The sequence below is a fragment of the Pseudomonas sp. 2835 genome (assembly GCF_050435905.1).
Lineage (GTDB): Bacteria > Pseudomonadota > Gammaproteobacteria > Pseudomonadales > Pseudomonadaceae > Aquipseudomonas.
This window is the reverse complement of the sequence record NZ_JBNDLE010000003.1, coordinates 223,404-437,598: the sequence shown is the minus strand read 5'-3', so window position 1 is coordinate 437,598 and position 214,195 is coordinate 223,404. Positions and strand designations below refer to the sequence as shown.

Sequence of the window (214,195 nt, the reverse complement as noted above, 5' to 3'; positions counted from 1 at the left end):
AGTGTGGGGTTTCCCCATGTGAGAGTAGGTCATCGTCAAGATTAAATTCCGAAACCCCTATCTGCGCATGCAGGTAGGGGTTTTGTCTTTCTGGCGATCTAACTGCTAGTCGTGGCCCTTGTGGGAGCCAGCCTTGCCGGCGAGCTAGGCGCCACCGTTCTATCGGTTAGAATAGCGCCCTCGCGTTGACTCAGAAGTTCACTATGTCAGAACCTGCCGACCCTCATCAGCTCGCTGACCTGCCCCTGGAAGACCTGGTGGCCTGTCACGAATGCGACCTGCTGATGCGCAAGCCTGTGCTCAAACAGGACGAAAAGGCCCACTGCCCGCGCTGTGGTTACGAGCTCTACGCCCATCGACACAATGTGGTCCAGCGCAGCCTGGCCCTGGTGCTTGCCGCCTTGCTGCTTTACGTGCCGGCCAACTTCCTGCCGATCATGCAACTGCACCTGCTTGGCCAAAGCTCCGACGATACCGTCTGGAGCGGCGTGGTCGGGCTGTACAACACCGGCATGCGCGGAGTGGCGGTGGTGGTGTTTCTCTGCAGCATGGCCATTCCTTTGCTCAAGCTGCTGTGCCAGCTGGCAGTGCTGTTGAGCATTCGCCTGGACATCGGCCGCAGTTACGGTTTGTTGCTCTATAGGATTTATCACCACCTCCGCGATTGGGGCATGCTCGAGGTCTATTTCATGGGCGTGCTGGTGGCGATGGTCAAACTGGTCGACCTGGCGGAGCTGAGCCTCGGTCTGGGTCTGGCCTGCTTTATCAGTTTGTTGTTAGTGCAGGTGTGGCTGGAGGTGGTGATGTCGCCCCACCAGATATGGAGTGCTTTATCGGGGGAAGACCTGCATGCGTGCGATTGATGCCGGGATTCTGGTTTGTGGCGAGTGCCATGAGCTGAATCGCCAGGAACCGGACAGTGACGCGCAAACCTGCACCCGCTGTGGCGCAGCGGTGCACGCACGGCGGCCGAACAGCCTGGTGCGAACCTGGGCCTTGCTGATTACCTCGGCAATCTTGTACATCCCGGCCAATGTACTGCCGATCATGACTGTCAGCGCCCTGGGGCAGGGTAGCCCGGACACTATCATGTCCGGTGTCATCACCCTGATGAAGCACGGTATGCTGCCGATCGCCGCGGTGGTGTTCATCGCCAGTATCCTGGTGCCGACCTTCAAGCTGGTGGGCATTGCCTTGCTGCTTTATTCAGTGCAGCGCCACCAACCGTTGTCGGCCCGGCAACGGATCCTGATGTACCGCTTCATCGAATTCATCGGACGCTGGTCGATGCTGGATATTTTCGTGATCGCCATTCTGGTGGCGGTGGTGAATTTCGGCAGGATCGCCAGTGTCGAAGCCAATCTGGGCGCCGTCGCCTTCGCCAGTGTGGTGATTCTGACGATGCTCGCTGCAGTAACCTTCGATCCCCGACTGATTTGGGATAACACGGAGTCGGATGACGACCATGAGTGATTTGCCTACGGCTAAAACCCGCCCAGCTTCGAACTGGTCGGCCATATGGATATTGCCCCTGATCGCCCTGGTGATCGGTGGCTGGCTTGGCTGGCAGGCCTATCGCGAGTCAGGTGTGAACATCCAGGTCCGCTTTGAGAGCGGTGAAGGTATCGTCGCCAACAAGACCGAAGTGGTCTTCAAGGGCATGTCGGTCGGTAAGGTGAAAGAACTGGTACTGGATGCCAAGGGCAGCAATACCGGGGTCATCGCCACGATCGAGATGAACAAGGAAGCCGAGCCGCACCTGAATACCGGTACGCGCTTCTGGCTGGTCAAACCGAGCGTCAGCCTGGCCGGGATAACCGGCCTGGAAACCCTGGTGTCCGGCAACTACATTGCCGTGAGTCCGGGGCAGGGCGAGCCGACCAAGCGCTTCAAGGCGCTGGATGAAGCGCCACCATTGTCCGACAGTGAGCCGGGCCTGCACCTGACCCTCAAGGCAGACCGCCTGGGTTCGCTCAACCGCGACAGCCCGGTGTTCTACAAGCAGATCCAGGTTGGCCGGGTGAAGAGCTATCGCCTGGCTGAAGACCAGGGTACGGTCGAGATCAAGGTGTTCATCGAGCCGGCCTACGCCGAGCTGGTGCGCAAACACACGCGTTTCTGGAACGCCAGTGGCATCAGCATCGACGCCAACCTCTCCGGGGTGAAGGTGCGCAGCGAGTCGCTGGCCAGCATCGTCGCCGGCGGTATTGCCTTCGCCACGCCCGAGCACCGCAAGGACAGCCCGCCAACCGATCCGAATTTGCCTTTCCGCCTGTACGAAGACTTCGATGCGGCCCAGGCCGGTATTCGCGTCAAGGTCAAGCTGGGTGACTTCGAGGGCCTGCAGGCAGGGCGTACTCCGGTAATGTACAAGGGAATCCAGGTTGGCTCGCTGAAGACCCTCAAGGTCGATGCCGACCTGGCCAGCGCCATGGCCGAGCTGACCCTCGATCCGCTGGCCGAAGACTACCTGGTCGATGGTACGCAGTTCTGGGTGGTCAAGCCGTCGATCTCCCTTGCCGGTATTACCGGTCTGGAAGCGCTGGTCAAAGGTAACTACATTGCCATCCGCCCGGGCGACAAGGGCGCGACACCGCAGCGCGAGTTCGAGGCGCGGGCCAAGGCGCCGCCGCTGGACCTCAAGGCGCCCGGGCTGCATCTGGTGCTGTACAGCGACAACCTCGGTTCACTGGAAGTAGGCAGCCCGATCCTCTACCGTCAGGTCAAGGTCGGTACGGTGCAGAGCTATCAGTTCTCGAAGAAGAGCAAGCGCCTGCTGATCGGTGTGCACATCGAGAAAGAGTATGCAGGCCTGGTCAACGGTTCGACGCGCTTCTGGAACGCCAGCGGCATTACCCTGAGTGGTGGCCTGTCGGGCATCCAGATCAAGAGTGAATCGCTGCAAAGCCTGATGGCTGGCGGTATCGCCTTCGACACACCTGTCCCGAATGTGAAGCTCAAGCGCCGTATTCCGTTCTTCCGCCTCAATGAAAGCCAGGAGGCGGCCAATCGCAGCGGTACCACGGTGACCATCCGCGTCGATCGCGCAGACGGCCTCAAGGTCGGCACGCCGGTTCGCTTCAAGGGCCTGGATGTCGGCAAGGTCGAGGAGGTCGACCTGACCAAGGATCTGCAGGCGGTGCTGCTCAAGGCGCGGATTACCGAAGTGCCGGAGCGCATTGCCCGAGAAGGTACGCAGTTCTGGGTGGTCAAGCCGGCCCTGGGCATCGTCAAGACCGCCAACCTGGAAACCCTGGTGACCGGCCAGTACCTGGAAGTGCAGCCAGCGGTCAGGAGTACCGGGCCGCAGCTTAACTTCAACGCCTTGCCACAGGCGCCGGACTTCTCCGAGCGCGAAGCTGGCCTGTCACTGGTGCTCAGTGCTGCGCGGCGAGGTTCGATCAAGCCGGGCGTGCCGGTTACCTACCGCGAGATTCCGGTAGGCAAGGTGACCGGTTTCGAATTGGGCCAGACCGCCGACCGGGTATTGATCCATATTCTGATCGAGCCCAAGTATGCAGCGCTGGTACGTGGCGGTAGCCGTTTCTGGAACAGCAGCGGCTTTGGCTTCGATATCGGTCTGTTCAAGGGCGCAACAGTGCGTACAGAGTCGCTGGAGACCCTGATAGAGGGTGGTATTGCCTTCGCCACGCCAGACGGCGAGAAGATGGGCAACCCGGCGCGGCCGCAGCAGACCTTCGCCCTGTTCGACAAGGCCGAGGATGAATGGCTGCAGTGGGCACCGAAGATTCAGATTGGTAAGTAGTCGTTAGCCATCGCGGGGCAAGCCCGCTCCTACACAAACCTGTAGGAGCGGGCTTGCCCCGCGATGCTTTTCTGCCCGCAACACAAATCACAGGCAATAAAAAACCGACCCTAGGGTCGGTTTTTCAACAAGCATGTCGCTTAGGCAGCTGCAGCTTCTTTCAGCGCCTTGATGTGGCCATTCAGACGGCCTTTATGGCGAGCAGCCTTGTTCTTGTGGATGATACCTTTATCGGCCATACGGTCGATAACTGGAACAGCCAGAGTGTAAGCAGCTTGCGCTTTTTCGGCGTCTTTTGCGTCGATGGCTTTAACTACATTCTTGATGTAGGTACGAACCATGGAACGCAGGCTGGCGTTGTGGCTGCGACGCTTCTCAGCCTGTTTTGCACGTTTTTTGGCGGAAGGTGAGTTGGCCACCGTCGAGCTCCTCGAAAGACTTGGTAAATAGCAAACAAAATAGGCCGCGAATCATGCCGATGAGTTGATCGGTTGTCAAGGGCACTTGCATGGTTCCGCTGAGTGGTCGTTCTGTACAAGGGAGTGATTCCCTTCTGCGGTACGACCTGTAAACTCGGGAGCTTTTGCTCTGCTTGCGTTGCGGCGCGGAGTATCGCACAACTGGGCGCGTTGCGGCACAGCCCTTTATCCTCAGGCGTGAAAAACTTTCGATGAATCTTCTTAAATCCCTGGCCGCGGTCAGCTCCATCACCATGATCTCGCGGGTGCTGGGCTTTGTCCGTGACACCATCCTGGCGCGGGTATTCGGTGCCGGCGTGGCCACAGACGCCTTCTTCATTGCCTTCAAACTGCCCAACCTGCTGCGGCGCATCTTCGCCGAAGGCGCGTTTTCCCAGGCGTTCGTGCCGATTCTGGCCGAATACAAGACCCAGCAAGGCGAGGAGGCGACCCGCACTTTCATCGCCTATGTCAGCGGCCTGCTGACCCTGGTGCTGGCCCTGGTTACCGCCCTGGGCATCCTCGCCGCGCCCTGGGTGGTGTGGGTAACAGCCCCGGGCTTTGTCGACAGCACTGAAAAATACCAGCTGACCACCGACCTGCTGCGGGTGACCTTTCCTTATATATTGCTGATCTCGCTGTCATCGCTGGCCGGCGCCATCCTCAATACCTGGAACCGCTTTTCGGTGCCGGCCTTCGTGCCGACCCTGCTCAACGTGGCGATGATTGGTTTTACCCTGTTCCTCACGCCATATTTCGACCCACCGATCATGGCCCTGGCCTGGGGCGTGCTGGCTGGCGGCCTGGCGCAGCTGTTGTATCAGCTGCCGCACCTGAAGAAGATCGGCATGCTTGTGCTGCCGCGTCTGAACCTGCGCGACAGCGGCGTGTGGCGAGTGCTCAAGCAGATGCTGCCGGCGATCCTCGGGGTCTCGGTAAGCCAAATCTCGCTGATCATCAATACCATCTTTGCCTCGTTCCTGGTCGCAGGTTCGGTGTCGTGGATGTATTACGCCGACCGCCTGATGGAACTGCCTTCCGGTGTGCTGGGTGTAGCCCTTGGCACCATCCTGCTGCCAACCCTGGCCAAGACCTACGCCAACCGCGACCGCCACGAGTATTCGCGGATTCTCGACTGGGGCCTGCGCCTGTGCTTTTTGCTGGTGCTGCCGTGCACCCTGGCGATGGCGATCCTGGCCGAGCCGCTGACCGTGGCGCTGTTCCAGTACGGTAAGTTCAGCGCCTTCGATGCGGCCATGACCCAACGTGCGCTGATTGCCTATTCACTCGGGTTGCTGGCGATTATCCTGGTCAAGGTGCTGGCACCTGGCTTCTATGCCCAGCAGAACATCCGTACTCCAGTGAAGATCGCCATCTTCACCCTGGTCTGCACCCAGCTGTTCAACCTGGCATTCATCAGCCACCTGCAGCACGCCGGCCTGGCCCTGGCCATCAGCCTCGGCGCCTGCCTGAACGCTGGCCTGTTGTACTGGAAGCTACGCCAGCAGCAGTTGTTCCAGCCGCAACCGGGCTGGGCCAAGTTCCTCGCCAAGCTGGTGGTGGCAGTGCTGCTGATGTCGGCGGTGTTGCTGGTGGGCATGCACTACATGCCGGCCTGGGCCGAAGGGCAGATGCTTGAGCGCTTCCTGCGCCTTGGCGCGCTGATCCTGGCCGGGGTCGTGACCTATTTCGGCTGTCTGTTGCTGTTTGGGTTCCGCCCGCGCGACTTCGCCCGCAAGGCGTTGCATTAAGGCGTTACGACGGTCAGACGTCGGTTTTACACATTCCACGCCTCGGGGTGACGCTGCTGCCTGTCGTCAGCGCCCGGGTGTGGTTATAATCGACCACTTTATGAGCAAGAAGCGCGTTATGCAGCTGGTTCGAGGCCTCCACAACCTGCGCCCCCAGCACCGGGGCTGTGTCGCCACTATTGGCAACTTCGACGGTGTTCACCGCGGCCACCAGGCAATCCTGGCGCGCCTGCGTGAGCGAGCGGACGAGTTGGGCGTGCCCAGCTGCGTGGTGATTTTCGAGCCACAGCCGCGTGAATACTTTGCACCCGACACTGCGCCCGCGCGTCTGGCCCGCCTGCGCGACAAGGTCGCCCTGCTGGCCGCCGCCGGTGTCGACCGGGTGCTGTGCCTGGCGTTCAACCAGCGCCTGAGCAAGCTCAGTGCCGCCGAGTTCGTCGATACCATCCTGGTCGATGGCCTGGGTGTGAAGCACCTGGAAGTGGGCGACGATTTCCGCTTCGGTTGCGACCGGGTCGGTGACTTCGACTTCCTCGAGCAGGCCGGCATCCTCCAGGGCTTTACCGTGGAAGAAGCGCAAACCGTCGAGCTCGATGGCCTGCGGGTCAGCAGCACGCAAGTGCGCGATGCCCTGGCCAACGCCGATTTCGCCCTGGCCGAGCGATTGCTGGGGCGGCCGTTCCGCATCCGTGGGCGCGTGCTGCACGGGCAGAAGCTGGCACGCCAGCTGGGTACCCCGACAGCCAACATCCAGCTCAAGCGCCATCGCGTACCGCTCACCGGGGTCTACCTGGTCAGTGTCGAAGTCGATGGCAAGAACTGGCCGGGCGTTGCCAACATCGGCGTACGGCCAACTGTTTCAGGTGATGGCAAAGCCCACCTGGAAGTACATCTTCTGGATTTTGCCGGCGATCTCTATGGCCGGCGTCTGACGGTGGAATTCCACCACAAGCTGCGTGAAGAGCAGCGATTCGCCTCCCTGGAGGCGCTGAAGTCGGCGATCGATGCGGATATCGCCGCCGCACGTGCCCATTGGCACGGTCAACCGCTAACGAAGAGCCTGAAATGACCGACTATAAAGCCACGCTAAACCTTCCGGACACCGCCTTCCCGATGAAGGCCGGCCTGCCACAGCGCGAACCGCAGATCCTGCAGCGCTGGGACAGCATTGGCCTGTACCAGAAGCTGCGCGAAATTGGCAAGGATCGTCCGAAGTTCGTGCTGCACGACGGCCCGCCCTACGCCAACGGCAAGATCCACATCGGTCATGCGCTGAACAAGATTCTCAAGGACATGATTGTCCGCTCCAAGACCCTGTCCGGTTTCGACGCCCCGTACGTCCCGGGCTGGGACTGCCACGGCCTGCCGATCGAGCACAAGGTCGAAGTGACCCACGGCAAGCACCTGAGCGCCGACCAGACCCGCGAGCTGTGCCGCGCCTATGCCGCCGAGCAGATCGAAGGGCAGAAGACCGAGTTCATCCGCCTGGGTGTGCTGGGCGACTGGGACAACCCGTACAAGACCATGAACTTCGCCAACGAAGCCGGTGAAATCCGCGCACTGGCCGAAATGGTCAAGCACGGCTTCGTGTTCAAGGGCCTCAAGCCAGTCAACTGGTGTTTCGATTGCGGTTCGGCCCTGGCCGAAGCCGAGGTCGAGTACGCCGATAAAAAATCGCAGACCATCGACGTCGCCTTCCCGGTGGTCGATGAGGCCAAGCTGGCCGCCGCGTTCGGCCTGGCTGCGCTGGCCAAGCCAGCTTCGATCGTGATCTGGACCACCACCCCGTGGACGATTCCAGCCAACCAGGCGCTGAACGTCCACCCGGAGTTCAAGTACGCCCTGGTTGATACCGGCGACAAGCTGCTGGTGCTGGCCGAAGAGCTGGTTGAATCGTGCCTGCAGCGTTATGCGCTGGAAGGTTCGGTGATCGCCACCGCACCAGGCTCGGCGCTTGAGCTGATCAACTTCCGTCACCCGTTCTACGATCGCCTGTCGCCGGTGTACCTGGCCGACTACGTCGAGCTGGGCGCCGGAACCGGTGTGGTTCACTCCTCGCCAGCCTATGGTGAAGACGACTTCGTCACCTGCAAGCGCTACGGCATGGTCAACGACGACATCCTCACCCCGGTGCAGAGCAACGGCGTGTACGTGCCGTCGCTGGAGTTCTTCGGCGGCCAGTTCATCTGGAAAGCCAACCCGGCCATCGTCGAAAAACTCTCGGAAGTCGGTGCGCTGATGCACACCGAAACCATCAGCCACAGCTACATGCACTGCTGGCGCCACAAGACCCCGCTGATCTATCGCGCCACCGCGCAATGGTTCGTCGGCATGGACAAGCAGCCCGACAACGGCGAAACCCTGCGCAAGCGTGCGGTCAAAGCCATCGAAGAAACCAAGTTCGTCCCGGCCTGGGGCCAGGCGCGCCTGCACTCGATGATCGCCAACCGTCCGGACTGGTGCATCTCGCGTCAGCGCAACTGGGGCGTACCGATCCCGTTCTTCCTCGACAAGCAAACCGGCGAGCTGCACCCGCGCACTGTCGAGCTGATGGAAGAAGTGGCCAAGCGTGTCGAGAAGGAGGGCATCGAAGCCTGGTTCAAGCTCGACGCCGCCGAACTGCTCGGTGACGAAGCCGGCCAGTACGACAAGATCGCCGACACCCTCGATGTCTGGTTCGACTCCGGCACCACCCACTGGCACGTGCTGCGTGGCTCGCACAGCATCGGCCACGAAACCGGCCCGCGCGCCGACCTGTACCTGGAAGGTTCCGACCAGCACCGCGGCTGGTTCCATTCCTCGCTGCTGACCGGCTGCGCCATCGACAACCACGCGCCGTACCGCGAACTGCTGACTCACGGCTTCACCGTCGACGAGAACGGCCGCAAGATGTCCAAGTCGCTGGGTAACACCATCGAGCCGCAGAAGGTCAACGACACCCTGGGTGCCGACATCTTGCGCCTGTGGGTTTCGGCCACCGACTACTCCGGCGAGATGGCGGTTTCCGAGCAGATCCTGCAGCGCAGCGCCGACGCCTATCGGCGTATCCGCAACACCGCGCGCTTCCTGCTCTCCAACCTGTCCGGCTTCGACCCGGCCCGCGATCTGCTGCCGGCCGAAGACATGCTGGCGCTGGACCGCTGGGCGGTCGACCGTACCCTGCTGCTGCAGCGCGAGCTGGAAGAGCACTACGGCGAATACCGCTTCTGGAACGTCTACTCGAAGATCCACAACTTCTGCGTGCAGGAGCTGGGCGGTTTCTACCTGGACATCATCAAGGACCGTCAGTACACCACTGGCGCCAACAGTGTTGCCCGTCGTTCCTGCCAGACCGCGCTGTACCACATCAGCGAAGCGCTGGTGCGCTGGATCGCGCCGATCCTGGCGTTCACCGCCGACGAGCTGTGGCAGTACCTGCCGGGCGAGCGCAACGAGTCGGTGATGCTCAACACCTGGTATGAAGGCCTGAGCGAGCTGCCGGAAGGCTTCGAGCTGGGTCGCGCCTACTGGGATCGCGTCATGGCAGCCAAGACTGCGGTCAACAAGGAGCTGGAAAACCAGCGTGCGGCCAAGGCCATCGGTGGCAACCTGCAAGCCGAAGTCACTCTGTTCGCCGACGACGCCCTGAGCGCCGACCTGAACAAGCTGGGCGACGAGCTGCGCTTCGTGCTGATCACCTCGGCGGCCAGCGTTGCGCCGTTCGTCCAGGCACCGGCCGATGCGGTCGAGACCGAAGTCCCGGGCCTGAAGCTGAAAGTGGTCAAGTCCGGCCACGCCAAGTGCGGCCGTTGCTGGCACTTCCGCGCAGACGTCGGCGCGAACCCGGAGCACCCGGAAATCTGCGCCCGTTGCGCCGACAACATCAGCGGCAACGGCGAGGTGCGCCACTATGCCTAACCCTGGTGTGGGGCGCTTCGGGCGCCTCAGCTGGCTGTGGCTGAGCCTGCTGGTCCTGGTCCTCGACCAGGCGAGCAAGTTCTACTTCGAGGGCGCGCTGAGCCTGTACCAGCAGATCGTGGTCATTCCCGACTACTTCAGCTGGACCCTGGCCTACAACACCGGTGCAGCCTTCAGCTTCCTGGCTGACAGCTCCGGCTGGCAGCGCTGGCTGTTCGCCCTGATCGCCGTGGTGGTCAGTGCGGTGCTGGTGGTCTGGCTCAAGCGCCTGGGGCGCAACGAGACCTGGCTGGCCGTCGCCCTGGCACTGGTGCTGGGTGGTGCGCTGGGCAACCTGTACGACCGCATCGTGCTCGGCCACGTGGTCGACTTCATCCTCGTGCACTGGCAGAACCGCTGGTACTTCCCGGCCTTCAACCTGGCCGACAGCGCCATTACCGTGGGTGCGGTGATGCTGGCGCTGGATATGTTCAAGAGCAAAAAGTCCGGAGAACCCGTCCATGACTGAGACCCGTATCGGCCAGAACACCGAAGTGACCCTGCATTTCGCGCTGCACCTGGAAAACGGCGACACCGTCGACAGCACCTTCGACAAGGCGCCGGCGGTGTTCAAGGTCGGCGACGGCAACCTGCTGCCGGGCTTCGAAGCGGCGCTGTTCGGTTTCAAGGCGGGTGACAAGCGCACCGTGACCGTCAACCCGGAAAACGCCTTCGGCCAGCCAAACCCGCAGAACGTGCAGGTCATGCCGCGTTCGCAGTTCCAGGACATGGAGTTGTCCGAGGGCCTGCTGGTGATCTTCAACGATGCCGCCAACGCCGAATTGCCGGGTGTGGTGAAAGCGTTCGATGACGCCCAGGTGACCATCGACTTCAACCATCCACTGGCCGGCAAGACCCTGAACTTCGAGGTGGAAATCCTCGCGGTCAAGGCCCTGTGAGCCTGGAGCCTGCCATGCAAATCAAACTCGCCAACCCTCGTGGCTTCTGTGCCGGTGTGGACCGGGCGATCGAAATCGTCAATCGTGCGCTGGAAGTTTTTGGCCCGCCGATCTACGTGCGCCATGAAGTGGTGCACAACAAGTTCGTGGTCGAGGACCTGCGCGCGCGCGGGGCGATTTTCGTCGAAGAACTCGACCAGGTGCCGGACGACGTCATCGTCATCTTCAGCGCCCACGGTGTTTCCCAGGCCGTGCGCCAGGAAGCGGCGGGGCGCGGCTTGAAGGTGTTCGACGCGACTTGCCCGCTGGTGACCAAGGTGCATATCGAGGTGGCGCGCTACAGCCGCGACGGCCGCGAGTGCATCCTGATCGGCCACGAAGGCCACCCGGAAGTCGAAGGCACCATGGGCCAGTACGACACCAGCAATGGTGGCGCCATCTACCTGGTCGAAGACGAGGACGATGTTGCCAGCCTGCAGGTCAACGACCCGGACAAACTGGCCTTCGTCACCCAGACCACGCTGTCGATGGACGACACCAGCCGGGTGATCGATGCCCTGCGCGCGCGCTTCCCGAATATCGGCGGGCCGCGCAAGGACGACATCTGCTACGCCACCCAGAACCGCCAGGATGCGGTCAAGCAGCTGGCCAACGAGTGCGACGTGGTCCTGGTGGTCGGCAGCCCGAACAGCTCCAACTCCAACCGCCTGCGTGAGCTGGCCGAGCGCATGTCGACCCCGGCCTACCTGATCGACGGCGCCGAAGACCTGCAAAAAAGCTGGTTCGATGGCGTTGAGCGCATTGGTATCACCGCCGGTGCTTCAGCCCCTGAGGTGCTGGTGCGTGGCGTGATCGAGCAGCTGCGTGCCTGGGGTGCCACGGGCGCCGAAGAGCTTGATGGCCGCGAAGAGAACATCACCTTCTCGATGCCCAAAGAGCTGCGCGTACGCTCACTGATCTGACCCGCCCGCCGCGCACAGCGGCTGCTCGCCGGGCTCCTCACGCAGGCTGACCCGGCCTGTGTGCGCCAGTACCACCCGGTACTGGCTGTAAGGATCGGGGCGCTGGCAAATGAACAGCGTCCCGGCCTGAAACGCTCCCCCCGTGTGCAAGGGCACCCCCAGCCCGCTGAAGCGCACTTGCCGGGCCACCGGCTGATTGCCGACGATACTCACCCGCTCAAGCCGCTGTTCGTACAGCAACTGTGGGCCATCCTGCTCAACGAACATGCGCCAGCCATTACTCCAGTTATCTTCGAGCGCCTGCAGGCGAACCACCTGGTTGCGCAGCAATGCCTCGCTGCGTGCGGTGCGCAGGGCCTGGGCCAGGTCCTTGGCGACAGCTTGCTGTTGTAGCCCGCTGCTCATGGTGTTGTAGGTCGGCAGGCTGATCTGCGTGAGCATCCCCACCAGCGCTAGCGCGAACATCATTTGTATCAGTGTTACCCCCTGTTGCTTCACCGTGCATTCCTCCCTGGAAGTGCTTCTATAGAGTCAGGCCGGCGGACAGCAGCGTCCAGTCGGGCGGGTTGGCAAAGGGCTGGGGAAAAGTCGCAGGAGGGATGGCGCCATGGATGGCGGACGGCAACAAGGAATGAGCTTGCTCGAGGTGCTGCTGGCCATGCTGGTGCTGGGGCTGGGTGTGTTTGCTGCAGCGGCTGCGCAAGTGCGGGCGCTGCAGGCTACCGACAGTGCCTTGCACAGTACTCAGGCGGCGTATCTGCAGCATGGCGAGCTCGAACAAGCGCGCATCAACGCAGGGTCAGGCCGATGACCCGGCAAGCCGGCGTCGGCCTGGTCGAAGTGTTGCTGGCCCTCAGCCTCGGGTTGTTGCTGCTGCTCGGTGCCAGCCGCCTGTTTTTGGCGGCCACTTCGAACTGGCAGGCTCAGGGCATCGCCGCGCAACTGCAGGAAGACGCGCGCCTGGCGTTGCAGCGCATGGCCCAGGACATTCGCATGAGCGGCATGTTCGGCTGCTTGCGTGCGGATGCAATCAGCCATGTGAACCCGTCCTCGGCACAGGCGTTCGCCCAGCCGCTGGAGGTGATCCGCGCAGCAGACGGCCAACTGCAGCAACTGAGCCTGATCAGTGCCGAAGTGGCTGGCGCCGGTGGGCGGTCGAACTGGACGCTGGTCACCGATTGCATTCGCGAAGCGCGGGTCTATCCCGATGTACAGGCGGCGCCCGCCGGGCACCACGCGATACCGATACGGCGTCAGACCTATCGCGTTGATGGCACCAGCCTGATGCTGGGTAGCGGCGCCAGCTATGCGCCGTTGATCGACAACCTCGGCGAGCTGCACATCGACATCATCAGGCGAGATGCCAACGCCATCGCCGGGCTACGCCTGAGCATGACCTTGCTTGATCCGCAGGCGCGGGTCAGGCCGCAGCAGTATCAACTGACGGTTGCCCTGCGCAATGGCTAGGGCCGGCAGCCAGCGTGGGGTGATTCTGCTGGTCAGCCTGGTGTTGCTGGGGCTGTTGGGTGTGCTCGGCGTCTCGGCCATGGTCAGCGCCACCCTGCAGGAACGCATGGCCGGCAACCTGCAGGCAGCCCTGCGAGGCTTCGAGCACGCGGAGCAGACCTTGTTGCTAGGTGAGTCGAGCGTGTCGGGCGTGTTGCCGTGCAGTTACTGTTTGCCGCCGCCTGAAGCCGGGCGGGTAAAGGCGGCTGGCGTCTACCGCGGCGAAGGGCCGACCTCCGGCCTGATCTGGCAACGCGGTACCAGCGGCTTCTATCTGGTACAGCACCTCGGCCCAAGCCTGCATGCCGCGCATATGCCCACCAGTCTGGCCGTCACGCTTTACCGGATTACTGCCGTCAGTCATGACGGGGCAGGCCGCAGCGTGCTCGAAAGCACTTATGCACAGGCTGTAGAAGAGGGCGCCCATCCGCCCAGGCGCATTCTCTGGCGGCAGATTCACTAGGAGTTCGACTTATGTACACCCTGCAGAAAGGTTTGAGCCTGATTGAACTGTTGCTTGTCGTCGCCGTGGTCGGCATTCTGGCGGGCATTGCCTATCCCAGCTACAGCGAACAGGTCCGCAAGGTTGCACGCACGGAAATCGCCGGGTTGCTGTTCGAAAGCGCGCAACTGCTCGAACGTCACTATTCACGCAGCGGCCAGTATGCCGACAGCGAAGCCCTGGTCACCCCATTGGCGCCCGGGACCGAGCACTACCGGCTGCAGGCCGTTCGTCATTCGACGTCATTCACCCTTACCGCCCGGCGCATTGCCGGTGGTTTGATGAACAGTGACCGCTGCGCCGATTTCGAACTTGACCAGGCCGGTGTGCGCCGCAATCCCGGCGCCGTTGATGGCGGTCGCGGTTGTTGGGGTGGCTGAGGTTTACTTCAGAAATTGGATCAATACATGACCAAGCAAGTAGTGATTGTCGGTGGCGGGGTGATCGGCCTGCTGACCGCGTTCAACCTGGCGGCCGAGGTCGAGCAGGTGGTGCTGTGTGACCGTGGCGCGCTCGGCCAGGAATCTTCCTGGGCTGGCGGCGGTATCGTCTCGCCGCTGTTCCCGTGGCGCTATAGCCCGGCGGTAACGACCCTGGCGCATTGGTCGCAGGACTTTTATCCACAGCTGGGCGAGCGCCTGTTCGCCAGCACCGGGGTTGACCCTGAAGTGCACACCACCGGCCTGTACTGGCTGGACCTGGACGACGAAGCCGAGGCCCTGGCCTGGGCCAAGCGCGAAGGACGTCCGCTAAGTGCTGTGGATATCTCGGCGGCCTATGACGCGGTGCCGGTGCTGGGCGGCGGTTTCCGCCGCGCCATCTACATGGCCGGGGTTGCCAACGTGCGTAACCCGCGCCTGGTCAAGTCACTCAAGGCCGCCTTGCTGGCGCTGCCGAACGTGAGCATTCGCGAGCACTGTGAAATCACCGGCTTCAGCCGTGAGGGCGAGCGTATCACCGGGGTCGAGACTGCTGCCGGCCCGATTCGGGCCGATCGCGTGGTGCTGACCGCGGGTGCCTGGAGCGGCGACTTGCTGCGGCCATTGGGCCTGGAACTGCCGGTGGAGCCGGTGAAAGGGCAGATGATCCTGTACAAGTGCGCCGAAGACTTTTTGCCGAGCATGGTGCTGGCCAAGGGGCGTTATGCGATCCCGCGGCGTGATGGGCATATTCTGGTGGGCAGTACCCTGGAGCATGCCGGTTACGACAAGACCCCGACCGACGAAGCGCTGGAAAGCCTCAAGGCTTCGGCGGTGGAATTGCTGCCGGCGCTGGCCGATGCCACCCCGGTGGCCCATTGGGCGGGGCTGCGGCCTGGGTCGCCGGAAGGCATTCCGTACATCGGCGAGGTGCCGGGTTATGCCGGGCTGTGGCTGAACTGCGGGCATTACCGCAATGGCCTGGTGCTGGCGCCGGCGTCTTGCCAGTTGTTTGCGGATTTGTTGCTGGGGCGTGAGCCGATCATTGATCCGGCGCCGTATGCGCCGGCTGGGCGGGTGGCTGCTCTTTAGGGCCCTATCGCCGGCAAGGCCGGCTCCCACAAGTTACAGTGCACATCTGACACTGTGGGAGCCGGCCTTGCCGGCGATGGCTGCGAAGCAGCCCAAGGTTGCCGGACTCAGCGCTGCGCCCCAGGCCCCTGCTCCAGGTGCGCCTGGCTGCAATACCACTGCGCCCCGCGATGCAGCGCCCGGTCACTGGGCAAATGCACGCCGCAATGGGCGCAGCGAACCATCTTCAGCGGGTCTTCGAGGCTGTTGTTTTGCCCAGCAGCATTGCTGGCCTTGAACTTGCGCCACAGCCAGAAGGCAGCAGCAATCAGGGCAATCCAGAAAAGTAGGCGAACCATGGTGTCCAGCTTTGTCAGTGAAGAGCCTTCAGTCTAGGGCTCGGGCATGAAAAAAGGGAGGCCTTGGCCTCCCTTTATCTTTTACACGATGGCTCAGTCGAACACACCGAAAGTCATGTAGCTGAACCAGGAGCGGTCTTCGTTGTTACCTTCCGCTTCGTGGTTTTCTTCTTCGATGACGTCACCGTTGGCATCTTTAGGCAACAGCTCTTGCGGGATCGCGTCCTTGGCGTCCTGGTACTGCTTCACCACGTCCTGGTTGGCACGGGTTTCACCTGGCGGCAGCGGCGTGGCGGTATCGATCAGGCCCAGGGTGGCCTTGGACAGCCACGAACGGTTGTCGGCCTCGTTCTGCTGCGGCACGAACTGGCCATCGACCAGGCTCGGGTGGTCCGGGTAGTTGAGCTTGAGGGTTTCCAGGCTGGTGGCAGCCAGTTCGTCCAGGTGCAGACGCATGTAGGCTTCGGTCATCACCGCCAGGCCGTCGCCGACCGATGGGGTTTCCTGGAAGTTCTCTACTACATAGCGGCCACGGTTGGCGGCGGCGACATAGGCCTGACGGGTCAGGTAATAGTCGGCCACGTGGATTTCGTAGGAGGCCAGCAGGTTGCGCAGGTAAATCATGCGCTGCTTGGCGTCTGGCGAGTAGCGGCTGTTGGGGAAGCGGCTGGTCAGCTGGGCGAACTCGTTGTAGGAGTCGCGGGCAGCACCCGGGTCACGCTTGGTCATGTCCAGCGGCAGAAAGCGCGCCAGCAGGCCGCGGTCCTGGTCGAAAGAGGTCAGACCCTTGAGGTAATAGGCGTAGTCGACGTTCGGATGCTGCGGATGCAAGCGAATGAAACGCTCGGCGGCAGACTTGGCAGCCTCCGGCTCGGCGTTTTTATAGTTCGCGTAGATCAGCTCGAGCTGGGCCTGGTCGGCGTAGCGGCCGAACGGATAGCGCGATTCCAGAGCCTTGAGCTTGCTCGTGGCACTGGTATAGCTGTGGTTGTCCAGGTCGGCCTGCGCCTGCTGGTACAGCTCGGCTTCGCTCAGGTTTTCGTCGACGACTTCCTTCGAAGAACAAGCAGCGGTCAGTCCGAGGATGGCGATCAGCAGCAGGTGTTTCACTTGCATGGCGGCTTGCGTCCCTATGACGGCCGCTGTCTTGGGCGTGGCCGTCCTGTTATGATGAGCACCCCGATGCAACCCTCGGGGTAAAAGACGTCGTATTTAACCACAAGCGCGCAGTCGAAACCAAAGGCTGTGCCGCCCGCTGATTCGAGCATGTCCGAGATCATTCAACTTCGCGCAGAGGTGCCGTCCGAATTGGGCGGGCAACGCCTCGACCAAGTCGCCGCCCAATTGTTCGCTGAGCACTCGCGCTCGCGCCTGTCCACCTGGATCAAGGAGGGGCGCCTGACGGTCGATGGCGCAGTCCTGCGTCCGCGCGATATCGTCCACGGCGGCGCGCTGCTGGCGCTCGATGCCGAGCAGGAAGCCCAGGGCGAGTGGGTGGCCCAGGACATCGAGCTGGATATCGTCTATGAAGACGACCACATCCTGGTGATCAACAAGCCTGCCGGGCTTGTGGTCCACCCGGCTGCGGGCCACGCCGATGGCACCCTGCTCAATGCCCTGCTGCACCATGTGCCGGACATCATCAACGTGCCGCGCGCCGGTATCGTCCACCGCCTGGACAAGGACACCACCGGTCTGATGGTGGTGGCCAAGACCATCCAGGCGCAGACCCAGCTGGTTGCCCAGTTGCAAAGCCGCAGCGTCAGCCGCATCTATGAATGCATCGTGATCGGTGTGGTCACGGCCGGCGGCAAGATCAACGCGCCGATCGGTCGCCATGGCGGGCAGCGCCAGCGCATGGCGGTTACCGAAGGCGGCAAGCCTGCGGTCAGCCACTATCGCGTGCTGGAGCGCTTCCGCTCGCACACCCACGTGCGGGTCAAGCTCGAAACCGGGCGTACCCACCAGATCCGCGTGCACATGGCCCACGTCAACTTCCCGTTGGTCGGCGATCCGGTCTACGGCGGGCGCTTCCGCATTCCGCCAGCGGCGAGCCTGACCATGGTCGACGCGCTCAAGACCTTCCCGCGCCAGGCCCTGCATGCACGCTTCCTGGAGCTCGATCACCCGGTGACCGGCGAGCGCATGGGCTGGGAATCGTCGCTGCCGGACGACTTCGTCTGGCTACTGTCGCTGCTCAAGCAGGACCGCGAGGCGTTCGTCGGATGAGCGAGCTGACGCAAGCGCTGCTGTTCCCGGACTGGCCTGCGCCAGCCGGGGTGCGCGCCTGCGTCACCACGCGCAGCGGCGGGGTCAGCCTGCCGCCCTATGAAAGCTTCAACCTTGGTGACCATGTTGGCGATGCGCCAGCGGCGGTGGCCGGGAACCGCCGGCGCCTGACCGCCGAGTTCGGCATCCAGCCGGCCTGGCTCAAGCAGGTGCATGGCGTAGTCGTAGCCGATGCCGACCCCGGTGTTATCGCCGAGGCCGATGCCAGCTACAGCGACACCCCCGGCATTGCCTGCACGGTCATGACTGCCGACTGCTTGCCGGTGCTGTTCTGCGACCGCGCCGGCACCCGCGTAGCCGCCGCCCATGCGGGCTGGCGCGGGCTGGCCAACGGTGTGCTGGAGACGACTCTGGAGCGCTTGGCCCTGCCGCCCGAAGAGGTGCTGGTGTGGCTGGGCCCGGCGATTGGCCCGCAAGCCTTCGAAGTCGGCCTTGAAGTACGCGACGCGTTCACGACCGTTCATCCGGAAACAGCCCAGGCCTTCGTGCCCGGTGCCCAGCCCGGCAAGCTGATGGCCGACATCTACCAGCTGGCCCGCCTGCGTCTAGCAGCGCGCGGCGTCAATGCCGTCTATGGTGGTGGCTTGTGTACCGTCAGCGACCCGCGCTTCTATTCTTATCGGCGCACCCCGCAGGGTGGCCGCTTCGCTTCGCTGGTCTGGCTGGCACCGCGCTGACCTGGATCAAGCCCGCCTAGCTTGAATCTTCCAGAATCACCCTTATCTACAGTGGTATCTCTGGCAGGTTTTTCTTCATCAGGTGTGTCCATCGCTCCGACCTGCCCATAAAGGAAGGTAACCCATGCGAATAGACCGTTTGACCAGCAAGCTGCAATTAGCATTATCCGATTCCCAATCACTGGCCGTGGGCATGGATCATCCGGCCATCGAGCCTGCGCACCTGGTGCAGGCCCTGATCGATCAGCAGGGCGGTTCGATCAAGCCGCTGCTGATGCAGGTCGGCTTTGACGTCAACAGCCTGCGCAAGGCGTTGAGCAAAGAGCTCGACCAGCTGCCGAAAATCCAGAACCCCACCGGCGACGTCAACATGTCCCAGGACCTGGCGCGCCTGCTCAACCAGGCCGACCGCCTGGCCCAGCAGAAGGGCGACCAGTTCATCTCCAGCGAGCTTGTGCTGCTGGCGGCCATGGACGAGAACAGCAAGCTTGGCAAGTTGCTGCTCAGCCAGGGCGTGAGCAAAAAGGCCCTGGAGAACGCCATCAGCAACCTGCGCGGCGGCGAGGCGGTCAATGACCCCAACGCAGAAGAGTCGCGCCAGGCCCTGGACAAATACACCGTCGACCTGACCAAGCGCGCCGAAGACGGCAAGCTTGACCCGGTGATCGGCCGTGACGATGAAATCCGCCGGACCATCCAGGTGCTGCAACGCCGGACCAAGAACAACCCGGTACTGATCGGTGAGCCTGGCGTCGGTAAGACCGCCATCGCCGAAGGCCTGGCCCAGCGCATCATTAATGGCGAAGTGCCGGACGGCCTTAAAGGCAAGCGTCTGCTGTCGCTGGACATGGGCGCGCTGATTGCCGGTGCCAAGTTCCGCGGTGAGTTCGAAGAGCGCCTCAAAGGCTTGCTCAACGAGCTGTCCAAGCAGGAAGGGCAGATCATCCTGTTCATCGACGAGCTGCACACCATGGTCGGCGCCGGTAAAGGCGAAGGCTCGATGGACGCCGGCAACATGCTCAAGCCGGCCCTGGCCCGTGGCGAACTGCACTGCGTCGGCGCCACCACGCTGAACGAGTACCGCCAGTACATCGAAAAAGACGCAGCGCTTGAGCGGCGTTTCCAGAAGGTGCTGGTAGAAGAGCCGAGCGAAGAAGACACCATCGCCATCCTGCGTGGCCTCAAAGAGCGTTACGAGGTGCACCACAAGGTGGCGATCACCGACGGCGCGATCATCGCCGCGGCCAAGCTCAGCCATCGCTACATCACTGACCGGCAGCTGCCGGACAAGGCCATCGACCTGATCGACGAAGCGGCCAGCCGCATCCGCATGGAGATCGACTCCAAGCCGGAAGTGCTCGACCGCCTGGAGCGCCGCCTGATTCAACTGAAGGTTGAGTCCCAGGCGTTGAAGAAAGAAGACGACGAAGCCGCGCTCAAACGTCTGGAGAAGCTCACCGAAGAGATCGCCCGGCTTGAGCGCGAGTACGCTGACCTGGAAGAGATCTGGACCTCGGAAAAAGCCGAAGTGCAGGGCTCGGCGCAGATCCAGCAGAAAATCGAGCAATCGCGTCAGGAGCTCGAAGCGGCCCGGCGCAAGGGTGACCTTAGCCGCATGGCCGAGCTGCAGTACGGGGTGATCCCGGACCTGGAGCGCAGCCTGCAGATGGTCGACCAGCACGGCAAGGCGGAAAACCAGCTGCTGCGTAACAAGGTGACTGAAGAAGAGATCGCCGAAGTCGTGTCGAAGTGGACCGGCATCCCGGTGTCGAAGATGCTCGAAGGCGAGCGGGAAAAACTGCTGAAAATGGAAAGCCTGCTACACGAGCGGGTGATCGGCCAGGAAGAAGCCGTGGTGGCAGTGTCCAACGCCGTGCGTCGTTCGCGTGCCGGCCTTTCGGACCCGAACCGCCCGAGCGGCTCGTTCCTGTTCCTCGGCCCGACCGGTGTCGGTAAAACCGAGCTGTGCAAGGCGCTGGCCGAATTCCTCTTCGACACTGAAGAGGCCATGGTGCGCATCGATATGTCCGAGTTCATGGAGAAACACTCTGTGGCTCGCCTGATCGGTGCTCCACCAGGCTACGTAGGGTATGAAGAGGGCGGCTACCTGACCGAAGCCGTGCGGCGCAAACCTTATGCGGTGGTGCTGCTGGACGAGGTCGAGAAGGCCCACCCGGATGTGTTCAACGTGTTGCTGCAGGTGCTGGAAGACGGTCGCCTGACTGACAGCCAGGGGCGTACGGTGGATTTCCGTAATACCGTGATCGTCATGACCTCCAACCTGGGCTCTTCGCAGATCCAGGAACTGGTGGGCGATCGTGAAGCGCAGCGTGCGGCGGTGATGGATGCCGTGGGTTCGCACTTCCGGCCGGAGTTCATCAACCGGATCGACGAAGTGGTGGTGTTCGAGCCGCTGGGCCGCGAGCAGATCGCCGGCATCACCCAGATCCAGCTCGGCCGCCTGCGCAGCCGTCTGGCCGAACGTGAGCTGAGCCTTGAGCTGAGCCCCGAGGCGCTGGATAAACTGATCGCCGTCGGTTACGACCCGGTCTATGGCGCACGGCCGCTGAAACGGGCGATCCAGCGCTGGATCGAGAACCCGTTGGCGCAGCTGATCCTGTCGGGCCAGTTCCTGCCAGGCAGCGCCATCACGGCGAAGGTCGAGGGCGAAGAGATCGTCTTCGCCTGAGTTTTCGGCGGCTTACGCTAAGGCCTCGAATTTCGAGGCCTTTTTTCTTTGCATTTTTTCTCGAGTGCTTGTAAAGTGCGCCCCGCTGTATGTCGCCCCGCAGCTTCCCGGCAAAATTGGGAATCTGAAAAAAAGTTGCAAATCAGTAAGTTGAATGCAAATTAGGGGTTGACAAGGGTTTTGAAGGTTGTAGAATAGCGCGCCTCAGAGACATGAACGCAGCGATGCACAAGGTCGAAGAGTTCGAAGCGGTAGTGATACAGCACTCGAAATTGCAGCACTGTTGTAGTTGAAATTGATAGTTCCGCGATAGCTCAGTCGGTAGAGCAAATGACTGTTAATCATTGGGTCCCAGGTTCGAGTCCTGGTCGCGGAGCCAAATTTCAAGCCGGGGTATAGCGCAGTCCGGTAGCGCGCCTGCTTTGGGAGCAGGATGTCAGGAGTTCGAATCCCCTTACCCCGACCATCTTAGGGTCGTTAGCTCAGTTGGTAGAGCAGTTGGCTTTTAACCAATTGGTCGTAGGTTCGAATCCTACACGACCCACCATTTTTGAATCCGGTACGCTGGGTTCAAATCTTAAAAGGTTGGTTTGCCATTAGCAGCCAGCCATAAAAAAAGGCACCTTAATCGGAGCCTTTTTTTTTACCGGGGTATAGCGCAGTCCGGTAGCGCGCCTGCTTTGGGAGCAGGATGTCAGGAGTTCGAATCCCCTTACCCCGACCATCTTCAGAAAGAAGGGCACCTTGCAAAAGGTGCCCTTTTTTCGTTTCTGCGCCCTGGCTGATACTATCCGGCTATTTCCTGCAAAGGAGTTGCGCCGTGCCCCTGAAAACCACCGTGTACATCGCCACCAGCCTCGATGGATTCATCGCCCGTGAGAGCGGTGAGCTGGACTGGCTGATGGTTGCCACCAGCTCCAGTGACGATCACGGCTATGCGGCGTACATGGCCACCATCGACACCCTGGTCATGGGCCGCAACACCTTCGAGAAGGTCCTGACCTTTGGCGAGTGGCCGTATCCGCACAAGCGTGTGGTGGTGCTGAGCAGCACCTTGCAGCAGGCCGATATGCAGCACGGCGTCGAAGTGCATCCGGGGCCGATCGCTGACCTGGTCGACTACCTGAGTGAGTCAGGCGCCAAGGGCCTGTACCTTGATGGCGGGCAAGTGATTCAGAGCTTTTTGCGCGAAGGCCGCCTGGATGAGCTGACCATCACCCGCATACCGGTGTTGCTGGGCAGCGGCATCCCGCTGTTCGGGGCCCTGGCGAAGGACGTGACGCTGCAGCATATGCGCAGCACCATCTTTGAAAGCGGCTTTGTGCAGAGTACTTATAGGGTACTCAAGTAGAGCTTACAGCTTCCACAGGGATTGATGTCAGGCCTGCTTGTTGAGGTAAACATAGAACCCTGTGGGAGCTGGCCTTGCCGGCGATGAGGCCGGCACTGCCACTAACAATTGAAACTCAGTGCAGCTTCAACCGCGGCTCAGTCCCGCGACCGATCCGGCTACCGAGCATCAGCATCAGCGTACGGAAAGTCCCGTACAGCGCCATCTGGTGCATGCGATACAGCGACACATAAAACATCCGCGCCAGCCAGCCCTCGAGCATCACGCTGCCGGGCAGGTTGCCCATCAGGTTACCCACCGCCGAGAAGCGCGACAGCGACACCAGCGAGCCGTAATCCCGGTACGCATACGTCGGCAACGGCTTGCCTTCCAGGCGCGCCTTGAGCCCCTTGGCCAACAACGACGCCTGCTGGTGCGCAGCCTGCGCCCGTGGCGGCACGTTACGGTCGCTACCCGGTTGCGGGCAGGCAGCACAGTCGCCAAAGGCGAAAATGTTGTCGTCCAGAGTAGTCTGCAGGGTAGGGCGCACCACCAGCTGGTTGATGCGGTTGGTTTCCAGGCCGTCGATGTCCTTGAGGAACCCCGGCGCCCGAATACCTGCTGCCCACACCTTGAGGCTGGCCTGAATCACCTCGCCATTGCTGGTGCGCAGCTCATCGGCCGTCACTTCACTGACCGCCGCGTTGGTCATCACCGTCACCCCGAGTTTTTCCAGGGTCTTGTGCACCGGCACGCTGATGCGCTCCGGCAGGGCTGGCAGCACCCGCGGGCCGGCTTCGATCAGGGTGATGTGCATGTCCTTGGGCTGGATACGATCCAGGCCATACGCCGCCAGCTCATGGGCCGCGTGATGCAGCTCGGCCGCAAGCTCGACACCGGTGGCGCCGGCACCAACGATGGCCACGCTGATTTTTTCATGGGCCTGATCACCCGCGTGGGCACGCAGGTAATGGTTGAGCAGTTGCTGGTGGAAACGCTCGGCCTGCTTGCGGGTGTCGAGGAACAGGCAATGCTGCGCCGCGCCCAGGGTGCCGAAGTCGTTGGTGTTGCTGCCCACCGCGATCACCAGGGTGTCATAGCCCAGGGTGCGCGCAGGCAGCAGCTCACGGCCGTCTTCATCGAGGGTTGCGGCCAGCTGGATCTGCTTGGTTTCGCGGTCCAGGCCGCTCATGCGCCCGAGCTGGAACTGAAAGTGATTCCACTTGGCCTGGGCCACGTAGTTCAGTTCGTCTTCGGAAGAATTGAGCGAGCCTGCCGCCACTTCGTGCAGCAGCGGCTTCCAGATGTGCGTCAGGTTGGCGTCGACCAGGGTAATGCTGGCGCTACCCTTTTTCCCCAGGGTCTTACCCAGGCGGGTCGCCAGTTCCAGGCCGCCGGCGCCGCCGCCGACAATCACTATACGGTGAGTCATGGAGATATCTCATAAGGTTTACGGAATTCGGGTCTTGAGTGGTAGGCCGCACGGGGCGGGCGTTGTGGGCGAGCGCAAGGCAGCTCATAGCACCAGTTGACTCAAGAGGCGGCTCAACAAGCCGAGCGCAACCGTCACGGCCACCACCAGCACAAGGAGCAGCCAGGGCCGGAAAGGCTTGCGCTCGACTTGGTGCTGAGGGGCTTGCAGGTATTCATCGACACGACGCTGGTCATCGGGATTCAGGCGGCTGGTCATGAGGGCCTCGTCAGATAGACGCTTGTGACTGTGGGAAAGCTACAGTGTTCACTGTAGTAGCTCGAAGGTCGCCCATCTTTCAGTCACTTGGCTGTCTTTATAACGAATGATTGCGCTTTGTATCACCGGCGCAGAATTTATGCCATCGGGCTTTGGTAGGGGGCCAGCTCAGAGGCTTATTCCGACATCAAAAACGATGCTGCGCCCCAGATTGCCACGCAAGAAGTCCGGAGCATCAGGGTGGGCAAACAGCACCCGGGCGAAGGTCGGGCCCACCAGCGACAACGAGCGCCAGCCCTGGCGCAGGTATTCGGTGGGCGGCGGGAAGTGGCTATTGAGGTCGAGCACTTCGCGCTTGAGGCTGGCGAAGGCAATGATGTCCAGCTCGCTCAGGTCGAGGCCGCGCTCCTGATAGTTGTGCGATTTTTTCCGCAAGGTCGGCGCCAGGCGCTGTAGCAGTTCCTGGGCGCTGATCCGCCGTGGCCGGGCTTCGCGGCGCACCAGCTGGCTCAAGGAGAAAGCACTGCGCCGGCGCTGCAGCTCTTCGCGCCATTCGTCGTTAAGGCGCCGGCCCTCATCGAGGACAAAAAACACCTCGAAGGCGGCATCGCGAAACAGCACGTCAGGCGGCTCTTGCCCGGCGGCGGCAAAGTCTTCACTGCGGTAAGGAATATTCAGGCCTTGCAGCAGGCGCTGGCAGACCCAACGCTCACGTTCCCATTTACGGGCATTGGATAGAAACGCATTGGCTTGTTCGGCCTGAATGGTGAGCAGGCGCAAGTAGTCTGAGTCGTCCATGGGCACAAGCTTAGCGTTCAATTGAGCTTTGCAGGAAATGTCTGCAAGTCATTGCTGCGACGCCAAGCCAGCGCCTAGACTGCGCACCCGTTGTGGGCTCAGTGAATATCAGGGAAGAAGCATGAGCGTAGTGAAGATGGGCGGTGTATTCGGTTCCGGCACGGTGGTCTGTGCCCTGTTGGTATACGGCGTGGGCTTTTTGTTCTGGACGCCCACCGTGCCTTACGACACCGCCGATGGCCGCTATATAGTGCTCAAGGAGGGCGATTCGCCACCCTACAGCGTCAAACTCATCGACCATCGCGGCGCAGATGATGAAATCGTGCGCAGCTATGCCGAGTTCAATCCCAAGGTACTTAGCGTCATGCCCGGCGACTACCGCTTGCGCCTGACCCTGAACGAGTTCGGTTGCTACGGCGCCTGGGCCGATGTACAGGTATCGGCGACCACCGTCAGTGTGGTCGAGCTGCAGCGCAACCCGAGCTGCCAGCCAGCAGACTGGCTGGTTGAAGGCGCGGTGTTCCGCTTGTTCGAGGCGCCCAAAGCGCCAGCGGAGGCTGATCAAGCCAGCCCCGAGGTGTAGACTGCCCCCACGCCTATTGCCTCACTCGCACAAGGGTTATTTGCCGTGATCAGTGCCGCCGTACTTTCCAGCCAGACCCTGACCATCGCCTGGGTCGCCTATGTGCCCGTGCTGATCTGGGCGGTGGCGCGTACCCGCTGGCTCGAACTGTTCGCCGACAGCCGGCGCCAGCACTTGCTGTTTGGCACCGTGTTCGCCTTGTTTGCCCTGTGGCTGGTGCGCCGCGACTTCGACACCGGGGTGTCGTATCACTTTATCGGCATGACCGCCGTGACCCTGCTGCTGGACTGGCCGCTGGCGATTGTCGGTGGCTTGCTGGCGCAGCTCGGCCTGCTGGCGCTGGGGCGTCAGGACCTGGCGGCGATGGGGGTCAATGGCCTGCTGCTGATCGGCCTGCCGGTGCTGGTCACCGAGGTGTGCGCGATCCTGGTGGAGCGGGCACAGCCGCGCAACCTGTTCGTTTATATCTTCTGTTCGGGATTTTTTGCTGCGGCGCTGTCGGCACTCTTGTGCCTGCTCGGTGGGCTGGGGTTGCTGTGGATGGACGGGCGGTTCGTCATGCCGGAGTGGATCGAGGACTTTATCGGCTACCTGTGGCTGATCATCTTCCCCGAAGCCTTCATCAACGGCATGGTGGTCAGCGCCCTGGTGGTGTTCTGCCCGGAGTGGCTGGAGACCTTCAACCGGACCCGCTACCTGCAGGCCCCGTGGAAGGATGACGACCCCGAGCGCTGACGCCTCAGTGACGCGGGTCGAGCTCGCCGGAGAACAGCTCGTCTTCGGCATCCGGTGCAACCGGAATCTTGTGTTCTTCCGATGCCCAGGCACCCAGGTCGATCAGCTTGCAGCGGTCGGAACAGAACGGCCTGAACGCGCTGGCGGCGCTCCATTCCACTGGGGCGCCACAGGTCGGGCAATCTACGGTCGTTGGTTGGCTCATGCTTGGCCTCCTCGCAAAGTCAGGTAAAAGTGGTGCAGGCGGTCGACCTCCGAATGCAGCCAGGCCAGGTCGCGGTCGTTGACGATCACGTCGTGGGCGTGGCGCAAGCGTTCTTCACGGCTGGCCTGGGCCTTGAGAATGGCCTGCACCTGCTCAGTGCTGGTCTGGTCGCGCAGCAGGGTGCGTTGCACCTGCAGTGCCTGCGGCGCATCGATCACCAGCAGGCGGTCGGTGCGCTTGTACTGGCCAGACTCGACCATCAACGGCGAAACGAACACCGCATAGGGCGACTCGGCCTTGGCCAGGTAGCTGAAGATCTCCTGGCCGATCAAGGGATGCAGCAGCGCTTCGAGCCACAGCCGTTGCTGCGGGTCGGCAAAGATCAGCTCGCGCAGGGCCGCGCGGTTGAGCTGGCCGTCTTCGAGCAGCACCCCCGGGCCGAAACGCTCGACGATACTGGCCAGCGCCGGGCGGCCCGGCTCGACCACCCAGCGCGCGGCCTGGTCGGCGTCGACCAGGTGCACACCCAGCTCGACAAAGCGCTGCGCAGCGGCGCTCTTGCCACTGCCGATGCCGCCGGTAAGGCCGAGAATCCAGGGGGTGAAAGCAGCGGTGGTCATCAGAATCCGGAATATTTCAGATAGGAAGTGGTTATTTGACCACCCCAGAGCAGCGCGATCCAGCCCGCGATGGCCAGATAGGGACCAAAGGGGATCGGCGTGCTCGCTTGCTTGCGCTGCAGGCGCAGCATAATCAGGCCGATCACCGCCCCCAGCAGCGACGACAACAGCAAGGTCAGCGGCAAAATCTGCCAGCCGCCCCAGGCGCCGAGCATGGCCAGCAACTTGAAATCGCCATAGCCCATGCCCTCTTTGCCGGTGACCAGCTTGAACACCCAGAACACCGACCACAGGCTCAGGTACCCGGCCACCGTGCCCCACAGGGCATCCTCCAGCGGCACGAACAGCTCAAAGGCATTGGCGATCAGCCCCAGCCACAACAACGGCAGCACCAGGGCATCGGGCAACAGATGGTGCTCGATATCGATCAAGCTCATGGCCAGCAGGCCCCAGCTCAGCACCATCAACGCCAGGGCGGCGCTGGTAAAACCCAAATGCCAGGCGGCGAACAGCGTCAGCGCCCCGCAGGCAATTTCCACCAGCGGATAGCGCGGGCTGATGCGCGCCTGGCAATTGGAGCAACGCCCGCGCAAGGCCAGGTAACTCACCACCGGTATGTTCTCCCACGGGCGAATGCGGTGGGCGCAATGCGGGCACTGCGAAGGGGGCAAGAACAGATCAAAACGCGGTGCTGGCGCTTCGCTCGGCAACTCCAGCGCCTCACGGGCTTCGGCCTGCCATTGGCGTTCGAGCATGATCGGCAGGCGATGCACCAGCACATTGAGAAAGCTGCCGACAATCAGCCCGAGCAACAGGGCAAAGCTCAGGTACATCAGTGGCTGGCTGGCCAGGGTGTTCAACAGGTTCATGGTCAGATCACATTGCCCAGCTGGAAGATTGGCAGGTACATGGCGATCACCAGGCTGCCCACCAGCAACCCCAGGATCAGCACGATCAACGGCTCAATCAGGGCCGTGAGGGTGTCGAGCAGGTGGTCGATGGCCTGTTCATAGTGGCTGGCGATCCTGGCGAGCATATCGTCCAGCGTGCCGGCTGTCTCGCCAATGGCGCACATCTGCACCACCAGCGCCGGGAACAGCCCGCTGGTACGTAACGCCACGTTCAAGGCCAGGCCACTGGCAAGGTCGTCGCGCACCTTGTGCACCGCTTGCTCATACAACGGATTGCCGCAGGCCCCGGCAACCGGCCCCAGCGCCTCCACCAGCGGCACCCCGGCGGCAAACGAGGTCGACAGGGTGCGGGCAAAGCGGGCGAGGGCGGCGTGCCTGAGCAGGCTGCCCAGCACCGGCAAGCGCAGTGCCACGCGCACCAGCCACAAACGCACCCCAGGCTTGTGCCGATAACCCCAAACCAGCGCGCCGCACGCGCCGCCAAACGTTATCAACAGCCACCCAAGGTGCGCCCCCAACCACTGCGACAAGCCGATCACCTGTTGGGTAAACACCGGCAGCTCGGCACCAAAGCCCCCGAACAGCGACTGAAAGCGCGGCACCACCTCCAGCAACAACAACGCCGACACCCCAAAGCCCACCAGCAACACCAGCAGTGGATAGGTCATGGCTTTTTTAAGCCGTGCGCGCAGGGCCTGGCGTTGCTCCTGCAGCGCCGCCACCTGGGCCAGCACCGTCTCCAGGCTGCCGGACTGCTCACCGGCGTCCACCAGGTTGCAGTACAGCCGATCGAAGTACTGCGGGTGCCGGCGCAGCGCAGTGGCCAGGCTGCTGCCGGCGGCGATATCGGCCTTGATCGCCCCCAGCAGGCTGGCCATCGCCGGGTGGGTGCTGCTCTGGGCCACTACATCCAGCGCCTGCAACAGCGCCACCCCGGCCTTGACCAGGGTGGCCAGCTGGCGACTGAACTGGCTCAGCGCCTTGCCATCCAGTGGCCGGCGCCATTGCCACAACGGCGGACGCACACTGGCAATGCGCCCCGGGCGAATCCCGCGCTGGCGCAACTGCGCCCTGATCAACGCCGGGCTGCGCGCCGCACTCTTGCCGCTGATCAAGGCGCCCTGGGCGTTAGTGCCTTGCCAGCTGTACATCTGGTTGCTTTCGGTCATCGCCACATCCTTGTTGCGCTGCCTTGCACAAGCCTGGTAACAGCTCCAGGCCCCGAGTGGCGAGCAGGGTTGCCCGCCGCCCACTAGAGTAGTCGAGCCAGAGCGACCGAATGACCGTCACGGGGTGACAAAAGGTGTCTGTTCGGGCCTACTGGCGCGCCTGCTGGCGCCGCACCACTGCGGCCGGCATGAACTGACTTTGTGAGGGAGAGTGTCCATGAAAGGGCAGCGCGGTATTACCTTGATCGAACTGATGATCGTGGTGGCGATCATCGGCATTCTGGCGACCATCGCCTTACCGATTTACACCAATAGCCAGGTCCGCACTAAAGCCACGGCGGCCCTGGTAGAAATTTCTGCCCTGAAAACCGCCTTCGACCTGCGCCTGAACGAAGGCAAAGACATCGCCAACGTCGCTGCCCTGGGCGGCCAGGAGCGCACCGCCCACTGCGCCATCGCCGCCAGCGGCACCGCGGCCACGGGTGTGGGCAGCATCGTCTGCACCCTGATCGACGCCCCGGCCATCGCCACCGACAAAACCATCACCCTGACCCGCGCCGCAAGCGGCTGGGCCTGCACCAGCACCCTCAACGAAGACCTCGCCCCGGCAGGCTGCAAAGCCCTCTGAAACCAACGCAATTGCTGTTAATAAACAGTGATTTGCGTAAGCGATCCGGCAGTGGTAGCGTTATCGCCACGCCGGTGTAGCTCAGTCGGTAGAGCAGCGCACTCGTAACGCGAAGGTCGCAGGTTCGATTCCTGTCTCCGGCACCATCCATCTGTTCCGATACGTCTCTCCTTGTATGCGGAATCCCCTGAAAAGCCCGCCCAGTGCGGGCTTTCTTGTTTCTACCTGTCTCGTTCTGTCTCTAGGCATATACCTGTTTTAGGTATACGTTAGGGTATACGCCGGTTCGAAGAGAAAACGTATACCTATGGCACGCACCGTTACGCCCCTGTCAGACCCCAAATGCGAGGCCGCCAAGCCTCGGGACAAGGATTACACCCTGTTCGACGGCCAGGGCCTGTTCCTGCTGGTCAAGAAGAACGGCAGCAAGATCTGGCGCATGAAGTTCAAGCGCCCGGATGGTAGGGAGGGGCTGGCCACCTTCGGCAACTATCCCGCACTGACGCTCAAAGCCGCCCGTGAACGCCGGGCCGAAGCGCTGGAGTTGCTGGCGCATGGTAAAGACCCGATCGAGAGCGCCAGGCAGGGTAAGGTCGAAGCGGCGAATGCGAGGGCCAACACCTTCGGCGTGCTGGCCAAGGACTGGCATGAGGCCTGTTCCAAGAAATGGTCACCAGGTCATGCCGCGACGGTATGGCGGCGGATCGAAACTTACCTGCTCCCGGCCTTGGGCCAGCGCCCGGTGGCCGGTCTGAAGACCCGCGACCTGCTGGCGCCGCTCAAGGCGGTGGAGAAGCGCGAAGTTCTGGATACTGCTGGCCGGCTACGGCAGTACATGACCGGAATCATGCGTATGGCCGTCCAGCACGGGCACATCGACACCAACCCAGCGGTGGACTTACAGGGCGCAACCGCCACACGTAAGACCGTGCACCGGCCTGCGCTGGCGCTGGATCGGCTGCCTGAGCTGCTGCAAAGAATCGACAGCGACACCGGCCGCCCACTGACACGGCTGGCCACCCAACTCACTCTGTTGGTATTCATCCGGTCCAGTGAGCTGCGGTTTGCTCGATGGCCAGAGATCGACACTGGTCGCTCGATGTGGGAGATCCCTGGCGAGCGCCAGCAGATCGAGGGCGTGAAGAACTCACATCGCGGCTCCAAGATGAGCACGCCCCACCTGGTGCCGCTGAGTCGACAGTCCCTGGCTACGCTTGAGCAGGTGCGCCAGCTCACCGGGCGCTTCGACCTGGTGTTCGCCGGCGATAGCAACCACTGGAAGCCCATGAGTGAGAACACGGTGAACAAGGCGCTTCGCCGCATGGGTTACGACACCAAAACCGAGGTGTGCGGCCACGGGTTCAGGGCCATGGCCTGTTCTGCCCTGGTCGAGTCGGGCCTTTGGAGCAAGGATGCGGTGGAGCGGCAGATGAGCCACCAGGAGCGCAACAGCGTGCGTGCGGCTTACATCCACAAGGCCGAGTACATTGAGGAGCGCCGGCTGATGGTTCAGTGGTGGGCGGACTATCTAGATGCGAACCGAGAAAAGCACATCACGCCGTATGACTTTGCTCTTTGTGGAGACAATGAGGCAAACGTTGTTCGCGGAAGATTCGCACGATGAAAGCTCCTCAGAAAGCCATTACGGATATAGACTGAATACTGTATCTATGAACAGTTGTAGGTTAGTGGTCCCCTGAATGGAGAGTGATTGCCGCCAATCTGGCGTAAACGTCAAGGGCGGCTACTTAGGAGATTAGAGTGGCTAGAGTAAAAATCCCAGATTGGTTCAGCTTGGACCGTTACCCCATGCCTAATACTACAGCGGAGTGGGGAGCAAATATTGAGTTGCGGTCAAGGTTCCTAGAGATGAAATCAAGTCTTGACGCTGGCCAGATCGAGGCTTTTTTCAAGGTGTTTGCAGGAAAGTCTGTGGATCAGTTTGACATCACACAGAGCCACAGAAATCCATTCCCGGTTATGTTTATGAGCGCGGCCGACATGGCCGTCATGTCGGCATCCTGGTCCGTAGATCAACGGTGGCAGGAGCTACATCAGAAAGTCTGTGCTGTTGTTGGCCAGCAAGCGCCATATACGTTTTTGGATGAAATAGTTGAAATATACCAAAAAGATGAAGTTCTCAAAGACGATGCATTAAGTAAGGTCGGGTGGTTGGCTCCGGAGTTTTGCCATGGCGTACCGATTACGGTTGACTTGGATGCGGATGATGAGACCCTTAAGTTGGCTTTTGAAGTTTGGCTTGCTGGGGTTAGGTCCGAAGAGAATGCTAGGTTTAAAAGATCAGTCACTGCCGACGACTTTAAGAAATGGCATAAGTTCAGAGTTCTGGCTGCGTTCGATCTTTATCAGTGGGCGGAAATTTATGGTGTGAGACTTACTAATACCCAAATTGCCAATGCACTATTTCCTCCTGATGCGGTGAGTGAGGAGGATCGGGATATTGATATGGGAGAGCGCTTGAGAAAGGTCGTCAAGCCTCTAGTCGAGCAGACGATCACATCAAGCACAGTTCGTTTGATCACTGCTTCGGCGCGTTTGGAGCGCTATCTGGACCAGGTTGTGAGCAGAGATAAGGAGAAGCGAGCCAAGCTCGAAGCGGAACGAGAAGCTGGCATTCGCGTTCCGGACGGTGAGCTATAGGTGATCATTCCGGAACAGAGGAAAGTGTAACTCGTGGCGGGATATGAGGTGGCAGATGATATGCCGGAATAAAAAGTCATATTTCTGTGACTTCTAAGTTCTAGTTCCTAGTATTTAAATCTACTCCTGAGGCGTTGTTGCGCCATGACTATCAGGAGTTAGGTATGAACAAGATTTTTGAGTCGGTCAGGGATGAATCTAAGGGGCTGTTTGATCCAGCGTTAACAATTATTCGAATTCCCGAAATGGAGGCCATTACTGGCTACAAACGGCCAACTATCTATAAGCGGTTGAAGGACGATCCAACGTTCCCCAAGCCAGTCCCGCTGAGCAACAGCAAGTCCCGCGGAGCACCGGTCGGCTGGGTTCTAGCGGAGGTTCAGGCATGGGTGCGCCAACGCATTGCAATGCGAGGGGAGGCGGCCTAATGAGCGAAAAAAAGGCCGACCAACAGGCCAGCCTCAAAGATATGCACGTTCATGATACCAGCGGCAGCGCACAACGCATCCGTCTTCTCGCGCACCTGCGCCAGCATGGTTCGATCAACACCTTTCAGGCCATCACACTGCTGAACATCCTGCGCCCGGGGGCGCGCATCGCCGAACTTCGGGCCAAGGGTCACAACATCGTCACCCACCTCAGCACGCTGAAGGACGACCATGGCCGCGAGCACCAGAACGTGGCCACCTACTTCTTGAGCGCTGGCCCTGCTCAGAAGGTGGCAGCATGACGGTCAAGATCATTCCGTTCAATTACCAGGGCCGCGCCGTGCGCTTCGATGTGGACGGCTGGTTGCATGCCACCGAGATCGCAGAGCGGTTCGGCAAGGAGCCACATGAGTGGCTACGCCTGCCCGACACGGCTTCTTATCTGGCGGCTATTTCTAAAACCGGGAAATTCCCGGAATTGGTTAGGACCAAGCGTGGCCGCTACGGCGGCACTTGGCTTCACCCGAAGCTGGCGGTGGTCTTCGCCCGGTGGCTCTCTGTGGACTTTGCCGTCTGGTGTGACGAGCAGATCGACGCCCTACTGCGCGGTGGTCAAAGCAATTGGCAGCAGGCCCGCCTGCAGTCCGCCGTTGGCTATCGCGGGTTGTGTGACGCCCTAGCCATCTCCTGCGAGGAGCGCGGCAAGACGCCACAGCGCCACCACTTTATCAACGAGGCCCGGTTGATCAACCAGGTGATCACAGGGAAGTTTGCCGGTCGTGATCGTGATCAGCTCCGTGCTGAGGAGCTTCTATTGGTCTCGCTCATCGAGATCCGCGACGTGCTGCTGATCGGCCAGGGGAAAGACTTCGAAGCCCGTAAAAAGGCTCTGCTGAGCTACGTCCAGAGCCTGCGCGCTAAACACCTCAGGAGTGAAGTCGCATGATGCTGGCGCTCAAGACAGAAGATGACCGGTCGATATTTTCTATTGCAGGCAACCGTGATGCTCGGTATGGTTCGCCCGTCGCTGCAAATTCAGCGACCGGGCTTGGTAACCCGCTGAACGTTAGGCGCAACAGCGCCCCCATTACGATTGCAGGCGCTTTTTTTACGCCCGCAAATCCGTTTTATGGTGGCTGTGCGTGGGAGGCACTCGTGCCTGCCGGGTTCCTAACGTCCCGGTTTACCAACCTGCGCACAGCTACCACCCATTCGCTTGGTAACGAACGTGGTAGCTCCCTCATTACGTTAGGAGCTTCGCCCATGCACGCCCTCAATCCGTCCAGAATCCGCGCATACGCCCACCGTCGCCTGGCTCTGGCCGCCCTTCGCGCAAACTCTTCCTTGTCCGTCCGCCTCGCCCGCTACAACCATCACACCGAGATCGCTCGCACCCTGGAAGTGCAAGGCGGTGCCCAATGACACGCTTCTCGAACGGTGTAGTGCTTGAGGGCGAGATATTGCGTCAAGCGGTGCTGGATGCCCACGCCATGAGCTCGATGAACTTCGCCCGTGAAGAGTTCGACAAGCTGGAGCGCATCCTTTGGCCGCTGCTCGACCCGCTGCTGTGTCGGGAAGAAAACACCATCGCCTCTGACGTTGCCCGCCACCTTGAGCAGATCCGTATCTACAGCGCCAACTTCTGCTGGAAGCACCGCCACTTGGGCGCCTCGTATGGCGTCGTAGGTAAGTGCGCTGACATGGACGGGAGGGCTACCGCATGAATCCCCCTATTCAGATACCCGACGACACCCACGACGATCTGCGCGAGGTGCAAGGCATCCTTTTACTTCTGAGCCTGGCGCTTGCCGTCATTGCCTCGCCCGCCACCCCCGTCATCGTGGCCCGTGTCACCGCAGTGATGGCTCAGCACACCGCCATGGCCTGGGCCGAAATGCTGGGCGGCGTGATCGCTGAACAAGGGGGTGATCTGTGAAGACCGACACGACCCTGCGCATTACCCGTCGCCAGTATCGCCAGTTCGCAGGGCTGGCCAAGCTGAATGGCGTGGGCCTGACACTGAACACCTACACCAACCTCGGCGGCATTTGGGGTGAATACAGCTGCTGGTCACAACCGATCGTTCGTGACGCATCGAGTGACAGCCGCCTGTGCGATGAGCGAATTACCATCAAGCTGGCCACCAGCGTGAACGCTTGTGCTTTCCGTGGTGCCCACCGCCCTGAGCTGGACTGGTCGGCGCTGGATGACAGCGAAATCTACCCGTTCATCGTCAGTCATGAGATCGGCCACCACGTCGACAATTTCGCGTACTGGGATGTCGCGCTACTGCCTGATCTGGCAGCCCGCGATCAGTGCCTCAAGGTGATGTACCGCGTGAACGAGATGCTTGCAGACCGCTATGCCTGGGAGCAGGTACGGCCCGGCGAGCCGCTGCCCCTGAGCGAGACAGGTAAGCGCTTGCAGGAGGTAATGGCCGCCGACTTGGAACTGCTCAACCGGCATATGCCTCGCACCCGCAGGGCGCCCAAGGCGTTGCCGAGCGGACAGTACGCCTATGTGCCTGCCTCAATGCTGAAAACCGAGGAGTTGGCCGCATTCGTCGGGCCACACGTTTCCCCGGCGCTGATTGAGCACACCCGAAACCGCCGCCGCATACATCGCCGCGACTCCAGACTGAGGGGTTAAACATGACCAGTTTTCAACAGCGCCTCGCTGCGCTGACGGGGTCGGCTTGCCCGAAGAAAGCCACCGAGCTGTTTTATGTGGGCCATCCGAAGGCCAAGCGGGCCTTGCTGGGGCCGTTCTTGAGCCAGGCCGACGCCGAGTGCGGGCGCGTAGTTTTGCGTAGCGCTGACGCCATGGTGACGGCTTGCCTCGTCGATTCGCTGGACGAACTGACCTACTGGCACGCGGTGAACAATGGCCAGGTCTGCCGGGCTTTCGCTGGCGCTGATCGGGAGGGCTTGAGCCATGAGTAAGGTCACGCCTATTCGTCGCAAGGGTGCCGGTGGCCCACCTACTGCTGGCGCTCACATCGACAGCGCCAGCTATGCGCTGTTGGTGGAAACCCTGGTGGGCTTCCTGGAGCTGCGCCTTGCCGAGGGTGATGCGGGCCGTCACTGCCCTAAGCTGGAGCGCCTGACCAACCAACTGGAACGGCTGGCCCAGCGCTTCACACCGCCGCAGGGGGCCGCATGACCGACGCCACGATCCTTTTCCGTGACGCGCTCCAGTCGGTCTATGGGGCGCTCGACTGGCTGCCCCTGGGCGATGGCGACATTCACCGCTTCCACGTCCCCGGCGACAAGCCCGGCACCCTAAACGGCTGGTACTGCCTATTTGCCGATGGCATCGCCTCGGGTGCGTTCGGGAGCTGGAAGACGGGCGGGACCAGCACCTGGTGTAGCCGTGAGCCGGTGGATGCCCGCGAAGCCCAGCAGGTGCGCCAGCGCATCGAGCAGGCCCAGCGCCAGCGGGAAGCCGAACGGCAGCGGCGCCAGCTCAAAGCCGCGGGCCTTGCGCAACGCTGGTGGCGTGACGCTCGCCGTGCTGATCCTGGTCACCCTTACCTGGTCACCAAGGGCATTCGCGCCCACGGCCTGCGCCAGCGTGGTGACGACCTGCTAATTCCTCTGTATGCCGGGGGCGTGCTGGTGAACCTGCAGCGGATCGCCGCGGACGGCGACAAGCGCTTCCTGTATGGCGGGCGGATCAAGGGCGCCTATTCGCCATTGGGTCGCATCACACCGGGCAAGCCGCTGTGCATCTGCGAAGGCTGGGCTACGGGGGCCACGCTTCACGCAAGCGGTTACACGGTCGCCTGCGCGATGAACGCCGGGAATCTGAAACCGGTGGCGCTGGCGCTACGGGCCGACTACCCCGGTACCGAAATCATCGTCGCCGGCGATGACGACCGCCAGACCGAAGCCGAAGGCAAGGGCAACCCTGGGCACACAGCCGCCCATGAAGCCGCTGCCGCGTGTGGCGGCCTGGTGACCTTCCCCGAGTGGCCAGCCGATGCGCCGCTGACCCTTTCCGACTTCAACGACCTCGCTGCCTGGAGGTGCCGCCATGCGCCCGCCTGAAACCAACGTTATCAACCTGCGCCCAGAGGCGCCCAAGGTCGAGCCTGATCGTCCGTGCTGGGGCGTGTATGAGCACTGGGTGACCAATGAGAAAGGCCGCAGGCTCAAACCTGGTGTGTACTGGCACGGCTTCAAGCGCAGCGCCGCCGACGATGACGGCGACGACGACAAGGCCGACCGCCCGATCACTGATGAGTGGATCGCCACGCCCGTGACCGTCGCCGCTCGCACCACTAACAGCGACGACGGCAGCGAGGGCCGGTTTCTGCGCCTGCTCACCGACAGCGGCCCCAAGGAGTGGATCATTCCTATGGAGGTGTTCGGCGGTAGCGGTGAGGACGCCAGGCGGACGCTGTTTGGTATGGGCGTCATCATCGCCCTGAAGAAGCGCGGCCAGTTCATGGAGTACCTGCTGGACCAGCGCCCTGCAGAGGTGTTCGCCACCACCTGCCGCCCCGGCTGGCATGAGTCGGGCGCCTTTGTGCTGCCTGGACGCACCATTGGCAGCGACAAGGTGCGCTATCAGGCCAGTGCCAAGGGCCAAAACCTATTCAGCGTGCGCGGGAGCCTGGACGGCTGGAAGGTCGAAGTGGCGGCCAAGTGCGAGGGCAACCCGGTGCTGACCCTGGCTATCGGCTGCGCCCTCGCTGGCCCGCTGCTGAGCCTGGTGGGCGTGTTGGGTGGCGGTGTTCACCTGGTGGGTGATAGCTCCAGCGGCAAGTCGCTGGCTCAGTTGATCGGCTCATCGGTATGGGGCGACCCGGGCATATTCGCCGCGTCATGGGATATGACCAAGGGCGGGCTGGAGATTGAGGCATCGAGCCGCAACGACACAATGCTACCCCTGGATGAGATCAAGCGGGCCGACCCCAAGCGCGTACAGGAAATGGCCTACTCGCTCGCCAACGGCCAGGGCAAGGGCACCATGACCCGTGACCGGGAAGCCCGCGGGAAACTGAGCTGGCGCCTGCTGGCGCTTTCAAGCGGCGAGCGCTCCCTATCCGAGCACGCGGCCATCAGCGGTAATGCCGCCCATGCTGGTGCTGAGTTGCGCATGGTGGACGTGAACGCCGGTACCCGCACGCACCGGGCCTTCGATGAATTGCACGGCCTGGAGGGTGCCGACTTCCACCGCCAGCTCACTGTGGCCGTGGGAGCGAACCACGGCCATATCGGGCCGGCATTCGTGGATAAGTTGCTGGCCAGCGATGACCGCCCCGGACTGCTCGAGGACTTTGCCGGTATCCGCGCCCAGTTCGTCGAGGACAACGCCCAGGCCGGGCGGGTGGCGGATCGTTTCGCGGTGATCGCGCTGGCGGGCGAAATGGCCATTGCCTATGGATTGCTGCCCTGGATGCCGGGCACCGCTCTGGCCGACTGCCAGTTGCTGTACGGCGAGTGGCTGAGCCGGGTGGGCGGGGGCAATGCCGAGGATCGCCAGATACTGGCGGGCATCCTCGACTTCATCGACAAGCACGGCAGCAGCCGGTTTTCGGACGTAGAAGACCAAACGCCAGACGCCAAGGTGTTCAACCGTGCCGGGTACTGGGAAGTGATCGGCACCAAGCGGCTGTACCTGTTCAACAAGTCCGCGCTGACCGAGGCAGCCCATGGGCACGGATTGGCGCGTGTCGTGAAGGCCCTGGAGGGTGCTGGCGCAATCGCCAAACACGACACCGACAGAGACAGCCGCAGGACCAAGAAATACCGCCTGCCTGCTGGTGGGTCTGCCCGCCTGTATGTGATCGACCCCGACGCCATGGACAGCGAAGGCGGTGGACTATGACCGCCGTCACCACCCAACGCCAATGCCCGAATCCACAGGAACCTAAAAACGTGGGGAACAGGGGGAACGGGGGAACAGCGTAAATCCGGGGGCTGTAGCCGTTCCCCCTTATTGAAGTGTTGGGGAACAGGGGGAACACAAACATGTTTTTGAATATAAGCGCCGGTGCTGTTCCTGACGTTTGGTTATCACTGTTCCCCAGTTTTTCGGGTGGGGAACACGTACCCCCGCTGGAGGCCCTGGAAACCCTAGGCGTTCCCCGCGTTCCCCCGTTCCCCCCGATTTTTTTCACAGACACATTTGGGCGTTATGGAAATCAGGAAGAGGTGACGCCATGAGCCTCCTTGCCGACCTGCTTAATCACATGCCGCCGAACGTTGCTGGCGCTGGCAAATCATCCGTGGCGAAACGCGCCCAGGATCGCCCGAGCCTTGTGCTGGTTGCGCCCGCGCAATTGCCGAGCCCGTACCTCAACGCCGCCAATGCCACTCCCGAGTGGCGCCAGGCCCGTGACCGGTACATCAATCACGTTATGACCTGCCGGGGCTGCTATGCACCTGGTGGTCGCCATTGCCTGACCGGTGCCGAGCTGCGCACCGCCTACGACAACACGCCCATGGAGGCCCACCCATGAAGCCCACACAGACCATGCGCCTGTGCGACATCGCCCTGAAGGCAGGGGCCAGCGCCAGCACACAGCTCATCACCACCCGGCGCATCTGCCGCAACATCAACCGCAACCTCGATTCGGTCCGCGATGAGCGACGTGCCATGCGCCGCCAAGCAGGCAAGCTGAAAGCGTTCTTGCCTTTCACCCGCCAGGCCATTGCCGATCTGGAGCAGCAGGCTCAAGTGCACCGAGAGGACGAACGCAGCAAGGCCATGGCCGCGCTGGCCGGGTTCGGCCAATCACTGCTGTTCGACCATGACGGGTTGGCCGGTGCCCTGGGGTTCGAGCGTATGTGCGACCTGCTGAGCGTTAACACCGTTGAGCGCGAGCAGGCCAGGCGGGAGGGCCTCACCAGCCTGGAAGACATGGTGTTCGCCCATGCGCTGGAGGACAGCGCAGAACGCCGGGGGCAAGAGTGGAATGACGCGCCGCTGTTCAACGCGTGCCATGCGGCGATGGCGGACTTCATCAGGGAGTGCCCCAAGCATCTGCTGCCCGATCCCTTCGCACCCGGGGCACCGTTCGGGCCGAAGCTGCCACCCAATCTGAGCGTGGTGTGAACCATGACCACGCCAATGAAACAGGCGGATTCAGCCGCCAAGACGAAACAACGGGTTTCAGATGAGCAGCGGCACCTGGTGCTGGAGTTGCGCCGCCGTCACTCGCTGCGCGAAGTGGCCGAAGCGACTGGCCTGCCGCTGGGAACGGTGAAGACCCTGGTTTCACGTTCCGGGGCATTCCGCGACAACGAGCAGCACCGCGCCATGTTCACCCTGCCGCCTATCAGCGCCAGCACCGAGACCCTACCGAGCGTGCCCGAGCTGCCGCCGCAGGAGGTCGTTACCGGGGATAAGGAGGTAGATGCGGTGCTCTGGCTGCGCTCGATCATCAGTACCGGCCAGACAGCTCTGATTGACCGGGCCATGGAGGGCGCCAAGAAGATTAGGACGCCGCTCGATGTATTGGAGAAGCGGTACCGCGACTACCTGGTGGCCACCAACCCCGGCCATCTGTTCGCCGCCATGTCGTCGTTCGGCTTCGCTGACCTCGAGGCGCTGGCCAGCCGGGCCATTGGGCAGCACTCGCTTCGGCTGGAAGGCGCCGCCCGCTTCGGTGACGACCTGCTGGCCGACACCGCTGGGGAAACGTTCTGCATCGAGGCGCTGCGCGGGCTGGAGGCTGCCGGCCAATTCGGTGACTTCGATAAGGGCCAGGTAGCCGCCAGGTTCAGCGCCCACCCTGAACTGCTGCCGCACACCCTCGCGGATTGCCTTTACGAGCTGGGCTACTGGGATCAGCTCTACCGCCTGCGCCACGCCGCGGATCGGGACGCCAGCGACGGGCCGCCCGAAGCAACAGCACGGGACTGGTTTGTGTTCGGCCTGCTGGCGCAGATCCGGCCCCGAGACAAAGCCGAGGCGCTGACGGTGTTCCGCTATCTGATCGCCAGCCAGCGCGACGGCATGGCGGAGTCTGAGGCAATTCTTTGCAACTTGATTGGATAGCCCGCGCCACGAAACGCAACTGCGCGAAAACGTGGCGCGACATAGAGCAACACCACCGGGCACCAGCCCATGACCAGCGCCAGTGGCGCCCATGCGAGAGAGAGATCCATGAACGATCAATACCAAGGAGAAACCGATCTATGACCACGTTCCAAGAGCGATTCACAGAGGCCTGCAAGACCACCGACTTCGCCGACAATTCGAAGGCCATCAGCGGTTACGACGTGTGGGATGTGCGCTATGTCCGGGATGGTAAGCACGTCGAAATCGACGGTCCCTTCTTCACCGAGGACGAAGCCCGAATTTCTGCTGATTTGCTCCGCGGCACATTCCGCGGTGCTAGGGCCTATTCCGTCTGCCACTGCGCGACATGGAATCCAGATCCGAAGCGGGAGCAACTGATCCGCGACCAGGCTCGCATGTCGCGCTCTCTTCTGGCTTGCCGGCTCAATGTTCCATCTCCCATTAACCCAGCTCAGGAGGCTTTCTAATGGCCGCATTGGCAATCGAATACACTCCGCGAACCATCATCAAGCTTGGCGGCTTTCTCGGGAGGAAATATGGAAGGGAGCACCCGTACCTTCTTTCCGACCATGGCGACACCCGTGAAGCAATGAGAGCGATAGATGTTAATCACCCTGGCTTCTTGAAAGACCTCGCGGATGCGCGATCGAAGGGGCTGGACTTCGCGGTCTTCCGAAACGGCAGGAATGTTGGCGAAGAAGAGTTCGGCCTGGGCGGTTGTCGCGAGATCAGGATTATCCCAGTGGTCCGTGGGAGTAAGCGTGCAGGCGTTTTGCAGACTGTCATTGGTGTGGCGCTGATTGTCGTAGCCTCTTTCATGACCGCTGGAACCGCGGCGGCTGCGGTAATGGGGGCAGGTATCGCAAATACCGCAGGCGGCGTTATCCAAATGCTCAGCCCACAATTGGCTGGGCTCAAGACAAGCGCTGCGCCAGAGAACACCCCGTCCTACGCCTTCGGCAGCGCCAAGAACACCACCGCCAGTGGCAACCCGGTACCGATCTGCATCGGTCACCGTCGATGGGGTGGGGCAATAATCAGCGCCGGGATTTACGCGGAGGACCAGATGTGAACATGCGCGATCGGATCAGCCTTACTATCAAGGCCATCGCTGAAAAGGATTTAGTCCTGGTCCGTCAACTGATGGACAGTTGCCCCACCGAACAGGTGGAGGTCACAAGCCTGGAATATCTGAATACGACAAGGATGCTGTGTCGTGTAGCTCAACTGTTCGAATGCGATATGCGCGGGCTAGCACTGAACTTCGCTAGTACGGCTACACGGGATAACGCTGAAGGGGCCACCGAGTGCCTCGAGCAAGTTGCCGCGGCAAATCAGGCCTTTACCGAATTCTGCGGTGACTTCAACGTGTGTACTGACGATCTGCTTGGAACAATGGGCGGCCATCATCCTGCCGTGACCTATCTGATCGGGTTGTCTCCAAAGCCAAAAGCGGACTTGGTGGGTCACTGGCGGCAAACGTTCGCCATCGCGGCCAGTGGCGAGGTGCTGGGGGAACGACGCCACTGATTGGGCTTTGCTCAGGTGCATGGTAGGTTTCCAGTTTTCTTCGTAATGGATGACCGACTCATGCGCTGTACCAGTCTCTCACTAATCGCAGTCGCTACCCTTTCAATCGCCGGGTGCTACTCGCCCGGCGAGCTGATCCAGAAGGGGCCCACCTATGCTGCTCAGACCAAGAAGTCTCCAAAGCAATATGCCTTGTGTGTTTTCCCACAATGGCAGGAAGCGAGGCCGGATGCGACCTTAAGCGAGACTGAGAACGGCTACAGATTGCTGAGCGGCAACGATATGAACACCAACGAAATACTTCAGGTCAGCAAATCAGCCAGCGGGAGCGATGTGAAGTTCTATCAGCGCTCGTATCTTGATTTTGGGGCTGGGAAGGCGACGTCGCTGGAATCGACAAAGAGCTGCCTGTGACCGATTCCGCGCCACGAAACGCGATCTCACAAGTTTGTGGCGCGAGACAGACCAAAACGTCTCACTCGGGCCATATCGTCTGTCTCGCTGAGCTGGCGCCCAGGTTGTGAAACGAGGTGGTTACCTGCTGTAACCACACCTGGTAACCAGTCCGGCATGGTCACAGGGAGGCGATCCAACGTCACACCTGCGCCAGGGCCAACCTTGACATTTGTTAATCGGGTGAGGGACTGGCCAGCCCCCTAAACCTCAGCCAGCTAGGCTAAATTCCTAAGCGACGTCGATCATTGTCTGATAATGGAACATCTATTGCTTCACGATATGCCACCTCGCATTTCCCCCAAAAATCAGGATGGAAACGTTGGAGTTCCGCTTGAACGGTCGCGTCGTACTGAACCCAAAACTTATAGCGAACCGCTCCAAGGCTTAGTGAACTTCGGAAGCTTGTGGGAAGGCTGGATTTTGAATCAGCACACACCATCAGCCCACCGTGCCCAGCAAACTGGTGCTCTCCGAAGCTATCCAGAAAGTTTTCATACGTTGGGTCTACATCAATGTTCAGAAGCACCAGATTGCGATCTGTTTTCCCTATCGCGAACTTGCTTAATTCTAGTGGTCGTGGACCGCAAGACTCCGCCACGTGACAACACAGAAGCTTGGCAAAGTAGCGGAATATATCGAGATACGGCGCTGAACCAATCTCATATTCCGGCGAGCTGAAAACTAGCTCTGGGGTTTTGCCTTGCGAAAGCATTTCTGACACCGAGGCATGAAACCGATCAAACTCGTGATCGGGACCTTGGGTATGAGAACTATTACACGAGGCGCACATGCGTGCTGAGAAGTGAAAGGCGCGGGACTTAGGTCCCTGAGCACTACGAGGATTACTAGCACCATCAAAGCTGCCGATAACCATGGCGTCTTTCCCAAAGATCTTTCGTAAAGCAGAAGCTTTTACCTTGTGTTCACCCGTGAGAGATTCAGAGGAGCCACACAGACAGCAGCGGTCAGCTTGGTATGGTTCGAAAAAAAATCCCATCGGACGGCTCCTTGCGATCTAGAGATATTTAGAATTGTCGACGATTCAGGCCGCCCACTTGAAGGCGCAATGATAGTCGCAGTTGGAGAATTTGAAACTTGTCAGATTTTGTCAGGTTCCTGCGCTGCGCCGATGTCAAGTTTTGACAAGTCGCTGGCGCTGACTGGATCGTCCGGTATCCACCTTGGTATCCACGAAATGGTTAGCTTCAGCAGGCAGGGCCGGGCCTGGTTCCCGCAGCGCTTCACGCACGATCATCACGCAGGCGCAGTGCGCCAACCCTGTAGTGGTCCGCGGCCCGGTGCGCACCGCTGGTACGTATTCTGGCGTGCGTACTGGGGAGGTTCGCACCCTGGGTTCGCACAGAAGTTCGCAACCACCATGGCGCGAACCTGGTCTACCACAATGGGAGGTTAGGCTCGTGGGCGGAAACAGAGCGCGAGACAGACCAAAACGTCTCACTCGAATCATGTCGTCTGTCTCGCTGAGCTGGCGACCAGCAGCCTGAGCAAAGCGGTAACCAGCCTGGGCATGGTCACTGGCCATCACCAGTACACCCCGTGCCAGCGCCGAACCTTGACAATTGTTAACTCGATCCCGACTGCTACGCTTTTCTCCAATAAGGTAAAGATTGGTCATTGGCGACCATCTTTTCGCCCTTGCACACGCATTCGTATGGAGGCTGTATGCGCAACGCTGCTCTGATCTCCTCAATAGCAGCACTCATGGTGGGATGCATCCAGCTACCTCCACAGGAGGTCGGTCAGCAAGCACCTCAGTCACAGGAGAAGACGAATCCACAACCAGCCCCATCACAGCAAATAATTGATCACGGCCAATGGATTGATTTCGGAGGCAGCAACGAGATGTCCTTTCAACTGAAAAAGGGATCTTTTCGCTTTGACCAAGACAAAGGAGGGGGCTTTGTAGCTGTAGCCTTAGGGCGAATTCTTGATCAAAGTAACGGCCAAGTCAGTGCTATTCAATTTTATGTTACGGCGCAAGAATGCGTGAATGAGAGAGGATCACTGGTTATGACGGATGTTCAAGGTGCAGCGTTAAATCAGTTTGATTTTTTATTTGACGCAGGAAATATCGCTTCAAGCATAGCCCAAACCATTTGTGCTGTTGCCTTTAAAAAAGCCGCAGAAATTCAACAGCAAAATCCCCCAAGGGTTGTTCCGGTCAAGCCGAAAGCGCCAGCAATCTGACCATAGATCACAAGGCAAGCTGTAACAACGCGTGTGACAGGGGACTGGCTGTTTCACGCAGCACTTCACGCACGATCTTCACGCAGGCGCAGTGCGCGAAAGCTGTGGCGGTACGCACCGCTGGTGCGCATTTTGGCGTGCGTACAGGACAAGTTAGCACTGAGGTTCGCAACCACTTACGTTAGGCTAGTGCGAACTCTGGGGCTGATCCAATTGCGAAAGAAGCCATGCAACAGGTCAAGGGTGTCTAACTCAGCTACATTCGAACGGCAGATTAATCAAACAGGAAATGGTAATGCCATCCATGGAAGTAGCGCTCGTAAATGGGGCTCGGGCTCAGCCAGCACCAGGGCTTAAAGGCGAATGCCCATTGTGCGGAAAGCCAGCGCAAGCGAAGTGTGGCCCCATCGTTCGTTGGCACTGGGCTCACGCAGGTAGACGGCATTGCGACCCTTGGATGGAGAACGAAGGCCCATGGCATCGCGCATGGAAAGCACTGTTTCCGTTCGAGTGGCAGGAGGTGGTCGCCTCTGACAATACTGGCGAGAAGCATATTGCGGACGTGAAGCGGCCTGATGGCACCGTAATCGAATTACAGAATTCACCAATGAGCATCGAGGAAATGGAAAGTAGGGAGACTTTCTATGGTGATCGGATGGTGTGGATAGTAAATGCAGAGAAGTTTCGCAATCAAATCTACATATTTGACTCGCTTCCTGACCCAGAAGCTGAATTCGTAGCTGACCTGACATTTTTTCAGCCCGTCCCAAGCTGGAGGCAATCCAACATAGCCATTCGGGGAGATGGTCATAGCTTAATGTTCTTTCGTAAGTCCGACGTTTTTCCAGATGGTAGTCCCACCTACCAGGTTCACTCCGGGCAAAGCCTGGGCGACCTTGTGGTGGAAAATTACGTAGGGCATCACCTCTGTCTTTGGCTTAAACCACGGGAAGTTTGGAAAAGGGCAAAACGCACGGTCATATTCGATTTTGGACACGAAACCATGTGGGCCGCATGTCATTACGGCGTCGAGAAGTTCTTCTGTGTTCGGCGTGTATCGAAAAAGGCGCTTATCCGATCATTGCTAGACGGCAAGGAGCCCGACATCTCAGGAAAGAGAGTGTCGGTCGAGCAGTACGCTGATTGGATGACGCCTGCTTCACTTTGACCATGCTTTGACGAAATGTGAGACAGGCATGAGACGGACGCCGCATGGCCTGGGCGTCTGAGGCCTTGCGCCAGGCTGCGCCGGTAAAACTGGCGGTCGGCGCAGTCTTACATTCTGGTGGTGCTGGGCGCTACTTTGACCACGCTCTGACGGATCACGGGCCAGGAAGATACCAGCAGCCTCTGTGGCCGGGCGTCTGAGGTCTTCCCCGTGCTGGAGGCCGTCAAAGTAGATGCCCTGGGCAGCTCATACCCCAGACAGGCCTAAGACGGATTTTGGACAGCTTTGGACGGATCGGCGCCAGCAACAGGTGGGAGGAATTGCGCCGAGGGCCGGCGCCATCGAGCATTCAACCTGGTTTGGCGCCTTCGTCAGCTTGGGGTCGTCAAAAATCAACAGCGAATGTTTGACAGGTACTAGACAGAATTAGACGAGTTGCCACGAGCATGCGGTGCTCAAGCGCACGACTGGTCTGGGCGGCGACCCAAACAGTGGTCCCGACGCGCCTCACCTCGTCAAACATTTTCGAGTGCTTATTCTGGACAGGCTCTGGACGGATTCAGGGCGCCAGAAGGTGGCCAAGTGAGCTGTGGAGCGCGTAGGGTGGGGCCTGCAGGTTGGTGTCGTTGAGTATGAGCTGAATGACCGTCCAGAATGGCGCCCAGCCTTGACCTACCCTTGACCATTCTTGACGGAAATTCTTGACCCTTCTTGACGGATTGGACCGCTGGCGCTTGAGCATGATCGGCTGTAAGCCTTGCTGTACAAGGGCTGGCGTTTAGCCTGGTGGGCCAGTGAGAGCTGTCGCCGTCAAGAGTTTTCGGACGTGCTCGTCAAGGGACGCCGCGGCAGTTAGAACCTGACGGACCGAAGCACCGGTTTTCGTTGCGTGAACGGATTTTGGCTCAGTGAACAGACCTGACGGCAGTCTGGAACAGGTACGCCATCCGCCATACCACCCCACCGATGAGGAGCTCTTAACTCGTGGAAAACCAGGACCTAGCCCGGCTCAGGGAAAAGTTTGACCACTTCCGGGAGGAGTGCATTTGGATTACCAATTGTTACAACCTCTACAGAACTCTTTATGAGGGAGGGGAGGCCACAGATGCCGTCTTGATTCGGGTAGCCCCGGCATTTTTCCATGACCTGAATCGGATCATCGTCGAACACATACTCCTGCAGATCTGCAAAATCACTGATCCCGCCGAGAGTGGAAGTCGACAAAACTTGACTGTGGCCAACTTGAACAAGGACCTCAATGCCCTAGGGCTGCTTACGCAAGACCTGATAGATCTAGCGGGAGAGTTCGAAGGCTATCGAGCTTTGATCAAGCTGGCGCGGAACAGGCTCATTTCGCACTTGGATTGGCAGGCTGTGCAGGACGGGAACCCTCTCGGCGAACATGAGGCGGCTGAAGTAAGGCGGTTCTTTGCCAGCCTATTTCGGTATACCGATCTCGTGGGTGAAGCCTGCGGTGCTGGTCCTTTGGACTATTCGGTTTCCGCCTGTCCTGGCGACGCTATCGACTTACTGCGAGCGCTGCGCAACCCCCTCTATTCGTGAGTCAGGTTCGGGCCATGGGGATCGTGGAGTGCCGCGCCCTTTCAATTCTGTCTCCTGGACAGAGTTTACCGTTGGGTGTCAGCGACTCGTTCACCCGGCCTGCAGCTTGGCCGGCTTCAAATCCCGCCGATCAGGGTATGTACTTGGAGGGGGCATCCGTTATTTCCGGGTAAGTAATCACTTGCTATCCGGATAGTGTCCGCGTGCGCCACAAAACGGTGAGCTCTGGTTTCGTAGCGCGGTCAGATTGCTACAACATGGACCGTCCAATACTTGCGATAAATTCTGTGCTCGACCATTCTCATGGGCCGTTCATTCCAAGGAGGTGTCCCCATGACGCAGGAGAATTTTCACGCAAGCGTGCAGTACAATGATTCGGTCGGGACTGCTGCAGCGGACGACCATGACACAAGCTCTATTGGAGAGTACCTACGCAAGAAGGGGCTGATCCAAAACGATGATTATGTAGTCGGAGTCAAATTGTGGTCGGGAGAGGTCCATGGCCAGTATCAAAACGACCCGGTGTATGTGTCTGCGTACGTTGCGAGGTCTTGGGAGTACGATAATCTGCAGCAGGCAGTTGATTCTGGCGTGCCACTGAAGGTTCTTGAAATCAAGCTTGAGATGCCGTTGAGTGAGTTCTTTGGGTTTTTCAAGCGATTTGAGATTGCTATCTCGCGTCACGGATTGATCGACCGGCGTGATGTGGACATCCAGTGAAGGGGTACTTTCTCGTTTAGGTATACGTTTAGGTATATGGAACCGATGGTTTCTGGTGTGGTGTGTTGATTTTATTGGTCTAAAGACGTGTTGTTCGACTCCTGTCTCCGCACCACATCCAGCTCCACTGCGTTCCGCTGAATGCTTTGGAAGCCCTCTAAACCGGCCTTCTGGCCGGTTTTCCATTTCCACGACCCTCCGTCGGGAACCAACAAAATCCCCAATAACCGGGGGTATTTTTGGGGTACAGCGTCTTTCCTGAATGGAGAACGTACCCCTATGCCACGTTTAGCCACTCCGCTCAGTGATCTCAAATGCCGCACGGCCAAACCGAGTGATCGCACCATCAATTTAATTTCGAAAGCGCCGCAAGCAGTATGAGAGGCAGACCCCCTCTCAAGCCTTTGGATCTAATGCCGATAGTGTCTTATAGCCATCTTTTGGTTGATGGTTAATTGAGGCGTAGGAGATGAGGGATGTCTGAAGGATCTTGGTATTACGCACTGAATGGATCACGTCAGGGGCCGTTCACTGTCGAGCAAATGAGAGAGTTCGTAGCGTCGAGCGCTATTCATGCTGAAACGAAGGTATGGGCAGGAGCGGGGGAGTGGGTCTCCCTGAAAGAAACGGATCTTGCTAGCAGTATCGATCGCCCTGTAGGGCCACCTCCACTTGCGGCCAGTGAAGTAGACAACCGCTTTGTCTGGGGCTTGGTAGGGATTCAACTGGTGGGTGGTGCCATCGAATTCATCTCTGGCATCAGCTTGTGGTGGGTGTTTTTGATCCTCAACGTCGGCCTCTGCGTTGCAGATGAAAAACGACTGAAAGCTGCCGGCCGTTCTGCACCCACAACCTGGTGGGTATTCCTCATTCCGGTGTACCTGTGGAAGCGTGCGAACCTTCTGGGTCAGAACAAAAACTATTTTTATGCATGGGTAGCAGCTTTCGTGGTCTCCCTGCTCCTGGCGGCAGCCGGTGGTGAATCGGCAGTTGAGGAAGCGGCGTGCCCGCTGGTCACTGAGATCATCCATAAGCAGTTTTACCAGTCCTCGTCCTGCGTGGCCGTAACCATCGATGATGAGCCCAAGTCAGGCTTCTATCGAGCCACTGCGCTGCTGGATAACGGAAACGAGATCGACATCACCATCGAAAAGAAAGGTGAGAATATCTTCGTGCGAGTCCCTCAGCAGTAAGCTGAGCAGCAGTTGAAGAAAAGCCCGGTTGCAGTGCCGGGCTTTTCGGGTTCCAGACAGGTTAATGCGGGGGGGGGGGGCTTTCCCACCTCTACTGTTGCATCGGAATTTCTGTTGGGACGGTATAGCGCCGCGCAATCCAGCCTTTGAGGATTTCACCTGAAACATCAACGGAAACCCGTATCCATACCTCCTAATCCTCCAGTACCTCAAGAACTGCTCCGATTCTGGGAAACGCTTTAATTTCTGACTTTTCGGCAGGTTGAATTCTAAGATTAACCTTGTCTACGATCAACACTCGGTGACCTAACAGCAAGCTCGCGTGTTCTTGAGGAATTTGAGCAATAGATTCCTTAACCTCTGCTGGGCTTTTCGCAAACCCAACAAATCCCGCATTGTGCAGACTTTGTTGTTTCTGGCTTCACCTGATGTCTTGTTGCCTATCTGCTGGTCCGAGGACTAGTTAGGGACATTCAGGTGGTACCAACGATGAGTTTTGCGGATAATCGAGGTCATGGAATCATGGAGTGTCAGTGTGAAGAAATGGAAATTAGCTTTAGTTGGCGTGGCGTCACTGTTCCTCGCAGCCTGCGAGAAAGCACCCTCTTATGAGTTCGAGGGCACATACTTCATAACTGAAGGTGAAAACTGCACGATTCCGGCAAGTGCGGAAGACAACGAGAATTATTTTTTAGAAATAACCAAGCAGGCACACAATGGAAGCGTGTCGTACTCCGCCAAGCTCCCATCAGTTGCAAAAGCCGAAATGCCCATTACTAGCGTGCAAAACGCCTCGCCAAGCAAAGACAATGAACTCACGTTCAGCTTCACTCACGCCAGGGTGCCCGGCGCCATGCCAGAGAGCTCAAAGATGAGCTTCGAAATTTCTGTAGTGCCAAATAAAAACAAGGAAAACCATCTATGGCTGACTAAACAAAAGGCCATAATGGTGCGGGACGAGAAAGTAACCGAGTACGATGTTTTAGATAATTTGAGAAGATTTTTCGAACTCGGGAAGGCCGGCGCTTGCTTGAGGAAGGGAACAGCGGAGGACTGAGTGCAACAGGGAGGCGGTGTTGGCGAGGATAACCAAACTTGCTCAACCTCGCCCGCCACCTTTTGCTCATTCGCCAAACAGCGCCTTGGTGTATTTTTTGGAGACGGCTCCGGATCGCTTCCCGTCCGCACCGTAGTAGCGGTCTTCACGACATAGCCGCTCTTTCACGTCGCAGAAAATCCCGTTAGCGAAGGTGAACTCGGTCAAGTCAACGTCACTCGATGTGAAGACGTCGGTCGTCGCTGCCTTCTTGCCTAGGTACTTTTCCGTTAGCTCGCGGGAGATGCCTTTGTCATTGGCGCACACGTAACGGTCGCAGAGCACGCCCGATGCAGGCGTTTTCAGTGCGGCTCGCTGTTTGGCCTGTGCGGGCATCACGCCCACGGCCAGCAGCAGTGCCAAAGTAAACAGAAGCGGTGATTTATTCATACTCATTGGACTTCATTCTGTGGGTTTCAGATTTACGCAAGCCACGGCGCAGCAGGTTAGCAGACCATGTTAAGGCAAAGAGGTTTCTGCGAGACCAGGCGATTCATTTGCCGTCGCCAAATCCTCGATCAATGCCTTCGCCATCCCACTGAGAAAATGAGCCGCACAAGTCATCGCTTCATCTTCTTCAATCATCACGTGATGAGCCAGCTTGCTCACGCAGCCCATCAACAAAGCCGCTTGTTCCAGCACATAACTCGCACTGTGCCCCGGCTCAACCCGAAACAGTCGTTCGGTGGTCTTCCCGCTCGGGCCTTCGCCGAAGGTGCCCACGCCTATCGTTTTCAGAACTGAAGCACGATCTTCGCTCATCCATACCTCCCAAAGCACGCAGCCAGCATTGCCTAAGCAACACTGGCGCTCTTCTGAAATTAAACTCAGTGCTTCAACTGAACCTTGCTCAAAGCCACTTCAATCAAGCTTCGGGCGTGTTCAATCTCATGCATGGTGGCCAAGGTCAGTACTTGCTCAGGCGGCCTGGGATGGAGCAGCACGGTCTGCTGAGCAATAGTCAGCGCGCGGACCAAATATCCAGACGTCTGGACGAGAAGGTCTTCAAGGGATTGGTTGGGATGATGCGGAGGATCTGGGACGATTTTTAACATGGTGTCTCCCCGGTGAATGGAGCCGCCACGAATCTGCTGTCAAACAAATGGGTGGCAACTGTACGCGGGTTGACAGACCGAACACCGGAGAACTCGGCGCACACGAAGGTGCCCCACGTACAATCGCCATAAAGGCTTGCACATGTCCACGGTGTAGTCGGCCTGTCAAAACCGGTCGCTGGAATTGCCAACGACCGACCGAGACTAGTGTCCTCCCGGGACCACTGCAATGCTTTGAAAGCGGCAAAAGTATGATTGGGAAATGGACTACATGGAATCAGGAAATTCTGAAGATTTCCGCCGTTAACGTACCGTTCTCGCGACTATTCGTTACAAATCCACGCCCCACTCTGGTGACCCTGCCATCACCCAAGCCATCATAGGAGGTCACCGCAACCTGGCCTGTTCAGGCGCTGCGTTTTATACGAAGGGCAACGAGAGCCCTCTTTTTCTGCTGGGGCGATGGATGAAACAAGGGCGAGTGTGGGCGCTGATGTTGATGGTTGCGGTCTTGTCGGGCTGCGCCACGGCGCCGCCGAGGGATCAGAACAATCTGTGCAATATCTACCGCCAGTACCCGGACTGGTACGAAGATTCGCTGAAGATGCAGCAGCAGTTCGGCACGCCGCAACATGTGGCGATGGCGATCATGAAGCAGGAAAGCAGTTTCGTTTCCGATGCGCTGCCGCCCCGCGACTACTTGCTGTGGGTAATCCCGTGGGGGCGGGTGAGTTCGGCCTATGGTTATGCACAGGCCCAGGACCCGGTCTGGGGTGAGTACAAATCCGGCACCGGCAATGGCGGCTCGCGGGATAACCTTGATGACGCGGTGATGTTCATCGGCTGGTACACCGCCGGCACCCAGCGCCAGTTGGGGATTTCCAAGTGGGATACCTACAACCAGTACCTGGCTTATCACGAAGGGCGCGGAGGTTTTAGTCGTGGGACTTATCGCAGCAAGCCGTGGCTGATGCAGGTGGCGCGCAAGGTGGAGGCGCAGTCGCGGGTCTATGGCGCCCAGCTCAAGGCCTGTCGCCAGGAGCTGGAGGATGATCGCGGTTGGTTCTAGCTTGCACGGCGCAGCAGCGGGCGGGTTTTGATTAGCCCCGCTGCAAGGGCCGCCAGAATCAGGGCAATGGCGATGCCTTCGTTGCGGTCGATGTGGTGGTCGAGCATGACGATGGAGCCGGCGATGCCGAATATCGGGATCAGCAACGACAGCGGCGCAACGGTTGAAACCGGGTATTCGCGCAGCAACAGGTTCCAGCCCCAGTAGCAGAAGTGCGTCGCCGCGTAGACCTGGAACAACAGCGAAAGCAGCGCGACGCCCTCAAGGTGGCTGGCCAGGGCGGTGAACGGCGCGCTGCCATGGTTGAGCCAGGTGAGCAGCAGCAAGGGGATCGGCGGGAAGAGGCTGGCCCACACCACAAAGGCAAACATCTCACGCACTTTCGAGCGTTTGATGATGACGTTGCCAACGCTCCAGCTGAAGGCGCTGACCAGCAATACGCTGTAGCCTGCGGTCGTCGCCTGGCCGGGGCTGCTGGCGATAATGCAGAGCAAGCCGAGGGCTGCGAGTAGCACGCCAACGCACTGGCCAAGGCTCATGCCTTCGCGAAACAGCAGCACGCCCCAACCCAAGGTGAAGAAGGCACTGAACTGGATGAGCAGGGCAGCGGTGCCGGGTGGCACGCCCAGGCTGATGCCCAGGTTGATCAGCGCCCACATCGCCACGCCGAAGATCAAGCCGTAGGCGGCCAACCAACCCAGGGCCACGGGCGGGCGTTTGATGAAGAATACCCAGGGCAGGGCGGCGAGGCTGAAGCGCAGAGCGGTGAGCAGCAGCGGGTCGATCTCGGCCAGGGCCAGTTTGCTTATGGGGAAGTTCAGGCCCCAGACGGCCGTCACCAGCACGGCGAGCAGCAGGTGTTTTGGTTGCATGGTGTTGTTATCCACAGGCGGGCAGGGCGCAACTATGCGCAATGCAGGCGCTGGCCCGCTTGCGCTATCGGGTCGTAGGTCGTTAGATTCGGGCCATGATTGCTATCGACCCGTCTGAACACATTCCCCGCGACGCGGTGGTGACCGCCGTTGACTATGCCGATGGCCATCACTTCGCCCTGCATACCCATCAGCGTGGGCAGTTTGCTTATGCGGCCTGCGGGGTGATCACTGTGTTCACCCGCGAGGGCAACTGGGTGGTGCCGCCGCAACGGGCCATCTGGGTGCCGGCGCAGGTACCCCATGAGATGGTCATGAGCGGGCCGGTGACCATGCTCAACACCTATATCAGCAACGAGGCGGCGGCACGTTTGGCGCTGCCGGGGTTGTGTCAGGTGTTCGATGTGTCGGCGTTTTTGCGCCAGTTGCTGATTCAGGCAGCAGCCGTGCCGGCGCTGTATGCGCAAGAACAGCGCGACGGTCATTTGATGGCCTTGCTGCTGCACGAAATCGCCAGCATGGCGCCGCTGTCGCTCAATGCGCCGCTGCCGGATGATCCGCGCCTGGCCCAGGCGTGCCAGCGGCTGTTGCAGCAACCCTCGCTTGAGGTGAGCATCGATGACATGGCCCGGCAGGTGGGCCGGAGCCGGCGTACGTTTACCCGGCTGTTTCGTCAGCAAACCGGTATCAGCTTTGTCGAATGGCGCCAGCAGGCATGCCTGTTGGCAGCGGTGGTGCGCCTGGGCAATGGCGAGCCGATCACCCGGGTGGCGGTGGACCTGGGCTATAGCAGCCCGAGTGCGTTCACCAGTGTGTTTCGCAAGGTGCTGGGGGCGGCGCCGAGTCGGTATTTCAGCAAGGAAGCGCTATGAATCATGGCGCGCATGCACAGCCGCAACGGCGATGCGCCCGACGGTTCATCCGCCGAAGCGATGTCCTTCTGGTGTGAAACGGCTACCGCTATTGCGGTTCGACGCACTGCTGAGGATATGTGTGAAGTGTCGGCGCCTTTGGGGCTTGATGACTTGTTCGCGCTGCTGCTCAGGTCGAGCCGGCGCTTTGTGGTGGATAAGCGGCAGGTTTATGAGGAGCGGATTGCGGGCAAGGCGTGGTTGAGTAAGTGGCCACGGTTGCGGTGTGTTGGTTAAAGTTTTCTGCACTTCACTATTTGGTTTTGTCTCGCGTCGGATAGGAAGACGCGTGAGCTATCATTAGAGCCATCGCTGCCCAACCGACGAACGGATAACGATCAATGATTTCCGGGTGATGAAATAATAATAGGTATCGGTCATGTCTTACGATGTCCAAATAGATGACGCCAAATAACATGTTGTAGGCAAGGCAGATGTAGAATTTAAAGTAATTTAGTTCGGGGCCGGAAAAATGCCATTTTAGCCATCTGGCAATAAATAGGCCAATAGCTGCAGTGCATAGAAGTGCGAGTGCTATCATCTTTCATTGTCTAATAAAATTTGGATTCCCGTGCTGGCGTTACTGGTGCTTTCTATAGCGCCTGATAATGGCCCTATCGTCTTGTATGATCTGACATAGTCCGTGTCGATGTACCGGAACAAGCGCCAAGCGTCCTTCTTTACTACCAATCTGGTCAAACCGTAGACCGAAAGACCTATATCTACCGCGCCATATGCTGTGTTTCCATCGCGCTCTGCGTGCCCCATTTTTTTGGCGGCAAGCTGGTAGCCTTTTCTGATTGGCCCTTCAGTGCGAGAGTGCCCTTCGATCAAATTTCGACTGTTTTCATAAATATTATTTGCCCCGTGAGCCATCAAGGGAACACCGGCTACAACACACAGGGTGCCCACAGAGGCATAACAGATACCTGCACCGGCAACGAATTGCGTAGTACCCGCTATGGTCCCGATGCCTTGCATGAAAATTTCGCTCGACTGCCTGAGCAAACTCCGCTGCTCTTCCTGGATTTCTCTAAGCCCTTCCTCAGGGCTCAAGCGTCGCTGCTCGACATCATCGACCACGCGCTTGGCGTAGTACGCCAGTTCGCGGTTGAATTGCATGCGTACACCATCATCCTCAAGGTGGCGGGCACTGATCGCGCAGGCGTAGCTGGTCAGGCGTGCGGCGGCGCTACTGACTTCCCATAGATCGTGTGAGCGCAGTTCAGGTTTTTTCTTCATTCGCTCCATTGCTTGTCCCCCCAAAAGGCATTACCGCTGGTGCCTGCCAGGTGATGAGTCCAGAAAATGTCGCGATAGCGGATGGCAAGGTGTTCCTGGGCATCCATGTCGTGCTGGAGAACCGCGTGGGGTACATCGATTCTCAAATCGACGACCATCCCGCCCCTGAGTTCTATGGTGTAGTACTTCTCATGGTGGCCGCTGGAAGAGATTCGAAAGAAGTTGATCAGGCACTTCAGCTCCTCACGATTGGCCAACGCCTGAGCCAGTAACGGTGATGCCTTGTCTATGTTTTTGCTGATGACAATCGGGCGGTGGGTGGCGTTCTGGGTGTTGCCGAGGTTGGAAAGGTTATGACTGTACGCCAGCACCATGATCTCGTCGCAATGCCCGGACTGGTACTTGTTGCCCATTGAGTCTGCGGTGGAACAGCCAGCCGAGATCAGCCCTTGCTGCCTGCCGGTGATGGTCATGTATCCATGATTGGCCATAAGCGTTACTCCCTGTAGTCAGAGAGCGCAGCCTAGATTCGAATAAGTTGATGGGTATGTAGGTCGTTTCCGAAAATTGTCGCTTTGGCCTGAAAGATTTACGCCCAGCCAAACAACTCACAAGCATTACCCGTACTCACCTCAGCCAATCGCTCAACCTCAATCCCCATGATCCCAGCCAACGCCTGGGCAATCTGCGGCAGGTGCTCCGGGCTGTTGCGCACGCCGGGGAACATCACCGGGGCCATGTCTGGGGCGTCGGTTTCCAGCACCACGCTGTCGAGCGGCAACTGTGGTAGTACCTTGTGCAAACGCAGCGCCTGCGGCCAGGTCGCGGCGCCGCCGAGGCCGAGTTTGAAGCCGAGCTTGTGGTACTCGCGGGCTTCTTCGACGCTGCCAGCGAAGGCGTGGATGATGCCGCCGCGCTTGAGTTTGTAACGTTTGAGCGTGGCGATCACCACGGCGTGGCTGCGGCGCACGTGCAGCAGGGCGGGCAAGTTGCAGTCCGCGGCCAGTTGCAACTGGGCTTCGAACAGCGCTTGCTGGCGCTCGCGGTCGAGCTCGGGCAGGTAGTAGTCCAGGCCGAATTCACCGACCGCGCACAGCTGGCGCTCGCCCCGCAGGCGGGTCAGCCAGTCGCCCAATTCGACAAGGTGCTCGGGGCGGTGCTGGTCGAGGTAGACCGGGTGCAGGCCGAACGCGGCATAAAGTTGTGAGTCGCTGCGCACCAGGTCCCAGACCCGCTGCCAGTTATCCTGATACACCCCCAGCACCACCATGCGCTCGACGCCGCCGGCCCGGGCGTTGGCCAGCAGGGCCGGGCGGTCGGGGTCGAAGTCTGGAAAGTCCAGGTGGGTGTGGGTGTCGATCAGGCGCATGTTCAGGCCGGGAAGATTCGCTGTTTGAAGGTTCGACCGATGGCGTGCACGCCTGGTTGGTATTGCTTCTGTTCAACGGCGGCGAGGGCCAGCTTGAGCGCGGTTTCGGCGATCAGGCCGTGTTGCTGGGCCATGGCGTTGACCGGCAGCGGCAGGAAGTCGAGCAGTTGGTTGTCACCGAAGGTGCCCAGTTGCAGGCTGCGCGAGTCGGCCGGGCGCGCTTGCAGTACGTCGAACACGCCTTGCAGCAGCACGTAGGAAGTGGTCAGCAAGGCGTCGGGCAGGCGGCCGAGGTCTTCGAGCAGCTGGTTCATCAGGCGCTGGCCGCACTCGCGGCTGAAGGCTTCGCCTTGCAGGCGGCTGACGTTACCGCCGAAGCCTTCCAGGGCTTGGTCGAAACCACCGGCGCGGGCCTGGCTGACGCTCAGCTCCGGGCGCGCGCCGATCAGGGCGATGTGCGCAGGCTGGGTGGCCAGCAGGCTGCGGGTCAGTTGCTGGCTGGCGTTGCGGTCGTCGCTGACGATCGAGCAGAAGTGCGCAGGGTCGAGGCTGCGGTCGATGGCGATGATCGGCAGGCCCTTGGCTTGCAGTTCGCGGTAGCTGTCGTCTTCTGGCGGCAGGCAACTGGCGACGAACAGGGCGTCGCAACGGCGGGCGCGAAACAGCTGCTGCAACTGGCGCTCGCTCTCGGGCTGGTCGTCGCTGCTGGCGATCAGCAACTGGTAGCCCTGGGCCCGGGCGCGTTGTTCCAGTTGCTTGGCGATGCGCGCGTAGCTGGGGTTTTCCAGGTCGGGGAGGATGAACCCCAGGGTACGCGTGTGCCGGCTGCGCAAACCTGCAGCCTGGGGGTTGGGGGTAAAGCCATGGGCTTCGACCACCGCCCGCACCCGCTCGACAGTGCTGGTGCTGATGCGTTGCTGTTCGGCCTTGCCATTGATGACGTAGCTGGCGGTGGTGACGGACACACCGGCCAGACGCGCGATATCGCTGAGTTTCACCGCATTTTCCTTGTTATTACCGAGACTGGCTGCAGAGCCTGACCGGGTATTGTCGCCGATCCTGGAAGGATGGCGCAGACGACCATTGTCGCAATTGTCCTACAACATGGGCAATGTTGTTCACAGTTCCCACAGGAGCTGCATGCACCGAACCCTGTGGGAGCCGGCCTTGCCGGCGATGGGCTGCAAAGCAGCCCCAGTATTACGACAGGCAGGGCTTCATTCATCCCACATTATCGAGTAACGTGCTCGTTAATCTTGATTAAACGTTTCAGCAGGCGATTTTCTGCCGATCCAAGCGCCTGGACAGGGTCATTGCAACTGGCCCTCAGCTGAACAATTCACAACAATACCTCAGCACCGCCCTGGTGCTGCAAAGGAGAAGGTCATGCTCGAGCTCACCGTGGAGCAGATATCCATGGGCCAGTCGGCTGTGGATAAGTCGGCGGCGCTGCACCTGTTGGCCGAGCGCCTGGTCAGCGATGGCCTGGTTGCCAAAGGCTATCTGGCCGGCCTGCAAGCCCGTGAAGCGCAAGGCTCGACCTTCCTCGGCCAAGGTATTGCCATCCCCCACGGCACCCCCGAAACCCGCGAGCTGGTGCATGCCACCGGCGTGCGCCTGCTGCAGTTTCCCGAAGGGGTCGACTGGGGCGATGGCCAGATCGTCTACCTGGCCATCGGCATCGCCGCCCGCTCCGATGAGCACCTGCGCCTGCTGCAACTACTGACCCGCGCCCTGGGCGAGACCGATCTGGCCGAAGCCCTGCGCCGTGCCAGCTCTGCTGAGGCATTGCTGAAGTTGCTGCAAGGCGCGCCGCAAGAGCTGGCGCTGGATGCGCAAATGATCGGCCTGGGCGTGCCCGCCGAAGATTTTGACGAGCTGGTATGGCGCGCCGCGCGCCTGCTGACCCGTGCGCAATGCGTCGGCGGCGGTTTTGCCGGGGTGTTGCAGCAGCTCGATCCGCTGCCGCTGGGCGAAGGCCTGTGGTGGCTGCACAGCGAGCAGGCGGTGCGCCAGCCGGGCCTGGCCTTCGTCACCCCGCAGCAGCCGCTGCGCCACAATGGCCAGCCGGTGCAGGGCCTGTTCTGCCTGGCCAGCCTCGGCGCTGCCCATCAGGCCTTGCTTGAGCGCTTGTGTACGCTGTTGATCGAAGGCCGCGGCCAGGAGCTGTGCCGCGCCACCAACAGCCGCACCGTACTGGAAGTGCTGGGCGGCGAGTTGCCCGCCGACTGGCCGAGCGCGCGTATCGGCCTGGCCAACGCCCACGGCCTGCATGCGCGCCCGGCCAAGGAGCTGGCGCAACTGGCGAAAAATTTTGCAGGCGAGATTCGCCTGCGCCTGGTCGACAGCGCCCAGCCCGCGGTGTCGGCCAAGAGCCTGAGCAAGCTGCTCAGCCTCGGCGCGCGGCGTGGGCAGATGCTGGAAATCATCGCCGAACCGAGCATTGCCAACGATGCCTTGCCCGCGCTGCTGGCCGCGATTGAAGCGGGCCTGGGCGAAGAGGTGGAGGCGCTGGCGCCCGTCGTCGAGGCGGTCATCGAAGTGCTGGCCGAGCCTGAGCTTGTGCCACCCACAGCGGGCGCGCTGATCCACGGCGTTGCCGCCGCACCGGGCATTGCCAGCGGCCCAGCGCATATTCAGGTGCTGCGCGAGTTCGATTACCCGCTGCGCGGTGAATCGCTGCCGATTGAACGCCAGCGCCTGCAGCAAGCGCTTGCCAATGTGAACCAGGAGATTGCAGCGCTGACCCAGCGCAGCCCGGCCAAGGCCATCCGCGAAATTTTTATCACCCACCAGGAGATGCTCGCCGACCCGGACCTCACCGACGAAGTCGACCAGCGCCTGCGCCAGGGCGAAAGCGCCGCCGCCGCGTGGATGGCGGTGATCGATGCCGCCGCCCGCCAGCAGGAATCCTTGCACGATGCGCTGCTCGCCGAACGTGCCGCCGACCTGCGCGATATCGGCCGGCGGGTATTGGCCCAGCTGTGCGGCGAAGCCGAAGTGCCGGCGCCGCAGCAACCCTATGTGTTGGTGATGGAAGAGGTCGGCCCTTCCGATGTGGCGCGCCTCGACCCACAACGGGTAGCCGGCATTCTGACCGCTCGGGGCGGCGCCACCGCCCACAGCGCCATCGTCGCCCGCGCCCTGGGCATCCCTGCTGTGGTGGGGGCGGGCGATGCCGTGCTGCTGATTGCCCCGGGCACGCCGCTGCTGCTTGACGGCCAACGCGGGTGCCTGACCGTCGCCCCCGCCGCTGACGAACTCGAACGGGCCCTGGCTGAACGCGACCGCCGCGAGCAACGCCTGCACGCCGCCAAGGCCCGGCGCCTGGAGCCTGCGATCACCCGCGACGGCCATGCCATCGAGGTGTTCGCCAATATCGGCGACAGCGCCGGGATCGAAGCGGTGGTCGATCAGGGCGCCGAAGGCGTTGGCCTGCTGCGCACCGAACTGATTTTCATGGCCCACCCGCAAGCCCCCGACGAAGCCGTGCAAGAGGCCGAGTACCGCCGCGTGCTCGATGGCCTGGCTGGCCGGCCGCTGGTGGTTCGCACCCTCGATGTCGGCGGCGACAAGCCCTTGCCTTACTGGCCGATCGCCAAGGAAGAAAACCCCTTCCTCGGCGTGCGCGGCATTCGCCTGACCCTGCAACGCCCGCAGGTGATGGAAAGCCAGCTGCGCGCCTTGCTGCGCGCCGCTGGCGACCGGCCGCTGCGGATCATGTTCCCGATGGTCGGCCAGCTCGAAGAGTGGCGCCAGGCGCGGGCCATGGTCGAGCGCCTGCGCCAGGAGATCGCCGTCAGCGACCTGCAACTGGGGATCATGATCGAGGTGCCCTCGGCCGCTTTGCTGGCGCCGGTGCTGGCCCAGGAAGTGGACTTTTTCAGCATCGGCACCAACGACCTGACCCAGTACACCCTGGCCATCGACCGCGGGCACCCGAGCCTTTCGGCGCAAGCCGACGGCCTGCACCCGGCGGTGCTGCAACTGATCGACATCACCGTGCGCGCCGCCCATGCACATGGCAAATGGGTAGGCGTATGCGGCGAACTGGCGGCCGATCCGCAGGCGGTGACGCTGCTGCTCGGCCTTGGCGTTGATGAGCTGAGCGTTGCTGCGCGCAGCATCGCCGAGGTGAAAGCCGAAGTACGTGAACTGAACTTTGAACATGCCCAAAAGCTTGCGCGCCAAGCCTTGCTGCAGGGCAGTGCCGGCGCAGTGCGGGCACTGGTGGAGACTCGTTGATGGCCAAGATACTGACCCTGACCCTGAACCCGGCGCTGGACCTTACCGTCAGCCTCGACAGCCTGCTGGCAGGCCAGGTCAACCGCAGCCAGGCGCAGCACAGCCACGCCGCCGGCAAGGGCCTGAACGTCGCCCAGGTGCTGGCCGACCTCGGCCATAGCGTGACCGTGGGCGGCTTTCTCGGTCGCGATAACCTGGCGCCGTTCGAGGCCCTGATCGGCCGCCGTGGTTTTGCCGATTGCTTTGTGCAGGTAGCCGGCGAGACCCGCTGCAACATCAAGCTGGTGGAAGCCTGCGGCCAGGTCACCGATATCAACGGCCCCGGCCCGCAGGTCGATGAACAGGCGCGCCTGGAGCTACTGACCCGCCTGGAGCAGATCGCCCCCGGTCATGATGCGGTGGTGGTCGCCGGCAGCCTGCCGCGGGGTATCAGCCCGCAGTGGCTGCAGATGCTCCTGGCGCGGCTCAAGGCCATGGGCCTGAAAGTGGCTCTGGACACTAGCGGTGAGGCCTTGCGTGCCGGGCTTGCCTGCGGGCCGTGGCTGGTCAAGCCGAACACCGATGAGCTAGGCGACGTGCTCGACAGCGCTGTGCATGATTTTGCCCAGCAGCAACAAGCAGCAACCAAACTGATCGGCCAGGGTGTCGAGCATGTGGTGGTGTCCCAGGGCGAGCAGGGCGTCCGCTGGTTCCGCCAGGGCAGCGTCCTTAGCGCCGTGCCGCCCAAGGTCACGGTAGCCAGTACCGTCGGCGCTGGCGATTCGCTGCTGGCAGGCATGGTCCATGGCCTGCTGAGCGCCGACACGCCGGCGCAAACCCTGCGCCGGGCCACGGCGATTGCCGCCCAGGCCGTTACCCAGATTGGTTTTGGCATCAACGACCGGGCGCAACTTTCGCAGCTGGAAAGCCAGGTGCAGCTGACAGAACAACAAGAGGCTTGCAGATGAACATTGCCATCGTCACCGCCTGCCCCAATGGCCAGGTCTCCAGTGTGCTCAGTGCGCGCCTGCTGGAAGCGGCAGCGCTGCGCCAGGGCTGGAGCACCAGCGTCGAAGTGCACGACCCGCAGCAACCCGAGCGGCAGTTATCGGCGGCGGCGATTGCTGCCGCCGACTGGGTACTGGTGATCAACACCGGCCCGCTGGACCTGCGCCGGTTTGCCGGCAAACGCCTGTACCAAAGCACCCCGGCGCAAGCCCTGGCGGATGTCGAAAACTTTCTCCGTGAAGCGGCCGACAAGGCGGTGGTCTATCAACCCGAAGCCGAGCCGGTCGCAGCGCCGGTAGAGCGCAGCGCGAAGATTGTCGCGGTCACTGCCTGCCCGACTGGCGTCGCCCATACCTTCATGGCCGCCGAGGCGCTGCAGCAGGCGGCGCAGCAACTGGGCTACCCGCTCAGCGTCGAGACCCAGGGCTCGGTGGGGGCGCGTAACCCCTTGTCGGCAGCGGCCATTGCCGACGCCGACGTGGTGCTGCTGGCCGCCGATATCGAGGTGCCCACTGCGCGCTTTGCCGGCAAGCGTATCTATCGCTGCGGTACCGGGGTGGCCCTCAAGCAGCCCCAGGCCACACTGAAAAAAGCCCTGGCCGAAGGCCGCGAAGAAGCTGCCGCGCAGGGTGAAAACGCAGCGCCTGCGCGCAGCGAAAAAACCGGGGTGTACAAGCACCTGCTCACCGGCGTGTCATTCATGCTGCCGATGGTGGTGGCCGGTGGTTTGCTGATCGCGCTGTCGTTCGTGTTCGGTATCGAGGCTTACAAAGAGCCCGGCACCTTGCCTGCAGCACTGATGCAAATCGGCGGTGACGCGGCGTTCAAACTGATGGTGCCGCTGTTGGCCGGTTACATCGCTTATTCGATTGCCGACCGTCCGGGGCTGGCGCCGGGGATGATTGGCGGCTTGCTCGCCAGCACCCTCGGCGCAGGTTTTATCGGCGGTATCGTCGCAGGCTTTCTGGCTGGCTACAGCGCCAAGGCTATCAGCCGCTGGGCGCGCCTGCCCAGCAGCCTTGAGGCGCTCAAGCCGATCCTGATCATCCCGCTATTGGCCAGCCTGTTCACTGGCCTGGTGATGATCTACGTGGTCGGCAAGCCGGTGGCCGGCATGCTCGAAGGCCTGACCCATTTTCTCGACAGCATGGGCACCACCAACGCGATTCTGCTTGGCGTGCTGCTCGGCGGCATGATGTGCGTCGACCTTGGCGGGCCGATCAACAAGGCGGCCTATGCGTTCTCCGTCGGGCTGCTGGCGTCGCAGAGTTATGCACCGATGGCCGCGACCATGGCCGCCGGCATGGTGCCACCGATTGGCCTGGGCATCGCCAGCTTCATTGCCCGGCGCAAGTTTGCCCAGAGCGAGCGCGAAGCTGGCAAGGCGGCGCTGGTGCTGGGCCTGTGTTTTATTTCCGAGGGGGCGATTCCGTTTGCCGCCAAAGACCCGCTGCGGGTAATCCCGGCCAGCGTCGTCGGCGGCGCGCTGACCGGCGCCTTGTCGATGTATTTTGGCTGCAAGCTGATGGCGCCCCATGGCGGCCTGTTCGTCATGCTGATCCCCAATGCGATCAACCATGCCGTGCTGTACTTGCTGGCGATCGTCGCCGGCAGCCTGCTGACGGCATTGGTGTATGCCGTGCTCAAGCGCGGCGAAGGGGTAGAGCTGGCGGTGCAGCCGGCCAAGGCCTGATCAGTTGCGCGGGCGTGGGTACTTCTTGCGCAGGGGTACCAGCAGGTCGCTCAGGCCGTTGTGATCGACCTCGTGCATCAGCGCCAGCAGGCTACCCAGTTCGCCCTTGGGAAAGCCCTGGCGGGCGAACCAGTTGAGGTAGTGACCAGGCAGGTCGGCGATCAGCCGGCCCTGGTATTTGCCGTAGGGCATTTCGCGGGTGACCAGCAGGACGAGGGCTTCCGGGTTCATGGCAACGCTGTTCTTCAAAGGGATACGGCCAACATACATGCAATCTGCATGAAGGCCAAAGGACAGTTCATGCAGAACGCGTGAAAGTCATAAGTTCATTTAATTTCAAGCTGTTGATAAATAAGGACATTTTCTCGATTGCCAGGCTGGCACGAACCCTGCTCCGATCTATTGCACTTCCCTCATGCAAAGGAGCAACGTCATGACTACCCCCAACAAAGAAGTCGTCTCGGTTCTCAACGAACTGATCGAATTCAGCAAGGATGGCGAAAAGGGTTTCAAAACCTCTGCCGAGGATGTGAAGAATCCGCAGCTGAAAAGCTACTTCATTCAGCGTGCCGGTGAGTGCGGTACCGCCGCAGCGGAACTGCAACAGCAAGTGCGCAGCCTGGGTGGCGACCCGGAAACCTCGACCAGCGTCAGCGGTGACCTGCACCGTGGCTGGGTCAACTTGAAGTCGATGCTCACCGGCAAGGATGAAGAAGCGGTGCTCAACGAGGTCGAGCGCGGCGAGGACCATGCCCTGAAAGCCTACAAGGACGCCCTGGAAAAACTGGCTCGCCTCAACACCCTGCCAAGCAGCGAGGTCTATGCCCTGGTTGAACGTCAGTACCATGGCGTGCAGCGCAACCATGACCAGGTCAAGGCCCTGCGCAACGAGGCTCGCGCCCGCTCTTAAGGGGCGGCTTCGACCCGGTTGCGACCGTTGCCCTTGGCACGGTAAAGCGCCTCGTCAGCATCGCCCAGCAAGGTCGCAAGATCTTGCTGGGCGCCTGGCGTGTGGCAACCGATGCCGATACTGACGGTGACCGGCGCGGTGTCATCGCCAAACGGCGGCAACGTCTCGACGGCTGCGCGGATACGTTCGGCCAGCAGCAGTGCCCCCGGCAGTTCAGTCTCCGGCAACACCACCAAAAACTCTTCACCACCGTAGCGTGCGGCCAGGTCGGCCGGGCGGCGAATGCTGCTGGCAATCGCCGTGGCCACCTGACGCAGGGCGGCATCACCCCCCGGATGACCATGGCGATCGTTGAAGGCCTTGAAGTGATCGACATCGACCATCAGCACTGCCAACGGCCGGGCATTGCGCAGGCTGCGCGCCCACTCCTGGCGTAGCACCTGGTCCAGGCGCCGGCGGTTGGCAAGGCCGGTCAGGCTGTCGGTGGCGGCCAGCGCCGCCAGGCCTTGTTCGGCGCTCTGCCGGCGGCGCAATTCGCGGCCCAGCAGCAGGGTCAGCCAGAGAATGCCGATGCACAGCACGCCGGTGGCGACGCTGACCAGCACGGCGGTGCGCCGCCACGACTCGAAGACTTCGTCGGCGGAGTGGGCGACGATAACGATCAGCGGCAGGTCGCCGACCCGGGCGAAGGTGAACAGCCGTTCTTTGCCGGTGCGCGTGGAAACCCCGGCAAAGGTGCCGCTGACATCGGCGCGCATGCGCTGGAAGTTCGGCCGGTCGCTGTAGTTCTGGCCGATTTTTGGCTCATCCGGGCTGCCCGGCTGGCGTACCAGCAGGGCGCCGTCGGTGTTCATCAGGTTGATGCTGCTGTCGCGGCCGATGTCCAGGCGCTGGAACAGTGCGCTGAAATACGACAGGCGCAAGGCCCCGGCAGCCACGCCGAGGAACTCGCCGTTGGGTCCGGAAATCCGCCGGCTGAAGCTGATACACCAGTCCAGGTCGCCCAGCCGCGCCTTGAAGGGTTGGCCAATGACCAGGCCCAGATCAGGGTTGTCGCGATGCTGCTGGAAGTCCTTGCTATTGGCGAAGTTGGCCTTGCGCGGGATGGCGCTGGTGGAGTCGGCGACCACATCGCCCTTGGCATCGAGCCAGAGGATATCGCCACGTACCGGTGCGGTGACGGCCTGGTTGAAGAGAATCTGCTGGCGCAGCTCGATCGGCACGGCGAGCAGTTCCGGGCGCTGCACGGCCCAGATCAGGCCTTGCAGGGAGAGATCATAGAGTTCGACGTTGCGCACGATGTCGCTTTCGATCAACTGCACAATGTTGCTGGCCGAGCGCGCGGCGGCCTGTTCGACGCTGCTGCGTTCGCGCATCAACAGGAAGGTGACAATGGCGACGATGGCGAGCACCGCAAGGCAACTGCCCAGATTGAGGATCAGCTCCGGATGAGACTTGTACAGGGCGGATCGCTGGGATCGGGTGGGCAACGTCATGGTCACTGATGCCGAAGACCGTCTAGAAAGTGCGGTATTACTGCGCGGCGGCCGTATTCTAGGGGCGCGCGAATTGTCGGACAAGGATTTAATGGTGTCTTCTGACGAATGTGGGAGCGGGCTTGCCCCGCGATTGCGATGGGTCAGCCACATCGCAATCGCGAGGCAAGCTCGCGCCTACAGGTTTGATCAGAAAATGTTCAGCGGGTAGTCAACGATCACCCGGTACTCGTCGACATCGTTGTCGATGTGCGAGTAGCCCTGGGTGCCACGGTGCGAGGCCCAGCGCAGCAGCACTGAAAGGTCCTTGAGCTGGCCTTCCTGGAATACGTACTGCAGGTCGACGTCACGTTCCCAGTGCTGGGCATTCTCGCCGTCGGCGTTGTACCAGTGGCCGTAGCCGACGCTGTTGGGATCGACCTTGCTCATGTCCAGCTCACCGCGCGAGTAGGACACAATCGAGGTCAGGCCGGGGATGCCGGCACCGGCGAAGTCGTAGGCGTACTTGAGCTTCCACGAGCGCTCGTTGGGGCCGTTGAAGTCCGAGTAGATCTGCGAGTTGTCGAGAAAGACGCTGTCGCCCTGGTTGATGTAGTCGAACGGCGTGTTGCCGTTGACCCGCTGGTACACCGCGGTGAGGCTGTTGTAGCCGACGTTGACGGTGAAATGCAGGCTGTAGGTGTTGTTGTCGATATGCCCGAGCAACGCCTGGCCGGTGTCCTGGGTGTGATAGAAGTGCAGGCCGGGGTTGAGGCTGACCAGCTCGTTGAGCTGCCAGGTGTAGTCGAGGTCGAAGTAGTACTGGTTCCAGATGTCCTTGAGCTCGGCGGCATACAGGCTCGAGGTCAGGTTCGGCACGCCGCTCCAGGCCACGCCCGCCCAGTTCAGGTGGCGGCTGTCGCGCTCGTCCGGCAGATGGCCGTAAAAGGTGTCGATGCGCCGGTGGCCGCTCTGGTTGTAGGGCTTGGTGAAGCTGGCCTGGCCGGCTTCGAGCATCACCCCGTCAACGCTGTTGTTGGTGATGCTGACGCCGCGGAAGGTCTGCGGCAGCATGCGCGACTCACCGCCGGCGATCACCGGGTTGGTGAGGAACAGGTCGCCGGCCTTGAGTTCGGTGTCGAAGGCTTTCATCTTCAGCGCGGCGCCGGCGGTAGAGAACGAATCGTGGGCCTTGCCCGGTTCGCCATCACCCTTGGTGTTGATCGGCAAAATACTCGAGCCGGAAGTACCGCCACCGCCGTCGAGTTTCAGCCCGAGCATGGCGTGGGCATCGAGGCCGAAACCGACCGTGCCCGGGGTGTAGCCCGATTCGAACTTGCCGAGAAAACCCTGGCCCCATTCGCGGTTGTCACGCACGCCTGGCAGCAGCTGGTTGCGGTTCAGGTAGTAGTTGCGTGCGTGCACGTTGAGGCTCGACCCTTCGATAAAACCTTCGGCCTTTTCCTCGTCGGCCTGGGCGCTGAAGGGCATCGTTGCAGCCAATGCAACGAACAGCGGGGTGAAGCGTAAAGCAGTGTTCACCGGTGTGGACTCCTTGGGGTGAATGTACGGCAGTTTTTATTGTGCGAAAGACGGTCTTGTTATGAACAAACGAGCCAGCGCGCTGGCACTTTTCGACACACGAAAAAAAAGCCGCTGATCGGCAGCGGCTTTGAAAGACAACCGCACAGGCGCTCAAGTCACCTGTGCGGCCATCGAGGGAGTCGAAGGGGTGGAACGTGGCGCGATCAGATATCGGAAGCGTCACTCGCTTGAGCCTTGGAGGCGGTCTGTTCCAGGCCCTGGGCCTGCTCGGCCTTGTGCGCGGCGATGGCTTGCTGAACGACAGCGGCACGCTCGGCATTACGGGCAACAAAGGCCGGGGATTCTTCAGCCATGGCCAGTGGCGACAGCAACAGGGACGACAGGACGAATACGCTGGCAACACCCATACTGTTGGACATTTGCAACAACCTTCTTGCTTGGCAAGTGTGAATTAGGTCTGAGTAAATTAGTCGGAAATGGGTGATAGAAACAGTTACTTTTGGGATAAGCACTGTTGCGTCAAAGGTAATAGTTGGCCGGGGGCTGCTTTCGCAGCCCATCGCTGGCAAGGCCAGCTCCCACAGGGAGGGGTGATGAGGCCCTCAAGCCGGCAACAGGATCCCGAAGGTATTGGCCCCCGCCTGGCTGCGCACAAACACGCTGCCGCCGTGCATCAGCGCAATCGCCTTGACGATCGCCAGCCCCAGCCCGTGATTACCAGCGCCGCTGTTGCTGCGCGCTGCATCCACCCGGTAGAAGCGCTCGAACAGCATCGCCAGGTGTTCCTCGCCAATCGCAGGCCCGGGGTTGCTCACGGCGATGCTCACCTGGCCGTCCTGCTCTTCGATGCGCACCTGGATCACCTGCTCGGGCAAGGTGTGCTGCACCGCGTTGTTCAGCAGGTTGATCAGCGCCCGGCGCAACTGGGCCTTTTCGATCCGCGCCTGGGCATCGCCGCTGACCTGCACGCGGATGCGCGCGTCCTCGAGGATGTAATCCAGGTAGTCGAGGGTGGTCGCCACTTCTTCGGCCAGCGAGCTGCTGGTCAGCGCCGTGGCCTTGCTGCCCTGGTCGGCGCTGGCGAGGAAGAGCATGTCGTTGATGATGCTGCGCAGCCGCTCCAGCTCTTCAAGGTTCGATTGCAGCACCTCGAAATAATGCTCGGCGCTGCGTCCACGGGTCAGGGCGACCTGGGTCTGGCCGATCAGGTTGGTCAGCGGCGAGCGCAGTTCGTGGGCGACGTCGGCGTTGAAGGCTTCCAGGCGGCTGTAGGCCTGGTCGACGCGCTCCAGGGTCGAGTTGAAGGCGCTGGCAAACTGCGCCAGCTCCGGCGCCAGGTCGGCCAGTTGCAGGCGCCCGCTCAGGCGCGGTGGCGCCAGCTTTTGTGCTTCGGCCGAGAGCGCCAGCAACGGCCGCAGGCCATAGCGCGCCACCCAGTAGCCGAGCAACGAGGCCAGCACCACACCGAGCAACGACAGGCTGATGATCGCCACCAGCAAGGTGTGTTGGGTGTGCCAGAAGGTCTCGGTGTCGATGCCGATCAAAAAACGCAGGGCCGGGCGCTTGCCCATGGCCGGCAGTTCGCTGACCAGCACCTTGTACGGATAGGGGCTGGCGGCCAGGCGCAGGTCGCGCATGCCCAGCGGGCCCTGGGCAAAGGTGCGCAGGCTGGCATCCGGCTGGCCGTATTCGAACGGGCTGCTGTCGCTGACCACCCAGAAGCGGATGCGCCGGTCTTCTTCGCTGAGCAAATTGAGTTTGTTGGTGATCTTTTGCCAGTGCTCGCGGGTGTCGTAGCGGGTCAGCGACGACTCCAGCACGCTGAAGCGCGCCTCAAGCTCGGCGGTGGGCAACAGGTCGAGGCTGCGGTCGACCTGTTTATACAGCGCGGTACCGATCACCAGGAACACACCCAGCGCCACCAGGGTGAACAGCGCGCTCAGGCGCAGGGCGATGGAGTTAGTCGGCACGGTTTTCCAGAACATAGCCCATGCCTCGGATGGTGTGCAGCAGTTTGGTTTCGAAAGGCCCGTCGAGCTTGGCGCGCAGGCGCTTGATCGCCACTTCGACGACGTTGGCGTCGCTGTCGAAGTTGATATCCCAGACCAGCTCGGCAATCGCCGTCTTCGACAAAATTTCGCCATGCCGGCGGGCCAGCACGCTGAGCAGCGAGAACTCCTTGGCGGTCAGGTCCAGACGTTGCCCTGCGCGGCTGGCCTTGCGGCTGATCAGGTCGACCCAGAGGTCGGCAACCTGGATCTGCACCGGCTCATGGGCGCCGCCACGGCGGGTCAGGGCTTGCAGGCGGGCGACCAGTTCGAGGAACGAGAACGGCTTGCCGAGGTAATCGTCGGCGCCTTCGCGCAGGCCATGAATGCGGTCTTCGACCCGCTCGCGGGCGGTGAGCATGATCACCGGCGTCTGCTTGCGCGCACGCAGGGCGCGCAGCACACCGTAGCCGTCCAGGCCCGGGAGCATCACATCGAGGACGATCACCGCGTAGTCACCTTCCAGGGCCATGTGCAGGCCATCGATACCGTCGCGCGCCAGGTCTACGGTAAAGCCTTGCTCGCTCAGGCCGCGGTGCAGGTAGTCGGCGGTCTTTTGTTCGTCTTCGATAATCAGCACACGCATGATCGGCTCTCAACTGGCATCGGTTTGCGCCATGGTCACGGCCGTCTGGCGCCGGTGGAACAGGCGCTCCAGGGCCAAGTATATGACCGGTGTGGTGAACAGTGTCAGGGCCTGGCTGACCAGCAGCCCGCCGACCACGGCAATGCCCAGCGGCTGGCGCAGCTCGGCGCCGGCGCCCATGCCGAACATCAGCGGCACGGCGCCGAGCAGGGCGGCGAGGGTGGTCATCATGATCGGCCGAAAGCGCGTCAGGCAGGCCTTGTGGATCGCCTCTTCGGCGCTCAGGCCCTGGTGGCGCTGGGCGTCGAGGGCAAAGTCGATGAGCAGGATGCCGTTCTTCTTGACGATGCCAATCAGCAGCACGATGCCGATCAGGCCCATGATCGAAAAATCCTCGCCCGACAGCCATAACAGCGCCAGGGCGCCGAGCCCGGCCGAGGGCAGGGTGGAGATGATGGTCAGCGGGTGGACAAAGCTCTCGTAGAGCACGCCGAGGATGATATACACCGCCACCAGCGCCGCGAGGATCAGCCACGGCTGGCTCGACAGCGAACTCTGGAAGGCCTGGGCCGCGCCCTGGAAGGTGCCGATGATCGAGTCGGGCATGCCCAGTTCGCGCTGGGTGCGTTCAAGAATCTGCACCGCGTCGCCCAAGGCCACGCCGGGCGCCAGGTTGAACGACAGGTTGGCGGCCGGGAACAGGCCGTCATGGGAGATCGACAGCGGCCCGGTGCTCGGCACCGCGACCTTGGCCAGCACCGACAGCGGCACCATCTCGCCGCTCAAGGGCGAGCGCAGGTAGAAGTAGTTGAGGCTTTCGGCCTTGCCGCGCTGGCGGGCGTCGAGCTCGAGGATCACCTTGTACTGGTTGGTCTCGGTCTGGAACTCGCTGATCTGCCGCTGGCCGAAGGCATCGTAGAGCGCCTGGTCGACGTCGGTGGTGGTCAGGCCGAAACGCGCCGCGGCCTTGCGGTCGATGTCGATGCGGGTGACGCTGGCGCCCAGTTGCAGGTCGTTGGACAGGTCGCGAAAGGCCGGGTTGGCCTTCAGCCGCTCGGTCAGGCGCTGGGTCCAGAGGTTCAGGGCCGGGCCGTCGTTGCTCTTGAGCACGTACTGGTACTGGCTGCGGCTCGGACCGGAGCTGAGGTTGATGTCCTGGCCGGCGCGCAGGTACAGGACCACGCCCGGCACCTTGGCCAGTTTCGGTCGCAGGCGGTCGATGAATTCGCTAGCCGACACATCGCGATCGCCACGGTCCTTGAGGGCGATCCAGAAGCGGCCGTTGGCAATGGTCTGGTTGCTGCCGGTCACTCCAACGGCGTGGGAGAAGGCCCGAACGGCCGGGTCGGCCTCGACGATCCTGGCCAGCGCCTTATGTTTTTCGAGCATGTCCGGGTAGGACACATCGGCCGCCGCCTCGCTGGTACCGAGCACGAAGCCGGTGTCCTGTACCGGGAAGAAGCCTTTGGGGATGGCAATGTAGCCAACCACCGCCAGGGCGAAGGTCAGGCCGAACAGGCCCAGCATCAGTCGCTGGTGGGCCAGGGCCTTGACCAGCCCGCGCTCGTACCAGCCGAGCAGGCGGCTGGGGGTGTCCTGCGCGTTGTGCTGCGGGCGGCGCATGAACAGGGCGCAAAGGGTCGGCGCCAGGGTCAGCGACACCACCACGGAAATCAGGATGGTCGAGGTGGCGGTGAGGGCGAACTCCTTGAACAGCCGCCCGACCACGCCACCCATGAACAGCAACGGAATGAACGCGGCAATCAGCGAGAAGCTGATCGACACCACGGTAAAGCCGATTTCCCCCGAACCCTTGATCGCCGCCTCGCGCATGCCGTCGCCGGCTTCCAGGTGACGGTGGATGTTGTCCACCACCACGATCGCGTCATCCACCACAAAGCCCACGGAGATGACGATAGCCACCAGGGTCAGGTTATTGAGGCTGAAGCCGAACAGGTACATCAGGGCGAAGCTGGCCACCAGCGACACGCCGAGCACGCTCGACACGATCAGGGTCGCCGACCATTGGCGCAGGAACAGCGCCATCACCCCGATCACCAGCAGCACGGCGATCATCAGGGTGATCTCCACCTCGTGCAGCGAGGCGCGGATGGTCTGGGTGCGGTCGTTGAGCACCGATACCTGCACGGATGCCGGCAGCATCTGCTCAAGCCCCGGCAAGGCCGCCATGATGCCGTCGACGGTATCGACGATGTTCGCCCCGGGCTGGCGGAACACCACCAGGTTCAGGCCCTGCTGCTCACCCGACCAGGCTTTGACGTAAGCGTTTTCGGCGCCATTGATCACCTTGGCGACATCCTGCAGATGTACCGGTGCGCCGTCGCGGTACGAGACGATCAGTTGGGCGTATTCCTCGGGGTGGAACAACTGGTCGTTGGTGGCAATGGTCGACACGCTGTTCTGCCCGTACAGCGCGCCCTTGGCCAGGTTCAGGCTGGTTTGCTGGATGGCCAGGCGCAGGTCGGCCAGGGTCAGGCCCAGGGCGGCGAGTTTTTCTGGCTGGGCCTGCACGCGGATGGCCGGGCGCAGTTGCCCGGTGATGTTGATCAAACCGACACCGTCGATCTGGCTCAACTGGCGGGCCAGCAGGGTTTCGGCGTAATCACTGAGCTCGTTGGCCGGCATCTGCGCCGAGCTTACGGTAAGGATCAGTACCGGGCTGTCGGCCGGGTTGACCTTGCGCCAGGTCGGCGGGCTGGGCATGTCCTGGGGCAGGCGCGCGGTGGCGGTGTTGATCGCCGCCTGGACTTCCTGGGCGGCGGTGTCGATGCTTTTGTCGAGGGTGAATTGCAAGATCAGGTTGGTCGAGCCCAGGGCGCTGCTGGAGGTCATCTGGGTCATGCCGGGGATGGCGCTGAACTGCACCTCCAGCGGCGTGGCCACCGACGAGGCCATGGTTTCCGGGCTGGCGCCGGGCAGTTGTGCGGTGACCTGGATGGTCGGGAAATCGGCTTCGGGCAATGGCGCCACCGGCAGGCGCGGAAAGGCGATGACCCCGAGCAGCACCAGGGCGAAGGTCAGCAGCAGGGTGGCGATCGGGCGGTCGATGCACCAGGCACTGATCGAGCCGCGCGGGTTCATGGCTGCACCTTGGCGCTGGTGACGTCTTCTACCGGCGGCGCCTCAGGGGCGACTTCGACATGGGCGCCGGGCCTGAGCCGCGACTGGCCGTCGGACACCAACTGGTCGCCCGCTGCGACCCCGGCAATAATATTCAGCACGCTGTCCTGGTACAGCACCTTGACCGGCACGCTGTCGACCTTGTCGCCATTGAGGCGGTATACGTAGTGGCCGTCGATACCGCGCTGCACCACTTGCGGCGGCACCACCAGGGCTTTTTGATCCAGCGCGGTCTGCAGCTTGAGGGTCACCAGTTGCCCGGGCCACAGCCGCGCATCCGGGTTGGCGAACTCGGCCTTGACCCGGATGGTGCCGGTGTTGGCCGCCACCTGGTTGTCGATCAGGCTAAGCCTGCCCTCGCCCAGCAGCGTGCCGCCGCTGTCGCCGTCGCCTTCCAGGTAGGCTTGCACCACCGCCGGGGTTGGCGCGGTGAGCAGGCCTTGCAGGGTTGGCAGCAGTTGCTGCGGCAGTGAGAACTCGACGCCGATCGGGTCGATCTGGGTCACGCTGAACAGCCCCTGGGTGTCGGCCACGCGCAGGAAGTTGCCCTCGTCGACATTGCGAATACCGACCCGGCCGGTCACCGGCGAGCGAATCTGCGTGTAAGACAGCTGCACCTGGGCGGCGGCAATGGCTGCCTGGTTGCCGAGTACCGTGGCCTTGAGCTGGTTGAACAGCGCCTGCTGCTGGTCGAGGGTCTGCTTTGAGACGCTGTTGTCGGTACTCAGCAGGCGGTAGCGCTTGAGGTCGACCTCGGCCACCTGCAACTGCGCCTGGCTCTGGCCCAGTTGGGCCTTGGCCTGCTCGAGGCTGGCGCGAATCGAACGATCGTCGATGGTGGCCAGCAGGTCGCCTTGCTTGACCGCCTGGCCCTCCTTGACCCGCAACTGCGTCAGCACCCCCTCGACCTGCGGGCGAATCACCACGCTGTGCAGCGAAAGCACCGAACCGATACCGCTGACAAAGCGCGGCACGTCCTGTTGCTTGACGCTGACCACGCGCACCGGGATGGCGCTGGTGGTGGTGGATTGTTCCTTGCCGGGGCGGTTGACCAGCCACAGGGCAGTGCCTGCCAGGGCGATAAGCAGGGCGCAGATAACGACGGAACGAGGCTTGATTGACATGCTTGCAGGGCACCGCGTGCGCAGGGGTCGGTATTTAGCGTTATAGCTGCTCCATCAGGTCAGCAGAGTGACGGCTAACTGACAGGGCTGACAGGTTCGGTGGAGTACACAGCTCCATTGTGGGAGCCGGCCTTGCCGGCGATGAGGCCCGAGCAGCCAACACAGCAGATTCTGTGTATTTCAGCCCGATAATGGCCAAGTGCCAATATCCTGAGCTGGATCAAGATTGGGCAAAAAATTGCCACTAAAGTCGTACGCCCTGCCGATTCTCCCCGACAAAAACGAGTGCCTCCGATGAAGAGCAATTTGCCTGTGACCGGTCGCAATGTGGATTATCCCGGTGACGCCAATATCCTTTCCACCACTGACCTGACCAGCCAGATCACCTACGCCAATGACGATTTCATCAAGATCAGTGGCTTTACCCGCGAAGAGTTGATCGGCAACCCCCACCATATCGTCCGCCACCCGGACATGCCGCCCCAGGCCTTCGCCCAGATGTGGCAGACGCTGAAAAGCGGCCGCTCATGGATGGGCCTGGTGAAAAACCGTTGCAAGAACGGCGACCATTACTGGGTCAGCGCTTTCGTCACGCCCATCTCCAGCAACGGTCAGGCCGTGGAGTATCAGTCGGTGCGGACCAAACCCAGTGCCGAGCAGGTCGAGGCCGCCGAGCGTTGTTACGCCCACCTGCGCAGTGGTCGCAACCGCTGGTGGCAGCGTCTGCCGGTGGTGGGGTTGGGCTGGCAGTTGTGGGGCGGGGTGACCCTGGCGCTGGCGGCGGTGTTTGCCATCAGCCGCCTGCTGCTGCCGGTGCTGCCATGGCAAGGTGCGCTGGAGCTGATTGTGGCCAGCGGCCTGGCGGCGTTGATGATCTTCATTGCCCTGCGCCCGCTGGAGCGCCTGCGGGTCCAGGCCCAGGCCATCGCTGACAACCCCTTGAGCCAGCAGCTGTACACCGGTCGGCGCGACGGCATCGGCCAGATCGACTTCGCCCTGCGCATGCTCAAGGGCCAGTTGGGTGCGGTGGTCGGGCGTATCGGCGACACCTCGCGGCGCCTGGCCGGGCACTCCGGCAGCCTTGCCCAGTCGCTGCAAAGCAGCCATAGCAACAGCCTGGAGCAACAGAGCGAAGCCGATCAGGTAGCCACCGCGATTAACCAGATGGCCGCCAGCGTCGCCCAGGTGGCCAGCAGCGCCCAGCAGGCCTCCCAGGCCGCCGATCAGGCCGAAGGTGAAACCCAGGCCGGGCATCAGCTGGTCGATCTTAACCGCAGCGCCATCCAGAACCTGGCCAACTCGCTGAGTTCGGCCACTGAAGTTATCCACAATCTGGAAAGCCACAGCAGCGAGATCACCGGGGTGCTCGAGGTGATTCGCGGCATCGCCGAGCAGACCAACCTGCTGGCCCTCAATGCCGCCATTGAAGCCGCCCGTGCCGGCGATCAGGGCCGCGGTTTTGCCGTGGTCGCCGACGAGGTACGCGGCCTGGCCCAACGCACCGCGCAGTCGACCCATGAAATCCAGCGGATGATCAGCGCCCTGCAAAATGGCGCCCGTGAGGCGGTGCAGGTCATGCAGCAGAGCAGCGAACATGCCGGGCACAGTGTCGAACAGGCGCAGCGCGCCGCCAGCGCCCTGGACGGCATCAGCCTGCGGGTCAACCAGATCAGCGAAATGAGCCTGCAGATTGCCGCGGCAGTCGAGCAGCAAAGCCAGGTCAGCGAGAGCATCAACCGCAACATCATCAGCATTCGCCAGGCCAGCGAAGCTACGGTGCAGGTCGGCCAGCAGAGCCACTTGAGCGCCACCGACGTGGCCGGGCTGGCGCAAGACCTGCGCCGGCTGGCGGATGAGTTCTGGCGGCGTTGCCAGTAGGGCGATTCAGAAACCGATGAAGCTGTAGTACAGGCCCGGTTCGCTGCACACCTGGGCGCCGCAGGCTTCAAGCTCGGCGCTCAAGGCCGGGTCGACCACATGCAGCGTCCACGGCGCCAGTGGCTGCTCCAGCGCTGGTTGTTGCAGGGCCTGGTCCAGCGCGGCGGTGTCGGGCAGGTAAGCGGTAAAACCATTGCCCTTGAGCGCGCTGACATCGATGCCCAGTGCCTGGCAGATGGCAACCTTGGCGCGGATATCATCGCGGTCGGCCTGGCGCGAACGCTCGATCAGCTCCGCCAGGCGTTTATCGACCAACTGATTGCCGTGGATTAGCGCCGGGCCGCTTTGCCAGGCTTCGCTCGGGCAGTCTTTGGCTTCGGGGCGCAACGGGATGTGCGGATTGATTTCCATCGGGTAGATGCGGCACACCAGCGGGCGGATCTCGTAAATGGCGCAGCGGTTGTCGTCATCCAGGTTGCGGCAGCGGCCGGGGTTGAAGGCGGCGAAGGTGATGGTCACCCAGGCTTCGCTGCTGCCGCAGGGCACCGGCCAGGAGCGGCGCATGGCGTGTTCGCGCTGCTCGGCCGGCAAGCCCAGGCCGTTGGCGAGGAAGGCTTCGACCAGGACGATGACCTGGCCGCCAGAGCCAGCCCATTGGCGAGCCTCGCTGAGGGTCAGGGGTACATGATGCCCGCTGCAGCATTTGCCGCAGCCGGTGCAATCGAAACGGATATCGGAGGCAGGTGCGCTGTTCACGGTTGGCCAGGCGCCCACTCGGTGACGAACGCCGCCTTGCGCTTTTTATCGAACAGGCACAACTCGGTGCTCTTGCGGTTGTTCATGTGTTTTTGCGGGTAGCGGCCTTCGAGCAGCAGGGCGCTGTAACCGACGCGGTCGTCGAACTCGGCGGCCTTGCCCAGGGCCTTGACCTGCTTGAGCTGGCTGGCGGCGATACAGCTCTTGAGTACTTGCTGTTCATGCTCGCTCCAGGCCTGGCTGCTGGAAGCCTGGGCTCCGGCACTGAACACAGCGCAGCCGAGCAGGGCGAAGAGGAGGGCTTTCATGGGCGGGTACTCGCAAAGGTGTGCGTACAATTGTGCCTGAGCCTCAGGCACATTCAAGCGCAGCACTTCCCGGGTATGTATCAGCGTTCTTCGAAGGCCACGGTGCGGGCGGCGACGATCAGGCAGTCGGTCAGCTCCGGCGAGGAGAACTTGGTCAGCACCGCGTTGGCCCCGGCATCCTTGGCTTTGTCGCTGTTCATGGCGCTGTCCAGCGAGGTATGCAGCAGCACGTAGAGGTGCTGGAAGTCCGGGGTTTCGCGCAGGGTGCGGGTGAAGGCGTAGCCGTCCATCTCCGACATCTCGATGTCCGACACCACCACGTTGATTTCGCGCTCGGTGCCCTGCAGCTCCAGCAGGGTATTGATCGCATCCTTGGCGCTGCGCGCGGTGTGGCATTCAATGCCGAGGTTGCGCAGGGTGTGCACCGATTGCTGCAGGGCCACCTGGCTGTCATCGACCACCAGAATGTTGGTGGCAGCCAGCACCGCGGCGTCTTCGGCATTGAGCTCGGAAGTGACCACCTCGTGGGGCGGCGGGGCGATGCCGTGGATGACCTTCTCGATATCCAGCACCTGCACCAGGGTGTTGTCGACCCGGGTCACGCCGGTGATGAACGACTTGCTCCCCGAGCCGTAGGGCGGCGGCTTGATGTCGGTGCTCAGGCAATGGACGATCTTGCTCACCGCCTGCACGTGCAGGCCCTGTTTGGAGCGGCTGATGTCGGTGACGATCAGGCAGCCGCCGTGCGGGTCTTCCAGCGGCCGTTCGCCGATGGCCCGGGACAGGTCGATGACCGACAGCGAGTTGCCGCGCAAGGTGGCCACGCCTTTGACGTGGGGGTGCGACTCCGGCAGCTTGGTCAGCGGCGGGCAGGGGATGATTTCACTGACCTTGAGCAGGTTGATCGCCATCAGCTTGCCGCTGCGCAGGGTAAACAGCAGCAGCGACAGCGAGTCCGCGCGGGCATTTTGCGACGCCATAGGCACCTTCAGGGCAGAGTAATAGGGGGAGATGCCAGGTTATCGACCCGGCAGCCCGTGGCTTTAATCACTCGGTGAAATCAGCGTAGACCCAAGCGCCGCGCCAGGCGACTGAGATTGGCCCGGTCCAGGCCCAGCTCGCGGGCGGTGCTGGCCCAGTTCTGCTGGTGGCGCTCCAGGCAGGCCTGGATCAGCTGGCGCTGGTAGTCATCCAGGGCCTGGCGCAGGTCGCCAACGGGTAGCGGCGCTTCGACCAACGGCTGTGTTTCGGCTTGTGTCGGCAGCGCCTCGATCGGGCGCAGGTCCAGGTCCGCGGCCTCCAGTGTGAGGATTTTCGGTCGTTGCGCATGTTGCCCCAGGGCCTTGAGCGCCGAGCGGCCGATAAGATGTTCCAGCTCGCGCACATTGCCCGGCCAGTTGTAGGCAAGCAGCGCGGCCTGGGCTTCGGCGCTCAGGCGCAGGCTACCGAGGCCCATGCGCGAGCGGTTCTGTTCGAGAAAGTAGCCGCTGAGCAGCAGCACATCGCGCCCGCGCTCACGCAGCGGCGGTACCAGCAGCGGATACACGCTCAGGCGATGGTAGAAGTCGGCGCGGTAGCGCCCGGCGCGCACTTCTTCGGCCAGGTCGCGGTTGGTGGCGGCGATCAGGCGCACATCGACGCGGTGCTCCTGGTCCGAGCCCAGGCGTTGCAACTGGCCGCTCTGCAGCACGCGCAACAGCTTGGCCTGCACGCTCAGCGACAGCTCGCCGACTTCATCGAGAAACAACGTGCCGCCATTGGCCAGCTCGAATTTGCCGCGGCGCTCGCCCACCGCGCCGGTAAAGGCGCCACGCACATGGCCGAACAGTTCGCTCTCGACCAGGGTGTCGGGCAGCGCCGCACAGTTGAGGCTGATCATCGGCCGTTCGGCGCGGCTCGAGGCCTGGTGGATGGCCTGGGCCACCAGCTCCTTGCCGACCCCGGTTTCGCCGGTGATCAACACCGTCAGGTCGCTGCTGCCGACCAGGCGGATTTCCTCCAGCAGGCGTTTGTGCGCCTTGCTCTGACCGATCAGTTCCTTGTGCTGCTGGCCGCTGGCCTGGCGATACACCTCGGCGCGCTGGTGTTCGTCTTCGGCGCGCAGGGCCAGGTGTTCGATGCGCTCGGCAACATTGACCGTAGCCGCGGCCAGGCTGGCAAAGGCCTGCAGGGCATCGAGCTCGACCTGCTGGAACTGCTCCGGGTCGAGCGCATCGAGGGTGATCAGGCCCCAGGGCTGTTCATCCACAAACAGCGGGCAACCCATGCAGTCGTGCACCTCAAGATGCTGGTGCAGGCCCTCGACCAGGCCGTCGTAGGGGTCGGGCAGATCACTGTCACTGGCAAAGCGGGTGGGCTCTTCACGGCTGAGGATGGTGGCAAAGCGTGGATGTTCATCGACCTTGAAACGCCGCCCGAGGGTATCGGTGCTCAAGCCGTCCACCGCCAGGGGCACCAGCCATTCACCGTCCAGGCGCAACAGCGCGGCGGCATCGCACGGCAGCAGGCTGCGCATGGCTTGGAGCAGGCGCCGGTAGCGCTCGCGTTCGGGCAATTCGCGCGACAGGTCGCTGACCAGCGGCAGCAAGGCGGTGAGCAGGGATTTTGCGGTCATAAAGACTCCTATGGGTCAAAATGACTATATCGCAGATGTTGTCTTTATGACTCTTTAATTTATAACTTATTGATTTATATGAATTAAATAGTTGGCACGAAAGCTGTAATAACTCAGGCATTCATCAAGAAGCCACAGGCTCAGGAGTCATCCATGCTCAATGCCCAGGATCGTGCAATCGTCAAAGCCACCGTGCCCCTGCTGGAAAGCGGTGGTGAAGCGCTGACCACCCATTTCTACAAGCTGATGCTCAGCGAGTACCCCCAAGTGCGCCCGCTGTTCAACCAGGCCCACCAGGCCAGCGGCGACCAGCCACGGGCCCTGGCCAATGGCGTGCTGATGTACGCCCGGCACATCGACCAGCTCGAACAGCTGGGTGGCCTGGTCGGCCAGATCATCAACAAGCATGTGGCCTTGCAGATCCTGCCGGAACATTACCCGATCGTCGGTAGCTGCCTGCTGCGCGCCATCGAAGAGGTCCTTGGCAAAGACATCGCCACCCCCGAAGTTATCGCCGCCTGGGGCGCGGCCTATCAGCAACTGGCCGATATCCTCATCGGTGCCGAAGGCGAGGTCTATGCACAAAAAGCCGCGGCCCCTGGCGGCTGGCGTGGCGCGCGTGCATTCAAGCTGGTCGAGCGGGTCGAGGAGAGTAGCGAGATCGTCTCGTTCTACTTCGCCCCGGTTGATGGCGGCGCGATCCTGCAAGCCGAGCCCGGCCAGTACATCGGCCTGCAACTGCTGATCGACGGCGTCGAACAGCGCCGCAACTACTCGCTGTCGGCCCTGAGCAATGCCGGCCAGTACCGCATCAGCGTCAAGCGCGAAGCCGGCGGCAAGGTCTCCAACTACCTGCACGAGCAACTGGCGGTAGGCGACAGCATCAACCTGTTTCCGCCATCGGGCGAGTTCACCTTGAGTGCCAGCGACAAGCCGCTGGTGCTGATCAGCGGCGGCGTCGGCATCACCCCGACCTTGCCGATGCTCGAAGCGGCGCTGGACAGCGGCCGGTTGGTGCACTTCATTCACTGCGCACGCAACGGCGCGGTGCACGCCTTCCGCGACTGGGTCGATGAACTGGCAGCGCGCCACCCGCAGGTCAAGCGCTTCTACTGCTACGCCGAGGACGATGGCGTCAGCCAGCCGGCGGACGCCGTGGGTTTGCTCAGCGCCGATCAGCTTGGCCAGTGGTTGCCGCAAGAGCGTGATGTGGATGCCTACTTCCTCGGCCCGAAAGCCTTCATGGCCGCCATCAAGCGCCACCTCAAGGGCCTGGGCGTGCCCGAGCAGCAGAGCCGCTACGAATTCTTCGGCCCGGCTTCGGCGCTTGAGTAAACACGTTTCGGTAACCACGAACTGAAAGGATGGGGGCACGGCCAGCGATGGCTGTGCCTTGCGGCAATCGGTCGCCTTCTCAAGCAGGGGGCCTGGCCTTTTTACTGCATGCAGACTAAGCGTCATGCGCCTGGCGCATCATCCTTCCAGCCGTATCAAGGAAACCGTATCGTGAGCATCAATTGGGCTGACAAACTGCGCAAGAGCCTGCATGGCTCGGCCGACTCGCTGGGCAACCTGTGCGTCGAGGCGTTCCATTACCTGGCCCTGTTCGGCATCGGTGGCATCACCGCCTACGCGGCAGTGGTCACCTTCATCGAGATGCTCGGCAAGGGCGTCAGCGTCGACGACATCCTGCTGCTGTTCATCTATCTCGAGCTCGGCGCCATGGTGGGGATCTACTTCAAGACCAACCACATGCCGATCCGCTTCCTGCTGTATGTTGCGATCACCGCGCTGACCCGCCTGCTGATTGGCGACGTATCGCACCACAAGGCACCCGACCCCGGCTTGCTCTACGTGTGCGGCGGCATCCTGCTGCTGGCGTTTTCGATCCTGGTGGTGCGCTACGCCTCGTACCGCTACCCGTCGACTAAGGCCATCGATGCTAATGGCAAGGAGATCGAGGAAGCGAAGTAACCTGGCCGGCTTTTGCACCGTTACGGGTCATGGCGGCGAGGATTTCCACGGCGCTGTGGCCCTGTTCGATAGCGATACCGAACTGGACGCTCTCGATCAAGCGCTGCAGGCGCTGCGGGTCGTTGCGCTGGGCCGGGCTGATCAGCCGCTTGGCGACGATGCCCGCGTCGTTGGAGAGGGTCAGCATGATGCTGCCGTCGAGCCGCTCGATACTCAGGTTGACCCGGTATTCGGGGGCAAAAGCGTCGTTGATCTGTTCGAAAGGGTTGATCATGGTGCTTCACCTGGCAAAGACATGCAGTGATTGACCGGGTGGGGGAGGGTTGGTTCAGGTAATTTTTCTCACGATCTTTTGCGATATCTGACAGCTAAATCCTACGACCAAGTGGGATGCTTCTGAATTGCCTCTGCCCAGGCAGAAGGCCACCTTTTCCGTGCTAGGTTCCGGGCTTCATTTGCCCAAGGAAGCTTCACATGACACGGAATAATCAACCCGCCACCCCCTTCACCAACGCGCTGACTTCGCAACAGAGCGCAGCCGTTTCATCCCCTGTTACCGAAGCCATCTATCGTCTGGCAACCCAAGGCAGCCGCACGCGCAAGGGGGGTGTCATTCGCCAGGCCAGCGCCCCACTGACCATCACCCTGGACGATGGCCAGGTCGTGCGCGTGGCGCAGACCGGTGACTATGCCGAGTATCCGGACGGCAGCCGCGCGCGCATCATCAGTGGCGCCGGAGCCCAGGGGCAACTGCAGGATCAGGCCATTGCCCTGGTCGGCAGTGCTTTGAGCAACGGTGATGAAATCATCGACACCCCACAAAACACCGTGCTGATCAGCAAGCAGCACGGTGTACCCATGGCGGACGATTTCCTCACGAGCGCGAGGTGAGCGATGGTTTATCGCCTGAGCCTCAATGGTCGCGGCGCCGGGCAGCATGGCGACCCGACCACCAGCGGGGCGACCTGCCTCAGCAGCCAGTCCAGTCACTTGCAGAACGGGGTCGGCAGCCTGCGCCTGGGGGATGCCACCACGCCATGCCCGGAGTGCGGCCAGGCCGGCAAGATCGCCGAAGGGTATGCCGACTGGACCATCGACGGGCTGCCGATCGCCTTTGATGGTGCGCAGATCGACTGCGGCTGCCCGGCTGGCAGCAACCGCCTGGTAGCGCCGCTGGATGGCGGCGGCGCCAGAGCGGCGCCGGTAGCGGGCGGCTTTACCGCGCCGGCTGGCCAGGCCTTCAAGCCGCCTGCGGCGACGCCCAGGCCAGCCGCCATCGCCACGACTAATCCCGCTTCAGCCATGTCCAGTGCGCCCGGCGCGCTGGAGCCGGGCTTCTATGTGGTGCCACGCAGTATGTCGGGTCAGCAGGTGCTGGCCCGGCTTGGCGGCGAAAACCGCTACCTCAGCGCCCGGCTGCAGCGGCTTAACCCCACCTTCGCCGAAGGCTTCAAGGCCGGCGAGCTGTTCGTCCTCGGCGACCCCGACAACGGCATGAGTTGCACCCGCGAGGAAGCGCAATTGATGGCCGCTGCCGCCCAGGTGCGCGAGGTACTGGCGCCGCTGACCGAGGAGGAGGCCAACTTTATGGTCCGCTACCAGGGTGAAATCGCCGGCTTGTTCAGCGGCGCCAGCCAGTCGATGGGCGCCGGCAAAGACATGCTCGGTCATGGTTTGAGCCAGGTTGAAAACAGCCTGCGCGCGCTTGAACAGCTGCATCAGCGCTCGTTCAGCACCTACGGGCATCTGAACAGCCCGCAGTTTTTCGCCTCCCGCCAACAGCTGTACCGCCAGCTGGATGCCCAGTTGAAGACGGCGTTTCTCAACAAGCCATTGAACCTGGGCAGTTACGACAGCCTGCGTCGAGACCTCGGCATCTCGACCAAAAGCCTGGTTCACCACTGGAGCCGTGCCGGTGCGCCGGGTGAGATCCCGGGTTATGCCACGCACCTTGAGCAGGTATCCCGGACCGCGAAATACCTTAAGCACGGTGGGTATGTCGGTATTGCCCTGGGGGGCGGCGCGTCGGTTCTCAAAGTGCAGGAAGTGTGTAGAGCGGGGGAGACGGAGGAATGCAAGAAGATTCGATTTACTGAGACTGGGAGCTTTTCTGGGGGGCTGGCGGGTGGTGGTGCTGGTGCTTATTGGGGAGGGAAGGCAGCTGTAGCTGTATGCGGAATTGCTGCCGCTACCAGTGCTGGGGTTGGCGGAGCGATTTGTGGAATTGTTCTAGTTGGTGGTGGTTCGCTGATTGGAGGGTATGGGGTGGGCAAGATTGGGGAGTTCACGGGGGAGGAACTTTACAATTGGACGGGGCCATGACGCCTGACTTCTACTATTCCTGGCATCCAGGGTTACGATTCGCCTTCTTGTTCACGCCGTTCGTGATCATGATGTCTGGTGTTGCAATGAGTACTTACCTTGCCTTAAGTCGAAACTTTGAAATCATGATTGCGAGCCTGAAAAATAGTTTTTGGCTTCAACAGCAGATGCCTTTCTGGGGGGCGACAGGCTGGAGGTCACGTTGCTATCTGCTTAGTACAATCAGCGGAGCATTGCTCTATCCGAAACTCAGTGTTCGATCAGGAATGATGGATGCCGAAGACTTGCGTAACTTTCCTCGGTTCCTTCGACGCAAAATGCTAGTGGCTTCTTGGCTGACAATCATTGGCTCAGCCTGGTTGTTTATCGGATTTGCCTTGATCAAGCTGTTGGTGCAACGCTAGTGCTGGTTGGAACTGTGAGCAGCTTCTGGAACTCTTGGTGGGCATTTGCCTTCATGCTGACTCCTTTCGTGATGGGTATAGCCGGCGTAGCCATGGAGACCTACATCGCCCGCAGCCGGGACTTCGACCTCATCATTGCCAGCCTCCCAAACAGTCTCTGGCTCAAGCAGCAGATACCGTTCTGGGGGACCACCAGGTTGAAATCGCGCTGCTATTTGCTCAGCACGATTTGCGGTGCAATGCTTTATCCAAAGCTCTGCATCCGCCTGGGAATGATGGATGCAGAGGATCTGCGCAACTTTCCTCCACGGCTTCGGCGACGATTGTTGATTGCTTCCTGGTTGATCATCGTTGGTTCGGCGTGGATGTTTATCGGTGTCGGCTTGATCAAGCTTTCAAAAACCTGAGCATAAAAAAGCGAGCCCCATGGGCTCGCCTTGGAAGTTTGCAGAGCAGAGGAGACGGAGGATTGTAAAAAGATTCTATTTGCTGAGGCCAGAAGCTTTTCTGGTGGGTCGCTTGCGGGCGGGCCAGGAGTTGAAGCAGGTGGCGAATGGCTCAGGGGATTCGTTTATAAAAAGTCAATCCACGGGGTTTTAGAGCTCTTGGTGGGCATTTACTTTCATGCTGACTCCTTTCGTGCTCAGTCTTTCCGGCGTGGCGATAGGTGCGCATATAGCCTGCAGCCGCGACTTCAACACCATCGGAGAATGCCTAGGAGACAAGATTTATCAGGTGAAACATGATTGATATAAACACTTGGCCGCCGAGCATTGCGATCGCTTTCGGTTTTGCGCCCTTTGTCATCCTCTTATCTGGCGTAGCCATGGAAACCTACATCGCCCGAAGCCGTGACTTCGACCTCATCATTGCCAGCCTCCCAAACAGTCTCTGGCTCAAGCAGCAGATACCGTTCTGGGGGACCACCAGGTTGAAATCGCGCTGCTATTTGCTCAGCACGATTTGCGGTGCAATGCTTTATCCAAAGCTTTGCATCCGCCTGGGAATGATGGATGCAGAAGACCTGCGCAACTTTCCTCCACGGCTTCGGCGACGATTGTTGATTGCTTCCTGGTTGATCATCATTGGCTCAGCCTGGATGTTTATCGGTGTCGGCCTGATCAAACTTTCAAAAACCTGAGCATAAAAAAGGCGAGCCCCATGGGCTCGCCTTTTTACCGTCTGCGTTGCTGCTTGTTCAGTTGATGCGAGCTTGCTCGTTCTCCAGGAACTCTTCCTGCAACAGCCCGTCATTCTGGGCGCCGTCGATGCTTTGCTGGGCCACCGCGCGTTTGCTGCGCAGTTTGCCGTAGAAGTGCTCCAGGGCGTGGTTCAGTTTGATTGCGGCGCCTTCGACAGCCTGGTCGAGGGATGCGGACTTGTGGCTTACGGAAATCGGTTGATGGCCTTTAGGGCGTGCCTCCATCTGGCAGCGTTTGTCGTGCGGACCTGGCTTGTCGCCGTTCTCGTCGCGCAGGTGGACCTCGATGCGGGTGAGGTCTTCGTCATATCGTTCGAGCGTGCTTTCTACCGTGCTGCGGACCCACTCTTCCAGCCGGATGTTGCCTTGAATATGGTTGTCGCTATTGACCTGGATTTGCATAGTTCAATCCCTTATTCAGCTAGCTCGCAAGAGAATCGATGGGGCCTTTTCGGCCTGTGAGAACCATCGCCTCTTGACTACAAGGTCAGGCACTTGGCCAAACAATTCAAGCCCTTTTGAAATAAAAATATCTTGTAGCAAAAAGCCCGGCACAGGCCGGGCTTTTGCATGCGCTGGATCAGAACGCGACGGAGGTCTGCAGGTATACCGTACGGGGTTCACCCACGTACTTGCCCTTGTTGTTGTCGTCGAACGAGCGGGTGTAGTACTGGTGATTGAAGATGTTCTTCACCCCCACGGCGACGTTGAGGTTCGACAGTTGCGGGCCGAAATCGTAGGCCGCGCGGCTGCTGAACAGCATGTAGCCGGGGATGCGCCCGGTGCTGCCGTCGGCGCTTTCGGCCGCGGTGTTGGCGTTGTCGGCGAACTGGTCGCTCTGGTAGCTGCTGTCGAGGTTGAGCTGCCACTGGCCTTCGGTGTAACCGATGCCCAGGGTGCCTTTGTGACGCGACGAGAAGGGCACACGATTGCCCTTGTTCGGCCCGTCTTCGCGGATTTTCGCATCGACAAAGGCGTAGGTGGCATACACGTCGAAACCTGCCAGCGCCGGGTCGAGGCCTTCGAGAGCGTACTTGACGCTGGTCTCGATGCCCTGGTGGCGGGTTTCGCCGCGGGCGATCACCGAATCGTTGGTCTGGTTGCTTTCGTACTGGTTGTCGAAGTTGATCAAGAAGGCGCCGATCTCGGCCTGCAGGTTGCCGTTGTCGTAGCGGGTACCCAGCTCCCAGGTGCGGGCTTTTTCCGGTTTCACTTCGCCGCTGCTGACCCGGTTGGGCATCTGGCTGTACTGCACGCTGCCGAACGAGCCTTCGGTGTTGGCGTACAGGTTCCAGCTGTCAGTCAGGTGGTACATGACGTTTAGCGCCGGCAGCGCGGTGTTGTAGTCGCCCTGGTAGCGCTGGCCGTTGAGTTTGTTCGACTGCTCGGAGTCGATCATTTCGTAGCGGATGCCCGGGGTGATGGTCCACTGGCCGATGTCGATGCGGTCATCGAGGAACAACGCATGGGCTTCGGTGCTGCCACGGGTGTCGCGGTCATTGCGGCTGGCGGTGGTCGGCAACTGGTTGGCAGCGGTCGGCTCGCGGTAGCGCAGCTCGTGGCCGGCTTCGTTGATGTAGCGGTAGCCGACGCCCACTTCATGCCAGCTCTCGCCAAGGGCAAAGCCCTGGGAGAAGCGTGTTTCGATGCCGCGTACCCAGTACTCGCGCGGCGACAGCGAGACGAAGCTGCCCTGGTCCAGATAGCCGCTGCGCAGGGTCTTGGTGAAGAAGCTGTTGACGCTGAACTGGCGGGCGTCTTCCTTGTAGTCGTAGCCGAAATTGAACATCGTCCGGCGGCCCCAGAACTTGTCCTGCAGGCGGGTCGACTGGTACGGGTCGGCATCGTAGTCGGCAACGTTCAGGCCGCCGGGCATCTGCGCTTCGCCTTCGTAGTACTGGGCCATGGCGTGCAGGCTGTTGGCCTCGTCGAGCTGGTACTTGCCCTTGAGGATCAGGTCGTCGATCTGCGTGTCGCTGTGCTCGCGCCAGTCGCCGCCACGGCTGCCGGAGTACAGCAGGGCGCCGCCCAGGCCGTTGGCGTTGGTGCCGCCAGCAAGCAGGTTGGCGCTGGTCTTGAAGCCGTCATGGCTGGAGGACGGGCTGGTCTGGGTCTGGAAACCGGCTTTCACCGTCGGCTCGTCGGGGATCGCCCGGGTCACGAAGTTGACGATGCCGCCGACGTTCTGCGGGCCGTAGCGCACCGCGCCGCCGCCGCGCACGACGTCCACCGCGTCCATGTTGCCCATGCTGATCGGCGCGAACGACAGCTGTGGCTGGCCATAGGGCGCAAACGGCACCGGGATGCCGTCCATCAGCACCGTCGAGCGCGAGGCCAGGCGCGGGTTGAGCCCGCGAATGCCGAAGTTCAGCGCCATGTCGTGGCTGCCGGTGCCGTTGTTTTCCGGGGCGTTGACCCCGGGGATGCGGTTGAGCACTTCGCGCGCGGTGGTGGCGCCGCTGCGCTCGAATTCTTCGCGGCGGATTACATCGCGGGCACCGGCATGTTCGAAGACGTTGTCTTGCTGCGCCGCACCCAGCCAGTCGCCGACCACGGTGGAGGCGCCGAGCTCGAGCGGCGCGCTGGCGGCAGCGCGCGGTTGCAGGCTGAAGGCGTTGTCACCTTCGGCGCGGGCTTGCAGGCCGGTGCCTTGCAGCAATGTATCCAGACCCTGCTGCGGGCTGTACTGGCCCTGCAGGCCGGGGCTTTGCACACCGCGGGTGAGCTGCGAGCCAAACGAGATCAGCACACCGCTTTCGCGGCCGAATTGGTTCAGGGCGTTTTCAAGCGTGCTCGGGGCGATCTGGTAAGTGCGCGCCGAGGCCTCGGCTGCCTGGATGGCAACGGCGCTGAAACTCAGGCTGGCACCCAGCAGCAGGGCCTGGGCAAGTGGATTCGGTCGAAGGGGCATGCAGAAGATCCTTGAGAAGGTCGAAGCAAAGGGTTCTGCCTTCTCTGTCACGCGAGATGTGAAAACGGCTCAGGTCAGTGAAAAAAACGTTCAGGCCCGCGCTTCGACCGTCACCCAGTAGCGGGTAAAGCGCCGCACCCGCACCGGCAGCGCCACTTCGAGCAGGTCGAGGATGCGTTCGCTGTCGGCCAGCGGATAACTGCCGGAAATCAGCAAATTGGCTACCTCGGGTGCGCAGTTGAGCTGGCCGCGACGGTAGCGCCCGAGCTCGTCGAGAAACGCGCCAAGGGGCATGTGCGCAGCCACCAGCATGCCGTCGACCCAGGCGCCGAGGTTGCGGTCCAGGGCCTGGCTGGCCTGCCATTGCGGGCCGTTGAAGTGCGCTTGCTGGCCAGCCTCCAGGCGATTGCCGGCAAGGTTGGCGCTGCCTTCGAACACCGCCAACTGGTTGTAGCCGGCGAACTGGCGCAGGTTGTAGCGGCCGTTGGCCAGGTTCAGCAGGCCGTGTTCGCTGCGCAGTTGCAACGGTCGGCTATCGCCGGCCACGGTCAGTTGCAGTTCACCTTCGAGCAGGTGCACCAGGCGCTGGCTGGCATCGAAACGCACGTCGGCGGCGCTGCGGGTATTGAGCTGCAGCAGGCTGCCGTCATCCAGGGCCAGGCGCCGGCGTTCGCCGACCGGGCTGCGGTAATCGGCGAGCAATGTCGGCAACGGGTTGTGCTGCTGCAAGGCCAGGCCACTGGCGCTGCCGACCCCGAGGATCAGCAGGGTTTTCAGCGCCCGGCGACGGCTGGCCGAACGTGGCGCCTGCAAGGCGGCGTGGGCCAGGGGCGAGGACAGCCCGCGCAAGCGCTGGTTGACCCGCTGGATGTGCTCCCAGGCGCGCTGGTGGTTGTCGTCGGCCTGCAACCATTGCTGCAGGGCCTGCTGCTGGCGCGCATTGAGGGCGCCGCCCTGCAGCTCGATCAGCCAGTACACGGCCTGTTCGGCCACCTGCGGGGAAAACTCCTGATGGTTGTTCACAGGGCGAAGTAACAGCGCATGGCCGCCTTGTTCAGGTAGCGCTTGACCGTGGCCAGGGAGATGCCCAATTGCACACCGATCTCGGCGTAACTCAGGCCATCGACCTGGGCCATCAGGAACGCGCGCTTGACCACCAGCGGCAAGCCGTCGAGCAGGCGGTCGAGCTCCAGCAGGGTTTCGAAAATGATTGCCCGGTGTTCTTCCGACGGCACCAGTGCCTCGGGTAACTGCGCCAGCGCCTGGAGGTAGGCGCGCTCCAGGTCCTGGCGGCGGTAATGGTTGCACAGCACGCGTTTGGCGACGGTGGTGAGGAACGCCCGTGGCTCGTTGAGCAGCGGCGTTTCGCGGCCCTGGAGCAGGCGCATGAAAGTGTCCTGGGCCAGGTCGGCGGCGCTGTCGGGGCAGCCCAGACGCCGACGCAACCAGCCAGTGAGCCAGTTGTGATGGTCGAGGTAGAGGCCTTCGAGCGAGGAAGAAGGAGCGCTGGGCACCGTAAACACTCCGGCGCCGGGATGCGCAGCAGAATAAGAATTGTTCGCATTGTAGTGAAAGGTGCCACTACTCGGCAATCGGCGCCTGACTGACGGGCGTAGCAGAGGATCGGGAAAATGTAAAAAACGTAAATACGCTTTACTAGCATTTGAGAATGAATAGCATTCGCTCCCTAGATGAATTTACGCAACCTTTACATTTCTCAGGGAGAGGTCCTCGTGTCCCCGACTTTCAGCAAATCCTGCCTCGCGCTTACCCTCTGCTCGCTCTACACCGCGCAAGCCACTGCCCAGAACCAGCCGCTGGAGCTGGACAACATGGTGGTGACCGCGTCGGGTTTCTCCCAGCAGATCAAGGATGCGCCGGCATCGATTTCGGTGATTACCCGCGAGCAGATCGAGAACAAATCCTACCGTGACGTCACCGATGCCCTGCGCGATGTGCCGGGCGTGGTGGTCACCGGTGGCGCCAGCTCCAGCGATATCAGCATTCGCGGCATGGCCTCCAAGTACACCCTGATGCTGGTCGACGGCAAACGCCAGGACTCACGTGCCACCCGCCCGAACAGTGACGGCGCCGGTATCGAACAGGGCTGGATGCCGCCGCTGGAAGCCATCGAGCGTATCGAAGTGGTGCGCGGGCCGATGTCGTCACTGTACGGCTCCGACGCCATGGGCGGGGTGATCAACATCATCACCCGCAAGGTCACCCCGCAGTGGTACGGCGGCGTGCGCACCGAAGCAACCTTCCAGGACCGCTCCGACTCGGGCAACTACAACAGCACCAACGCCTTCATCTCCGGCCCCCTGGTCGACAACCTGGTCGGCCTGCAGCTGTACGGCCAGCGCTCGCGCCGCGACGAAGACCATATCGTCAACGGCTTCAACGAGCAGAGCACCGACAGCGCCACGGCCAAGCTGTCGTTCACCCCGGATGAACACAACGACATCACCCTGGAAGCGGGCAAGTCCGAGCAGGAGCGCAACTCGCACGTAGGCCGTTCGGCGAGCCGCTCCGCCAGCCGTAACGACTATGACCGTACCAACTTTTCCATCACCCATTCCGGGCGCTGGGACAGCCTCACCAGCGAAAGCTACCTGCAGCGCGAGAAGATCGAGAACCCCGGCCGGCGCATGGAGCTGGAAAACACCGTGCTTAATTCGCAGGTGTCGTTCTTCAGCGATTCGCACATCACCACCTTCGGTGGCCAGTACAAATACGAAGACCTCAGCGACGAAGGCAACCAACTGGCTTCGGCGGCCAGCGTCAACCAGCTGACCCGCTGGTCGTGGGCCCTGTTTGCCGAAGACGAATGGCGCCTGACCGAAGCCTTCGCCCTGACCGGCGGCCTGCGCATGGACCGCGACGAAAACTACGGTACCCATTGGTCGCCGCGCCTGTACGGGGTCTACCATCCGACCGAGCAGTGGACCATCAAGGGTGGTGTATCCAGCGGCTACCGTTCGCCGGACATCCGCGCTGCCGTCGATGACTGGGGCCAGATCACCGGTGGCGGTGGCGACCCGGCCATCATTGTCGGCAACTCCAGCCTCAAGCCGGAGAAGAGCCTGAGCCAGGAAATTGGCTTCATCTGGGACAACCTCGAAGGGTTCTCCACCGGTCTGACCCTGTTCAACACCGACTTCAAGGACAAGATCACCGAGACCCGCCGTTGCACCGACAGCACCGGCAATGCTTCGGGCCAGTGCCAGATCGGCGGTACCTCGTACAAGTTCATCAGTGACCGGGTCAACGTTGACGAAGCGCAGATGCGCGGCATCGAAGCGACCCTGGACTGGGACATCACCCAGACCGTGTCGCTGGCCACCAACTACACCTTCACCGCCTCCGAGCAGAAGAGCGGTCCGCAGAAGGGCAAGGCCCTGAACCAGATGCCACGGCACATGTTCAACGCCACCCTCGACTGGCAGGCCACCGACCAGCTGGGGACCTGGGCGCGCCTGAACTATCGCGGCAAGACCTCGGACTACCTGGGCCGGAGCACCATGTCCGACGGCACGCCGTCGTACACCTTCGTCGACTTCGGCGGTACCTACCGGGTGACCAAGAACGTCAAGCTGCTGGCCGGTGTGTACAACGTCTTCAACAAGGAAGTGGACTACGACAACTACCAGACCGTGCTGGACGGCCGCCGCTACACCATGGGCGTCGACCTGTCGTTCTGATCGGCCGGCCTGCGGTTTTGCTTATGAGAATATAAATCATTATTATTGTGCGCTTCTCGTAATGGACCGATGCCATGAAAAGCAAAGCCGCCGGGCTGCCCATCAGCTATCGCCTGGCCGTGACTTCCCGCAGCCTGGCTGCCGTGTTCGGTGGCTACCTGCTGGCGGCCATGGCCAGCGTCTGTATCACCCTGCTGTTGCCGGTGCCGCGTGCCGAGGCGGTGATCAGCGGCATGATGCTGTCGTTCCTGTTCTACCTGGTGGCCTTTCTCTGGTGCTTCGCCTGTCGTAGCGCCTGGCAGGCCTGGCTGGGGGTACTGGTGCCGAGCCTGGTGCTGGCGATGATCAGCGGCCTGGCCTACTGGATGAAAAACCCATGAAAGAGGGCTTTCGCCAGGCCATGGCCTGGCTGCATACCTGGACCGGGCTGATCTTCGGCTGGTTGCTGTTTGCGATTTTCCTGACCGGGACCCTGTCCTACTTCAAGGAAGAAATCAGCCACTGGACCCAGCCGGAAGTGCCCAGCCGGGCGCTGGACCCGGCGGCCAGCCTGGACCTCGCCCAGCGCTACCTGCAGGAGCATGCGCCGACAGCGGGCAGCTGGTTCATCGAGTTGCCCAATGCCCGCGAACCGGCGCTGAGCGTGAGCTGGCCCAAGGCCGGTGGCGGGCGCCGCGACTTCACTTCCAAAACCCTCGACCCTGCCACCGGCGCCGAATTGCAGGCGCGCGAGACCCGTGGCGGCAATTTTTTCTACCGTTTCCATTTCCAGCTGGAGATGCCTCACCCCTGGGGCCGCTGGCTGTCGACCTTTGCCGCGTTCATCATGCTCCTGGGCCTGGTGACCGGGATCATTACCCACAAGAAGATCTTCAAGGAGTTCTTCACCTTCCGCCCGGGCAAGGGCCAGCGTTCCTGGCTCGACGGGCATAACGCCATCGGCGTATTGGTGCTGCCGTTTCACCTGATGATCAGCTACAGCAGCCTGGTGATCTTCATGGCCATGGTCATGCCGGCCAGCATCATCGCCAGCTATGGCGACAATACCCGTGGCTTTTTCAACGACCTGTTCGGTGGCCAGAGCCAGGTACAGGCCGCCGGCACCGCGGCGCCGTTGCTGCCCTTGCCGCAGTTGTACGCCAAGGTCCAGGATCAGGCGCCCGGGGCCAATCTTGCCTGGGTCGAGGTACAGAACCCCGGTGACCAGAACGCCCGGGTCCGGTTCGCCCGCCATGCCGGTGACCGCATCGCTCACCAGCGCGGCGGTGGCTGGCTGTTTGACGGGGTCAATGGCACGCTTGAAGGCGGCAGCCAGATCGAGGCCACGCCGGTGCTGATTTCCGGCGGCATGTACGGCCTGCACATGGGCATTTTCGCCGGCCCCTGGCTGCGCTGGCTGTACTTCTTCTTCGGCCTGGCCGGCACCGCAGTGATCGGCACCGGCCTGGTCATGTGGCTGGGCAAGCGCCAGCTCAAGCATGCCAAGAGCGGCACCCAGCCGTTCGAACTGCGCCTGGTCGAGGTGCTTAACATTGCCAGCATGAGTGGCCTGCTGCTGGGTGTGGCGGCGTTCTTCTGGGCCAACCGCTTGTTGCCGATCGGCCTTGAAGGCCGTGCCGACTGGGAGACCAACTGCTTCTTCCTGCTCTGGGCCTTGTCGCTGGTGCACGCCATGCTGCGCCGCGGCCGCCGTGCCTGGGCCGAGCAACTGGGCCTGGGTGCGCTGATGTGGGCGGGCTTGCCGCTGCTCAACGGCCTGACCACCGGCCAGGGCCTGAACCACTCGCTCGCCGTCGGCGACTGGGCCATGGCCGGTTTCGACTTGACCGCCTTGGCCAGCGGCCTGTTCCTGGCCTGGGCGGCCAGCAAAATGTGGCGGGCGCCGCTAGTCGCGCCCAAGCGCAAGCCCAAGGCCGCGCCTGGCAAGTTGATTGAAAGCGAGGTGAACTGATGCTGGCCATTGCCCTGTTTGGTTTTGCCGGCTTCGCCGCGCTGTGCCTGGCCATGGACAAGCACTACAAGGACTTGCTCGGGCAGCCACCGAGCAAGGCGCGGCGTGTAGCCCTGCGGGTTGCCGGCTGGGCGCTGCTGGCCCTGGCGCTGTTGTTGGCGGTGCGCCACAGCGGCTGGGCGATGGGCCTGGTCGAGCTGTTCGCGGTGCTGATGGCCGGCGTCACCCTCTGGGTGTTCCTTCTGCCTTACCAGCCGCGGTTGCTGCTGGGCCTGGCGGCGGCCAGCCTGGTGCTGGCGCCATTGACCGCCCTGGCGTCGCTGTAGCTTGGTCAACGAGCCGCTCGATCTGCCCGCCGAAGGTGCCAACGACACCGACGGGGCCAGCGGGCGCGCGCGATTTGTCCAGGTGTTCCTTGCGCAACGGGCGCAGATGGAAGCCCTGGTCAGCCGCCGCATCGGCTGCCGGGCCACGGCCTCGGACCTGATCCAGGAGTTGTTCCTGCGATTCTGGCGCCGGCCGCAGGTCAAGGTCGAGGCGCTCGATACCTACCTGCTGCGCTGCGCCGGCAATATCGCCATCGATCACCTGCGCAGCGAAGGTGCCCGCGAGCGGGTCAACGACAGCCTGCAACTAGAAGTGGCCGACGAGCATGTCAGCGCACCGCAAGTGGCGCTGGAGGTAAACAGCGACCTGCAGCGCATCGAGGCGGCGCTGCGCCTGCTGCCCGAGCGTACCCGGCAGATCTTTCTGCTCAACCGCATTCACGGGCGCAAGTACGCCGAGATCGCCAAGGCCATGGGCCTGTCCCAGAGTGCGGTGGAAAAACATATGATGCGCGCGCTGGAGGCGTGCAAGGCGAGTATCGAGCTGCCGCCGGCCAGCACCCGCAAGCCAGGGAAAGCACCATGACCGAGATCACCGCCGCGCAGCATCAGGCCGCACTGAACTGGCTGAGCCGGATCAACGAGCAACCGCAACTGGCGGAGCGTGCCGAGTTCAAGCGCTGGCTGCTCGCCCATCCCGCCCATGGCCGCGCCTATGCCCAGGCCCAGGCCTTGTGGCGCCTGAGCGAAGCGCCGGCGAGCCTGTTGGCTGCCGAGGATGACCCGGCCCTGCAAGGCTATTTGCGCGCCATGCAGCAACCGCCAGCGGGGCGCACCTGGCGGCGTGTCGCCACCTTCGCTGCCGCCGCCTGCCTGGTACTGGCGCTGGGCACCGCTGCCGGCTGGCATCCGGCCTACTGGCTGGATGACTTGCAGGCGGATTACGTCACGGCGCCGGGGCAGGTTGAGAAAGTGGTGCTGGCCGACAATTCGCACATGACCCTGGATGCCGGCAGCGCCGTGTCGGTAGATTTCAGCGACGGTCAGCGCCAGGTGACGATCCGCCGTGGCGCGGCGTTCTTTCATGTCACCCACACCGGCGCGCCGTTCGTGGTCGAGGCGGCAAAGGGCGAGACGCGCGTGCTCGGCACCCGCTTCGAGGTGCGCAAGCACCATGGCGGCGCGCGGGTCACCGTGCTCGATGGCCGGGTGGCGGTGACCGCTGAGCCCGGGCGCTTGCAGCAACAGCTGAGTGGCGGCCAGCAGGTGGCCTATCGCGACGGCACCGCCAGCGCGGTCGAAGCGGTGGACAGCGAATCGCGCCTGGCCTGGCGCCAAGGCTGGCTCAATTACTACCAGGTGCCGCTGAGCACGGTAATCGACGACCTGGCTCGCTACTATCCCGGGCGCATCATCGTGCTCGACAGCGAACTGGGCAAACGCAAGGTCAGCGGCAGCTTCCCGGCCAGCCAGCCGCTGGCAGCGCTGGATTCGCTCGGCGCGGTGCTGGGCTTCAAGCGCATTACCCTGCTGGAGCGGGTGACGCTGATCCGCTGAAAAATATTTTCAGAAAACTGATGAGGTAAGTTCGCGCGACAACCGTGTAGTGAGTGAAAGTGCGATTCATTCGCATAAACGTCACTCCTTCACAGGTTACCGGTCATGAAGTTCACCCCCTCGGCAGCGCGCAGCTTTTCAATCTGGCTCAGTGTCTCGGCCCTGGCCACAGCTAGCGCATTCCCCCTGGGCGCGGCGGCCGCGCAGCAGGTCTATGTGTTTGCCCAGCCGAGCAAGCCGCTGGTGCAGGCGCTCAATGACTTCAGCCGGCTGACCGGGCAAAGCGTGATCTATACCACCGACCTGCCGGCGCTCAACGCCCCGGCCCTGCATGGCAGTCTCAGTGCCGAGCAGGCCTTGCAGCAACTGCTGGGCAATTCGGGTTTTGCCGTTCGCCGCGTTGACGCCCGCACCCTGACCCTCGAACCGCTGGATACCAGCGCTGCGCTCAAGCTCGAGGCGACCACGGTGAACTCGCAAGCCGATGCCGACTACAGCTACCAGCCGCCGCCAAACAGCTCGGTGATGCGCAGCCAGGCGTCGATCATGGAAACGCCCCAGGCCATCAACGTGGTGCCGGCCCAGGTGCTCATGGACCAGGCCCCGCGCAACCTCGACGACGCCCTGGCCAATGTCAGCGGCGTGACCCAGGGCAACAACTTCGGCGGCACCCAGGACACGGTGATGAAGCGCGGCTTTGGCGACAACCGCGACGGTTCGATCATGCGCGACGGCATGCCGATCGTGCAGGGCCGCAGCCTCAGTGCCAGCACCGAGCGGGTCGAAGTGCTCAAGGGCCCGGCCTCGTTGCTGTATGGCATTCAGGACCCGGGCGGGGTGATCAACGTGGTCAGCAAGCGCCCGCAACTGCAGCAGTACAACGCCCTGAACCTGCGCGGCTCGAGCTATGGCAGCGGCAAGAACGGCAGCGGTGGCGGCCTGGACAGTACTGGTGCCCTGGGCCAGAGCAACTTCGCCTACCGCCTGGTGCTCGACCATGAAGACGAAGACTACTGGCGCAACTTCGGCACCCACCGCGAATCGCTGGTGGCGCCCTCGCTGGCCTGGTTCGGCGAAGACACCCAGGTGCTGCTGGCCTACGAGCACCGCGAGTTTCTCTACCCGTTCGACCGCGGCACGGCCATCGACCCGCGCACCAACCACCCGCTGGACATCCCCAGCACCCGGCGCCTGGACGAGCCGTTCAACGACATGCAAGGGCGCTCGGACCTCTATCGCCTGGAGGTCGATCATCAGCTTTCGGACGACTGGAAAGCCCACTTCGGTTTCAGCTACAACCGCGAAACCTACGACGCCAGCCAGGTGCGAGTGACCGCCGTCAACGCCGCCCGCGGCACCCTGACCCGGAGCATGGACGGCACCCGCGGCGCGCTCAGCAGCGATCGTTTCGCCACGGCCAGCCTGGAGGGCAAGGTGCAACTGGCGGGCATGCAGCATGACCTGCTGTTCGGCCTCGACAACGAGTACCGCAAGGTCTACCGCGCCGACCTGATCCGCCAGGGCAGCCTCAGCACTTTCAGTTACCTCGACCCGGTGTATGGTCGCGAAGTCGAGGGCACCAGCGTGCGCGACAGCGACAGCGCACAGACCGACAAATTGCGCAGCGACTCGCTGTTCTTCCAGGATTCGATCCACCTCGACGAGCACTGGATTCTGGTCGCCGGTGCGCGCTACCAGATGTACGACCAGCTCGCCGGGCGCGGGCGGCCGTTCAAGGCCAACACCAACACCAACGGCCAGGCCTGGGTGCCACGGCTCGGGCTGGTGTACAAGGTTGACGAGCAGCTGTCGTTGTATGGCAGCTACACCGAATCATTCAAGCCCAACTCCAGCATCGCCCCGCTGACCGGCGGCCTGGTGCTGGATTCCGGGGTCGAACCGGAGGAGGGTAAATCCTGGGAGCTGGGGGCCAAGCTCGACATGCCGGGGGCGCTGACCGGCACCCTGGCGCTGTTCGACATCCGCAAGCGCAACGTGCTGGTGGCCAACTTCGATTCGGCTACCGGCGACACGCTCTACAGCAACGCCGGCGAGGTGCGCTCGCGCGGCATTGAGCTGGACCTGACCGGGCAGTTGAGCGAGCGCTGGAGCCTGATCGGCAACTATGCCTTCACCGACGCCGAAGTCACCCAGGACCCGACCCTTGAAGGCAATCGGCTGCAGAACGTGGCGCGCCACAGCGGCTCGCTGTCGGCGGTGTATGACGCCGGCAGCCTGTTCGGTGGCGACCGCCTGCGCCTGGGCGCGGGGGCGCGCTATGTCGGCGAGCGGGCGGGCAATGCCGAGAACGATTTCGAGCTGCCGGGCTACACCGTCGCCGATGCCTTCGCCAGTTACGAAACCCGCCTGGACGAACACAAGCTGCGCCTGCAGTTGAACGTCAAGAACCTGTTCGATCGCACCTATTACAGCTCGGCGGTGAACCGTAACTTTGTCTCGGTGGGCGATGCACGCCAGCTCAGCCTGTCCAGCACTCTGGAGTTCTAAGCGCTGAAGGCCGCCCGGTAGGCGCCGGGCGTTGCCCCGAGGGCCTGGCGGAAGCGGTTGCTGAAATGGCTGGCACTGGCAAAGCCACACAGCAGCGCCACTTCGCCCAGCGGCAGTTGGCCATGGCGCAGCAGTTGCCGCGCCTTGGCCAGGCGCCGGGCCAGCAGGTACTGGTGCGGCGGCAGGCCGAAGCTTTGACGAAACATCCGTGCGAAGTGGTACTCGGAAAGGTTGCACAGCGCCGCCAGTTCGCCAAGGCTCAGGGGTTGATCCAGGTGGCCCTCGACATACTCGCTCAGTTGCCGGCGCTGGTGCGCGGCCAGCCCGCCCTTCAGGCGCAGGCCCTGGCGCAGGCCGACCTGGCTGAGCAGGGCGTGGTCGAGAATCTCGTGGGCCAGGCTGCTGGTCAGCAGGCGCTCGGCGGGCTCGTCCCAGTCCAGGGCAATCAACTGGCGAAAGCGCCGGGCCTGTTCGGGATCGTCGAGAAAGGTCGCTTCCTGCAGTTGCAGCTCGCGCGGCTCGCGGTCCAGCAGGCTGACGCAACCGAGGGCGAATTGCTCTTCGCTGATGTACAGGTGGGCCAGGCGGATCGAGCCGTTGACCACCCAGTGTGAGGCGGAGCCGGCGGGCATGATGCACAGCTTGTCGGGCGAGCCGGTGTGGCCGGGGCGGTCGCGGCGAAAGGTGCCGGTGCCGTCGGCGATGTAGCACGACAGGGTGTGATGGCTGGGGGCTTCGTAGTCGCGGGCGTCGTGGCGGTTGTTCCACAGGGCTGCAGCCAGGCCGTCCCCCAGGTGCGCGCTGTGCTCCAGGCGGGCATGGGGTGAGTCGTGCATGGCTTTGAAAACTTGCAGCTGGTCCAACGGCGTCATGGTCGCTACCTCTGTTGGCAATCCTACTCCGCCGCGCCCAGGCTGACAGCAGGCGGCCGCGCAAAAGCGCAAGAATGTGCAAGTGCCGGCGCAGGGGCGGCTGCACACTGGTGGCCTGGAATCGAGGAGTGCCGCCATGAACCTGTCGTTATACCTGCTTACCGTGCTGATCTGGGGTACCACCTGGATTGCCCTGAAGCTGCAACTGGGGGTGGTCGCCATCCCGGTGTCGATCGTCTACCGCTTTGCCCTGGCGGCACTGGTGCTGTTTGTCATTCTGCTACTCAGCCGCCGCCTGCAACCGATGAACCGCCGTGGCCACATGATTTGCCTGGCCCAGGGGTTGTGCCTGTTCTGCGTCAACTTCATGTGCTTTCTGACCGCCAGCCAGTGGATCCCCAGCGGCCTGATCGCCGTGGTGTTCTCTACCGCGACCTTGTGGAACGCGCTGAATGCGCGGGTGTTCTTCGGTCAGAAAGTGGCCGCCAATGTACTGGCCGGTGGCGCCCTGGGCCTGGCCGGGCTAGGGCTGCTGTTCTGGCCCGAGCTGTCCGGGCATGCCGCCAGCCGCGAAACCATCATCGGCCTGGGCCTGGCGCTGCTGGGAACCCTGTGTTTCTCGGCTGGCAACATGCTCTCCAGCCTGCAACAGAAGGCCGGTTTGCGCCCGCTGACCACCAATGCCTGGGGCATGCTCTATGGCGCCAGCATGCTTGGCCTGTATTGCCTGTTCAGCGGTATACCGTTCGCCATGGAATGGAACACGCGCTATATCGGTTCGCTGTTATACCTGGTGATCCCCGGTTCGGTGATCGGCTTCACCGCCTACCTGACCCTGGTCGGGCGCATGGGCCCGGAGCGGGCCGCGTACTGCACGGTGCTGTTCCCGCTGGTGGCGCTGAACGTCTCGGCGTTCTACGAAGGCTATCAGTGGACGGCACCGGCGTTGGCAGGCCTGGTGCTGGTGATGCTGGGTAATGTGCTGGTATTTCGCAAACCCCGGCCCAAGGTGGTCGAGCCGGTGGTGGCCTTGCGGTAGCCATCGCGGGTCAAGCCCGCTCCCACAAGTTGGGATTAATCTGTGGGAGTGGGCTTGACCCGCGATGGGACCAGTACGGCTTACTTCCACACCTGCGGATTGACCAGGTCCCGCGGCCGCTCACCGAGCAAGGCGCTGCGCAGGTTATCAATCGCCCGATTGGCCATGGCCTCGCGGGTTTCGGCAGTAGCCGAACCTACATGCGGCAAGGTCAGGGCGTTTTTCAGCTGGAACAGCGGTGATTCGGCCAGCGGCTCCTTCTCGTAGACATCCAGCCCGGCGCCGCGAATGGTGCCGGCCTGCAAGGCCTCGACCAGCGCCGCTTCATCGACCACCGGCCCGCGGGAGACGTTGATCAGAAATGCGCTGGGTTTCATCAACTGCAGTTCGCGACTGCTGATCAGGTGTTTGGTCTGCGCCCCCAGTGGCACCACCAGGCAGACGAAATCAGCTTCAGCCAGCAGTTCATCAAGGCTGCGGTACTGCGCGCCGAGTTCCTGCTCCAGCGCTGGCTTGCGGCTGTTGCCGCTGTAGATCACCGGCATGTTGAAGCCGAAGCGCCCGCGTCGGGCGATGGCCGCGCCGATATTGCCCAGGCCGACGATGCCCAGGGTCTTGCCATGCACGTCGCTACCGAACTGCGCCGGGCCGACGGTGGCTTGCCATTGCCCGGCCTTGGTCCAGGCATCCAGCTCGGCCACCCGCCGCGCCGCGCCCATAAGCAGGGCAAAACCGAGGTCGGCGGTGCTTTCGGTAAGCACGTCGGGGGTGTTGGTCAGGGCGATGCCGCGCTGGTTGAAGTAGGCCAGGTCATAGTTGTCGTAACCCACCGAAACGCTGGCAACCACTTCCAGTTTGCTGGCGTTTTCCAGCTGCGCCTGGCCGAGCTTGCGGCCGACGCCGATCAGGCCATGCGCCTGGGGCAGGGCTTGGTTGAACTGGGCGCTGATGTCGCCGAGCTTGGGGTTCGGCACAATCACGTTGAAGTCTTGCTGCAGGCGTTCGACCATCGCCGGGGTGATGCGGCTGAAGGCAAGGACAGTCTTTTTCATCGGCGAAATCTCTGCGGGCGGTGAAGAATGGGTAGCACGCTATCATTCTCCACTGCCGCTGTGCAGCAAGATTTCAGGTGGCGATGCGCAGTTCGTGGGTTTTCAGGTCCGCTTCATGGGCGGCGAGAATTTCCGGCAGCGAGTTGCGCAGGTACTCGACCCAGGTCTTGATCTTGGCATCCAGGTACTGGCGCGACGGGTAGATCGCGTACAGGTTCAGCTCCTGCAAGCGGTACTCAGGCATCACCCGCACCAGCGAGCCGTCGCGCAGGCCCTCTATGGCCGAGTAGATCGGCAGCACGCCAACGCCCATGCCGCTGCGGATCGCGGTTTTCATCGCATCGGCGGAGTTCACCTGGAACGGCGCCTGGGTGATGTTCACCACTTCCTGGCCTTCGGGGCCGTCGAACAGCCATTTTTCCAGCGGGATCACCGGGCTGACCATGCGCAGGCAGGCATGGTTGAGCAGGTCGCTGGGCTTGTGGGCGATGCCGTGGCGCTTCACGTAGTCGGGCGATGCGCAGACGATGCTGTAGGTGATGCCCAGGCGCTGGGAGACAAAGCCCGAGTCCGGCAGCTCGCTGGCCAGCACGATCGACACGTCGTAGCCTTCGTCGAGCAGGTCCGGCACGCGGTTGGCCATGGTCAGGTCGAAGGTGACGTCCGGGTGGGTTTCGCGGTAGCGGGCAATGGCATCGATGACGAAATGCTGGCCGACCCCGGTCATCGAATGCACCTTGAGTTGCCCGGCCGGGCGCGCATGGGCGTCGCTGGCTTCGGCTTCGGCTTCTTCTACGTAGGTGAGGATCTGTTCGCAGCGCATCAGGTAGCGCTTGCCGGCCTCGGTCAGGGCAATGCGCCGGGTGGTGCGGTTGAGCAGGCGGGTTTGCAGATGGGCTTCAAGATTGGAGACCGCCCGCGACACGTTGGCGGTGGTCGTATCCAGTTGCACGGCCGCGGCAGTGAAGCTGCCGACTTGCGCGACGCAACTAAAAGCACGCATGTTTTGCAGGGTGTCCATGGGTCGCTCTCAAAGTAGACGACAAATTGTGACATGAAGTAACCGGGGCGGTCTTCAGACTAAAGCCGGATTATCGCTGTTTTCGTAACAAAGATTCGCAGTAATGCACGCTTATCGCCAGTGCGGCGGCCCCCTAGAATTGCCTCTCCAAGCGTCATCCACCTTCTACGTCGGGAATTCGCAGCTGTGCCGCGTCGCATTATCAGAGCGCTCAACGCGCTCAGTGCCTGTGCCTTTAGCTTGACCTTGAGCGGCTGTATCGGAACCTGGGGCATTGCCCCGCAAAGCAAGACGCTGCAAGCCAATACCCTGACCACCGACGCGGCCATCCGTGAAGCCGCCCTCGACGCCCACTGGCCCGACCAGCAATGGTGGCGGGCCTACGGCGACCCGCAACTCGATCGCTGGATCGCCCTGGCCGTACACGACAGCCCAAGCATGGCCATGGCTGCCGCCCGTGTGCGCGAAGCCAGGGCCATGGCCGGGGTGGTCGAGTCGGCAGAAAAACTGCAGGTCAACGGCCAGTCGACGCTCAAGCGCCACAACTGGCCGGAAGACCAGTTTTACGGCCCCGGCGCACTGTCGGGTTCCAACACCTGGGACAACAATGCCGCGCTGGGCTTTAGCTACGCTCTCGACCTCTGGGGCCGCGAGCGCAATGCCAGCGAGCAGGCCGTGGACATGGCCCACATGAGCGTGGCCCAGGCCCGCCAGGCCCAGCTCGAGCTGCAAAACAACATCGTCAAGGTCTATATCCAGCTGTCGCTGCACTTTGCCCAGCGCGATATCGTCCAGGCCGAGCTTGAGCAGCAGGAGCAGATCCTGGCCCTGGCCGAACGGCGCCTGGCCGGCGGTATCGGCACCCATTTCGAAGTCAGCCAGGCGCAGACGCCGCTGCCGGAAACCCATCGCCAGCTCGATGCCCTCAATGAAGAAATCGCCCTGGCGCGCAACCAGCTGGCGGCGTTGGCCGGCCAAGGGCCGGGGCAGGGCGCGCAGTTGCAGCGTCCACAACTGGCCCTTGGTACCGCGTTGAAGCTGCCCTCGGCGTTGCCCGCCGAACTGGTCGGCCAGCGCCCGGACGTGGTCGCCAGTCGCTGGCAGGTGGCGGCCCAGGCCCGTGGTATCGATGTGGCCCATGCTGGCTTCTTTCCCAACGTCGATTTGGTCGGTGGCCTGGGTTTCATGGCCACCGGTGGCGGCGCGCTGGAGTTTCTGACCGGGCGCAAGTTCAACTACAACGTCGGCCCGGCGATCAGCCTGCCGGTGTTCGACGGCGGCCGCCTGCGCTCGCAGTTGGGGGTTGCCTCGGCCGGTTACGACATCGCTGTGGCGCACTACAACCAGACCGTGGTCGAGGCGCTCAAGGGCATTTCCGACCAGCTGATTCGCCGTGAGTCGATGAACGAGCAACAGCACTTTGCCGCCGAGTCGGTGGCTTCGGCGCAAAAAACCTACGACATCGCCATGATCGCCTTCCAGCGCGGCCTGACCGATTACCTCAATGTGCTCAACGCGCAAACCCAGTTGTTCCGCCAGCAGCAGATCCAGCAGCAGGTTCAGGCCGCACGCCTGAGTGCCCACGCCGAGCTGGTTACGGCGCTGGGCGGCGGCCTGGGCGCGGGTAGCGATGTGCCCGGCGAAGACCGCCAGCAGGCGCCGAAGACTCCGGCAACCCTGGCGATTTTCGATAAGCCGGTTAACGCCCAATGAGCGCACTGTCTCTGCCGTTTCGCTGGCTGGCCACTCTCGAGTGGCGTCGCGGGTTCTTTGAATGGCTGCACACCGACGGGGTGACCTGGGTGTACATCTTCAAGGTCCTCAGCGCCGCCTTCCTGACCCTGTGGCTGGCCATGCGCCTGGAACTGCCGCAACCGCGCACGGCGATGATCACCGTGTTCATCGTCATGCAGCCGCAGAGCGGCCATGTGTTCGCCAAGAGCTTCTACCGGCTGCTCGGCACCCTGGCCGGCTCGTCGATGATGGTCGCGCTGATCGCCCTGTTTCCACAGAACACCGAGCTGTTCCTGCCGAGCCTGGCGATCTGGGTCGGCCTGTGTTCGGCCGGTGCCATGCGCTATCGCACCTTCCGCGCCTATGGTTTCGTGCTCGCCGGCTACACCGCGGCGATGGTCGGCTTGCCGGCCCTGCAGCATCCGGACGGCGCGTTCATGGCGGCCGTGTGGCGGGTGCTGGAGATCTCCCTGGGGATTCTGGTCTCGACCCTGGTCAGCGCCGCGATTTTGCCGCAGTCGGCCAGCGCTTCGATGCGCAACGCCCTGTACCAGCGCTTCGGGGTGTTCGCCGGTTTCGTTGCCGAGGGCCTGCGCGGCGACAGCCAGCGCGACCGCTTCGAGAGCAGCAACGTGCGTTTTATCGCCGAGGCCGTGGGCCTGGAGAGCCTGCGCAGCGTCACGGCTTTCGAAGACCCGCACATGCGCCGGCGCAACGGTCGCTTGGGGCGCATGAACAGCGAATTCATGGCCATCACCACGCGCTTCAACGCCTTGCACCAGTTGCTTGAGCGCTTGCGCTTGCGTGGGCCGCTGCAGATCGTCACCGCCATCGAACCCGGGCTCGGCGCCCTGGCCGAACTGCTCGACGGTTATGCCGGGCGCGGCCTTACCGAGCGCGATGCGGCGCGTCTGGCCGAGCAACTGGCGGCCTACAAGGAAGGCTTGCCGGAGCGCGTGCGCAGCCTGCGTGCCGCCTATGTCGAAAGCGCTCCGAGCGATGCTGACCTGCTGGATTTTCACACCGCCTACGAGCTGCTGTACCGCTTCGTCGACGACATGCACAGCTACGCCCAGACCCACGCCTCGCTGAGCGAGCACAACCATGCCCGCGAGCAGTGGGACGAGCCCTATGTGGCACAGACCAACTGGATGGCTTCGCTGGCCGCCGGCGTGCGCGCTTCGTTCATCTTGCTGGTGCTGGGCAGCTTCTGGATTCTTACCGCCTGGCCGAGCGGGGCGATGATGACCCTGATCGCCGCCGCCACCGTCGGCCTCTCGGCGGCCACTCCGAACCCCAAGCGCATGTCGTTCCAGATGGCCTGCGGCACCTTGTTCGGCGCCTTTGTCGGCTTCTTCGAAACCTTCTTCGTGTTCCCCTGGATCGACGGTTTCCCGCTGCTGTGCCTGGTACTGGCGCCGGTGTTCGTGTTCGGCGCGTTCCTCGCCTCGCGGCCGGCCTATGCCGGTTATGGCCTGGGCCTGCTGATCTTTTTTGCCACAGGTTCCGTGCCCGACAACCTGACCATCTACAACCCCTACAACTTCATCAACGACTACATCGCCATGGTCATCGGCATGCTGGTCTGCGCCGCTGCCGGGGCGATCATCCTGCCGCCCAACAGCCGCTGGTTGTGGAGCCGCCTGGAGCAGGACCTGCGCGCCCAGGTGCTGTATGCAATTACCGGGCGCCTGCGCGGCCTGGGTTCAAGCTTCGAAAGCCGCACCCGCGACCTGCTGCACCAAGCCTATGGCCTGGCAGTCGGCCAGCCGTTGGTGCAGAGCAAGTTGCTGCGCTGGATGTTCGTGGTGCTCGAGGTCGGCCACGCGATCATCGAACTGCGCAAGGAGCAGGCGATTCTGCCGGTGCATCCGTGCTACGCCGAATCGCAGCCCTGGCGCCAGGCCATTCGGGTCATGGGCCGGGCATTGGCGCGCCTGTTCATGCAGCCGAGCGCCAGCAACCACGAGCGCGCCCTGGTGGCGGTGGATCACGCCATCAGCCGCGTACAGGCCACCGACGAGCCGTTCGCCCGCCACTTCGACACCTCGGCCCTGCGCCGGGTGCAGAGCTACCTGCACTTCATCCGTACTTCGCTGCTCGACCCTCAGTCGCCGCTGGCCGAACTGGCCCCGGCCAAAGGACTGCCCCATGCCTCGTGAAATCGCCTTCCATGGCGTCTACATGCCGACCATGACCTTGATGTTCCTGTTCGCCGCCGGGCTTGCCTGGGGCCTGGACCGGTTCATCGCAAGCCATGACGGCTACCGCTTCTTCTGGCACCCGGCGCTGCTGCGCCTGTGCCTGTTTATCTGCCTGTTCGGATCCATCGCCCTGACTCTCTACCGTTGAGACCCCTGTTGATGAAAAAGTTTTTCAGCCTGATCGCCACCTTGCTCGTGCTGGCCGCTGCCGTGGTGATCGGTCGCCAGCTCTGGGTGCATTACATGAACACGCCCTGGACCCGCGACGGGCGGGTGCGCGCCGATATCATCAACGTCGCCGCCGACGTGCCGGGCTATGTGGTCGATGTGCCGGTGCGCGACAACCAGCTGGTGAAGAAGGGCGACGTGCTGTTGCAGATCGACCCCGAGCACTACCAGGTGGCAGTGCGCCAGGCCCAGGCGCTGGTCGCCTCGCGCAAGGCCACCTGGGAAATGCGCAAGGTCAACGCCCATCGGCGCGCCGACATGGACAACCTGGTGATCTCGCGGGAGAACCGTGACGATGCCAGCAACATCGCCAACTCGGCGTTGGCCGATTACCAGCAGGCCCAGGCCCAGTTGGCGGCGGCCGAGCTGGACCTCAAGCGCACCCGGATCCTCGCCACGGTCGATGGCTATGTGACCAACCTCAACGTCCATCGCGGCGATTACGCGCGCACCGGCGAGGCGAAGATGGCGGTGGTCGACAAGGATTCGTTCTGGGTTTATGGCTTTTTCGAAGAAACCAAACTGCCGCACGTGCGCGTGGGTGACCAGGCCGAGCTGCAGATGATGAGCGGCGAGCGGCTCAAGGGCCATGTCGAGAGCATCTCGCGCGGTATCTATGACCGCGACAACCCTGAAAGCCGCGAACTGATCGCCGACGTCAACCCGACCTTCAACTGGGTACGCCTGGCCCAGCGGGTGCCGGTGCGGATTCACATCGATGAAGTGCCGGAAGGCTTTTTGCTGGCGGCGGGGACCACCTGCACGGTGGTGGTCAAACCGGCTCGGAAAGAAGGTTAGAAACGGCTCAAGCCTGGCGCGAATCCACCAGTACCGGGCAACTGACCTGATCGATCACCTTGTTGCTGATCGACGGATCGAGCAAACGCCCGAGGCGGTTCAAATGGCGGTGGCCGATGATGATCAGCTCGCACTCAAGCGCGCGAGCGGCAGTCACGATGGCCGTCACCGGCTCGCCCGGTACCAGCTTGCCTTCGCTCTCGAAGCCCAGCGCCCGCAGGTTCTCCAGGGCCTGGCGAACGGCCTGGACGGCATGGCGCTGCTCGTCGGTGGCCGCCGGGTATTCCTGCTGTTCGTACAAGCTGATCGGCCCCGGGCCGTCACTCAGGGCGAAAGCACTGTCGATGGCCAGCACCACCTGCAGGCGATGGCAGTTGGGCAAGCAGTACTGCTGCGCCAGCTCGACCAGGCCTTGGGAAGCGGGTGATCCATCGATGGCAATCAATACGGGGCTGAGCATGGGCGGCTTCTCCGGGCGGCAGTCGAGCCGGCTATTGTTGAGGATCCCCGGCCTGCGAATAAATGGCCTGGCATGCACTGTGTAGTTGCGTACAGCGCAACCCGATGGCCGCTGCCGAGCTGTTAAGATCGGCCCTTGTTTACACGTCATGGATGCCTGGCAATGCAGATCCCGGATATGAACCTGTTGGTCGCCCTCGATGCCCTGCTCGATGAGGGCAGCGTGGTCGGCGCGGCGCGGCGCATGAACCTCAGCCCGGCGGCCATGAGCCGGACCCTGGGGCGGATCCGCGAGGCCATCGGCGACCCGATCCTGGTGCGTGCCGGCCGTGGCCTGGTACCAACACCGCGGGCGCTGGCCCTGCACGAACAGGTGCGGGCCCTGGTCGAGCAGGCCGGGCTGGTGTTTCGCAGCCGCGAAGAAGTCGACCTGGCAACCCTCGACCGGGCCTTTAACATCCGCACCAACGATCTGTTCATCGCCCTGTATGGCGCGCAACTGCTGCAGATGATGCACGAGCAGGCCCCGCACACCGTGCTGCGTTTTGTCCCGGAAGGCGGTGGCGACGATGATGCGGTGCTGCGCGACGGCGGCACCGACCTGATCGTCAGCTCGACCATCGACCTGGGCCCCGAGATCAAGATGCAGAGCTTGTTCAACACCATTTACGTTGGCCTGGCGCGCCAGGATCACCCGATTTTCGAGGCCGAGATCACCCCCCAGCGCTTTGCCGCCTACCCGCAGATCAGCGTTTCGCGGCGTGGCCGCGCCAACGGCCCGATCGATGTCGAGCTGGCCAACTACAAGGTGCAACGGCGGGTGGCGCTGATCACTCCGAGCTTTCATTCGGCGATGTTCTCCTTGCCCGACTCCGACCTGTTGCTGCCGATGCCGGCCAATATCCTCAGCAGCGTGACCAAGCTCGGCTTGCCGCTGCGCTCGTTCCACATCCCGTTGCCCCTGGAACGGGTGACGGTGATGCAGGCCTGGCACCCGCGTTTTGATAACGACCCGGCCCACCGCTGGCTGCGCCAGACCCTCAAGGCGTGCTGCAGCGAGCAGCGCTGAAGCGGTCGATTGCGTTTGCTGCACTAGTAAACTGCCAATATGTCAGTTTTCGTAAGCATTGCCCCTTCATAGACTTCTGCCGGTTCCCTTGTCTGTCCGGAGATGTCTGTCATGAGTTCGCTGACCGCGACTCCTTTACCTGTGCTGCCCCCACCGGTTGCCGCTGCGGCGGCGCCGGCGGCTTTTGGCACGCGCATTCTGGTCGGCCTGCTCGGGGTACTGCTGGCGGTTCTCTGCGCCGGCCTCAACGAGATGGTCACCAAGGCCTCGCTGGCCGATATCCGTGGTGGCATGTTCATCGGCGCCGATGAAGGTGCCTGGCTGATCGCGGTGTATTCGGCGGCGTCGGTCTCGGCCATGGCTTTTTCGCCATGGCTGGCGGCGACCTTTTCCCTGCGCCGCTTTACCCTGTGCGCGATCGGTGTGTTTGCCCTGCTCGGGCTGGTGCAGCCCTACGCCCCCAACCTGTCCAGCCTGATGCTGTTGCGCATCTTGCAAGGCCTGGCATCGGGGGCGTTGCCGCCGATGCTGATGAGCGTCGCCCTGCGCTTTCTACCACCGGGGATCAAGGTCTATGGCCTGGCCGGCTACGCCCTGACCGCCACCTTTGGCCCCAACCTGGGCACGCCGCTGGCCGGGTTGTGGACTGAATATGTCGGCTGGCAGTGGGCGTTCTGGCAGATCATCCTGCCGTCATTGCTGGCAATGGCCTGTGTTGCCTGGGGCTTGCCCCAGGACCCGCTGCGACTGGAGCGTTTCAAGCAGTTCGACTGGCGCGGGCTGCTGCTCGGCCTGCCGGCCATCTGCGCGCTGGTGATCGGCCTGACCCTGGGTGACCGCATGGGCTGGTTCGACTCGCCCCTGATCTGCTGGCTGCTCGGCGGCGGCCTGGTGTTGCTGGTGCTGTTCCTGTGCAACGAGTGGTCCGAGCCGCTGCCGTTCTTCAAGCTGCAGATGCTCAAGGTACGCAACCTGACCCACGCCCTGGTGACCCTGTTCGGCGTGCTGATCGTGCTGACGGCGGTGATCATCATCCCCTCCAGCTACCTGGCGCAGATCCAGGGTTACCGTCCGGCCCAGACCGGCCCGCTGATGCTGCTGGTGGCCTTGCCGCAATTGCTGGCGCTGCCGTTGGTGGCGGCGCTGTGCAACATCCGCGCAGTGGATTGCCGCTGGGTGCTGGCGGCGGGGCTGGGCATGCTGTCGTTGTCATGCGCGCTGGGCACCCAGCTCACCAGCGTGTGGATTCGCGACAACTTCTACCTGCTGCAACTGCTGCACATCTTCGGCCAGCCAATGTCGGTGATCCCCTTGCTGATGCTGGCTACTGGCGGCATGACCCCGCAGGACGGGCCATTTGCCTCAGCCTGGTTCAACACAGTCAAGGGCCTGGCTTCGGTGGTCGCCGCCGGGTTGATCGAGGCGGTGACCACCGTGCGCCGGCATTTTCATTCCAATGCGCTGGTCGACAGCCTGGGCAATTCGCCGCTGGCCGACAGCAGCGCCCCGGGCCTGGCCAGACGCATCCACGAACAAGCCCTGGTGCTGACCTCGGCCGACCTCTACCTGTGCATGGCGCTGCTGGCCGCGGCGCTGATTGTGCTGATTCCTTGTGTGCCTACCCGGATCTACCCACCGCGTGCGGTGGCCTAGGTTTGCGGATTTGAGAGAAAGACATGACCACGACAACAACTCACCGAAAAACCGCCTTGATCGTCACCGCCCTGGTGGTGGCCGGGCTTGCCGGCGTGCTCGGCCCGATGCTGCTGGGCCACGACAGCGAACAGAGCACCAACGACGCTTATGTGTCTGCCGACTACACGGTGATCGCACCGAAGGTGGCCGGCTTTATCAAGCAGGTGCTGGTGCAAGACAACCAGCAGGTCAAGGCCGGCCAACTGCTGGCGCAGATCGACGACCGCGACTACCAGGCCGCGCTGGCGGCGGCGCAGGCGCAGCTGCTGGTGTCCAGCGCGCAAAGCCATAATGCCCGGGCGACCCTCGAGCGCCAGGCCTCGCTGATCGAACAGGCCCAGGCCGCGGTCAGTGCCGACCAGGCTGAGCTGGCCTTCGCCAATCACGAACTGACCCGCCACAGCCGCCTGGCCGAGCAGGGCGCCGGTACCGTGCAGAACGCCCAGCAGGCGCGCAGCCGGGTTGATCAGGCGCGGGCGCGGCTGGCCAACTCGCAGGCGGCGCTGGCGGCGGCGCGCAAGCAGGTGGATATCCTCAGCGCCCAGGTCGACAGCGCCGAAGGGGGCCTCAAGCATGCCCAGGCGAGCCTTGAGCGGGCGCAACTGGACCTGTCGTACACGCGCATCGTCGCGCCCATCGACGGCATGGTCGGCGAGCGCGCGCTGCGCGTCGGCGCCTACGTCAACCCGGGGGCACGGCTGCTGTCGGTCGTGCCGCTGGAGCACGCCTATGTGCTCGGCAATTTCCAGGAAACTCAACTGACCCACGTGCAACCCGGGCAGCCGGTGCAGATCCGCGTGGATACCTTCGCCGATGAATACCTGCACGGGCGGGTCGAGAGCATCGCCCCGGCTACCGGTGTCACCTTCGCGGCGGTCAAGCCGGATAACGCTACCGGCAACTTCACCAAGGTGGTGCAGCGCATTCCGGTGAAGATTGTCTTCGACGCCAACCAGCCGTTGCTGGAGCGCCTGCGGGTCGGCATGTCGGTGGTGGCCACGATTGATACCGGCGCGAGCCTGAGCACCGGTAAAGAGGTCAGCGCCCGATGAAACCTGTATTTGCCCTTTGCCCACTGCTGCTGAGCCTGCTGGCTGGCTGCAGCCTGGGCCCGGATTTCAGCGCGCCTGACAGCCATGCCCCGGCCGTGTGGCCAGCGCTGCAGGAAACCCCCGCCGCCAGTCAGGCTCAGGCCACACCGCTGGAGCAGCGCTGGTGGGAAAGCTTTCACGACCCCAAGCTCAGTGCCTTGATCGAACGCGCCAGCCAGCGCAACCTCGACCTGCAGATCGCCAGCGCGCGCTTGCTGCAAAGCCGCGCGCTGCGCATGAGCATCGCTTCCGAGCAAACCCCGTCGGTTGACCTGGGCGGTGGATACAGTCGGGCGCGCAACAGCGCCGAAGGCCTCAACGACCCGTCCGGTAACGGCGGCAAGTCGGCCTTCAACCTCTGGCAGGGCGACTTCACCGCCAGTTGGGAGCTTGACCTCTGGGGCCGCGTACGCCGCCAGGTCGAAGCCGCCGATGCGGTGGTCGAAGTTGCCGAGAACGACCGCCGTGGCGTGCTGTTGTCGCTGCTGGCCGAGACTGCCGGCAGTTACATCCAGTTGCGCGCGGTGCAGAGCACCCTGGCCGTTACACGGGAAAACCTCGAGGTCTCGCGGCACAGCTTGCGCCTGTCGCAAATGCGCCTGCGCGACGGGGTCGCCACTGCCCTCGATGTGGCCCAGGCCAGCGCCCAGGTCGCTTCGGTCGAGGCGCGCCTGCCGAGTCTCGAAGAGCGCCAGGCGCAACTGATCAATGCCCTCGGCCTGCTGCTGGCCGAACCGCCACGCAGCCTGCAGGCCGAATTGCTGGAGCCAGGCGCGATGCCGACGCCGCAGCAACGCTTTGCCATCGGCGTGCCGTCGGAGCTGGCCGAGCGGCGCCCGGATATTCTCCAGGCCCAGGCGCAGTTGCATGCCGCCACCGCCAGCATCGGCGTGGCCAAGGCGGATTTTTATCCGAGCATCCGCCTGTCGGGCAATGTTGGTTTGCAGTCATTGCAGTTGTCGGATTTCGGTAGCTGGGATGCGCGCCGCTTTGCCATCGGTCCGCAGTTGAACTTGCCGATTTTCGAAGGCGGGCGCTTGCGCGGCGTGCTCAAGTTGCGCGAAGCCCAGCAGCAGGAAGCGGCTCTGCGCTACCAGCAGGTGGTATTGCGCGCCTGGCATGAAATCGACGATGTGCTGCGCCTGTACAACGCCAGCCAGTTGCGCCGCGACCTGCTTGAAGAGGCCGTGCGCCAGAACCGCATCGCCCTGCAGACCGCCCAGCAGCAATATGTCGAGGGCGCCGTGGACTTTCTCAATGTGCTGAGTGTGCAGGGCGCCTTGCTGGCCAGCCAGGAGCAGTGGGTCGAAAGTTCGGCCGCGGTGTCCCAGGCCCTGGTTGGTTTGTACAAGTCGCTGGGCGGCGGATGGCAGCCGTTCAGCGAACCGCTGCAGGCTGCCACTCAAGGTTGATTTTCGCGCGTCGATGGCGACGTGTTGAGCTCGATAACCTAGAGCGCGCGGTCCAGGCCGAAGCGTTTTTTCAGCACGCGCTGCAGCAAGCCCCGCGGCAGCCAGTTTTGCAGCAGCGGCAAGGCGCGGCTGCCATTGCCCAGGCGTACCAGCGCCGCCGGCTCTGGCTGGCGCACGGCCTTGAGGACATCGCGGGCAAAGTCGGCCGCCGGGGTCGGTTTGTCCTGGGAGGCGCGCGAGCGGGCCCGGATGCCCTCGCGCAGCGGCCACCAGGGCGATTGTTCGCCGATCAGTTGTTCGGCTTCGTGCCCGGCGTTGCTGGCGAACTGCGAGGCAATCGCGCCGGGCTGCACTTCCATGACCCGTATGCCAAAGGGCGCCACTTCCAGGCGCAAGGCTTCGCTCAGGGCGTGCACGGCCGCCTTGGAGGCGCAGTAGGCACCGGCGAACGGCGTGACCAGCACCCCGGAAACACTGCCGATGTTCACTACCAGGCCTTTGTTGCGGCGCAGCGCCGGGAACAATGCGCGGGTGACCCCGACCACGGCGAACACGTTGGTTTCGAATTGCCGGCGCATGGCCTCGGCGCCGCCATCGAGCAGCGGCCCCATGGCGCCGTAGCCGGCGTTGTTGATCAGTACATCGAGGCCCCGGCCGTGCTGTTCCAGTTCGCCGGCCAGTTGCGTCAGCGCCTGTTGGTCATTGACGTCCAGTTGGCGGGCGGTGAAGCCGCTGGCGGCCAGGCGGTCTACGTCCTCGGCCTTGCGCGCCGTGGCCCAGACCTCGAAGCCGGCATTCTTGAAGGCCTCGGCCAAAGCCAGACCGATACCGCTGGAGCATCCGGTGATCAACACGCTGGGCATGAGCTGCTGTCCTTGAGCAGGGGGGGTACTGGATGATAGTTCAGCAATCTGCACTTTCAATGCACTTTCCAACTGATCGGTGCAAATGCCGGTCCAGAGGTGGCGTTGGTTTGCCGTGTCATACAGCAGTTGAGTGGGCACGTGGGTCACCGGTGGGCGCTGAATTTCGCGGGACAGTGCCCTAAAGGTGGCGAAGGTCAGCTGATAGAAGTCAACGCAGCCCCGATAGCCCTTGTCGGCCAGGGTTGTCATGTTGCGCTTGGCATCGGCACACGCCGGGCAGGTGTCCGAATACACCAGAATCACCACGGGCCTGGCCAGCGGTTGATGATGATTGATCCGTTCGAACAGTTGCTTGAACTGATCCTGAACCGCTGGCGATGTATCGACCATGACCTTACTCCGCTAGGCAGTGAAGTGTGCGGAGTCATTCAACAGGATTTTGCCGCTTGGGTAACCTGACAAAAATACCAGGTGCTCAGTCGGCGAAGCTGCCTTGCAGGTGCTCGGCGCGGTAGTCGACGCTCTGCGGCCGGTAGCCGGAGCGCAGTGGCGGCAACGGTAGGCACTCCTGCCAGCTGGCGCCGGGTTGCAGCTCGCCAGGGCCGCGGTAGCGTGGGGCGGCGTAGGTGTTTTCCGCCAGGTTGACGGTGTCCCCCGGAGCATAGGCCGCTACCCGCCAGCGCAGTTCCACCAGTGGTACTGGATTGCCGTTGTTGATGTGCACCTGCAATGGGCGATCGGCGGGGCAGTGCTCGGGTGCGTAGGTCAGGCGCAGCTCCAGGTGGGCCAGTTGCCTGGCTTCGCGGTTGTCCAGCCAGACCACCCACAACGCCACCAGGCCCAGGCCGAACAGCGCCGCGAGCGAGATCGGCAGGGCCTTGGCCGGGTAGCGCAGCAGCAGGACCAGCCAGGTGAGGATGAGCAGGGCGCCGATGAACATGGAGCGAACCTTGTGGGCGGGGGTGCTTTCATCCTAACCAAAAAGTATCGCGGGGCAAGCCCGCTCCCACAATGTGTAGGAGCGGGCTTGCCCCGCGATTGGGGTTTTACTGCGCGATGGTCTTGATCGAGATCCCGCGCTCGATCGGTGTCGAGCGTCCGTAGATATCTTCAAAACGCTCGATATCGTCCTCGCCCAGGTAGCTGCCCGATTGCACCTCGATGATCTCCAGGGGAATCTTGCCCGGATTGCGCAGGCGGTGCACCGAAGCGATCGGGATGTAGGTGGACTGGTTTTCGGTGAGCAGGAACACGTTCTCGTCGCAGGTCACCTCGGCGGTTCCGGACACCACGATCCAGTGCTCGGCGCGGTGGTGGTGCATCTGCAGCGACAGGCTGGCACCGGGCTTGACGGTGATGTGCTTGACCTGGAAACGCCCGCCCATGTCCACCGAGTCGTAGGAGCCCCACGGCCGGTAGACTTCGCAGTGGTTCTGGGTTTCGCTGCGGCCCTGTTCGTTGAGGGTGTTGACCAATTGCTTGACGCCCTGAACCTTGTCCTTGTGGGCAATCATCATGGCGTCCTTGGTCTCGACCACGACGATGTTCTCAAGGCCGATCACCGACACCAGCTTGCCGTTGCCGTGGATCATGCAGTTGTGGCTGTCCTGGACCACCACGTCGCCCTTGGTGACGTTGCCGTTGTGGTCTTTTTCATGCACATCCCACAGCGACGACCAGCAACCGACATCGCTCCAGCCCGCCGACAGCGGCACCACGCAGGCGCGCTGGGTCTTTTCCATTACCGCATAGTCGATGGAGTTGTCCGGGCAGCAGGCGAAGGTGGCTTCGTCGATGCTCAGGTTGTCGCCGTCTTCGGCGCTGCGCTCCAGGGTCAGCAGGCACGTGTCGTAGATATCGGCATCGTGCTTTTTCAGCTCTTCAAGGAAGCGGCTGGCGCGGAACAGGAACATGCCGCTGTTCCAGAAGTAGCCACCGGCACGGACGAACTCGGCGGCGCGTTTTTCATCCGGCTTCTCGACGAACTGTGCCACCCGGCTGACGCCTTCGGGCAACAGCACGTCCTGGCTCGACTTGATGTAGCCGTAGCCGGTTTCCGGCTTGGTCGCCGGCACTCCGAACAGCACCATCTCGCCGCGCTCGGCGGCCACGGTGGCCAGGGCCAGGGCGCGTTGCAGGGCTTTCTGGTCGTCGATCACATGATCGGCCGGGAGCACCAGCATCAGCTCGTCACGGCCTTCGTTGACCAGTTTCATCGCGGTCAGTGCTACTGCCGGCGCGGTGTTGCGGCCGAAGGGCTCCATGAGGATGCCCTGGGTTTTCAACTGCAGGCTTTGCAACTGCTCGCTGACGATGAACTTGTGGTCTTTGTTGCAGACCACGATGGGCGCGTCCATGCCGTCGAACACCAGGCGCTCGATCGTCTGCTGGAACAGGGTGTGTTCACCGGTCAGGGCCAGGAACTGCTTGGGGAATTGCTTGCGCGACAGCGGCCACAGACGCGAACCGCTACCACCGGACAGAATGACTGGAATCATGGGTGTTCTCCAAAAATAGAAATAGGCAGGTGGTTAACGGGTGGATACCGGGCGCTTGACCCAGACCGGCGACAGGCTGCTGCCGGAACCGGTGACATACAGCACCGCTGCTTCGCCGCGCTCCAGCGCCACAGGCTTGAGGTCGCTGACTTTCTTGTCGCCTTCATACAGCGCCAGGCTGACCTTGACCGGGTTGATCTCGCGCTCGCCACGGGCCTTGGCGGCCACCGGCTTGACCACTTCGGTCTTGCCGTCGGCGGTCTTCAGGGTCAGGGCCTGGTTACTGAGGTTCTGTACCCGTACCAGGGATTTCTGCTTGTTCTTGAACGGTGGCTCCTCGACCAGTTGCGGCTGGCCCGAGGTGTTGTTGACCAGGGTGTAGTAGTGATCGGCGGCGAGCTTGACCGGCAGGCTCTGGCTGCCGACCTTGGCGCTGTAGTCGCCCTGGGGCATGAAGCTGAAGTCACTGCTGCCCTGGGCTGCTACTTCGCTGATCTGAGTGTTGCCAACGCTGGCGCTCACCGGCTGGGCGCTGGCGTTGTAGATGCGCACGAAGGTCGAGCCCTTCGGCGCGGTCGGGCCATACAGCGCGGCGTCGGCGCCGGCCAGGGCTTGCAGCGAGAGCAGGCTAAGACCAGCGGCCAGGGCGCAGGCTTTGGCGATGCGAAGCTTTGGGGTATGCAAGGTCATGTGCGTTTCCTCTTCAGTTTTCCGTCCGATGGGACGACAGGGCCAGGTCTTGATTGGCATTGCGGGTTTTTTTCAGCTGGGCGATCCACTGCGGATCGAAAGCGCTGAGGTCGTTTTTCATTGGCAGATAACGTTCCGGGAACTCCCAGATCAGCACTTGCGGCGCGCTGTTCTTGAAGGCGTCGGTTTGCAGGTACTTGAGCATTGGCAGCAGCGGGCCATGGCCGTCCTCGGCGTAATTGACCACGTCGCTGCGCAGCGCTTGCTGCAGGGCTCCGAGGAAGTTCCAGTTGGGGTTGGCGCTGTAGCTGGTGCCGATCAGCGCCACCGGGATTTCACTGTCGGCGAACAATGCATCGCCACTTTCACCCTCAGCCTCGGCCGGGCGGGTGCTGCGTTTTTGCAGGCTGTCCGGCGGCGGCAGCAGGTTGCTGAACAGCGGGTCGAGCGGCAGGAAGTTGGTCAAATCGCCCTTGTACGGCGCGCTCTGGCGCTGTTCGGTAACGAACTGCTGCGGCTCGCCGTTGAGCAGGGTCTGACGGGCCACGGCGGCGGCCAGGTGCTGGGCGACCACTTCGGCGCCCATGGGCGTCCAGTGGGTGTCGGTACGCAGGAACACCTGGCCACGGGCCTTGGCCTCCTGCAACGGCGCCAGCAAGTCGGGGGCAAACACGCCGGCCTGGCGGGCCTGGGCGTGGAACTCGTTGTACAGGTCAGTGTGCAGGCTGGCCGGGGTCTGTTCGCCGACATACTCCGGATACAGCCGCGCCTTGGCCGGCACAATCGCCAGCACCAGTTGCACGCCGTGCTGTTTCAGGGTGTCACGCACACCGCGAATCAGCGCGAGGTTTTCTTGTTCGTACTGGTCGCTGTTGGCCACCGGCTTGAACTCCTCGTCACTGAACAGCCAGTGCTCGCGGCCCAGCACCACGCCCGGGCGGCCTTCGTTGAACAGCTTGAAGTCCAGCGCCGCCCACAGGTTGGTGCCGATGCGCTTGAGCGGGAACTGCTCGTCGTAGTGGGTCTCGGCGGCCTTGGCCAGCTTGCCGTCCAGGGCGGTCATCTGCGCAGTGCGCTGGAAGCTGCCCAGGCCGCCCAGCGACCACAGGCCCAGGCCCAGCAACAGGGCGAGGAACAGCAAGGCGTAGAGTTTGCGTAAATGTCGGGTCATGGTCGGCTCGCTCAGAACTGGAAGTAGAGGAACGGCGAGTAGCTTTGCGCCGAGAGCTTGAGGATCGAGGCCACGAACAGCAGCAGTACCAACGCGCGGGTGGCATACAGGCCCCAGTCCAGGCTCAGGCTGCCGTCGGCATGCACGGCCACCGGGCTGGCCTTGGGCTCGGGCCTGGCGTTGCGATAGAAATCGCGCAGGCCGAAGTACGCCAGGGTCACGTAGGCCAGCACCAGGGTTGCCACTTGCAGGCCGGTGAGGCTGGCGCGGTTGAGCTCAGACAGCTGCCAGTCGCCGAAGCTGAACATGGCGCCGTACATGCGCGCGGCGACGTGCAGGTTTTCGGCACGGAAGATCACCCAGCCCATCACCACCAGCAGGAAGGTGAAGGCCCAGCGCACCAGATTGAAACGCTGCGGCGCGGCGTTGATACCCAGGGCCCGCTCGATCGCCAGCCACATGCCGTGCCAGGCGCCCCAGACGATGTAGGTAAAGTTGGCGCCGTGCCACAGGCCACCCAGCAGCATGGTCAGAAACAGGTTGCGGTAGGTGGCGAAGGTGCCGCCGCGGTTGCCGCCCAGGGTGATGTACAGGTAGTCGCGCAGCCAGGTCGACAGGCTGATATGCCAGCGCCGCCAGAACTCGGTGATCGACTGGCTGATGTACGGTTGCTTGAAGTTCTCCATGAAGCGAAAGCCCATCATCAGGCCCAGGCCGATGGCCATGTCGCTGTAGCCGGAGAAGTCGAAGTACAGCTGCGCGGTATACGCCAGGGCGCCGAGCCAGGCGTCACCGGTAGTCGGGTTCTGCAGGGCGAAGCAATGGTCGGCGACCACCGCCAGGGTGTCGGCGATGAACACCTTCTTGATGAAGCCCTGCATGAAGCGCGTGCAGCCTTCGGAGAACTTGTCGAGGGTGTGGGTGCGGTGGTTGAACTGGTCGGCCAGGTCCTTGAAGCGCAGCACAGGGCCGGCGATCAGGTGCGGGAAGATCGCCACGAAGGCGGCGAAGTCGATCAGGTTGCGGGTTGCCGGGGTGTCGCCGCGGTACACGTCGATGATGTAGCTGATCGATTCGAAGATGTAGAACGAGATGCCGATCGGCAGCAGCACATGGGTGAGAATGAACGGCTCAAGCCCGAACGAGGTCATGATCGCGTTGATGCTGTCGACGCCGAAGTTGGCGTACTTGAAGTAGCCGAGGATGCCCAGGTCGACCGCAACCCCCAGCAGCAGCCAGCGTTGGGCCGGCTTGGTGCGCACGCCGGCGGCGCCGACTTTCAGGCCGATCCAGTAGTTCCACAGGGTGACCCCGGCGAACAGCGCCAGGAAGTCCACCCGCCACCAGGCATAGAACACGTAGCTGGCCAGCAGCAACAGGGCGTTGCGATAGCGTTGCCCGCTCAGGTAGTACAAGCCGAGGAAGATCGGCAGGAACAGGAACAGGAACACGTTGGATGAAAACACCATCCCGATCTCTCCTTGTTGTTAGCAACCGGGGCAGCAGCCCCCCAAACCCCCCGTAGAAATCCCGGGAGAAACCAGATCAAATGTGGGAGCTGGCGTTGCCAGCGATGGGCTGCAGAGCAGCCCCAACAGCAGCAAGGCTGTGCCTTGCATCGCCGGCAAGGCCGGCTCCCACAGGTACAGCGCGAAGCCTTACTTTTTCTGTTCGGCCTGCGGGTCATAGACCCGGGTCAGGTCGCCGCCCAGGCGAAAGCTCTTGAACGGCTGCATGTCGTGCTTGCGCCCGAGCACATCGCTGTTGCAGCTGTAGAGGCTGCACCAGGGTTCGAGCCAGGCGTATTTGCTGTCGATCTTGAGGTCGTCCATGTCCTGCTTCTCGCCGTTTTTGCTTTTGAACGGGCTTGGGTCTTTCGAGCCCGACAGCACCCGCTCACCCAGGCGTTTGAGCGCGCCGTTGTTTTCCGGGCGCACATCGACACCGTTGGCCTGGGCGAAGCTGGCGATCATCGCCAGCGGCGGCAGGGCATAGTTGTGGTAGGCCAGGGCGCGCTGCTTGCGCTTGAGCTCGTTGGGCAAGAAGCCCTGGGCGTCGACCTGGTTGGCGGCCACGCGGTATTCCTTGATCGACCAGTCGAACAGGTCGCGGCGGTCGGTGGCGACGGCGGTGGCCATCACCGACCAGGCCGCCCAGTAGGAGTGGTTGTTGATCTTCTCCAGCGGCAGGTCGCTCCAGTCCTTGACCACTTGGTCGGCCAGGCGCCCGAACCATTTTTCGATCAGTTCGGCCTGCTGGTGGTGCGCCGCCAGCGGCTGGGAGTTGGAGAACTTCAGGCGCAGCCAGGCCGAGCTGAGGCTGCCCAGCGCCCATTTGCGCATCGACTTGCCGGTGTGGTTGTAGTCGGTGGACATCAGCGCATCGGCGCTGGCCCAACTGCTCAACCATTGCAGGGTGCAGTCGAGCTGCTGCGGGCGGCCATCGCGCATGTACTGCATGACTTGCTTGCTGACCCCGCGCTCCAGGGTGGTGATGCTTGCGGTGGAGTCGCGGAAGGCCTTTTCCGAGGCTTTGTTCAGGGTTGCGCGGGCCTTGTCCGAGCCTTCGTACTTGCTGCGAAACTGCAGCTTGTCGGTGTAGGGCGTGGGGATGGCTGCGCATTTGAAGTCACTGTCGCCGGTCTTGAGTTTTTCGATCCCGGCGTAATAGCCCTGGGGAGGGACCAGCCCGGCGGCGTGCGCGGCCGGGCCGAACAGGGCCAGGGCGAGCGCGAGCGCTGCTGCAGGGGATGTGCTGAAATTTTTCATAGGCGCCTCACTTTCGTTTGCACAGCGTGGCTTCGACTTTCTGGCTGCCGCTTTCCGGCCCCTGGACTTCGACGGCGAGCAGGGTCTGGGCGGCCCAGTCCTCATCCTCGCGCAGCTCGAAGGCAAAGCGGCCATCGGTGTCGGCGGTTTCCGGCTTCTCGATCTTCAGGTCTTCGTGGCGGCCGTTCATGTACCAGAGGGTGGCTTGCAGGGTCTTGACCGACTTGTCCTCAAACTGGATATCCAGTTGGTGACGGCCATTGGTCAGGTCCTTGATCACGCCGTTACGGCCGTTGACCATCAGCTCGTTCTTGCCTGGCTTGAGTGCGGTGCTGGCGCTCATCTGCGCCGGCTTACCCTCGCAGCCGTTGTCGACCAGGGCGAGCATCTGCCGCCAGATGGTTTCCTGGTCGAGGCGGTAGAGCGGCGAGAATTCCCAGATGAGGATCTTCGGCGGGTTCTTCTGAAAGTCTTCGCTGCCCAGGTACTGGATCATCGAGCCTTCCAGGCCGCCGCCGGGGAAGGCGACGTTGAGCACGTCGGCGCCGATGTACTGCTCAAGGAAGCCCGAGAAGTTGTAGTTCTTGCCGCTGTGGCTGGTGCCGACCAGGGTGATCTGCGGGTTGCCGGAGTCGCCGAACAGGTCGTCACTGCCGCTCTCGCCCTTGGGCTCGGTGACGAACTGGTCTATGTACTGCACTGCATAGCTGGTGCCGCACAGTTGCCCGGCGACGTTGTGCAGGGTGCCGGTCTTGCCCATGCGCCCGGACTTGTGGCTCTCGAACTCACGCTTGGGTACGTCGGCGAAAGCCGGCATCTTGTGCACGCTGTCGGCAACGATTTTTGCCGCGCGCTCGGCGCCGTACGGGGTCCAGTGCTGGTCGCCACGGAAGTAGAAATCCTTGCCCTGGTCGGCCGCGGCCAGTTGTTCGTTGGTCAGCGGCGACAGGTCGGGCACGGTGTAGCCCATCTGGCTGAAGCGCCCGAGCATGGCCTGGTAGTTGTGCAGCGCCTTGGCGTAGTTGAACGCGGCCTTGTCGGCCGGCTTGAGCATGTTGCGGTTCACCAGGCCACGGGTCGGCTGGTAGACGATCACCAGCTCCACGCCCTTGGCCTTGAACGCATCGTGCAATTGCTGCAGGCGCCGGTAGCCGGCCGGGGTGGTGTTGAATTCGGTGCGCAAGTCTTCGCGGGTGCGGAACAGCCAGTCGCCCTGGGCTTGCACCAGGGTGGTGAAGTTCTGCTGGTAGCGGGTAGTGTAGCGGCTGGCGTCGTGGGCCTGCGGGCACAGCTGGCAGCACGGCTCGGCGGTAAAGTTCGGTGCCTGGACCTGCTCGGCCGAGGCCTGGGCGCTGATGGCCAGCAGGGCGGCGGCAAGGCCGGAAAGGCTCAGCAGCTTGGTCAGTTGTGGTTGCATAAGATTGGCTTCCTCAGTCCAGCATTTCGGTCTGGCGCTCGACCGGATCGATCAGCACGGCTTTGCCCTGACGCACCATCAGGTCGAGAATCTCGTCCTGGCGTTCGCCCAATACTCCGGAAAAACTGATGCCGCTGGCCTTGCTCGGCGCCAGCATCGACACCCGGTAAAGCTCCACGCTCAGCGGCGAGTCGATCGACAGCGGGCCGCTGCCGTTGGCCGCCAGCTCGCCGCCGACGACGATCAGCGAGACCTTGGTGTCGAACGGGTCGAGAGCGATGTCGCGGTCGGTCTCGGACAAATCCTTGATGTGCCCGTAGACGCCGACCAGGCCGTTGGCCATGGCGACGTTCTCGTATAGGCGGATGTTGACGCTGTTGCGCACGCGAATGCCGTGGCGGCGGTTGCTGATCAGCTTGTTGCCCCAGATCAGGTTGTCGCCGCTCTCGTACAGGGTGATGCCGTCGGTGTGGTTGCGGTAGATCTCGTTGTAGGCGATCAGGTTGTTGACGCTGTTACGGTCGATGACCACGCCCGAGAGCTTGTTGTCATAGCTCTTGTTGTTGATGATCCAGCTGTCGTTGACCTCGCGCGAGACGATGATGCCGTGCTTCTTCTTGGTCCCGTACACGGTGTTGCCGGCAATGATCAGGCGGTGCGAGCGGTCGTGGGGGTCGATGCCGTAGACGATGTTGTCGCGGTAGGTGCTGTCCTTGACCACAAAGTCGCTGGTTTCGTAGCAGTAGAAGCCGTACCACATGTCGCTGAACTCCGAACCGATGATCCAGCCGGTGGGTTCCGGACGGCCCATCTGCTTGGCCATGTTCGGCGTGTACTGGGAGATGCTCACGCCATAGGACTTGCTCTTGGCGTAGCCGAAGCTGGCCATCTTGCTGTTGACGATGTAGGTCTCGGTGCCGCCCCACGACAGCAGGAACGGGCGAAATTCCTTCGGCGAGCGGAAGGTCGCCGGGCCATTGTCCTTCTCGCGCCAGCCGGTCACTTGGGTGTCGCTGACGAACAGCTTGCCGTCATTGACGATGAACGAGCCGCCTTCCTGGGACAGGCGCAGTTCCTTGACCTTGGCGTCGATCTCCAGCACGCCTTTTTGCCCGACCACGATCGGCAGGCGCGCCAGGTACACGCCCGGTGCGGTTTCGCGCAGGTACTGGCTGGGCACCTGCTTGCTCAGCTCGGTGAAGTTCACATGACCGTCGTCGATGAAGATCGCCTGGGGGATGCCGTGCTGGCGCGCCACCCATTCGGCCATCTTGTTGTCGCCGCCGATGAACTCCTTGAGGCTGTTTTCCTGGAGCATGCGCCGCACCGAGACCTTGCCCTTGTGCCTGCGGTCGATCTTTTTCTGCACCGCTTGCGCGCTATAGCCGGACAGGTCGGGCAGGGTCGGCGCCGGGATCTGCAGCGGCTCGATCGGCGCGCTGCTGACAGTGTAGGTCTTGGCTTGCTGCAGCTCCTTGGCCACCGGCGTCGGCGCCTGGCCGTTGGCCAGGGCGATGCTGCTGGCCAGCAGCAGGGTGCCGGCCAATAAGGCGTGGAGCTTGTTCGGTTGATGGCTCATTTGATTGCACCCCAGGCGTCAGAAGCGCCAGATCACGTCGACGAAAGCGCGGTGCATGTAGGAGTCCGCTTCCTTGCCATAGGCATCACCGGGCTTGAACACGCCGCCACGAAAGCGCACCAGCGCCGACGGCTCGTCGATCGACTGGCTCAGCGCGGCCGGCAACAGGCCCTGCTTGAAGTACTTGGTGACCACCAGGTCCATCTCTTGGCCGAGATCTTTCTCGCCCTGGATCAGCGGCCGGTTGATGCCGTTGTCCTCGACCACGGCGTTGATGCCGCTGCTGCCGATGTTCTGGTCGCCATCGACGCGCCAGAACTTGTGGTAGATCAGGCTGGCGTCGTAGTCGTCGCGCAGTTGCCAGGAGGTGAACAGGGTCGCCGCCTGTACATTGCCCAGCTCGCCCCGGAAGGCTTCGCCGAAGCGGTGCACGCGCGAGCGGGTACCGGTGAAGTTGGAGCGGTTGCTCTCAAGGCCGGTCTGCTCGTAGTTGCCCGAACCGTCGCTGCCACCGCCGCCGCTGCCGCGGGCATAGGCGGCGCCGACCTGCCAGTTGGGATCAAGGCGCAGGCGGATACCGAGGTCGGTGGCCCAGGCATTGACGTCACCGCTCTGCTTGCCGTTGGCCACTTGCTCGCCGTTGACTGTGGTGGTGTTGAGGCTGTCGCGATCGCCGGTCAGCCAGGTCAGGCTGCCCCAATAGTTGACGCGGTTCTGGTTGCGCCAGTTGTAGGCGTCGCTGTTGGCTTCAAGCCCCAACCAGGTGAGGTCGCCGGTGCGGGTCTTGTCCAGGGCGTCGACGGTTTCGCCGGGATTCTTCAACTTGCCGTCGTCGTGGGTGTGGTGGGCGCGCAGGCCGACCCAGTGCCCGGGCGTCCATTGCGTGGCAACGTCGCCGTAGAGGTGCAGGCGGTCTTTGTCTTCCGGGGCCAGCTCGGTAAGGTCGGTGCGGTACTCGCTGAAGCGCTCCGCCACGCCCAGATTGGCGCGCAGCAGGGTGGTGTCGAAGGTCCAGTTCAGCGCTTCGATATTGGTGTCGCGCCACATGCCGTCATCGTTGCGCAGGCGTTGGCGGCCAAAGCGCAGCTGCTCGCCGGGGTAGGCGGTCAGGCCGCTGTAGCCGACCCAGAACTCGCGCATGGCCAGGTAGCTTTTATCGGCTTCGCGACCATGGGCGCGGCCGCTGTCGGACTCGGCCTCATCGCCGGACTGGCGCAGGGTGTCGGTCTCGATGATGTCGCTGGCCGCTACCGCCTGGCCCATGGCAAAGGCGCTCCAATTGCCGCGCTCGCCGTACACCCAGGGGCGCAGGTCCAGACCCAGGCCGTTGACGTCGCCGCCGGAGCGGGTGCCCAGGTCGCGGTCGTCTTCGGACTGGCCGGTGATCTTCACGTCCAGGCCGAAATTCTTTTCAGCGGTCATCGCCGCCAGGGTCGGGCACGACCAGAGCAGGGCGAAGCCCAGGCCAAGGCCTGCTTTCATCCACGGATTGAGTGTCATAGGGAGTCCTCGCCTTGTTCGGGTTGCGCTTGGGCCTGCAGGGCCAGGGCGTCGGGGCCCGCCCCCATGGCGCCACGGGCCTGGCGCTCTTGTTGCAGCAGGCGCTCAGCCTGGGCCTTTTGCGCGGGAGTGAGTTGCTGGTCGAGCTGGGCGGCCAGCTCGCGCGACTGATCGCTGGGGTTGGCTTGCGCCAGCTGGCTGAACACCCAGGCGTTGACCAGGTCCTGGCGAATGCCGTGGCCTTCGCTGAACAACTGGGCCAGGGCGTAGTCGGCGCTGAGCTGGCCGCCGCGGGCAGCGCTGAGCAAATGGTCGACGGCCTTTTGCGGATCGACGCTGCCCAGGTAGCCGCGGCGGTACAGCTGGCCCAGGTAGTAATGGGCGCTGACTTCGCCGGCGTTGGCGGCGCTGAGCAAATGGGTTTCAGCCTTCTGCGCGTCGGCCGGTACGGTCTTGCCTTCGTAGTACAGGCGACCCAGCAGCAACTCGGCGCGCGGTTGTTCGGCGGCGCGGCCCTTGTCGATGTATTCCATCAGCTTGTCGGTGTCGCCAAGCTCAGGGAAGTCGTAGAGCAACTGCGCCAGGCTGACCCAGGAACCGGGATTGACCGGCGCCACCTGTTCGAGTAGGGCCTGGGCGGTTTTCTCGTCGGTCTGGCCGAGGCTGCGGTCGGCCAGGACGCGGGCCACGCTGTCGACCCGGGTGGCCGGGATCGCGCCGCGCTGGTAGGCGCTTTTGACTTGCTCGACCAGCGCCGCTTGCTGCTCGGGCTGGGCGCGCTTCTGGTAAACGGTGGCCAGTTCCACGTAGCAGATGTCGGTGCTGGTCAGCGCCGCCTTGCAGATGCGCTCGACCTCATCCAGGTGCTGGTCGTAGCTGTCCTGGGTGCGGTACAGCAGGATCTGGGCCAGGCCGGCTTCGGGGTAACCGGCGGCGCGCCACGTGTCGATCTGCTGCTGGGCATTGATGCCGGGGAAGCTCTGCGGGTATTGCAGGTAGAGCATCGCCAGCGGAATCAGGGTGTTGCCCTCGCCATTGGCGAAGGCTTTTTTCAATAGGGTCTCTGCTTCCTGGCGCTCGGCTTCGCTGGCGTCCGGCTTGGCCGCCAGCAAGCGGCCGAGGCGGGCCTGGGCGCGCGGCGAAATATCAGCGGCGGCGCGGTAGGTGGCTTCGGCCTCCTTGAGCTTGGCCGGGTCGCGGGTTTCCACCTGGATATCGGCAAGGCCCACCTGGGCTTCGCTGTAACCGAGGTCGGCGAGCTGGCGGTAGTTCTGCTCGGCCAGGGCGGTGTCACCACGCTTGAGCGCTTCGTTGGCCAGGCGCTGGTCGGGCAGGCCGGCGCAACCGGCCAGGCTGATGGCCAGGGCCAGGCCGCACAGATTGAGAATGTAGCTGGACCCCTGTGGGAGCCGGCCTTGCCGGCGAAGCAAGGCGCAGCCTTGCCCATTGGGGCTGCTGCGCGGCCCATCGCCGGCAAGGCCGGCTCCCACGCAGAGGGTGGCAATTTTGCTGTTCACCGGCATGTCTCCCTTAGAGCCCACGGGCCACGGCTTTGTCGATCAGCCAGTCCAGCGACGGGCCACGATTGCTGTCCACCGCCACCGGGCGGCCGGCCAGTTCGCTGGGCAGCGATTCGTCCGGCTTGATTTGCACGCGGATGTCCGACGACAGGTCCTCGCTGTTCAGGCTGGTGCTGCTGACGATCTGCCCGGTACGGGTCTGCTCTTCGCCAGCGACGGTGAAGTGCACGCGCGAGCCTGGTTTGACGTCGTCGAACTGGCGGTAGCTGAAGCGCGCTTCAACGGTGGGAATGGTGGTGCGCGGGACCAGCTGGAAGATCACCTGGCCCTTGCTCGCATACTGGCCGTCATCCACCAGCTGGCGGGCAACCACGCAATCGCAGGGGCTGGTCAGGGTGCCGCTCATCTGTTTGCCGAACAGCTCCTCGACCTTGGCTGGCTCCAGTTGCTGGTCATCCAGGTGGCCCTTGAGCATGTCCAGCATGCTGGTGCTGAACGAAGCCAATGGCGCGCCCTTGACCACCTGGCCGCCGCTCTCCACCAGGCCCTGCACGGTACCGTCGCGCGGCATGGTGACGTTGCTGGTCGGCACGCTGACCACCCCGGCCTGGGCATGGCTGACGAAGTACAGGCCGTACACCGACTTGGCGATAAAACCGAACGCGGCCACGCCGACCACGAACACTCCGAGGCTGAAGGTCACCGCGCGCAGGCGGCCGAAGGCGCTCATGCCGCCGCTGGCGTCTTTCTGTTTGCGCGCTTTGGTGAAGTTGTCACGCTGCAGGGTGCTGAGTACGTCGCCGATGGTGATCAGCTCACCCGACAGGTGCGAGGTGATGATGTGGCGCAGGGTGGCGATGTCGCGGGGTTCGAGGTTCTGGAACTGCACGCCGCTGCGGCCGCTGGACGGGTCGAAGGAGCGCACCTGGAACTCGATGTCCATGGCCAGGCCGAGCTTGTCGACGGTGAACTGCAGGCGCCCGCGCAGCACTTCGCCGACTTTCAACGGGTGCTTGGCATGGAAGCTCAGGCCGCCGGCAGAGAGGTCGTCGACCTTCACTTCCAGGGTTTCGCGGTTCTCCCCCAGGTAGCGCAGCTTGGCCGGGATGCGTACCCGGGCGTGCTGGCGCTGGGCTTCGGACTCATGCACGACATTGACGTTCACGGCGGTATTCATGGCGATTTGTTCCTGTTTAATCCAATCGGGTTCCGGCTCACACGACCATGAACAGCACAGCGATGAAGATGCTGGCCGCCGAGAAGGTCATGGTCCGGGAGGACCAGGTGTTGAACCATTGTTGAAAGCTGGCGAGGTCGCGTTTGAGGGCAGTGGGCTGGCGGGTCCAGGACTGCTTGTCGAGGCGGAAGAACACGTAGATCTTCATGATCGCGCCGACGATCTGGTTGTAATAAAGAATCAGCGGGTAGGCCGGGCCGATGTTGTGGCCCGAGCACAGCAGCATCAGGGTCAGGATCAACCGGGTGATGCCGATCCACAGCAGGTACACCAGAAGGAACGCCGGGCCGAACTTGAGGCTGGCGATCACCGCGACGGTCAGGCCCAGCAGGCTGGTCCACATCGACACGCGCTGGTCGAACAGCACCACGCTGGTGAACAGGCCCAGGCGGCGGATGCCCAGGCCCAGGGCGCGGGAGTTCTGCCGCAGGTTGTTGCCGTACCAGCGGTACATCAGTTTGCGGCTGGCCTTGATGAAGCTTTTTTCCGGTGGGTGCTCGACCGTGTTGATCGCCGCATCCGGTACATAGAAGGTGTCGTAGCCCAGGCGCATGAGGCTGAACCAGCTCGACTTGTCGTCGCCGGTGAGAAACTTGAAGCGGCCCAGGCGCCAGTGCTGCAGCGAGTCGTTCTCGACGTCGGCGATGAACTCGGGGTTGGTCACCACGGCGGCGCGGAACACCGACATGCGCCCGGTCATGGTCAGCACGCGCTTGGACAGGGCCATCGAACACATGTTGATGTGGCGTTGGGCGAAGCGCAGCTTGTGCCACTCGCTCATGATGTAGCCGCCACGCACTTCGCAGAATTCGTTGGTAGTCAGGCCGCCGACGTTGCCGAACAGCTTGAACCAGGGCACGGTCTTGCGCACCACGCCTTCGCCGAGCACGGTGTCGCCATCGATCACCGCGACCACGGCGTTTTCATCCGGCAGGTGGCGGGAGATGGCCCGAAAGCCGTAGGCCAGGCCGTCGCGCTTGCCGGTACCGGCGATGCGCACGAAGTCGAGGGTTACGCGCTGCGGCGGGTTGTATTTCTCCCACAGGCTTTTCACCAGCAGTTCGTCGGACATTTCCACCAGCGAACACACCACAGTGGTCGGGTAGCCGCAGTCGATCGCTTCGCGGATCACCGAGCTGTAGACCTGGGCGGTGGTCAGGGCATCGATGCGAAAACTGGTGACCATCAGGTACACATGGGACGGGTCGGCGGCGCTACCGAGCTTGCGCACCTTGCGCCGCAGGTAGGGGTAGACCACGTAGAGAAACAGCATGCCGCGGACAAAGTGCGTGGCACCCATGGAATAGCGCCAGATACCGACGGCGCCGACCAGGAAAATGAAGTCCTTCGAGTCGGGGTCGAAAATGGAGTTGGGCAAGGCCAGGGCGATCAACATGAGCAGGCTCACGTAGAACAGCCAACCGGCGACCTGTAGCAGGCCGTGCTTGAGCCTATGCATGTTCTGCATCCGTATCGAATGGAAGGGGCGTTGATGGCGCGCGGGGCCGGGCGACCCCGCGCAACCTGCGGGTTACCAGCAGATACCTTCGGTACGGCTGCTCGGGCAGGAGGCCTTGCTCATGAAACCGACCAGGTCGATGACCTGCTTGCCGGCGGGCGCCTGCTGGGCCAGGGCGCGGAACTTCTCGTCGCGGTTGCCCAGCACGATCACGTCGGCGTGGTTGATCACCTGCTCGAAGTCGGCATTGAGCAGCGACGACACGTGGGGGATCTTCGACTCGATGTATTCCTTGTTGGCGCCGTTGACCCGCGCATACTCGACGTTGCTGTCGTAGATGTTCAGGTCGTAGCCCTTGCCGATCAGACGTTCGGCCAGTTCCACCAGCGGGCTTTCACGCAGGTCGTCGGTGCCGGCCTTGAAGCTCAGGCCGAGCAGGGCGACCTTGCGCTTGTCGTGGCTTTCGATGATGTCGAAGGCGTTCTGTACCTGCGACTCGTTGCTGGTCATCAGCGAGTTGAGCAATGGCGCCCTGACGTCCAGGCTGCCGGCGCGGTAGGTCAGGGCGCGCACGTCCTTGGGCAGGCACGAGCCGCCGAAGGCAAAGCCCGGGCGCATGTAGTATTGCGACAGGTTCAGAGCCTTGTCCTGGCAGACCACGTCCATCACCTCACGGCCATCGACGCCGACCGCTTTGGCGATGTTGCCGATCTCGTTGGCGAAGGTAACCTTGGTGGCGTGCCAGACGTTGCAGGTGTACTTGATCATCTCGGCCACTTCGATGTCCTTGCGGATGATCGGCGCATCGAGTTCTTCGTACAGTGATTGCAGAAGGTCGCCACTGGTCTTGTCCAGTTCGCCGATGACGGTCATGGGCGGCTGGTCGTAGTCCTTGATCGCGGTGCTTTCACGCAGGAATTCCGGGTTGACCGCCACGCCGAAGTCGACGCCGGCCTTTTTCCCCGAGCAGTCTTCGAGGATCGGGATCACCACGTTCTTCACCGTGCCCGGCAGCACGGTGCTGCGGACCACGATGGTGTGGCGGCTGGATTTTTCCCGCAGCACGAAGCCGATTTCGCGGCACACCGATTCGATGTACTCAAGGCCCAGGTCGCCGTTCTTCTTGCTCGGCGTGCCGACACAGATCATCGACAGGTCGCTGTCGCGAATCGCCGCGGCAAAATCGGTGGTGCCGCGCAGGCGGCCATTGTCGATACCCTGTTGCAGCAGGGCTTCGAGCCCCGGTTCGACAATCGGCGATTTGCCTTGGTTGATCAGGTCGATCTTGGTGGTGGATACATCGACGCCAATCACTTCATGGCCACGTGCCGACAGGCAGCCAGCACAGACTGCACCCACATAACCCAAACCAAAGATGCTGATACGCATCGCATTCACCTCATGTGTTTATCACGCCGGCTCAATGAGAAGAGCCAGACCGGGGTTGATTAACCAGCAGTTATCGGGCACACGGGGACCTGGCAAAAAGATGTCACTTCACCGTGTGCAGGCATATAAGTATCAAGTGCAAAAGTTTCTGCACTTAAAGTTGGCAGCCAAAGGCCAATAATTATGGGCGTGCCCTGTTATGCAGCCGTCTTTATTGCAGATCGGTTACCCGGAACTGCAGTGCTTGTTCTTTCAAGTGAATAAAATCCTTTGAAATCAACCACAAGGACGATTTGTAGGGGCGCGTTTCTCCTGGGTTCAACTGTTGGTCGGGTTGCCGACACTCAAGTCAAAGTTGTCTGGATGCACAACGACTGTGCGCTCCAATCACTGCTGTAGGTCATCTCTCACATAACGCTCGAGAATCGTTACGGGTGGTATGAGCGATGGCTGAGGGGATAAGTTCCAGAGGCGGTTCAGGGGCTGTGAAAGATTTTTTAATATTTTATCTGATGGCCATACTTTCACTTTGATAGCACTTGTCAGTTTCGTCCCTGTATATAAAGGACGAACTCAAGGGGGGATGTTTTTGTGCCAGTACCAGAAAATTTTTTTCAAAATTCGTCAAAAAATTACGAACGGTCTTATGGCGTTTTGCGATAAAGCTGGAGGGGTGGTTTTTTGGCGTCAGGATTGTGGCGTATTTATCGCGGGACAAGTCGGGCCGCACCGCCGCTCCCACACCGACGGGTAGGAGCGGCGATGCGGCGGCCCGACTTGCCCCGCGATAGCTTTTACTCGTCCGCGTGATCGCGCAGGAACACCAGGTTATCGGCCTTCGACAGCTCGGCACTGTAGTAGTAGCCCTGCACATCGAACTGCTTGAGCTGCTCGGCATCGTTGATGCGTTCCTGGATCACGAAGCGGCTCATCATGCCGCGGGCCTTTTTGGCGTAGAAGCTGATGATCTTGTACTGGCCGTTCTTGAAGTCGCGGAACTCGGTGTTGATCACCCGCGCCTTGAGGGCCGTGCGCTTGACCGCGCTGAAGTACTCGTTGCTGGCCAGGTTCAGCAGCAGGTCGTCGCCTTGCTCGGCCAGGGCCTGGTTCAACCACTCGCTGATGCGCGTGCCCCAGAAGGCATAAAGGTCCTTGCCGCGAGCGTTGGCAAGCTTGGTGCCCATCTCCAGGCGGTAAGGCTGCATCAGGTCCAGCGGGCGCAGCAGGCCGTACAGGCCGGAGAGCATGCGCAGGTGCTCCTGGGCGTAGCTGAAGTCGTCTTCGCTGAGGGTTTGCGCGTCGAGCCCGGTGTACACGTCGCCCTTGAACGCCAGCAGCGCCTGCTTGGCGTTGTCCGGGGTGAAGGCTGGGGTCCAGCTGCCGAAGCGGGCAGCGTTGAGGCCGGCGAGCTTGTCGGAGAGGTGCATCAGCTCGCTGATCTGCGCCGGCGACAGTTCACGCAGCTGCACGATCAATTCCTGGGAATCGTCCAGGTATTGTGGCTGGGTGTAGCGCTGGGTTACCGGCGGGGTGTCGTAGTCGAGGGTCTTGGCGGGGGAAATCACCGTCAGCATCAGGTCGGCTCCTTTATTCGTGACGGCGATTCTACGGGGCGGGGGCGGCGATCTCCAGCTATCAAGGCAATAGCCACAGACCATCCCGACACTTGGCGCTATAGTGCGCGGCGAGGAAAACGGAGAGCCCGATCGTGCGCATTGCCCTTCTTTTACTGGCTGGCCTGTTCAGCGTCACAGCCCAGGCCGCGCCAGCCCCGGTCGCCACTTTCGACCGCAGCCACTGGCCAGAGCAGATCGACAGCCCGGCGCTGTTCGATGTCGCCTCGCGCGCCGAGATCCTTGGGTTTGCCCGGGTGCTGGGGGAAAGCGAAATGCTCGAGCAGAATGCCTTGGCGGCGCGGTTGAACCTGCGCCAGGTCAATCTGCTGTCAATCAACACGCTGCGCCAGCGCCTGTGGCAGCGCTTATGGCGCAACTACGACCTGGCGCAGAAGAGCTGCGAGCAGGATGCCTCGTTCTGTTATGCCATCGACGACCTGGTCGATTTTCGCAAGCAGACGGCAACCTTCGAAGTCGCCGCCGACTCGTTCTATGCTGGCTGGGCCGAGCCAAGCAGGGCCTTTCATGAGCGCTACCTGGATGAACTGCTGCGCAAGGCCGCGCTGTTCCCGCAAACTACCAGCGAGATCGAGCGCTTCTCCGACCTTGAGCGCAATGGCGACGAGCTCAACGACCGGTTGTTCATGCTGACCTTCGACGGCGGCCCTTCACTGGCAGGCGGCAGTACCGATGGACTGACCGAGTTCCTGCGCCGGCAGCGGCTCGGGGCGACTTTCTTTGTGCTGGGTAACAGCCTGCAGAATCGTCGCGACAAGACTTCGCTGGCTGACCTGCGGGCGCTCTACCAGGGCCAGTGCGTAGGCCTGCAAGGCTGGCAGTACCGCTCGCATGGGCAATGGCAGGGCTGGAAGGATTCGGTGCTGCGCAGCCAGGCGCGGGTGCAGGGCGACTTGCCGGAGCAGTATGTGCCGTTGTTCCGACCGCCTTACGGCCAGCGCCGTAACGACAGCCAGGCATTCTTTGCCAGCCAGCATCTGCAGGTGGTGTTGTGGGATATCGATGCCCAGGATCGGGGCGCGCTGAGCAGTGAGCAGTCGGCCCAGCGGGTGCTGACCTTGATGCTGCTGTGGCGCAAGGGCCTGATCCAGTTTCATGACGCCCAGCCCAAAGCGCAGGAGGCAGTGGCCTGGCTGCTCAAGCAAACGGCGCAAAGTGGAATTGGCTGGGAAGATTGCCGTAATTTCGGCGAAACGCTGTGAAAAGGTAAGGTGTGTTCGGCGAGCGGGAATGAAACGTCGCAGCCATTTCACATGACTGGATTTATGACTGTAGCGGTGCTTTGCCCCTGCGCCAAGGGCTAATTGGCCGATCGAAAAATAAACTTCAAAAAAACGTAAAAACGCTTTTTTCGGTCATGGGTTTTGCGGTATTACGAAGACAGACCGCCGAACCCTGCAGCACAGGTGGCGTCCTACGGCCCATTCTTTGTTCGCAGCTCCCTACCCGTAACGACGCGGACCAGGGGAGAACCGGCGGCCACTTCACGGCGCAGCACCGCCCAGGTATTGCGTCGTCTGGCTCCCACAAAGGTGACCGAGTATGGATGATCAAGGACGCACCACTTCCTCCAACCAGCCAATCCTTTATGTGCTCGATACCAATGTACTGATTCACGATCCAAACGCTTTGCTCAACTTCGAGGAGCACCACGTCGCCATCCCGATGACGGTGCTGGAGGAGCTCGACAAACTCAAGACCGGCAAACACACGATTGCCGCCGAATGTCGCCAGGCCATCCGCCTGATCGACCAGACCCTGGGCGATGCCTCGCCAGCCGATGTCGAGCAGGGCGTGCCGATCCAGCGCGGCAAGAGCGGCCCCAAGGGCTTCCTGTCGATTCTCATGAGCCCGCGCAACGAGCCTAACCGCCTGCTGCCCGAGAACCTCAACGACAACATCATCATCAACCAGTTGCTCGAGCTGCGTAGCCGGCGCAAGGAACTGGATGTGGTGCTGGTGACCAAAGACATCAACATGCGCCTCAAGGCCCGCGCCTGCGGGATCGCGGCCGAGGACTACAGCACCGACCAGCTGGTTGACGATGTCTCCTTGCTGTCCAAGGGCTATCATAGTGTCAGCGGCTCGTTCTGGGACCGCGTCAGCAAGGTCGAGACTCGCCAGGACCATGGCCGCACCTGGCACCGGGTGCAGATGATCGACAACCTGCCGGCCGTGCACATCAACGAGTTCATCATCGACGAGCAGGGCTTCGTCGGCTGGATCAAGGGCATCAAGGATGGCGAACTGGTGCTGCTCGACCTGCACCAGGAGCCGCTGCTGCACCAGGAAGCCTGGGGCCTCAAGCCGCGTGACATCCACCAGAGCCTGGCGCTGTTCGCCTTGCTCGACCCGGACATTCACCTGGTCAACCTGACCGGCGCGGCCGGTTCCGGCAAGACCATCCTGGCCCTGGCCGCTGCCATCGAGCAGACCATGGTCAGCAAGCGCTACCGGCGCATCATCGCCACCCGCAGCGTGCAGGGGCTGGACCAGGAGATCGGCTTCCTGCCGGGTACCGAAGCAGAAAAAATGGAGCCCTGGCTCGGGGCGATCACCGACAACCTCGAAGCCCTGCACATGGATGACGAAAACACCCATGGCAGCGTCGAGTACATCCTTGAGCGGGTGCCGCTGCAGTTCAAATCGCTGAACTACATTCGCGGTCGTAGCTTCCAGCAGAGCCTGATCCTGATCGATGAGTGCCAGAACCTCACCCCGCACCAGATGAAAACCATCATCACCCGTGCCGGCGCCGGTTCCAAGGTGATCTGCCTGGGCAACCTGGCGCAGATCGACACCCCTTACCTGTCCGCCACCAGCTCCGGCCTGACCTACCTGACCGAGCGCTTCAAGGACTTCCCCAACGGCGTACACATCACCCTGCAGGGCGTGCCCCGCTCGATTCTGGCCGAATACGCCGAATCGCACCTGTAACCCGGTACGGAGGTTGAAAAAAAGCCCGCATCAGCCGATGCGGGCTTTTTCATTGCTGGTAATTTTATTTCCAGCCGCGGCCAAACGCACCCCAGCCGGTGAAAATTACGCTCAGTATGGTGTCGTCCTTGTCGAGAATCAGCAGGTAAGGGCTCTGCCCGGTATAACCAATGACTCCCGGCCGAATCTCGGTGACTTCACCTCCACCCGCATTTTTGCAAATCTCGTTGGCCAACGCCTTGCTGAATGTCTTGCCAATGTAGGGAGCAAAGACGGGTTGCATTTTTTCGTAGTCTTTCGCGTTCATGACCATATCGGTGCCTCCTGGCATCAGGTTAGGGGGGCCGCAAGGTTGCAGCCCTGGCAGCTTCTACCTGTCTAAGCATTAGTGTGTGGTAGATGAATACCGCAGGTTTAAAGTCCAGGCATTGTCCGCGCTGGTCGCAAAGGCCTGACTCGAGGGTTTACAATCGACTGTCCTGAAACAGGAGTAACGCTGTGCTGACTCATCTCGATTCCCAAGGTCGCGCCAACATGGTCGACGTCACCGATAAAGCCGTGACGTCGCGTGAGGCCGTGGCCGAAGCGCGGGTGCGCATGCTCCCGCAAACCTTTAACTGCAAGCCTGCACTTTCGCAGGCTTGCAGTGTTTCAGTCTATGGTTGCGCTATCTCGTATGCTGGTACTTTCTGAATGATTCGTCCGATGGGTAACATGTAGCGTACAAGCGATCAAGGTGGTGGAGATACCTGCTGCTAAGAGAACGCTGGCGATGTTGGCCAATTCCGCTAGCCAACCACCCAGTATGGGGAAACTGATGAACAGAGCGATGGATAGAGTGCGCACAGTCGCAAATGTCGTACCCAATTTGTTAGGGGGACAAGTGAGTTGCAAAGTGGTTGTGAGGCCCTGAGTTGTCAGGCCATAGGCGAATCCGGCGAGAAGAAAAAGTAGCGACAAGAGATTAAGCTCGAAATACGCAGGAAAAAAGCTGAGAGATCCGACTGCGAGTACTGCGAGACCAAAACACATCGACGCTATTGTGGAGCAGATACGCGAACCACTACGATAAAGGCGTGGAAACAAGAAGCCTGCAAAAATGCCGCCCAGTGCAGTTGCACTGACGATAACGCCGAAAGACGTTGCACTTTGTCCGTTCCCCTTCAACAGCAAGCTCAATAGGGAGTCGTATAGACCCAAGGCGGCTGACTGGGAAAGTATGCACATTAAAAAAATACGTGCGGTCAATTGTTTTTTGAAAAAACTATAGATTTGTCGGTTGCTGGTTTTTGGAATTAAAGGACATGTGGCCTCGCTTCTCATGATCCTTGCAGATAGTAAAGTTACGAATAGTAAACCGCACAAACACACAAAAGCGGAAAGTAAAAAACCGGCTGACTTAAAACTCAATCCTGTGAGAATCCCAGCTGCAAGGGGGGATACGATTTTTACGGTTTGATCTATTATCATAATTAATGAAGTGTTACGGATAATCTGCGGTGCGGACAGCAAGTTTCTTGTGAGAACGACTTCGGCCGCTGTTGAGCCAAGGTTAGATAAGCCCTTTAGCATTGTAAATGCCAAAAACAACTCGACGGAAGGGGCTGCAAACAGAGCGCAAGATGCAATGAAACGAATACAGAAACTGACCGAGATTATTATGCAGGGGTTGAATCGGTCTGCCAATGATCCTAGATAAGGGCCAAAGAGAAGTGCCGGAATCCCATACAAGGAAGCTGCTAATGCTAGCGTTTGTGCCGAGGCATCGAAAATGAAAGTTAGCGTCGAAAAAATGAGTATGAAGTCGAGCCATAGTACAACAGAGCTGCAGAACCGGATTCCACACAGAGAGAAGTAGTTCTTGGTGCTGATCTGTTGCACTTCAACGGTCTCCTGGCTTGATATACATTGTGTCATTTATCACAAATGTCATTATATTATGTTTAATGCAGAACCTTTCGAGGTCTGTTCGGTTGTTGATAAAACCAGAGCCGCTGAAATTGAGTGATGTGTTACACAGTACTCCGACGTCGGTGGCCTCCTTGAAATTTTTAAGTAGCTCGTATGTGGCTGGGCTGTCTCTGTAAGTGATTGTCTGCACGCGAGCAGTTCCATCTACGTGGGTTATCGCTTTGAGGCGCGGGTCAGTTACAGTGTAAAAAGTCAGCATAAATTTGCTTGATGTACACTCTTCGAAATGTAGTGCTGCGTCTTCCTCAAGGCAAATTGGGGCGATGGGGCGATAGTGTTCTCTGTTTTTTATTTGGTTTAGCTTGGCCGTTGTAGTTTTTAGAAAAGGAGCTGCAAAAATAGAGCGATTACCTAATGCTCGTGGACCTATTTCACATTTTCCTTGAACCCAGCATATTTTCTGAGTGTATCCGTCGGGTCGGGAAGAATTTACGCTGGTTTCTAAAAAACCAGCCTCAGTTAGAGTATCGTCCTCAGCGGCTGGGTGATAGGGTAATAATCGTGATGTGGTTAGTTCGTAAAATCTATCTAGGAATCGGCGATCAAAAAAATCATATTGATGTCCTGTTTGCAAATTCCAAGCGACAAATCTACCTTTGCTGACGGTGAAGATTATATTCTCGTTGATGTTGTATTTACTCATGTAATTTTTCTCCGGATTGGGCAGGTGTGGCCTGCCCAATGTCAAGATTAACTTACAAGTGCCTGTTTATCATTCAGTCTGGTGACCAAGATGTGGTAGGCGTCGTTCGACAGTGAACTAAGATGGCTCTGCATGATAATTTTTTTCATGTGAATCCCTCGTTGTTGTTGGTGAAGCTTGATGGCCTCATGTGTGAGGATAATTTTGCTCTGGTCAAAGTCAATGTTAGGTGTTGTCAGTGAATTCTTATAAGGTTGTAAGAATATTCATGGGTTTAATGTGTTTTAAGTATCAGCAAGTTAGAGTTTTTTCTATTTCATGTGCAGGGTGATCCGGTTGAATTAATTCTTGGTATGGCAACCTTTAATTCTCGCAACGCAAAACCTATATTCAGCCGTACACCCCAATAAAGCGCCTTGACGCCGGCCCAGGCTATTTTTCGCTTCGAAGACCTGACCCCAGGGTTTACACTCTTTGCTCCTGAACAGGAGGAAAGCTGTGCTGACTCATCTCGATTCCCAAGGTCGCGCCAACATGGTCGACGTCACCGATAAAGCCGTGACGTCGCGTGAGGCCGTGGCCGAAGCGCGGGTGCGCATGCTCCCGCAAACCCTGCAGATGATCGTCGAAGGCGAACACCCCAAGGGTGACGTGTTTGCCGTGGCGCGCATTGCCGGTATCCAGGCGGCGAAGAAGACCAGCGACCTGATCCCGTTGTGCCACCCGTTGCTGCTGACCAGCGTCAAGGTCGAGCTCAGCGCCGAAGGCAACGACACCGTCTATATCGTCGCCCGCTGCAAGCTGGCCGGGCAGACCGGGGTAGAAATGGAAGCGCTGACCGCTGCCAGCGTCGCGGCGCTGACCATCTATGACATGTGCAAGGCGGTCGATCGCGGCATGATCATCGACGGCGTGCGTGTGCTGGAAAAGCTCGGCGGCAAGAGCGGTCATTACCAGGCGGATGAAGTGAAATGAGCATCAAGGTGATGTATTTCGCCCGTTATCGGGAAGTTCTGGGGGTTGATGTCGAGCGGCTTGCGGGTGAGTTCGCGACGCTTGCAGATGTTCGTGATGCGCTGGTGGCCAAGGGCGGTCAGTACCAGGTGCTGAGCGAACAGAACCTGATGTGCGCGCGCAATGAAGAGTTGTGCAAGCTGGATGAGCCGCTTGAAGACGGTGACGAAGTGGCGTTCTTCCCGCCTGTGACCGGAGGTTGAGCATGAGCGTTCGAGTCCAGAGCGAGCCCTTCGACCCGGGTACTGAAGTCAATGCGATGCATGCGGCCAACGTCGGTGTCGGCGCGGTGGTCGGTTTTGTCGGCTACGTGCGCGACTTCAATGATGGCCAGGACGTGGCGGGGATGTTCCTCGAGCATTATCCGGGCATGACCGAGAAGGCCCTGGCCAAGATCGTGGTTGAAGCCGAGCAGCGCTGGCCGCTGCTCAAGGTCGAGGTGCTGCACCGCATCGGCGGCCTTGAGCCGGGTGAGCCGATCGTTTTTGTCGGTGTCGCCAGCGCCCATCGACAAGCCGCGTTCGATGCCTGCAATTTCATCATGGACTACCTGAAAACCCGCGCGCCGTTCTGGAAGAAGGAACAGACCGGCGACGGCCCGCGCTGGGTTGAAGGCAAGCTGAGTGATGAAGAGGCTGCCGGGCGCTGGTAAATCTGATCGCGGGGCAAGCCCGCTCCTACAGGGATCAAGGTAGGAGCGGGCTTGCCCCGCGATGCTTTTGCTTGTTGAATTATCATACCAAAAAGTCCAGTATGGAATTATGAGTACAAAATAATTCCAGGCCGACCCTTGCCTGCCCCTATTCCTCTGTCTTGCAACACACCTCCAACAACGAGCGAGAGAGACCTGTCATGAACAAGTTCACCCTGATCAGCGGTCTGGCCTTGAGCCTGGTGGCCAGCAGCAGTCTGTTCGCCGCTGGGGATACCCTGCGCCTCGGCATCGAAGCCGCCTACCCACCCTTTGCCTCGAAGAATGACAAGGGCCAGATCGTCGGTTTCGACTACGACATCGGCAATGCCCTGTGCGCCCAGATGCAGGTCAAGTGTGAGTGGAAAGAGGTCGAGTTCGACGGTCTGATCCCTTCGCTGAAAGTGAAGAAAATCGACGCCGCCCTGTCGTCGATGACCATCAGCGAAGAACGCAAGAAATCCGTGGACTTCACCCACAAGTACTATTTCACTTCATCGCGGCTGGTGATGAAGAAAGGTGCGGTGGTCGATGACCAGTACGCGAGCCTCAAGGGCAAGACGGTTGGCGTGCAGCGCGCGACCACCACTGATCGCTACGCCACCGAAGTGTTCGAACCCAAGGGCATCAAGGTCCAGCGTTACGGCAACAACGAAGAAATCTACATGGACCTGGCATCCGGGCGGGTCGATGCGATTTTTGCCGACACCATCCCGCTGGAAGACTTCCTGTCGATGCCACGCGGCGCGGACTATGCCTTTACCGGCCCTGAGCTGAAAGATCCGAAATACGTCGGTGAAGGTGCCGGGATTGCCGTGCGCAAAGGCAACGGCGAGCTGGTCAGCAGGCTCAACCAGGCCATCGACGCCATTCGCGCCAACGGCGAGTACCAGAAGATCCAGGCCAAGTACTTCAAGTCTGATATTTACGGCGACTGATCGCCGCTTTACTCAAGGCCTGAGCGTGATCAGGCCTTGAGTTCCTTCAGGTGTTTGTACACCGTCGCCCGTCCCATCCCCAGTACATTGGCCACATAGTTGGCCGCGCTCTTGCCCTTGAACGCGCCCTCGGCGTGCAGGGCCAGCACCAGCTCGCGCTTGTGGTCGCGGCTGAGCAGGTTGAGGCTCAGTTGCCGCTGGCGCAGCCAGCTGTTGAGGAAGGTGTTGATGCGCTCCTGCCAGTCATCGCGAAACAGCGCATCGGGCTGCGGGATCAGCTTGCTTGGCGAGAGGAACAGATCGAGCGCCGCCTTGGCGTTTTCGAACAGGGAAATATTCAGGTTGATGCACAGCACCGCCAGCGGCTTGCCGGCCGGGTCGCGCAGTACGGTGCTCAGCGAGCGGATCTTCTGGCCGTCCCAGTTGAGTTTTTCGTAGGGGCCGATGTTGGTCTCGTCGGTACCTTCCTCGAACATGTCCTCCAGCGCTGCATCGTCGCCAATCTCGCGCTTGGACAGGTTGTTGGCGATGTAGTCGATCTTCTGGCTGCGTAAATCGTGCAGCACCACTTCGGCGTGGGGGAAGAACAGGGTGGCGATGGCGTCGGCGATGGCCCGGTAGTTGTGCAGGACGGGATCGGCTTGGGGTGTGGGCATTCGGACGGGCTCCAGGCGGTGTCAGCGCCCTTGCGACAGGGCGCTGGGAGTGTGCCGCAATCGCGGCCGGGCGTCACCCTTGCAGGCGGCGTGGCGACAGCATCGCGGCGTTGAGGCCAAAGCCCTTGAGGGTGTCAGGCACGTCTTCACCGCGCACCAGGGCGGCGCTGGCCTGGCCCATGGCCGGCGAGGTCTGGATACCATAGCCTCCTTGCGCGGCCACCCAGAACAGCCCGGGTACCTGTGGATCGAAGCCGGCCACCAGGTCGCCGTCAGCGACGAAGCTGCGCAGCCCGGCCCAGGTACGAGTCGGGCGACGAATGCTCAGGGTAGTGGCTTCTTCGATCTGGTAGATGCCCATGGCGATGTCCAGCTCTTCGGCCTGCACATCGTGGGGCTCGACCGGATCGGCATTGGCCGGTGAGCCGAGCAGCATGCCGGCGTCGGGCTTCATGTAGAACGACTCATCGAGGCTGACCAGCATCGGCCAGGCATGGCTGTCGATGCCATCGGGGCCGGCGAAGATGAACGCGGCGCGACGCTTTGGCTGCAGTCCCAGCGGCCGGGCGCCAGCCAGTTCGCCGACCTTGTCGGCCCAGGCCCCGGCGGCGTTGATCAGCACCGGGGCGCTGAACGTGCCGCGGCTGGTCTGCACGTGCCAGAGGCCTTCGGCGTCGCGGCTCAGGTGCTGTACTTCGCAATCGCTGTGCACTTCGCCCTGCTGGCGACGAATGCCGCGCAGATACCCCTGGTGCAGGGCGTCGGTGTCGATGTCGCTGGCGCTCGGGTCGTACAGGGCGCCATGCACTTTGTCGCGGCGCAGCACCGGCAGGCGCGCGCAGGCTTGTTCGGCGCTGAGCAGTTCGACCTCAGGCACGCAGGCCTTGGCGCTCTGGTACTGGCGCTGCAGCTCTTCAGGGTCGCCATTGAGGTCGACGGTCATTTCCCCGCGTGGGCTGAGCAGCGGGTGCTCGGCGAAACCCGCCGGCGGTTGGTCGAAAAACGCCCGGCTGGCCAGGGTCAGCGCGCGCACCTGCGGCGTGCCATAAGCGGCGGTGTACAGCGCTGCCGAGCGGCCGGTGGAGTGGTAACCGGGCTGCGACTCGCGCTCAAGCAGCAGTACCCGGCCGTGGCCGGCCAGCCAGTAGCCGGTGGAGGCACCGGCAATACCGGCGCCGATGATGATGAAATCAGCCTGTTGCATGAAGGTTTCCTCAGTCGGCGCGTTGCAGGCGGTACAGGGCGTTGGCCAGGGCGATGTCTTCCAGGCCCAGGCCGATGGAGCGGAAAAAGGCGTGGCGCTGGTAGTTAGGCTTCTGCGCCGCACCACTGATCAATTGCGCCAGATCGCCGACGATCGCTTCGGTTTGCCAGCCATGTTGCTCGGCGGCGATGCGCATCTCGCCGGCGCTGCCGGGGGTGGTTACGCGGTAATCGCAGTAAACGTCCATCTCGCTCAGAGCCGCTGGCGGCACTTCGTGGGCGCGCACCGCGTTGGTGCTGATCGAGGTGATCAGTGCGGGCTTGCTCAACTGGCGTGGGTCGAGCACCGGGGTGGCGGAGGAAGTACAGAGCATGATCACGTCGGCATCCAGCACAGCCTGCTCCAGGCTTTCACTGAACACCAGGCGCGGGTCGAGATCGCTCAGGACCTGACGCTGTTCGGCGGATTGGCGGCCCAGGCTTGGCGAGTACAGGCGGATGTCCTGCCATGGGCGCAGGCTGCGGGCGTAATGCAAGTGGGCGCGGGCAATCGGGCCGCTGCCGATGATGGTCAGGCGCCGGGCCTCGCTGGCTGCCAGGGCATCGACGGCGACGGCGGTAGTGGCGGCGGTGCGCGCGGTGGTCAGCTCACCGGCATCGCACAGCAGCAGGGGCTGGCCGCTGTCCATGGACATCAACAGGGTCCAGGCGGTGACCAGCGGGCCCTGCTCGCGGACGATGTAGGGCGAGGTCTTGACCCCGTACACGCGCTGTTCGGCCAGGACACCACCGTAGTTGATGAAGTCGCCTTTGCCTGCGGGGAACTCCACCAGCTGCTGGGGCGGCTGTACCGCTTGCCCGGCCGCCAGGTCACGGAACAGGTTGCGCAGGATCTGCGGAACATCCACCTGGGCGAGCAGTTGGCGAGCGTGCTGTTGATCGATGACGAGAGGCGCAGACATGCGAAGCTCCATATGAACTATTTTGTCTATTATGGACTTTTAGTTCATTTGGGCAATATGGCCAGGTTTAAAAAGGCTGAAAAGCATCGCGGGGCAAGCCCGCTCCTACAGGGTGATGTAGGAATGGGCTTGCCCCGCGATGGGTGTTACCGCAATCAGTGATGCTTGCGCGGTACCGGCTTGAGCAGTTCGGTCGGCGGCATTTCGCAACTGATCTTGCGCCCCAGCAGCTCTTCGATCGCCGGTAACTGGTAGGAGTCATCCTCACCGGCGAAGCTGATCGACACGCCGCTGGTGCCGGCACGACCGGTACGACCAATGCGGTGTACGTAATCGTCCGGGTCTTCCGGCAGGGTGAAGTTGATCACATGGCTGATGCCGTCGATGTGGATACCGCGGCCAGCCACGTCGGTGGCCACCAGCACGGTGATGCGCCCTTCGCGAAAGCTCTCGAGGGTTTTGATCCGCTTGTGCTGCGGCACGTCGCCCGACAGCTGGGCGGCGTTGACGCCATCGCGCACCAGGCGTTCTTCGATGCGCCGCACTTCATCCTTGCGGTTGGCAAAGACCATCACCCGTTCCCATTTGTTCTCGGTCACAAGGTTGTACAGCAGCTTGTACTTGTCGCTGCCGGCCACGGCATAGACGTGCTGCTCGACGGTTTCGCTGGCGACGTTCTCCGGCTCGATCTCGACGATGGCAGGGTCGGTGGTCCACTGCTTGGCCAGGTTCATCACGTCTTCGGTGAAGGTAGCCGAGAACAGCAGGGTCTGGCGTTCGCTCTTGGGCGGGGTCTGGCGGATGATCTGCCGCACCTGGGGGATGAAGCCCATGTCGAGCATGCGGTCGGCTTCGTCCAGCACCAGCACCTCGACCATGTCCAGGTGTGCTTCGCCGCGCTGGTTGAAGTCCAGCAGGCGGCCCGGGGTGGCGACCAGGATGTCGCAGTGGCGGGCTTCGAGGGCCTTGAGCTGCTTGTCGAAGTCCATACCGCCGACGAAGGTCATGACGTTGAGGCCGGTGTATTTGGTCAGCGCCGCGGCGTCCTTGGCGATCTGTACCACCAGCTCGCGGGTCGGGGCGATGATCAGCGCCCGTGGCTCGCCCATGTAGCGCTCTTTCGGCGGCGGGGTTTGCTGCAACTGGGTGATGATCGAAATCAGGAAAGCCGCGGTCTTGCCGGTACCGGTCTGGGCCCGGCCGATGGCGTCTTTGCCACGCAGGGTGTAGCCCAGCACTTGTGCCTGGATCGGCGTGCAGTACGGGAAGCCGAGGTCGTGGATCGCATGCATCAGCTCGGGCGAGAGCTTGAAGTCATGGAAACGGGTCTTGCCTTCCTGCGGTTCGACGGCGAAATCTTCGAGCTTCCAGGTGGAGGCGGCGGGCTTGGGCTTGCGCTCACGGCGCGGCTTGGCCTCGACCGGTTTTTCGGCGGGGACCGGGACCGGCGCAGGGGCTGCGGCCTCGGTCTCGAGCGGAGCCGACGGGGCAGGGGCCTGGGGTGCTGCGGGCGGCTGCTTCACGGGGGCAGCGGTTTCGGTGGCGAGTTGCTCAACCTCGCTCTTGCCGAACATCTTCTTGAGTGCTTTGAGCACGGTCATCTCATCAATTGGTTAAGGAATGTACGCCGGGCAGTGTAATGCAAGAATCGGGCGCGGCGTAGTGGATTGCACTGACAACTACAGGGAACGCTTCTTTTAGCGCAGGCGTTCGGTCAGCCAGTCGGCGATATCGCGAATTTCTTCCGGCAGCACTTCGTGCTCCATCGGGTACTCAGCCCACTTGGCGTTGACGCCCCAGTTATTCAGATGCTCATAAGCCGAACGGCCCATGGATGGCACTACCACGGGATCGTACACACCATGCAGGCACAGAGCCGGGGTGCGTTGCTGGCAGGCGCTCAGTTCGCGTTCCTCGGTGAAGGTCGGGGCATAGGTCGACAGGGCAATTACCCCGCCCAGTGCTTCTTGCCACTTTATATAGGCAGTGTGCAGCACCACCGCGCCGCCCTGGGAGAAGCCGGCGAGGATGATCCGCGACAGGGCCACGCCCTTGGCCTGCTCGGCCTTGATCAGCGCGATCACCTGTTCGGCCGATTCCTGCAACTGGTCTTCATCAATGGCCCGCGCCGGGCTCATGGCCTTGATGTCGTACCAGCTGGGCATTGCATAGCCACCGTTGATGGTTACCGGCCGGTTTGGCGCCTGGGGCATGACGAAGCGAGTGCTCAGCAAAACCTCCTGCAGGGCTTCGGCAACCGGCATGAAGTCGTAACGATCGGCCCCCAGGCCGTGCAACCAGATCACACAGGCATCTGCGGTGTTTTGTGGTTCGAGAATCAGCGGGTGGGTCATGACTGCTCCGAAAGTGTGCGCGCGCTCTTGTTTGCGTGCATGAAATGAAGGCGCGTCGGGTAAATCCGGGAAAAACCTGTCGCAACGTTGCAAGTTTTCCTATTGACGTTAACTGAAACGCTTTAGCCCTCCAGTGTGGTACGCGCTTTGCTATGAAACTCCTGATGCGAGGTTACACGTTTTGGACGGTAACACCCGTTAGCGGTCCCCAAGGCTGTCACAGAACAGCGCATTGCGCCAATTGACCCAAAAACAAGCCAACACGGGTCGGATGCGCCTCATAAGGGTGCGGTGCAATCCCGGCTCACACAACAAGAGCAAAACTGGAGGTTTGAATGAAGATGTTGAAATCCACACTGGCAGTGGTTACCGCTGCTACCGCGTTGGGTATCAGCGGTTTCGCACAGGCAGGTGCGACCCTGGACGCAGTACAGAAGAAGGGATTCGTTCAATGTGGCGTCAGTGACGGTTTGCCGGGCTTCTCGGTACCGGATGCCAAGGGCAACATCGTCGGCATCGACGCCGACGTCTGCCGCGCGGTCGCCGCAGCGGTATTCGGCGACGCCAAGAAGGTCAAGTTCAGCCAGCTCAACGCCAAGGAGCGCTTCACCGCGCTGCAGTCCGGCGAAGTCGACGTGCTGTCGCGCAACACCACCTGGACCAGCTCGCGCGACGCCGGCATGGGCCTGGTGTTCGCCGGTGTTACCTACTACGACGGCATCGGTTTTCTGGTCAACAAGAAGCTCGGCGTTTCCAGCGCCAAGGAACTGGACGGTGCAACCATCTGCATCCAGGCCGGTACCACCACCGAACTCAACGTCTCCGACTACTTCCGCGCCAACGGCCTGAAATACACCCCGATCACCTTCGACACCTCCGACGAGAGCGCCAAGTCGCTGGAGTCCGGCCGTTGCGACGTACTCACCTCGGACAAGTCGCAGCTCTACGCACAACGCTCCAAGCTGGCCGCCCCGGCCGATTACGTGGTGCTGCCAGAGACCATCTCCAAGGAACCACTGGGCCCGGTGGTGCGCAAAGGCGATGAAGAGTGGTTCAGCATCGTCAAGTGGACCCTGTTCGCCATGCTCAATGCCGAAGAGATGGGCATCAGCTCGAAAAACGTCGAAGCCGAAGCCAAGGCCACCAAGAACCCTGACGTAGCCCGCATGCTCGGCGCTGACGGCGAGTACGGCAAAGACCTGAAACTGCCGAAGGACTGGGTAGTGCAGATCGTCAAGCAGGTCGGCAACTACGGCGAAGTCTTCGAGAAAAACCTGGGCAAGGAAACCCCACTGCAAATCGACCGCGGTCTGAACGCCCTGTGGAACAACGGCGGCATCCAGTACGCGCCACCGGTGCGCTGACGGTTGCGGCCTGCGGCGGCATCCGGCCGCCGCAGGCTGTTCGGTTCCCTTCCTTGCGGGGCATTACATGCAAAATAATATCGGCGCACCCAAGGGACTATCCCTGAGCGATCCACGTGTGCGTGCGTGGCTGTTCCAGATTATCACCGTGGTCGCGGTGGTCGGTCTGGGCTGGTACCTGTTTCACAATACCCAGACCAACCTGCAGCACCGCGGGATCACTTCGGGCTTCGACTTTCTCGAACGCAGTGCCGGCTTCGGCATCGCCCAGCACCTGATCCCCTATACCGAACAGGACAGTTATGCGCGGGTCTTCGTCATCGGCCTGCTCAACACCCTGCTGGTAACTTTCATCGGCATCATCCTCGCGACCCTGCTGGGCTTCATCATCGGTGTGGCACGACTGTCACCGAACTGGATGATCAGCAAGCTGGCCACCGTATATGTCGAGACTTTCCGTAACATCCCACCGCTGCTGCAGATCCTGTTCTGGTACTTCGCGGTGTTCCTGACCCTGCCGGGACCGCGGGGTAGCATCAATCTCAACGACACCTTCTTTATCAGCAACCGGGGCCTGAACATGCCCGGTGCTGCCATGGCCGAAGGATTCTGGCCATTCGTCGTCGCCGTGGCACTGGCAATCCTCGCCATTGTGGTGATGGTGCGTCTGGCCAACCGGCGCTTTGAGGCCACCGGCGAGCCGTTCCACAAATTCTGGGTCGGTCTGTTCCTGTTCTTCGGCATTCCGGCGTTGTGCGTGTTGCTGTTCGGCGCGCCGGTGCACTGGGAGATGCCGCAGCTCAAGGGCTTCAACTTCGTCGGCGGCTGGGTGCTGATTCCGGAACTGCTGGCCCTGACCCTGGCGCTGACCATCTATACCGCGGCGTTCATTGCCGAAATCGTGCGCTCCGGCATCCGTTCGGTGAGCTACGGCCAGACCGAGGCGGCCCGCTCCCTGGGGCTGCGCGAAGGACCGACGCTGCGCAAGGTGATCATTCCCCAGGCACTGCGGGTGATCATTCCGCCGCTGACCAGCCAGTACCTGAACCTGGCGAAGAACTCTTCGCTGGCGGCCGGTATCGGCTACCCGGAAATGGTCTCGCTGTTCGCCGGTACCGTGCTCAACCAGACCGGCCAGGCCATCGAGGTGATCGCCATCACCATGAGCGTCTATCTGGCCATCAGCATCAGCATTTCCCTGCTGATGAACTGGTACAACAAGCGCATTGCGCTGATCGAGCGGTGAGGACAAGCGCATGAGTACCCATGTTTTCAAACCTGATATGCCGCCACCGGTCAAAGCCGTCGGCGTAATGGCCTGGATGCGCGCCAACCTGTTCTCCAGCTGGCTCAACACCCTGCTGACGCTGTTTGCCGTGTACCTGGTGTGGCTGATCGTACCGCCGTTGCTGCAGTGGTCGATCTTCGACGCCAACTGGGTGGGCACCACCCGCGCCGATTGCACCAAGGAGGGCGCCTGCTGGGTGTTCATCCAGCAGCGCTTCGGCCAGTTCATGTACGGCTATTACCCGAGCGAACTGCGCTGGCGTGTCGACCTGACCGTCTGGCTGGCGGTCATCGGCGCCGCACCGTTGTTCATCTCGCGCTTCCCGCGCAAGGCGGTTTACGGCCTGGGTTTCCTGGTGCTGTACCCGATCATCGCCTACACCCTGCTGCACGGCGGTTACCTGGGCCTGGCCACGGTACCGACCAACCAGTGGGGCGGGCTGATGCTGACCCTGGTGATCGCCACCGTGGGTATCGTCGGGGCCTTGCCGCTGGGGATTCTGCTGGCATTGGGGCGGCGTTCGAACATGCCGGCGGTGAAGGTGGTCTGCGTGACCTTCATCGAGTTCTGGCGTGGTGTGCCGCTGATTACCGTGCTGTTCATGTCCTCGGTGATGCTGCCGTTGTTCCTGCCTGAAGGCATGAGCTTCGACAAGCTGCTGCGGGCCATGATCGGGGTGATTCTGTTCCAGTCGGCGTACATCGCCGAAGTGGTGCGCGGCGGCCTGCAGGCCATTCCCAAAGGCCAGTACGAAGCCGCTGCGGCCATGGGCCTGGGCTACTGGCGCTCGATGGGCCTGGTGATTCTGCCGCAAGCCCTGAAGCTGGTAATCCCCGGCATCGTCAACACCTTCATTGCCCTGTTCAAGGACACGAGCCTGGTGATCATCATCGGCCTCTTTGACCTGCTCAACAGCGTCAAGCAGGCCGCTGCCGACCCGGCCTGGCTGGGCATGGCGACCGAGGGCTATGTGTTTGCCGCCCTGGTTTTCTGGATTTTCTGTTTCGGTATGTCCCGCTACTCCATGCATCTGGAGCGCAAGCTGGACACAGGCCACAAGCGTTAGGAGTGTTCCCATGAGTGAAGTGATCAAACAGCCTGTGAGCCCTGAAGGCATTATTCAGATGCAGGGCGTGAACAAGTGGTACGGCCAGTTCCACGTGCTCAAGGACATCAACCTGAACGTGCGTCAGGGCGAGCGCATTGTGCTGTGCGGGCCGTCGGGCTCGGGCAAGTCGACCACCATCCGCTGCCTCAACCGCCTGGAAGAGCACCAGCAGGGGCGCATCGTCGTCGATGGCGTGGAGCTGACCAACGACCTCAAGCAGATCGAAGCGATCCGCCGCGAAGTCGGCATGGTGTTCCAGCATTTCAACCTGTTCCCGCACCTGACCATCCTGCAGAACTGCACCCTGGCGCCGATGTGGGTGCGCAAGATGCCCAAGCGCAAGGCCGAGGAAATCGCCATGCACTATCTTGAACGGGTACGTATTCCGGAGCAGGCCAACAAGTTTCCGGGGCAGCTTTCCGGTGGTCAGCAGCAACGGGTAGCGATTGCCCGGGCGCTGTGCATGAAGCCAAAGATCATGCTCTTCGACGAACCGACCTCGGCGCTGGACCCGGAGATGGTCAAGGAAGTGCTCGATACCATGGTTGGCCTTGCCGAAGATGGCATGACCATGCTCTGCGTGACCCACGAGATGGGCTTTGCCCGCACCGTAGCGAACCGGGTGATCTTTATGGACAAGGGCGAGATTGTGGAGCAGGCAGCGCCGGACGACTTCTTCGACCGGCCGCAGAATGAGCGGACCAAGTTGTTCTTGAGCCAGATTCTGCACTGACCCATTGGGGCTGCTTTGCAGCCCATCGCCGGCAAGGCCGGCTCACACACTGGATCTGTAGGAGCCGGCCTTGCCGGCGATGGGCTGTGAAACAGCCCGCTTCTTTGTAGAAGGTCAGTTTTCTTCTTTGGCCGCCGGTGCCGGCGGCGGACGCAAGCCGATCTCGGCGGTCAGCTTGAGCTCCTTGCCGTTGCGCATGACCTGAATCGCTACCTTGTCATTGGGCTTGATCCGCGCCACCTGGTTCATCGAGCGGCGACCATCGCCGGCTGGTTCGCCATTGATGCTGAGGATCACGTCACCCAGCTCCAGGCCGGCCTTCTGCGCCGGACCATCACGGAAAATCCCCGCCACGACAATGCCCGGGCGCCCCTGCATGCCGAACGACTCGGCCAGTTCCTGGCTCAGCGGCTGCACCTCGATACCCAGCCAGCCACGAATCACCTGGCCGTGCTCGATAATCGACTTCATTACCTCCAGCGCCAGCTTGGTCGGGATGGCAAAGCCGATGCCTTGCGAGCCTCCGGACTTGGAGAAGATCGCCGTGTTGATACCGGTCAGGTTGCCGTTGGCGTCGACCAGCGCGCCACCGGAGTTGCCCGGGTTGATTGCGGCGTCAGTCTGGATGAAGTCTTCGTAGTTGTTCAGGCCCAACTGGTTGCGCCCGGTGGCGCTGATGATGCCCATGGTCACGGTCTGGCCGACACCGAAGGGGTTGCCGATGGCCAGGGCGACGTCGCCGATGTGAATATTGTCGGAGCGGCCGATAGTGATCGACGGCAGGTTCTTCAGGTCGATCTTCAGCACTGCCAGGTCGGTTTCCGGGTCGCTGCCGATGACCCGCGCCAGTGTTTCGCGGCCGTCCTTGAGCGCCACCACGATCTGGTCGGCACCGGAGGTCACGTGGTTGTTGGTCAGCAGGTAGCCTTCCGGGCTCATGATCACTGCCGACCCCAGGCTCGACTCCCAGCGGCGCTGCTTGGGCAGGTTGTCACCGAAGAAGCGGCGGAACTGCGGGTCTTCGAACAGCGGGTGGGCGGTCTTGTTGACCACCTTGGTGGTGTACAGGTTGGCCACCGCCGGGGCGGCGATGCTCACGGCGTCGGCGTAGGACACCGGCCCCTGCATGATCCGCGTGGTCTGCGGAGCTTGCTGCAGGTTGACGTCCTGGCTGGGCAGGCCGACCCATTGCGGAAAGCGCTGGATGACCAACAGGGCGATCAGCACGCCGACCAGCAGCGGCCAGCCAAAGTAACGCAAAGCCTTGAACATTGAACGAATCCTGGGAGTTGGCAGAGGGCCGATGACAGCTGGGAGCGTGAACGCGCGCGATCATACTGCGCTGCAGCTTGTGCAGGAACTGTTAAATCGTCACGAAAGCCAACAATGCAGGCCCCCAGGCAACTGCCGTCGGTTTCCCCAAACCCGGCGACGGCCCATAATGGCGGTCATTATACGGGGCCTTGGGCCGCGCTGAACTGCGAAAATGAGGAGTCTTTCCATGGCTGTTGCCCTGAGTACCCTGGTCGAGGAAGCCGAACGCTACCTCGGCAGCGCCAAAATCCAGGACTACTGCCCCAACGGCCTGCAGGTCGAGGGCCGCCCGCAGGTGACCCGCATCGTCAGCGGTGTTACCGCAAGCCAGGCCTTGCTCGACGCCGCGGTCGAGGCCGACGCCGACCTGGTGCTGGTGCACCACGGCTATTTCTGGAAGGGCGAGAACCCGTGCATCACCGGCATGAAGCAGCGCCGGTTGAAAACCCTGTTGAAAAACGACTTGAGCCTGCTGTCCTACCACCTGCCGCTGGATCTGCACCCGGAAGTAGGTAACAACGTGCAACTGGCGCGTCAGCTCGACATCACCGTCGAAGGCCCGCTGGACCCGCAGAACCCACGTATCGTCGGCCTGGTCGGCTCGCTCGCCGAACCGATGTCAACGCGGGATTTTGCCCGCAAGGTGCAGGAGGTGATGGGCCGCGAGCCGCTGCTGATCGAAGGCGAGCAGATCATCCGTCGGGTTGGCTGGTGCACCGGCGGCGGCCAGGGCTACATCGACCAGGCGATTGCCGCCGGCGTCGACCTGTACCTGAGTGGCGAAGCCTCCGAGCAAACCTTCCACAGCGCCCGCGAGAACGGCATCAGTTTCATCGCCGCTGGCCACCATGCCACGGAGCGCTATGGGGTGCAGGCGCTGGGCGATTACCTGGCCCGACGGTTTGCCCTGGAGCACCTGTTCATCGACTGTCCGAACCCTATATAAAGCTAAAACGGCAGGGCATATTCTTATACTGTTTCGTTCTAGTTGGCTGCCTAAATAGAATCGGGTGCTGTGATAAAGTGGCCCGCTCGAACACGGCCCGCTGGCCGTCCATAAGATCGTATTTCCGTGAGTAACCATGGTCGACAAACTGACGCATTTGAAACAGTTGGAGGCGGAAAGCATCCACATCATTCGTGAGGTGGCCGCCGAGTTCGATAACCCGGTGATGCTGTACTCGATTGGCAAGGACTCGGCCGTGATGCTGCACCTGGCGCGCAAGGCCTTCTTCCCGGGCAAGCTGCCGTTCCCGGTGATGCACGTCGACACCCAGTGGAAATTCCAGGAGATGTACAGCTTCCGCGACAAGATGGTCGAGGAAATGGGCCTGGAGCTGATCACTCACGTCAACCCGGACGGCGTCGCCCAGGGTATAAACCCGTTCACCCACGGCAGTGCCAAGCACACCGACATCATGAAGACCGAGGGCCTCAAGCAGGCGCTCGACAAATACGGCTTCGACGCCGCCTTCGGTGGCGCGCGCCGCGACGAAGAGAAGTCGCGGGCCAAGGAACGGGTCTACTCGTTCCGTGACAGCAAGCACCGCTGGGACCCGAAGAACCAGCGTCCGGAGCTGTGGAACGTCTACAACGGCAAGGTCAACAAGGGCGAGTCGATTCGCGTGTTCCCGCTGTCGAACTGGACCGAGCTGGACATCTGGCAGTACATCTACCTCGAAGGCATCCCGATCGTGCCGCTGTACTTCGCTGCCGAGCGTGAAGTGATCGAGAAGAACGGTACCCTGATTATGATCGACGACGCGCGCATCCTCGAGCACCTATCGGAGGAAGAAAAGGCCCGTATCGTCAAGAAGAAGGTGCGTTTCCGTACCCTTGGCTGCTACCCGTTGACGGGCGCTGTGGAGTCGGAGGCCGAAAGCCTCACCGACATCATTCAGGAAATGCTCCTGACGCGCACTTCCGAGCGCCAGGGCCGTGTCATCGACCACGATGGCGCCGGCTCCATGGAAGACAAAAAACGGCAAGGGTACTTCTAAGCTTCAAGTTACAAGCGGCAAGCTGCAAGTTGGAAGCAAGGTGCGTAGCTTCTGGGTTTTGTCGGCTGCCGCCCCATTGTGGGTGCGTGAGAGTGCTTAACAATGGACTTTGAGAAGCTTGCTGTTTGGCAGAGAAGCAAAGATTTGGCGGTAGCGATTTACACGCAGCAGAGGGTGTGCCGGGATCTTGGATTCAAGGATCAGATCACCCGGGCGGCACTTTCCGTTCCGTCGAATATCGCCGAAGGCATGGAGCGCAGAACGGCAAAAGAAAAGGTTCGCTATCTGTGTATTGCCAAGGCGTCCTGCGGTGAGTTGCGTACGCAGATCATCATCGGGGGAGAGGTAGGCTATCTGCCAAAGCCTTTGTCGAATGAGTGGATTTCAGAGACTCGTGAGCTTTCAAGAATGCTGAGCGGGTTGATCAACAAAATTTCTGACTAGTTGTATGCCGACAAGCTTGCCGCTTGAAGCTTACAGCTTGGAGCTTGAATGTAATGAGCCACCAATCTGATCTGATCAGCGAGGACATCCTCGCTTACCTGGCCCAGCACGAACGTAAAGAGCTGCTGCGCTTTCTCACCTGCGGTAACGTCGACGACGGCAAGAGCACCCTGATCGGGCGCCTGCTGCACGACTCGAAGATGATCTACGAAGACCATCTGGAAGCCATCACCCGCGATTCGAAGAAAGTCGGCACCACCGGTGACGACATCGACCTGGCGCTGCTGGTCGATGGCCTGCAGGCCGAGCGCGAGCAGGGCATCACCATCGATGTGGCCTACCGCTACTTCTCTACCGCCAAGCGCAAGTTCATCATCGCCGACACCCCGGGCCACGAGCAGTACACCCGCAACATGGCCACCGGTGCGTCGACCTGCGACCTGGCGATCATCCTCGTCGATGCCCGCTACGGCGTGCAGACCCAGACCCGCCGGCACAGCTACATTGCCTCGTTGCTGGGCATCAAGCACATCGTCGTCGCGGTCAACAAGATGGACCTCAAAGGCTTTGACGAGGGCGTGTTCGAGAGCATCAAGGCCGACTACCTGAAGTTCGCCGATGCCATCAACATGAGCCCGAGCAGCCTGCACTTCGTGCCGATGTCGGCGCTCAAGGGCGACAACGTGGTCAACCGCAGCGAGCGTTCGCCGTGGTACACGGGCCCGGCGCTGATGGAAATCCTTGAAACCGTCGAAGTTGCGGCCGACCGCAACTTCACCGACCTGCGTTTCCCGGTGCAGTACGTTAACCGCCCGAACCTGAACTTCCGTGGTTTTGCCGGTACCCTGGCCAGCGGCGTGGTGCACAAGGGCGATGAAATCGTCGTGCTGCCGTCGGGCAAGAGCAGCCGGGTCAAGTCCATTGTCACCTTCGAAGGTGAACTGGAAAACGCCGGCCCCGGCCAGGCCGTGACCCTGACCATGGAAGACGAGATCGACATCTCCCGTGGCGACCTGCTGGTGCATGCCGACAACGTCCCGCCGGTGACCGATCAGTTCGACGCCATGTTGGTGTGGATGGCTGAAGAGCCAATGTTGCCGGGCAAGAAATACGACATCAAGCGCGCCACCAGCTATGTGCCGGGCTCGATTGCCAGCATCGCCCACAAGGTCGATGTCAACACCCTGGAGCAGGGCGCTGCCAGTGCCCTGCAGCTCAACGAGATCGGCAAGGTCAAGGTCAGCCTCGACGCGCCGATTGCGCTGGACGGCTATGACAGCAACCGCACCACCGGCGCCTTCATCGTCATCGACCGCCTGACCAACGGCACCGTCGGCGCCGGCATGATCATCGCGCCACCGGTTGTGCCCCATGGCAGCGTCGGCCAGCACGGCAAACTGGCCCACGTGGACACCGCAGAACGTGCCCTGCGCTTCGGCCAGCAGCCGGCCACCGTGCTGTTCAGCGGCCTCTCGGGCGCGGGCAAGAGCACCCTGGCCTACGCCGTGGAGCGCAAGCTGTTCGACATGGGCCGTGCCGTGTATGTGCTCGATGGTCAGAACCTGCGTCACGACCTGAACAAGGGCCTGCCGCAGGACCGCGCCGGGCGTACCGAGAACTGGCGTCGTGCCGCGCACGTTGCGCGTCAGTTCAACGAAGCCGGCCTGCTGACCCTGGCCGCCTTCGTCGCCCCGGACGCCGAAGGCCGCGAACAGGCCAAGGCGCTGATCGGCAAGGAACGCTTGCTCACGGTCTATGTCCAGGCTTCGCCTCTGGCGTGCCGCGAGCGCGACCCGCAGGGCCTGTATGCCGCCGGCGGCGACAACATCCCGGGCGAAAGCTTCCCGTATGACGTACCGCTGGATGCGGACCTGGTGATCGACACCCAGAACGTCAGCCTGGAAGACGGCGTCAAGCAAGTGCTGGACCTGCTGCGCAAGCGTGGCGCGATCTAAGCGCTGGCGCTGAACAAAAAGCCCCACCTCGGTGGGGCTTTTTGTTGGCCGAATTCATCGCACGGTAGTGTTGGGCTTGCCCCGCGATGGGCCCTCATTTAGCCCACCTTCAGTCCAGGCCTGCCGTTGGCTACTCGCCACTCCAGGATCTGCTTCATAATTTTCTGCGGCGTTGGCTCCTGACCGCTGGCCGGGTAAAAAATCAGGTCCGAGCCCTCTGGATGTTCCGTCACTGCAATGAAGTGCTCAAGCAAGGTGTCCTGATAGAGTTCGTTGCCAGCGGCCTCGATAATGTTCTCGATCAACAATTCGAACTCGGTCGCCGTGTAATCAGCAAACCCGCTATGGAGCAGCATCATTGCGGATCACCATAGAGGCTGATGCATTGTTTGGGTGTCAGGATTCGCAGGTTGTCCAGGTCATACAGTGCACCGCCCTCGCTCGTTGGCACGATATGGCGCATTTCATAAGAACGGCGATTCTTGACCGTTTCTGAAAATGGCGCGCGGGGCGGATAGCCTTTCTGCATTCGGGCCAGGTTCGCTTGTGAGAAGGGAGAGGTGAAAGGCGCATCGGTGCTTAAGGTCATTCAGAACATCCCTTGGTTGTTGACGGTGGGCGCCAGTGAAATGCTTCCTGGTGCGTCTTGCGCACAGGATGCAGATTTACAGGTGGGGAAGTCTGTCGTGCGGGGTGGCAGTCGGAGTCAGGATTTTCTGAGCAGCGAGAAATTTGCTTCCTACAGGGCGATGTAGCGGGAAAATCGCGGGGCAAGCCCGCTCCCACATTGTAGGAGCGGGATTCGAACTCAGATGTGCTTTTCCGACACCGGAATCACCCGCTTCTCCTTCACCGCCTTGAACGAGAAGCTCGAGTAAATCTCCTTCACCCCGGGCAAGGTCTGCAGCACTTCGCGGGCAAACTCACCGAATGACTCAAGGTCGCGGGCAAGGATTTCCAGCAGGAAGTCATAGCGCCCGGAGATGTTGTGGCAGGCGACGATCTCGGGGATTTCCATCAGCCGCTGTTCGAAGGCGCGGGCCATTTCCTTGGTGTGCGAGTCCATCATGATGCTGACGAACGCGGTCACGCCAAAGCCCAGCGACTTGGGCGAAAGGATGGCCTGGTAGCCGATGATGTAGCCGGACTCTTCCAATAGCTTGATCCGTCGCCAGCACGGCGAGGTGGTCAGTGCGACCTGGTCGGCCAGCTCGGAAACCGTCAAGCGCGCGTTGTCTTGCAAGGCCGCGAGCAACGCTCGATCGGTGCGATCGATGGTTGTAGGCATGTTTTACCCTCCGTGGTCTGAAATCGTTGTTTTTATGTCAATAACCTTCCGCAAGGACGGCTACATTTGGAAAAAAATCAGCACCTCAGTGGCATAAGCTTATAACAAACCACTAGAGGCTGTTTGCCATGAGCGGCTCCAATAACAATTCAGGTTTTGCCACCCGCGCCATTCACCACGGTTACGATCCACTGGAACACAGTGGTGCCCTGGTGCCACCGATCTACCAGACCGCGACCTTTGCTTTTCCGACTGTCGAGTACGGTGCTGCCTGCTTCGCCGGGGAACAGGCAGGACATTTCTACAGCCGGATTTCCAACCCTACCTTGGCCCTGCTGGAACAACGCATGGCCTCGCTCGAAGGCGGCGAGGCCGGCCTGGCGCTGGCTTCGGGAATGGGCGCGATTACCGCGACCCTGTGGACCCTGCTGCGCCCCGGCGACGAGGTGCTGGTGGGGCGCACCCTGTACGGCTGCACCTTTGCCTTTTTACACCATGGTATCGGCGAGTTCGGGGTCAAGGTCCGGCATGTCGACATGAGCGACCTGCAGGCTGTCGCTGCGGCGATCAACGGCAATACCCGGGTGATCTATTTCGAAACCCCGGCCAACCCCAATATGCAAATGACCGATATCACTGCCGTGGCCGCGCTTGCGCACCAGCACGATATCAACGTGGTGGTCGACAACACCTACTGCACCCCGTACCTGCAGCGACCGCTTGAGCTGGGCGCCGACCTGGTGGTGCATTCGGCGACCAAATACCTCAGTGGCCATGGCGATATCACTGCTGGCCTGGTGGTGGGGCGCAAGGCGCTGGTGGATCGGATTCGTCTGGAAGGCTTGAAGGACATGACCGGTGCAGTGATGTCGCCCCATGACGCCGCCTTGCTGATGCGCGGGATGAAAACCCTGAACTTGCGCATGGAGCGCCACTGCAGCAATGCCCAGGCCATTGCCGAATTCCTCGAGCAACAGCCGGAAGTTGAAATGCTCAATTACCCCGGCCTGCCCGGCTTTGCACAATATGAGCTGGCGCAACGACAGATGCGTTTGCCTGGCGGCATGATCGCGTTCGAACTCAAGGGCGGCATCACTGCCGGCAGGCGTTTCATGAATGCCCTGCAGCTGTTCAGCCGTGCCGTCAGTCTTGGCGATGCCGAATCCCTGGCCCAGCACCCGGCAAGCATGACCCACTCCAGCTATACCCCAGAGGAGCGTGCGCAGTACGGCATTTCCGAAGGGCTGGTAAGACTTTCGGTGGGGCTGGAGGACATCGACGACCTGCTGGCGGATATTCAACAGGCGCTCAAGGCCTGCGCCTGAACCCTTCACGGACGAGGTCAATGCAATGGTGGCAATGATGAACCTTGTGCCTGGCGAAGGTGTGCTGCGGCGCCCGGGCGATCCGCAGCAGGACAGTGACCCGGAAGAGACCGCCGAGTGGCTGGACGCGCTGGATTCGACCCTGCTGCACTGCGGCCCGGAGCGTGCCCGCTTTCTACTCAAGCAACTGGAAGCTCACGCCCGTGAGCTGGGCCTGGAGCGTGAGGCGCAGGCCTTTTCGGCCTATCGCAATACTTTGTCGGTGGAGCAGCAGGGCGTTTATCCGGGTGATCTGGAGCTCGATGAGCGCATCACCAGCATCCTGCGCTGGAACGCCCTGGCCATGGTCATGCGGGCCAATCACGCCTATGGCGACCTCGGTGGGCACATCGCCAGTTATGCCTCGGCTGCAGAAATTTTCGAAGTTGGCTTTCAGCATTTTTTTCGCGGTGAGACGGGCGGCGAGCAACGTAGCGCTGACCTGGTGTTCTTCCAGCCGCATTCGGCGCCGGGCATTTATGCCCGGGCCTTCCTTGAAGGCCGTTTAAGCGAAGAGCAACTGGCCAGTTACCGGCAGGAGGTGGCCGGCAATGGCCTGTGTTCCTACCCGCACCCGTGGCTGATGCCGGACTTCTGGCAGTTTCCGACCGGCTCCATGGGCATCGGGCCGCTCAACGCGATCTACCAGGCGCGGTTCATGCGCTACCTGCACAACCGCCAGTTGCTCGATACCCGTGCCCGGCACGTCTGGGGCGTGTTCGGCGATGGCGAGATGGACGAGCCGGAGTCGATTGCCGGCCTGACCCTGGCCGCCCGCGAGCAATTGGATAACCTGACTTTCGTGGTCAACTGCAACCTGCAGCGCCTGGACGGCCCGGTGCGCGGCAATGGCCAGATCATCCAGGAGCTGGAGGCGCTGTTCAGTGGCGCGGGATGGAACGTGATCAAGGTGCTCTGGGGCTCGGAGTGGGACGCCCTGTTCGCCCGCGACACCGAACACGTGCTGTTGCGCCAGTTGGCGGCGACCCCCGACGGGCAGTTTCAGAACCTCGGGGCCAAGGATGGCGCCTACAACCTCGAGCACTTTTTCAATCAGCAACCGGCCTTGCAGAAACTGGTCGAGCACATGAGCTCGGCCGAGATCAATGCGTTAAAACGCGGTGGCCACGATTTTCGCAAACTGTACGCTGCCTTCGCCGCCGCCAAGGCCTGCAAAGGCCGGCCGACGGTGATTCTGGCCAAGACCAAGAAGGGCTACGGCATGAGCGCCGCCGGTGAATCGCGGATGACCGCGCACCAGGCCAAGAAGCTCGACGTGCAGGCGTTGCTGGCCTTTCGTGATCGTTTTCATTTGCCACTGTCGGACGCCGAGGTCGAACAGTTGCAGTTCTATCGCCCGGCCCCGGACAGCGCCGAAATGCGCTATCTGCGTGAGCGTCGCGCCGCCCTCGGTGGTCCGCTGCCTGCCCGGCGCAGTGAAGCGCGCCCGGTGTCGGTACCGCCGCTGGAGGCCATGGGCGGTTTCGCCCTGCAGGCCGACGGCAAGGAAATGTCCACCACCATGGCCGCAGTGCGCATGCTCAGTGCCTGGCTGAAGGCGCCGCAGTTGGGGCCGCGCGTGGTGCCGATAGTGGCCGATGAGGCGCGCACCTTCGGCATGGCCAGCCTGTTCCGCCAGATCGGCATCTACTCTCCCCTGGGGCAGTGCTATGAGCCGGAAGACGCAGGTTCGCTGCTGTCCTACAAGGAGGCGCGTGATGGCCAACTGCTGGAGGAGGGCATTACCGAGGCCGGGGCGATTTCTTCCTGGGTAGCGGCGGCAACGTCCTACGCGGTGCATGGCGAACCGATGCTGCCGGTGTACATCTATTACTCGATGTTCGGCTTCCAGCGCGTCGGTGATTTGATCTGGGCCGCCGCCGACCAACGCGCCCGTGGCCTGCTGCTGGGCGCCACTGCCGGGCGCACCACGCTGGGCGGGGAAGGATTGCAGCACCAGGACGGTTCAAGCCTGGTGATGGCCTCGATGGTGCCCAACTGCCGGGCCTGGGAGCCGTGCTTTGCTGGCGAGCTGGCGGTGATCCTCGAGTACGCGGCGCGGCGCATGCTCACTGAACAGCGCGATGAATTCCATTACGTCGCGGTGATGAACGAAAACTATCCACAGCCATCCCTGCCGGCGCAGGTGCATGAAGAGGTCTTGCGCGGCATGTACCGTTATGTCGAACAGCAGGTGCCGGCTGCCCAGGGGCGGGTGCGCCTGCTGGGCTCCGGGGCGATTCTGCGTGAAGTCATTGCTGCCAGTGAACTGCTGGCCAGCGACTGGCAGGTTGCCAGTGAAGTGTTCAGTGTCACCAGCTTCAGCGAGCTGGCGCGTGAGGCGCGAGATGTAGATCGCGCCGGCCGGTTGGGGCAGGGCAGTGCTGATCTGAGCCATGTGCAGCGCTGCCTGGACGGTGACGCGCCGGTGATTGCGGCAACCGACTACGTGCGGGCCTGGCCGCAATTGATTGCTGAATATGTACAAGCACCTTATATGACGCTTGGCACTGACGGCTTTGGCCGTAGCGATACCCGCCAGCAGCTGCGGCGGTTCTTCGAGGTCGATCGCTTCAGTATTGTTCTGGCCAGCTTGCACAGCCTGGTGCGCCAGGGAGGAGTTGAGCGGCGGGTGCTGGATGAGGCGCGGGAGAAGTACGGTTACCGGGAGGGGGAGGCGCCCTGGTATTGCTGAGGCTTACCGGGGCTACTGCGTAGCCCATCGCCGGCAAGTCCGGCTCCCACAAATGACCCTGTGGGAGCTGGCCTTGCCAGCGATCGAGCGCATAGCGCTCGCAATGCAGGCGACGCTGATAAAAAAGGCCCCTCACAGGGGCCTTTCCATTTGCTCAGCGCTTGAGCCCGTAATGCTCATCGAGCATGCCCGGTGCGTTGGGCGCTTTTGGTGCGTAGTCGCGCGGCACCTCGGTGTCCTTCGGCGGGGTCAGGCGATCACGCGCAGGCTGCACGGCTTCGGAGTGCAGGGCGGCCAGCAGGCGCTGGCGGGTAAGTTCGTCCAGGGCCAGGCGGTTGGCACCTTCGGCCAGGTGATCCTGGACGTCCTGGTAGCTTTGGGTCAGTTTCTTGACCAGCGCAGCCGTACTGTTGAAGTGAGTAACCACCTCATTCTGGTAGCTGTCGAAACGTTCCTGGATATCATCCAGCTGACGCTGGGTGCTGCTCGGTGCGGCATTGGGCAGCAGGCGGGCGACCAGGAAACCAACGACGACACCCACGACGAGGGCCAGGGTCGGCAACAACCAAACTAAGAGCGAGAGTTCCACGAGTCCTTCCTCTATAAACGGCTTTGCTTTACGTTAACGGCTCGGACCTGCGCTGTATACCGCGAACGATCGCAAATATCTCAGACAGAATCATTCAGCTAGACGAGTCGACCCTTTCCGAGGTCACGGAGTTTACCCTTGCTTATCCGCGAAACCCCCGTATTCATCGATGGCCCGGTCGGCCAACTGGAAGCCTTGTACCTCGATGTTGCCGACGCCCGTGGCGTCGTGCTGCTGTGCCATCCCAACCCGGTACAGGGTGGCACCATGATGAACAAGGTGGTGTCGATGCTGCAGCGCACCGCCCGCGATGCCGGCTACATCACCCTGCGTTTCAATTACCGCGGCGTTGGTCAGAGCGCTGGCAGCCACGACATGGGCAGCGGCGAAGTGGACGACGCCGAGGCAGCGCTCAGCTGGCTGCGCGAACAACACCCCGAGCTGCCGTTGACCCTGATGGGCTTTTCCTTCGGTGGCTTTGTCGCCGCCAGCCTCGGCGGTCGCCTGGAAGCCCAAGGCATCAAGCTCAAGCACCTGTTCATGGTTGCCCCGGCGGTGATGCGCCTGGGGGCCAACCCTGTGCCCCGGCACGGCGAGCTCAGCGTGATCCAGCCGGAAACCGACGAAGTGATCGATCCGCAGATCGTCTACGATTGGTCCGACGCACTGCCGCGCCCCCATGAGCTGCTGAAAGTGGCAGAATGCGGACACTTTTTCCATGGCAAGCTCACCGACCTCAAGGACCTGGTGCTGCCACGCCTTTCGAACTGATACAAGCCTGATAAGCGATTACCCATGACTACGCGCATCCTTACCGGTATCACCACCACGGGCACGCCTCACCTGGGCAACTACGCCGGTGCCATCCGCCCGGCGATCCTCGCCAGCCGTGAACCGGGTGTCGACTCGTTCTATTTTCTGGCCGACTACCACGCCCTGATCAAGTGCGATGACCCGCAGCGCATCCAGCGCTCGCGTCTGGAAATCGCCGCGACCTGGCTGGCCGGTGGCCTGGACCCGGAACGTGTAACTTTCTATCGCCAGTCCGATATCCCGGAAATCCCCGAGCTGACCTGGCTGCTGACCTGCGTTGCGGCCAAGGGCCTGCTCAACCGCGCGCATGCCTACAAGGCGTCGGTGGACAAGAACGTCGAGAACGGTGAAGACCCGGATGCCGGCATCAGCATGGGCCTGTACAGCTACCCGGTACTGATGGCCGCCGACATCCTGATGTTCAACGCCAACAAGGTGCCGGTCGGCCGCGACCAGATCCAGCACGTGGAGATGGCCCGCGACATCGGCCAGCGCTTCAACCACCTGTTCGGCCAGGGCAAGGAATTCTTTGCCATGCCCGAAGCGCTGATCGAGGAAAGCGTCGCCACGCTGCCGGGCCTGGACGGTCGCAAGATGTCCAAGAGCTACGACAACACCATCCCGTTGTTCACCAGCGCCAAGGACATGAAGGATGCCATCTCGCGCATCGTTACCGACTCCCGCGCCCCGGGCGAAGCCAAGGACCCTGACAACTCGCACCTGTTCACCCTGTTCCAGGCCTTCGCTACCGCCTCCCAGGCCGATGAGTTCCGCAGCGAACTGCTGCAGGGCCTGGGTTGGGGCGAAGCCAAGCAGCGCCTGTTCCAGCTGCTCGATGGCCAGCTGAGCGAGCCACGCGAGCGTTATCACCAGCTGATCAGCCGCCCGGCCGACCTCGAGGACATCCTCCTGGCCGGTGCGCAGAAAGCCCGCAAGGTGGCCACGCCGTTCCTTGAGCAACTGCGTGAAGCGGTCGGGCTGCGCTCGTTCCGCAACGTCGAGCAGGCGACTGCCCAGGTCAAGAAGAAGGCGGCCAAGACCGCGCGCTTCGTCAGCTTCCGCGAAGACGACGGCAGCTTCCGCTTCCGTCTGCTGGCCGCCGATGGCGAGCAGTTGCTGTTGTCGCGTAACTTCGCCGACGGCAAGACCGCGGGTGCCGTGAGCAAGCAATTGCAGCAGGGCGCAGAGCTCGACGTGCGTCACGAAGGCCTGGGCTTCAGCCTGTGGCTGGAGGGCGAGTGTGTCGGCGATGGTCCGCAATTCGCCGATGCGGCTGCTCGCGACAGCGCCATCGAAACCCTGCGCGCGGCCCTGGTGCCCCAGCAGGACTGAACGGCTTATCGGAAGTCTGATTGCCATTATCCCGGGCCGTCGCTACAGTGACGGCCCGTTTTTGTTACCTTGCTAACGAATTATGACGCCCCTAGAACGATATCAAGCAGATCTGAAACGTCCCGAATTCTTCCATGACGCGGCGCAGGAAACTGCAGTGCGTCATCTGCAGCGCCTGTACGACGATCTGATCGCGGCGCAGAACAACAAGCCGGGCGTGTTCGGCAAGTTGTTCGGCAAGAAGGGCCAGGCACCGGTCAAGGGCTTGTACTTCTGGGGTGGGGTAGGCCGCGGCAAGACCTACCTGGTCGATACTTTTTTTGAGGCGCTGCCGTTCAAGCAGAAGGTGCGCACGCACTTCCACCGCTTCATGAAGCGCGTCCACGAGGAAATGAAAACCCTCAAGGGCGAGAAGAACCCGCTGACCATCATCGCCAAGCGCTTCTCCGACGAGGCGCGGGTGATCTGCTTCGACGAGTTCTTCGTCTCCGACATTACCGACGCGATGATCCTCGGCACCCTGATGGAGGAGCTGTTCAAGAACGGCGTGACCCTGGTGGCCACCTCCAACATCGTCCCTGACGGCCTGTACAAGGACGGCCTGCAGCGCGCGCGCTTCCTGCCGGCGATTGCCCTGATCAAGCAGAACACCGAGATCGTCAACGTCGACAGCGGCGTCGACTATCGCCTGCGTCATCTGGAACAAGCCGAGCTGTTCCACTTCCCGCTCGACGAAGCGGCCCACGAAAGTCTGCGCAAGAGCTTCAAGGCGCTGACCCCTGAGTGTACCCAGGCGGTCGAGAACGATGTGCTGGTGATCGAGAACCGCGAAATCCGCGCCCTGCGTACCTGTGACGACGTGGCCTGGTTCGAATTCCGCGAACTGTGCGACGGCCCGCGCAGCCAGAACGACTACATCGAACTGGGCAAGATCTTCCATGCCGTGCTGCTTAGCGGCGTCGAACAGATGAGCGTGGCCACCGACGACATCGCCCGGCGCTTCATCAACATGGTCGACGAGTTCTATGACCGCAACGTCAAACTGATCATCTCGGCCGAGGTTGAACTCAAGGACCTGTACACCGGTGGTCGCCTGACCTTCGAATTCCAGCGCACCCTGAGCCGTTTGCTGGAAATGCAGTCCCACGAATTCCTGTCACGGGCGCATAAGCCTTAAAAGCAGCTGCAAGTTTCAAGCTTCAAGCTGCAAGCAGGATCAAGAGCCGACCGCGTGCTGCTTTTGATCCTGCTCTTACTTGAAGCTTGTAGCTTGAAGCTGCGCATAAACCTTAAACGCAGCTCCAAGTTGCAAGCTGCAAGCAGGATCAAGAGCCGACCGCGCGCTGCTCTTGATCTCGCTCTTACTTGCCGCTTGTAGCTTATAGCTTGCCGCTGGGGAGGCCCTTCAGGCCTCCTGCATAAACTGCTGCCGATACTGATTCGGCGACAACTCCGTGTGCTGCCTGAACAACCGGGCAAAGAAACTCGCATCGTCATAGCCAACTTCATAGCTGATGGTCTTGATGCTCTTGCGCGTGCCCGACAGCAAGCCCTTGGCCGTTTCGATCCGCAGCCGCTGCAGGTAGTGCAGAGGCTTGTCGCCGGTGGCGCTCTGGAAGCGGCGCATGAAGTTGCGAATGCTCATGCCGTGGTTGCGGGCCACGTCCTCGAAGCGGAACTTGTCGGCGAAGTGCTCTTCGAGCCAGTGCTGGATCTGCAGGATGATCAGGTCCTGGTGCAGTTTCTGCCCGCCAAAGCCCATGCGCCCCGGGGTGTAGTTGCGCTGCACTTCGTAGAGGATGTCGCGGGCCACCGCTTGCGCGACATTGGCCCCGCAGAACCGCTCGATCAAGTAGATGTACAGGTCGCAGGCCGAGGTGGTGCCGCCGGCGCAGTAGAGGTTGTCGGCGTCGGTCAGGTGCTTGTCCTGGTTGAGGCTGACCTTGGGGAAGCGTTCTTCGAACTGGCTGAAAAAGCGCCAGTAGGTGGTCGCTTCCTTGCCGTCGAGCAGGCCGGCTTCGGCCAGCCAGAACACGCCACTGGCCTCGCCGCAGAGCACGGCGCCGCGGGCGTGTTGCTCGCGTAGCCAGGGCAGCACTTGCGGGTAGCGCTGGCAGAGGGCATCGAAATCGTCCCAGAACGCCGGCAGGATGATGATGTCGGCCTGTTCCAGGCCGCTGTCGACCGGCAGCAGCACTTCGCTGAAACTGCGCACAGGTTGGCCGTCAGGGCTCACCAGGCGGGTTTCGAACATCGGCTGCAGGCCCAGGCCCAACTGCTTGCTGTAGCGCAGGCTGGCGAGGTGGAAGAAATCCTTGGCCTGCATCAGGGTCGATGCGAAGACGTTGTCGATGGCCAGGATACTGACGCGCCGCAAGGACGCCGTGGGTTGGGTAAACATCATTTTCTTTATTCTTATAGGGTAGAGTGGTCAATCACCGGCTGGATCGTCTTATTTTTTGGCGATTGTGTCTACCCTCGGTTCCCACCTTGTTGGTGGGAACCGGGAGCGCGTCTCAGGGTGCGGGGTTGGGCTGGTCCTGATGGATGGCTTCGATGGCCGCGAGCAGCTCGTCGCTGAGCTTGAGGTCGGCGCTTGCCAGGTTGCTGTCCAGTTGCTCAAGGGTCGTGGCGCCGATGATGTTGCTGGTTACGAACGGCTGACGGGTGACGAAGGCCAGGGCCATCTGTGCCGGGTCCAGGCCGTGGTCGCGGGCCAGCTTCACGTAGCGGCTGCAGGCGGCCACGGTTTGCGGGTTGGAATAGCGCGAGAAGCGACTGAACAGGGTCAGGCGGCCCTCGGCCGGGCGTGCGCCGTTTTCGTATTTGCCCGAGAGCATGCCGAAGGCCAGGGGCGAGTAGGCCAGCAGGCCACACTGTTCGCGGATGGCGATTTCCGCCAGGCCCACTTCGAAGCTGCGGTTGAGCAGGTTGTAGGGGTTCTGGATCGATACCGCCCGGCTCCAGCCGCGGCTTTCGGCCAACTGCAGGAATTTCATGGTGCCCCACGGGGTTTCGTTGGACAGGCCAATGTGACGGATCTTGCCGGCCCTGACCTGCTCGTCGAGTACTTCGAGGGTTTCTTCCAGCGGGGTGAACAGGTCCTGCGGCGCGTGCTGGTAACCCAGCTTGCCGAAGAAGTTGGTGCTGCGCTCGGGCCAGTGCAACTGGTAGAGGTCGATCCAGTCGGTCTGCAGGCGCTTGAGGCTGTCGTCCAGGGCGGCGACGATGTGCTGGCGGTTGTGCTTGAGCAGGCCGTCGCGAATATGGTTGATGCCGTTGCCGGGCCCTGCCACCTTGCTGGCCAGGATCCACTGGGCGCGATCACCGCGCTGCTTGAACCAGTTGCCGATGATGCGCTCGGTGGCGGCGTAGGTTTCCGGGCGGGGAGGGACGGGGTACATCTCGGCCGTATCGATGAAATTGATCCCGGCGGCCTTGGCCCGTTCGATCTGGGCGAAGGCCTGGGCCTGGTCGTTCTGCTCGCCCCAGGTCATGCTGCCAAGGCACAGGGCGCTGACGTTGAGGTCGGTTCGGCCCAGCTGGCGATAGTCCATTCGGCTGCTTCCTGTCTAAAAGAAGCATAAAAGCAGGTTGAATTTTTTTTCGCAATCTGGATAATTCAGCCCCTCTCCGTGCAGCGGAAGTGATGCCCCGCTCCATAGAAGAACCCTGCCGAATATTGGACGCGCTGACCCGAGCCCCCGATAGCGTCCGTGTGCGGCTGTGTCCTTGACTTGTCAAGGTGCGCACTATCCAGTAAGATCTGCCGTCTTATTTTCGCTGGGCGGCCCCTGAGGCTATAAAGAATGAAAACTTTTACTGCTAAACCGGAAACAGTAAAGCGCGACTGGTTCGTCGTTGACGCTGCTGGCAAGACCCTGGGTCGTCTGGCCACTGAGATCGCGAGCCGTCTGCGTGGCAAGCACAAGCCAGAGTACACTCCTCACGTTGACACCGGCGACTACATCGTCGTCATCAACGCCGAGCAGGTTCGTGTCACTGGTGCCAAGACTTCGGACAAAATGTACTACTCCCACTCCGGCTTCCCGGGCGGTATCAAGGAAATCAACTTCGAGAAGTTGATCGCCAAGGCCCCAGAGCGCGTGATCGAGACCGCGGTTAAGGGCATGCTGCCTAAGAACCCACTGGGTCGCGACATGTACCGTAAGCTGAAAGTCTATGCGGGCGCTACTCACCCTCATACTGCTCAGCAGCCCCAAGAACTGAAGATTTAACGGAATAGTTCATTATGTCGGCGACTCAAAATTACGGCACTGGCCGTCGCAAGACCGCAACCGCTCGCGTTTTCCTGCGTCCAGGTACCGGTAACATCTCCATCAACAACCGTTCTCTGGACGTGTTCTTCGGTCGTGAAACCGCGCGCATGGTAGTACGCCAGCCGCTGGAACTGACCGAGACCACCGAAAAGTTCGACATCTACGTCACCGTTATCGGTGGTGGTGTCAGCGGCCAGGCCGGTGCAATCCGTCACGGTATCACCCGTGCACTGATGGACTACGACGAAACCCTGCGTGGCGCTCTGCGCAAAGCTGGCTACGTCACCCGCGACGCTCGTGAAGTCGAGCGTAAGAAAGTGGGTCTGCGTAAAGCACGTAAGCGTCCTCAGTACTCCAAGCGTTAATTTCGCTTCGGTGTTCAAAAAAAGCCCGGTTCCTGGTGGAACCGGGCTTTTTTTATGTCTTGAATAACTATGCTGTTGTTTGCTGTGACAACTTGCCGCATAGACGCAAGTCAAGAGTTACAAGGGATAGCGGGGTGGCACAAGGCTAATCACCTTGTCAGAGAAGGGTCTTTTCATTACCATGCGGCAAATTTTTAGCAGTTCAGAAATTACTTAGTAGATGCCTGTTGCAACAGGCCATAAAGCTGATGGGAGAGGACTGAATGAGCAATGACGGCGTCAATGCAGGCCGGCGTCGCTTCCTCGTAGCAGCCACGTCCGTGGTGGGTGCTGCAGGAGCGGTGGGGGCTGCGGTCCCGTTCGTAGGGTCATGGTTCCCCAGTGCCAAGGCGAAAGCCGCAGGTGCACCGGTGAAGGTCAATATCGCCAAGGTAGAGCCTGGTCAGCAGATGATTGCTGAGTGGCGCGGCCAACCGGTGTTCATCGTCCGTCGTACCGAGGAGATTCTCGGTAACCTCAAGAAGATCACCGGCGACCTCTCCGACCCAGAGTCCAAGGCTTCGGTTCAACCCACCTACGTCGATCCGTCGAACCGCTCGATCAAGCCGGAAATCCTCGTGCTGGTCGGCCTGTGCACCCACTTGGGCTGCTCGCCGACGTTCCGCCCGGAAGTGGCACCTGTCGACCTGGGTCCGAAGTGGGTCGGTGGCTATTTCTGCCCGTGCCACGGTTCCCACTACGACCTGGCTGGCCGCGTCTACAAATCCCAGCCGGCGCCGCTCAATCTGCCAGTGCCGCCGCACTCTTATGAGTCGGACGACATAATTGTCGTCGGCGTCGATCAGGAGAACGCGTGATGAGTAAGTTCATGGACTGGGTTGACGCCCGCTTCCCCGCGACCAAGATGTGGGAAGACCACCTCAGCAAGTATTACGCACCGAAGAACTTCAACTTCTTCTACTTCTTCGGCTCCCTGGCCCTGCTGGTCCTGGTCAACCAGATCGTCACCGGCGTCTGGCTGACCATGAGCTTCACCCCTTCGGCCGAAGAGGCGTTCGCCTCGGTCGAATACATCATGCGTGACGTCGAATACGGCTGGATCCTGCGCTACCTGCACTCCACCGGCGCCTCGGCGTTCTTCATCGTCGTCTACCTGCACATGTTCCGCGGCCTGCTGTACGGCTCGTACCAGAAGCCTCGCGAGCTGGTCTGGGTGTTCGGTATGCTGATCTACCTGGCGCTGATGGCCGAAGCCTTCATGGGCTACCTGCTGCCATGGGGCCAGATGTCCTACTGGGGTGCCCAGGTGATCATTTCGCTGTTCGGTGCCATTCCGGTGATCGGCGATGACCTGACCCAGTGGATCCGTGGTGACTACCTGATCTCCGGCATCACTCTGAACCGCTTCTTCGCCCTGCACGTGGTAGCCCTGCCGATCGTCATTCTCGGCCTGGTGGTGCTGCACATCCTGGCGCTGCACGAAGTCGGTTCGAACAACCCTGATGGCGTCGACATCAAGAAGCACAAGGACGAGAACGGCGTGCCGCTGGACGGTATCGCATTCCACCCTTACTACACCGTGAAGGATATCGTCGGCGTCGTCGTGTTCCTCTTCGTGTTCTGCGCCATCGTGTTCTTCTTCCCGGAAATGGGTGGTTACTTCCTGGAAAAACCGAACTTCGAACAGGCCAACGCCTTCAAGACCCCTGAGCACATTGCCCCGGTCTGGTACTTCACTCCGTTCTACGCAATCCTGCGGGCGGTGCCGGACAAGCTCCTGGGCGTAATCGCCATGGGCGCCGCGATTGCCGTGCTGTTCGTCCTGCCGTGGCTGGATCGCAGCCCGGTCAAGTCCATGCGCTACAAGGGCTGGATGAGCAAAGTCTGGCTGCTGGTGTTCTGTATCTCGTTCGTGATCCTCGGCGTGCTCGGCGTTCTGGCGCCTACCCCGGGTCGTACGCTGCTGTCGCAGGTATGCACCTTCCTGTATTTCGCCTACTTCCTTCTGATGCCGTTCTACACCCGGCTCGAGAAGACCAAACCGGTTCCGGAAAGGGTGACTGGCTGATGAAAAAGCTATTTGCAGTATTGATTCTGGCAGTGATGCCCGCGTTCACCTTCGCCGCCGAGACTGGCCTGGTGCTGGACAAAGTCGATATCGACCTCGCTGACAAAGCCGCCATGCAGGACGGCGCGCGCACCTTCGCCAACTATTGCATGGGTTGCCACAGCGCCAAGTTCCAGCGTTACGAGCGAGTGGCTGACGACCTGGGTATTCCTCACGAGCTGATGCTCGAGAAGCTGGTATTCACCGGTGCCAAGATTGGCGACCACATGAAGATCGGCATGAAGCCTGAAGATGCCAAGACCTGGTTCGGTGCCGCACCGCCCGACCTGACCCTGGTTGCCCGGGTGCGTGGCACCGACTGGCTGTATAGCTACCTGCGCAGTTTTTATGAAGACAAGTCGCGTCCGTACGGGGTGAACAACAAGGTCTTCCCGAACGTCGGCATGCCTAACGTGCTGGTTGGCCTGCAAGGCAACCAGGTGATTGGCTGCAAGCAAGTGCAGACCGTGGTCGATGGCAAGAAGCAATATGACCCGCTGACCGGCTCGCCGTTGACCCATGAAGCATGTGACCAGCTGACCGTGGAGCCGAAATCCGGTACCCTGACGCCAGAGCAGTTCGACGAGAAGGTCAAGAACCTGGTGACCTTCCTGGCCTATTCGGCCAACCCGGTCAAACTGGAAAGCCAGCGCATCGGTACCTATGTGCTGCTGTATCTGGCCTTCTTCTTCGTATTCGCTTACCTGCTCAAGCGCGAATACTGGAAGGACGTGCACTGATCACGCAGTAGTTTCTGGTAGTTGAACGCGCCCTGGGGCGCCTCTGGATTCACAGGGGCGCTCGCAGGGCGCGTTTGCATTTGCAGCATTTATAAATTCATACGCGAGGAGGACCACTATGGGCGTGACCAACCGGTTAGCCTGCTACTCCGACCCCGCTGACCATTATTCTCATCGGGTGCGCATCGTTCTCGCCGAGAAGGGTGTCAGTGTCGAGATCATCAACGTCGATCCTGGTCGCCTGCCGCCCAAGCTGGTTGAAGTGAACCCCTATGGCAGCGTGCCAACCCTGGTCGATCGCGACCTGGCGTTGTACGAGTCCACCGTGGTGATGGAATACCTCGATGAACGTTACCCGCACCCGCCGCTGTTGCCGGTGTATCCGGTGGCGCGGGCCAACAGCCGCCTGCTGATCCACCGTATCCAGCGCGACTGGTGTGCACTGGTCGACCTGATACTCGACCCGCGCAGCAAGGAGCCGGCCCGCGTGCAGGCGCGCAAGGAGCTGCGCGAGAGCCTGACCGGGGTGTCGCCATTGTTTGCCGACAAGCCTTGTTTCCTCAGTGAGGAGCAAAGTCTGGTCGATTGTTGTCTATTGCCCATACTCTGGCGTTTGCCGGTGTTGGGTATCGAATTGCCGCGGCCGGCCAAGCCGTTGCTCGACTACATGGAGCGACAGTTTGCCCGCGAAGCCTTTCAGGCAAGCCTGTCCGCTGCTGAACGTGAAATGCGCTAGGTTTTAAGGAGCTGTCGATGAACTCCAGTCGCCCCTATTTGGTACGTGCACTCTATGAGTGGATCGTGGACAACGACTGCACACCGCATATGCTGGTCAACGCCGAATACCCGGCCGTCCAGGTACCCCAGAGCTTCGCCAGTGACGGCCAGATCGTCCTGAACATCTCACCCAGTGCCGTACGTCACCTGCACATGGATAACGAGGCTGTGAGCTTCGAGGGCCGCTTTGGCGGCGTTGCCCACACCCTGTTCGTGCCTGCCGGTGCCATCCTCGGTATTTATGCCCGGGAAAACGGCCAGGGCATGGTCTTCGAGCTCGAGCCGCCGCTGCTCGATGATGAAGATGAAGAAGACGACAGCCTCGAGCCGGATGACGACGGTCCGCCTGCCGGCGGCCAGCCGCCGCGGCCAAGCGGGCGTCCGAGCCTGAAGGTGGTCAAGTAACAAAAAAGGCGATCCGCATGGATCGCCTTTTTTGTGTCTGCCGGCCTGGATTACAGGTCGGTGATGGTGCGGACCTGGTCCTTGTTGACCTTGATCACCTTGCCATCGAGCTGCTTGAATTCGTAGAAACCGGCGGCGCGGTCATAGTGAGGCGCGTCGACTGCCTGGAACTCGCGGCCGTCGTTGAGGGTAATCTGGCTTGGGGTGGAGCAGCCGGCCAGGGTGGCGAAGGCGCCAATCAGCAAGGTTGGCAGCAGGCCGTTTTTCATGGGTACTTCCTAAGGATGGTGGGATCGCGGGGCAAGCCCGCTCCCACAGGTGGGAGCGGGCTTGCCCCGCGATGGGTTTATCAGTCGATGTATTCGAACAGCTTGACGATCTTCTGCACGCCCGACACGCCCTGCACCAGGTTGGTGGCGCGCGAGGCTTCCTGTTGGGTCAGCAGGCCGAGCATGTAGACGATGCCGTTCTCGGTGATCACCTTGATGCGCGAACCGGGGATGTTGCTGTCAGTGAGCATCTGGGTCTTGATCTTGGTGGTCAGCCAGGCGTCGTTGTTGCGCGCCAGGATCGAGGAGGGCGGCAGCACCTGCAACTCGTTGTGCACCTTCTTCACCCGCTGGACCTGGCCGGCGGCCTGTTCGGCCAGACCCTTGAGGTCGGCGCGAGGGGTTTGCCCGGCGAGCAGGACGATGCCGTTGAAGCTGCTGACGACGATGTGCGAATTCTTGTCCAGGTCAGGGCTGGCCTTGGCGACGTTCACCGAGACCTTGGTTTCGATCAGCGAGTCATCGATCTTGCTGCCGAAGGTGCGGGTGCCGCGGTCGTCCTCGATCGGCTTGTCGCGGGTGGCAGTGAGCACCGAGCTGCAACCGGTGAGGCTCAGGCACAGGGTCAGGGCCATCAGGCCGAGGCGGTTAGGGGTCATTCTTCACTCCCGAACAATTGGCTGTCGATCAGGTCGCAGAGGCAGTGGATCGCCAGCAGGTGGACTTCCTGGATACGTGCGGTGACGTTGGCCGGTACGCGAATCTCGACATCTTCAGGCAGCAGCAGCGAGGCCATGCCGCCGCCATCGCGTCCGGTCAGAGCTACGACAATCATTTCGCGATCATGTGCGGCCTGGATCGCCTGAATAATGTTCGCCGAGTTACCGCTGGTCGAAATCGCCAGCAACACGTCGCCGGGCTGGCCCAGGGCGCGGATCTGCTTGGAGAAGATTTCGTTGTAGCTGTAGTCGTTGGCGATCGAGGTGATGGTCGAGCTGTCGGTGGTCAGGGCAATGGCCGGCAGGCTCGGGCGCTCGCGCTCGAAGCGGTTGAGCAGTTCGGAAGAGAAGTGCTGGGCATCGCCGGCCGAGCCGCCGTTGCCGCAGGCAAGCATCTTGCCCTCGTTGAGCAGCGCATTGACCATGACCTGACTGGCTTGCTCGATGTGTGGTGCAAGGACTTCCATCGCCTGTTGCTTGGTGTTGATGCTGGCCTGAAAAAGCTGGCGAATTCGGGATTGCATGTCCATCAGTGTGACCTTAAGTAGGGCGGCTGGCCGGGCGCGTCGGGAGTATACAAAAAAGGTCCCGGCACATGACTGTGCAGCCCGTGAAGCAAAGAGCAAAAAAGTTGTAGGGGTAATGGGGCAGGAGGTTGGCGGGTTCAGCACTCGAAGGCATTTTTCAGCCAGTCCAGTGGTGGGCCCGAATGACCTCTGCCTTGCAAGGCGATGACATCGAAACGGCAGGGGTGATTGGCCCAGCGTGTTTCCTTTTGCAGAAAAGACTCGGCGGCTAGCACCAGTTTGTCCTGCTTGCGCCCGTCGATACTGGCGAGCGCACCGCCAAAATCCGCGTGCAGCCGGTAGCGGACTTCGACGAATACTACTGTATCGCTGTCGAGCATGACCAGATCAAGCTCGCCGCGTTTGCATCGCCAGTTCTGCGCCAGCAGCCGCAGGCCTTGCCCTTGAAGGTATTCAAGGGCTTGCCGTTCGGCGGCCTGGCCGGCCTGTTGGCGCGAACTGTCGGGCATCAGCGTGGGGTATCGGGCAGGCGCTTGATCTCGCCGCCGGAGAACTCGGCCCACGGCAGTTGCCGCTCGATGCGCTGGTTCTCGTTCATGCTCAGGCTGCCGGACAAGCCGTCGATGCGGTTTTCAGGCAGCGCGCGCAGCTGACCCAGGCGTGGTGCCAGGCTGAAGGCGTCGATGCCCATGGCGTACAGGCGGCCGAGGCTGCCGGCTGCTTGTGGCCACTGGCGTTCGACCTGCTGGCGCAGCGGGTTGCCGCTGTCGAGCAGCCAGGGGGTATCGCAGAAGCGCACGCCAGTGAGGTCTCGGTACTGGTTTACGTCGCCGCTGGCGCTGTACACGTGCGAGGTGGCATACACCGGAACGTCACCAGCGTACTGGAAGTTCAGGGTCGGCTTGATCTGCTGGCCTTGCTGCGGGGTGGCGGCAAGGAAGATGAAGTCGATGTCCTGGCGGCGCGAAGGCTGGGCCGACACGGCGCCGCCGACGGTACTTTGCAGGCTCTTGGCGCGGCCTTCGCTCTGACGCAGCTGGAACAGCTCGGCGATCTGCTGGGCCAAGGCTACCGGCTGATCGATGTGCTGGGCGGCCAGCAGGCTGCCACCGTTGCCTTCCCAGTCCTGGCGGAAGGCCTTGAGTACGCGGTCGCCCCATTCACCTTTCGGCACCAGCGCTACGGCGCGAACCATGCCGTCGGCGCGGGCGCGGCGCGATACTTCACGGGCTTCGTCTTCAGCGGCGAGGCCGAACTGATACAGCTGCTCCGGGCCTTTCTGGCCGGCGTCGCTGTAGTTCAGGGCGAGGGTGGTGATCGGCAACTGCGGGTAGGCAGCGAGCTTTTTCACCAGCGGTTTCTCCAGCGGGCCAACCACCAGTTGCACACCCGAGGCCTGGGCCTGGCGGTAGAAGTCGTCCAGCGAGGTCAGTCGCGAGCTGTCGAAGACTTCGATGGTCGGCGGCTTTTGGCCGGCTTGCTGGGCCTGGAAGTGCGCGGCCATGAAGCCGTCACGCAGGGCGCGGGCAACACCGGCCAGCTGGCCTTCCTGTGGCAGCAGCAGGGCGATCTTGGTCAGTGGCTGGCTGGTCAGCTCCATCAGCTTGATCAGCGATGGCGGTAGCTGGGCGGCGGCCGGGTGATCGGCGTGCTGGGCGCGCCAGGCATCGATGGCGGCTTGTTGCTGCTCGACGGTGCCGGCGCCTTTCACCGCCAGGGCCAGGCTGGCCCAGCCGGCCATGGTGTCGGTGCCGGTGCTGAGGTTTTTCAGCTGGTCGCGCGGGGTGGCGGCCACAAGGTTCCAGATCGCGTCGTTGTTGGCGTTGGCGGCATCGCCTTTGAGCAGTGGCGTCAGTTGCGCACGCTCCTGGGCGGCAGCCAGGGGCTGGCCATTGGCTTCGAGCACCGCAGCATGCACGCTACGAGTGCGGATCTGTTGATCTTCCGGCAGCTCGTTGAGGCGCGCCAGGCTTGGGTGGCTCAGGGCGGTCAGGGCCATCTTCGGTTGGTTGCGGCTCATGGCCAGTTCTGCCGCCAGGGTGCTGGCGAAGATCTGCTGGGCCGGTTTTAGCTGCTCTAGCGGCACTTGCTCGAGGATGCGCGCGGCGCGGGCATTGTCCTTTTGCTTGTAGGCCAGGTCGGCGGCGCTCAGGCGCAACAGTGCAGCTTGCTCCGGCGTCTTGCTGGTGGTGGCCTGTTCAAGCAGTTGCTCGATGCTGGCATCCGGTGTGCGCGGCAGTTCGCCGAGGCTCGACGAGGGCGAGCTGGCGCAGGCTGCCAGCAGGGCGGCGAGGCAAAGGGCTGTGAACAGCCGCAGGCAAGCGATCATGTAAGGGTCCTGTTACTCGATCAAATTAACTGGCAATTGTACCCAAGCGCTGGCCGGGGCGCGATCTTGCTGGCGTTAATCCTTCAATATAGGTGCTGGAACGCCGGTTTGCGGCAATCCTGATTGCCCAATGTTGCCGACTCTCGGGCTACAATGGCGCTTTGATCATGATGACAGGTGTGTGCAGTGACTGATGTTCCAGGGGCTTCCCAATCCACTTCGGGCACGCTTTACGTGGTGGCCACACCGATCGGCAACCTGGATGACATGAGTGCCCGGGCACTGAAAGTGCTCGGTGACGTGGCGCTGATCGCCGCCGAGGACACCCGTCACTCCATTCGTCTGATGCAGCACTTTGGCATCAACACCCCGCTGGCTGCCTGCCACGAGCACAACGAGCGTGATGAAGGCAGCCGCTTTCTCGCCCGTTTGCTGGCTGGCGACAACGTCGCGCTGATTTCCGATGCCGGCACGCCACTGATTTCCGATCCGGGCTACCACCTGGTGCGCCAGGCCCGTGCCGCGGGTATTGCAGTGGTGCCGGTGCCCGGTGCCTGCGCCCTGATTGCGGCGCTGTCGGCTGCCGGCCTGCCGTCGGACCGCTTCATCTTCGAAGGCTTCCTGCCAGCCAAGGCTGTAGGGCGTCGCGCACGCCTGAGTCAGGTAAAGGAAGAGCCACGCACGCTGATCTTCTACGAAGCACCGCACCGGATTCTCGAGTGCCTGCAGGACATGGAAGAGGTATTCGGTGGCGAGCGCCCGGCGCTGCTGGCCCGCGAGCTGACCAAAACTTTCGAGACCCTCAAGGGCTTGCCGCTGGCTGAACTGCGTGCCTTCGTCGAGGCCGACAGCAATCAGCAGCGTGGCGAATGCGTGGTGCTGGTGGCGGGCTATACCGCGCCGGAAGACGAGCAGGCGGTCAGCAGCGAGGCGATGCGCATTCTCGACCTGCTGCTGGCGGAGATGCCGCTCAAGCGCGCTGCAGCGCTGGCGGCGGAAATCACCGGGGTGCGCAAGAACCTGCTGTACCAGGTGGCGCTGGAAAAACAGAAAGCCCACTGATGTTATAGTGCTACTATTGGTTTTATCGCTTGTTCTTGGCGCCCGCTACCGTTAACCTTTGCAGCGGAGAGTCGATTGGACAGTCGCTGCCTTCTATTGTTCCGCAATAGAGGGGGGAGGAAAGTCCGGGCTCCATAGGGCAGAGTGCCAGGTAATGCCTGGGGGGCGCGAGCCTACGGAAAGTGCCACAGAAAATAACCGCCTAAGCACTTCGGTGCCGGTAAGGGTGAAAAGGTGCGGTAAGAGCGCACCGCATGACTGGCAACAGTTCATGGCTAGGTAAACCCCACTCGGAGCAAGACCAAATAGGGTTCCATATGGCGCGGCCCGCGTTGGAACCGGGTAGGTTGCTAAAGGCGTCCAGTGATGGCCGTCGTAGAGGAATGACTGTCCTCGACAGAACCCGGCTTACAGATCGACTCTCCACCTCTTCCCCTCCTGCTTGAATCGATAGCAGATGTGTCCTGGTAATACCGAAAAAATCTTACTCTTAATAAATTACTTTAACTTCGCACTCTATCCGTCTGAGTGGGTTTGAGTTTTTTTGTCAAAATCCCTTCCGAATTGTCCTTCTATCTTCTCTGTGCGCGCTAAATCTCCGATCTGTAAGGGATTTCCTTATAAGCGTGCCTTGACGGTGTGGTAGGCGGATTCCTATAGTGTGCGCAAGTGGCAGAAAGTGGCATGAAGTGGGTTTTCTGACACAAAAACGCTAACATTGTGGGGAATCGCAGCCGTGTTCCGCGGAGCCAACGCCATCAACCTCGACGCAAAGGGCCGTCTCGCAATGCCGAGCCGGTACCGTGACGAGCTCGATTCGCGTAGTTCCGGGCAGTTGATCGTGACCATCGATGCGGTTGATCCCTGCTTGTGTGTGTACCCGCTCGATGAGTGGGAGCTGATTGAGGCCAAGTTGCGCGCCTTGCCGTCATTGCGTGAAGAGAACCGTCGCCTGCAGCGTCTGCTGATCGGCAATGCGGTGGATCTGGAGCTTGATGGCAGTGGGCGTTTCCTGGTGCCGCCGCGTTTGCGCGAGTACGCCAAGCTCGACAAGAAAGCAATGCTGGTGGGGCAACTGAACAAATTTCAGCTGTGGGACGAGGATGCCTGGAACGCAGTTTCGGCAGCCGACCTTGCAGCTATCCAACAACCGGGCGCCATGCCTGATGAACTGCGTGATTTGATCCTGTGACTATAGATAGCGGCTTTAACCACATCACCGTACTGCTTGACGAAGCCGTCGAGGCTCTCGCCGTACGCGCCGATGGCTGCTATCTGGATGGCACCTTCGGGCGCGGCGGGCATAGCCGCTTGATCCTCAGCAAGCTCGGGCCGCAGGGCCGGCTGCTGGGTTTTGACAAAGATCCTCAAGCGATTGCCACCGGGCAAGCGCTGGCGGCCGAAGACGGCCGCTTTGTCATTGTGCAGCGCAGTTTTGCCGAGCTGGGCGCCGAAGTCGCCGAGCGCGGCCTGGCCGGCAAGGTCAGCGGCATCCTGCTCGATCTGGGCGTGTCGTCGCCACAGCTGGACGACCCTGAGCGCGGCTTCAGCTTTCTCAACGACGGCCCGCTGGACATGCGCATGGACCCGACCCGTGGCGTCAGCGCTGCCGAGTTCATCGCCACCGCGCCTGAAGAAGAAATCGCCCGGGTGTTCAAGGAATACGGCGAAGAGCGTTTCGCCAAGCGTATGGCCCGTGCCGTGGTGCTGCGCCGCGAAGAAACCCCGTTTACCCGTACCGCTGACCTTGCCGAAGTACTCAAGGTCGCCAACCCGGCCTGGGAAAAGGGCAAGAACCCGGCTACCCGTGCCTTCCAGGGCCTGCGCATTCACGTCAACAACGAACTCGGTGATCTTGAGGCCGGCCTTGAGGCTGCGCTCGAAGCGCTGGAAGTCGGCGGGCGCCTGGTAGTGATCAGCTTCCACTCCCTGGAAGACCGCATCGTCAAACTGTTCATGCGCAAGCTGGTCAAGGGCGAGGCCGACAACCTGCCGCGCAACCTGCCGGTCCAGCACAAGCACTTCGAGCCGAAGATCAAAGTCCACGGCAAGGCCCAGTTCGCTTCCGAAGCCGAGCTCAAGGCCAACCCTCGTTCGCGTAGCGCGGTCATGCGCGTCGCCGAGAAGCTGCGGTGAGCCGCTTGTTTGCCAAGCCTTTGCCAGGCGGAAGCTTCCTGATGCTTCTGCTGTTCATTGGCGTGCTCGTTTCTTCGGTGGCGGTGTCCTACAGCGCACACTGGAATCGCCAGTTGCTCAACACCCTGTACGGCGAACTCAGCGAGCGCGACAAGGCCCAGGCCGAGTGGGGCCGGCTGATTCTCGAGCAGAGCACCTGGACTGCCCACAGCCGCATCGAAAACCTTGCCAGCGAACAGCTGAAAATGCGTATTCCGGCGGCTGACGAAGTACGGATGGTGGCGCCATGATGAAACTTGAAGGCGCACTCTACCCCTGGCGGTTCCGTGTGGTCATCGCTCTGCTGGCACTGATGGTCGGCGCGATTGCCTGGCGCATCATCGACCTGCAGGTAGTCGACCGCGACTTCCTCAAGGGCCAGGGCGATGCCCGCAGCCTGCGCCATATTCCTATTCCTGCGCACCGCGGGCTGATCACCGACCGTAACGGCGAGCCTCTGGCCGTCAGTACCCCGGTGACCACCCTGTGGGCCAACCCGAAAGAAATGCAGGCTGCCAAGGACCGCTGGCCGGCCCTGGCTGCCGCGCTCAAGCAAAACCCGCAGCAACTGGCGGCGCGCCTGGAACAGCAGGCCAGCAAGGAATTCATCTACCTGGTCCGCGGCCTGACCCCGGAGCAGGGCCAGGTGGTGCTCGATCTTAAAGTCCCCGGTGTCTATGGCATCGAGGAATTTCGCCGCTTCTACCCGGCCGGCGATGTTGCCGCGCACATGGTCGGCTTTACCGACCTCGACGACCACGGCCGCGAAGGCGTGGAGCTGGCCTACGATGAGTGGCTGGCCGGCGTGCCCGGCAAGCGGCAGGTGATCAAGGACCGGCGCGGCCGGCTGATCAAGGACATCCAGGTAACCAAAAACGCCAAGGCCGGAAAGACCTTGGCGTTGTCGATCGACCTGCGCCTGCAATACCTGGCCACCCGCGAGCTGCGCAATGCCATTGCCGAACAGGAAGCCAAGGCCGGTAGCCTGGTAATCCTCGACGTCAAGACCGGCGAAGTGCTGGCCATGGTCAACCAGCCGACCTACAACCCCAACAACCGTCGCAGCATGTTCCCTGCGGCCATGCGTAACCGGGCGATCATCGACGTGTTCGAGCCGGGTTCGACGGTCAAGCCGCTGTCCATGAGCGCCGCCCTGCAAAGCGGGCGCTGGAAGCCGACCGACAAGGTCGAGGTATACCCGGGTACCCTGCAGCTGGGCCGCTATACCATTCGTGACGTATCGCGCAGTGAAGGTCCGGTCCTCGACCTGACCGGCATTCTGATCAACTCCAGTAACGTCGGCATGAGCAAGATTGCCTTCGACATCGGTGGCGAATCGATTTACCGGGTGATGTCGCAGTTGGGCCTGGGCCAGTACACCGGCCTGGGCTTCCCGGGCGAGCGCGTCGGCAACCTGCCCAACCACCGCGAGTGGCGCAAGGCTGAAACCGCGACCCTGTCCTATGGCTACGGCCTGTCGGTGACCGCGCTACAGCTGGTACATGCCTACGCTGCGCTGGCCAACGACGGCAAGATGGTGCCGCTGAGCATCCTCAAGGTCGACAAAGCGCCGGAGTCCACCCAGGTAGTGCCCAAGGAAGTCGCCGAGACCATCCAGGGCATGGTCCAGCAGGTCATCGAAGCGCCGCGCGGGGTGTTCCGCGCCCAGGTGCCGTTCTACCACGTGGGTGGCAAGTCGGGTACCGCGCGCAAAGCCACCATTGGCTCCAAGGGCTACACCGAGAACTCGTACCGTTCGCTGTTCGCCGGCTTCGGGCCGATGAGCGACCCGCGTTATGCCGTGGTCGTGGTCATCGATGAGCCGAGCAAGGGCGGCTACTTCGGCGGCCTGGTATCGGCACCGGTATTCAGCAAAGTCATGTCCGGCACCTTGCGTCTGATGAACATTCCGCCGGACAACCTGCCGCCGGCAACACCACCGCAGCAAGTCAACGCTGCACCGGTCAAGGGAGGACGCGGTTAATGACAATGCCATTGAGCAAGCTTTTTACCCAGGCCAGCCGCGATCCGTCGATCCGCGAGCTGACCCTGGATAGCCGTAATGTGCGCCCGGGGGACCTGTTCCTGGCGGTGCCGGGTACGCGCATGGATGGCCGTGAACACATTGCTGATGCGCTCAAGCGCGGCGCGGCTGCAGTAGCGTATGAGGCCGAAGGCGCCACCGTGCTGCCGATCACCGAAGTGCCGCTGATTCCGGTCAAGGGCCTGGCTGCGCAACTGTCGGACATCGCCGGGCGTTTCTACGGCGAGCCGAGTCGCCTGCTCGACCTGGTCGGCGTCACCGGCACCAACGGCAAGACCAGCGTCACCCAGCTGGTAGCCCAGGCGCTGGACCAGCTCGGTCAGCACTGCGGCCTGATCGGCACCCTCGGTACCGGCTTTTATGGCGCCCTGCAAAGCGGCCGCCTGACCACGCCGGACCCGATCGCCGTGCAGGCGACCCTCAACGATTTGAGGAAGGCCGGGGCCAAGGCCGTGGCGATGGAAGTGTCTTCCCATGCCCTGGACCAGGGCCGGGTCGCTGCCCTGGCATTCGATATTGCGGTGATGACCAACCTGTCCCGTGATCACCTTGATTACCACGGCAGCATGCAGGCTTACGAAGAGGCCAAGGCGCGCCTGTTCGCCTGGCCGAACCTGCGTTGCCGGGTGGTTAACCTCGATGACGACTTCGGTCGGCGCCTGGCGGCCGAGCAAGGCGAGTCGCGCCTGGTCAGCTACAGCCTCAAGGACCCGGCCGCTTCGCTGTACTGCCGTGAAGCGCACTTCGATGATGATGGCGTGCGCGCTGTGATCGTCACTGCCCAGGGCGAGCACTCGCTGCGCAGCCGGCTGCTCGGGCGCTTCAACCTGAGCAATATGCTTGCGGCAGTCGGCACCTTGCTGGCGCTGGATTACCCGCTGGACGAAATTCTCAAGGTCACCCCGGCGCTGGAAGGCCCGGTTGGGCGCATGCAGCGCCTTGGCGGCGGCAGCAAGCCGCTGGTGGTGGTCGATTACGCGCATACCCCCGACGCGCTGGAGCAGGTCCTGCAAGCGCTGCGCCCGCATGCCAAGGGCCAGTTGCTGTGCCTGTTCGGTTGCGGCGGCGATCGCGATCGCGGCAAGCGGCCGCTGATGGCCGAAGTTGCCGAGCGCCTGGCTGACCGCGTGCTGGTCACCGACGACAATCCGCGCACTGAAGACCCGCAACAGATCTTCGCCGACATCCGCCCGGGGTTTGCCCAGGCCCATGCGGTCGAATTCATTGCCGGCCGCGGTGCCGCCATCGCCCAGTTGATTGCCAGCGCTGGCGTTGACGATGTCATCGTCCTGGCCGGCAAAGGGCATGAGGACTATCAGGAAATCAACGGCGAGCGCCACGACTTTTCCGATCTGGTTGAAGCCGAGAAGGCCCTCGCCGTGTGGGAGGCCCCCCATGCTTAAGCCATTGTCCCTCAGCCAGCTGACCGCGCCGCTCAACGGCCTCTTGCAGGGCCAGGACGCAACCTTCAATGGCGTCAGCATCGACAGCCGTGCAATCAATGCCGGGCAACTGTTTGTTGCCCTGGCCGGGCCGCGCTTTGACGGTCACGATTACTTGAACGACGTTGCTGCCAAAGGCGCGGTCGCCGCCCTGGTGCAGCGTGAAGTGCCCGGCAGCAGACTGCCGCAACTGGTGGTTGCCGATACCCGTCTGGCCCTGGGCCAGCTCGGCGCGCTGAACCGCGCAGCTTTCGACAAGCCGGTCGCCGCCATTACCGGCTCCAGCGGCAAGACCACGGTCAAGGAGATGCTTGCCAGCATCCTGCGCACCCGTGGCCCGGTGCTGGCCACCCGTGGCAACCTCAACAACGATTTTGGCGCACCGCTGACCCTGCTCGAACTGGCCCCGGAACACACCGCGGCGGTGATTGAACTGGGCGCCTCGCGCATCGGCGAAATCGCCTACACCGTCGGCCTGACCAAGCCGCAGGTCGCGTTGATCAACAATGCCGGAACCGCTCATGTCGGCGAGTTCGGCGGGCCAGAGAAGATTGTCGAAGCCAAGGGCGAGATCCTCGAGGGTCTGGGTCAGGATGGCGTGGCCGTATTGAACCTTGATGACAAGGCCTTCGCCATCTGGAAAAAGCGCGCCGGCAATCGCCGGGTGCTGACCTTCGCCCTGAACAACGCCGGTGCTGATTTCCACGCCGGCAGCATTGCCCATGACCCGCGCGGTTGCCCGTCGTTCGACCTGCACAGCCCGCTGGGCGTGGCGCGGGTTCAGCTCAATTTGCTGGGCGCCCACAACGTGGCCAACGCACTGGCCGCTGCCGCTGCCGCCCATGCCTTTGGTCTGACGCTGGACGGGATCGTCCAGGGCCTCAATGCCGTGCAACCGGTCAAGGGCCGCACTGTGGTGCATATGGCGCCCAACGGTGTGCGGGTGATTGATGATACTTACAACGCAAACCCCACCTCCATGTGCGCTGCCGTTGATATACTCGCCGGCTTTTCCGGTCGCACCGTCCTGGTGCTCGGAGATATCGGCGAATTGGGCCAGTGGGCTGAGGAAGGGCATCGGCAGGTAGGCGAGTACGCCAAAGACAAGGTATCGGCACTCTATGCGGTGGGCACCAACATGGCCCATGCGGTAGCAGCGTTCGGCACCAATGCCCAACATTTCGCTAATCAAGCTGACCTGATCGACGCCGTTCGCGCCGCCGAGCAGGCCACCAACACCACTATTTTGATCAAGGGTTCGCGCAGCGCTGCGATGGAGAACGTCGTGGCGGCTTTGTGCGGTTCCAGCGGGGAGAAACATTAATGCTGCTGCTGCTGGCTGAGTATCTGCAACAGTTCTACAAAGGCTTCGCGGTCTTTCAGTACCTGTCCCTGCGCGGGATTCTGGGTGTACTGACCGCGTTGTCGCTGGCCCTGTGGCTGGGCCCATGGATGATCCGTACCCTGCAGATTCGCCAGATCGGTCAAGCCGTTCGTAACGACGGCCCGCAATCGCACCTGTCCAAATCCGGCACCCCGACCATGGGTGGCGCACTGATTCTGTCTGCCATCGGCATCAGCACCCTGCTGTGGGCCGACCTGACCAACCGTTATGTCTGGGTGGTGCTGATTGTCACCCTGCTGTTCGGCGCCATTGGCTGGGTCGATGACTACCGCAAGGTGATCGAGAAAAACTCGCGCGGCCTGCCGAGCCGCTGGAAGTATTTCTGGCAGTCGGTGTTCGGCCTGGGCGCGGCGATCTTCCTCTACATGACCGCGCCGACCAGCGTCGAAACCACCCTGATCGTGCCGATGCTCAAGGATGTCACCATCCCCTTGGGCATCGGTTTCGTGGTCCTGACCTACTTCGTCATCGTTGGCTCCAGCAACGCGGTGAACCTCACCGACGGCCTCGACGGCCTGGCGATCATGCCGACGGTAATGGTTGGCGGCGCCCTGGGCATCTTCTGCTACCTGTCGGGTAACGTGAAATTCGCCGAATACCTGCTGATCCCTTACGTACCGGGCGCAGGTGAATTGATCGTGTTCTGCGGCGCGCTGATCGGTGCCGGCCTGGGCTTTTTGTGGTTCAACACCTATCCGGCCCAGGTGTTCATGGGCGACGTCGGTGCCCTGGCACTGGGCGCCGCGCTGGGCACCATCGCCGTGATCGTGCGCCAGGAAATCGTCCTGTTCATCATGGGTGGTGTGTTCGTCATGGAGACCCTGTCGGTGGTGATCCAGGTGGCCTCCTTCAAGTTGACCGGCAAGCGCGTGTTTCGCATGGCGCCGATTCACCACCACTTTGAACTCAAGGGTTGGCCCGAGCCTCGGGTGATCGTCCGCTTCTGGATTATCACCGTGATTCTGGTGCTGATCGGCCTTGCCACCCTGAAACTGAGGTAGAAACGCGTGTCCTTGATCGCTTCTGACCACTTCCGCATCGTTGTCGGCCTCGGCAAGAGCGGCATGTCCCTGGTTCGCTTCCTGGCGAACCGGGGTATTGCCTTTGCGGTTGCCGACACCCGTGACAACCCGCCGGAACTGGACACCCTGCGCCGTGATTTTCCGCAGGTGGAAGTGCGCTGTGGCGAGCTGGACGTAGAGTTTCTCTGCCGTGCCGACGAGCTGTATGTCAGCCCCGGCCTGGCCCTGGCCACTCCGGCCCTGCAACAGGCTGCGGCCCGTGGCGTGAAGCTGTCGGGCGACATCGAACTGTTCGCCCGCAACGCCAAGGCGCCGATCATTGCCATCAGCGGTTCCAACGCGAAAAGCACTGTCACCACCCTGGTTGGCGAAATGGCCGCTGCGGCAGGCAAACGTGTGGCGGTTGGCGGCAATCTTGGTACTCCGGCGCTGGATTTGCTCAGCGACGACGTCGAGCTGTACGTGATGGAACTGTCGAGCTTCCAGCTGGAAACCACCGACCAGCTCAATGCCGAAGTGGCCACCGTGCTCAACGTCAGCGAAGACCACATGGACCGCTACAGCGGGCTTCCGGCCTATCACCTGGCCAAGCACCGGATCTTCCGTGGTGCGCGCCAGGTGGTGGTCAACCGCCAGGACGCGCTGAGCCGGCCTCTGTTGTCTGAAGGCCAGCCGGTATGGACCTTTGGTCTGAACACGCCCGACTTCAAGGCCTTTGGCCTGCGTGAAGAAAACGGCGAGAAATATCTGGCCTTTGAATTCCAGAACCTGATGCCGGTGCGCGAGCTGAAGATTCGCGGCGCGCACAATCAGTCCAACGCCCTGGCAGCCCTGGCTCTGGGCCACGCTGTCGGCCTGCCGATGGATGCCATGCTCTCCAGCCTGCGCACCTTCGCAGGCCTCGCCCACCGTTGCCAGTGGATTCGCGAGCGCAACGGCGTGAACTGGTACGACGATTCCAAGGCGACCAACGTCGGCGCTGCCCTGGCGGCGATCGAAGGCCTGGGCGCCGACATCGACGGCAAGCTGGTGCTGGTCGCCGGTGGTGATGGCAAAGGCGCCGACTTCAGCGCCCTGCGTGCACCGGTGGCGGCCAACTGCCGCGCCGTGGTGTTGCTGGGCCGTGATGCCGAGCGCCTGGCGCAAGCCCTGGGCGACAGCGTGCCGCTGATCCGGGTGAAAACCCTTGATGAAGCGGTGCAGCAATGCGCCGAACTGGCCCAGCCTGGCGATGCTGTGCTGTTGTCGCCGGCCTGCGCGAGCCTGGACATGTTCAAGAACTTCGAAGAGCGTGGGCGCCTGTTCGCCCAGGCCGCAGGAGGGCTGGCATGATCTTCGGCATCATCAAGCCTTATCCTTCACCGCTGATCAGCGGTCGCGGCATCGACCTCGATTTCGCCATGCTCGCCGGTTGCCTGGCGCTGCTCGGCCTCGGCCTGGTGATGATCACCTCGGCGTCCTCGGAAGTGGCCGCGGCGCAGTCGGGCAACCCGCTGTATCACATGTTCCGCCACCTGGTGTACGTGGCCATCGGCGTCTTTGCCTGCATCGTCACCATGATGGTGCCGATCGCCACCTGGCAGAAGATGGGCTTCACCATGCTGGTCGGCGCCTTCGGCCTGCTGGTACTGGTATTGGTGCCGGGCATCGGCCGCGAAGTGAACGGCTCGATGCGCTGGATCGGTTTCAGCTTCTTCAACGTCCAGCCCTCGGAAATCGCCAAGGTCTTCGTGGTCATTTACCTGGCCGGTTACCTGGTGCGTCGCCAGCAGGAAGTGCGCGAAAGCTGGATGGGCTTCTTCAAGCCGTTCATCGTGCTGCTGCCAATGGCCGGCCTGCTGCTGATGGAGCCGGACTTCGGTGCCACGGTAGTCATGATGGGCGCGGCGGCAGCGATGCTGTTCCTCGGTGGCGTCGGCCTGTTCCGCTTCAGTCTGATGGTGGTGCTGGCGGTGGCGGCGGTGTTCATCCTGGTCCAGGCCCAGCCCTACCGAATGGCACGTTTGATCACCTTTACCGACCCTTGGTCGGATCAGTTCGGCTCCGGCTACCAGCTGACCCAGGCGCTGATCGCCTTCGGTCGCGGCGAGTGGCTGGGTGTCGGCCTGGGCAACAGTGTGCAGAAGCAGTTCTACCTGCCCGAAGCGCACACCGACTTCGTCTTCTCGGTACTTGCCGAAGAACTGGGCGTGGTCGGCTCGCTGGTCACCGTGGCGCTGTTTGTGTTCGTCACCGTGCGCGCGCTGTACATCGGCCTGTGGGCTGAGAAAGCCAAGCAGTTCTTTGCCGCCTACATGGCCTTCGGCCTGGCCTTCCTGTGGATCGGCCAGTTCCTGATCAACATCGGCGTGAACGTCGGCCTGCTGCCGACCAAGGGCCTGACCCTGCCGTTCCTCAGCTACGGCGGTAGCTCCCTGGTGATCTGCTGTGCCTGCGTCGGCTTGCTGCTGCGGATCGAGTGGGAGAGCCGTACGCACCTGGGCAGTGAAGAACACGAATTCGATGAAAGCGATTTTGCCGAGGAGCCGAATCATGGCCGCTAACGGCAAGAACGTATTGATCATGGCCGGCGGCACCGGGGGCCACGTGTTCCCGGCGCTGGCCTGCGCCCGTGAATTCAAGGCACGCGGCTTCAGCGTGCACTGGCTGGGCACCCCCCGTGGTATCGAGAACGAGCTGGTGCCCCAGGCAGGCCTGCAATTGCACCTGATCCAGGTCACAGGCTTGCGTGGCAAGAGCAAGCTGTCGTTGCTCAAGGCGCCGTTCACCCTGGTCAAGGCCGTGCTGCAGGCGCGGCGGATCATCCGCCAGATCAAGCCGGTCTGCGTGGTCGGCTTCGGCGGTTACGTGACCGGCCCTGGTGGTGTTGCCGCCAGGCTCTGCGGCGTGCCGGTGGTGATTCACGAGCAGAACGCCCGCGCCGGTACCGCCAATCGGCTGCTGGTGCCCTTGGCTGGCCGAGTCTGCGAAGCTTTCCCCGACACCTTCGCGGCGTCGGACAAACTGCGCACCACCGGTAACCCGGTGCGCAGCGAACTGTTCATGGAAACCCTGCGCGAGCCCCTGGGCGCGCGCAGGCCTCGCTTGCTGGTACTCGGCGGAAGCTTGGGTGCCGAACCGCTGAACAAGCTGCTGCCCCAGGCCCTGGCCCAGGTGCCTCAGGAGATTCGTCCCGAGGTTTTCCACCAGGCTGGCAAGCAGCACGACCAGATTACCGCCGAGCGTTATCGTCAGGCGGGTGTCGAGGCTCAGGTAGAGCCGTTCATCAAGGACATGGCCCATGCCTATGGCTGGGCTGATCTGGTGGTCTGCCGCGCGGGTGCGCTGACTGTCAGCGAGCTGGCTGCGGCCGGCTTGCCCTCGATGCTGGTGCCCTTGCCCCATGCCATCGACGACCACCAGACCCACAACGCCCATTATCTGGCCCGGGAAGGTGCAGCCTTCCTGATGCCACAAGCGACAACTGGCGCAGCGCAACTCGCTGAACGCCTGAACGAGGTGCTGATGCAACCGGAAAAACTCACCACCATGGCCGCCACTGCCCGGCGCCTGGCCAAGCCCGCTGCCACCCGCACCGTGGTCGATATCTGTCTGGAGGTGGCCCATGGTTGAAAGTCAGAAAGCCATTCCACAACCGGAAATGCGCCGTATCCGTCGCATCCACTTCGTCGGTATCGGCGGCGTGGGCATGTGCGGTATTGCCGAAGTGCTGCTGAACCTGGGTTACCAGGTGTCGGGCTCCGACCTCAAGACCTCGCCGGTCACAGAGCGTCTGGAATCCTTCGGTGCGCAGATCTTCATCGGTCACCGTGCCGAGAACGCCGCCAGCGCCGATGTGCTGGTGGTCTCGAGCGCCATCAACACCGCCAACCCGGAAGTCGCCACCGCCCTTGAGCGGCGCATTCCGGTGGTGCCGCGGGCCGAGATGCTCGCCGAGCTGATGCGCTACCGCCACGGCATCGCCGTTGCCGGTACCCATGGCAAGACCACCACTACCAGCCTGCTGGCCTCGGTGTTCGCCGCCGGAGGCCTGGACCCGACCTTCGTCATCGGTGGCCGCCTCAATGCAGCCGGCACCAATGCGCAGCTCGGCACCAGCCGCTACCTGATCGCCGAAGCCGATGAAAGCGACGCCAGCTTCCTGCACCTGCAGCCGCTGGTGGCCGTGGTCACCAACATCGACGCCGACCATATGGCGACCTACGAAGGCGACTTCAACAAACTGAAGAAAACCTTCGTCGAGTTCCTCCACAACCTGCCGTTCTACGGGCTGGCGGTGATGTGCCTGGACGATCCGGTGGTGCGCGAGATCCTGCCGCAGGTCAAGCGGCCGGCGGTCACCTATGGCTTCAGCGAAGAAGCCGACGTGCGCGCGATCAATGTCCGCCAGTCGGGCATGCAGACCCACTTCACCGTACTGCGCCGCGATCGCGAGCCGCTGGATGTATCGGTCAACATGCCGGGCAACCACAACGTGCTCAATGCCCTGGCGACCATCGCCATTGCCACCGACGAGGGCATCAGCGATGAAGCCATCGTCCAGGGCCTTTCGGGGTTCCAGGGGGTAGGGCGGCGCTTCCAGGTCTACGGCGAACTGCCGGTAGAGGGCGGCAGCGTGATGCTGGTCGACGACTACGGCCACCACCCGACCGAAGTCGCGGCGGTGATCAAGGCCGTGCGCGGTGGCTGGCCTGAGCGGCGCCTGGTGATGGTGTACCAGCCGCACCGTTACAGCCGCACCCGCGACCTCTACGACGATTTCGTCCAGGTCCTGGCCGACGCCAACGTACTGCTGCTGATGGAAGTCTATCCGGCCGGCGAAGAGCCGATTCCCGGTGCCGACAGCCGTCAGCTGTGCCACAGCATCCGCCAGCGCGGCCAGCTCGACCCGATCTACATCGAGCGCGGCATCGAGCTGGCGCCGCTGGTCAAGCCGCTGCTGCGCGCCGGCGACATCCTGCTGTGCCAGGGCGCCGGTGACATCGGTGGCCTGGCCCCGCAATTACTCAAGAGTCCGTTGTTCGCTGGTGCTGTTGCCAGTCAGGGGAAGTCGAAATGACTGATAACACATACGCCACTTTGCACTCGACCCTCGATCCGAAAGCCTTCGGCCGCGTTGCCGTGCTTTACGGCGGCAAGAGCGCCGAGCGCGAGGTTTCGCTGAAATCCGGCGCTGCGGTCATCCAGGCGCTGACCAGCGCTGGTGTCGACGTGGTCGCCATTGACGTCGGTGACGATCTGCTGCAGCGCCTGCTGAGCGAGAAGATCGATCGCGCCTTCATCATCCTCCACGGCCGTGGCGGTGAAGACGGCAGCATGCAGGGCCTGCTGGAGTGCCTGGGCATCCCTTACACCGGCAGCGGCATCCTCGCGTCGGCGCTGGCCATGGACAAGCTGCGGACCAAACAGGTCTGGCACAGCCTGGGGATTCCGACCCCGCGTCACGCCGTGCTGAGCAGCGAAGCCGACTGTATTTCTGCAGGTGCGGAACTGGGCTTCCCTTTGATCGTCAAACCGGCCCATGAAGGTTCCAGTATCGGTATGGCGAAAGTGCACGGTGTCGACGAATTGATCGCCGCCTGGAAGGACGCCGCTACCTACGATTCGCAAGTGTTGGTCGAGCAATGGATTCACGGTCCGGAGTTCACCGTCGCGACCCTGCGTGGCCAGGTGTTGCCACCGATCGCCCTGGGCACCCCGCACACCTTCTACGACTACGACGCCAAGTACATTGCCAACGATACCCAGTACCGCATCCCGTGCGGCCTGGACGCGGCCAAGGAACAAGAGCTGATCGACCTGACTGCCCGTGCTTGCGACGCCATCGGCATCGCTGGCTGGGGCCGCCTGGACGTGATGCAGGACGAGCAGGGGCGTTTCTGGCTGCTCGAGGTCAACACCGCACCAGGCATGACTGATCACAGCCTGGTCCCGATGGCGGCACGCGCGGCCGGCCTGGACTTCCAGCAGTTGGTGCTGGCGATCCTGGCGGCAAGCGTCGAGGCGCGAGGTTAAGCCCATGCAAGGCGCGATGTTACGTCATCAGCAGCCCGCCCCCGGCCGTAACAAGCCGGTGCCGCGTGGTGCCAGCCGGATGGTGGCAAAGGAGCCACTGTCGGCGCGCCTGCCCAAGGCCAACTTCAGTGTGTTCAAACGCCTGCTGTGGCCGGTGTTGCTGGTCGTTGCCGGCTTTGGCGCCTACGAAGGTGCCCAGCGCCTGATGCCGTACGCCGACCGGCCGATCACCAAGATCGCCGTACAGGGCGACCTCAGCTACATCAGCCAGCAGGCGGTGCAGCAGCGGATCGCGCCATACGTGGCGGCTAGCTTCTTCACCGTCGACCTGGCAAGCATGCGTGCGGAACTGGAGCAGATGCCCTGGATCGCCCACGCCGAAGTGCGCAGGGTGTGGCCGGATGAAGTGGTGATCCGCCTGGAAGAACAGTTGCCAGTCGCGCGCTGGGGTGACGAAGCCTTGCTCAACAACCAGGGCCAGGCCTTTACCCCGCGCGAACTGGCCAACTACGAGCACCTGCCGCAGCTGTTCGGGCCGCAGCGGGCGCAGCAAAAAGTAATGCAGCAATATCAGGTCCTGAGCCAGATGTTGCGGCCGATGGGCTTTTCGATTGCCCGGCTGGAGTTGCGCGAGCGCGGCAGCTGGTTCCTGACCACCGGTGCCGGTAGCGCCGGGCCAGGTATCGAACTGCTGCTGGGACGCGATCATCTGGTGGAAAAGATGCGCCGCTTCATTGCCATTTACGACAAGACACTCAAAGAACAGATCACGAACATCGCCCGCATCGATCTGCGTTATGCCAATGGCCTGGCTGTTGGCTGGCGGGAACCGAATGCACCGACGACGGCCCAACCCGCCGTTGCGAAGAATTAGAGAGAGGCAGGACCCATGGCAAATGCGCATAGCGGCAAAATGATCGTCGGGCTGGATATCGGCACCTCCAAGGTTGTGGCACTGGTGGGCGAAGTCGCCGCCGACGGCACCCTGGAAATCGTCGGCATCGGCACCCACCCATCGCGCGGGCTGAAGAAGGGCGTGGTGGTCAATATCGAGTCCACCGTGCAGTCGATCCAGCGCGCGGTCGAAGAGGCCCAGCTGATGGCTGGCTGCCGGATTCACTCGGCGTTCGTCGGTGTTGCCGGCAATCACATCCGCAGCCTGAACTCCCACGGCATCGTCGCCATCCGCGACCGTGAAGTCAGCGCCGCCGACCTTGAGCGCGTGCTCGACGCCGCCCAGGCCGTGGCCATCCCTGCCGACCAGCGGGTCCTGCACACCCTGCCGCAGGACTACGTGATCGACAACCAGGAAGGCGTGCGCGAGCCGCTGGGCATGTCCGGCGTGCGTCTGGAAGCCAAGGTCCACGTGGTGACCTGCGCCGTCAATGCCGCGCAGAACATCGAAAAGTGCGTGCGCCGCTGCGGCCTGGAAATCGACGACATCATTCTTGAGCAACTGGCCTCGGCCTACTCGGTGCTGACCGATGACGAGAAAGAGCTGGGCGTGTGCCTGGTCGACATCGGTGGCGGTACCACCGATATCGCCATCTTCACCGAAGGTGCGATCCGTCACACCGCGGTGATCCCGATTGCCGGCGACCAGGTGACCAACGACATCGCCATGGCCCTGCGTACCCCGACCCAGTATGCCGAAGAGATCAAGATCCGTTACGCCTGCGCCCTGGCCAAGCTGGCCGGCGCCGGTGAAACCATCAAGGTGCCGAGCGTCGGCGACCGTCCGCCGCGCGAACTGTCGCGCCAGGCCCTGGCCGAAGTGGTCGAGCCGCGTTACGACGAGCTCTTCACCCTGATCCAGGCCGAACTGCGTCGCAGCGGTTACGAAGACCTGGTACCGGCGGGCATCGTCCTGACCGGCGGTACCTCGAAAATGGAAGGCGCGGTAGAACTTGCCGAGGAAATCTTCCACATGCCGGTACGCCTGGGCGTGCCGCACAGTGTTCGCGGCCTTAGCGATGTGGTGCGCAACCCGATTTATTCCACCGGTGTGGGCCTTCTGACCTACGGTCTGCAGAAGCAGTCCGACGGCTTGACCCTGACCGGTATCAGCAGCAGCAACAACGGCTATGGCGATGAACCGAAGGCTCCAGCGTTCGAACGCTTCAAACGCTGGGTCCAGGGCAACTTTTAAAGTTTCAAAGCAGTAGTAGTAGGCGCAAAAACTAGAGAACTGTAAGGAGAGGGAAAATGTTCGAGCTCGTAGACAACGTCCCGCAAAGTCCGGTCATCAAAGTGATCGGCGTCGGTGGCGGCGGTGGCAACGCCGTCAATCACATGGTCAAGAGCAACATCGAAGGCGTCGAATTCATCTGCGCCAACACCGATGCTCAAGCGCTGAAAAACATCGGCGCGCGCACCATCCTGCAACTGGGTACCGGTGTGACCAAGGGCCTGGGTGCTGGTGCCAATCCGGAAGTCGGCCGTCAGGCCGCGCTGGAAGACCGTGAGCGCATCGCCGAAGTGCTGCAAGGCACCAACATGGTGTTCATCACCACCGGCATGGGCGGCGGTACCGGTACCGGTGCGGCGCCAATCATCGCCGAAGTGGCCAAGGAGCTGGGCATCCTCACCGTTGCCGTGGTTACCCGGCCGTTCCCGTTCGAAGGCCGCAAGCGCATGCAGATTGCCGACGAGGGCATCCGTGCACTGGCTGACAGCGTCGACTCGCTGATCACCATTCCCAACGAGAAGCTGCTGACCATCCTCGGCAAGGACGCCAGCCTGCTGTCGGCATTTGCCAAGGCTGACGACGTACTGGCCGGTGCCGTTCGCGGTATCTCCGACATCATCAAGCGTCCGGGCATGATCAACGTCGACTTCGCCGACGTGCGTACCGTGATGAGCGAGATGGGCATGGCCATGATGGGTACCGGCTGCGCCAGCGGTCCTAACCGTGCACGTGAAGCGACCGAGGCAGCCATCCGCAACCCGCTGCTCGAAGACGTCAACCTGCAGGGCGCTCGCGGCATCCTGGTGAACATCACCGCAGGTCCTGACCTGTCGCTGGGTGAGTACTCGGACGTCGGTAGCATCATCGAAGCCTTCGCTTCCGATCACGCCATGGTCAAGGTCGGTACCGTTATCGATCCGGACATGCGCGACGAGCTGCACGTTACCGTGGTTGCCACTGGCCTGGGTGCGAAAATCGAGAAGCCGGTCAAGGTTATCGACAACACCATGCAGACCGCTGCGGCCCAAACCCCGGCACCGGCACCTGTACGCAACGAGTCGTCGGTGAACTACCGTGACCTGGAGCGTCCGACCGTGATGCGCAACCAGGCTCACGCCGGTGCTGCCGCTGCTGCAAAACTTAATCCGCAAGACGATCTGGACTACCTGGACATCCCGGCATTCCTGCGTCGTCAGGCCGATTAATGAAATTTATCAGGGGTATAAGGGTGATTGGTGTTCAGCAAAGGCCGGGTCTGGTATTATCCTCAGCCTTTGTTGATACCAGTTCGCAATTTGCGCTGAAGCGGCCAATGCCATGATTAAACAACGCACCCTGAAGAATATTATCCGTGCCACAGGTGTCGGCCTGCACTCCGGGGAAAAGGTTTACCTGACCCTCAAACCTGCACCTGTGGATACCGGCATCGTATTTCGCCGTGCCGACCTCGACCCCGTGGTGGAAATTCCCGCCCGCGCGGCCAACGTCGGCGAGACCACCATGTCGACGACACTGGTCAATGGCGATACCAAGGTAGACACGGTTGAGCACTTGCTCTCGGCCATGGCTGGCCTGGGCATCGATAACGCCTACGTCGAGCTCTCCGCGTCCGAAGTGCCGATCATGGACGGTAGCGCTGGGCCCTTTGTATTCCTGATTCAATCTGCCGGCCTGGAAGAACAGGACGCAGCCAAGAAGTTCATCCGCATCCTGCGCGAAGTGACAGTGGAAGACGGCGACAAGCGCGCTACTTTCCTGCCATTCGACGGGTTCAAGGTGAGTTTCGAGATCGATTTCGATCACCCGGTGTTTCACAACCGGACTCAAAGTGCCAGCGTGGACTTTTCCAGCACCTCGTTCGTGAAGGAAGTCAGCCGCGCCCGTACCTTCGGGTTCATGAGTGACATCGAGTACCTGCGCAAGAACAACCTCGCACTCGGTGGCAGTGTGGAAAACGCCATCGTGGTCGACAAGGACGGCGTGCTCAACGAAGACGGTCTTCGCTACGAAGACGAATTCGTCAAGCACAAGATCCTCGACGCCATCGGCGACCTCTACCTGCTGGGCAACAGCCTGATCGGCGAGTTCAAGGGCTACAAGTCCGGACACGCGCTGAACAACCAGCTGCTGCGCAAGCTGATCGAGGAAAAAGACGCTTGGGAAGTGGTGACTTTCGAAGATGCCAGCACGGCACCGATCTCTTACATGCGTCCGGTTGCGGCAGTGTAAGTACGAACACTCTCTTCTTTAGTTTTTTTGGGCCACCTTCGGGTGGCCTTTTTTATGCCTGGCTTTTTGCGGGGCGCAGTACCTGTGGGAGCCGGCCTTGCCGGCGATGGGCTGCATAGCAGCCTTATGGGCGGATTATCAGCCGTCCGCGCAATCCTTATCCCGCGCATGGCTGGCCAGCCGCTCCAGCGCCGCCCGCAGCTTCGGATCGCTGATGCCTTCAGCCGTCGCCTGAATGCTCTCGGCCGCCCGGCTCGACAGGTCGGCAGTGTGCCCGACCGCCCGGCTCTGGGTGGTCGGTGGCTGCACCTTGAACACAATCCGGGTCAGGCTGGCGAACGCCTCGAGGGTCTGCAACTGGCGTTGCAGGCGTTTTTGCTGGTAACGCAGGCGGGTGGCCCAGTGGCCGTCGGTGACGATCAACAGCAGCGTGCCCTCGCGCCAGGAGGCGAGGTGGCAATGTTCGCGGGCCGCCGGTTGCAGCTGGCTGTCGAGCAGCTTCTGCAGTTGCGCCAGGCGTTGGGCCTGGCTGAACAGGGCTTTGAGCGGCCGGGCTTCGCGCAGAAGGACAGCGGGAGCGCGGGCTGGCGAGGGGCGAAAAGCCATGAAGGGACACCTGAAGTTACAGAGCTGCCATCTTAGCAGATCGCCCGGGCCAGGCCTTGTTTGGGCTGCGAGGGTAAAACTTCATGTTGCAATGGGTTGAAGTTGGCGAAAAAGGCCTTACTTTAACCAAGCCCCGTCAAAGCGCTGTGCCAGCATCGTGGAAATCCGCCACTTTCCTCACCATCGTTTCCGGGTAGAATGCTCGTTCGCATGCGGCCATAAGGGCTGCACGGGCGACTCACGGGGCCGCCCTCCATCCCTACGTGTGGAAGATCCTGTCGATATGTTTGCGCCTTTGTTAAAAAAACTTTTTGGAAGCAAGAACGAGCGTGAAGTAAAACGCATGCTCAAGACGGTACAGATCGTCAATGCCTTCGAAGAGCAGATGTTGGCCCTCTCGGATGAGCAGCTGCGCGCCAAGACCGCAGAGTTCAAAGAGCGCCTGGCCAAAGGCGAGACCCTCGACCAGCTGTTGCCTGAAGCCTTTGCGGTCGCCCGTGAAGCGGGCAAGCGGGTCATGGGCATGCGTCACTTCGATGTACAGCTGATCGGCGGCATGACCTTGCACGAAGGCATGATCGCAGAAATGCGTACCGGTGAAGGCAAGACCTTGGTCGCAACCCTGGGCGTGTACCTCAATGCCCTGTCGGGTAAAGGCGTGCACGTGGTCACGGTGAACGACTACCTGGCCCGCCGCGACGCCAACTGGATGCGTCCACTGTACGAATTCCTCGGCCTGACCGTCGGTGTCGTCACACCGTTCCAGCCGCCGGAAGAGAAGCGCATCGCCTATGCTGCCGACATCACCTACGGCACCAACAACGAATTCGGTTTCGACTACCTGCGCGACAACATGGCCTTCAGCATGGAAGAGAAATTCCAGCGCGAGCTGAATTTCGCCGTGATCGACGAAGTCGACTCCATCCTCATCGACGAAGCCCGTACCCCGCTGATCATCTCCGGCCAGGCCGAAGACAGCTCCAAGCTGTATATCGAGATCAACAAGCTGATCCCGCGCCTCAAGCAGCACATCGAGGAAGTCGAGGGCCAGGTTACCCAGGAAGGCCACTACAGCATCGACGAGAAGAGCCGTCAGGTTGAACTCAACGAGGCCGGTCACCAGTTCATCGAAGAGATGCTCACCCAGGTCGGCCTGCTGGCCGAGGGCGAGAGCCTCTACTCGGCGCACAACCTGGGCCTGCTGACCCACGTCTACGCCGGCCTGCGCGCGCACAAGCTGTTCCATCGCAACATCGAGTACATCGTCCAGGAAGGCCAGATCCTGCTGATCGACGAACACACCGGCCGTACCATGCCGGGTCGCCGTCTGTCCGAAGGCCTGCACCAGGCAATTGAAGCGAAAGAGAACCTGAACATCCAGGCCGAGAGCCAGACCCTGGCCTCGACCACCTTCCAGAACTACTTCCGCCTGTACAACAAGCTGTCCGGCATGACCGGTACCGCTGACACCGAAGCGTTCGAGTTCCAGTCGATCTACGGCCTCAACGTCATGGTGATCCCGCCGAACAAGCCGTTGGCCCGTAAGGACTTCAACGACCTGGTCTACCTGACCGCCGACGAGAAGTACCAGGCGATCATCGCCGACATCAAGGAAAGCATGACCCAGGGCCGTCCGGTTCTGGTGGGTACGGCGACCATCGAAACCTCCGAGCACATGTCCAACCTGCTGCAGAAGGAAGGCATCGATCACAAGGTTCTCAACGCCAAGTACCACGAAAAAGAAGCCGAGATCATTGCCCAGGCCGGTCGTCCGGGCGCACTGACCATCGCCACCAACATGGCCGGTCGCGGTACCGACATCCTCCTGGGCGGTAACTGGGAAGTCGAAGTCGCCGCCATGGACAACCCGACTCCAGAGCAGGTCGCGCAGATCAAGGCCGACTGGCAGAAGCGTCACCAGCAGGTGATCGAGTCCGGTGGCCTGCATGTGATCGCTTCCGAGCGTCACGAGTCGCGCCGTATCGACAACCAGCTGCGTGGCCGTTCCGGCCGTCAGGGCGACCCGGGCTCGAGCCGCTTCTACCTGTCGCTGGAAGACAGCCTGATGCGTATCTTCGCCTCTGACCGGGTGAAGAACTTCATGAAGGCGCTGGGCATGCAGTCTGGCGAGGCCATCGAGCACCGCATGGTCACCAACGCCATCGAAAAAGCCCAGCGCAAGGTCGAAGGCCGCAACTTCGACATTCGCAAGCAACTGCTCGAATTCGACGACGTCGCCAACGAACAGCGTAAAGTTATCTACCACATGCGTAACAGCCTGCTGGCAGCTGACAACATTGGCGACACCATCGCCGACTTCCGTCAGGAAGTGCTCGACGCCACCGTTGCCCAGCACATCCCGCCGCAATCGCTGCCCGAGCAGTGGGACGTGGCCGGCCTGGAAGCGGCCCTGGCCAGCGATTTTGGGGTCAAGCTGCCGATCCAGCAATGGCTCGACGAAGACGACCACCTGTACGAAGAAACCCTGCGTGCCAAGCTCCTGACCGAGCTGCTGGCGGCCTACAACGAGAAGGAAGAGCAGGCCAGCGCCGAAGCCCTGCGCACCTTCGAGAAGCAGATCCTGCTGCGTGTGCTCGACGACCTGTGGAAAGACCACCTGTCGACCATGGACCATCTGCGCCACGGTATCCACCTGCGCGGCTATGCGCAGAAGAACCCGAAGCAGGAGTACAAGCGCGAGTCCTTCAACCTGTTCCAGGAACTGCTCGATTCGATCAAGCGCGACACCATCCGCGTGCTCTCGCACGTTCAGGTTCGCCGTGAAGACCCGGTCGAGGAAGAAGCCCGTCTGCGCCGCGAAGCCGAAGAACTGGCCGCGCGCATGCAGTTCCAGCACGCCGAGGCCCCGGGCCTGGACGCTGAACCGCAGGAAGAGGGTGCTGACGTTGCCGTGGCCGCCGCGCCGGTGCGCAACGAGCAGAAGCTGGGCCGCAACGAGCCATGCTGGTGCGGTTCGGGCAAGAAGTTCAAGCAGTGCCACGGCAAGATCGACTGATCACCCCGTCGTTGCACCCCGCTGACAACTGAACACCGCGCCGCGACTGGTCTTGACCGTCGCGGCGTTGTTCCATCTCAAGCGCCGGTAATCTCTAACCGGTGCATTTTTTCTAGGAGCGCTTTCATGGCTGTTGGTCTTGGTCCTTTGCCAACGTTGCACCCGGTTCCAGGTTTCGAACTCGGCATTGCCTCTGCGGGCATCAAGCGCCCCGGGCGCAAGGACGTGGTGGTGATGCGCTGCGCCGAAGGCTCCAGCGTCGCCGGCGTGTTCACCCTGAACGCCTTCTGCGCAGCGCCGGTGATCCTCGCCAAGCAGCGCGTGCAGGGCACCGTGCGCTACCTGCTGACCAACACCGGTAACGCCAACGCCGGCACCGGCGCGCCGGGCCTGGCTGCGGCCGAACGTACCTGCGCCAAGCTGGCCGAGCTGACTGGCGTCGATGCCAGTGCCGTGCTGCCATTCTCCACCGGCGTGATCGGCGAGCCGCTGCCGGTCGAGAAGATCGAAGGCGCCCTGCAGGCAGCCCTGGATGACCTTTCGGAAAACAACTGGGCCGCTGCCGCTACCGGCATCATGACCACCGACACCCTGCCAAAAGGCGCCAGCCGCCAGTTCCAGCATGACGGCGTGACCATCACCGTCACTGGCATCAGCAAGGGCGCGGGCATGATTCGCCCGAACATGGCGACCATGCTCGGTTATATCGCTACCGACGCCAAGGTGGCCCCGGCGGTGCTCAAGGACCTGATTCTCGACGGCGCCAACAAGTCGTTCAACCGCATCACCATCGACGGTGACACTTCGACCAACGACTGCTGCATGCTGATTGCCACTGGCAAGGCTGACGTCGCCGAAGTCAGCGAAGCCAGCGGCCCGCTGTTCGAAGCGCTGAAAAAGGCGGTCTTTGAAGTGTGCATGGAAGTGGCCCAGGCCATCGTCCGTGACGGCGAGGGCGCAACCAAGTTCGTGACGGTTGAAGTCAATGGCGGCGGCAACCACCAGGAATGCCTGGACGTCGGTTACGCCGTAGCCCACTCGCCGCTGATCAAGACCGCTCTGTTCGCCTCCGATCCGAACTGGGGGCGCATCCTTGCTGCTGTCGGCCGTGCCGGTGTGCCGGACCTGGACGTCAGACTGATCGACGTCTACCTGGGTGACGTCTGCATCGCCAGCCAGGGTGGCCGCAGCGCCAGCTACACCGAAGCCCAGGGCTCGGCAGTCATGGCCCGTGAAGAGATCACCATCCGTATCGAGCTGGGCCGTGGCCAGTGCAGCGAAACCATCTGGACCACCGACCTGTCCCACGAGTACGTGAAAATCAACGCCGAATACCGTACCTAACCTCATCGCGGGTCAAGCCCGCTCCCACAAAGCCACTGTGGGAGCGGGCTTGAGCCGCGAAAAGCCCCTGATGGAGCCGAACCATGAGCTACCACCTGATCATCGGCGACAAGCTGTACTCCTCCTGGTCGCTGCGCGCCGCCCTGGCCCTTGAGCTGGCCGGTGCTTCCTACGATGAAACCCTGATCAAACTCAACCAGGCCGACACCCGCCAGCGCCTGCTCGAGCATTCGCCCACCGCCAAGGTGCCGCTGCTCAAGAGCGAGCACGGGGTGATCGCCGACTCCCTGGCGATCGCCGAGTACCTGGCCGAGCGTCATCCTCAAGCCAACCTCTGGCCCACCGACGTCGGCGCCCGTGCCCAGGCCCGTTCGGCCTGCGCGCAGATGCACAGCGGCTTTTTCGCCCTGCGCGGCAATATGCCGTTCGATCTGTCCCGAGATGCAGCGCTGGAAAGCGTGCCGCTGGACGTGCAGGTCGACATCGACCGCATCGTCGCGCTGTGGTCCGAATGCCGCCTGGCAGCCAAAGAGGCAGGTCCGTACCTGTTCGGCAGCCCGAGCCTGGCCGATGCCTTCTTTGCCCCGATTGCTGTGCGCCTGCGCACCTACCGGGTTGAAGTGCCGGCAGAAGCGGCGGCCTATATCGAGACCATCTACCAGTGGCCAGCCTTCCAGGCCTGGCAACAAGCTGGCCTGGCGGAGCGTGAAGGGTGAAACGTGTGCATGTAGCCGCCGCGGTCATCCGCGGCACCGACGGACGCATCCTGATTGCCCGCCGCGCTGACAGCCAGCACCAGGGCGGCCTGTGGGAATTTCCCGGTGGCAAGGTCGAAGACGGCGAAGCAGTCGAGGTGGCCCTCGGTCGTGAGCTGCAGGAGGAGTTGGGCATTGTCGTCACTTCTGCGCGGCCGCTGATCAAGGTCAAGCACGATTACCCCGACAAACAGGTGCTGCTGGATGTCTGGGAAGTTAACGGCTTTAGCGGCGAACCCCATGGCGCCGAAGGCCAGCCGCTGGCCTGGGTGACTGTGCGGGAGTTGCCGGACTATGACTTCCCTGAAGCCAACCAGCCAATCGTTGCCGCCGCGCGTTTACCGGGGCAATACCTGATTACGCCGGAAGGCCTGGAGGTCCCGCAAATGCTGCGTGGCATTCAGAAGGCCATTGCTGGCGGGATCAAGCTGGTGCAACTGCGCGCGCCGAACATGTACGACCCCAAGTACCGCGACGTGGCGGTGGATGCGGTCGGACTGTGTGCGGGCAAGGCGCAGTTGATGCTCAAGGGGCCGCTGGAATGGCTGGGCGACTTCCCGTCGGCCGGTTGGCACCTGACCTCCGAGCAACTGCGCAAGTACGCCAGCAAAGGTCGGCCATTCCCCAGGGAGCGCTGGTTGGCGGCGTCTTGTCATAACGCTGACGAACTGGCGTTGGCCGAGCAGATGGGCGTGGACTTCGTCACCCTGTCGCCAGTGCAGGCGACCCAGACCCATCCGGATGCCGTGCCATTGGGCTGGGAGCAGGCGCAGCAGTTGATCGAAGGCTTCAGCAAGCCGGTGTATCTGCTTGGTGGCGTCGGCGCTGCCGAGCAGGAAAAGGCCTGGCAGCATGGCGCTCAGGGTGTGGCAGGGATCCGCGCGTTCTGGCCTGAGGTCTGAAAAAAGGGCTGCGTTGCAGCCCATCGCTGGCAAGGCCAGCTCCCACAGATGTATACAGTTCGTGTGGGAGCGGGCTTGACCCGCGATGAGGCCGTCAAGGCTTGGCCGCTGCCTGCCACAACACCTCGGCCACCCCCTGACGCCGCGCTATCAAGCGCGCCGCGACAAACAGCAAATCCGACAACCGATTGATATACGCCAGGCCCACCCCGGCCAACGGCTCGACACTGTTCAAATGCTGGCAGCGCCGCTCGGCACTGCGGGCCAGGCTGCGGCACACGTGGGCCTGGGCAATCAGCGCCGAACCACTGGGCAGGATGAAGTTTTCCAACGGCCCCAGTTCTTCGTTCCAGCGGTCGATCGCCGCCTCCAGGCGTTCCACTTCTGCGTTGTTGAGCGCCTGGTAAGCAGGCATTGCCAGTTCCCCGCCCAGATCGAACAGCCGGTGCTGACACGGCGCCAACACTTCACTGAGCTCATCCAGCCCCTGTTCAGCCAACCCGGCCAGCAACAGGCCCAGTTGGCTGTTGAGGCTATCGACCTCGCCAATCGCTTCGATCCGCGGGTGGTCCTTGGGCACGCGGCGGCCATCGCCCAGGCCGGTTTCACCTTTGTCGCCGGTGCGGGTGTAGATCTTCGACAAACGAAAACCCATGCTCAAGACTCCGTTTTCAGGGGGGCAAGTGGCAGGCGCAAGGTGAAGCAGGTGCCCTGGCCCGGTGCCGATTGCACTTCCATCTGCCCCTTGTGATTGTTGGTGATGATGAAATACGACACCGACAGGCCCAGGCCCGTGCCCTGGCCGATTTCCTTGGTGGTGAAGAACGGCTCGAAGGTGCGTTTACGCACGGCTTCGGGCATGCCAATGCCGTTGTCTTCAACCTGGATCTCCGCCCACGGCGGGTTGAGCCGGGTGCGCAGGGTAATACGCCCGGGTTCGCTGTCGTCCTGGCGCAGGTGAATGGCCTGGGCGGCGTTTTTCAGCAGGTTGAGCAGCACCTGTTCCAGTTCGTTGGCGGTGCACGGCACCGGGCCGAGGTTGGGGTCGAACTGGCGGACGATGGCCTGGCCCTTGAAGTCGAAACCGATCGCCAGGTCGAAGTCGTTGCCGGCAATTTCCACCGCCTGGTCGATCAGCGCCGGCAGGTCGCAAGGCGCCAGCTGGCGGTTGCTGCGCCGGCTGAAGCTGAGCATGTGGGTGACGATTTTTGCCGCGCGGGCACCGGCCTGCTGGATGCCGTCGAGCAACTGCGGCACTTCGCGGCTTTCCAGGTAGCGGTTGACGGTGGGCAGGTCGATGCCGATTTCGTCGGCCTGCTCGAGGTTCTTGGCAAGGTCAGGCGACAGCCGCCGGCGAATGTTCTGCACGTTGTGCAGGATGGCGCCCAATGGGTTGTTGATCTCGTGGGCCATGCCGGCTGCCAGGCCGCCGACCGAAAGCATCTTCTCCGACTGCACCATCATTTCTTCCAGCGACAGGCGCTGGGTGATGTCATCGATGCGGATCACTACGCCACGGCCACCACCGCCCATCAGCGGATAGAAGGTCAGGGCGTAGTGACGGGCGTCGTCGTCCTTGGTCCAGGTCACCCGCTCGATCTTCGCCACCCGGTGTTTTTCGACGCTCTCCTTGAGCTGCGGCAGGAACGGCTTGAGCGGTTCGAAGGCGAGGAATATCGGCTGGTTCAGCGCTTCGTCCAGGGGCGTGCCGGAAAGCGCGCTGGCTTCCTGGTTCCACTGGGTGACGTAGAGCTGTTCGTCGAGGGCGATCAGCGCCGAGGGCATGGAGTCGATGATGCTGTTGAGATAATTCTGAAAGCCGGTGAGTTTTTTCTCGATCTTGCTGCGGACCTGGACTTCCAGCTCAAGCTTGCGGTTGGTGTGGCGGGTTTCTTCGGCCAGGCCCTGAGCCTGGTCGTAGGCGTCCTGGAACTCGTCGCGGGTACGCTTGAGCTGCTGCTCGCGGGCTTCGATGCGCGAGAGCATGGTGTTGAAAGCGTCGGCCAGGCTGCCGATTTCATCATCGTTGCCGCGTTTAGCGCGCAGGGCGTAGTTTTCTTCGCGGGTGACCTGGCGCGAGAGTTCTTCGAGCTGGTAGATCGGCTGGGTGATCAGACGCTTGATCTGCCGGGCAATGATCATCCATAGCAGGATGCTGAACACCAGGATACCCAGGCTCGCGGTCAGGGTGCCGGTGTAGAAGGCCATCGGCAGTTCGCTGCTGGCCACCAGCAGCAGATGGCCGGGCGGGCCGCCCGCGCGCGTCAGGCTCACCAGTTGCGTGCTGCGAAATTCGGTCAGGCGCCAGTTGTCGATGTTGCGATAACGCTTGGGCAGCGGCAGCGCTTCGCCATGCTGCAACTGCGCGAGCATCTTGCCGTCACTGCCGTACAGGGCGGCGGCGCGTAGCGGGGTGTAGGTGTCGAGTTCCTTGAGCAGGGCCTTGGCGGCCTCCGGCGAATCGCTGGCCTGTTGCGCCAGTTGCGGATTGGACACCAGCCGACCGATGGTCTGCAGGGCCTGCGGGGCCATGCTCTCCTGGGAAATCCAGTAGGCGGCGCTGATAAAGGTCAGGTTGGCCACCAGCAGGATGGTGATCAGCAGCACTAGCAGGGCGGCCAGCAACTTCTGGCCAACCGGCAGGTTCTCCAGGCGTTCGCGCAAGGTCATGTGAAAGGCGTATTCCTGGTCGTCAAGTGATAGGGCAGGGTAGCGCCGTGCTCAGTCGCTGGGCAATCGGCGCGTGTTCAGGTGTTCGACCAGGCGCCGGTACAGCCGTTCCAGGTGCGGCAGCTGCCGGCCGTGGCGGCTGGCGGTGCGGCAGGCATGGCCGAGCAGGTAGTGGATTTCGGTGCGCCGGCCGTGGCGAACATCCTGGTACATGGAAGAGTAGTTGGCCGCCGTGGCGTGGATCACCCGTTCCACTTCTTCGACCAGGCCCTCGGCCGCCTCGGGTTGGCCGCAGTACTGCAGCAGTTCGGCAAGTTCGGCGCAGAGGGTGGCGACTTCGCAGTGGTGCGCCTGCAGGCCGCCATTGCGGCAGTCATGCAGCACGGTCAGCGGGTTGATCGCACAGTTGAGCGCCAGCTTGCGCCACAGGCGGGTGAGGATGTCCGGAGTCCACTGGTGGGGAATGCCGGCGTCGCTCAGGTCGTCGAGCCAGTCCGGGGCGCCGGGGTTGGCTGGATCGCCAAGCCAGTTGAAGCCGTGACCGGCGAAATTAACCTGCCAGTCCTGCTCGCGGAACGCGCCTTCGGTGCTGGAGGCGCAGACACAGCGGGCGTGAGGCACGCGGTTGGCTACCGCTTCCTGGCTACCCAGACCGTTTTGCAGCAGGATCAGCTCGGCATCCCTGGCCAGGCGCGGCGCCAGTTGCGCCACCGCCTGTTCGGCGTCGTAGGCTTTGCAGGCTACCAGCAAGCGGTGGATCGGCGTGTTGTCGTCGGCCAGTTGCGCCGGGATCGCCTGCAGTTGCGCCTGACCCTGTTCGACCAGGGTCAGGCCGCCTGCGGCCTCATAGGCCTGCAGCCGCGCCTTGTCGCGCAGGATCAGCCGGACCGGTTTGCCGGCGCGGGCCAGCCGGCAGGCCCAGAGGCTGCCCAGACTGCCGGCGCCGAGAATATGCCAGGTGCTGCTCATCAGCGTTTCGCAACCGTTATAATGATCCGGTATTTTAACCGTCAAACCCTGCGCGCTCCATCGCGCTCTTTCAGCAGAGCCGCGAGGGTGCCTTTATTTTTTGGAGAAAAGGTATGCCGTCGTTCGACGTGGTATCGGAACTGGACAAGCACGAAGTCACCAACGCCGTAGAAAACGCAGTCAAGGAACTGGACCGCCGCTATGACCTCAAGGGCAAGGGCAGCTTCGAGTTCAAGGAAAAGGAACTGACCGTCAACCTGACCGCCGAAGCCGAATTCCAGCTCGAAGCGATGATCGACATCCTCAAGCTGGCCCTGGTCAAGCGCAAGATCGACGTACAGTGCCTGGAAGTGAAGGACGCCTTCGCTTCGGGCAAGGTCATGAAGCAGGAAGCGGTGCTCAAAGAGGGTATCGATAAAGAACTGGCGAAGAAAATCGTCGCTCATATCAAGGATGCCAAGCTCAAGGTCCAGGCCGCCATCCAGGGCGAGCAGGTACGCGTCACCGGCAAGAAGCGCGACGATCTGCAAGAAGCGATCGCCGCCCTGCGCGCCAAAGAGTTCGGCATGCCCCTGCAGTTCAACAATTTCCGCGACTGAAGTCACGGCGCCCGGAACCTTGGTGCCTTTTTAGCGTCCGAGGGCCGAGGTGCCGCTGAAACGTTTGCGGCAGGTCTTTTTCAGCTCTTTGCCGCCCGGCATCAGGAGAATATACGATGGATTTAAACGCTGAGGTTGACCAGCTGGTCAAGGCTTCGCAAACCTGGCTTCCGCTGATCATGGAATACGGCAGCCGCCTGTTGCTGGCGCTGCTGACCCTGGCCATCGGCTGGTGGGTAATCAACAAGGTTACCTACCGCCTGGGCAAACTGCTGGCCCTGCGCAACGCCGACCTGGCCCTGCAAGGCTTCATCAGCAGCCTGGCCAATATCATCCTGAAGATCCTGCTGATTGTCAGCGTGGCTTCGATGATTGGCATCGAGACTACTTCGTTCGTCGCGGCCATCGGTGCTGCGGGCCTGGCCATTGGCCTGGCGCTGCAGGGCAGCCTGGCCAACTTCGCCGGCGGCGTGCTGATTTTGCTGTTCCGTCCGTTTCGCATCGGCGACTGGATCGAAGCCCAGGGTGTCGCGGGTACCGTCGACAGCATCCAGATCTTTCACACCGTGCTGCGTACCGGCGACAACAAGACTGTGATCCTGCCTAACGGCAGCCTGTCCAACGGCATCATCACCAACACCAACCGCCAGCCAACGCGCAAGGTGGTGTTCGATGTCGGTGTCGACTACGACGCCGACCTGCAAAAGGCCCGCAACGTGCTGCTGGAACTGGCCCAGGACCCACGGGTACACCAGGACCCGGCGCCGCAGGCAGTGATTTCGACCCTGGGCGACAGCTCGATCACCGTATCGCTGCGTATCTGGGTCAACACCGCCGACTATTGGGACGTGATGTTCATGCTCAATGAGCATGCCCGTGACCGCCTCAAGGCCGAAGGCATCGACATTCCCTTTCCGCAGCGGGTGATCCGCGTGGTGCAGGAAGCGGCGGTGCAGTAAACCTTTCGCGGGGCAAGCCCGCTCCTACCAGGTGGGAGCGGGCTTGCCCCGCGATGCTTTCAGCAGCCATTACACTTGTTCACGTCTTCGCGCTATCTGCGCCCAGTGCTTTCTGGCATATAGGCTCGCTTACTTCTGTTTGCCCGGTCTTATCATGCTTACCCCCCTGATCAACATCACGCCGCTGCGGGCGTTTTGTTTCGCCATGACCCTGGCGCTGTTCGAACTGCTCACCTACCTCGCCAGTGACGTGGTGATGCCGGCCATGCCGGTGGTGGTCGGCGACCTGAATGCCAGCCCCGAGTTCATTCCCCACGCCCTGAACCTCTACCTGCTCGGTGGCGTCGTACTGCAATGGCTGATCGGCCCGCTGGCCGACCGATACGGCCGCAGGCCGCTGCTGCTGGGCGGTTGCGCGTTCTTCTGCCTGGCCTGCATCGCCACCTTCTGGGTACAGAGCATCGAGCTGTTCAACCTGTTGCGCCTGCTTCAGGGCATTGGCCTGGGCTTTGTCGTGACCGTCAGCTACCCGGCGCTCAACGAGGCGTTCAGCGAGGCCGACGCGGTGCGGATGATGGCCTTGCTGGCCAATATCGCCTTGCTCTCGCCACTGCTCGGCCCGTTGGTCGGTACTCTGCTGCTGGAGTGGGTGTCGTGGCGCTGGCTGTTTGTGCTGTTCGGCGCGGCGGCCGTGCTGGCCTGGTTTGCCCTGTACCGGTTCATGCCGGAAACCCTCGGCGTCGAGCGCCGCGACGGCTCGCGCCTGGCGTTCCAGCCGATCCACTTGCTGCCGTTGCTGGCCGGCTACGGGCAACTGCTGGCCAACCGCCGCTTTGTCGCCGGCAGTGCAGCCCTCGGCCTGGTCGGCTTGCCGCTGATCGGCTGGATCGGCCTGTCGCCGGTGCTGCTGATTCATGACGAGGGCTTGAGCACCCTGGATTACGCCCTGTGGCAGTTGCCGGTGTTCGGCGGGCTGATCCTCGGCAACCTGGTGATCAACCGCATCGCTGACCGCTATGCGCTGACCGCCCTGGTACGCCTGGCCTTGTGGCCGTTCCTGATCGGGCTGCTGGGCATGATGCTTGGCACCTGGCTGATGCCGTCGGTACTGAGCCTGGTGCTCGGCATGTCGGTGTATGCGCTGGGCCTGGGCATCGCCAATGCCGTGCTGTACCGCATGACGCTGTTCTCCAGCGAGCAGAGCAAGGGCCTGGTGTCGGCGATGCTGGGGATGATCACCATTGCTCTGCTGGGCCTTGGCGGGGCGTTGCTGGCAATGCTCGGCGCGGGTGCCAGCCTGGTGGACTTCGCCCTGGCGGCGGGCGCTGCGGGGATTCTGGCGCTATGGCCGCTGTGGGTCGTTCTGAGCGCTTCCAGCAAACTGCCCGAGGCTATCCCGGAGTAATCCCGGCGATAGCCTCAGTGCGGCTCAGGGGCGTTCTGCAACCTGGTTCTCGAGCGGTTCCTGCTTGCCGCGCTCCTGGCGCCATTGCAGGGCGATCAGGATCAGGGTCGGCACGCCGAGCAGGGCGGTGATGAGGAAGAAGTCGTGGTAACCGAACTTCTCAACCATGACCCCTGAGTACCCGCCGATCAGCCGCGGCAACAGCAGCATGATCGAGCTGAGCAGGGCGTACTGGGTCGCCGAGAACTTGAGGTTGGTCAGGCTCGACAGGTAGGCGACGAATGCCGAGGTGGCCAGGCCGGAACTGAAGTTGTCCAGTGAGATGGTGACGATCAGCATCTGCAGGTTGGCGCCCATGTCGGCGAGCATCAGGAACAGGATGTTGGTTGCCGCCGACGCCACGCCACCGATGAACAGAATCGGCAGAATGCCGAAGCGCACGATCAGCAGGCCGCCGAATCCGGCGCCGACCAGGGTCATGATCAGGCCGAAGATCTTGCTGACGCTGGCGATCTGGTCCTTGGTGAAGCCCTGGTCGATGTAGAAAACGTTGGCCATCACCCCCATTACCGTGTCGGACATCCGGTAGGTAGCGATCAGCCCGAGCAGCAGCAACGCCTGCCAGCGATAGCGGGTGATGAAGTCGTTGACCGGGGTCAGTACCGGCGCCAGGCCGCGGCGGCCCATGGCCGACAGGCACAATGCGGTGAGGGAGATGTAGAGGATCGCGCGCAGGAAGGCGCGGTCTTCGAGCAGCAGGTCGAGCAGGCTGACGCCCTCGAACAGCACGCTGGCGAAATCGGTGTTGTACAGCTGGGTGAAGGTGGCCGGTACCGAGACCAGCAGCACGATCAGCACGAATACCGATACCAGCTGGTGGGCCAGGCCATAGCGCGCCGCCGACAGCTGGGTGCGCAGTGGCACCGGCGGTTCACGCATCAACAGAGTAGTGATGACTGCAGGCAGCATCAGCACGCCGAACAGCACGTAGGTGCCGGTCCAGGCTTTGTGCAGGTAGCTGAAGCCGGTTGAGCCGAAGCCTTCGGCGAAGAACAAGGCACCGGCGGTGGCCAGCAGCGCAGCAACCCGGTAGCCGGCCATGTAACTGGCAGCCAGCGCGGCCTGGCGCTGGTCGTCGGCGATTTCCAGGCGGTAGGCGTCGACGGCGATGTCCTGGGTGGCCGAGGCAAAGGCCACCAGCACCGCCAGGGCAATCAGCCAGGACAGGTGCTTTTGCGGGTCGCAGAAGCCCATGCCGATCAGGCCGATAACCACCAGGATTTGCGACAGCACCAGCCAGGAGCGGCGGCGCCCGAGTTTGCCGAGCAACGGCAGGCGCCATTGGTCAAGCAGCGGTGACCACACCCATTTGAAGGCATACGCCAGGCCGATCAGGCTGGCATAACCGATGGTTTCACGGGCCACGCCGGCCTCGCGCAGCCAAACCGACAGGGTCGAAAACACCAGCATGTAAGGCAAGCCAGCGGCAAAGCCGAGCAACAACAGCACCAGTGTCGACGGGCTGGCATAGGCAGCGAGCGCAGCGCGCCAGGTTTTACGGGGCATGGGCCAACATCTGCCTCAAGTTTACGAAAACAAAGCGCGCACTCTAACCGCTGTGCTCCATCGGGCGCCAGCCATGGCGCAACATATCCACACGATTATTGTGCAGGGTGACGCCTTCTGCTCGTAGTCGCGCACGTTGCTCGTCGCCCGAAGGGGTTCCCAGGGCCAGGCTCAGGCGCCCACCAGCGCCCAGCACCCGGTGCCAGGGCAACTGGGTATCTGCGGGCAGCTGGCTCAGGGTACGCCCGACCCAGCGCGCCGCGCGGCCCAAACCGGCCACTCGGGCCAGCTCGCCGTAGCTGATCACCTTGCCCTCGGGCACCTGGCCAAGCACCAGGTAGAGTGCCATTCGTCGGGCTTCGGCACTTTCGGTCGGATCGCCAGGAATCCCGTTCATCGCAGGATTCGCCGATACCGCGCAGCAGGCGCGGGGCAGAGCGGGCAAATAAGAATTGAACTCATCGACATGGTGCAGGTCAGTCCTTGCTCTGATGGCGGGTATCTGGATAATGCCCGACTTTTTTCGCGAACCCGAGTCCGTTGCCGCTTATGTTTCCAAGAGCCCTGTTGTGCGTTGCCCTCGCCGCTGTCTGTTCCCCCGCCCTTGCCGACACCGTGTGGATGAAAAACGGTGACAAGCTGAGCGGCAAGATCAAGGTCTTCGATGGCGGCAAACTGTTGCTTGAAACATCTTACGGCGGCTCCATTGCCCTGGACTGGAAGCAGGTCAAAACCCTGGAGAGCGATCAGGAACTGCTGGTCAAGCAGGACGCCTATACGGGCGAAAAGGCCAAATCGTTGCACGCTGCGGACAATGGCAAGGTCACCCTGGCCAACGGCGAAACGCCCAAGACCGTCGAGCTGGCCAGCATCCAGCAGATCATGAAGCCAAAGCCTGTGGTCGAGGACCTGTCGTGGAAGGGTAACGTCGACCTGGCCATGGACTACAAGCGCGCCGAAACCAACAGCGACGACTACGACATCGACTTCAAGACCACGGCACGCCACGGTCGCTGGCGCCACCAGGCCGAAGGCGAGTACAACCGCGAGAGCAAGGACGACGTCACTACCACCAATAACTGGAGCGCCGAATACGCGCTGGATCGCTTCATCACCGAGAAGTGGTTCTGGCAGGGCCGCCTGGAATACAAGCGCGACCATATCGAAGACCTCGCCCGCCAGCGCACCGTGGGTACCGGCCCGGGCTACCAGTTCTGGGATGACGAACTGGGCGCGTTCTCCCTCGGTTCGCTGGTCAACCGCACCGACTATGAATATGCAGACGGCGGCAAGGACAACTTCTACTCGCTGGCCATGAAGTGGGACTACAACCGCTACCTGATCGGCAAGCGCGTCGAGTTCTTCACCAACGGCGAAGTCGGCAAGCCGCTGGGCGGCGTCGCCGAGTACGCCCTGGATGCCGAGGTCGGCCTGCGCTACAAGGTCACCGAGTGGGCCTCGCTCAACCTCAAGGCCGAGAAAGACATCATCAGCGGCACCCGCGACAGCGACCTGGACAAGACCCGCTATACCGCAGGTTTCGGCGTCGCCTG

Annotated in this window: 210 protein-coding genes, 5 tRNA genes, 1 other RNA gene and 3 pseudogenes (1 of these 219 running past the window's edge); 137 read left to right on the top strand and 82 right to left on the bottom strand. The window is 62.0% G+C overall.

The annotated features are described in order from the left end of the window. The first annotated feature begins 203 nt into the window (after positions 1-203). The 3 genes from ABIE20_RS06280 to ABIE20_RS06270 are packed head-to-tail and all read left to right on the top strand — an operon-like array spanning position 204 to position 3,766. Positions 204-863, top strand: a complete 660-nt coding sequence (locus ABIE20_RS06280; protein ID WP_429503672.1) for a paraquat-inducible protein A — start codon at positions 204-206, stop codon at positions 861-863. Further along, complete coding sequence (locus ABIE20_RS06275) at positions 850-1,473, top strand: paraquat-inducible protein A (protein WP_429503670.1); 624 nt, start codon at positions 850-852, stop codon at positions 1,471-1,473. Before ABIE20_RS06280 ends, ABIE20_RS06275 begins: the two co-directional genes overlap by 14 nt. Continuing rightward, a complete protein-coding gene (locus ABIE20_RS06270) occupies positions 1,466-3,766 on the top strand; it encodes an MlaD family protein (protein WP_429503669.1) in 2,301 nt (766 codons plus the stop codon). The genes ABIE20_RS06275 and ABIE20_RS06270 overlap by 8 nt, the downstream gene beginning before the upstream one ends. Positions 3,767-3,906: 140 nt before the next feature. On the opposite strand, the gene rpsT is transcribed toward ABIE20_RS06270, so the two are convergent. Continuing rightward, positions 3,907-4,185 carry a 30S ribosomal protein S20 gene (gene rpsT, locus ABIE20_RS06265; protein WP_010220592.1) on the bottom strand — a complete coding sequence of 93 codons (279 nt, stop codon included), beginning with the start codon at positions 4,183-4,185 and terminating at the stop codon, positions 3,907-3,909. Positions 4,186-4,436: 251 nt separating this feature from the next. Here rpsT and murJ point away from each other — a divergent pair, with 251 nt between their 5' ends. The 6 genes from murJ to ispH all read left to right on the top strand — a co-directional run bounded on the left by murJ (position 4,437) and on the right by ispH (position 11,772). Further along, a complete protein-coding gene (gene murJ, locus ABIE20_RS06260; RefSeq protein WP_045200785.1) occupies positions 4,437-5,975 on the top strand; it encodes a murein biosynthesis integral membrane protein MurJ in 1,539 nt (512 codons plus the stop codon). Positions 5,976-6,093: 118 nt separating this feature from the next. Then, entirely contained in the window at positions 6,094-7,044 is a 951-nt protein-coding gene (gene ribF / locus ABIE20_RS06255; protein WP_429503667.1) for a bifunctional riboflavin kinase/FAD synthetase, read from the top strand. Next, positions 7,041-9,872: an isoleucine--tRNA ligase gene (gene ileS / locus ABIE20_RS06250; RefSeq protein ID WP_429503665.1), complete on the top strand. Its 2,832-nt coding sequence runs from the start codon at positions 7,041-7,043 to the stop codon at positions 9,870-9,872. The genes ribF and ileS overlap by 4 nt, the downstream gene beginning before the upstream one ends. After that, positions 9,865-10,380, top strand: a complete 516-nt coding sequence (lspA, locus tag ABIE20_RS06245; protein ID WP_429503663.1) for a signal peptidase II — start codon at positions 9,865-9,867, stop codon at positions 10,378-10,380. Before ileS ends, lspA begins: the two co-directional genes overlap by 8 nt. Beyond that, positions 10,373-10,810 (top strand): FKBP-type peptidyl-prolyl cis-trans isomerase, encoded by a 438-nt coding sequence (gene fkpB, locus ABIE20_RS06240; protein WP_429503661.1) that lies wholly within the window; start codon positions 10,373-10,375, stop codon positions 10,808-10,810. Before lspA ends, fkpB begins: the two co-directional genes overlap by 8 nt. A 14-nt stretch (positions 10,811-10,824) precedes the next feature. Beyond that, positions 10,825-11,772, top strand: a complete 948-nt coding sequence (gene ispH / locus ABIE20_RS06235) for a 4-hydroxy-3-methylbut-2-enyl diphosphate reductase (RefSeq protein WP_093379392.1) — start codon at positions 10,825-10,827, stop codon at positions 11,770-11,772. On the opposite strand, the gene ABIE20_RS06230 is transcribed toward ispH, so the two are convergent. Beyond that, the gene (locus ABIE20_RS06230) at positions 11,761-12,237 is read right to left on the bottom strand and encodes a GspH/FimT family pseudopilin (protein WP_429503659.1); all 477 of its coding nucleotides are present in this window, start codon (positions 12,235-12,237) and stop codon (positions 11,761-11,763) included. The two genes, ispH and ABIE20_RS06230, sit on opposite strands and share 12 nt — an antisense overlap. A 142-nt stretch (positions 12,238-12,379) precedes the next feature. Between ABIE20_RS06230 and ABIE20_RS06225 the strand changes: the two genes are divergently transcribed. Genes ABIE20_RS06225 through thiO form a run of 5 tightly spaced genes read left to right on the top strand, consistent with a single transcriptional unit; the run spans position 12,380 to position 15,291 of the window. Continuing rightward, entirely contained in the window at positions 12,380-12,583 is a 204-nt protein-coding gene (locus ABIE20_RS06225) for a type IV pilus modification PilV family protein (protein ID WP_429503657.1), read from the top strand. Next, entirely contained in the window at positions 12,580-13,239 is a 660-nt protein-coding gene (locus ABIE20_RS06220) for a PilW family protein (protein WP_429503655.1), read from the top strand. Before ABIE20_RS06225 ends, ABIE20_RS06220 begins: the two co-directional genes overlap by 4 nt. Continuing rightward, positions 13,232-13,741, top strand: coding sequence for a pilus assembly PilX family protein (locus ABIE20_RS06215; protein WP_429503653.1), 510 nt, complete (start codon positions 13,232-13,234; stop codon positions 13,739-13,741). The genes ABIE20_RS06220 and ABIE20_RS06215 overlap by 8 nt, the downstream gene beginning before the upstream one ends. A gap of 20 nt (positions 13,742-13,761) precedes the next feature. Further along, positions 13,762-14,160, top strand: a complete 399-nt coding sequence (locus ABIE20_RS06210; protein WP_429503702.1) for a type IV pilin protein — start codon at positions 13,762-13,764, stop codon at positions 14,158-14,160. A 27-nt stretch (positions 14,161-14,187) separates the two neighbouring features. After that, positions 14,188-15,291 carry a glycine oxidase ThiO gene (thiO, locus tag ABIE20_RS06205; protein WP_429503651.1) on the top strand — a complete coding sequence of 368 codons (1,104 nt, stop codon included), beginning with the start codon at positions 14,188-14,190 and terminating at the stop codon, positions 15,289-15,291. Positions 15,292-15,398: 107 nt separating this feature from the next. Here thiO and ABIE20_RS06200 read toward each other — a convergent pair whose 3' ends face one another. Beyond that, entirely contained in the window at positions 15,399-15,629 is a 231-nt protein-coding gene (locus ABIE20_RS06200) for a PP0621 family protein (protein WP_038998721.1), read from the bottom strand. 93 nt (positions 15,630-15,722) lie between these two features. Further along, entirely contained in the window at positions 15,723-16,745 is a 1,023-nt protein-coding gene (locus ABIE20_RS06195) for an outer membrane protein assembly factor BamD (RefSeq protein ID WP_429503649.1), read from the bottom strand. A 150-nt stretch (positions 16,746-16,895) separates the two neighbouring features. Between ABIE20_RS06195 and rluD the strand changes: the two genes are divergently transcribed. From rluD to ABIE20_RS06155, 8 genes are all read left to right on the top strand, one after another. Continuing rightward, positions 16,896-17,858: a 23S rRNA pseudouridine(1911/1915/1917) synthase RluD gene (gene rluD, locus ABIE20_RS06190; RefSeq protein ID WP_429503648.1), complete on the top strand. Its 963-nt coding sequence runs from the start codon at positions 16,896-16,898 to the stop codon at positions 17,856-17,858. Next, positions 17,855-18,595 (top strand): peptidoglycan editing factor PgeF, encoded by a 741-nt coding sequence (pgeF, locus tag ABIE20_RS06185; RefSeq protein ID WP_429503646.1) that lies wholly within the window; start codon positions 17,855-17,857, stop codon positions 18,593-18,595. The genes rluD and pgeF overlap by 4 nt, the downstream gene beginning before the upstream one ends. 124 nt (positions 18,596-18,719) lie before the next feature. Further along, positions 18,720-21,284: an ATP-dependent chaperone ClpB gene (gene clpB, locus ABIE20_RS06180; protein WP_429503644.1), complete on the top strand. Its 2,565-nt coding sequence runs from the start codon at positions 18,720-18,722 to the stop codon at positions 21,282-21,284. Between the two features lie 303 nt (positions 21,285-21,587). Next, positions 21,588-21,663, top strand: a tRNA-Asn gene (locus ABIE20_RS06175). A 10-nt stretch (positions 21,664-21,673) separates the two neighbouring features. Next, positions 21,674-21,750: transfer RNA gene (locus ABIE20_RS06170), tRNA-Pro, on the top strand. Between the two features lie 5 nt (positions 21,751-21,755). Continuing rightward, positions 21,756-21,831, top strand: a tRNA-Lys gene (locus ABIE20_RS06165). Positions 21,832-21,931: 100 nt separating this feature from the next. Further along, a tRNA-Pro gene (locus ABIE20_RS06160) sits at positions 21,932-22,008 on the top strand. Between the two features lie 96 nt (positions 22,009-22,104). Next, positions 22,105-22,635, top strand: a complete 531-nt coding sequence (locus tag ABIE20_RS06155; protein ID WP_429503642.1) for a dihydrofolate reductase family protein — start codon at positions 22,105-22,107, stop codon at positions 22,633-22,635. 115 nt (positions 22,636-22,750) lie between these two features. Here the strand turns inward: ABIE20_RS06155 and ABIE20_RS06150 are convergent, their stop codons facing one another. The 3 genes from ABIE20_RS06150 to ABIE20_RS06140 all read right to left on the bottom strand — a co-directional run bounded on the left by ABIE20_RS06150 (position 22,751) and on the right by ABIE20_RS06140 (position 25,102). Next, positions 22,751-24,046, bottom strand: a complete 1,296-nt coding sequence (locus tag ABIE20_RS06150) for an NAD(P)/FAD-dependent oxidoreductase (RefSeq protein ID WP_429503640.1) — start codon at positions 24,044-24,046, stop codon at positions 22,751-22,753. Positions 24,047-24,130: 84 nt separating this feature from the next. Then, positions 24,131-24,304 carry a DUF3094 family protein gene (locus ABIE20_RS06145; RefSeq protein WP_045200819.1) on the bottom strand — a complete coding sequence of 58 codons (174 nt, stop codon included), beginning with the start codon at positions 24,302-24,304 and terminating at the stop codon, positions 24,131-24,133. Positions 24,305-24,472: 168 nt separating this feature from the next. Further along, positions 24,473-25,102, bottom strand: a complete 630-nt coding sequence (locus tag ABIE20_RS06140; RefSeq protein ID WP_010220617.1) for a DUF1780 domain-containing protein — start codon at positions 25,100-25,102, stop codon at positions 24,473-24,475. Positions 25,103-25,223: 121 nt separating this feature from the next. Here ABIE20_RS06140 and ABIE20_RS06135 point away from each other — a divergent pair, with 121 nt between their 5' ends. Both ABIE20_RS06135 and ABIE20_RS06130 read left to right on the top strand, forming a co-directional pair. Beyond that, positions 25,224-25,685 carry a hypothetical protein gene (locus ABIE20_RS06135; RefSeq protein ID WP_429503637.1) on the top strand — a complete coding sequence of 154 codons (462 nt, stop codon included), beginning with the start codon at positions 25,224-25,226 and terminating at the stop codon, positions 25,683-25,685. A gap of 45 nt (positions 25,686-25,730) precedes the next feature. Continuing rightward, positions 25,731-26,420, top strand: a complete 690-nt coding sequence (locus ABIE20_RS06130) for an energy-coupling factor ABC transporter permease (protein ID WP_045200823.1) — start codon at positions 25,731-25,733, stop codon at positions 26,418-26,420. Between the two features lie 4 nt (positions 26,421-26,424). Here the strand turns inward: ABIE20_RS06130 and yacG are convergent, their stop codons facing one another. The 4 genes from yacG to ABIE20_RS06110 are packed head-to-tail and all read right to left on the bottom strand — an operon-like array spanning position 26,425 to position 29,325. Continuing rightward, positions 26,425-26,625: a DNA gyrase inhibitor YacG gene (gene yacG, locus ABIE20_RS06125; protein WP_045200825.1), complete on the bottom strand. Its 201-nt coding sequence runs from the start codon at positions 26,623-26,625 to the stop codon at positions 26,425-26,427. Beyond that, entirely contained in the window at positions 26,622-27,245 is a 624-nt protein-coding gene (gene coaE / locus ABIE20_RS06120; RefSeq protein WP_429503634.1) for a dephospho-CoA kinase, read from the bottom strand. The genes yacG and coaE overlap by 4 nt, the downstream gene beginning before the upstream one ends. Next, positions 27,245-28,114 (bottom strand): prepilin peptidase, encoded by an 870-nt coding sequence (locus ABIE20_RS06115; protein ID WP_429503632.1) that lies wholly within the window; start codon positions 28,112-28,114, stop codon positions 27,245-27,247. The genes coaE and ABIE20_RS06115 overlap by 1 nt, the downstream gene beginning before the upstream one ends. Before the next feature lie 2 nt (positions 28,115-28,116). Then, positions 28,117-29,325, bottom strand: a complete 1,209-nt coding sequence (locus ABIE20_RS06110) for a type II secretion system F family protein (protein ID WP_429503630.1) — start codon at positions 29,323-29,325, stop codon at positions 28,117-28,119. A gap of 217 nt (positions 29,326-29,542) precedes the next feature. On the opposite strand from ABIE20_RS06110, the gene ABIE20_RS06105 reads away from it, so the two are divergent. From ABIE20_RS06105 to ABIE20_RS06000, 22 genes are all read left to right on the top strand, one after another. Then, entirely contained in the window at positions 29,543-29,953 is a 411-nt protein-coding gene (locus tag ABIE20_RS06105) for a pilin (RefSeq protein ID WP_093379440.1), read from the top strand. A gap of 70 nt (positions 29,954-30,023) precedes the next feature. After that, a tRNA-Thr gene (locus ABIE20_RS06100) sits at positions 30,024-30,099 on the top strand. A 161-nt stretch (positions 30,100-30,260) separates the two neighbouring features. Beyond that, positions 30,261-31,577, top strand: a complete 1,317-nt coding sequence (locus ABIE20_RS06095; protein ID WP_429503628.1) for a tyrosine-type recombinase/integrase — start codon at positions 30,261-30,263, stop codon at positions 31,575-31,577. A gap of 137 nt (positions 31,578-31,714) precedes the next feature. Beyond that, on the top strand, positions 31,715-32,614 hold the full coding sequence (locus tag ABIE20_RS06090) for a DUF6387 family protein (RefSeq protein ID WP_429503626.1): 900 nt from the start codon (positions 31,715-31,717) through the stop codon (positions 32,612-32,614). Positions 32,615-32,778: 164 nt separating this feature from the next. Next, a complete protein-coding gene (locus ABIE20_RS06085; RefSeq protein ID WP_429503624.1) occupies positions 32,779-33,042 on the top strand; it encodes a helix-turn-helix transcriptional regulator in 264 nt (87 codons plus the stop codon). Next, the gene (locus ABIE20_RS06080; protein WP_429503622.1) at positions 33,042-33,344 is read left to right on the top strand and encodes a helix-turn-helix domain-containing protein; all 303 of its coding nucleotides are present in this window, start codon (positions 33,042-33,044) and stop codon (positions 33,342-33,344) included. Before ABIE20_RS06085 ends, ABIE20_RS06080 begins: the two co-directional genes overlap by 1 nt. Next, the gene (locus ABIE20_RS06075; RefSeq protein ID WP_429503620.1) at positions 33,341-33,988 is read left to right on the top strand and encodes a KilA-N domain-containing protein; all 648 of its coding nucleotides are present in this window, start codon (positions 33,341-33,343) and stop codon (positions 33,986-33,988) included. The genes ABIE20_RS06080 and ABIE20_RS06075 overlap by 4 nt, the downstream gene beginning before the upstream one ends. Continuing rightward, positions 33,985-34,464: a hypothetical protein gene (locus tag ABIE20_RS06070; protein WP_429503703.1), complete on the top strand. Its 480-nt coding sequence runs from the start codon at positions 33,985-33,987 to the stop codon at positions 34,462-34,464. Before ABIE20_RS06075 ends, ABIE20_RS06070 begins: the two co-directional genes overlap by 4 nt. Continuing rightward, entirely contained in the window at positions 34,461-34,766 is a 306-nt protein-coding gene (locus tag ABIE20_RS06065; protein ID WP_429503618.1) for a hypothetical protein, read from the top strand. The genes ABIE20_RS06070 and ABIE20_RS06065 overlap by 4 nt, the downstream gene beginning before the upstream one ends. Continuing rightward, a complete protein-coding gene (locus tag ABIE20_RS06060; RefSeq protein ID WP_429503616.1) occupies positions 34,763-34,978 on the top strand; it encodes a hypothetical protein in 216 nt (71 codons plus the stop codon). Before ABIE20_RS06065 ends, ABIE20_RS06060 begins: the two co-directional genes overlap by 4 nt. Further along, positions 34,975-35,691 (top strand): hypothetical protein, encoded by a 717-nt coding sequence (locus tag ABIE20_RS06055; protein ID WP_429503615.1) that lies wholly within the window; start codon positions 34,975-34,977, stop codon positions 35,689-35,691. The genes ABIE20_RS06060 and ABIE20_RS06055 overlap by 4 nt, the downstream gene beginning before the upstream one ends. A gap of 2 nt (positions 35,692-35,693) precedes the next feature. Continuing rightward, on the top strand, positions 35,694-35,984 hold the full coding sequence (locus tag ABIE20_RS06050; protein ID WP_429503613.1) for a hypothetical protein: 291 nt from the start codon (positions 35,694-35,696) through the stop codon (positions 35,982-35,984). Then, positions 35,977-36,204 (top strand): hypothetical protein, encoded by a 228-nt coding sequence (locus ABIE20_RS06045; protein WP_429503611.1) that lies wholly within the window; start codon positions 35,977-35,979, stop codon positions 36,202-36,204. The genes ABIE20_RS06050 and ABIE20_RS06045 overlap by 8 nt, the downstream gene beginning before the upstream one ends. Next, complete coding sequence (locus ABIE20_RS06040; RefSeq protein WP_429503610.1) at positions 36,201-37,091, top strand: toprim domain-containing protein; 891 nt, start codon at positions 36,201-36,203, stop codon at positions 37,089-37,091. Before ABIE20_RS06045 ends, ABIE20_RS06040 begins: the two co-directional genes overlap by 4 nt. Next, the gene (locus tag ABIE20_RS06035; protein WP_429503608.1) at positions 37,078-38,877 is read left to right on the top strand and encodes a DUF927 domain-containing protein; all 1,800 of its coding nucleotides are present in this window, start codon (positions 37,078-37,080) and stop codon (positions 38,875-38,877) included. The genes ABIE20_RS06040 and ABIE20_RS06035 overlap by 14 nt, the downstream gene beginning before the upstream one ends. 334 nt (positions 38,878-39,211) lie before the next feature. Continuing rightward, a complete protein-coding gene (locus ABIE20_RS06030; protein WP_429503606.1) occupies positions 39,212-39,511 on the top strand; it encodes a hypothetical protein in 300 nt (99 codons plus the stop codon). Continuing rightward, a complete protein-coding gene (locus ABIE20_RS06025) occupies positions 39,508-40,107 on the top strand; it encodes a hypothetical protein (protein ID WP_429503604.1) in 600 nt (199 codons plus the stop codon). Before ABIE20_RS06030 ends, ABIE20_RS06025 begins: the two co-directional genes overlap by 4 nt. Positions 40,108-40,110: 3 nt before the next feature. After that, on the top strand, positions 40,111-41,052 hold the full coding sequence (locus ABIE20_RS06020; protein ID WP_429503602.1) for a hypothetical protein: 942 nt from the start codon (positions 40,111-40,113) through the stop codon (positions 41,050-41,052). Positions 41,053-41,192: 140 nt separating this feature from the next. Continuing rightward, entirely contained in the window at positions 41,193-41,543 is a 351-nt protein-coding gene (locus ABIE20_RS06015) for a hypothetical protein (RefSeq protein ID WP_429503600.1), read from the top strand. Further along, the gene (locus tag ABIE20_RS06010) at positions 41,543-42,148 is read left to right on the top strand and encodes a tail assembly protein (protein WP_429503598.1); all 606 of its coding nucleotides are present in this window, start codon (positions 41,543-41,545) and stop codon (positions 42,146-42,148) included. The genes ABIE20_RS06015 and ABIE20_RS06010 overlap by 1 nt, the downstream gene beginning before the upstream one ends. Next, on the top strand, positions 42,145-42,606 hold the full coding sequence (locus ABIE20_RS06005) for a hypothetical protein (protein ID WP_429503596.1): 462 nt from the start codon (positions 42,145-42,147) through the stop codon (positions 42,604-42,606). Before ABIE20_RS06010 ends, ABIE20_RS06005 begins: the two co-directional genes overlap by 4 nt. 60 nt (positions 42,607-42,666) lie before the next feature. Continuing rightward, on the top strand, positions 42,667-43,020 hold the full coding sequence (locus tag ABIE20_RS06000) for a hypothetical protein (protein ID WP_429503594.1): 354 nt from the start codon (positions 42,667-42,669) through the stop codon (positions 43,018-43,020). Between the two features lie 262 nt (positions 43,021-43,282). On the opposite strand, the gene ABIE20_RS05995 is transcribed toward ABIE20_RS06000, so the two are convergent. Continuing rightward, positions 43,283-44,059 carry a hypothetical protein gene (locus ABIE20_RS05995; RefSeq protein ID WP_429503592.1) on the bottom strand — a complete coding sequence of 259 codons (777 nt, stop codon included), beginning with the start codon at positions 44,057-44,059 and terminating at the stop codon, positions 43,283-43,285. Between the two features lie 686 nt (positions 44,060-44,745). Between ABIE20_RS05995 and ABIE20_RS05990 the strand changes: the two genes are divergently transcribed. The 6 genes from ABIE20_RS05990 (at position 44,746) to ABIE20_RS05965 (ending at position 50,971) form a co-directional block, all read left to right on the top strand. Then, positions 44,746-45,270, top strand: a complete 525-nt coding sequence (locus ABIE20_RS05990; RefSeq protein ID WP_429503591.1) for a hypothetical protein — start codon at positions 44,746-44,748, stop codon at positions 45,268-45,270. A 289-nt stretch (positions 45,271-45,559) separates the two neighbouring features. Beyond that, on the top strand, positions 45,560-46,438 hold the full coding sequence (locus tag ABIE20_RS05985) for a competence protein CoiA (RefSeq protein ID WP_429503589.1): 879 nt from the start codon (positions 45,560-45,562) through the stop codon (positions 46,436-46,438). Between the two features lie 984 nt (positions 46,439-47,422). Beyond that, positions 47,423-48,001, top strand: a complete 579-nt coding sequence (locus ABIE20_RS05980) for a hypothetical protein (protein WP_429503587.1) — start codon at positions 47,423-47,425, stop codon at positions 47,999-48,001. Between the two features lie 333 nt (positions 48,002-48,334). Then, a complete protein-coding gene (locus ABIE20_RS05975) occupies positions 48,335-48,721 on the top strand; it encodes a hypothetical protein (RefSeq protein ID WP_429503585.1) in 387 nt (128 codons plus the stop codon). Between the two features lie 476 nt (positions 48,722-49,197). Continuing rightward, a complete protein-coding gene (locus tag ABIE20_RS05970) occupies positions 49,198-49,914 on the top strand; it encodes a DUF4339 domain-containing protein (RefSeq protein WP_429503583.1) in 717 nt (238 codons plus the stop codon). A gap of 535 nt (positions 49,915-50,449) precedes the next feature. Then, positions 50,450-50,971 carry a hypothetical protein gene (locus ABIE20_RS05965; protein WP_429503582.1) on the top strand — a complete coding sequence of 174 codons (522 nt, stop codon included), beginning with the start codon at positions 50,450-50,452 and terminating at the stop codon, positions 50,969-50,971. Positions 50,972-51,037: 66 nt separating this feature from the next. Here ABIE20_RS05965 and ABIE20_RS05960 read toward each other — a convergent pair whose 3' ends face one another. From ABIE20_RS05960 to ABIE20_RS05950, 3 genes are all read right to left on the bottom strand, one after another. After that, complete coding sequence (locus ABIE20_RS05960) at positions 51,038-51,406, bottom strand: YcgJ family protein (protein ID WP_429503580.1); 369 nt, start codon at positions 51,404-51,406, stop codon at positions 51,038-51,040. A 63-nt stretch (positions 51,407-51,469) separates the two neighbouring features. After that, positions 51,470-51,772 (bottom strand): DUF3077 domain-containing protein, encoded by a 303-nt coding sequence (locus ABIE20_RS05955; protein ID WP_429503578.1) that lies wholly within the window; start codon positions 51,770-51,772, stop codon positions 51,470-51,472. A 65-nt stretch (positions 51,773-51,837) separates the two neighbouring features. Continuing rightward, positions 51,838-52,065 carry a hypothetical protein gene (locus ABIE20_RS05950; protein ID WP_045197124.1) on the bottom strand — a complete coding sequence of 76 codons (228 nt, stop codon included), beginning with the start codon at positions 52,063-52,065 and terminating at the stop codon, positions 51,838-51,840. 466 nt (positions 52,066-52,531) lie between these two features. On the opposite strand from ABIE20_RS05950, the gene ABIE20_RS05945 reads away from it, so the two are divergent. Beyond that, positions 52,532-53,134 carry a hypothetical protein gene (locus ABIE20_RS05945; protein ID WP_429503576.1) on the top strand — a complete coding sequence of 201 codons (603 nt, stop codon included), beginning with the start codon at positions 52,532-52,534 and terminating at the stop codon, positions 53,132-53,134. Here ABIE20_RS05945 and ABIE20_RS05940 read toward each other — a convergent pair. After that, a complete protein-coding gene (locus ABIE20_RS05940; protein WP_429503574.1) occupies positions 53,131-54,006 on the bottom strand; it encodes an EamA family transporter in 876 nt (291 codons plus the stop codon). The two genes, ABIE20_RS05945 and ABIE20_RS05940, sit on opposite strands and share 4 nt — an antisense overlap. Before the next feature lie 95 nt (positions 54,007-54,101). Between ABIE20_RS05940 and ABIE20_RS05935 the strand changes: the two genes are divergently transcribed. Together ABIE20_RS05935 and ABIE20_RS05930 are read left to right on the top strand one after the other, a co-directional pair. Then, a complete protein-coding gene (locus tag ABIE20_RS05935; RefSeq protein ID WP_429503572.1) occupies positions 54,102-54,878 on the top strand; it encodes a helix-turn-helix domain-containing protein in 777 nt (258 codons plus the stop codon). A 3-nt stretch (positions 54,879-54,881) separates the two neighbouring features. Continuing rightward, complete coding sequence (locus ABIE20_RS05930) at positions 54,882-55,154, top strand: nucleotidyltransferase family protein (protein WP_429503570.1); 273 nt, start codon at positions 54,882-54,884, stop codon at positions 55,152-55,154. A 300-nt stretch (positions 55,155-55,454) separates the two neighbouring features. Here the strand turns inward: ABIE20_RS05930 and ABIE20_RS05925 are convergent, their stop codons facing one another. From ABIE20_RS05925 to cra, 4 genes are all read right to left on the bottom strand, one after another. After that, positions 55,455-56,168 carry a DUF4225 domain-containing protein gene (locus tag ABIE20_RS05925; protein ID WP_429503568.1) on the bottom strand — a complete coding sequence of 238 codons (714 nt, stop codon included), beginning with the start codon at positions 56,166-56,168 and terminating at the stop codon, positions 55,455-55,457. Further along, positions 56,156-56,650, bottom strand: coding sequence for an Hcp family type VI secretion system effector (locus tag ABIE20_RS05920; RefSeq protein WP_429503566.1), 495 nt, complete (start codon positions 56,648-56,650; stop codon positions 56,156-56,158). The genes ABIE20_RS05925 and ABIE20_RS05920 overlap by 13 nt, the downstream gene beginning before the upstream one ends. Before the next feature lie 98 nt (positions 56,651-56,748). Next, complete coding sequence (locus ABIE20_RS05915) at positions 56,749-57,528, bottom strand: TatD family hydrolase (RefSeq protein WP_429503564.1); 780 nt, start codon at positions 57,526-57,528, stop codon at positions 56,749-56,751. Between the two features lie 2 nt (positions 57,529-57,530). Continuing rightward, positions 57,531-58,526, bottom strand: a complete 996-nt coding sequence (gene cra, locus ABIE20_RS05910; RefSeq protein ID WP_429503563.1) for a catabolite repressor/activator — start codon at positions 58,524-58,526, stop codon at positions 57,531-57,533. A 388-nt stretch (positions 58,527-58,914) separates the two neighbouring features. On the opposite strand from cra, the gene ptsP reads away from it, so the two are divergent. The 3 genes from ptsP to ABIE20_RS05895 are packed head-to-tail and all read left to right on the top strand — an operon-like array spanning position 58,915 to position 64,453. Further along, positions 58,915-61,773, top strand: a complete 2,859-nt coding sequence (ptsP, locus tag ABIE20_RS05905) for a phosphoenolpyruvate--protein phosphotransferase (RefSeq protein WP_429503561.1) — start codon at positions 58,915-58,917, stop codon at positions 61,771-61,773. Next, complete coding sequence (gene pfkB / locus ABIE20_RS05900) at positions 61,773-62,720, top strand: 1-phosphofructokinase (RefSeq protein WP_429503559.1); 948 nt, start codon at positions 61,773-61,775, stop codon at positions 62,718-62,720. The genes ptsP and pfkB overlap by 1 nt, the downstream gene beginning before the upstream one ends. Continuing rightward, positions 62,717-64,453: a PTS fructose-like transporter subunit IIB gene (locus tag ABIE20_RS05895; protein ID WP_429503557.1), complete on the top strand. Its 1,737-nt coding sequence runs from the start codon at positions 62,717-62,719 to the stop codon at positions 64,451-64,453. The genes pfkB and ABIE20_RS05895 overlap by 4 nt, the downstream gene beginning before the upstream one ends. Here ABIE20_RS05895 and ABIE20_RS05890 read toward each other — a convergent pair whose 3' ends face one another. After that, complete coding sequence (locus ABIE20_RS05890) at positions 64,454-64,684, bottom strand: DUF3820 family protein (protein ID WP_093379533.1); 231 nt, start codon at positions 64,682-64,684, stop codon at positions 64,454-64,456. It lies immediately after the preceding gene. 202 nt (positions 64,685-64,886) lie between these two features. Between ABIE20_RS05890 and ABIE20_RS05885 the strand changes: the two genes are divergently transcribed. Beyond that, positions 64,887-65,363, top strand: a complete 477-nt coding sequence (locus tag ABIE20_RS05885; RefSeq protein WP_429503555.1) for a PA2169 family four-helix-bundle protein — start codon at positions 64,887-64,889, stop codon at positions 65,361-65,363. Here ABIE20_RS05885 and ABIE20_RS05880 read toward each other — a convergent pair. From ABIE20_RS05880 to ABIE20_RS05850, 7 genes are all read right to left on the bottom strand, one after another. Then, a complete protein-coding gene (locus ABIE20_RS05880; protein WP_429503700.1) occupies positions 65,360-66,853 on the bottom strand; it encodes a sensor domain-containing diguanylate cyclase in 1,494 nt (497 codons plus the stop codon). The two genes, ABIE20_RS05885 and ABIE20_RS05880, sit on opposite strands and share 4 nt — an antisense overlap. Before the next feature lie 195 nt (positions 66,854-67,048). Beyond that, positions 67,049-68,380 (bottom strand): OprD family porin, encoded by a 1,332-nt coding sequence (locus ABIE20_RS05875; protein WP_429503553.1) that lies wholly within the window; start codon positions 68,378-68,380, stop codon positions 67,049-67,051. Positions 68,381-68,586: 206 nt separating this feature from the next. Beyond that, complete coding sequence (locus ABIE20_RS05870) at positions 68,587-68,802, bottom strand: hypothetical protein (protein ID WP_429503551.1); 216 nt, start codon at positions 68,800-68,802, stop codon at positions 68,587-68,589. A 183-nt stretch (positions 68,803-68,985) separates the two neighbouring features. Further along, positions 68,986-70,368 (bottom strand): heavy metal sensor histidine kinase, encoded by a 1,383-nt coding sequence (locus tag ABIE20_RS05865; protein ID WP_429503549.1) that lies wholly within the window; start codon positions 70,366-70,368, stop codon positions 68,986-68,988. Beyond that, entirely contained in the window at positions 70,343-71,017 is a 675-nt protein-coding gene (locus ABIE20_RS05860; protein ID WP_429503547.1) for a heavy metal response regulator transcription factor, read from the bottom strand. Before ABIE20_RS05860 ends, ABIE20_RS05865 begins: the two co-directional genes overlap by 26 nt. A gap of 9 nt (positions 71,018-71,026) precedes the next feature. Then, a complete protein-coding gene (locus ABIE20_RS05855; protein ID WP_429503546.1) occupies positions 71,027-74,119 on the bottom strand; it encodes a multidrug efflux RND transporter permease subunit in 3,093 nt (1,030 codons plus the stop codon). Further along, positions 74,116-75,282, bottom strand: coding sequence for an efflux RND transporter periplasmic adaptor subunit (locus ABIE20_RS05850; protein ID WP_429503544.1), 1,167 nt, complete (start codon positions 75,280-75,282; stop codon positions 74,116-74,118). The genes ABIE20_RS05855 and ABIE20_RS05850 overlap by 4 nt, the downstream gene beginning before the upstream one ends. A gap of 294 nt (positions 75,283-75,576) precedes the next feature. Between ABIE20_RS05850 and ABIE20_RS05845 the strand changes: the two are divergent. Together ABIE20_RS05845 and ABIE20_RS05840 are read left to right on the top strand one after the other, a co-directional pair. Then, positions 75,577-75,858, top strand: a pseudogene (locus tag ABIE20_RS05845) (PAS domain-containing protein); the annotation flags it as partial. Positions 75,859-76,095: 237 nt separating this feature from the next. Then, the gene (locus ABIE20_RS05840) at positions 76,096-77,160 is read left to right on the top strand and encodes a methyl-accepting chemotaxis protein (RefSeq protein ID WP_429503698.1); all 1,065 of its coding nucleotides are present in this window, start codon (positions 76,096-76,098) and stop codon (positions 77,158-77,160) included. 6 nt (positions 77,161-77,166) lie between these two features. Here the strand turns inward: ABIE20_RS05840 and ABIE20_RS05835 are convergent, their stop codons facing one another. The 4 genes from ABIE20_RS05835 to norR all read right to left on the bottom strand — a co-directional run bounded on the left by ABIE20_RS05835 (position 77,167) and on the right by norR (position 80,838). Continuing rightward, positions 77,167-77,916, bottom strand: coding sequence for a YkgJ family cysteine cluster protein (locus tag ABIE20_RS05835; protein WP_429503542.1), 750 nt, complete (start codon positions 77,914-77,916; stop codon positions 77,167-77,169). Beyond that, positions 77,913-78,224 (bottom strand): hypothetical protein, encoded by a 312-nt coding sequence (locus ABIE20_RS05830; RefSeq protein WP_429503540.1) that lies wholly within the window; start codon positions 78,222-78,224, stop codon positions 77,913-77,915. Before ABIE20_RS05830 ends, ABIE20_RS05835 begins: the two co-directional genes overlap by 4 nt. A gap of 80 nt (positions 78,225-78,304) precedes the next feature. Continuing rightward, complete coding sequence (locus ABIE20_RS05825; protein ID WP_429503538.1) at positions 78,305-79,204, bottom strand: chemotaxis protein; 900 nt, start codon at positions 79,202-79,204, stop codon at positions 78,305-78,307. 80 nt (positions 79,205-79,284) lie between these two features. After that, positions 79,285-80,838, bottom strand: a complete 1,554-nt coding sequence (norR, locus tag ABIE20_RS05820; protein WP_429503536.1) for a nitric oxide reductase transcriptional regulator NorR — start codon at positions 80,836-80,838, stop codon at positions 79,285-79,287. A 153-nt stretch (positions 80,839-80,991) separates the two neighbouring features. On the opposite strand from norR, the gene hmpA reads away from it, so the two are divergent. Continuing rightward, on the top strand, positions 80,992-82,173 hold the full coding sequence (hmpA, locus tag ABIE20_RS05815) for an NO-inducible flavohemoprotein (protein ID WP_429503534.1): 1,182 nt from the start codon (positions 80,992-80,994) through the stop codon (positions 82,171-82,173). Positions 82,174-82,344: 171 nt separating this feature from the next. Continuing rightward, complete coding sequence (locus tag ABIE20_RS05810) at positions 82,345-82,812, top strand: phosphate-starvation-inducible protein PsiE (RefSeq protein ID WP_429503532.1); 468 nt, start codon at positions 82,345-82,347, stop codon at positions 82,810-82,812. On the opposite strand, the gene ABIE20_RS05805 is transcribed toward ABIE20_RS05810, so the two are convergent. Then, positions 82,781-83,086, bottom strand: a complete 306-nt coding sequence (locus ABIE20_RS05805; RefSeq protein ID WP_429503530.1) for a DUF3509 domain-containing protein — start codon at positions 83,084-83,086, stop codon at positions 82,781-82,783. The two genes, ABIE20_RS05810 and ABIE20_RS05805, sit on opposite strands and share 32 nt — an antisense overlap. A gap of 200 nt (positions 83,087-83,286) precedes the next feature. On the opposite strand from ABIE20_RS05805, the gene ABIE20_RS05800 reads away from it, so the two are divergent. The 5 genes from ABIE20_RS05800 to ABIE20_RS05780 all read left to right on the top strand — a co-directional run bounded on the left by ABIE20_RS05800 (position 83,287) and on the right by ABIE20_RS05780 (position 86,679). After that, entirely contained in the window at positions 83,287-83,703 is a 417-nt protein-coding gene (locus ABIE20_RS05800) for a hypothetical protein (RefSeq protein WP_429503529.1), read from the top strand. Positions 83,704-83,706: 3 nt separating this feature from the next. After that, positions 83,707-85,134 (top strand): PAAR domain-containing protein, encoded by a 1,428-nt coding sequence (locus ABIE20_RS05795; RefSeq protein WP_429503528.1) that lies wholly within the window; start codon positions 83,707-83,709, stop codon positions 85,132-85,134. Beyond that, positions 85,131-85,538, top strand: a complete 408-nt coding sequence (locus tag ABIE20_RS05790; protein WP_429503527.1) for a hypothetical protein — start codon at positions 85,131-85,133, stop codon at positions 85,536-85,538. Before ABIE20_RS05795 ends, ABIE20_RS05790 begins: the two co-directional genes overlap by 4 nt. 14 nt (positions 85,539-85,552) lie before the next feature. Further along, the gene (locus ABIE20_RS05785) at positions 85,553-85,945 is read left to right on the top strand and encodes a hypothetical protein (RefSeq protein WP_429503525.1); all 393 of its coding nucleotides are present in this window, start codon (positions 85,553-85,555) and stop codon (positions 85,943-85,945) included. 335 nt (positions 85,946-86,280) lie between these two features. Beyond that, on the top strand, positions 86,281-86,679 hold the full coding sequence (locus ABIE20_RS05780) for a hypothetical protein (protein WP_429503523.1): 399 nt from the start codon (positions 86,281-86,283) through the stop codon (positions 86,677-86,679). Positions 86,680-86,736: 57 nt separating this feature from the next. On the opposite strand, the gene ABIE20_RS05775 is transcribed toward ABIE20_RS05780, so the two are convergent. The 4 genes from ABIE20_RS05775 to ABIE20_RS05760 all read right to left on the bottom strand — a co-directional run bounded on the left by ABIE20_RS05775 (position 86,737) and on the right by ABIE20_RS05760 (position 91,164). Continuing rightward, positions 86,737-87,141 (bottom strand): HPF/RaiA family ribosome-associated protein, encoded by a 405-nt coding sequence (locus ABIE20_RS05775; RefSeq protein ID WP_045197178.1) that lies wholly within the window; start codon positions 87,139-87,141, stop codon positions 86,737-86,739. Between the two features lie 178 nt (positions 87,142-87,319). Further along, positions 87,320-89,650, bottom strand: coding sequence for a TonB-dependent Fe(3+) dicitrate receptor FecA (gene fecA / locus ABIE20_RS05770; RefSeq protein WP_429503521.1), 2,331 nt, complete (start codon positions 89,648-89,650; stop codon positions 87,320-87,322). 90 nt (positions 89,651-89,740) lie between these two features. Beyond that, positions 89,741-90,673, bottom strand: a complete 933-nt coding sequence (locus ABIE20_RS05765) for a FecR domain-containing protein (protein ID WP_429503519.1) — start codon at positions 90,671-90,673, stop codon at positions 89,741-89,743. Continuing rightward, complete coding sequence (locus ABIE20_RS05760) at positions 90,670-91,164, bottom strand: sigma-70 family RNA polymerase sigma factor (protein ID WP_429503517.1); 495 nt, start codon at positions 91,162-91,164, stop codon at positions 90,670-90,672. The genes ABIE20_RS05765 and ABIE20_RS05760 overlap by 4 nt, the downstream gene beginning before the upstream one ends. 219 nt (positions 91,165-91,383) lie before the next feature. Between ABIE20_RS05760 and ABIE20_RS05755 the strand changes: the two genes are divergently transcribed. The 7 genes from ABIE20_RS05755 (at position 91,384) to ABIE20_RS05725 (ending at position 99,693) form a co-directional block, all read left to right on the top strand. Further along, entirely contained in the window at positions 91,384-93,351 is a 1,968-nt protein-coding gene (locus tag ABIE20_RS05755) for a ligand-gated channel protein (protein WP_429503515.1), read from the top strand. A gap of 74 nt (positions 93,352-93,425) precedes the next feature. Then, entirely contained in the window at positions 93,426-93,731 is a 306-nt protein-coding gene (locus ABIE20_RS05750) for a DUF3649 domain-containing protein (RefSeq protein WP_045197184.1), read from the top strand. After that, a complete protein-coding gene (locus ABIE20_RS05745) occupies positions 93,728-95,302 on the top strand; it encodes a PepSY-associated TM helix domain-containing protein (RefSeq protein ID WP_429503513.1) in 1,575 nt (524 codons plus the stop codon). Before ABIE20_RS05750 ends, ABIE20_RS05745 begins: the two co-directional genes overlap by 4 nt. After that, on the top strand, positions 95,302-95,628 hold the full coding sequence (locus ABIE20_RS05740; protein WP_429503511.1) for a DUF3325 domain-containing protein: 327 nt from the start codon (positions 95,302-95,304) through the stop codon (positions 95,626-95,628). The genes ABIE20_RS05745 and ABIE20_RS05740 overlap by 1 nt, the downstream gene beginning before the upstream one ends. 22 nt (positions 95,629-95,650) lie before the next feature. After that, the gene (locus ABIE20_RS05735) at positions 95,651-96,214 is read left to right on the top strand and encodes an RNA polymerase sigma factor (protein WP_429503696.1); all 564 of its coding nucleotides are present in this window, start codon (positions 95,651-95,653) and stop codon (positions 96,212-96,214) included. Then, positions 96,211-97,185, top strand: coding sequence for a FecR family protein (locus tag ABIE20_RS05730; protein WP_429503509.1), 975 nt, complete (start codon positions 96,211-96,213; stop codon positions 97,183-97,185). Before ABIE20_RS05735 ends, ABIE20_RS05730 begins: the two co-directional genes overlap by 4 nt. Positions 97,186-97,290: 105 nt before the next feature. Beyond that, positions 97,291-99,693: a TonB-dependent siderophore receptor gene (locus ABIE20_RS05725; RefSeq protein ID WP_429503507.1), complete on the top strand. Its 2,403-nt coding sequence runs from the start codon at positions 97,291-97,293 to the stop codon at positions 99,691-99,693. Here ABIE20_RS05725 and ABIE20_RS05720 read toward each other — a convergent pair. After that, complete coding sequence (locus ABIE20_RS05720) at positions 99,690-100,565, bottom strand: helix-turn-helix domain-containing protein (RefSeq protein WP_429503505.1); 876 nt, start codon at positions 100,563-100,565, stop codon at positions 99,690-99,692. The two genes, ABIE20_RS05725 and ABIE20_RS05720, sit on opposite strands and share 4 nt — an antisense overlap. Positions 100,566-100,701: 136 nt before the next feature. Here ABIE20_RS05720 and ABIE20_RS05715 point away from each other — a divergent pair, with 136 nt between their 5' ends. Continuing rightward, positions 100,702-101,604, top strand: a complete 903-nt coding sequence (locus tag ABIE20_RS05715; protein ID WP_429503504.1) for a DMT family transporter — start codon at positions 100,702-100,704, stop codon at positions 101,602-101,604. A gap of 80 nt (positions 101,605-101,684) precedes the next feature. On the opposite strand, the gene ABIE20_RS05710 is transcribed toward ABIE20_RS05715, so the two are convergent. Continuing rightward, the gene (locus ABIE20_RS05710; protein ID WP_429503502.1) at positions 101,685-102,656 is read right to left on the bottom strand and encodes a 2-hydroxyacid dehydrogenase; all 972 of its coding nucleotides are present in this window, start codon (positions 102,654-102,656) and stop codon (positions 101,685-101,687) included. 73 nt (positions 102,657-102,729) lie between these two features. Next, a complete protein-coding gene (locus ABIE20_RS05705; RefSeq protein WP_010220676.1) occupies positions 102,730-103,677 on the bottom strand; it encodes a LysR family transcriptional regulator in 948 nt (315 codons plus the stop codon). Positions 103,678-103,863: 186 nt separating this feature from the next. Between ABIE20_RS05705 and ABIE20_RS05700 the strand changes: the two genes are divergently transcribed. From ABIE20_RS05700 to ABIE20_RS05685, 4 genes are read left to right on the top strand one after another with little or no spacing between them, the layout of a single operon-like run. Then, positions 103,864-105,390 carry an efflux transporter outer membrane subunit gene (locus tag ABIE20_RS05700; protein ID WP_429503500.1) on the top strand — a complete coding sequence of 509 codons (1,527 nt, stop codon included), beginning with the start codon at positions 103,864-103,866 and terminating at the stop codon, positions 105,388-105,390. Beyond that, entirely contained in the window at positions 105,387-107,573 is a 2,187-nt protein-coding gene (locus ABIE20_RS05695; protein ID WP_429503498.1) for an FUSC family protein, read from the top strand. Before ABIE20_RS05700 ends, ABIE20_RS05695 begins: the two co-directional genes overlap by 4 nt. Next, entirely contained in the window at positions 107,563-107,763 is a 201-nt protein-coding gene (locus tag ABIE20_RS05690) for a DUF1656 domain-containing protein (protein WP_010220679.1), read from the top strand. Before ABIE20_RS05695 ends, ABIE20_RS05690 begins: the two co-directional genes overlap by 11 nt. 11 nt (positions 107,764-107,774) lie before the next feature. Beyond that, positions 107,775-108,641, top strand: coding sequence for an efflux RND transporter periplasmic adaptor subunit (locus ABIE20_RS05685; RefSeq protein WP_093379665.1), 867 nt, complete (start codon positions 107,775-107,777; stop codon positions 108,639-108,641). Positions 108,642-108,648: 7 nt separating this feature from the next. Here the strand turns inward: ABIE20_RS05685 and ABIE20_RS05680 are convergent, their stop codons facing one another. Then, the gene (locus tag ABIE20_RS05680; protein WP_429503495.1) at positions 108,649-109,101 is read right to left on the bottom strand and encodes a universal stress protein; all 453 of its coding nucleotides are present in this window, start codon (positions 109,099-109,101) and stop codon (positions 108,649-108,651) included. Between the two features lie 162 nt (positions 109,102-109,263). Here ABIE20_RS05680 and ABIE20_RS05675 point away from each other — a divergent pair, with 162 nt between their 5' ends. From ABIE20_RS05675 to ABIE20_RS05660, 4 genes are all read left to right on the top strand, one after another. Beyond that, a complete protein-coding gene (locus ABIE20_RS05675; RefSeq protein ID WP_045197211.1) occupies positions 109,264-110,169 on the top strand; it encodes a LysR family transcriptional regulator in 906 nt (301 codons plus the stop codon). 111 nt (positions 110,170-110,280) lie between these two features. After that, positions 110,281-111,822, top strand: a complete 1,542-nt coding sequence (locus ABIE20_RS05670) for an MFS transporter (protein WP_429503493.1) — start codon at positions 110,281-110,283, stop codon at positions 111,820-111,822. A gap of 23 nt (positions 111,823-111,845) precedes the next feature. Beyond that, positions 111,846-112,916, top strand: a complete 1,071-nt coding sequence (locus ABIE20_RS05665) for an HlyD family secretion protein (protein ID WP_429503491.1) — start codon at positions 111,846-111,848, stop codon at positions 112,914-112,916. Then, positions 112,913-114,367, top strand: coding sequence for an efflux transporter outer membrane subunit (locus ABIE20_RS05660; protein WP_429503490.1), 1,455 nt, complete (start codon positions 112,913-112,915; stop codon positions 114,365-114,367). Before ABIE20_RS05665 ends, ABIE20_RS05660 begins: the two co-directional genes overlap by 4 nt. 38 nt (positions 114,368-114,405) lie before the next feature. Here the strand turns inward: ABIE20_RS05660 and ABIE20_RS05655 are convergent, their stop codons facing one another. The 15 genes from ABIE20_RS05655 to yaaA form a co-directional block, all read right to left on the bottom strand. Continuing rightward, a complete protein-coding gene (locus tag ABIE20_RS05655; protein WP_429503694.1) occupies positions 114,406-115,230 on the bottom strand; it encodes an SDR family oxidoreductase in 825 nt (274 codons plus the stop codon). Positions 115,231-115,708: 478 nt separating this feature from the next. Continuing rightward, positions 115,709-116,173 (bottom strand): multidrug transporter, encoded by a 465-nt coding sequence (locus ABIE20_RS05650; protein WP_429503488.1) that lies wholly within the window; start codon positions 116,171-116,173, stop codon positions 115,709-115,711. A 106-nt stretch (positions 116,174-116,279) separates the two neighbouring features. Continuing rightward, positions 116,280-117,731 carry a mannose-1-phosphate guanylyltransferase/mannose-6-phosphate isomerase gene (locus tag ABIE20_RS05645; protein ID WP_429503486.1) on the bottom strand — a complete coding sequence of 484 codons (1,452 nt, stop codon included), beginning with the start codon at positions 117,729-117,731 and terminating at the stop codon, positions 116,280-116,282. Positions 117,732-117,764: 33 nt separating this feature from the next. After that, the gene (locus ABIE20_RS05640; protein ID WP_429503484.1) at positions 117,765-118,421 is read right to left on the bottom strand and encodes an alginate O-acetyltransferase AlgF; all 657 of its coding nucleotides are present in this window, start codon (positions 118,419-118,421) and stop codon (positions 117,765-117,767) included. A gap of 13 nt (positions 118,422-118,434) precedes the next feature. Then, a complete protein-coding gene (locus ABIE20_RS05635; protein WP_429503483.1) occupies positions 118,435-119,592 on the bottom strand; it encodes an alginate O-acetyltransferase in 1,158 nt (385 codons plus the stop codon). 11 nt (positions 119,593-119,603) lie between these two features. Further along, positions 119,604-121,061, bottom strand: a complete 1,458-nt coding sequence (locus tag ABIE20_RS05630) for an MBOAT family O-acyltransferase (RefSeq protein ID WP_429503481.1) — start codon at positions 121,059-121,061, stop codon at positions 119,604-119,606. 189 nt (positions 121,062-121,250) lie between these two features. After that, positions 121,251-122,360 carry a mannuronate-specific alginate lyase gene (locus tag ABIE20_RS05625; protein WP_429503480.1) on the bottom strand — a complete coding sequence of 370 codons (1,110 nt, stop codon included), beginning with the start codon at positions 122,358-122,360 and terminating at the stop codon, positions 121,251-121,253. 7 nt (positions 122,361-122,367) lie between these two features. Further along, positions 122,368-123,777, bottom strand: coding sequence for an alginate O-acetyltransferase (locus ABIE20_RS05620; protein WP_429503478.1), 1,410 nt, complete (start codon positions 123,775-123,777; stop codon positions 122,368-122,370). A gap of 13 nt (positions 123,778-123,790) precedes the next feature. Next, the gene (gene algG, locus ABIE20_RS05615; protein WP_429503476.1) at positions 123,791-125,356 is read right to left on the bottom strand and encodes a mannuronan 5-epimerase AlgG; all 1,566 of its coding nucleotides are present in this window, start codon (positions 125,354-125,356) and stop codon (positions 123,791-123,793) included. A gap of 18 nt (positions 125,357-125,374) precedes the next feature. Then, positions 125,375-126,856: an alginate export family protein gene (locus tag ABIE20_RS05610; RefSeq protein ID WP_429503474.1), complete on the bottom strand. Its 1,482-nt coding sequence runs from the start codon at positions 126,854-126,856 to the stop codon at positions 125,375-125,377. After that, on the bottom strand, positions 126,853-128,286 hold the full coding sequence (algK, locus tag ABIE20_RS05605; RefSeq protein WP_429503693.1) for an alginate biosynthesis TPR repeat lipoprotein AlgK: 1,434 nt from the start codon (positions 128,284-128,286) through the stop codon (positions 126,853-126,855). Before algK ends, ABIE20_RS05610 begins: the two co-directional genes overlap by 4 nt. A 100-nt stretch (positions 128,287-128,386) precedes the next feature. Then, positions 128,387-129,553 carry a PilZ domain-containing protein gene (locus tag ABIE20_RS05600; protein WP_429503472.1) on the bottom strand — a complete coding sequence of 389 codons (1,167 nt, stop codon included), beginning with the start codon at positions 129,551-129,553 and terminating at the stop codon, positions 128,387-128,389. 37 nt (positions 129,554-129,590) lie between these two features. Further along, positions 129,591-131,081, bottom strand: a complete 1,491-nt coding sequence (gene alg8 / locus ABIE20_RS05595) for a mannuronan synthase (protein ID WP_177329156.1) — start codon at positions 131,079-131,081, stop codon at positions 129,591-129,593. A 63-nt stretch (positions 131,082-131,144) separates the two neighbouring features. Next, positions 131,145-132,461 (bottom strand): nucleotide sugar dehydrogenase, encoded by a 1,317-nt coding sequence (locus tag ABIE20_RS05590; RefSeq protein WP_429503470.1) that lies wholly within the window; start codon positions 132,459-132,461, stop codon positions 131,145-131,147. A 794-nt stretch (positions 132,462-133,255) separates the two neighbouring features. Beyond that, positions 133,256-134,035, bottom strand: a complete 780-nt coding sequence (yaaA, locus tag ABIE20_RS05585; RefSeq protein WP_429503468.1) for a peroxide stress protein YaaA — start codon at positions 134,033-134,035, stop codon at positions 133,256-133,258. A 134-nt stretch (positions 134,036-134,169) separates the two neighbouring features. On the opposite strand from yaaA, the gene ABIE20_RS05580 reads away from it, so the two are divergent. Then, complete coding sequence (locus ABIE20_RS05580) at positions 134,170-135,297, top strand: polysaccharide deacetylase family protein (RefSeq protein WP_429503467.1); 1,128 nt, start codon at positions 134,170-134,172, stop codon at positions 135,295-135,297. A gap of 340 nt (positions 135,298-135,637) precedes the next feature. Further along, positions 135,638-137,032 carry a PhoH family protein gene (locus ABIE20_RS05575; RefSeq protein WP_429503465.1) on the top strand — a complete coding sequence of 465 codons (1,395 nt, stop codon included), beginning with the start codon at positions 135,638-135,640 and terminating at the stop codon, positions 137,030-137,032. A gap of 64 nt (positions 137,033-137,096) precedes the next feature. Here ABIE20_RS05575 and ABIE20_RS05570 read toward each other — a convergent pair whose 3' ends face one another. Beyond that, on the bottom strand, positions 137,097-137,345 hold the full coding sequence (locus ABIE20_RS05570) for a hypothetical protein (protein WP_429503463.1): 249 nt from the start codon (positions 137,343-137,345) through the stop codon (positions 137,097-137,099). A 185-nt stretch (positions 137,346-137,530) separates the two neighbouring features. On the opposite strand from ABIE20_RS05570, the pseudogene moaC (ABIE20_RS05565) reads away from it, so the two are divergent. Further along, positions 137,531-137,644: pseudogene (gene moaC, locus ABIE20_RS05565) on the top strand (cyclic pyranopterin monophosphate synthase MoaC); the annotation flags it as partial. Positions 137,645-137,683: 39 nt separating this feature from the next. On the opposite strand, the gene ABIE20_RS05560 reads toward moaC (ABIE20_RS05565), so the two are convergent. Beyond that, complete coding sequence (locus ABIE20_RS05560; RefSeq protein ID WP_429503461.1) at positions 137,684-138,913, bottom strand: MFS transporter; 1,230 nt, start codon at positions 138,911-138,913, stop codon at positions 137,684-137,686. A 1-nt stretch (position 138,914) separates the two neighbouring features. Next, positions 138,915-139,646, bottom strand: a complete 732-nt coding sequence (locus ABIE20_RS05555; RefSeq protein WP_429503459.1) for a carbamoyltransferase C-terminal domain-containing protein — start codon at positions 139,644-139,646, stop codon at positions 138,915-138,917. Positions 139,647-140,144: 498 nt separating this feature from the next. Here ABIE20_RS05555 and moaC (ABIE20_RS05550) point away from each other — a divergent pair, with 498 nt between their 5' ends. From moaC (ABIE20_RS05550) to ABIE20_RS05535, 4 genes are all read left to right on the top strand, one after another. Continuing rightward, a complete protein-coding gene (gene moaC / locus ABIE20_RS05550; protein ID WP_010220726.1) occupies positions 140,145-140,621 on the top strand; it encodes a cyclic pyranopterin monophosphate synthase MoaC in 477 nt (158 codons plus the stop codon). Further along, entirely contained in the window at positions 140,618-140,863 is a 246-nt protein-coding gene (gene moaD, locus ABIE20_RS05545) for a molybdopterin converting factor subunit 1 (protein WP_429503457.1), read from the top strand. Before moaC (ABIE20_RS05550) ends, moaD begins: the two co-directional genes overlap by 4 nt. A gap of 2 nt (positions 140,864-140,865) precedes the next feature. After that, complete coding sequence (gene moaE / locus ABIE20_RS05540) at positions 140,866-141,312, top strand: molybdopterin synthase catalytic subunit MoaE (RefSeq protein WP_429503455.1); 447 nt, start codon at positions 140,866-140,868, stop codon at positions 141,310-141,312. Between the two features lie 200 nt (positions 141,313-141,512). Beyond that, a complete protein-coding gene (locus ABIE20_RS05535) occupies positions 141,513-142,289 on the top strand; it encodes an ABC transporter substrate-binding protein (protein WP_429503453.1) in 777 nt (258 codons plus the stop codon). A gap of 29 nt (positions 142,290-142,318) precedes the next feature. Here the strand turns inward: ABIE20_RS05535 and ABIE20_RS05530 are convergent, their stop codons facing one another. The 5 genes from ABIE20_RS05530 to ABIE20_RS05510 form a co-directional block, all read right to left on the bottom strand. After that, positions 142,319-142,945 carry a helix-turn-helix transcriptional regulator gene (locus tag ABIE20_RS05530; protein WP_045197259.1) on the bottom strand — a complete coding sequence of 209 codons (627 nt, stop codon included), beginning with the start codon at positions 142,943-142,945 and terminating at the stop codon, positions 142,319-142,321. Positions 142,946-143,018: 73 nt separating this feature from the next. Further along, positions 143,019-144,149 (bottom strand): NAD(P)/FAD-dependent oxidoreductase, encoded by a 1,131-nt coding sequence (locus ABIE20_RS05525; protein ID WP_429503451.1) that lies wholly within the window; start codon positions 144,147-144,149, stop codon positions 143,019-143,021. A 10-nt stretch (positions 144,150-144,159) separates the two neighbouring features. Then, entirely contained in the window at positions 144,160-145,110 is a 951-nt protein-coding gene (locus tag ABIE20_RS05520; protein ID WP_429503450.1) for an ornithine cyclodeaminase family protein, read from the bottom strand. Positions 145,111-145,265: 155 nt separating this feature from the next. Continuing rightward, positions 145,266-146,705 carry an ATP-dependent RNA helicase RhlB gene (gene rhlB, locus ABIE20_RS05515; protein WP_429503448.1) on the bottom strand — a complete coding sequence of 480 codons (1,440 nt, stop codon included), beginning with the start codon at positions 146,703-146,705 and terminating at the stop codon, positions 145,266-145,268. Positions 146,706-146,807: 102 nt separating this feature from the next. Then, the gene (locus tag ABIE20_RS05510; protein ID WP_429503446.1) at positions 146,808-147,464 is read right to left on the bottom strand and encodes an alpha/beta hydrolase; all 657 of its coding nucleotides are present in this window, start codon (positions 147,462-147,464) and stop codon (positions 146,808-146,810) included. A gap of 335 nt (positions 147,465-147,799) precedes the next feature. Between ABIE20_RS05510 and ABIE20_RS05505 the strand changes: the two genes are divergently transcribed. The 4 genes from ABIE20_RS05505 to ABIE20_RS05490 all read left to right on the top strand — a co-directional run bounded on the left by ABIE20_RS05505 (position 147,800) and on the right by ABIE20_RS05490 (position 151,957). Then, positions 147,800-148,828, top strand: a complete 1,029-nt coding sequence (locus ABIE20_RS05505; RefSeq protein WP_038998832.1) for an amino acid ABC transporter substrate-binding protein — start codon at positions 147,800-147,802, stop codon at positions 148,826-148,828. Between the two features lie 67 nt (positions 148,829-148,895). Beyond that, a complete protein-coding gene (locus ABIE20_RS05500; protein WP_429503443.1) occupies positions 148,896-150,074 on the top strand; it encodes an amino acid ABC transporter permease in 1,179 nt (392 codons plus the stop codon). A 10-nt stretch (positions 150,075-150,084) separates the two neighbouring features. Further along, the gene (locus ABIE20_RS05495; protein WP_429503441.1) at positions 150,085-151,182 is read left to right on the top strand and encodes an amino acid ABC transporter permease; all 1,098 of its coding nucleotides are present in this window, start codon (positions 150,085-150,087) and stop codon (positions 151,180-151,182) included. A 10-nt stretch (positions 151,183-151,192) separates the two neighbouring features. Next, complete coding sequence (locus ABIE20_RS05490; protein WP_429503439.1) at positions 151,193-151,957, top strand: amino acid ABC transporter ATP-binding protein; 765 nt, start codon at positions 151,193-151,195, stop codon at positions 151,955-151,957. A gap of 114 nt (positions 151,958-152,071) precedes the next feature. Here ABIE20_RS05490 and algW read toward each other — a convergent pair whose 3' ends face one another. Further along, the gene (gene algW / locus ABIE20_RS05485; RefSeq protein ID WP_010220741.1) at positions 152,072-153,229 is read right to left on the bottom strand and encodes a Do family serine endopeptidase AlgW; all 1,158 of its coding nucleotides are present in this window, start codon (positions 153,227-153,229) and stop codon (positions 152,072-152,074) included. Positions 153,230-153,458: 229 nt separating this feature from the next. Here algW and ABIE20_RS05480 point away from each other — a divergent pair, with 229 nt between their 5' ends. From ABIE20_RS05480 to cysN, 4 genes are all read left to right on the top strand, one after another. Further along, positions 153,459-154,217 carry a Nif3-like dinuclear metal center hexameric protein gene (locus tag ABIE20_RS05480; protein WP_429503437.1) on the top strand — a complete coding sequence of 253 codons (759 nt, stop codon included), beginning with the start codon at positions 153,459-153,461 and terminating at the stop codon, positions 154,215-154,217. A gap of 136 nt (positions 154,218-154,353) precedes the next feature. Further along, a complete protein-coding gene (gene cysD / locus ABIE20_RS05475; RefSeq protein ID WP_038998836.1) occupies positions 154,354-155,271 on the top strand; it encodes a sulfate adenylyltransferase subunit CysD in 918 nt (305 codons plus the stop codon). 102 nt (positions 155,272-155,373) lie between these two features. Next, positions 155,374-155,715: a four helix bundle protein gene (locus tag ABIE20_RS05470; protein ID WP_429503434.1), complete on the top strand. Its 342-nt coding sequence runs from the start codon at positions 155,374-155,376 to the stop codon at positions 155,713-155,715. Positions 155,716-155,768: 53 nt separating this feature from the next. Continuing rightward, positions 155,769-157,670 carry a sulfate adenylyltransferase subunit CysN gene (cysN, locus tag ABIE20_RS05465; protein ID WP_429503432.1) on the top strand — a complete coding sequence of 634 codons (1,902 nt, stop codon included), beginning with the start codon at positions 155,769-155,771 and terminating at the stop codon, positions 157,668-157,670. A 98-nt stretch (positions 157,671-157,768) separates the two neighbouring features. Here cysN and ABIE20_RS05460 read toward each other — a convergent pair whose 3' ends face one another. From ABIE20_RS05460 to ABIE20_RS05450, 3 genes are all read right to left on the bottom strand, one after another. Further along, positions 157,769-158,029, bottom strand: coding sequence for a bacteriocin immunity protein (locus ABIE20_RS05460; RefSeq protein WP_429503430.1), 261 nt, complete (start codon positions 158,027-158,029; stop codon positions 157,769-157,771). After that, entirely contained in the window at positions 158,026-158,259 is a 234-nt protein-coding gene (locus tag ABIE20_RS05455; protein ID WP_429503428.1) for a hypothetical protein, read from the bottom strand. The genes ABIE20_RS05460 and ABIE20_RS05455 overlap by 4 nt, the downstream gene beginning before the upstream one ends. A 219-nt stretch (positions 158,260-158,478) precedes the next feature. Next, positions 158,479-158,958: an Lrp/AsnC family transcriptional regulator gene (locus ABIE20_RS05450; RefSeq protein ID WP_429503426.1), complete on the bottom strand. Its 480-nt coding sequence runs from the start codon at positions 158,956-158,958 to the stop codon at positions 158,479-158,481. 128 nt (positions 158,959-159,086) lie between these two features. On the opposite strand from ABIE20_RS05450, the gene ABIE20_RS05445 reads away from it, so the two are divergent. Beyond that, positions 159,087-160,283: a methionine gamma-lyase gene (locus tag ABIE20_RS05445; RefSeq protein WP_429503424.1), complete on the top strand. Its 1,197-nt coding sequence runs from the start codon at positions 159,087-159,089 to the stop codon at positions 160,281-160,283. Positions 160,284-160,320: 37 nt separating this feature from the next. After that, on the top strand, positions 160,321-163,017 hold the full coding sequence (gene mdeB / locus ABIE20_RS05440) for an alpha-ketoglutarate dehydrogenase (protein ID WP_429503422.1): 2,697 nt from the start codon (positions 160,321-160,323) through the stop codon (positions 163,015-163,017). A gap of 154 nt (positions 163,018-163,171) precedes the next feature. On the opposite strand, the gene ABIE20_RS05435 is transcribed toward mdeB, so the two are convergent. After that, positions 163,172-163,606, bottom strand: a complete 435-nt coding sequence (locus tag ABIE20_RS05435; RefSeq protein ID WP_038998843.1) for a YhcB family protein — start codon at positions 163,604-163,606, stop codon at positions 163,172-163,174. A 132-nt stretch (positions 163,607-163,738) separates the two neighbouring features. Between ABIE20_RS05435 and ABIE20_RS05430 the strand changes: the two are divergent. The 3 genes and pseudogenes from ABIE20_RS05430 to zapE form a co-directional block, all read left to right on the top strand. Further along, positions 163,739-164,377, top strand: a pseudogene (locus tag ABIE20_RS05430) (alpha/beta hydrolase); the annotation flags it as partial. A gap of 24 nt (positions 164,378-164,401) precedes the next feature. Continuing rightward, a complete protein-coding gene (locus ABIE20_RS05425) occupies positions 164,402-165,751 on the top strand; it encodes a tryptophan--tRNA ligase (RefSeq protein WP_429503420.1) in 1,350 nt (449 codons plus the stop codon). Positions 165,752-165,833: 82 nt separating this feature from the next. Beyond that, entirely contained in the window at positions 165,834-166,928 is a 1,095-nt protein-coding gene (zapE, locus tag ABIE20_RS05420) for a cell division protein ZapE (protein ID WP_429503418.1), read from the top strand. A gap of 228 nt (positions 166,929-167,156) precedes the next feature. Here zapE and ABIE20_RS05415 read toward each other — a convergent pair whose 3' ends face one another. Then, on the bottom strand, positions 167,157-168,077 hold the full coding sequence (locus tag ABIE20_RS05415) for a GlxA family transcriptional regulator (RefSeq protein ID WP_429503691.1): 921 nt from the start codon (positions 168,075-168,077) through the stop codon (positions 167,157-167,159). Between the two features lie 190 nt (positions 168,078-168,267). Beyond that, the gene (locus tag ABIE20_RS05410) at positions 168,268-169,308 is read right to left on the bottom strand and encodes an NADP(H)-dependent aldo-keto reductase (protein WP_429503416.1); all 1,041 of its coding nucleotides are present in this window, start codon (positions 169,306-169,308) and stop codon (positions 168,268-168,270) included. 252 nt (positions 169,309-169,560) lie between these two features. Between ABIE20_RS05410 and rplM the strand changes: the two genes are divergently transcribed. The 7 genes from rplM to ABIE20_RS05375 all read left to right on the top strand — a co-directional run bounded on the left by rplM (position 169,561) and on the right by ABIE20_RS05375 (position 174,425). Next, positions 169,561-169,989, top strand: coding sequence for a 50S ribosomal protein L13 (gene rplM, locus ABIE20_RS05405; RefSeq protein ID WP_010220758.1), 429 nt, complete (start codon positions 169,561-169,563; stop codon positions 169,987-169,989). Positions 169,990-170,003: 14 nt separating this feature from the next. Then, positions 170,004-170,396, top strand: a complete 393-nt coding sequence (rpsI, locus tag ABIE20_RS05400; protein WP_038998850.1) for a 30S ribosomal protein S9 — start codon at positions 170,004-170,006, stop codon at positions 170,394-170,396. 263 nt (positions 170,397-170,659) lie between these two features. Further along, a complete protein-coding gene (gene petA / locus ABIE20_RS05395) occupies positions 170,660-171,253 on the top strand; it encodes a ubiquinol-cytochrome c reductase iron-sulfur subunit (RefSeq protein WP_010220763.1) in 594 nt (197 codons plus the stop codon). Next, positions 171,253-172,464, top strand: coding sequence for a cytochrome b (locus tag ABIE20_RS05390; RefSeq protein ID WP_045197292.1), 1,212 nt, complete (start codon positions 171,253-171,255; stop codon positions 172,462-172,464). The genes petA and ABIE20_RS05390 overlap by 1 nt, the downstream gene beginning before the upstream one ends. Next, the gene (locus tag ABIE20_RS05385; protein WP_429503413.1) at positions 172,464-173,243 is read left to right on the top strand and encodes a cytochrome c1; all 780 of its coding nucleotides are present in this window, start codon (positions 172,464-172,466) and stop codon (positions 173,241-173,243) included. Before ABIE20_RS05390 ends, ABIE20_RS05385 begins: the two co-directional genes overlap by 1 nt. Before the next feature lie 118 nt (positions 173,244-173,361). After that, on the top strand, positions 173,362-173,979 hold the full coding sequence (locus ABIE20_RS05380; protein ID WP_010220766.1) for a glutathione S-transferase N-terminal domain-containing protein: 618 nt from the start codon (positions 173,362-173,364) through the stop codon (positions 173,977-173,979). 17 nt (positions 173,980-173,996) lie between these two features. After that, the gene (locus tag ABIE20_RS05375; protein WP_429503411.1) at positions 173,997-174,425 is read left to right on the top strand and encodes a ClpXP protease specificity-enhancing factor; all 429 of its coding nucleotides are present in this window, start codon (positions 173,997-173,999) and stop codon (positions 174,423-174,425) included. A gap of 50 nt (positions 174,426-174,475) precedes the next feature. Here ABIE20_RS05375 and ABIE20_RS05370 read toward each other — a convergent pair whose 3' ends face one another. The 5 genes from ABIE20_RS05370 to ABIE20_RS05350 form a co-directional block, all read right to left on the bottom strand. After that, complete coding sequence (locus tag ABIE20_RS05370; RefSeq protein ID WP_429503409.1) at positions 174,476-174,694, bottom strand: YgdI/YgdR family lipoprotein; 219 nt, start codon at positions 174,692-174,694, stop codon at positions 174,476-174,478. Between the two features lie 80 nt (positions 174,695-174,774). After that, the gene (locus ABIE20_RS05365; protein WP_429503407.1) at positions 174,775-175,353 is read right to left on the bottom strand and encodes a BON domain-containing protein; all 579 of its coding nucleotides are present in this window, start codon (positions 175,351-175,353) and stop codon (positions 174,775-174,777) included. Next, complete coding sequence (locus ABIE20_RS05360; RefSeq protein WP_026001179.1) at positions 175,350-175,943, bottom strand: phosphoheptose isomerase; 594 nt, start codon at positions 175,941-175,943, stop codon at positions 175,350-175,352. Before ABIE20_RS05360 ends, ABIE20_RS05365 begins: the two co-directional genes overlap by 4 nt. A gap of 134 nt (positions 175,944-176,077) precedes the next feature. Then, positions 176,078-176,449 carry a YraN family protein gene (locus tag ABIE20_RS05355; protein WP_045197304.1) on the bottom strand — a complete coding sequence of 124 codons (372 nt, stop codon included), beginning with the start codon at positions 176,447-176,449 and terminating at the stop codon, positions 176,078-176,080. Next, positions 176,449-178,269 carry a penicillin-binding protein activator gene (locus ABIE20_RS05350; RefSeq protein WP_429503405.1) on the bottom strand — a complete coding sequence of 607 codons (1,821 nt, stop codon included), beginning with the start codon at positions 178,267-178,269 and terminating at the stop codon, positions 176,449-176,451. The genes ABIE20_RS05355 and ABIE20_RS05350 overlap by 1 nt, the downstream gene beginning before the upstream one ends. A 186-nt stretch (positions 178,270-178,455) precedes the next feature. Between ABIE20_RS05350 and rsmI the strand changes: the two genes are divergently transcribed. The 18 genes from rsmI to lpxC all read left to right on the top strand — a co-directional run bounded on the left by rsmI (position 178,456) and on the right by lpxC (position 197,851). Continuing rightward, positions 178,456-179,331, top strand: a complete 876-nt coding sequence (gene rsmI / locus ABIE20_RS05345; protein WP_429503403.1) for a 16S rRNA (cytidine(1402)-2'-O)-methyltransferase — start codon at positions 178,456-178,458, stop codon at positions 179,329-179,331. Positions 179,332-179,398: 67 nt separating this feature from the next. Further along, positions 179,399-179,758, top strand: an RNA gene (gene rnpB, locus ABIE20_RS05340) — RNase P RNA component class A. A gap of 309 nt (positions 179,759-180,067) precedes the next feature. Continuing rightward, positions 180,068-180,523 carry a division/cell wall cluster transcriptional repressor MraZ gene (mraZ, locus tag ABIE20_RS05335; RefSeq protein WP_010220775.1) on the top strand — a complete coding sequence of 152 codons (456 nt, stop codon included), beginning with the start codon at positions 180,068-180,070 and terminating at the stop codon, positions 180,521-180,523. Further along, the gene (rsmH, locus tag ABIE20_RS05330; protein ID WP_404944435.1) at positions 180,520-181,467 is read left to right on the top strand and encodes a 16S rRNA (cytosine(1402)-N(4))-methyltransferase RsmH; all 948 of its coding nucleotides are present in this window, start codon (positions 180,520-180,522) and stop codon (positions 181,465-181,467) included. Before mraZ ends, rsmH begins: the two co-directional genes overlap by 4 nt. Beyond that, positions 181,464-181,757, top strand: a complete 294-nt coding sequence (gene ftsL / locus ABIE20_RS05325; protein ID WP_045197313.1) for a cell division protein FtsL — start codon at positions 181,464-181,466, stop codon at positions 181,755-181,757. Before rsmH ends, ftsL begins: the two co-directional genes overlap by 4 nt. Next, positions 181,757-183,490 carry a peptidoglycan D,D-transpeptidase FtsI family protein gene (locus ABIE20_RS05320; protein ID WP_429503689.1) on the top strand — a complete coding sequence of 578 codons (1,734 nt, stop codon included), beginning with the start codon at positions 181,757-181,759 and terminating at the stop codon, positions 183,488-183,490. The genes ftsL and ABIE20_RS05320 overlap by 1 nt, the downstream gene beginning before the upstream one ends. Continuing rightward, positions 183,490-184,953, top strand: a complete 1,464-nt coding sequence (locus ABIE20_RS05315) for a UDP-N-acetylmuramoyl-L-alanyl-D-glutamate--2,6-diaminopimelate ligase (RefSeq protein WP_429503400.1) — start codon at positions 183,490-183,492, stop codon at positions 184,951-184,953. The genes ABIE20_RS05320 and ABIE20_RS05315 overlap by 1 nt, the downstream gene beginning before the upstream one ends. Then, positions 184,946-186,316 (top strand): UDP-N-acetylmuramoyl-tripeptide--D-alanyl-D-alanine ligase, encoded by a 1,371-nt coding sequence (locus ABIE20_RS05310; RefSeq protein ID WP_429503398.1) that lies wholly within the window; start codon positions 184,946-184,948, stop codon positions 186,314-186,316. Before ABIE20_RS05315 ends, ABIE20_RS05310 begins: the two co-directional genes overlap by 8 nt. Next, positions 186,316-187,398, top strand: a complete 1,083-nt coding sequence (mraY, locus tag ABIE20_RS05305; RefSeq protein WP_036996790.1) for a phospho-N-acetylmuramoyl-pentapeptide-transferase — start codon at positions 186,316-186,318, stop codon at positions 187,396-187,398. The genes ABIE20_RS05310 and mraY overlap by 1 nt, the downstream gene beginning before the upstream one ends. Positions 187,399-187,404: 6 nt before the next feature. After that, the gene (gene murD, locus ABIE20_RS05300) at positions 187,405-188,751 is read left to right on the top strand and encodes a UDP-N-acetylmuramoyl-L-alanine--D-glutamate ligase (protein WP_429503395.1); all 1,347 of its coding nucleotides are present in this window, start codon (positions 187,405-187,407) and stop codon (positions 188,749-188,751) included. Beyond that, entirely contained in the window at positions 188,748-189,962 is a 1,215-nt protein-coding gene (gene ftsW / locus ABIE20_RS05295; RefSeq protein ID WP_045197333.1) for a putative lipid II flippase FtsW, read from the top strand. The genes murD and ftsW overlap by 4 nt, the downstream gene beginning before the upstream one ends. Continuing rightward, complete coding sequence (murG, locus tag ABIE20_RS05290; RefSeq protein WP_429503393.1) at positions 189,952-191,031, top strand: undecaprenyldiphospho-muramoylpentapeptide beta-N-acetylglucosaminyltransferase; 1,080 nt, start codon at positions 189,952-189,954, stop codon at positions 191,029-191,031. The genes ftsW and murG overlap by 11 nt, the downstream gene beginning before the upstream one ends. Next, positions 191,024-192,478 carry a UDP-N-acetylmuramate--L-alanine ligase gene (gene murC, locus ABIE20_RS05285; RefSeq protein ID WP_429503391.1) on the top strand — a complete coding sequence of 485 codons (1,455 nt, stop codon included), beginning with the start codon at positions 191,024-191,026 and terminating at the stop codon, positions 192,476-192,478. The genes murG and murC overlap by 8 nt, the downstream gene beginning before the upstream one ends. Beyond that, the gene (locus ABIE20_RS05280) at positions 192,475-193,434 is read left to right on the top strand and encodes a D-alanine--D-alanine ligase (protein WP_429503389.1); all 960 of its coding nucleotides are present in this window, start codon (positions 192,475-192,477) and stop codon (positions 193,432-193,434) included. Before murC ends, ABIE20_RS05280 begins: the two co-directional genes overlap by 4 nt. A 4-nt stretch (positions 193,435-193,438) precedes the next feature. Beyond that, positions 193,439-194,308 (top strand): cell division protein FtsQ/DivIB, encoded by an 870-nt coding sequence (locus ABIE20_RS05275; RefSeq protein WP_038998876.1) that lies wholly within the window; start codon positions 193,439-193,441, stop codon positions 194,306-194,308. 15 nt (positions 194,309-194,323) lie between these two features. After that, positions 194,324-195,583: a cell division protein FtsA gene (gene ftsA, locus ABIE20_RS05270; protein WP_010220793.1), complete on the top strand. Its 1,260-nt coding sequence runs from the start codon at positions 194,324-194,326 to the stop codon at positions 195,581-195,583. Positions 195,584-195,639: 56 nt separating this feature from the next. Continuing rightward, the gene (gene ftsZ / locus ABIE20_RS05265) at positions 195,640-196,827 is read left to right on the top strand and encodes a cell division protein FtsZ (RefSeq protein ID WP_045197340.1); all 1,188 of its coding nucleotides are present in this window, start codon (positions 195,640-195,642) and stop codon (positions 196,825-196,827) included. Positions 196,828-196,939: 112 nt separating this feature from the next. Further along, positions 196,940-197,851, top strand: coding sequence for a UDP-3-O-acyl-N-acetylglucosamine deacetylase (lpxC, locus tag ABIE20_RS05260; RefSeq protein ID WP_115085438.1), 912 nt, complete (start codon positions 196,940-196,942; stop codon positions 197,849-197,851). A gap of 138 nt (positions 197,852-197,989) precedes the next feature. Here the strand turns inward: lpxC and ABIE20_RS05255 are convergent, their stop codons facing one another. After that, positions 197,990-198,457 (bottom strand): DUF721 domain-containing protein, encoded by a 468-nt coding sequence (locus tag ABIE20_RS05255; RefSeq protein WP_429503386.1) that lies wholly within the window; start codon positions 198,455-198,457, stop codon positions 197,990-197,992. A 283-nt stretch (positions 198,458-198,740) separates the two neighbouring features. On the opposite strand from ABIE20_RS05255, the gene secA reads away from it, so the two are divergent. From secA to ABIE20_RS05235, 4 genes are all read left to right on the top strand, one after another. After that, positions 198,741-201,473 (top strand): preprotein translocase subunit SecA, encoded by a 2,733-nt coding sequence (gene secA / locus ABIE20_RS05250; RefSeq protein WP_429503384.1) that lies wholly within the window; start codon positions 198,741-198,743, stop codon positions 201,471-201,473. Between the two features lie 126 nt (positions 201,474-201,599). After that, complete coding sequence (gene argJ, locus ABIE20_RS05245) at positions 201,600-202,817, top strand: bifunctional glutamate N-acetyltransferase/amino-acid acetyltransferase ArgJ (RefSeq protein WP_429503382.1); 1,218 nt, start codon at positions 201,600-201,602, stop codon at positions 202,815-202,817. 83 nt (positions 202,818-202,900) lie between these two features. Continuing rightward, entirely contained in the window at positions 202,901-203,533 is a 633-nt protein-coding gene (locus ABIE20_RS05240) for a glutathione S-transferase (protein WP_429503380.1), read from the top strand. Continuing rightward, on the top strand, positions 203,530-204,474 hold the full coding sequence (locus ABIE20_RS05235; protein WP_429503378.1) for a Nudix family hydrolase: 945 nt from the start codon (positions 203,530-203,532) through the stop codon (positions 204,472-204,474). The genes ABIE20_RS05240 and ABIE20_RS05235 overlap by 4 nt, the downstream gene beginning before the upstream one ends. Before the next feature lie 94 nt (positions 204,475-204,568). Here ABIE20_RS05235 and ABIE20_RS05230 read toward each other — a convergent pair whose 3' ends face one another. From ABIE20_RS05230 to ABIE20_RS05220, 3 genes are read right to left on the bottom strand one after another with little or no spacing between them, the layout of a single operon-like run. Next, positions 204,569-205,129 (bottom strand): cob(I)yrinic acid a,c-diamide adenosyltransferase, encoded by a 561-nt coding sequence (locus tag ABIE20_RS05230; RefSeq protein WP_429503376.1) that lies wholly within the window; start codon positions 205,127-205,129, stop codon positions 204,569-204,571. 2 nt (positions 205,130-205,131) lie between these two features. Continuing rightward, positions 205,132-207,144, bottom strand: coding sequence for a sensor histidine kinase (locus ABIE20_RS05225; RefSeq protein ID WP_429503374.1), 2,013 nt, complete (start codon positions 207,142-207,144; stop codon positions 205,132-205,134). A gap of 51 nt (positions 207,145-207,195) precedes the next feature. Beyond that, a complete protein-coding gene (locus tag ABIE20_RS05220; protein WP_429503373.1) occupies positions 207,196-208,113 on the bottom strand; it encodes a putative 2-dehydropantoate 2-reductase in 918 nt (305 codons plus the stop codon). 113 nt (positions 208,114-208,226) lie between these two features. Here ABIE20_RS05220 and ABIE20_RS05215 point away from each other — a divergent pair, with 113 nt between their 5' ends. The 3 genes from ABIE20_RS05215 to ABIE20_RS05205 all read left to right on the top strand — a co-directional run bounded on the left by ABIE20_RS05215 (position 208,227) and on the right by ABIE20_RS05205 (position 211,076). Continuing rightward, a complete protein-coding gene (locus ABIE20_RS05215; RefSeq protein WP_010220808.1) occupies positions 208,227-208,712 on the top strand; it encodes a YajQ family cyclic di-GMP-binding protein in 486 nt (161 codons plus the stop codon). A gap of 116 nt (positions 208,713-208,828) precedes the next feature. Then, positions 208,829-209,671 (top strand): mechanosensitive ion channel family protein, encoded by an 843-nt coding sequence (locus ABIE20_RS05210; RefSeq protein ID WP_429503370.1) that lies wholly within the window; start codon positions 208,829-208,831, stop codon positions 209,669-209,671. Between the two features lie 154 nt (positions 209,672-209,825). Then, positions 209,826-211,076: an MFS transporter gene (locus ABIE20_RS05205; RefSeq protein ID WP_429503368.1), complete on the top strand. Its 1,251-nt coding sequence runs from the start codon at positions 209,826-209,828 to the stop codon at positions 211,074-211,076. A gap of 24 nt (positions 211,077-211,100) precedes the next feature. On the opposite strand, the gene ABIE20_RS05200 is transcribed toward ABIE20_RS05205, so the two are convergent. Beyond that, on the bottom strand, positions 211,101-212,642 hold the full coding sequence (locus tag ABIE20_RS05200; RefSeq protein ID WP_429503366.1) for an AmpG family muropeptide MFS transporter: 1,542 nt from the start codon (positions 212,640-212,642) through the stop codon (positions 211,101-211,103). Between the two features lie 43 nt (positions 212,643-212,685). Then, positions 212,686-213,039 carry an MGMT family protein gene (locus ABIE20_RS05195; RefSeq protein ID WP_429503364.1) on the bottom strand — a complete coding sequence of 118 codons (354 nt, stop codon included), beginning with the start codon at positions 213,037-213,039 and terminating at the stop codon, positions 212,686-212,688. A gap of 152 nt (positions 213,040-213,191) precedes the next feature. Here ABIE20_RS05195 and ABIE20_RS05190 point away from each other — a divergent pair, with 152 nt between their 5' ends. Beyond that, positions 213,192-214,195 carry the 5' portion of a DUF481 domain-containing protein gene (locus ABIE20_RS05190; RefSeq protein ID WP_429503362.1) on the top strand. The gene runs 4 nt beyond the window's last position, so 1,004 of the gene's 1,008 nt are visible here — the first part of the coding sequence; the start codon lies at positions 213,192-213,194; its stop codon lies off the right edge, out of view.

Coding starts and splice junctions, on each gene's coding strand:
- ABIE20_RS05715 (WP_429503504.1), top strand. CDS start 100,702: ATGAACCTGTCGTTATACCTGCTTACCGTGCTGATCTGGGGTACCACC.
- ABIE20_RS05745 (WP_429503513.1), top strand. CDS start 93,728: ATGAAAGAGGGCTTTCGCCAGGCCATGGCCTGGCTGCATACCTGGACC.
- ABIE20_RS05535 (WP_429503453.1), top strand. CDS start 141,513: ATGAACAAGTTCACCCTGATCAGCGGTCTGGCCTTGAGCCTGGTGGCC.
- ABIE20_RS06085 (WP_429503624.1), top strand. CDS start 32,779: ATGAACAAGATTTTTGAGTCGGTCAGGGATGAATCTAAGGGGCTGTTT.
- ABIE20_RS05425 (WP_429503420.1), top strand. CDS start 164,402: ATGACTACGCGCATCCTTACCGGTATCACCACCACGGGCACGCCTCAC.
- ABIE20_RS05935 (WP_429503572.1), top strand. CDS start 54,102: ATGATTGCTATCGACCCGTCTGAACACATTCCCCGCGACGCGGTGGTG.
- ABIE20_RS05970 (WP_429503583.1), top strand. CDS start 49,198: ATGTCTGAAGGATCTTGGTATTACGCACTGAATGGATCACGTCAGGGG.
- ABIE20_RS06110 (WP_429503630.1), bottom strand. CDS start 29,325: ATGACCGAAAGCAACCAGATGTACAGCTGGCAAGGCACTAACGCCCAG.
- ABIE20_RS05385 (WP_429503413.1), top strand. CDS start 172,464: ATGAAAAAGCTATTTGCAGTATTGATTCTGGCAGTGATGCCCGCGTTC.
- ABIE20_RS05210 (WP_429503370.1), top strand. CDS start 208,829: ATGGATTTAAACGCTGAGGTTGACCAGCTGGTCAAGGCTTCGCAAACC.
- ABIE20_RS05805 (WP_429503530.1), bottom strand. CDS start 83,086: ATGATCAACCCTTTCGAACAGATCAACGACGCTTTTGCCCCCGAATAC.
- murG (WP_429503393.1), top strand. CDS start 189,952: ATGGCCGCTAACGGCAAGAACGTATTGATCATGGCCGGCGGCACCGGG.
- fecA (WP_429503521.1), bottom strand. CDS start 89,650: ATGCCCCTTCGACCGAATCCACTTGCCCAGGCCCTGCTGCTGGGTGCC.
- ABIE20_RS05660 (WP_429503490.1), top strand. CDS start 112,913: ATGAAACCTGTATTTGCCCTTTGCCCACTGCTGCTGAGCCTGCTGGCT.
- ABIE20_RS05775 (WP_045197178.1), bottom strand. CDS start 87,141: ATGCAAATCCAGGTCAATAGCGACAACCATATTCAAGGCAACATCCGG.
- ABIE20_RS05710 (WP_429503502.1), bottom strand. CDS start 102,656: ATGAAAAAGACTGTCCTTGCCTTCAGCCGCATCACCCCGGCGATGGTC.
- murJ (WP_045200785.1), top strand. CDS start 4,437: ATGAATCTTCTTAAATCCCTGGCCGCGGTCAGCTCCATCACCATGATC.
- fkpB (WP_429503661.1), top strand. CDS start 10,373: ATGACTGAGACCCGTATCGGCCAGAACACCGAAGTGACCCTGCATTTC.
- ABIE20_RS06040 (WP_429503610.1), top strand. CDS start 36,201: ATGACCGACGCCACGATCCTTTTCCGTGACGCGCTCCAGTCGGTCTAT.
- ABIE20_RS05450 (WP_429503426.1), bottom strand. CDS start 158,958: ATGCCTACAACCATCGATCGCACCGATCGAGCGTTGCTCGCGGCCTTG.
- ABIE20_RS06215 (WP_429503653.1), top strand. CDS start 13,232: ATGGCTAGGGCCGGCAGCCAGCGTGGGGTGATTCTGCTGGTCAGCCTG.
- ABIE20_RS05795 (WP_429503528.1), top strand. CDS start 83,707: ATGGTTTATCGCCTGAGCCTCAATGGTCGCGGCGCCGGGCAGCATGGC.
- ABIE20_RS05850 (WP_429503544.1), bottom strand. CDS start 75,282: ATGTCAATCAAGCCTCGTTCCGTCGTTATCTGCGCCCTGCTTATCGCC.
- ABIE20_RS06140 (WP_010220617.1), bottom strand. CDS start 25,102: ATGGACGACTCAGACTACTTGCGCCTGCTCACCATTCAGGCCGAACAA.
- ABIE20_RS05695 (WP_429503498.1), top strand. CDS start 105,387: ATGAGCGCACTGTCTCTGCCGTTTCGCTGGCTGGCCACTCTCGAGTGG.
- ABIE20_RS05635 (WP_429503483.1), bottom strand. CDS start 119,592: ATGACCCGACATTTACGCAAACTCTACGCCTTGCTGTTCCTCGCCCTG.
- ABIE20_RS05200 (WP_429503366.1), bottom strand. CDS start 212,642: ATGCCCCGTAAAACCTGGCGCGCTGCGCTCGCTGCCTATGCCAGCCCG.
- algW (WP_010220741.1), bottom strand. CDS start 153,229: ATGTTCAAGGCTTTGCGTTACTTTGGCTGGCCGCTGCTGGTCGGCGTG.
- ABIE20_RS05855 (WP_429503546.1), bottom strand. CDS start 74,119: ATGAACCCGCGCGGCTCGATCAGTGCCTGGTGCATCGACCGCCCGATC.
- ABIE20_RS05470 (WP_429503434.1), top strand. CDS start 155,374: ATGGACTTTGAGAAGCTTGCTGTTTGGCAGAGAAGCAAAGATTTGGCG.
- ABIE20_RS05870 (WP_429503551.1), bottom strand. CDS start 68,802: ATGTCCAACAGTATGGGTGTTGCCAGCGTATTCGTCCTGTCGTCCCTG.
- mraY (WP_036996790.1), top strand. CDS start 186,316: ATGCTGCTGCTGCTGGCTGAGTATCTGCAACAGTTCTACAAAGGCTTC.
- ABIE20_RS05355 (WP_045197304.1), bottom strand. CDS start 176,449: ATGCCCGACAGTTCGCGCCAACAGGCCGGCCAGGCCGCCGAACGGCAA.
- ABIE20_RS06060 (WP_429503616.1), top strand. CDS start 34,763: ATGAATCCCCCTATTCAGATACCCGACGACACCCACGACGATCTGCGC.
- yacG (WP_045200825.1), bottom strand. CDS start 26,625: ATGAGCCAACCAACGACCGTAGATTGCCCGACCTGTGGCGCCCCAGTG.
- ABIE20_RS06070 (WP_429503703.1), top strand. CDS start 33,985: ATGATGCTGGCGCTCAAGACAGAAGATGACCGGTCGATATTTTCTATT.
- murC (WP_429503391.1), top strand. CDS start 191,024: ATGGTTGAAAGTCAGAAAGCCATTCCACAACCGGAAATGCGCCGTATC.
- ABIE20_RS05280 (WP_429503389.1), top strand. CDS start 192,475: ATGACTGATAACACATACGCCACTTTGCACTCGACCCTCGATCCGAAA.
- ABIE20_RS05860 (WP_429503547.1), bottom strand. CDS start 71,017: ATGCGTGTGCTGATTATCGAAGACGAACAAAAGACCGCCGACTACCTG.
- ABIE20_RS05505 (WP_038998832.1), top strand. CDS start 147,800: ATGAAGATGTTGAAATCCACACTGGCAGTGGTTACCGCTGCTACCGCG.
- ABIE20_RS05685 (WP_093379665.1), top strand. CDS start 107,775: ATGAAAAAGTTTTTCAGCCTGATCGCCACCTTGCTCGTGCTGGCCGCT.
- ABIE20_RS05610 (WP_429503474.1), bottom strand. CDS start 126,856: ATGACACTCAATCCGTGGATGAAAGCAGGCCTTGGCCTGGGCTTCGCC.
- ABIE20_RS05720 (WP_429503505.1), bottom strand. CDS start 100,565: ATGACGCCGTTGGACCAGCTGCAAGTTTTCAAAGCCATGCACGACTCA.
- ABIE20_RS05590 (WP_429503470.1), bottom strand. CDS start 132,461: ATGCGTATCAGCATCTTTGGTTTGGGTTATGTGGGTGCAGTCTGTGCT.
- ABIE20_RS05890 (WP_093379533.1), bottom strand. CDS start 64,684: ATGAACCCGGAAGCCCTCGTCCTGCTGGTCACCCGCGAAATGCCCTAC.
- hmpA (WP_429503534.1), top strand. CDS start 80,992: ATGCTCAATGCCCAGGATCGTGCAATCGTCAAAGCCACCGTGCCCCTG.
- ABIE20_RS05350 (WP_429503405.1), bottom strand. CDS start 178,269: ATGATCGCTTGCCTGCGGCTGTTCACAGCCCTTTGCCTCGCCGCCCTG.
- ABIE20_RS05315 (WP_429503400.1), top strand. CDS start 183,490: ATGACAATGCCATTGAGCAAGCTTTTTACCCAGGCCAGCCGCGATCCG.
- ABIE20_RS06010 (WP_429503598.1), top strand. CDS start 41,543: ATGGCCGCATTGGCAATCGAATACACTCCGCGAACCATCATCAAGCTT.
- ABIE20_RS05490 (WP_429503439.1), top strand. CDS start 151,193: ATGAGTGAAGTGATCAAACAGCCTGTGAGCCCTGAAGGCATTATTCAG.
- ABIE20_RS05275 (WP_038998876.1), top strand. CDS start 193,439: ATGCAAGGCGCGATGTTACGTCATCAGCAGCCCGCCCCCGGCCGTAAC.
- ABIE20_RS05960 (WP_429503580.1), bottom strand. CDS start 51,406: ATGAGTATGAATAAATCACCGCTTCTGTTTACTTTGGCACTGCTGCTG.
- ABIE20_RS05375 (WP_429503411.1), top strand. CDS start 173,997: ATGAACTCCAGTCGCCCCTATTTGGTACGTGCACTCTATGAGTGGATC.
- ABIE20_RS05920 (WP_429503566.1), bottom strand. CDS start 56,650: ATGGCCAATCATGGATACATGACCATCACCGGCAGGCAGCAAGGGCTG.
- rluD (WP_429503648.1), top strand. CDS start 16,896: ATGTCCGAGATCATTCAACTTCGCGCAGAGGTGCCGTCCGAATTGGGC.
- pgeF (WP_429503646.1), top strand. CDS start 17,855: ATGAGCGAGCTGACGCAAGCGCTGCTGTTCCCGGACTGGCCTGCGCCA.
- ABIE20_RS05705 (WP_010220676.1), bottom strand. CDS start 103,677: ATGGACACCCTGCAAAACATGCGTGCTTTTAGTTGCGTCGCGCAAGTC.
- ABIE20_RS06000 (WP_429503594.1), top strand. CDS start 42,667: ATGCGCTGTACCAGTCTCTCACTAATCGCAGTCGCTACCCTTTCAATC.
- ABIE20_RS06095 (WP_429503628.1), top strand. CDS start 30,261: ATGGCACGCACCGTTACGCCCCTGTCAGACCCCAAATGCGAGGCCGCC.
- ABIE20_RS06280 (WP_429503672.1), top strand. CDS start 204: ATGTCAGAACCTGCCGACCCTCATCAGCTCGCTGACCTGCCCCTGGAA.
- ABIE20_RS05690 (WP_010220679.1), top strand. CDS start 107,563: ATGCCTCGTGAAATCGCCTTCCATGGCGTCTACATGCCGACCATGACC.
- mdeB (WP_429503422.1), top strand. CDS start 160,321: ATGAACCTTGTGCCTGGCGAAGGTGTGCTGCGGCGCCCGGGCGATCCG.
- ABIE20_RS05205 (WP_429503368.1), top strand. CDS start 209,826: ATGCTTACCCCCCTGATCAACATCACGCCGCTGCGGGCGTTTTGTTTC.
- ABIE20_RS06195 (WP_429503649.1), bottom strand. CDS start 16,745: ATGCAAGTGAAACACCTGCTGCTGATCGCCATCCTCGGACTGACCGCT.
- ABIE20_RS05630 (WP_429503481.1), bottom strand. CDS start 121,061: ATGGTGTTTTCATCCAACGTGTTCCTGTTCCTGTTCCTGCCGATCTTC.
- ABIE20_RS05575 (WP_429503465.1), top strand. CDS start 135,638: ATGGATGATCAAGGACGCACCACTTCCTCCAACCAGCCAATCCTTTAT.
- ABIE20_RS05455 (WP_429503428.1), bottom strand. CDS start 158,259: ATGACCTTAAGCACCGATGCGCCTTTCACCTCTCCCTTCTCACAAGCG.
- ABIE20_RS06145 (WP_045200819.1), bottom strand. CDS start 24,304: ATGACCAGCCGCCTGAATCCCGATGACCAGCGTCGTGTCGATGAATAC.
- ABIE20_RS05495 (WP_429503441.1), top strand. CDS start 150,085: ATGAGTACCCATGTTTTCAAACCTGATATGCCGCCACCGGTCAAAGCC.
- ABIE20_RS05940 (WP_429503574.1), bottom strand. CDS start 54,006: ATGCAACCAAAACACCTGCTGCTCGCCGTGCTGGTGACGGCCGTCTGG.
- ABIE20_RS05310 (WP_429503398.1), top strand. CDS start 184,946: ATGCTTAAGCCATTGTCCCTCAGCCAGCTGACCGCGCCGCTCAACGGC.
- ABIE20_RS06135 (WP_429503637.1), top strand. CDS start 25,224: ATGAGCGTAGTGAAGATGGGCGGTGTATTCGGTTCCGGCACGGTGGTC.
- ABIE20_RS06230 (WP_429503659.1), bottom strand. CDS start 12,237: ATGTTCGCGCTAGCGCTGGTGGGGATGCTCACGCAGATCAGCCTGCCG.
- ABIE20_RS05645 (WP_429503486.1), bottom strand. CDS start 117,731: ATGATTCCAGTCATTCTGTCCGGTGGTAGCGGTTCGCGTCTGTGGCCG.
- ABIE20_RS06030 (WP_429503606.1), top strand. CDS start 39,212: ATGAGCCTCCTTGCCGACCTGCTTAATCACATGCCGCCGAACGTTGCT.
- ABIE20_RS05885 (WP_429503555.1), top strand. CDS start 64,887: ATGACTACCCCCAACAAAGAAGTCGTCTCGGTTCTCAACGAACTGATC.
- ABIE20_RS05625 (WP_429503480.1), bottom strand. CDS start 122,360: ATGAAAAATTTCAGCACATCCCCTGCAGCAGCGCTCGCGCTCGCCCTG.
- ABIE20_RS05240 (WP_429503380.1), top strand. CDS start 202,901: ATGAGCTACCACCTGATCATCGGCGACAAGCTGTACTCCTCCTGGTCG.
- ABIE20_RS05730 (WP_429503509.1), top strand. CDS start 96,211: ATGACCGAGATCACCGCCGCGCAGCATCAGGCCGCACTGAACTGGCTG.
- ABIE20_RS05670 (WP_429503493.1), top strand. CDS start 110,281: ATGAGTTCGCTGACCGCGACTCCTTTACCTGTGCTGCCCCCACCGGTT.
- ABIE20_RS05830 (WP_429503540.1), bottom strand. CDS start 78,224: ATGAAAGCCCTCCTCTTCGCCCTGCTCGGCTGCGCTGTGTTCAGTGCC.
- ABIE20_RS05320 (WP_429503689.1), top strand. CDS start 181,757: ATGAAACTTGAAGGCGCACTCTACCCCTGGCGGTTCCGTGTGGTCATC.
- ABIE20_RS05410 (WP_429503416.1), bottom strand. CDS start 169,308: ATGGACTATCGCCAGCTGGGCCGAACCGACCTCAACGTCAGCGCCCTG.
- ABIE20_RS05415 (WP_429503691.1), bottom strand. CDS start 168,077: ATGCAGGCCAAGGATTTCTTCCACCTCGCCAGCCTGCGCTACAGCAAG.
- ABIE20_RS05995 (WP_429503592.1), bottom strand. CDS start 44,059: ATGGGATTTTTTTTCGAACCATACCAAGCTGACCGCTGCTGTCTGTGT.
- ABIE20_RS05925 (WP_429503568.1), bottom strand. CDS start 56,168: ATGGAGCGAATGAAGAAAAAACCTGAACTGCGCTCACACGATCTATGG.
- rplM (WP_010220758.1), top strand. CDS start 169,561: ATGAAAACTTTTACTGCTAAACCGGAAACAGTAAAGCGCGACTGGTTC.
- thiO (WP_429503651.1), top strand. CDS start 14,188: ATGACCAAGCAAGTAGTGATTGTCGGTGGCGGGGTGATCGGCCTGCTG.
- ABIE20_RS06035 (WP_429503608.1), top strand. CDS start 37,078: ATGCGCCCGCCTGAAACCAACGTTATCAACCTGCGCCCAGAGGCGCCC.
- ABIE20_RS06015 (WP_429503600.1), top strand. CDS start 41,193: ATGACCACGTTCCAAGAGCGATTCACAGAGGCCTGCAAGACCACCGAC.
- ABIE20_RS06025 (WP_429503604.1), top strand. CDS start 39,508: ATGAAGCCCACACAGACCATGCGCCTGTGCGACATCGCCCTGAAGGCA.
- ABIE20_RS05680 (WP_429503495.1), bottom strand. CDS start 109,101: ATGCTCAGCCCCGTATTGATTGCCATCGATGGATCACCCGCTTCCCAA.
- algG (WP_429503476.1), bottom strand. CDS start 125,356: ATGAGCCATCAACCGAACAAGCTCCACGCCTTATTGGCCGGCACCCTG.
- ABIE20_RS05655 (WP_429503694.1), bottom strand. CDS start 115,230: ATGCCCAGCGTGTTGATCACCGGATGCTCCAGCGGTATCGGTCTGGCT.
- ABIE20_RS05360 (WP_026001179.1), bottom strand. CDS start 175,943: ATGGACATGCAATCCCGAATTCGCCAGCTTTTTCAGGCCAGCATCAAC.
- ABIE20_RS06080 (WP_429503622.1), top strand. CDS start 33,042: ATGAGCGAAAAAAAGGCCGACCAACAGGCCAGCCTCAAAGATATGCAC.
- ABIE20_RS06020 (WP_429503602.1), top strand. CDS start 40,111: ATGACCACGCCAATGAAACAGGCGGATTCAGCCGCCAAGACGAAACAA.
- ABIE20_RS06220 (WP_429503655.1), top strand. CDS start 12,580: ATGACCCGGCAAGCCGGCGTCGGCCTGGTCGAAGTGTTGCTGGCCCTC.
- ABIE20_RS06115 (WP_429503632.1), bottom strand. CDS start 28,114: ATGAACCTGTTGAACACCCTGGCCAGCCAGCCACTGATGTACCTGAGC.
- ABIE20_RS05525 (WP_429503451.1), bottom strand. CDS start 144,149: ATGCAACAGGCTGATTTCATCATCATCGGCGCCGGTATTGCCGGTGCC.
- ABIE20_RS05555 (WP_429503459.1), bottom strand. CDS start 139,646: ATGAGTAAATACAACATCAACGAGAATATAATCTTCACCGTCAGCAAA.
- ABIE20_RS05520 (WP_429503450.1), bottom strand. CDS start 145,110: ATGTCTGCGCCTCTCGTCATCGATCAACAGCACGCTCGCCAACTGCTC.
- ftsA (WP_010220793.1), top strand. CDS start 194,324: ATGGCAAATGCGCATAGCGGCAAAATGATCGTCGGGCTGGATATCGGC.
- ABIE20_RS05955 (WP_429503578.1), bottom strand. CDS start 51,772: ATGAGCGAAGATCGTGCTTCAGTTCTGAAAACGATAGGCGTGGGCACC.
- ABIE20_RS05500 (WP_429503443.1), top strand. CDS start 148,896: ATGCAAAATAATATCGGCGCACCCAAGGGACTATCCCTGAGCGATCCA.
- ptsP (WP_429503561.1), top strand. CDS start 58,915: ATGCTCGAGCTCACCGTGGAGCAGATATCCATGGGCCAGTCGGCTGTG.
- ileS (WP_429503665.1), top strand. CDS start 7,041: ATGACCGACTATAAAGCCACGCTAAACCTTCCGGACACCGCCTTCCCG.
- moaD (WP_429503457.1), top strand. CDS start 140,618: ATGAGCATCAAGGTGATGTATTTCGCCCGTTATCGGGAAGTTCTGGGG.
- ABIE20_RS05220 (WP_429503373.1), bottom strand. CDS start 208,113: ATGAGCAGCACCTGGCATATTCTCGGCGCCGGCAGTCTGGGCAGCCTC.
- ABIE20_RS05800 (WP_429503529.1), top strand. CDS start 83,287: ATGACACGGAATAATCAACCCGCCACCCCCTTCACCAACGCGCTGACT.
- ftsZ (WP_045197340.1), top strand. CDS start 195,640: ATGTTCGAGCTCGTAGACAACGTCCCGCAAAGTCCGGTCATCAAAGTG.
- lpxC (WP_115085438.1), top strand. CDS start 196,940: ATGATTAAACAACGCACCCTGAAGAATATTATCCGTGCCACAGGTGTC.
- ispH (WP_093379392.1), top strand. CDS start 10,825: ATGCAAATCAAACTCGCCAACCCTCGTGGCTTCTGTGCCGGTGTGGAC.
- ribF (WP_429503667.1), top strand. CDS start 6,094: ATGCAGCTGGTTCGAGGCCTCCACAACCTGCGCCCCCAGCACCGGGGC.
- rpsI (WP_038998850.1), top strand. CDS start 170,004: ATGTCGGCGACTCAAAATTACGGCACTGGCCGTCGCAAGACCGCAACC.
- ABIE20_RS05790 (WP_429503527.1), top strand. CDS start 85,131: ATGACGCCTGACTTCTACTATTCCTGGCATCCAGGGTTACGATTCGCC.
- moaE (WP_429503455.1), top strand. CDS start 140,866: ATGAGCGTTCGAGTCCAGAGCGAGCCCTTCGACCCGGGTACTGAAGTC.
- ABIE20_RS06150 (WP_429503640.1), bottom strand. CDS start 24,046: ATGACTCACCGTATAGTGATTGTCGGCGGCGGCGCCGGCGGCCTGGAA.
- ABIE20_RS06065 (WP_429503618.1), top strand. CDS start 34,461: ATGACACGCTTCTCGAACGGTGTAGTGCTTGAGGGCGAGATATTGCGT.
- ABIE20_RS05825 (WP_429503538.1), bottom strand. CDS start 79,204: ATGGCGTCGCAAAATGCCCGCGCGGACTCGCTGTCGCTGCTGCTGTTT.
- pfkB (WP_429503559.1), top strand. CDS start 61,773: ATGGCCAAGATACTGACCCTGACCCTGAACCCGGCGCTGGACCTTACC.
- zapE (WP_429503418.1), top strand. CDS start 165,834: ATGACGCCCCTAGAACGATATCAAGCAGATCTGAAACGTCCCGAATTC.
- ABIE20_RS05865 (WP_429503549.1), bottom strand. CDS start 70,368: ATGTTCTGGAAAACCGTGCCGACTAACTCCATCGCCCTGCGCCTGAGC.
- ABIE20_RS05750 (WP_045197184.1), top strand. CDS start 93,426: ATGAAAAGCAAAGCCGCCGGGCTGCCCATCAGCTATCGCCTGGCCGTG.
- ABIE20_RS05675 (WP_045197211.1), top strand. CDS start 109,264: ATGCAGATCCCGGATATGAACCTGTTGGTCGCCCTCGATGCCCTGCTC.
- ABIE20_RS05895 (WP_429503557.1), top strand. CDS start 62,717: ATGAACATTGCCATCGTCACCGCCTGCCCCAATGGCCAGGTCTCCAGT.
- ABIE20_RS05380 (WP_010220766.1), top strand. CDS start 173,362: ATGGGCGTGACCAACCGGTTAGCCTGCTACTCCGACCCCGCTGACCAT.
- cysD (WP_038998836.1), top strand. CDS start 154,354: ATGGTCGACAAACTGACGCATTTGAAACAGTTGGAGGCGGAAAGCATC.
- ABIE20_RS05460 (WP_429503430.1), bottom strand. CDS start 158,029: ATGATGCTGCTCCATAGCGGGTTTGCTGATTACACGGCGACCGAGTTC.
- ABIE20_RS05215 (WP_010220808.1), top strand. CDS start 208,227: ATGCCGTCGTTCGACGTGGTATCGGAACTGGACAAGCACGAAGTCACC.
- ABIE20_RS05370 (WP_429503409.1), bottom strand. CDS start 174,694: ATGAAAAACGGCCTGCTGCCAACCTTGCTGATTGGCGCCTTCGCCACC.
- ABIE20_RS06045 (WP_429503611.1), top strand. CDS start 35,977: ATGAGTAAGGTCACGCCTATTCGTCGCAAGGGTGCCGGTGGCCCACCT.
- ABIE20_RS06050 (WP_429503613.1), top strand. CDS start 35,694: ATGACCAGTTTTCAACAGCGCCTCGCTGCGCTGACGGGGTCGGCTTGC.
- secA (WP_429503384.1), top strand. CDS start 198,741: ATGTTTGCGCCTTTGTTAAAAAAACTTTTTGGAAGCAAGAACGAGCGT.
- ABIE20_RS05985 (WP_429503589.1), top strand. CDS start 45,560: ATGGTAATGCCATCCATGGAAGTAGCGCTCGTAAATGGGGCTCGGGCT.
- ftsW (WP_045197333.1), top strand. CDS start 188,748: ATGATCTTCGGCATCATCAAGCCTTATCCTTCACCGCTGATCAGCGGT.
- argJ (WP_429503382.1), top strand. CDS start 201,600: ATGGCTGTTGGTCTTGGTCCTTTGCCAACGTTGCACCCGGTTCCAGGT.
- ABIE20_RS05975 (WP_429503585.1), top strand. CDS start 48,335: ATGACGCAGGAGAATTTTCACGCAAGCGTGCAGTACAATGATTCGGTC.
- ABIE20_RS05195 (WP_429503364.1), bottom strand. CDS start 213,039: ATGAACGGGATTCCTGGCGATCCGACCGAAAGTGCCGAAGCCCGACGA.
- petA (WP_010220763.1), top strand. CDS start 170,660: ATGAGCAATGACGGCGTCAATGCAGGCCGGCGTCGCTTCCTCGTAGCA.
- ABIE20_RS05480 (WP_429503437.1), top strand. CDS start 153,459: ATGGCTGTTGCCCTGAGTACCCTGGTCGAGGAAGCCGAACGCTACCTC.
- ABIE20_RS05600 (WP_429503472.1), bottom strand. CDS start 129,553: ATGAATACCGCCGTGAACGTCAATGTCGTGCATGAGTCCGAAGCCCAG.
- ABIE20_RS06270 (WP_429503669.1), top strand. CDS start 1,466: ATGAGTGATTTGCCTACGGCTAAAACCCGCCCAGCTTCGAACTGGTCG.
- ABIE20_RS05950 (WP_045197124.1), bottom strand. CDS start 52,065: ATGTTAAAAATCGTCCCAGATCCTCCGCATCATCCCAACCAATCCCTT.
- ABIE20_RS05990 (WP_429503591.1), top strand. CDS start 44,746: ATGCGCAACGCTGCTCTGATCTCCTCAATAGCAGCACTCATGGTGGGA.
- clpB (WP_429503644.1), top strand. CDS start 18,720: ATGCGAATAGACCGTTTGACCAGCAAGCTGCAATTAGCATTATCCGAT.
- ABIE20_RS05225 (WP_429503374.1), bottom strand. CDS start 207,144: ATGACCTTGCGCGAACGCCTGGAGAACCTGCCGGTTGGCCAGAAGTTG.
- ABIE20_RS06200 (WP_038998721.1), bottom strand. CDS start 15,629: ATGGTTCGCCTACTTTTCTGGATTGCCCTGATTGCTGCTGCCTTCTGG.
- lspA (WP_429503663.1), top strand. CDS start 9,865: ATGCCTAACCCTGGTGTGGGGCGCTTCGGGCGCCTCAGCTGGCTGTGG.
- ABIE20_RS05570 (WP_429503463.1), bottom strand. CDS start 137,345: ATGGTCATGAACGCGAAAGACTACGAAAAAATGCAACCCGTCTTTGCT.
- cysN (WP_429503432.1), top strand. CDS start 155,769: ATGAGCCACCAATCTGATCTGATCAGCGAGGACATCCTCGCTTACCTG.
- ABIE20_RS05650 (WP_429503488.1), bottom strand. CDS start 116,173: ATGTTCATCGGCGCCCTGCTCATCCTCACCTGGCTGGTCCTGCTGCTG.
- alg8 (WP_177329156.1), bottom strand. CDS start 131,081: ATGCAGAACATGCATAGGCTCAAGCACGGCCTGCTACAGGTCGCCGGT.
- ABIE20_RS05445 (WP_429503424.1), top strand. CDS start 159,087: ATGAGCGGCTCCAATAACAATTCAGGTTTTGCCACCCGCGCCATTCAC.
- ABIE20_RS06075 (WP_429503620.1), top strand. CDS start 33,341: ATGACGGTCAAGATCATTCCGTTCAATTACCAGGGCCGCGCCGTGCGC.
- ABIE20_RS05230 (WP_429503376.1), bottom strand. CDS start 205,129: ATGGGTTTTCGTTTGTCGAAGATCTACACCCGCACCGGCGACAAAGGT.
- coaE (WP_429503634.1), bottom strand. CDS start 27,245: ATGACCACCGCTGCTTTCACCCCCTGGATTCTCGGCCTTACCGGCGGC.
- ABIE20_RS05740 (WP_429503511.1), top strand. CDS start 95,302: ATGCTGGCCATTGCCCTGTTTGGTTTTGCCGGCTTCGCCGCGCTGTGC.
- ABIE20_RS06225 (WP_429503657.1), top strand. CDS start 12,380: ATGGATGGCGGACGGCAACAAGGAATGAGCTTGCTCGAGGTGCTGCTG.
- ABIE20_RS05510 (WP_429503446.1), bottom strand. CDS start 147,464: ATGACCCACCCGCTGATTCTCGAACCACAAAACACCGCAGATGCCTGT.
- ABIE20_RS06275 (WP_429503670.1), top strand. CDS start 850: ATGCGTGCGATTGATGCCGGGATTCTGGTTTGTGGCGAGTGCCATGAG.
- ABIE20_RS06105 (WP_093379440.1), top strand. CDS start 29,543: ATGAAAGGGCAGCGCGGTATTACCTTGATCGAACTGATGATCGTGGTG.
- ABIE20_RS05930 (WP_429503570.1), top strand. CDS start 54,882: ATGGCGCGCATGCACAGCCGCAACGGCGATGCGCCCGACGGTTCATCC.
- yaaA (WP_429503468.1), bottom strand. CDS start 134,035: ATGCTGACGGTGATTTCCCCCGCCAAGACCCTCGACTACGACACCCCG.
- ABIE20_RS05780 (WP_429503523.1), top strand. CDS start 86,281: ATGATTGATATAAACACTTGGCCGCCGAGCATTGCGATCGCTTTCGGT.
- ABIE20_RS05620 (WP_429503478.1), bottom strand. CDS start 123,777: ATGCAACCACAACTGACCAAGCTGCTGAGCCTTTCCGGCCTTGCCGCC.
- ABIE20_RS05915 (WP_429503564.1), bottom strand. CDS start 57,528: ATGCGCCTGATCGACACCCACACCCACCTGGACTTTCCAGACTTCGAC.
- ABIE20_RS05365 (WP_429503407.1), bottom strand. CDS start 175,353: ATGACCCCTAACCGCCTCGGCCTGATGGCCCTGACCCTGTGCCTGAGC.
- ABIE20_RS05945 (WP_429503576.1), top strand. CDS start 52,532: ATGAAACAAGGGCGAGTGTGGGCGCTGATGTTGATGGTTGCGGTCTTG.
- ABIE20_RS05530 (WP_045197259.1), bottom strand. CDS start 142,945: ATGCCCACACCCCAAGCCGATCCCGTCCTGCACAACTACCGGGCCATC.
- ABIE20_RS05725 (WP_429503507.1), top strand. CDS start 97,291: ATGAAGTTCACCCCCTCGGCAGCGCGCAGCTTTTCAATCTGGCTCAGT.
- ABIE20_RS05255 (WP_429503386.1), bottom strand. CDS start 198,457: ATGGCTTTTCGCCCCTCGCCAGCCCGCGCTCCCGCTGTCCTTCTGCGC.
- ABIE20_RS05640 (WP_429503484.1), bottom strand. CDS start 118,421: ATGACCTTGCATACCCCAAAGCTTCGCATCGCCAAAGCCTGCGCCCTG.
- norR (WP_429503536.1), bottom strand. CDS start 80,838: ATGACCGCAAAATCCCTGCTCACCGCCTTGCTGCCGCTGGTCAGCGAC.
- ABIE20_RS05390 (WP_045197292.1), top strand. CDS start 171,253: ATGAGTAAGTTCATGGACTGGGTTGACGCCCGCTTCCCCGCGACCAAG.
- ABIE20_RS05665 (WP_429503491.1), top strand. CDS start 111,846: ATGACCACGACAACAACTCACCGAAAAACCGCCTTGATCGTCACCGCC.